We start from the raw sequence: 222,992 nt of genomic DNA on the forward strand, positions 1-222,992 counted from the left end.
CCAGATCGACGATCTCCTGCCCTGGGCTTACATCCCCGCCTCTGAACTCAGGGCCGTGGCCTGAGAACATCGCTTACCACCAAAACAGGCCGAAATTGTATTGGGGCCTGAAATTACTGTTAATTTTGGGGCAAAAATCGGTGGGAAGATCACCGAAGGCGTACCCCTGTACGATTAGTTGTTATATTAAGGCTGCTGGGGGGCAGCCATGCACATTGAGTTCGTTGAAATTTCCAACTTTCGCAAGTTGATATCGACCCGCGTCGGTCTGTCGAAAAAAACTACAGTGTTTGTCGGTGCCAACAACAGCGGAAAAACGTCCGCAATAACGGCCCTTCGGTACTTCCTGGTCCAGCGGGAAAAAAACAACTTCGCGTTCAACGACTTCACCCTAAGCCATTGGCCCACCATCAATACCATGGGCTTGGCGTGGGAGCAGGCATTGGTGGCAGAGGAACCCTTGCCCGATCCGAATTGGGATGCGGTATTGCCATCAGTCGATGTCTGGCTTGAAGTCCCCGAAACCGAACTGCACTATGTCCAGCCCTTGCTGCCAAATCTCGAATGGGTAGCCGGCCGTTTAGGGGTTCGCGTGCGGTATGAGCCGATCGACGCCCAGCAACTCCAAATGGATTACCTCGCAGCCCGTCGCGACGTGCTCGCCTTGCAAAAGGAAGCAGCAGCCCTCGCCGGTGGAGCAGGGGCAGCGGCCCCTCCGTTTGTAGTCAAACTATGGCCCGAAAACCTGGTCGATTATCTCCAGCGGCGGCTCACGAGCTACTTCACCCACAGGTATTACGTATTGGACCCGGAGGCCATCGCCGAACCAGTCCACGGGGTAGCTCAACCCCAGCAACTTAACGCCTATGAGCCAATTGATGGAGACCCGTTCAAGGGCCTCGTTCGGATCGATGAGATTAGCGCTCAACGGGGCTTCGGGTCCGGTGAGGACGGGTTTGAGGACGACAAGGCAGCCACGGCTTCCGGTTCCCGGAAGCTCTCCACCCAATTGCGCCGGTATTACGCCCTTCATCTTGACCCGTATGAGAAGCCAGACGCCAAAGATCTCCATGCGCTAAGGGCGATCGAGCAAGCCCAGAAAGCTTTTGACGGTCGTCTGACAGATGGTTTTGAAAGCCCGCTCAAGGAAATGCATAAGTTAGGTTATCCGGGGGTCACCGATCCAAGGTTGAACATCTCGACGCGATTGCGACCTGTTGAGGGTCTTAACCACGAGGCCGCAGTGAGATTCGAAATCCCGGTCCATGACGGTGAGAAGCAGGTCAAGCTTCATCTGCCGGAAGACTCCAACGGTCTCGGGTACCAAAATCTCATATCGATGGTCTTTCGCCTGATGGCGTTTCGCGACAGCTGGATGAAAGTCGGCAAAGCGAAAGCAAAAGCAGGGGATGAAACGGTGATCGCGCCACTGCATCTGGTGCTTATCGAAGAACCTGAAGTCCACCTTCACACCCAGGTACAGCAGGTCTTCATCCGCCAAGCTTATAAGATTCTCCGCAATCACGACGAGCTTGGAGCAAAAGAGCCTTTTCGAACCCAGATGGTGGTGAGTACGCATTCAAGCCACATCGCGCACGAATGCGAATTTGACTCGCTAAGGTATTTCAGACGCCTGCCGGGAGACGCGACGAGTATTCCGACCTCCTGTGTTATGAACCTGAATGACGCGTTTGGGGGTGACCCTGAGACGAAGCGGTTCGTGACCCGCTACCTGAAGGTGACGCACTGCGATTTGCTTTTTGCCGATGCTGCCATTTTCATAGAAGGGCCTGCCGAACGCATTCTTGTTCCCCATTTTGTGAACGAGCATCCTGAGTTTTCCAAACTTTCGGAGAGTTACATCACCTGGCTCGAAATTGGGGGAAGTCATGCCCACCGCATGAAATCGCTTGTCGAGCGCATTGGTCTGACAACGCTTATCATCACCGATCTCGACTCTTGTGATGCCGAAGGGAAGGTGGCAGTTCCGGTGAGAGGGCAGAACTATACCTCCCGCAATCAAACCCTCCGAACTTGGTGTCCGGCTGCCACTCAGCTCGATGAGCTTCTGGACAAGCCTGACGCAGATAAGATTATGACTTATGCTGATGAGCGCTTCGCAATTTGCGTGGCTTATCAGTCTCCGGTGCAAATCACCTTCAAAGGCGTCGAGACGGAAGCTCTGGCCTACACGCTTGAAGATTCGATTGTGTATGCGAACCTAGCCTTATTCGCTGGCCTGGGCGGCACAGGGCTCATTGCCAAGTTCCGCCAAGCCATCAACGACAGCGCTGACAGTGCTGCCTTGGCAGCCGCCCTCAAAGAGAACTTGAAGGGCGGGAACAAGGCCGAGTTTGCGTTGGACCTGCTTGAGATTGAGAACCCTGTCGTACTCGCCCCGCCAGCCTACATCCGTGTCGGACTCCTCTGGCTAGCCGAACAACTGCAACGCAAGCAACTCGAACTCGGTATTGTCAAGGTTGTCGAAAATCCTGTACCCGATGTGGCGGACCAGCCTGCCGGAGTGGCAGCATGACAGCACCGTTCCAATCCAACTCCAACATGAACATGGACGACCATGTGGACGGTACGATTGCCGATGCGCTCCGGATGGACAACCCTAAAAGTTTTTTCCTGTTTGCGGGCGCGGGTTCGGGCAAGACCCGCACTTTGGTCAATGCGCTTGAACATATTCAACGTAGGTTCCGCGACATCCTTCGCCTGCGCGGGCGCCAGGTCGCGGTTATCACGTACACTAACGCTGCATGCGAGGAGATCATCCGGAGAACGAAGTACGATCCGCTTCTGGTGGTCAGGACGATTCACAGTTTTGCCTGGCAACAGATCCAGGGTCTAAACAACGACATTCGGGAATGGCTTCGCGAGACGCTTCGACGCCAGATCGATGAGCTCGAGGATGAGGAGGCCAAAGGTCGGCCGGGGACCAAGGCCTCGATCGGGCGACTCGCGCGGATCGAGTCCAAGAGGCATCGCCTCGATCGCTTGGACCAAATCAAGACCTTCACTTACAACCCGAATGGAGACAACCGAGAACGAAACGCCCTGAACCACAGTGAAGTCATTTCGATTTTTTCTTCGTTCTTGCAGTCGAAGCCCCTGATGCAACGGCTCCTGGTCGAAAAGTTTCCTTTCCTTTTCATCGATGAAAGCCAGGATACCCACGGCGCCCTCGTGGACGCTTTGCTGACCGTTCAAAAGGCGCACGCCGAGCGTTTCAGCCTCGGGTTGATCGGCGACACCATGCAGCGCATCTACTCCGACGGCAAAGAGCGCATTGAGGATGAGATCCCCGAGGGCTGGGAAGTCCCTGAAAAGAAACTCAATCACCGGAGTCCGAAGCGTGTGGTGCGGTTGATCAACAAGATCAGGTCATCAGCAGACGTTCATACGCAGGAGCCCCGCGACGATGCGATTGAGGGTTGGGCCCGCCTGTTCGTGTTTCCAACGGCTACGCCGGACAAGCCCGGACTGGAACAGAGAATCCGGGAATATATGGCAGGGGTCACCGAGGATCAGCTTTGGAATACGATTGACGACTGCAAAATCCTTACCCTGGAACATCACATGGCTGCGCGTCGGATGGGGTTTGAGCAGATGTTCGAGGCCCTGGCTTCTGTCGAAGAGTTTCGTACCAGCTTTCTTGATGGCACGTTCGGACCCACCCGGCTCTTCACACACTGTGTGTTGCCTTTGGTCACCGCGCAACAAAAGGGCGACAAATTCACTGCGACTAGGGTCCTACGGGAACTATCGCCTCTGCTGAGCAAGGACAGTCTGAAGGCGTCGCAAAAACCGGCCGACCAGCTCGCTGCAGCTCAGTCTGCAATCAGCAAACTAATGCATCTCTGGGACATGGGCACTCCCTCCTGCGGTCAGGTGTTGATAAGCATTGCTGAGACGAAACTCTTCGAAATCCCGGACCGGCTTAAAGCGGTCGTGGCGGTGCTGACATCGTCGTCAGAGAACGTGAAGCCGGAAGACGAGCGAGCCGATCCGCAGAGCGAGGATATGGCGGCGCTCGTGCGCTTCCTTGAATGCCCGTTTTCCATGATCGAGCCTTACGCGACCTATGTTGCCCATCAGGCGCCCTACGACACCCACCAGGGCGTCAAAGGGCTCGAATTCGATCGCGTGATGGTCCTCATGGATGACAGTGAGGCACGCGGCTTCATGTTTGGCTATGACAAGCTGCTCGGTGGAAAAGAGCCGACCGCGAGCGACCTAAAGAGCCAGCAAGAAGGACGGGACAGTACTATCGAACGGACACGACGCCTATTTTACGTAACCTGCAGTCGCGCCAAAATGAGCCTTGCGTTGGTGGCTTATACCGACAACCCGGGCGCCGTGCGGAAGCATGTGCTGAATAGCGGGTTGTTCGACGATGCCGAGGTCTTCCTCGCTCTCCCAAACTAAAGCCCCGACGATCGCCGCCAGTCGACAAAGCCAAGCATTGCTCGCGCGCGAAGTCTACAGATTTCTGCCAAAAACGAACGTCCTGAATTACACAAAGCCTTGCACATCAAATCCAAGATCGGCTATAAGCGCTGAATTATCAACGGGATGTACAAACGCTATTCGGTCTCCAAAACCGCAGGTCGTAGGTTCGAGCCCTGCTGCCCGTGCCATTTTCGAAATGGCTATCAGAACGACATTTTTACCGGTGGCCTTTGAAATTCGGCGACCCGCTTGCCATATTGATACAATTGGGGCATAAGGCTCGTATAGCCGGGACGGAACGACTGGATGGTTCCGAGGCGGCGTTTGGGCATAAAGCGGACACTTGCCACTTGCGTGGAACAAGAATCGGTTTTATGTAGACAGGACAGACACGCGGCGCGTGGAGCTGGGAAGCCGGCTTTACGCGTCTGATTTGCATGGGCGAAATGATTGCGCTGATTCGGCGCAAAAATGGACCCAGGCGGCACGTCCCGGCCAGCGGGATCATCCAGGGGGCCCGGCCAACGGGTCTTGAAGACAGGCGGCATATGGCTTCGAAAACCACAAATCCTTTCGTCTTTCTCCAGCAGGTGCGCGCGGAGACAGCCAAGGTGACTTGGCCGTCGCGGCGCGAGACGATGATCTCGACGGTGATGGTTCTGGCCTTCGCTGTGATCGCGATGCTCTTTTTCTTCACCGCCGATCAGCTCATGGGCCTCGCGGTCGAGCAGATTCTGGGAATTGGACGCTAAGTCCGGCGATTACGGAGAAGTCGTAAAATGGCTACGCGCTGGTACATCGTCCACGCTTATTCGAACTTTGAGAAGAAAGTCGCCGAGGACATCGAGAACAAGGCCAAGCAGAAGGGCCTGTCCGCCGATATCGAGCAGATCGTGGTGCCGACCGAGAAGGTCGTCGAGGTCCGTCGCGGCCGCAAGGTCGATGCCGAGCGCAAGTTCTTCCCGGGCTATGTGCTCTTGAAGGCCAATCTGACCGATGCGGTGTTCTCGCTGGTGAAGAACACGCCGAAGGTCACCGGTTTTCTCGGCGATTCCAAGCCGGTGCCGATTACCGAGGCGGAAGCGCAGCGCATCCTGAATCAGGTGCAGGAAGGCGTCGAGCGGCCGAAGCCCTCGGTCACCTTCGAGATCGGCGAGGCGATCCGCGTCTCTGACGGTCCCTTCGCGTCGTTCAACGGCTTCGTCCAGGAAGTGGACGAGGAGCGGGCGCGGCTCAAGGTGGAAGTTTCGATCTTCGGGCGCGCCGTGCCCGTCGATCTGGAATTCGGACAGGTCGAAAAGGGCTGATCCGAAATCCCCGATGTTGGACCGGCTCGCCGGTCCGGCGATCAGGGGAGGCGGCGCGGAAACGCGCGGCTTTAACGACGGTGGGAGGCGAATGCGGCGTTAGCCTGTCGCAGAAACCGCACCACCAGACTGCAACCGCCGGTGTTTCCCAGGTCGTGGAGCCGGCATAGACAAAGGCAGGAATAGAGATGGCTAAGAAAATTGCAGGCCAGCTCAAGCTCCAGGTCTCCGCGGGTTCGGCTACGCCGTCGCCCCCGATCGGCCCGGCGCTTGGTCAGCGCGGCATAAACATCATGGAATTCTGCAAGGCGTTCAACGCGCAGACCCAGGAAATGGAAAAGGGATCGCCGGTTCCGGTGGTCATCACCTACTACCAGGACAAGTCGTTCACCTTCGTCATGAAGACGCCGCCGGTGAGCTACTTCCTGAAGAAGGCTGCGAACCTGAAGTCCGGTTCGAAGGAACCCGGCAAGGTCAAGGCCGGTACTGTTTCGCGCGACAAGGTTCGCGAGATCGCTACCGCCAAGATGAAGGATCTGAACGCAAACGACGTCGAAGCGGCCATGCGTATGGTCGAGGGCTCCGCCCGCTCGATGGGTCTGGAAGTGGTGGGCTAAGATCATGGCAAAAATTGCAAAGCGTGTATCCAAGTCCCGCGAAGGCATCGATCCCAACAAGGCCTATGCCCTGGGTGAAGCGCTGAAGCTGCTCAAGGACCGTTCGTCGGTCAAGTTCGACGAGACCGTCGAAGTCGCCATGAACCTGGGTGTCGACCCGCGCCATGCCGACCAGATGGTCCGCGGCGTGGTCAACCTGCCGAACGGCACCGGCCGCTCGGTTCGCGTCGCCGTGTTCGCCCGTGGCGACAAGGCGGAGGAAGCCAAGGCCGCTGGCGCCGACATCGTCGGTGCGGAAGATTTGGTCGACATCGTCCAGAAGGGCACGATCGATTTCGATCGCTGCATCGCTACGCCGGACATGATGCCGCTGGTCGGCCGTCTCGGTAAGGTGCTCGGCCCGCGCGGCATGATGCCGAACCCGAAGGTCGGCACCGTCACCACCGACGTCGCCGCCGCCGTCAAGGCATCGAAGGGCGGCGCGGTCGAGTTCCGCGTCGAGAAGGCGGGCATCGTGCATGCCGGCGTTGGCAAGGTCTCGTTCGATGTCAAGGCATTGGAAGAGAACGTCCGCGCTTTCGCCGACGCGGTGACCAAGGCAAAGCCGGCTGGCGCCAAGGGCAATTACGTCAAGAAGGTGTCGGTCACCTCGACGATGGGGCCGGGCCTCAAGCTGGACGTCTCGACGCTCGCCGCGTCCTGATCGAATTTTTGGGCCGGCCGCAAGCGGCTGACCTTTGAAGTGAATTCCGGGCCTTGGATTTATCCTGGGCCCGGTACCGGAAGCCGGAAGGTTTCCGGACATCCTGTCCGAGATTGCAGGCGGCCCAAAAGCCTTAATTCATGTTGGCCTGCATGAGACGGGTGAAGACCCGACAACGGAGCGACAAGCTCCAATGAAAGGTTCGAACCGTGTTTGCCTTTTGTCTGCGCATCGCCGGCTTGGCCGTCGATGTGGCGAAAGGGGGCAGGATCCTCGAGCGTCGTTCGGGAGATCCGTTACTGGATGGCCCGGCCGGCAAAAAGGCAACCCGACGCCTGTCTTTGTGAATGGGATGTTCCCATTAACAGGATGGGGGTCAACTGGAGATAGGCAGTGGACAGAGCGGAAAAACGCGAACTCGTCACGGGCCTGAACGATGCGTTCTCGGGCGCAGGTTCAGTGGTCGTGGCCCACTATGCCGGTATCACCGTCGCGCAAATGAACGACCTTCGGTCGAAAATGCGCGCCGCCGGTGGCACCGTTAAAGTCGCGAAGAACCGTCTCGCCAAAATCGCTCTTCAGGGCACGGACTCCGCATCGATCATCGACCTGTTCAAGGGACAGACGCTGGTCGCTTATTCGGAGGATCCGATTGCGGCGCCGAAGGTCGCGTCCGATTTCGCCAAGGGAAATGACAAGCTCGTCATTCTCGGCGGCGCAATGGGCACGACCTCGCTTGACGCCGACGGTGTGAAGGCACTCGCCACACTTCCGTCGCTCGACGAGCTGCGCGCCAGGCTGGTTGGCATGATCGCCACGCCAGCAACCCGGATCGCCCAGATCGTCAATGCACCCGCGGCTTCGGTCGCGCGCGTCATCGGCGCTTACGCCCGGAAGGACGAGGCGGCATGAGGCCGTTCCTCGCTATCACAAACACACGTTCGAACCTAACGAAGGAATACAACAATGGCTGATCTCGCAAAGATCGTAGACGACCTTTCGAAGCTGACCGTCCTCGAGGCGGCTGAGCTGTCGAAGCTTCTGGAAGAAAAGTGGGGCGTTTCGGCTGCTGCTCCGGTGGCGGTTGCCGCTGCTGGCGGCGCTGCCGCTGCTGCTGCTCCGGTCGAAGAGAAGACCGAATTCGACGTCGTCCTCACCGAGGCCGGCGCTCAGAAGATCAACGTCATCAAGGAAGTCCGCGCCATCACCGGCCTTGGCCTCAAGGAAGCCAAGGATCTGGTCGAAGCGGCTCCGAAGCCGGTCAAGGAAGGCGTTTCCAAGGCCGACGCCGACAAGTTCAAGGCCCAGCTGGAAGCAGCCGGCGCCAAGGTCGACCTGAAGTAAGCGTATAAAGCGGCGGGCGGCCTCGCGCCGTCCGCCACTCCCTTCGCCTGGAAGGGAGGGCGCGTAACGCGAGATGTACGAGAACCTCTTTCCTGAGGGCCTGGAAGCGGCCTTCAGGAAACGGGTTTTCTCCCGTTTTAGCCGGCCGCCGACGGGAGGCTGGAGAACAGACAGAGAGCCGCCGCCCAGGTGGCTCGGAATGCAAGGCGAACCGCGGCGAGGTTCGCCCCGAGTTTAGAGCTAAGGAGCGACGATGGCCCATACCCAGACTTTCAATGGCCGCAGACGCGTACGCAAGTTCTTCGGAAAGATCCCGGAAGTTGCGGAGATGCCGAACCTCATCGAGGTTCAGAAGGCGTCCTATGACCAGTTCCTGATGGTGGACGAGCCCAAGGGCGGCCGTCCGGACGAGGGACTGCAGGCTGTTTTCAAGTCGGTCTTCCCGATCTCCGACTTTTCCGGCTCCTCGATGCTGGAGTTTGTGAAGTACGAGTTCGAAGGACCGAAATTCGACGTTGACGAATGCCGTCAGCGCGACCTGACCTATGCCGCGCCGCTGAAGGTGACGCTACGCCTCATCGTGTTCGATATCGACGAGGATACCGGCGCCAAGTCGATCAAGGACATCAAGGAGCAGGACGTCTACATGGGCGACATGCCGCTCATGACCTTGAACGGCACCTTCATCGTCAACGGCACCGAGCGCGTCATCGTCTCGCAAATGCACCGTTCGCCGGGCGTCTTCTTCGACCATGACAAGGGCAAGTCGCACTCGTCGGGCAAGCTTCTGTTTGCCGCGCGCGTCATTCCCTATCGCGGCTCGTGGCTCGACATCGAGTTCGATTCCAAGGATGTCGTGCACGCCCGTATCGACCGTCGCCGCAAGATCCCGGTGACGTCGCTTTTGATGGCGCTCGGCATGGATGGCGAAGAGATCCTGTCGATCTTCTACAACAAGATCACTTACAAGCGCGCCGGCGACCACTGGCGCATTCCGTTCAACGTCGAACGTTTCCGCGGCCTCAAGGCTGTCGGCGACCTGGTCGATGCCGATACGGGCGAGATCGTTGTCGAAGCCGGCAAGAAGATCACCGCCCGTCAGGCGCGTCAGCTCGGCGAAAAGGGCCTGAAGGCGATCAAGGCGACCGACGAGGACCTGCTCGGCAACTATCTCGCCGAGGACATCGTCAACTACGCCACCGGCGAGATCTTCCTCGAAGCCGGCGACGAGATCGACGAGAAGACGCTCAAGGTGCTGCTTGGCACCGGCGAGCAGGAGATCAAGATCCTCGACATCGACCATGTCAATGTCGGCGCCTACATCCGCAACACGCTCGCCGTCGACAAGAACGAGAGCCGCCAGGACGCGCTGTTCGACATTTACCGCGTCATGCGCCCCGGCGAGCCGCCGACGCTTGAGACCGCCGAAGCCATGTTCAACTCGCTGTTCTTCGACAGCGAGCGCTATGACCTGTCGGCTGTCGGCCGTGTCAAGATGAACATGCGCCTCGAACTCAAGGCCGAGGACACCGTTCGCGTGCTGCGCAAGGAGGACATCCTGGCCGTGGTCAAGACGCTGGTCGAACTGCGCGACGGCAAGGGCGAGATCGACGACATCGACAATCTCGGCAATCGCCGCGTGCGTTCGGTCGGCGAGCTGATGGAGAACCAGTACCGCGTCGGCCTGCTGCGCATGGAGCGCGCGATCAAGGAGCGTATGTCCTCGATCGAGATCGACACGGTGATGCCGCAGGACCTGATCAACGCCAAGCCGGCGGCCGCCGCCGTGCGCGAGTTCTTCGGTTCCTCGCAGCTGTCGCAGTTCATGGACCAGACCAACCCGCTGTCGGAGATCACCCACAAGCGCCGTCTCTCGGCGCTTGGACCGGGCGGTCTGACCCGCGAACGCGCCGGCTTCGAAGTGCGCGACGTGCACCCGACGCATTACGGCCGTATCTGCCCGATCGAGACGCCGGAAGGCCCGAATATCGGTCTGATCAACTCGCTGGCCACCTTCGCGCGCGTCAACAAGTACGGCTTCATCGAAAGCCCGTACCGCAAGATCGTCGACGGCAAGCTGACCAATGACGTCGTCTATCTCTCGGCGATGGAAGAAGCCAAGCACCATGTCGCGCAGGCCAACGCCGAGCTCGACAAGAATGGCGGCTTCGTCGACGAATTCGTCATTTGCCGCAGTGCCGGCGAAGTGATGATGGCGCCGCGCGAAAACGTCGACCTGATGGACGTGTCGCCCAAGCAGATGGTGTCGGTGGCCGCGGCCCTGATCCCGTTCTTGGAAAACGACGACGCCAACCGCGCTCTGATGGGCTCGAACATGCAGCGTCAGGCCGTGCCGCTGGTGCGCGCCGAGGCGCCGTTCGTCGGCACCGGCATGGAGCCGGTCGTCGCCCGTGACTCGGGTGCCGCCATCGGTGCTCGCCGCGGCGGCATCGTCGACCAGGTGGACGCTACCCGTATCGTTATCCGCGCGACGGAAGATCTCGATCCGGGCAAGTCCGGCGTCGATATCTACCGGTTGATGAAGTTCCAGCGTTCGAACCAGAACACCTGCATCAACCAGCGTCCGCTGGTGCGCATGGGCGACCGGGTCAACAAGGGCGACATCATCGCCGACGGTCCGTCGACGGAGCTCGGCGATCTGGCGCTCGGCCGCAACGTGCTGGTCGCGTTCATGCCGTGGAACGGCTACAACTACGAGGACTCCATCCTCTTGTCCGAGCGCATCGTCGCCGACGACGTCTTCACCTCGATCCATATCGAGGAGTTCGAGGTCATGGCACGCGATACCAAGCTTGGTCCGGAGGAAATCACGCGCGACATTCCGAACGTCTCGGAAGAAGCGCTGAAGAACCTCGACGAAGCCGGCATCGTCTATATCGGTGCGGAAGTTCAGCCGGGCGACATCCTGGTCGGCAAGATCACGCCGAAGGGCGAAAGCCCGATGACGCCGGAAGAGAAGCTTCTGCGCGCCATCTTCGGCGAAAAGGCTTCGGATGTGCGCGACACCTCAATGCGCATGCCTCCGGGCACCTTCGGCACCGTCGTCGAGGTGCGCGTGTTCAACCGCCACGGTGTGGAGAAGGACGAGCGCGCCATGGCGATCGAGCGCGAGGAGATCGAACGCCTCGCCAAGGACCGTGACGACGAACAGGCGATCCTGGACCGCAACGTCTACGCCCGCCTCTCCGACGTGCTCGTCGGCAAGGAAGCGATCGCCGGACCGAAGGGCTTCAAGAAGGGCTCGACGCTGTCCAAGGATACGCTCGACGAGTATCCGCGTTCGCAGTGGTGGCAGTTTGCCGTGGAGAACGAAAAGCTCCAGAGCGAACTTGAAGCCCTGCGTGGCCAATATGACGACTCCAAGAAGGCGCTCGAACAGCGCTTCATGGACAAGGTCGAGAAGGTCCAGCGCGGCGACGAAATGCCTCCGGGCGTCATGAAGATGGTCAAGGTCTTCGTGGCGGTGAAGCGCAAGATGCAGCCGGGCGACAAGATGGCCGGCCGTCACGGCAACAAGGGTGTCGTGTCGCGCATCGTCCCGGTCGAGGATATGCCTTTCCTCGAGGACGGCACGCATGCCGATATCGTGCTCAACCCGCTGGGTGTGCCGAGCCGCATGAATGTCGGCCAGATCCTGGAAACGCATCTGGGCTGGGCCTGCGCGGGAATGGGCCGGAAGATCGGCGAACTGATCGATGCCTACAAGGCGGGCGGCGACATCAAGCCGCTGCGCAAGACGTTGGAAAGCTTCATGCCGTCCAACGACCGCAACGAGCCGATCCGCGAGTATGACGACGAGAGCATTGTTCGCCTCAGCGAGCAGATGCGCCGCGGCGTCTCGATCGCGACCCCGGTGTTCGACGGCGCGCACGAGGCCGACATCAACACCATGCTGGAGCAGGCTGGCCTGCACACCAGCGGTCAGTCGCAGCTCTATGACGGACGCACCGGCGAGCCGTTCGATCGCAAGGTGACGATGGGCTATATCTACATGCTCAAGCTTCACCACCTCGTGGACGACAAGATCCACGCGCGTTCGATCGGTCCGTACTCGCTCGTCACCCAGCAGCCGCTGGGCGGCAAGGCGCAGTTCGGCGGCCAGCGCTTCGGCGAAATGGAGGTCTGGGCGCTGGAAGCCTACGGCGCCGCCTACACGCTGCAGGAAATGCTGACGGTGAAGTCGGACGACGTCGCCGGCCGTACCAAGGTCTACGAGGCGATCGTCAGAGGCGACGACACCTTCGAGGCAGGCATCCCGGAGAGCTTCAACGTGCTCGTCAAGGAAATGCGGTCTCTCGGCCTCAATGTCGAGCTGGAGAACACCAAGCTCGACGAAGCACCGGTTCGGCTGCCCGATGCTGCCGAATAGGAAGTAAACAAGACATCCGGTCGCGGGAGAGGGCTCCCGCGACCGGATGCATCAATTCTTCGGCCGGTGGGCCGACCACTCAGCGGGCATTCGGCCCGCGTTAGATGCAAGGGGTTTTCGAGGACCCCGAAAAGGAGAACGGCATGAACCAAGAGGTCATGAATCTCTTCAATCCCCAGGCGCCTGCGCAGGTGTTCGATTCCATCCGGATCTCGCTTGCCAGCCCTGAGAAGATTCTGTCCTGGTCGTTCGGCGAGATCAAGAAGCCGGAGACCATCAACTACCGCACCTTCAAGCCGGAGCGTGACGGTCTGTTCTGCGCGCGCATTTTTGGCCCGATCAAGGACTATGAGTGCCTGTGCGGCAAGTACAAGCGCATGAAGTACAAGGGCGTCATCTGCGAAAAGTGCGGCGTCGAAGTCACGCTGTCGCGCGTGCGCCGCGAGCGCATGGGCCATATCGAGCTCGCCGCTCCGGTCGCCCACATCTGGTTCCTGAAGTCGCTGCCCTCGCGCATCGGCACGCTGCTCGACATGACGCTGAAGGACATCGAGCGCGTCCTCTACTTCGAGAACTATATCGTCACCGAGCCTGGCCTCACCGCGCTGAAGGAGCACCAGCTGCTCAGCGAGGAAGAGTACATGATCGCCGTCGACGAGTATGGCGAGGATAGTTTCACCGCCATGATCGGCGCCGAGGCCATTCATGACCTTCTGGCCGGCATGGACCTGGAGAAGATCGCCGGCGACCTGCGTTCGGAGCTGGCTTCGACCACGTCCGAGCTGAAGCAGAAGAAGTATCTGAAGCGGCTCAAGGTCGTCGAGAACTTCATGGAATCCGGCAACCGTCCGGAATGGATGATCATGAAGGTGGTTCCGGTGATCCCGCCGGACCTGCGCCCGCTCGTCCCGCTGGACGGCGGCCGTTTCGCGACGTCCGATCTCAACGACCTCTATCGCCGCGTCATCAACCGCAACAACCGTCTGAAGCGGCTGATCGAGCTGCGTGCCCCCGGCATCATCGTGCGCAATGAAAAGCGCATGCTGCAGGAAGCCGTCGATGCGCTGTTCGACAACGGCCGCCGCGGCCGCGTCATCACCGGCGCCAACAAGCGCCCGCTGAAGTCGCTGTCCGACATGTTGAAGGGCAAGCAGGGCCGGTTCCGTCAGAACCTGCTTGGCAAGCGCGTCGATTATTCCGGCCGTTCGGTCATCGTGACCGGTCCGGAGCTCAAGCTGCACCAGTGCGGCCTGCCGAAGAAGATGGCGCTCGAACTGTTCAAGCCCTTCATCTATGCCCGCCTCGACGCCAAGGGTTACTCCTCGACCGTCAAGCAGGCGAAGAAGCTGGTCGAGAAGGAGCGTCCGGAAGTCTGGGATATCCTCGACGAGGTCATCCGCGAGCATCCGGTGCTGCTGAACCGCGCGCCGACGCTGCACCGCCTCGGCATCCAGGCGTTCGAGCCGATCCTGATCGAAGGCAAGGCAATCCAGCTGCATCCGCTGGTCTGCACGGCCTTCAACGCCGACTTCGACGGCGACCAGATGGCCGTTCACGTGCCGCTGTCCTTGGAAGCGCAGCTCGAAGCCCGCGTGCTGATGATGTCGACCAACAACATCCTGCATCCGGCTTCCGGCGCGCCGATCATCGTGCCGTCGCAGGACATGGTTCTGGGTCTCTACTATCTCTCGATCGTCAACCAGAACGAGCCGGGCGAGGGCATGGTGTTTGCCGATATGGGCGAACTCCAGCACGCGCTCGAGACCAAGGCGGTGACGCTGCACGCCAAGATCAAGGGCCGCTTCCGCACGGTCGACGCCGAAGGCAAGGTCGTGTCGAAGATCTACGACACCACGCCTGGCCGCATGATCATCGGCGAGCTTCTGCCGAAGAACGTCAACGTGCCTTACGAAACCGCCAACCAGGAGATGACCAAGAAAAACATCTCCAAGATGATCGACACCGTCTACCGCCACTGCGGTCAGAAGGAGACGGTCATTTTCTGCGACCGCATCATGGCGCTCGGTTTCGCCCATGCCTGCCGTGCCGGCATTTCGTTCGGCAAGGACGACATGCTGATCCCGGATACCAAGGTCAAGCTGGTGTCGGATACCGAGGCTTTGGCCAAGGAATACGAGCAGCAGTACAATGACGGTCTGATCACGCAGGGTGAGAAGTACAACAAGGTCGTCGACGCCTGGGCCAAGTGCTCGGAAAAGGTCGCCGACGAGATGATGGCCCGCATCAAGGCGGTCGAGTTCGAGGACAATGGCCGTCAGAAGCCGATGAACTCGATCTACATGATGTCGCACTCCGGTGCGCGTGGCTCGCCCACCCAGATGCGTCAGCTCGCTGGCATGCGCGGCCTGATGGCCAAGCCGTCGGGTGAAATCATCGAGACGCCGATCATCTCGAACTTCAAGGAAGGCCTGACCGTGCTCGAGTACTTCAACTCGACCCACGGCGCCCGCAAGGGTCTGGCCGACACCGCCTTGAAGACGGCGAACTCGGGCTACCTCACCCGCCGTCTGGTCGACGTGGCGCAGGACTGCATCGTCAACTCCGTGGATTGCGGCACCGACAAGGGCCTCACCATGCAGCCGATCGTCGATGCCGGCCAGGTTGTCGCTTCGGTTGGCCAGCGCGTGCTGGGCCGCACCGCGCTCGACGACATCAACCATCCGGTGACCGGCGATCTGCTGGTCAAGGCCGGCAAGCTGATGGACGAGCGCGATGTGGAGCAGATCGAAAAGGCCGGCGTCCAGTCGGTCCGCATCCGTTCGGCGCTGACCTGTGAGGTCAGGGTCGGCGTCTGCGCGGTCTGCTACGGACGCGATCTGGCCCGCGGCACCCCGGTCAACCAGGGTGAAGCCGTCGGCGTCATCGCGGCGCAGTCGATTGGCGAGCCGGGCACCCAGCTCACCATGCGTACCTTCCACATGGGCGGTACCGCGCAGGTGGTGGACTCTTCGTTCCTTGAAGCCTCCTATGAGGGCAAGGTCGAGATCCGCAACCGCAACGTGGTGCGCAACTCCGACGGCCAGCAGATGGTCATGGGCCGCAACATGGCGGTGCTGATCCTCGACGAAGCCGGCAAGGAGCGCGCCACGCACCGCGTCACCTATGGTTCGCGCATCTTCGTGGACGATGGCGACAAGGTGAAGCGCGGCCAGCGTATCGCCGAATGGGATCCCTATACCCGCCCGATCCTCACCGAAATCGAGGGCAAGGTGGCGTTCGAGGATCTGGTCGACGGCATTTCCGTGCAGGAAACGGCCGACGAGTCGACCGGCATCACCAAGCGTGAGGTCATCGACTGGCGTTCGACGCCGCGCGGCAACGACCTGAAGCCGGCGATCGTCGTCCAGGACACCAAGGGCAAGGTCGGCAAGCTGTCGAAGGGTGGCGATGCCCGCTTCCTGCTCTCGGTCGAGGCCATTCTCTCGGTCGAGCCGGGTGCGCAGGTTCGTCCCGGCGACGTGCTGGCGCGTATCCCGATGGAAAGCGCCAAGACCAAGGACATCACCGGTGGTCTGCCGCGTGTTGCCGAACTGTTCGAGGCCCGTCGTCCGAAGGATCACGCCATCATCGCCGAGATCGACGGCACGATCCGCTTCGGCCGCGACTACAAGAACAAGCGTCGCATCATCATCGAGCCGCATGACTCGACGCTTGAGCCGGTCGAATACCTGATCCCGAAGGGCAAGCCGTTCCATCTCCAGGACGGCGACGTCATCGAGAAGGGCGACTACATCCTCGACGGCAATCCCGCGCCGCACGACATCCTGGCGATCAAGGGCGTGGAAGCGCTTGCTTCCTACCTCGTCAACGAGATCCAGGAAGTCTACCGTCTGCAGGGCGTGTCGATCAACGACAAGCACATTGAGGTGATCGTTCGCCAGATGCTGCAGAAGGTCGAGATCACCACGCAGGGCGACTCGACCTATATCCCGGGCGACCATGTCGACGTGATCGAACTGGAAGAGGTCAACGAGCGGCTGATCGAGGACGGCAAGAAGCCGGCCGAAGGCCAGCCGGTGCTGCTCGGCATCACCAAGGCCTCGCTGCAGACGCCGTCCTTCATCTCGGCCGCCTCCTTCCAGGAGACGACCAGGGTGCTGACGGAAGCAGCCGTCGCCGGCAAGACCGACATGCTGCAGGGCTTGAAGGAAAACGTCATCGTCGGCCGGCTGATCCCGGCCGGTACCGGCGGCACGATGAGCCAGATCCGGCGCATCGCCACCTCGCGTGACGAACTCATCATCGACGAGCGCCGCAAGGCCTCCGGTGTGGAAGTGGCCGAGCCGATGCTGGCCGACATGACAACCGCCGCGCAGTAAGCGCGGCGGCAAAGATCTCAGGCAACAGGGCCGTCGGGGCAACCCGGCGGCCTTTTCGCTTCGACAATCGATCGAGGAAGAGAGATGAGCACGAAGACCTGGACAGCTGTCGACAATTATATTGTTTCCTCGCTCTTCGAGGCGGATGCGGTTCTCGACGCGGTTCTTGCCGCCAACCGCGATCACAGCTTGCCGGCGATCGACGTGTCGGCGGCGCAGGGAAAGCTGCTCTCGCTGCTGGTGCGCATCGGCAGTGCGAAGAAGGTACTCGAGATCGGCACGCTGGGCGGCTATTCGACCATCTGGATGGCGCGGGGATTGCCGGCCGGCGGCAAGATCGTGACGCTCGAACTCGATCCGCACCATGCCAAGGTCGCGCGTTCGAATTTTGAGCAGGCTGATGTCTCGGACAAGGTGGACTTGCGCGTCGGCCCCGCATTGCAATCGCTCGCCGAGCTGAGTGACGAGAATGCCGGCCCGTTCGACCTCATCTTCATCGACGCCGACAAGCCGAACAATCCGAATTATCTGGAGTGGGCCATGCGGCTGTCGCGCACCGGAACGGTCATCATCTGCGACAACGTCATCCGCGACGGCGCCGTCGTGAACGAAGATGGCCGCGACGCCAACGTCGAAGGCGCACGCGCGGCCTTTTCATTCATCGGCGGTGACAAACGGCTGGACGGCACCGCCATCCAGACCGTTGGAGCCAAGGGCTACGACGGCTTTGCCATCGCGATTGTCGATTGAAGGCAACCACCGGAGTTGGATGTACGAGCGCCTTTAGTCCTGTTCTCAGCCATCTGAGATTGCAGACGTCGACCCTGGCAGGAGTTGAGCAGCAATCAGTCGAAAAACGCCTCGACCACATTCCGCTTGCCGAGCATGAAGGCGTCGGCGACATGCTGCAGTGGGGCGAGATCGACGTCGGAGACACCCGCGCGCACGATTTCGGCGAACCGCCTGTAGAGCATCGGGTACTCCGTTTCCGGCTCCTCATGGACCACTCGCCCATCAATGGCTAGTTTCGAGCCGCCGCCGGAAAGCACCATCTTGCCGGCATCCGTGTCAGCGAGAATGTCCCAGCTTTGCGGGCCGGTCTGCAGCCAGTCGAGGTCCATCGTAACCTGCGATCCGTTGGCCGCGCGGAAGGCGACCTGGGCCGCGATCGGCGCGTGACGATTCTCTGGAAAGTCGAGTGCCGCCGAGGTGATGTGCATCGCCGGCAGGATGTAGGTCGCGATCGACAGCGCGTTTATGCCGGGATCGAAGACACCGAAACCGCCGGGTTGCCAGATCCAGTCCTGGTTCGGGTGCCAGCGACGGACATCTTCCTTCCAGACGATCGCTGCCGAGCGGATTCGAGTTGATGCGAGAAAGCCGCGTGCCGCTTCAACCGCCGGTGCATAGCGCGAATGCCAGCTGGCAAAGAGGGACACGCCCTGCTTTGCAGCCAGCACCCTCAGATCCTCGACTTCGCTGACCGTGGCGCCCGGCGGCTTTTCCAGGAAGACATGCTTCTTTGCTTCGAGCGCGGTGCGCGCTGCGTCGTAACGGAATTGCGGCGGCATGCAGAGTGATACGGCGTCAAGCTCCGGCACAGCGTCGAGCATCGCCTCGATGGAGGGAAAATTCGGGATGCCGTCGACCTTGCCATGCCGGCTTGCTGCGGCGGCGAGGCGGTAGGCCTGGTCCTTCGCCAGGGCCGGCAGGTGCTGGTCGCGCACGATCTTGCCGACGCCGATGATGCCGAGCTTGATGGGATTATTGGTCGAGGACATGTGTGCTCCGGAATGGGAATGGCAGATTTTTCTATGCGCGAAAAGACGGCCGGGCAACTTGCGGAAGGTAGAGCGTCTGTCCAGCCGACGTCAGCCGCGTCCGGACTTGATTCTCATATTGGCTCGTCGAAAGTAACGATCGACACTTCGCCTTCGAGCGCGCCCTGGTAGGCCGAAAGGTGCGGCTCGTCGTCGGGTACGCCGTCCATGTCGCCGATCTGGTCGAGCTCGGCTTCGGCATAGCCTTCCGCAGCAAGCGATTCGAGAGCGCGGCGCACCGCCGAATCGTCATCGGGAGCGACCAGCATGACGTGCACGCCCTCCGCCTTGCCGCCTTTGCGCTTCCACACCCGGCCGGTGATGATGGTGACCGGGCGTTCTTCATTGTCGTTCACGGGCTGATTCCTCCTGGCAAGGGCGGTGTGAGGGGACTTTGAGTGCTCAGGCGGCCTTTTCGCATGAAGCAGGGCCGCGCGACAGCCGGAAGCCGGTCACTTTCTTCCTCACCCTTGCAAATTGGCGAAAGAAAATTACATGCGGTTTTCGCATGGCTGCCAAGCTCCGGCTTCAATGCAATATTTGCCGTTGCGGGGTTGACGCTTCGCGGGCTTGCGAGTAGAAGCCGGCCAGTCAGAACCGATGTGAGGCTCTCCCTTCCGAAGCGACACGCTTTGGAGTTTGCCTCAAACAGGGTTCATCTTACGAGCGAAAAGACATTTCCGGCGTGCATGAAGCGGCTTCCGCTTCCTCTGCGATTTGTTCGGGCAGGACCGCGAGGCGCGGTTTGTGGCCCGAATTTGCGTATGGAAATCACGCTTTGAGCGAGCCTTGACCGGCACGAGACACGGAATTGAGAGACAAGAGGGTTTAATGCCTACCGTCAACCAGCTGATCCGCAAGCCGCGCATTGCGCCGGTGAAGCGCAACAAGGTCCCGGCCATGCAGCAGAACCCGCAGAAGCGGGGCGTCTGCACGCGCGTCTACACGACGACGCCGAAGAAGCCGAACTCGGCGCTGCGCAAGGTAGCCAAGATCCGCCTGACCAATGGTTTCGAGGTGATCGGTTACATTCCCGGCGAAGGTCACAACCTTCAGGAACACTCCGTGGTCATGATCCGCGGCGGCCGCGTCAAGGACCTTCCGGGCGTCCGTTACCACATCATCCGCGGCGTGCTCGACACGCAGGGTGTGAAGAACCGCAAGCAGCGCCGTTCGAAGTACGGTGCGAAGCGTCCGAAGTAAGGTTTTCCGGCTTCGGCGCTGTTTTGACCGCGCCAGGCTATGAGAGATTGAGAGACAAAAGCCATGTCCCGTCGTCACAGTGCAGAAAAGCGTGAGATCAATCCGGACCCGAAGTTCGGCGATCTGATCGTTACCAAGTTCATGAACGCCGTTATGTATGACGGCAAGAAGTCGGTCGCCGAGACCATCGTCTATGGCGCGCTCGACCAGGTCCAGTCGAAGACCAAGCAGGAGCCGGTCACCGTCTTCCATCAGGCGCTCGACAATGTCGCGCCGCATGTGGAAGTGCGTTCGCGTCGCGTCGGCGGCGCCACCTACCAGGTTCCGGTCGACGTGCGTCCAGAGCGCCGCCAGGCATTGGCCATCCGTTGGCTGATCGCGGCTGCTCGCAACCGCAACGAGACCACCATGATCGACCGCCTCTCCGGCGAGCTGATGGACGCGGCCAACAACCGCGGCACGGCCGTCAAGAAGCGTGAAGACACCCACAAGATGGCTGAAGCCAACCGCGCTTTCGCACACTACCGCTGGTAAAGCGCGAACAGGACTGAGAGGCAGCTACGATGGCCCGCGAATACAAAATCGAAGACTACCGCAATTTCGGTATCATGGCGCATATTGACGCCGGCAAGACGACGACCACCGAGCGCGTCCTCTATTATACGGGCAAGTCGCACAAGATCGGCGAAGTGCACGACGGCGCTGCGACCATGGACTGGATGGAGCAGGAGCAGGAACGCGGCATCACCATCACATCCGCCGCGACCACGACCTTCTGGAAGGGCCGTGACGGCAAGATGCGCCGCTTCAACATCATCGACACTCCCGGACACGTCGACTTCACCATCGAGGTCGAGCGTTCGCTTCGCGTGCTCGACGGCGCCATCGCGCTGCTCGACGCTAACGCCGGTGTCGAGCCGCAGACGGAAACCGTCTGGCGCCAGGCCGACAAGTACCGCGTGCCGCGCATGATCTTCTGCAACAAGATGGACAAGATCGGCGCTGACTTCTACCGCTCGGTCGAAATGATCGGCTCGCGCCTCGGTGCGCAGGCTGTCGTCATGCAGCTGCCGATCGGCGCCGAGACCGAGTTCAAGGGCGTGGTCGACCTCGTCGAGATGAACGCGCTTGTCTGGCGCGACGAGACCCTGGGCGCTGCCTGGGACGTCGTCGAGATCCCGGCCGACCTCAAGGATCGTGCCGAGGAATATCGCGAGAAGATGATCGAAGCCGCCGTCGAAATGGACGAGACGGCACTCGAAAACTACCTCGAAGGCAAGATGCCGTCGAATGACGAGATCCGCTCGCTAATCCGCAAGGGCACGATCGCGGTCAAGTTCTTCCCGATGTTCTGCGGTTCGGCCTTCAAGAACAAGGGCGTGCAGCCGTTGCTCGACGCCGTTGTCGAATACCTGCCTTCGCCGGCCGACGTGCCTGCCATCAAGGGCGTCGACGCCAAGACCGATGCCGAGATCGAGCGTCATGCGGTCGACGACGAGCCGCTGTCGATGCTCGCCTTCAAGATCATGAACGACCCGTTCGTCGGTTCGCTGACCTTTGCCCGCATCTATTCGGGCAAGCTCTCGAAGGGCATCTCGGTCGACAACACCGTCAAAGGCAAGAAGGAGCGCATCGGCCGCATGCTGCAGATGCATGCGAATTCGCGCGCCGACGTCGAAGAAGCTTTCGCAGGCGACATCGTCGCCCTGGCGGGCCTCAAGGACACGACCACCGGCGATACGCTGTGCGATCCGCTGCATCCGGTCATCCTCGAACGCATGGAATTCCCGGATCCGGTCATCCAGATCGCGATCGAGCCGAAGACCAAGAACGACCAGGAAAAGATGGGCCTCGCGCTGCATCGCCTGGCTGCCGAGGATCCGTCCTTCCGCGTCAAGACCGACGAGGAAAGCGGCCAGACGATCATCTCCGGCATGGGCGAACTGCACCTCGACATCATCGTCGACCGCATGCGCCGTGAGTTCAAGGTCGAGGCCAATGTCGGTGCGCCGCAGGTGGCGTATCGCGAGACGATCACCCGCAAGCACGAGCAGGACTACACCCACAAGAAGCAGACCGGCGGTACCGGCCAGTTCGCCCGCGTCAAGGTTGTGTTCGAGCCGAATTCGGAGAGCGAGGACTTCGTGTTCGAGTCCAAGATCGTCGGCGGCGCGGTGCCGAAGGAATACATTCCGGGCGTCGAAAAGGGCATCCAGAGCGTCATGGGCGCGGGTCCGTTCGCGGGCTTCCCGATGATCGGCGTCAGGGCGACGCTGATCGACGGCGCCTACCACGACGTCGACTCCTCGGTCCTGGCCTTCGAAATCGCTTCCCGTGCCTGCTTCCGTGAAGCCGCACCCAAGCTTGGCGTGCAGCTGCTCGAGCCGATCATGAAGGTCGAGGTCGTGACGCCGGAAGATTACGTCGGCAGCGTCATCGGCGACCTGAACGGCCGCCGTGGCCAGATCCAGGGTCAGGAAGCACGTGGCGTGGCTGTGGTCATCAATTCGATGGTGCCGCTCGCCAACATGTTCAAGTACGTCGACAACCTGCGCTCGATGAGCCAGGGCCGCGCGGCCTACACTATGCAGTTCGACCACTACGAGCCGGTCCCGACCGCGGTCGCCCAGGAAGTTCAGAAGAAATACGCGTAACTCGAAAGAGCTGCCGCGATAACGCAATTCAAAGCCCGCATGGGCGAGCAGGAAATGGAGACATCACATGGCAAAAGGTAAATTCGAGCGCACTAAGCCTCATGTGAACATCGGCACGATTGGTCACGTTGACCATGGCAAGACGTCGCTGACGGCGGCGATCACGAAGTATTTTGGCGAGTACAAGCGCTACGACCAGATCGATGCGGCGCCCGAAGAGAAGGCGCGCGGCATCACCATCTCGACGGCTCACGTCGAATACGAGACGGCCAACCGCCACTACGCGCATGTCGACTGCCCCGGCCACGCCGACTATGTGAAGAACATGATCACCGGTGCCGCGCAGATGGACGGCGCGATCCTGGTGGTGTCGGCCGCCGACGGCCCGATGCCGCAGACCCGCGAGCACATCCTGCTCGCCCGTCAGGTCGGCGTGCCGTCGATCGTGGTGTTCCTGAACAAGGTCGACCAGGTCGACGACGCAGAGTTGCTGGAACTGGTCGAGCTCGAGGTGCGCGAGCTTCTGTCGAAGAACGAATTCCCCGGCGACGACATTCCGATCGTCAAGGGCTCGGCTTTGGCCGCGCTCGAGGATTCGAACAAGACGATCGGCGAGGACGCGATCCGCGAGCTGATGGCTCAGGTCGACGCCTACATCCCGACGCCGGTCCGTCCGCTCGACAAGCCGTTCCTGATGCCGATCGAAGACGTGTTCTCGATCTCGGGCCGCGGCACGGTCGTCACCGGCCGCGTCGAGCGCGGCGTGGTCAAGGTCGGCGAGGAACTGGAGATCATCGGCATCCGTCCGACGACCAAGACGACCTGCACGGGCGTCGAGATGTTCCGCAAGCTGCTCGATCAGGGCCAGGCCGGCGACAACATCGGCGCGCTGCTGCGCGGCGTTGATCGTGAAGGCGTCGAGCGCGGCCAGGTTCTGGCCAAGCCCGGCACGGTGAAGCCGCACAAGAAGTTCGTGGCCGAAGCCTACATCCTGACCAAGGACGAGGGTGGCCGTCACACGCCGTTCTTCACCAACTACCGTCCGCAGTTCTACTTCCGCACGACCGACGTGACCGGCATCGTGTCGCTGCCGGCCGGCACCGAGATGGTGATGCCTGGCGACAACATCACCGTTGATGTCGAGCTGATCGTGCCGATCGCCATGGAAGAGAAGCTGCGCTTCGCCATCCGTGAAGGCGGCCGCACCGTCGGTGCCGGCATCGTCGTCACCATCAAAGAGTAATTTGGACTTAAACCGATCTGTCGCGGGCGCGGTAGTTGCCCGCGCCGCGCCAGAACAAGGAAGTGACGCATGAACGGACAGAATATCCGCATCCGCCTGAAGGCGTTTGACCACCGGGTGCTCGACGCCTCGACGCGCGAAATCGTGTCGACGGCCAAGCGCACCGGCGCCAACGTCCGCGGCCCCATTCCGCTGCCGACGCGGATCGAAAAGTTCACGGTGAACCGGTCGCCCCACGTCGACAAGAAGAGCCGCGAGCAGTTCGAGATGCGCACGCACAAGCGTCTGCTCGACATCGTCGATCCGACCCCGCAGACCGTCGATGCTTTGATGAAGCTCGATCTGGCTGCCGGCGTCGACGTCGAGATCAAGCTCTAAGGGAACGAGAGCGCGGTAAGGGGCGGTGCCCCTGGCCCGGAACTCTAAAGGAATTGAACCGATGCGTTCAGGTGTGATTGCAAAGAAGGTGGGAATGACCCGCATCTATAACGATGCCGGGGAACATGTTCCCGTCACCGTTCTCCAGATGGAGAACTGCCAGGTCGTGGCGCAGCGCACGCAGGAGAAGAATGGCTACACCGCCGTTCAGCTCGGCGTTGGCCTCGCCAAGGTGAAGAACACGTCGAAGGCGATGCGCGGCCATTTCGCGACCGCTTCCGTCGAGCCGAAGGCGAAGCTCGCCGAGTTCCGCGTCTCCGCCGACAACATGATCGATGTCGGCGCCGAGATCACGGTCGAGCACTTTGTCGCCGGCCAGAAGGTCGATGTCACCGGTACGACGATCGGCAAGGGTTTCCAGGGCGTCATCAAGCGCCACCACATGGGTGGTGGCCGCGCGACCCACGGTAACTCGGTTTCGCACCGTACGCACGGCTCGACCGGCCAGCGCCAGGACCCCGGCAAGGTGTTCAAGGGCAAGAGCATGGCCGGCCACATGGGCGATACCCGCGTCACCACGCAGAACGTCGAGATCGTCTCGACCGATGCCGATCGCGGCCTGATCCTGATCCGCGGAGCGGTTCCCGGGTCGAAGGGCGCCTGGATCCTGGTTCGCGATGCCGCCAAGGTCGCGCTTCCGGCCAATGCGCCGAAGCCCGCCGCGGTCCGCGTCGCCACGAAGAATGAGGCTCCGGCCACAGAGGGAGCGGAATAATGGATCTCAAGATCACAACGCTTGGCGGCAAGGACGCCGGCAAGGTGGAACTCTCCGAGGAGATTTTCGGCCTTGATCCGCGCGAGGACATCCTCCAGCGCGTCGTGCGCTGGCAGCTTGCCAAGAAGCAGCAGGGTACACACAAGGCCAAGGGCCGCGCCGAAATCGCGCGCACCGGCGCCAAGATGTACAAGCAGAAGGGTACGGGCCGCGCTCGTCACCATTCGGCACGCGCTCCGCAGTTCCGCGGCGGCGGCAAGGCCCACGGCCCGGTCGTCCGTAGCCACGAGCACGATCTGCCGAAGAAGGTTCGCGCGCTTGGCCTCAAGCACGCCCTCTCGGCCAAGGCCAAGAGCGCTTCGATCATCGTTATCGACGAGCTGAAGCTGACCGAGGCCAAGACCAAGGCACTGGTCGCGAATTTCGCGACGCTGGGCCTGACCAACGCCCTGGTGATTGGTGGCGCCGAGCTTGATCAGAACTTCAAGCTGGCCGCGACCAACATCCCCAACATCGACGTGCTGCCCATCCAGGGCATCAACGTCTACGACATTCTGCGCCGCGGCACGCTGGTCCTTTCCAAGGCCGCCGTCGAGGCTCTCGAGGAGCGCTTTAAATGACCGACCTTCGTCACTACGACGTGATCGTCAGCCCGGCGATCACCGAAAAGTCGACCATGGCTTCCGAGCAGAACCAGGTCGTCTTCAACGTCGCCAAGAAGGCGTCGAAGCCGGAAATCAAGGCCGCCGTCGAAGCGCTGTTCGGCGTCAAGGTGATGGCCGTGAACACGCTTGTCCGCAAGGGCAAGATCAAGCGCTTCCGCGGCACGATCGGCCGCCAGAGCGACGTCAAGAAGGCGGTTGTGACGCTGGCCGACGGCCAGTCGATCGACGTCGCGACGGGTCTCTGAGCAAGGCCGCGAGGACAAGAACATGGCACTGAAAAAATTCAACCCGGTAACGCCGAGCACCCGCCAGCTGGTCATCGTCGACCGCTCGGGCCTCTACAAGGGCAAGCCCGTCAAGGGTCTGACCGAAGGCCTGACCAAGTCGGGCGGCCGCAACAACTACGGCCGCATCACCGCCCGTTTTATTGGCGGTGGTCACAAGCGTTCGTACCGCATCATCGACTTCAAGCGCCGCAAGTTCGACGTCGTCGGCACGGTCGAACGCATTGAATACGATCCGAACCGCACCGCCTTCATCGCGCTGATCAAGTATGACGATGGTGAGCTGTCCTACATCATCGCTCCGCAGCGCCTTGCCGCCGGCGACAAGATCGTGGCCGGCGAAGCGGTCGACGTGAAGCCGGGCAATGCGATGCCTCTGGCCTCGATGCCGGTCGGCACGATCGTCCACAATATCGAGCTGAAGCCGGGCAAGGGCGGCCAGGTTGCCCGTTCGGCTGGCGGTTACGCCCAGCTCGTCGGCCGCGACCAGGGCATGGCGATCCTACGCCTCAACTCGGGCGAGCAGCGTGTCGTTCACGGCTCCTGCATGGCCACCGTCGGTGCCGTGTCGAACCCGGACCATGGCAATATCAACGACGGCAAGGCAGGCCGCACGGTTTGGCGCGGCAAGCGTCCGCACAATCGCGGCGTGACCATGAACCCGGTTGACCATCCGCACGGCGGCGGCGAAGGCCGCACCTCCGGTGGTCGCCATCCGGTTTCCCCGTGGGGCAAGCCGACCAAGGGCAAGAAGACGCGGTCCAACAAGGCGACCGACAAGTTCATCCTGCGCTCGCGCCATCAGCGCAAGAGCTAAGAAGAGGTAACGCCAAGTGACTCGTTCGATTTGGAAAGGCCCCTTCATCGACGGCTACCTTCTCAAGAAGGTGGACAAGGTTCGTGAAGGTGGTCGCAATGAGGTGATCAAGATGTGGAGCCGTCGCTCCACCATCCTGCCGCAGTTCGTCGGCTTCACCTTCGGTGTCTACAACGGCCAGAAGCATGTTCCCGTCTCCGTGAACGAGGACATGGTCGGTCACAAGTTCGGTGAATTCGCTCCGACGCGGACCTACTACGGTCACGGCGCGGATAAGAAGGCGAAGAGGAAATAATCATGGGCAAGGCCAAAGCTCCGCGCAGTCTTGCTGACAACGAAGCGCGCGCCGTTCTGCGCACGATCCGTATCAGCCCGCAGAAGCTGAACCTGGTTGCCGCGCTGATCCGCGGCAAGAAGGTCGCGACAGCGCTTTCCGACCTCGAATTCTCGGCCAAGCGGATTTCCGGCACGGTCAAGAAGACCTTGGAGTCGGCGATCGCCAACGCGGAAAACAACCACGACCTCGATGTCGATGCGCTGGTCGTGGCGGAAGCTTATGTCGGCAAGTCGATCGTCATGAAGCGGTTCCATGCTCGTGGCCGTGGTCGCGCCAGCCGTATCGAGAAGCCGTTCTCGCACCTCACGATCGTCGTTCGTGAAGTCGAAGAAAAAGGGGAGGCCGCATAATGGGCCAGAAAGTCAATCCGATCGGTCTTCGCCTCGGCATCAACCGCACCTGGGATTCGCGCTGGTTCGCGAACACCGGCGAGTACGGCAAGCTGCTGCATGAGGACATCAAGATCCGCAAGTATCTTGAGAAGGAACTCAAGCAGGCCGCGATCTCGAAGGTCGTGATCGAGCGTCCGCACAAGAAGTGCCGCGTCACCATCCATGCCGCGCGCCCGGGTCTGATCATCGGCAAGAAGGGCGCCGACATCGAAAAGCTTCGCAAGAAGCTGATGGAGATGACGAAGTCCGAAACGCACCTCAACATCGTCGAAGTGCGCAAGCCGGAAATCGACGCGACCCTGGTCGCCCAGTCGATCGCCCAGCAGCTCGAGCGCCGCATCGCGTTCCGCCGCGCCATGAAGCGCGCCGTGCAGTCGGCGATGCGCCTCGGTGCCGAAGGCATCCGCATCAACTGCTCGGGCCGTCTCGGCGGCGCCGAAATCGCGCGCATGGAATGGTACCGCGAAGGCCGCGTGCCGCTGCACACGCTGCGCGCCGATGTCGACTACGGCACGGCCGAGGCGAATACGGCTTACGGCATCTGCGGCGTCAAGGTCTGGGTGTTCAAGGGCGAGATCCTCGAGCACGACCCGATGGCTTCGGAGCGTCGCGCCACCGAGGGTGATCATTCGCATGGCGGCGGTGGTGGCGAGCGCGAACGCGGTCGTCGTCGCGAGAACGCCTGAGACATTTAGGAATTTGGAGTTAGAACGATGCTGCAGCCAAAGCGCACAAAGTTCCGCAAGCAGTTCAAGGGCCGCATCCATGGTACCGCAAAGGGCGGCACCAATCTGGATTTCGGTGGTTTCGGGCTGAAGGCGCTTGAGCCGAACCGCGTCACCGCGCGTGAGATCGAGGCGGCCCGCCGCGCGATCACTCGCGAAATGAAGCGCGCTGGCCGCGTCTGGATCCGTATTTTCCCGGATCTGCCGGTCACGTCGAAGCCGACCGAAGTCCGCATGGGCAAGGGTAAGGGCGCGGTCGACTATTGGGCGGCGCGCGTCAAGCCGGGCCGCATCATGTTCGAGATCGACGGCGTCAGTGAAGAAACCGCCCGTGAGGCGCTGCGTCTCGGCGCGGCCAAGCTCTCGGTCAGGACGCGCTTCGTACAGCGCATCGCAGAATAAGGACGGGCTGATCATGAAAGCCGAAGACATCCGGACCAAGACCCAGGACCAGCTGACCGACGACCTGGCCAGCCTGAAGAAGGAGCAGTTCAACCTGCGCTTCCAGAAGGCCACCGGCCAGCTCGAGAAGACCGCGCGCGTGAGGCAGGTCCGCAAGGACATTGCGCGTATCAAGACCATCGCTGCGGAAAAGTCCGCGGCCAAGAAGGCTTAAGGACGAAAACCATGCCAAAGCGCATTCTGCAGGGCACCGTCGTCAGCGACAAGAACGAGAAGACGGTTGTCGTCAAGGTCGAACGGCGCTTCACGCATCCCGTGATGAAGAAGACCGTGCGCATGACCAAGAAGTACAAGGCGCACGACGAGAACAACGCCCATAAGGTTGGCGATCAGGTGTTCATCCAGGAATCGAAGCCGATTTCCAAGGACAAGCGCTGGATCGTCGTGTCTTCGGACCAAGCCTGACCTCTGGGCGTAAACAACGAATTTTGGACAGACCGGGGAGGGGCTTCGAGCCCGTCCCGTTAGAAAAGAAGAAGGCGGCCAGTCATGATTCAGATGCAAACAAACCTCGACGTCGCGGATAACTCCGGCGCGCGTCGTGTCATGTGCATCAAGGTGCTGGGCGGCTCGAAGCGGAAATACGCTTCCGTGGGCGACATCATCGTGGTGTCGATCAAGGAAGCCATTCCGCGCGGCCGCGTTAAGAAGGGCGATGTGATGAAGGCGGTCGTGGTTCGCACGGCCAAGGACATCCGCCGCCCGGACGGCAGCGTGATCCGTTTCGACAAGAACGCGGCCGTTCTCGTCGACAACAAGAAAGAGCCGATCGGCACGCGTATCTTCGGACCGGTTCCGCGCGAACTCCGCGCCAAGAACCACATGAAGATCATCTCGCTCGCGCCTGAAGTGCTGTAAGGAGCCGGACCAATGCAAAAGATCAGAAAAGGCGACAAGGTCGTCGTGCTTGCCGGTAAGGACAAGGGCCGTTCGGGCGAAGTCCTCTCGGTTCAGCCGAAGGATGACACCGCGCTTGTGCGCGGCGTCAACATGATCCGTCGTCACCAGAAGCAGACCCAGTCCCAAGAGGGCGGGATCATCACCAAGGAAGCGCCGATCAACCTGTCGAATATCGCGCTGGCCGACCCCAAGGATGGCAAGCCGACCCGCGTCGGTTTCACCTTCCAGAAGGACGGCAAGAAAGTGCGCGTCGCCAAGCGCTCGGGAGAAGTCATCAATGGCTAAGGCTCAAACCAAGCAGGCGACTGCCGCCAACACGCCACGCCTGAAGCAGGTCTACAACGAGACCATCCGCAAGGCGCTGCAGGAGCAGTTCGGCTACGACAACGACATGCAGGTTCCGCGCCTCGACAAGATCGTGCTGAACATGGGCGTCGGCGAAGCGACCGCCGATTCCAAGAAGCCTTCGGTCGCGGCCGAGGACCTGGCGATGATCGCCGGCCAGAAGGCCGTCGTCACCCGCGCCCGCAATTCGATCGCTGGCTTCAAGGTCCGCGAGAACATGCCGATCGGCGCCAAGGTCACGCTGCGCAAGGAACGTATGTACGAGTTCCTCGACCGCCTCGTGAACATCGCGCTGCCGCGCGTCCGCGACTTCCGCGGACTGAACCCCAAGAGCTTCGATGGCCGTGGCAACTACGCCATGGGCATCAAGGAGCACATCGTGTTCCCGGAGATCAACTACGACAAGGTTGATCAGATCTGGGGCATGGACGTCATCGTTTGTACGACTGCGAAGACGGACGACGAAGCCAGGGCATTGCTCAAGGCCTTCAACTTCCCCTTCCGCCAGTAACGGCAGCGAGAAAAGGAAAAATCTGAAATGGCAAAGACCAGCTCAGTCGAGAAGAACAACAGGCGCCGCAAGCTTGCCGACCAGTACGGTCCCAAGCGCGCCGCGCTGAAGGCGATCATCATGGATCAGTCCAAGCCGATGGAGGAGCGTTTCCGCGCTCAGCTGAAGCTTGCTGCCCTGCCGCGCAACTCGGCCAAGATCCGCATCCGCAACCGCTGCGAAGTCACCGGCCGTCCGCGTGCCTACTATCGCAAGCTCAAAGTATCGCGCATCGCGCTTCGTGATCTCGGCAATAACGGCCAGATCCCGGGCCTGGTCAAGTCGAGCTGGTAAGGAGGACATAACATGTCATTGAGCGATCCTCTCGGCGATATGCTGACCCGCATCCGCAACGCCTACGGCCGCAAGAAGTCGAGTGTCTCGACGCCGGCCTCGCGTCTGCGTACCCGCGTCCTCGACGTGCTGAAGGCTGAAGGCTACATCCGCGACTACAGCCAGACCGACTTCGACAACGGCAAGTCCGAAATCGAAATCGAGCTGAAGTATTTCGACGGTGCGCCGGTCGTGCGCGAAATCGCCCGCGTTTCGAAGCCGGGCCGCCGCGTTTACGTCTCGGCCAAGTCGATCCCGCACGTCGCCAACGGCCTTGGCATCGCCATCCTTTCGACACCGAAGGGCGTGATGGCCGACCACGAAGCACGCGAACAGAACGTCGGCGGCGAGATCCTCTGCCAGATCTTCTGATCCGGCAGCTGACCGCAAAGTGGAATCCGGTCTTCGGATCGTTCCGAAGACAGAGACCTGAAACAAGAGAAGTGACGAGGACAACAAAATGTCTCGTATTGGAAAGAAACCCGTTTCGCTGCCGCAGGGCGTGACCGCGACCGTCAACGGCCAGACCGTGACGGCGAAGGGCCCGAAGGGCGAGCTGAAGTTCGTGGTGAACGACGAAGTCCTGGTCAAGATGGAAGGCAGCGAGATCGCTGTCCAGCCGCGCGACCAGACCAAGACGGCCCGCTCCAAGTGGGGCATGTCGCGCACGCAGATCGTCAACATCCTGCATGGCGTCAAGGACGGCTTCGAAAAGAAGCTCGAGATCACCGGCGTCGGCTATCGCGCCGCCATGCAGGGCAAGAACCTGCAGCTCGCCCTTGGCTTCAGCCACGACGTCGTCTATGAGACGCCGGCTGGTGTCACCATCGCTGTGCCGAAGCCGACGGAAATCACCGTGACCGGCATCGACAAGCAGCAGGTTGGCCAGGTCGCCGCGGAGATCCGCGAATACCGTGGTCCCGAGCCTTACAAGGGCAAGGGTGTCCGCTATGCTGGCGAGAAGATCGTCCGCAAGGAAGGCAAGAAGAAGTAGTGGGCTTGGCCCCGAAAAGTTGCAGACTTTTCGGAAAGGACCAAGCCAAAGAAATGTAACGCCGCGGGGAGCGGTCGCGGGAGGCGCTTTTGCCTACCGCACAGGGCGGCCCCCGTTTTTTGAAGGCAAGGAAGACCATCATGGGTACCAAGGAAGCCACACAGCGCCGCGCGCAGCGCGTGCGCCGTCAGATCAGGAAAGTCGCCGGCGAGCGTCCCCGTCTGTCGGTCCATCGCACCTCGAAGAACATCTATGTTCAGGTGATCGACGACGCCAAGGGCCACACCATCGCCGCCGCCTCGACGCTCGAGAAGGACCTCAAGGGTTCGCTCAAGACCGGGGCTGACACCGCCGCCGCCGCCGCGATTGGCAAGCTGATCGCCGAGCGCGCCACCAAGGCCGGCGTCAAGGAAGTCGTCTTCGACCGTGGCGCCTATATCTATCACGGCCGCGTCAAGGCGCTGGCGGAAGCTGCTCGCGAAGGCGGCCTGAGCTTCTGAGAATGACTTTCACCGTCGGCGACCCAAAGCGGCGCCGGCAATCAGCAACCCGTGCTTCCGGAAAAGAACAAGGAACAGGATATGGCACAGGAACGTAGGGAAGGCGGCCGCGGCCGCGAGCGTGAACGCGAAGAGCGTGACGACGGCATGGTGGACAAGCTGGTCCACATCAACCGCGTCGCCAAGGTCGTCAAGGGTGGCCGCCGCTTCGGCTTTGCCGCACTCGTCGTCGTCGGCGACCAGAAGGGCCGCGTCGGCTTCGGTCACGGCAAGGCGCGCGAAGTGCCGGAAGCGATCCGCAAGGCAACCGAGTCGGCAAAGCGCGACATGATCTTCGTGCCACTGCGCTCGGGCCGCACGCTGCACCACGACGTCGAGGGCCGTTGGGGCGCCGGACGCGTGCTGCTGCGCGCCGCCAAGCAGGGTACTGGCATCATCGCCGGCGGCCCGATGCGCGCCGTCTTCGAGACGCTCGGCATGCATGACGTGGTCGCCAAGTCGATGGGTTCGTCGAACCCGTACAACATGGTTCGCGCCACTTTCGACGCGCTGAAGAGCCAGATGCATCCCAAGGATGTGGCTGCCGCGCGCGGCATCAAGTATTCGACCCTTCAGGCCCGCCGCGGCACCGCCGTTGCGGCTGAAGAATAGTCGATCTGACCAGGGATTTTGACCATGGCCAAGAAAGCAACCAAGACCATCACCGTTGAGCAGATCGGTTCGCCGATCCGCCGCCCGAAAGAACAGCGCGCGACGCTGGTCGGCCTCGGCCTCAACAAGATGCACAAGCAGCGCACGCTGGAAGATACACCTTCCGTGCGCGGCATGATCGCCGCCGTTCAGCATCTCGTCCGCGTCGTGGACGAGGGCTGACCCAAAGCGCAGGAGAAGTAAGATGAAACTCAACGATCTGCGTGACAAGGACGGCGCGACGCATTCCAAGAAGCGTCTCGGCCGGGGCATCGGTTCCGGCTCGGGTAAGACCGCGGGTCGCGGCGTCAAGGGCCAGAAGGCGCGCTCCGGCGTCGCCGTCAACGGCTTCGAGGGTGGCCAGATGCCGCTCTATCGGCGCCTGCCGAAGCGTGGCTTCAACAACATCTTCGCCAAGAGCTTCGTTGTCGTCTCGCTGGCCCGCATCCAGGAAGCCGTCGATGCCAAGAAGCTTGATCCCAAGGCAACCGTGACGGCCGAGGCGCTTGTCGCCGCCGGTGTCATCCGCCGCGTCAAGGACGGCGTGCGCGTGCTGTCGGATGGCGAACTCAAGGCCAAGCTGGCCTTCGACGTCGCCGGTGCCTCCAAGGCCGCGATCGAGAAGATCGAGAAGGCCGGCGGTTCGGTCAAGTTGCCCGAAAAGGCAGCGGCCGAGTAACGGCAATTTGAAGCGCGATCGGCAAGAGTGGGATTTGTTTTTACTCACGATTGCGCTTTGATCTGCTCAATTAGGCGGCCGCGTCAACGCGGCCGCTTGCATGTTTACAGCCCGGAGCTTATCTCGTGAGCTTCGGTGAAACGCGCCGCCTGACCTCACGGGCCATCAAGCGTTACCAAGCGGAGAATCAGGTATGGCTTCGGCTGCTGAACAACTAGCCTCGAATCTGAATTTCTCGGCCTTCGCCAAGGCGGAGGATCTGAAGAAACGCATCTGGTTCACCATCGGCGCGTTGCTCGTCTATCGCCTCGGCACCTACATCCCGCTTCCCGGTATCAATCCAGACGCTTTCGCCCATGCCTTCTCCTCGCAGAGCAAGGGCGTGCTTGGCATGTTCAACATGTTCGCCGGCGGTGCCGTGCAGCGCATGGCAATCTTTGCGCTCGGCATCATGCCCTACATCTCCGCCTCCATCATCATGCAGCTGATGACGTCGGTCATCCCATCGCTGGAAGCGCTGAAAAAAGAAGGCGAACAGGGCCGCAAGGTCATCAACCAGTACACGCGCTACGGCACCGTGCTGCTCGCGCTGGTGCAGGCCTACGGCATTTCAGTGGGGCTGGAGAACGGCAACGGCATCGTCAGCGATCCCGGCATGTTCTTCCGCATCTCGACCGTCGTCACGCTGGTCGGCGGCACCATGTTCCTGATGTGGCTTGGCGAGCAGATCACCGCGCGCGGCATCGGCAACGGCATTTCGCTGATCATCTTCTCGGGCATCGTCGCCGGCCTGCCACATGCCATTTCCGGCACGCTGGAACTCGGCCGCACCGGCGCCCTGTCGACCGGCCTGATCCTGGCGATCATCGTTCTGGCCATCGTCGTCATCGCGCTCATCGTGTTCTTCGAGCGCGCCCAGCGCCGCCTGCTGATCCAGTACCCGAAGCGTCAGGTCGGCAACCGCATGTTCCAGGGCGACACCTCGCATTTGCCGCTCAAGCTCAACACGTCTGGCGTCATTCCGCCAATCTTCGCTTCGTCGCTGCTCTTGCTGCCGGCCACCATCGCCGGCTTCTCGCAGACGACCAACATGCCGGCCTGGGCGAGCACCATCCTGGCCTCGCTTGGCCACGGCCAGCCGCTCTACATGGCGTTCTATGCGGCGATGATCGTGTTCTTCGCCTTCTTCTACACTGCGATTGTCTTCAACCCGAAGGACACCGCCGACCAGCTCAAGAAGCATTCGGGCTTCATCCCGGGCTATCGTCCGGGCGAGCGCACCGCCGACTATATCGATTACGTTCTCACCCGCATCACCGTCGTCGGCGCCATCTATCTGGTGTTGGTGTGCCTGCTGCCGGAGTTCCTGATCTCGGCGACTGGCGTACCATTCTACCTTGGTGGCACATCGCTTCTGATCGTGGTCAGTGTCACGCTCGATACGGTTGCGCAGATTCAGGGTCACCTGATCGCGCACCAGTACGAAGGCCTGATCAAGAAGTCGAAGCTGCGCGGGGGGAAGAAAGCCAGATGAGGTTGATTTTGCTTGGGCCGCCAGGGGCGGGCAAGGGGACACAAGCACAAAGACTGGTAGAAAAACACGGCATACCCCAGCTTTCGACGGGAGACATGCTGCGTGCCGCCGTGCAGGCCGGTACCGAAGTCGGCAAGCGTGCCAAGGCGGTGATGGATGCCGGTGAACTGGTGTCTGACGCCATCGTCAACGCCATCGTTGCCGAGCGAATCGACCAGGCCGACTGCGCCAAGGGATTCATCCTCGACGGCTACCCACGTACGCTGGTGCAGGCCGATGCGGTTGAATCGATGCTTTCGGAGCGTGGCATCGGCCTGGACACGGTCATCGAGCTGGTTGTCGACGACAGGGCCCTGGTCGGCCGCATCGTCAAGCGCGCCGAAGATGCAAAGGCGGCCGGGCAGCCGGTGCGCAAGGATGACAACCCCGCGGTATTCGAAGAGCGTCTGCGGGAGTACTACAAGAAGACCGCTCCGCTGACGGGCTACTACTACGCCAAGGGCAGGCTCAAGACTGTCGATGGCATGGCCAGCATGGACGCGGTAACCGCCGAGATAGAAACCGTGCTCGCGGCCGCCGCGAAGGCGCGGTAAGGGAATTTAAAGATTAAGCTTGACGGGGACGGTCCGCTGCGGTATGGCGGCCCGTCTTCCTATCAGGCGTGAACTTTGCTTGTCCGCAAGGGCAAGGCGGTTGCTTTGAACTGGAAACACCCGCAAGGGCCGGCCTCCACCGGACGCGGGGCAATTTGGACAGCGCCGGACCTGCCTTGTTTTTGAAGGTTGGCCGGCCCATATGGAGAAGAGAAGAATATGGCTCGTATAGCCGGCGTCAACATTCCGACCAACAAGCGCGTCGTCATCGCGCTTCAGTACATTCACGGCATTGGCAAGAAGTTCGCCCAGGAGATCGTCGACAAGGTCGGCATCCCGGCCGAGCGCCGCGTCAATCAGCTGACCGACGCGGAAGTGCTGCAGATCCGCGAAACCATCGACCGCGACTATCAGGTCGAGGGCGACCTGCGCCGCGAAGTGTCGATGAACATCAAGCGGCTGATGGACCTCGGCTGCTACCGCGGCCTGCGTCACCGCCGCTCGCTGCCGGTTCGCGGCCAGCGCACGCACACCAATGCGCGTACCCGCAAGGGCCCGGCCAAGTCGATCGCCGGCAAGAAGAAGTAATCAGGGGAAGGGAATAGGGCAGTAGGCAGTAGGGAATGGTCCGCGGATCGGGCAATCAATTTCCCTACTGCCTTACTGCCCTATTCCCCTACTCCCTTACGAAGGTGGAGCCGCTGGCATTACGGCGGTGTAGAGATCAACTGAAAGGACTATCATGGCCAAGGAAGCCGCTCGTGTTCGCCGTCGCGAACGCAAGAATATCTCGTCGGGCGTTGCCCACGTCAATTCGACCTTCAACAACACGATGATCACCATCACCGACGCACAGGGCAATTCGATCGCCTGGTCGTCGGCCGGCGCCCAGGGCTTCAAGGGTTCGCGCAAGTCGACCCCGTTCGCCGCCCAGATGGCCGCCGAGGATGTTGCCAAGAAGGCCCAGGAGCACGGCATGCGCATGCTCGAAGTCGAGGTGTGCGGACCTGGCTCCGGTCGTGAATCGGCGCTGCGCGCCCTGCAGGCGGCCGGCTTCACCATCACGTCGATCCGTGATGTGACGCCAATCCCGCACAATGGCTGCCGCCCGCGCAAGAAGCGCCGCGTCTAACAGTTATGAACGCCGCGCGAACGCTCCAAAGCGTTCTTCCGCGGCATTCCAGGTCGCCCGCCACGATTGGATGGTGGCGGGTCAACGGAAGGAAAGCATCATGATCCAGAAAAATTGGCAGGAACTGATCAAGCCGAACAAGATCGAGTTCTCGTCGAAAAAGAAGACGCTGACCACGCTGGTCGCCGAGCCGCTCGAGCGGGGCTTTGGCCTCACCCTCGGCAACGCGCTGCGTCGCGTGCTTCTGTCCTCGCTGCGCGGCGCGGCTGTCACCGCCGTGCAGATCGACGGTGTTCTGCATGAATTCTCGTCCATCGCCGGCGTGCGCGAGGACGTGACCGACATCGTTCTCAACATCAAGGAAATCGCCATCCGCATGGAAGGTGATGGCCCCAAGCGCATGGTCGTTCGCAAGCAGGGACCGGGTGCGGTTCTCGCCGGCGACATCCAGACGGTTGGCGACGTCGAGATCCTCAATCCCGATCACGTCATCTGCACGCTGGACGAAGGCGCTGAGATCCGCATGGAATTCACCGTCGACACCGGCAAGGGTTACGTGCCGGCCGAGCGCAACCGCGCCGAGGACGCGCCGATCGGCCTGATCCCGGTCGACAGCCTCTATTCGCCGGTCAAGAAGGTCTCCTACAAGGTCGAGAACACCCGCGAGGGCCAGGTTCTCGATTACGACAAGCTGACCATGACCATTGAGACCGACGGTTCGATCTCGGGCGAGGACGCGGTGGCTTTCGCCGCCCGCATCCTGCAGGACCAGCTTGGCCTGTTCGTCAACTTCGACGAGCCGCAGAAGGAAGTCGCGGCGGAAGCCGTCACCGAGCTCGCCTTCAACCCGGCGCTGCTCAAGAAGGTCGACGAACTCGAGCTTTCGGTGCGTTCGGCCAACTGCCTGAAGAACGACAACATCGTCTACATCGGCGACCTCATCCAGAAGACCGAAGCCGAGATGCTGCGCACCCCGAACTTCGGCCGCAAGTCGCTGAACGAGATCAAGGAAGTCTTGGCGGCGATGGGCCTGCACCTCGGGATGGAAGTGCCGGACTGGCCGCCGGAAAACATCGAAGACCTCGCCAAGCGTTACGAAGATCAATATTGAGCATGAATTCCAAGGATCGGCGGCGTAAGCCGCTCGATCCGACGGTCATGCGGAAAACCATCAGAGGCCGTGGCCTCTTGAACAACTGAAGAAGGAAAAGAGCTATGCGCCACGGTTTCAAAGGCCGCCGCTTCGCCCGCAGCATCAGCCACCGCAAGTCGATGTTTGCCAATCTCGCCGTGTCGCTGCTCGAACACGAGCAGATCGTCACCACCCTGCCGAAGGCGAAGGACCTGCGTCCGATCGTCGAGAAGCTGGTGACGCTCGGCAAGCGCGGCGACTTGCACGCCCGCCGCCAGGTGATCGCCCAGATCGGCAACGAAGGCGTCGTCAAGCGCCTGTTCGACATCATCGCCCCGCGCTACGCCACCCGCAACGGCGGCTATCTGCGCATCATGAAGGCGGGCTTCCGTCACGGCGACAATGCCGCGATGGCCGTCATCGAGTTCGTCGATCGCGACATCTCGGCCAAGGGCGCCGGCGACCGCGCCCGCATCGAGGCCGAAGGCGCCAACGAGGAAGCCGCGGCCGCGTAAGGCTTCGTCTTTCCAGAGTGAATTGAAGGGGCCTGCGGGGCCCCTTTTTCATATCTGGAACTCGCCAAAGCGCGCGCACAATAGTCCGCTGGCGCGAAAATAATCGGATTTCAGCAGCTTAGCCTTTCATTTTGCACAATCGTCGGGACAATGCGCCCGAACTCGCTTGGAGGATTCGCGAATGCGCGCCAAAAGACTGCCCCTAGTTCTGCTCTGCGCCTTCATGGTGTTCGCAGCCGCACCGGCAGTCCGGCAGGCTCTGGCTGAAGACGCCGCGAAGCCCGCCGATCCGGGCCTGTCGGACGTGCTGACTGATCTGCTGCATGGCGTTGAAGGTGAAAACGCCACCTCGGGTCCGGACAAGCGCGTGCCTTTCGGCCGCGACGAGGTGCAACTTTCGTTCGCGCCGCTGGTCAAGCAGACGGCGCCGGCCGTAGTCAATGTCTATGCCTCGCAAACTGCCAAGGTGACATCGCCCTTCGAAGGTGATCCGTTCTTCGAGGAGTTTTTCGGCCGCGCGCAGCCGCGTGCGCAGTCCTCGCTGGGTTCGGGCGTGCTGGTGGATCCGAGCGGTGTCATCGTCACCAATTTTCATGTCATCAAGGATGCCGACGAGGTCAAGGTGGCGACCGCCGACGGGCGCGAATTCACCAGCAAGGTGATGCTGAAGGACGAGACGCTCGATCTCGCCGTGCTCAAGATCGAAGCCGACAAGCCGTTCCCGGTCATCGCCATCGGCGATTCCGACGCGCTCGAAGTCGGCGATCTGGTGCTGGCCATCGGCAATCCCTTCGGTGTCGGCCAGACCACCACCAGCGGCATCGTTTCCGCGCTTGCCCGCAGCCATATCGGCGTCTCGGATTCAGGCTATTTCATCCAGACCGACGCCGCGATCAATCCCGGCAATTCCGGTGGCGCGCTGATCAACATGGGCGGCCAGCTGGTCGGCATCAACACCGCCATTTACAGCCGCAGCGGCGGCTCGATCGGCATCGGCTTTGCCATCCCCGCCAATATGGTGCGGGCTTTCGCCGACGCCGCGAAGGCAGGGCTCGACTTCTTCGAACGTCCCTACATCGGCGCCGAGTTCGAAGCGGTGACGCCGCAGATCGCCGAATCGCTCGGCATGGAGAAGCCGACCGGGGCATTGGTGTCTTCGGTCGACGCCACCGGCCCGGCGGGCAAGGCGGGGCTGAAGCCGGGCGATGTCGTGCTGCAGGTCAACGGCAAGCCGGTCGAGAGCATCGAGGCGCTCGACTATCGCATGGCGACGCTGTCGATCGGCACCAAGGCGAATTTCGCGATCCTGAACAAGGGCAAGCAGGCGGCAATGGACATAGCCTTGGAGCGCGCGCCGGAGGGGGCGAAAGCCTCCGAGGTGGCGCTGCATGGCCGCAGCCCGTTCTCGGGCGCCAAGGTCGCGGAGCTGTCGCCGCGGCTGGCCCAGAAGCTTGGCCTGCGCACTGATCTCAAGGGCGTGACGGTGATCGACATCAACCGCGATTCGCCGGCTGCGGATTTCGGCTTCCAGCCGGGCGACATCGTGCGCGAGGTCAACGGCACCACAATCGACACCGCCGCAACTCTGGCGCAGGTAGCCCAGCAGGATACGCGCTGGTGGCGCTTTACCGTCGAGCGCGGCGGGCAGATACTGCGCCAGGTGTTGCGTTACTGAGTTCAGCCCGCGAGGGTCATGCTCCAACTTGAAGACAGGCCCCAACCTGAAGATGTAGATGGCCGATCTGTTCAGCGTTGACGAACCGGAAAAGGCGCCGCCCGGAAGGCCGCTGGCCGACAGGCTGCGGCCGAGAAACCTTGGCGAGGTCGTCGGCCAAGAGCATCTGACCGGCCCCGATGGCGCACTGACCAGGCTGATCGGCTCCGGTTCACTCGGCTCGATGATCTTCTGGGGGCCGCCTGGCACTGGCAAGACCACGGTGGCAAGGTTGCTCGCCGGTGAGACCAGCCTTGCCTTCGAGCAGATATCGGCGGTCTTCTCAGGCGTCGCCGACCTCAAGAAAGTGTTCGAGGCGGCCAAGCTGCGCCGCGCCAACGGCCGTCAGACCCTGCTCTTCGTCGACGAGATCCATCGTTTCAACCGCGCCCAGCAGGATTCCTTTCTCCCTGTCATGGAGGATGGAACAGTCGTCCTGGTGGGCGCTACGACCGAAAACCCCTCCTTTGAACTCAACGCGGCCCTCTTATCCCGCGCGCGGGTCATGGTCTTCCATTCGCTCGGCGAGGAGAGCATCGCCAAGCTGATGACGCGGGCGGAGGAAGCGGAGGGCAGGGCGCTTCCGCTCGATGACGATGCGCGGGCGATGCTGATCCGCATGAGTGATGGCGACGGACGCGCATCCCTGACCCTCGCCGAGGAAGTCTGGCGTGCCGCCAAGCCTGGCGAGGTATTCGATCCCGAAGGGTTGCAGCGCATCGTCCAGCGCCGCGCGCCGATCTACGACAAGGGTCAGGACGGCCATTACAATCTGATCTCGGCGCTGCACAAGTCGGTGCGCGGCTCGGATCCGGATGCCGCGCTCTACTATCTCGCCCGCATGTTCGATGCCGGCGAGGATCCGCTCTATCTCGGCCGCCGCCTGGTCCGCATGGCGATGGAGGACATCGGCCTTGCCGACCCGCAGGCGCTGGTGGTGGCCAATGCGGCCAAGGACGCGTACGACTATCTTGGCTCGCCGGAGGGCGAACTTGCCTTTGCCGAGGCCACCGTCTATCTCGCCACCGCACCGAAATCCAATGCCGTCTACACCGCCTTCAAGGCGGCCACGCAGGCAGCCAAGCAGCATGGCTCGCTGCTGCCGCCGAAGCACATCCTCAACGCGCCGACCAAGCTGATGAAAGAGGAAGATTACGGCGCGGGCTATCGCTACGACCATGACGAGCCGGACGCCTTTTCCGGGCAGGACTATTTTCCGGAGAAGATGGGCCGCCAGACCTTCTACGATCCACCCGAGCGTGGTTTCGAGCGCGATATCCGGAAGCGGCTCGACTACTGGGCGAAGCTGCGTAAGGAACGGGAATAGCTGTCTTGCGTGGCCCGGTGGTCGTCACGCTTCGGGCCGAGGCTTCGCCCTGGGGCATTTCACTATCGGTTGTTCTCCATGCGCCCTTCGCCCCCACGGGCCGTTGTGTGGTGACCCAAAAAACCTTATCAAGGCGCACGACCGGGCGGTGGTCGTTGCCGTGATTTTGGCATCACTCATTCGCAACAGGATCGCGCTTCGCGCGTGGAAAAATGACAAAAACCCTTCGCAAGTCCCTTCGCAAATTCGCCATCGCCATTCCGCTTCTCGCCCTTGGCTTCTACTTCATCCCGATCCTGACGACGATCTTCATCGTTTGTGGACTCATTGACGTCTTGCGCAACGACAGGAAGGATCTGTCGCTGTTCAGCGGTTACTTCCTTGGCAACGGCCTGTTCACCTGGCTGCTCTCGCCATTCAATCTGCTGGTGGACCTGCTCTGCTACAAAAATCCGGGCGTGTGGAAGCTGGAGCAGTTTCCAGAAGACTATCAGCGCGAGGTCAATGAGGTCCTTGATATCTTCAAGGCGCGCAAGGACGAGATCATCGCCGACATCGATGCCAATTTCGGTGCCGGTCGGCGCGGCATGTATGTCTATCAGTGGTACGGCAAGCACAAGATAGACAACGTCGCCGAGTTCAACAAGGATTTCAAATACATCAAGACCATCGCCGTTTCCGTCTTCAGCAAGCGCGAATCGACTTCCTGGCATTTCGGTCCGTTGCGGCTCAGCTTGCGCATCCTCTACAATTTGATCCCGGTAAAGTCGGAGATCTTCGTCGAATGCGGCAACGTCAAGAATTACTGGTACGACAATCCGCTGTTCATTTTCGACGACACGCTGCTGCATCGTTCGGTCAACGAGTATGACGGCCGCCGCTACTGCGTGTTCATGGACATCATCAGGCCGTCCCCGGTTCCGCGCCTCATAGCAGGCATGCTTGCCGTCGTGTCGGTCAGCGTCGAACGCATCAATTCGATGTTCTACAAGAACTGGAAGATGATTGGCTCGACCAAGCCCAAGAAGGTCGGAACCACCTGAACCGAAGCCCACTGGCGTAGCCGCTCTCCTGGCCATGCCTTGATGCCTGCAAGCGCAATTCGGTCGTCCGCTGGCGCCCGACCGTTACACTCATGCTTCGCCCAGAGATACGCTGCCAGAGGTGATGTTGGACAGGTTTGGCGCCCATGGTCGCGGCAAACAAAGAGAGGGCTGCTGGCCCTGCTCATGAGGCGCGAACCTCCAGTCGGCGTGATGCAAAGTGTACATCCCATTTTGGCGCTCAATAATTCATCATAAGCCCAAATGAATTGTCTCGGGCGATTCACGTTCGCCGGATCATCTTCTATTCGTTGGACAATGCGCTAAGAATGATTCCGGCGCACAGTCTCTTACATGATCGGCGGCTAAAATGTCACTGAGAAGAATATTAGAACATTATGCGGGAACGTACGTATGCATGGTGCTGCTAAGCATTGCTCTCAGCTCGGCGTACATAGCTCTTGAGGAATACGTTTACTATTGGGATTTCGTTGCCTATTTCAATAGGTTCAAACAGCAGGGTTCGCTCTTGGTCGAGAGCCCTTTCAACTGGCTTGGCCAGTTGGGAAATTCTATTGCCACGGAAGATTATGGTGTTGCGATCCTGGCACCGTTGATGCCTTTCCACATCATTCTTGGCGATTCGAGGTTTGTCTTTATCGCCGGAATAGTTGCGGTTTACCTAGTCCCGACGGCTCTTTGCATGGGCAGGTTAAGCTATCTGGAGGCGGTATCCGAGAAACCTTCCCGAGCTTGGCCGGCGGTCTGGATCGCAGCATTTCTCTACACGCCCATCTGGGCGCCGACGCTTCGTGGGCTGCCAGACGTTGCCGGTTGTCTCGCTCTTATCGCAGCGACTTACTTACTTTGGAAGTCGAAGTTCCTGACCCGTGAACCGGTAGCGAGTGGAATTTCCGTCGGCGCATGCCTGTGGCTGGCGTTCATGCTGCGTCGCTGGTACGCCTATGCTGCAATCGGGATTGCTGTTTCCGCGGCGCTTTTCTGTCTGCTGCAGATTTGCAAAGACCGAGACTTGGCTGCGTTTCGCAAGGCCGCGTTAGGCGGAGGGTGTGCGGTTTTCGTCATTTCCGCAACCGCTTTGAACTACCAATTGCCGCTGATCGGCAAGATATTGGGAACCAGCTACGGTGACCTTTACAGCGGATACCGGACGATCTTCATCAACCAGCTTGGCGAAATCGCGTCCCGGCTAAGCTTAGTCAACTGGCTGCTGATCCTGGTGGGCCTTCTGATCTCCGTTTCGCGCCGCAACGGTTTCTCCTTGTTCTCTGCCTCCGCCGCGGTACTCACTTTCTTATTTTTCACCCGGACGCAAGATCCGGAACGTCATCACTCGATGCCGATCTTTCTTTGGCTTTTTCCCGCCTACGCCCAGACAATCGTTGCGATCGTTTCGGGGTCAGCGCTGAGAGCACGATGGGCGACCCTCGCCATAGCCTTCGTCGCCGGGCTCGCTTTTATGGGCACCTTTTTTCCGATAGGCCGTCAGCTGCTGTCGCCAATCAGCTTCGTTTTTGCCAAGGAAGATACGCTCCCACTTCGCCTCGACAATCTTTCTGAATACAGGCGCTTGATTGCTGACCTATTTGGCAAAATGAAGCCAGAAGATCGCTTTTCCGTATTCGCCTCAGGACCGATATTGAGCGACTCGTTGTTATTCAGTTTGGATGCGAACCTCCTTCCGCACGTTGGATGGATCTGCCAGGTCGATAGTCGTGATCAATTTCGGCCGGATGCCTTGAAATCCAGGTACGTTGTCGTGACTGACAGGCTTGTTACGCATCTGCAGGCGGGCGCGCAGATTTGCATAACGATTCCGAACCAGTATATTCTTGAGGGGAAAGGCATCGGCGCCGCATACAAGCGCATTGCGGAGTATCGACTGTCCGGCGGCGTTACCGCGTATCTCTATGAGCAGGTGCGCCCGGTCAGCAAGTCCGAAGTCGACGCTCTCTATGGCGAGTTCAGGAAAAAGTATCCGGACTGGACAATTCCTGACTGGTGACGATCACCTGCCCAGGCGGCGCGTGATTGCCGGCTTGGGAGCACTGAGGCGTGGCTTGAACCATCGTCCTATGGCGTCATCGGGCATCGGTCTTCTAGACTAAGACGTAGTGCGGCGGATATATCTGGCCAGATATAGCGTTGCTTGAGTTGCAAGCGACAATCGCCTTGGGAGGATGAGGTGAGCGGACGGCGGCCGGCTGGTCATGCGGATTTGATCCAGACCTCCATCGCCAACAGCGACGCTGCGCGTTCGGCGCTGGTTGCTTCCTGGCGACGTTCGCTGACATTGCACGGCCTTGATCCGGCCGAACGCAAGTCGCCTCGGCGCCTTACCGAAGGCGAGCTGCGCCAGGCCAGGCAACGTATGGAGCCGCTGCTGCGCGCCGCGGATGCGAGCCTCGATCGTCTTCACCTCGCCGTAGGCGGCGTCGGCTGCTGTGTGCTGCTTGCCGATCGTGACGGCATTCCCGTCGAACGTCGTGGTGCCGCCGCCGACGACGATACGTTCGACGAGTGGGGCTTGTGGACGGGCACCGTGTGGAGCGAGGACTCCGAGGGCACCAATGGCATCGGCACCTGTCTTGCCGATCAGCGCGCGCTCACCATCCATCGCGACCAGCATTTCTTTTCGCGCAACACTCTGCTCAGTTGCACCACGGCCCCGATCTACGATCACGAAGGCAATCTGGCGGCCGCGCTCGATGTCTCCTCTTGCCGGTCGGATCTGACTGAAGGATTCGTCAACCTGATCGCCATCGCGGTAGGCGATGCCGCGCGCCGCATCGAGGCCGAGAACTTCCGCTTGGCGTTTTCCGATGCCCGCATCCTGCTGGCGCCGGTGGCCGAGCGCAGTGCCAGCGCATTGATCGCCGTCAATGCCGACGATCTGGTGGTCGGGGCAACACGCTCCGCCCGGCTCGGCCTTGGCATCACCCGGCAACTCCTGATCAAAGGCCTTCCTGCCGCCGACATTCTCGGCGACTCGGCCAGGGCAAGCGAGCATCTCGACGAGGCGGAGCGCGGCGTGGTTCAGCGGGCCATGGCACGCGCCGAGGGCAATGTGTCGGCGGCTGCCAGCAATCTTGGGATTTCGCGGGCGACCCTGCATCGCAAGCTTGCGCGCTTCGGCATCCGCCGCCCACACTGAGCTTTGGGCCAGCGACTGTCGCAGATCTGCGACAGTCCGCGTTGGTGAACGCCCGCGACCGGGCTGACAAACCTCAGTCCATCCGCAACTCTTCCCAGCGACGCGCCACATGCCGTGGCGCTCATATTGGGAGGAAGACGATGAACAAGGTGGAATTTTCCCGCGCGGCCAAGGTTCCCTTCGCCAAGCGCTACGACAATTATATCGGCGGCAAATGGGTCGCCCCGCATTCAGGGAAGTATTTCGAGAACATATCGCCGGTGACCGGCCGGCCACTGGGTGAGGTCGCTCGCTCCGACGCCAGGGATATCGAGGCAGCACTCGATGCCGCGCACAGGGCCAGGGATGCCTGGGGGAAGACGAGCGCAGCCGCTCGCGCGCTGATCCTCAACCGCATCGCCGACCGCATGGAAGACAATCTCGATCTGCTGGCGCTCGCCGAAACCTGGGACAATGGCAAGCCGATCCGCGAGACGACCGCCGCCGACCTGCCGCTGGCCATCGATCATTTCCGTTACTTTGCTGGTGCCGTGCGTGCTCAGGAGGGCGGCCTTTCCGAGATCGATCACGACACTGTCGCCTATCATTTCCACGAGCCGCTCGGCGTCGTCGGCCAGATCATTCCCTGGAACTTCCCGCTGCTGATGGCGGTCTGGAAACTGGCTCCGGCGCTTGCCGCCGGCAATTGCGTGGTGCTGAAGCCCGCCGAACAGACACCCGCCACCATCATGCTGTGGGCCGACCTGATCGGCGATCTCCTACCGGAGGGCGTGCTCAACATCGTCAATGGCTTCGGCCTCGAGGCCGGCAAGCCGCTCGCTTCGTCGAACCGCATTGCCAAGATCGCCTTCACCGGCGAGACGACGACCGGGCGGCTGATCTCGCAATATGCCAGCCAGAACCTCATCCCGGTGACACTCGAACTCGGCGGCAAATCGCCCAATATTTTCTTCCAGGACGTGACGGCGGAAGATGACGATTTCTTCGACAAGGCGATCGAAGGCTTCGTCATGTTCGCGCTCAATCAGGGCGAGGTCTGCACCTGCCCCAGCCGCGCGCTGGTGCATGAGAAGATCTATGACAAGTTCATGGAAAAGGCGCTGAAGCGCGTCGAAGCGATCGTCCAGGGCGATCCCCTCGATCCGGCAACCATGATCGGTGCGCAGGCATCGAGCGAACAGCTGGAGAAGATCCTGAGCTACTTCGATATCGGCCGCAAGGAAGGCGCCGAGGTGCTGGCGGGCGGTGAGCAGAACCATCTGCCGGGGGATCTGGCGGGCGGCTATTACGTCAAGCCGACCGTGTTCAAGGGCAACAACAAGATGCGCATCTTCCAGGAGGAAATCTTCGGGCCGGTGGTGTCCGTGACGACCTTCAAGGACGACGACGAGGCGCTGTCGATTGCCAACGACACGCTCTATGGCCTCGGCGCCGGCATCTGGAGCCGCGACGCGAACCGCTGCTATCGTTTCGGCCGCGCCATCCAGGCCGGGCGCGTGTGGACCAACTGCTACCATGCCTATCCCGCGCACGCGGCATTCGGTGGTTACAAGCAGTCCGGCATCGGACGGGAAAATCACAAGATGATGCTCGATCACTATCAGCAGACCAAGAACATGCTGGTCAGCTACAGCCCGAAGAAGCTCGGTTTCTTCTGATTGCCTCCCGAAGCAACACATGATCTTCCCACAGGGATCATGAGTATCCGGGGCGCGGCTGCACATGCCGCGCCCCGGATGGTTTGGGAGATGAAGGAGGGCGGTATGTCCGACAGGATTTCACTCGGAAAAGTTTCGGCCACGCCGGGAGCCATCGCTTTCCTGGCTGAGATCGTTGCCGATCACGGGCCGGTGCTGTTTCACCAGTCCGGTGGCTGCTGCGACGGATCATCGCCGATGTGCTATCCCCGCGGTGAGTTCATTGTCGGCGACAACGACGTCATGCTGGGCGAGATCGGCGAAACGCCGGTCTATATCAGCGCCTCGCAATATGAGGTGTGGAAACATACCGACCTCATCATCGACGTCGTGCCGGGCAGGGGTGGCATGTTCTCCCTCGACAACGGGCGCGAAAAGCGGTTTCTGACGCGCTCAACCGTCTGTGCCATCCCCGAAACGCCCTTGCGGGCCTGAAGGGATTGACGCCGCCGCCCTCGCAGGGGCAGTAGACGGCCATGTTCAATCTGCTTCTCGTTGTCATCGGCGGCGGCATCGGCGCCGGCATCCGCCATCTGACCAGTATGGGCGCGCTGCGCTTTGCGGGCCCCAACTATCCATGGGGCACGATGGCCATCAACATCGTCGGCTCCTTCGCCATGGGCCTGTTCATCGCTATCCTGGCGCGCCGCGGCGGATCGAACGAAGTCAGGCTCTTTGTCGCCACCGGCATCTTCGGCGGCTTCACCACCTTTTCGGCTTTTTCGCTCGATTTCGCGACGCTTTGGGAGCGGGGCGCCACGCTGCCCGCGTTTGGATATGCGCTGGCCAGCGTCATTGGCGCCATCATCGCCTTGTTTTTGGGTCTTTGGCTCGCAAGAAGCCTGCCTTAATGCTATTGGCGCGCCGAGAGCCGGCCAAGCCCCGCTCGGAAAACAGGTAAGAAAATATGGCAGGCGTTGAACAGATCACGGTGGAAGCCGGCGAGGCGGGCATGCGGCTCGATCGCTGGTTCAAGACCCATTTCCCGGGCCTTGGCTTTGGCCATCTGCAGAAACTGCTGCGCTCCGGCCAGATCCGCGTCGACGGCGGCCGCGTCAAGGCCGACACCCGCGTCGAGCCGGGTCAGCTGGTGCGTATTCCGCCGCTCGAGGTGGACAAGAAGGGCGACAGCCCGCTCACTGGCCATTCGATCCGCAACCAGGGCGACGCCGACGTGCTCGCCAAGATGCTGCTGCATGAGGATCCGAAGGTCTTCGTCTTCAACAAGCCGGCGGGCCTGGCGGTGCAAGGCGGTTCGGGCGTCACCCGCAATGTCGACGACATGCTGGAAGCCTGGCGCAGCCAGAAGGGCGAGAAGCCAAGGCTGGTTCACCGGCTCGACCGCGACACGTCGGGTGTGCTGGTCGTTGCCCGCACGAGACTGGCCGCGATGAAGCTCTCCGAGGCATTTCGCGCCCGCGAAACCAAGAAAACCTATTGGGCGTTGGTCAAGGGTGTGCCGCCCAAGCGCGAGGACAAGATCTCGACCTGGCTGATCAAGGAGGCGACGCCAGACGGCGACCGCGTGCGCATCGCAGCACACGGCGAAAAGGGCGCCGACCACGCCGTCTCCTACTACCGCATCATCGAGCAGGCGGCGCAGACGATGACCTGGCTTGAGATGGAGCCCTATACTGGCCGCACGCATCAGCTGCGCGTCCACGCGGCCTATATCGGCTGTCCGATCATCGGCGATCCCAAATATTTCGAAGCCGACACCAATTGGGATTTTCCCGGCGGCATTCAGAACCGCTTGCATCTGCACGCGCGTCGCATCGTCATCCCGCATCCCGACAAAGGCTTCATTGACGTCACCGCCCCGATGCCACCACACATGCGCCAGAGCTGGAACCTGATCGGTTTCGACGAGCAGAGCGCGGAGGACTGATTGTGAGTGGCGCCACCGACGCGCTGGACCGCCGCGACGCGGTCGACATCGCCGCCGCTGCGATCATGGCCGGCCTGACCTTTTCCTGGGGCCTGAACTACGTCGCCGCCAAGATCTCCTATGCCGGCTACGATCCCGTCTTCCTGTCGATCGCGCGCTCGGTCATTGGCGGCTTCTTTGTCTTTCTCTGGTGCCGCTGGCGCGGCATCGCGCTTTTCACCCGGGATGGCACGTTGCTCGCCGGTATCGCTGTCGGCGTGCTTTTCGGCATCGAATTCCTCTGCCTCTATGTTGGGCTGGAGCACACGACCGTGGCCCGCAACACGCTGCTGGTCAATTCAATGCCGTTCTGGATGCTGGTGGGTGGGCATTTCCTGCTTGGCGAGCAGGTCACCTGGCGCAAATTCCTCGGCCTGTTATTGGCCTTCGCCGGCCTTGCCACGGTCTTTTCCGATAAGCTTGGCGGCGGCGACATGCTGTTCGGTGATCTCCTGAGCCTCGGCTCCGGGTTCTTCTGGGCCTTGACCAATATCCTCATCAAACGGTCGAAACTGGTTGAGGCGAGCGCCGAGAAGCTGTTGCTCTATCAACTCGCCGGCGCGGCGATCGTCGGCATTTTGGTGCTGCCTCTCGCCGGTCCGCCGGTCCGCGATCCCACTTTGTTGCCGACATTGGCGCTGCTTTTCCAAGCGATCTACATCGTCGCTTTCACTTATGTCCTATGGTTCTGGCTGCTGCGCCGCTATCCGGCCTCCGGCCTGTCCAGCTTCACTTTCCTGTCGCCGGTTTTCGGTGTCTTGTGCGGTGCCTTGATCTTGAACGAGCCGCTGACCATTCGCATTTTTCTGGCACTTGGCTTGATTGTAGCGGGCCTGATCATCGTCAACCGGCCAGCACGTAAGCTGACGCCGGTGTAAGAGAGAGATTTCATGCGTGATATCCTCAACGACCTCGAAGCGGGCAAATATCTTTCCGATCCGGATCCGGTGCGTCGCGCCCAGATTCAAATGAAGACGCCGCTGCCCAAGCGCTTCTACAAGACCGTTTCGGTTGCGCCGATGGAGGGAGGGTTTGCCGTCCATCTCGACGGCAAGCCGGTGCGTACGCCGGGCAAGGCGCTGTTGGCGCTGCCGACCCAGGCGGCGGCAGCGCTTGTGGCCGACGAGTTCGCCGCGCAGGACGAGACCATCAATCCGGTGACGATGCCGGTGATGCGCCTCGTCAACACCGCTTTGGACGGAGTCGCCAGCGATCCGCAGGCAGTGCTGGAAGACATACTGCGTTTTGCCTCGTCGGATCTGCTCTGCTACCGCGCCGACGCACCGCAAGGGCTGGTCGAGCGGCAGAACGAGCAGTGGGATCCGGTCATTGACTGGGCCCGTGCGGCGCTCGGCGCCCGCTTCAACCTTGCCGAAGGGATCATCCACGTCGAGCAGCCGCGCGAGACGATCGCCGTTGTCGGCAGTCATCTTGCCCAGCGCGCGCAGCCGCTGCGGCTGGCCGCCATCCACGTCATGACCTCGCTGACCGGTTCGGCGCTGCTGGCGCTCGCCGTCGATTTCGGCGAGCTCGACGCCGAGGCGGCCTGGGCCGCCGGCCATGTCGATGAGGACTGGCAGATCGCGCATTGGGGGCAGGATGCCGAAGCGGTCGCGCGCCGCGCGGCCCGCAAACGGGACATGATGGCTGCCGTCAATCTTCTCGAAGCGATCAAGGTCTGACCGGCCGGTTTATTGCCGCACCGCACCTAATACCAAAGTCATAATCCCAAAGGCGCTCTGCCTTAGACCCCGTCTTTCTGTCATTTTTTGATGGCTGTCGTGAGTCCGCGTTCGCAGGAGAATCCGGACGCTGCCACGCGGCATCGAGGACAAGGGTCTCACGGGAGGATAACTCAATGGCAATGGCATCAACCGCCGGCGGAACGAGCCGCGGCATGACGCGGGAGGAGAAGAAGGTCATCTTCGCCTCTTCGCTCGGCACCGTTTTCGAATGGTATGATTTCTATCTCTACGGCTCGCTGGCGGCCTTCATCGGCTCGACCTTTTTCAGCCCGACCATTCCCGAGGCGACCCGCAACATCTTCGCGCTGCTGGCCTTTGCCGCCGGCTTCCTCGTGCGCCCGTTCGGCGCACTGCTGTTCGGCCGCATCGGCGACCTTGTCGGCCGCAAATACACCTTCCTCGTCACCATGACGATCATGGGTCTGTCGACCTTCCTGGTCGGTCTGCTGCCCGGTTATGCGACTTTGGGCATCGCGGCTCCGGTGATCCTGATCGTCCTGCGCATGCTGCAGGGCCTTGCGCTTGGCGGCGAATATGGCGGCGCCGCGACTTATGTCGCCGAGCACGCGCCCGACGATCGCCGCGGGTTCTACACATCGTGGATACAGACGACGGCGACACTCGGCCTGTTCCTGTCGCTGATCGTCATCCTGATCGTGCAGGGATCACTGAGCAAGGAAAGCTATGCCGCCTGGGGCTGGCGCATTCCGTTCATCGTCTCCTTCGTTCTGCTTGCCGTTTCGATCTGGATTCGGCTGTCTCTCTCCGAATCTCCAACCTTCCAGAAGATGAAGGACGAAGGGAAGGGCTCCAAGGCTCCGCTATCGGAAGCCTTCGGCCAGTGGAAGAACGCCAAGATCGCCCTGCTGGCGCTGCTCGGCCTTACCGCCGGCCAGGCCGTGGTCTGGTATAACGGGCAGTTCTACGCACTGTTCTTCCTGCAGAATGTGCTGAAGGTCGACGCGCAGTCGGTCAACATCATGATCGCCATTGCACTGGCGCTTGGCTCGATCTTCTTCGTCGTCTTCGGGTGGCTGTCCGACAAGATCGGCCGCAAGCCGATCATCATGGCCGGCCTTGCGCTTGCCATCGTCTGCACCTTCCCCCTGTTCAAGGCGCTGACCTGGGCCGCCAATCCGGCGCTCGCCAAGGCGCAGCAAAATACGCGGGCAACGGTGACGGCAGCACCCGGCGACTGCAAGTTCCAGTTCAATCCGGTCGGCACCGCGAAGTTCACGACGTCCTGCGACATCGCGACTTCATTCCTGACCAAGAACTCGGTTCCCTACGACGTGGTGTCGACGGCCGCGGCCGGAACGGCTGCATCGGTCAAGATCGGCAACGAGACGGTGGCGTCCTACGATGCGGTCGCCGCCGGCGATCAGGCCAAGGCCAAGGACGCTGCCTTCGTCAAGGCCGTCAATATGTCGTTGCAGGATAGCGGCTATCCGCTGAAGCGCGCGGCAATCAAGGTTGCGGACCAGAAACTCGACGCCTTCATCGCGGCCAATCCCGAGTTGAAGCTCGATGCCGCGACCATCCGAGGCGGTGAGAAGGCGACTGTTCCGACTGATAAGGCAGTCACCGACAAGCTGTTGACCAAGGACGAGGCGGCGGGCGCGCCAGAAGTCACCGTCTACAACATTCCGGGCGGCGGTGCCTTCGCCATGGTCGCTGATCCGGCGGCCGTGAACTGGCCAATGACGATCGGCATCCTGTTCATCCTGGTGGTATTCGTGACCATGGTGTACGGACCGATCGCCGCGATCCTGGTCGAGATGTTCCCGACCCGTATCCGCTACACCGGTATGTCGCTGCCCTATCATATCGGCAATGGCTGGTTCGGCGGCCTGCTGCCGGCGACCGTGTTCGCGCTCAGCGCCTACAAGGGCGACATCTACTATGGCCTCTGGTACCCCGTGGTGATCGCGGCGATGTCGCTGGTCATCGGCATGATCTTCGTCAGGGATACGCTCGGCACCGATTTGGACGCCAAGCAATAGCCGGCTGGTTGAGCTTAAACAAAGCCCGGCGCGAGCAATCGCGCCGGGCTTTTCATATCCGAGCCTGAAGAATGCGGATCAGCTCTTGCGCTGGTTTTCGTCTTCGATCGCAGCTTCGTGGTACCAGCCGTCAAAATCGATGTGCGTGCCGCGTAAGGATGCGAGCTCTGCCGCGAATTTGGCCTTCGCGCCTAAATTTGCAGCAGATTTGCGTGCTGCCAGAGGGAACATCAGAATTTGTGCCGACGGACGGGAGGTGGCGACTTCCACGGGCATTCTCCTTTCTTCTGCAGGAGCTTGTCGATTCAGCTTTTCCGCAAGATAGGTTCTGCGACTCCTTTAGGCAATATGCCTATGAAAAGATCAGTATTTGCCTATTATTCATGCATTTCTGGCCTGTGACCGATCTCGGTCCATTGCTGAGGCGGCTCAGCAAATTCAACGAGATATCGCGGCCATTTTGCCGCACCCGCCGACACCCGAGTGGCACACGAATTGCTTTTTAGTGATCCGGCAGGGCCGGCTGCTGAGGGCAAGCGCAAGTCGACGCCGTTCAGTGTTCGGTGATCAAGCAACGAGAGGCTAGAATGACGAAATACAAGCTCGAGTACATTTGGCTCGATGGTTATACCCCGGTCGCCAACCTTCGCGGCAAGACGCAGGTCAAGGAATTCGCCGAGTTCCCGACGCTCGAACAGTTGCCATTGTGGGGCTTCGATGGATCTTCGACCATGCAGGCCGAGGGCCGCAGCTCCGACTGCGTGCTGAAGCCGGTGGCGCTTTATCCGGATCCGGCCCGCACCAACGGTGTTCTCGTCATGTGCGAGGTCATGATGCCCGATGGCGTGACGCCACACGAGTCCAACAGCCGTGCGACCATTCTCGATGACGACGGTGCCTGGTTCGGTTTCGAGCAGGAATATTTCTTCTACAAGGACGGCCGTCCGCTCGGCTTCCCGGACAGCGGCTATCCCGCGCCGCAGGGCCCGTACTACACCGGCGTCGGCTACAAGAATGTTGGCGATGTCGCGCGCCAGATCGTCGAGGAGCATCTCGACCTTTGCCTCGCCGCCGGCATCAACCATGAAGGCATCAACGCCGAGGTGGCCAAGGGCCAGTGGGAATTCCAGATTTTCGGCAAGGGTTCCAAGAAGGCTGCCGACCAGATCTGGATGGCTCGCTACCTGCTGCTGCGGCTGACCGAAAAGTACGGCATCGACATCGAGTTCCATTGCAAGCCGCTCGGCGACACCGACTGGAACGGCTCGGGCATGCACTGCAACTTCTCGACCAAGTACATGCGTGAAGTCGGCGGCAAGGCCTATTTCGAGGCGCTGATGGCGCAGTTCGACAAGAACCTGATGGACCACATCGCCGTCTATGGTCCCGACAACGACAAGCGCCTGACCGGCAAGCACGAGACCGCGCCGTGGAACAAGTTCAGCTATGGCGTCGCCGACCGTGGTGCCTCGATCCGCGTGCCGCACTCCTTTATCAAGAATGACTACAAGGGCTATCTGGAAGACCGCCGTCCGAATTCGCAGGGCGACCCCTACCAGATCGCCTCCCAGGTCCTGAAGACGATTTCGCAGGTTTCGACCGACGCCTCGGTTTCGGCCGCGGCGTGATTCTTTTGGCGGCGCGGATCGCAGGATCTTCGCCGCCATCTAAAGAACGGTCACGAAAAAGCCCCAGCGGAGACGCTGGGGTTTTTTCGTGATGCTTGCGAGGTGCGGCCATGCCGATCGCGTTCAGCCAGCGATCATTCCGCGTGCCTTGAGCGCAGCCAACACCTTTGCATGGGGCAGGGCGGGAGTCCGGTTGCCGTCGCGGCCGATCATGTCCTGATTGGCGACCAATGCGTTGAGCACGGCTTCCTCGGCCGCCTGCACTACGGCCGTATAAAAATCGTCCATCCGGCCCCAGGGGATGAAATCCATATGCCCATAGCTCTGTTCGGTGGCCGGTCCCTGCGGGAAGCGACCGTTGAGCGCGTCGCGATTGGCGGTCGAGAAGGCTAGAAAAATGTCGCCGGAGAAATGCGAGCCGGCGGTGCCGGTCCGCGCCAGGCCGAGCGGCACGCGTCGGGCCAGCGCCTTGCATTGGCCGGGCAAAAGCGGCGCGTCGGTGGCGACGATGCCGATGCAGGAACCGGCGCCAGTCGGGCCGCCGCGAAAATAAGACTCCATCGGGTTGTCATCACTCAGCCGCTCGCCAAGCGGCACGCCGGCGATGGTGAGTTCATCGCGTGACCCGAAATTGGCCTGCAGGAAGACGCCGACCGTGTAGGAGCGATGGCCGTAGTCGACGATCCGCGAGGCTGTGCCGGAGCCGCCCTTGAAGGCGTAGCAGTTCATGCCGGTGCCTCCGCCGACCGAGCCTTCCTCGATGCGCCCGCTCGCCGCATTGTCGATCGCCGCGGTCGCGTGATCGACGGTGACATGCGAGCCGTTGATGTCGTTGAGATAGCCGTCCCAGGTTTCGGCCACCACGGGCAGCAGCCATTGGTTCGCGACATCGGGCTTGTGGCGCGCCACCCAGTCGATGACGCCGCGATGGCAAGGGCCGACCGCATGGGTGTTGGTGATCAGGATGGGCAGGCTGATGCTGCCGGCCTCCTCGATCCACGATGCGCCGGTCATCTCGCCATTGCCGTTGAAGGAATGATAACCGGCGGCGCAGGCGAGGCCGACGCCGTCATGGCCAAACGGCAGAATGGCTGTCACGCCGGTGCGTACGGGTCCCTGCCCAAGCTTGAGCTTGCCTTCGCCTTTGATGATCGTCGAGTAACCGACCAGGACGCCCTCGACGTCGGTGATGGCATTGGCCGGACCGGGCGTGCCTTGCAAGGGGATGGCGAGTGCGCGGGCTCGCGGTTTGCCGGCTGGTGTGGCGGTCTGGGTCGGCAGTTGGTCCATGCTTTGGTCTTGCTCCGTTGATTAGCCGGCCGAGCGGAGACTGCAGCCGGTTGCAAGCTCGGCATAGCTGGCCAGGATCGCCATCGCCGAGGGTTGATCGACCGCAGGCACGACGTTGACCAGGTGCAGCCCCAGGCCGTCCTCGAGCACCACCAGGCTGCGTGCAATGGTCTCGCTCGTCGCCTGCAGTTTGAAGATGCCGGTGGCGGCGCCCGCTTCGAGAATGCCGACATAGATCGACACTTGCCGCTCGAACAATGTGATGTGGCGGGCAGCATAGCTTGCATCCGAACGCGAATAGGCGCCGAGCTCGAGCAGCAGCCGGCAGAGCTGGTCATCCGCATCGGCCGGCAGTCCGCTCTCGATCATCGTTTTCAGCCGCAGCCGGGGGTCGGCGATCTCGGCCACGGATGCCGCGCGTATCGTGCAGAACCGCTCGACGGCCTTGCGCTGCACATCGTCCAGAAGGTCCTTCAGACCGGGATAATAATAGAGCAGGGCGCTCGAACTCATCCCTGCCTCATTGGCAACGTCGCGCAGCGTGACGCCGGCAAGGCCGCGCCTGGCGATCATCGATTCTGCTGCCGCGACCAAGGTCAGGCGGCGATCGGTCTGGGTTTTGGGTCGTCCCATTTCTCTCTGTTCCTGAATTTGATTCAGTTTAAGGCTGGCGGTTGAAATTAAGCAAGTATCAATTCGCCTAATTTGTTGACGGTAACCGACTCTGTCGATAGGTTCCGTTGCGGAGGATAATTTTTATCTTATTAAAAAAAGGGGAGGAGAATGTCTACAAACGAAGCAACCACAGGGGCAGCGCACAAGGCTGCGCCAACCGCCAAAGGGCTTGATCGGGCGCTCAACGCGCTCGGCACGCTGATGATCGTCTTGTCGGCCGTGACGCCCGCATCCTCGGTGTTCATCATCGTACCGGGTGTCATCGCGCTGGCCGGCACAGGCTCATTCCTGAGTTTCGTGCTCGCCGCCGTAATCGGCCTGTTCATGGCCTTCGTCTATGCGGAGCTGTCGTCGGCCTACCCGATGGCCGGCGGCGAATACACCATGATCGGCCGCACGCTTGGCCGCTTCTGGGGCTTTGTCACCCTGGTGCTGGTGTTCGTCTCGATCGTGCTGATCGTCGCCGTCATCGCGCTCGGTGTCGGCACCTATCTCGGCGTGCTGATACCCAACCTTAGTCCGCAATGGGTCGGCGTGGTGACGATCGCGCTGGCCGGCACGGTCGCGGCAATGCGCATCAAGCTCAATGCTTTCGTCACCGGCATCTTCCTCGGCATCGAAATGCTGGCGCTGCTGATCCTGACCGGTCTCGGCTTTGCCCATGTCGAGCGACCGCTGTCCAGCCTGTTCACGTCGCCGCAACTGCTTGACGCGACCAACACGCTTGTTCCTGCCTCGTCCGGCATCATCCTGGCGTCCACCGCCGTCTCGCTGTTCGCCTATAATGGCTACGGCGCGGCCGCCTATTTCGGCGAAGAGACGCATGACGCCAGGCGCAACATCGGCAAGGTGGTGCTCTGGGCATTGGTGATCACCGTCGCGGCCGAGCTCATTCCGTTGACGGCGGTGCTGCTGGGGTCTCCGGATATTCCGGGCCTGCTCGCCGCGCCACAGAAGATCGAGTACTTCCTCGAGGCGCGCGGCGGTCACGCGCTGACGGTCCTGATCAGCCTTGCCATTGCCGTTGCCATTTTCAACGCGGTCATCGCCATCATCCTGCAAGCGGCGCGACTGCTGTTCAGCTCCGGCCGTGACAAGACCTGGTTCGGCCCGATCAACGCCGCCATTGCCTCCGTCCATGGCAGCTATGCATCGCCCTGGATCGCCACCATCGTCGTGGCGGTTCTGGCAGCTGTCGCCTGCTTCATCGACTTCAACCTTTTGTTGGTGGTCAGCGGCACGTCGCTGGTGGTCATCTACGCGCTTTTGTGCGTGGCGGTGTTTGCAGGGCGCCGCAACGGCACAACGGCAGGCGGGCACTACCGCATGCCTTTGTTTCCGGTCCCGGCCATCCTTGCCTTCGTGGCGCTGGTCTATGTCGCCTACCAGAACCTGCTCGATGCCGCCTTCGGGCGCCCGAGCCTGATCGCGACGCTGCTGATCATGGTCGTCGCGGCAATCTACTACATCCTGGTCTTGGCCAGGCGATCGGACTGGAATCTGCACGGTCCCGACGAACTTGTCGGATAGGCACCCCCTCCGACGTTCAATCCCGTGCGAGAACCCCGGCCTTTACCGGGGTTCTTTTTTCTGCGCCGGCCTGACGGAGCGAATACACCCAAAAAAAGTCAGGTTGAAAAGGGCGGTTCAAAACCGTCATGCCGGCCCACCCCCGGCTAACATGCGGTTACCGTGGCTCCGATCGGCAAGCTTGTAAATCGCCCAAAAAGCCCGGAAAACCCCGGTTATGTCAGTCCTGCGCGCTAAGGGCTTGTATATAAGCTACTGTTCATGCACCGAAATCGGCGGTTTATGCCACCGGTTGGCGGCGTTGACAGATCGCGCCGCGGCATGCGTATTCGTGGTCTTGGGGTTACGCCAAAGCGATGCTGTTCGAGCGGGGCGGGGTTTCTTGAACGACGGCATTGGCGGGGGCGCTGGACGAGCGGGCATTGCAGCCTGAGGCAGTGCGCCGCTCGCTCCTGGCGTTATCTTTCCTTCTAAAGCCGTCCGCCAACGTGCCTTCAATGGCTTTGTGTCGCGACCTGAACTTCGTCTTCCGCCGGTGGCCACGGGCCGGCCAAGAGCGAATTATCCTTAAAACCAAAAGCAATGAGCCCCGTCGCGCGACTGGCCGCATGCATCAATTGGCGGGTATTGTGGGGGCAGCAAAAAGCCCTTGAATGAGGACGTCCTTCAAGGGCTTTGTGACGCTATCCCAGGGGATCTTAGACCGAGTAATACATATCATACTCGACCGGATGCGGGGTCATTTCGAAGCGCATCACTTCGGCCATCTTCAGCTCGATGTAGCTGTCGATCTGGTCGTCGTCGAAGACGCCGCCGGCCTTCAGGAAGCCGCGGTCCTTGTCGAGGCTCTGCAGGGCTTCACGCAGCGAACCGCAGACGGTCGGGATCTTCTTCAATTCCTTCGGCGGCAGGTCGTAGAGATCCTTGTCCATCGGCTGGCCGGGATGGATCTTGTTCTTGATGCCGTCGAGGCCAGCCATCAGCATGGCGGCGAAAGCGAGGTAGGGGTTCGCGCCCGGATCGGGGAAGCGGACCTCGACGCGCTTGGCCTTCGGCGACGAGCCGAACGGGATGCGGCAGGAGGCTGAGCGGTTGCGCGCCGAATAGGCGAGCAGGACGGGCGCTTCATAGCCCGGCACCAGGCGCTTGTAGGAGTTGGTCAGCGGGTTGGTGAAGGCGTTGATCGCCTTGGCGTGCTTGATGATACCGCCGATGTAGAACAGGCAGCTTTCCGACAGGCCGGCATATTCATTGCCGGCGAAGGTCGGCTTGCCGCCCTTCCAGATCGATTGGTGCACATGCATGCCCGAGCCGTTGTCGCCGAAGATCGGCTTCGGCATGAAGGTGGCCGTTTTGCCGTAGGCGTTGGCGACCTGGTGGACAACATACTTGTAGATCAGCATCTTGTCGGCGTTGCGGACAAGCGTGTCGAACTTGATGCCGAGTTCGTGCTGCGCGGCCGCGACCTCATGGTGATGCTTTTCGACGCGCACGCCCATCTCGGCGAGCACGGTCAGCATCTCGGAGCGCATGTCCTGAGCCGAATCGATCGGCGGCACCGGGAAATAGCCGCCCTTGATGCGCGGGCGGTGGCCGAGGTTTCCGGTTTCGTAGTCGGTGTCGTCGTTCGACGGCAGTTCGGTGGAATCGAGCCGGAAGCCGGTGTTGTAGGGATCGGCCTTGTACTTGACGTCATCGAACACGAAGAACTCGGCTTCCGGGCCGACATAGATGGTGTCGCCGATGCCTTCCGACTTCATATAGGCTTCGGCCTTCTTGGCCGTGCCGCGCGGATCGCGGTTGTAGGACTCGCCCGAAACCGGATCGAGAATGTCGCACAGGATGACCATGGTCGACTGCGCGAAGAACGGATCCATGTGGACCGTCTCCGGATCGGGCATCAGCACCATGTCGGACTCGTTGATGGCCTTCCAGCCGGCAATCGACGAGCCGTCGAACATGACGCCGTCGGCGAACATGTCTTCCTCGACCTCGATGACATCCATCGTCACGTGTTGCAGCTTGCCCTTCGGGTCTGTGAAGCGCAGGTCGACGAATTTCACGTCGTTATCCTTGATCTGCTTCATGATGTCTTTGGCTGTCGTCATGTAATGTATCCCTGTGTGATGACGTTTTTGATGTTTGGAGAATGGCCGTCTCAGACAGCATCCATGCCGGTTTCGCCGGTGCGGATGCGTACGACTTCCTCGATGTTGGAGACGAAAATCTTGCCGTCGCCGATGCGGCCGGTCTGGGCCGCCTTGCGGATGGCCTCGATGGCGCCTTCGACTGCATCGTCGCCGAGCACGACTTCGATCTTCACCTTGGGCAGGAAATCAACGACATATTCGGCGCCCCGATAGAGTTCGGTATGGCCCTTCTGCCGTCCGAAGCCCTTTGCCTCGGTGACCGTTATGCCCTGCAGCCCGGCCTCCTGAAGCGCTTCCTTCACTTCGTCCAGCTTGAATGGCTTGATGATCGCTTCGATCTTTTTCATGTAAAAAGTGGCCTCCACTGCCAAAAAACGGGTTGTGAGCCCCGCTTGCGCCTCCATCAAGCACGAACTGTGCCAGATAGATGGATTCGAAGCGGACTCAAACGATTTCGAAGCCACACCGCCCCGGAATGCGATTTCGCCTCGTTCGGTGCATCGGATGCGGCATAGCTGCTGAAGCCTACACAGTGCTCGAGCTTGCGTCCGCACAAAAATTAGGCAGATCGCCCATCCGCCGTGCAGCTTCGCCTTGATGCTCGTCCAGCGACTTAGCCGCAGCTGGTAAAAACTCCCTCTTCGTTTGCTTCGGCTCGAAAACTGGACAATGCTTGATCGAATGCGGATCGGCAATCCATGAGCGATGAACTTCTTACTTCCGCAGAGATGGGCGAGGCGGACCGGCTGACGACTGCCGCAGGTCCAGTCGACGGCATCGGCCTCATGCGCCGTGCCGGCGAAGCCGTCGCGGCCGAGGTCTTCATCCGCTATCCCCAGGCGGCGCACGTCCATGTGCTTTGCGGGCCTGGCAACAATGGCGGCGACGGCTACGTCGTCGCCCGCATCCTCGCTGGCAGCGGCGTCGCCACGACAATCTGGGCGTCCGGTGCGCCGAGGCCGCGAAGCGACGCGGCGCTGGCTGCGGCCGAGTGCCCGGTCGCACCCCGGCCGCTGTCCGGTTTTGAAGCCCAGCCCGGCTCGATCGTGGTCGATGCGCTTTACGGGGCAGGGCTGTCCAAGCCGCTGTCCGGCGATGCCGCCAGGGCGGTCGATATCGCCACTGACACGCATTTGCCGGTTGTCGCGGTCGATCTGCCTTCGGGCGTTTCGGGCGACAGCGGCAAAGTGCTGGGCGTGGCATTTACCGCCGCCGTGACCGTGACGTTCGCGCGCAAGAAGCCCGGGCATTTGTTGCTGCCGGGACGCGAACGTTGCGGCGAGATCGTGCTCGCCGATATCGGCATCGGCGACGATATCATTTCACGGCTACAACCCCGGACGTTCGAGAACACGCCAGCACATTGGTTGGACGATTTCCCGGTGCCGGCTGTCGACGCCCACAAATACAAGCGCGGCCATGCCGGCGTCTTTTCCGGCGGCCCCGGCGCCACCGGGGCGGCGCGGCTTTCGGCGCTGGCTGCGGCCAGAAGCGGGGCGGGGGCGGTGACCGTGCTGTCGCCGGGCAATGCCATGCAGGTCAATGCCGGACACCTGACTTCCATCATGCTGCGCAAGACCGATGACGTCGCCGACATCAAGGCGTTTGTCGCGGAACGTCGGCCGTCGGCCTTTGTCCTCGGGCCCGGCTTTGGCATTGGTGAAAAGACACTGACGTTCGGGCTCGCGCTCCTCGCATCCGGCGAGCCACAGGATGCCCCAATAGTGATCGATGGCCTCGTGTTCGATGCTGACGCGATCACCTCGTTTCGCAACGCGCCGGATGTCCTGTTCGACGCCGCTCGCCAGCCAAACGCGCCGCATCTTGTCATGACACCGCACGAAGGGGAGTTCGCAAGGCTGTTTCCGGACATCGCCGGCGACAATACCTCATCCAAATTGGACAAGGCGCGTGACGCGGCCGCGCGGGCCAATGCCGTTATTGTCTACAAGGGCGCCGACACGGTGATTGCCGCTCCCGATGGCCGAGCGGCGATCAATTACAACGGCGCGGCCTGGCTTGCGACCGCCGGATCGGGCGACGCGCTGTCGGGCATCATCGGCGGGTTGCTGGCGCAGGCCATGCCGGCGTTCGAAGCTGCCTGCGCGGCGGTGTGGATTCATGCCGAGGCCGGCAGCCGGTTCGGGCCGGGGCTGATCGCCGAGGATTTGCCACTGGCCCTGGTGCCGGTATTGCACGAACTGGTCGCCGCCCGAGGCGTGCTCTGATCAATGGCGCTTATGGGGCGCCGGCGACATTCAGCTCACAACGGAATGTTGTCGTGCTTCTTCCAGGGGTTCTGCATGTCCTTGTTGCGCAGCATCCGAAGCGCGCGCGCAACACGCCGGCGGGTCGAGTGCGGCATGATCACCTCGTCGACATAGCCGCGCTCGGCGGCGACGAAGGGCGACAGGAAACGATCCTCGTAAGTCTTTGTATGGGCCGCGATCTTTTCGGCGTCACCAATGTCCTTGCGGTAGATGATCTCGACCGCGCCCCTTGCGCCCATGACAGCAATCTGCGCCGTCGGCCAGGCATAGTTCATGTCGCCGCGCAGGTGTTTTGACGCCATCACGTCATAGGCGCCGCCATAGGCCTTTCTGGTGATGACGGTGATCTTCGGCACGGTCGCCTCCGCATAGGCGAACAGCAGCTTGGCGCCATGCTTGATCAGCCCGCCATATTCCTGCGCGGTGCCCGGCAGGAAACCCGGAACATCGACGAAGGTGACGATCGGAATGGAAAAACAATCGCAAAAACGCACGAAGCGCGCCGCCTTGCGGCTGGCATCGGAATCGAGCACACCGGCCAGAACCATCGGCTGGTTGGCGACGAAGCCGACAGTGCGGCCCTCGATCCGTCCGAATCCGGTGACGATGTTTTTGGCAAAATTCTGCTGGATCTCGAAGAAGTCGCCCTCGTCGGCCACCTTCAGGATCAGTTCCTTGATGTCGTAAGGCTTGTTGGCATTGTCGGGGATTAGCCGATCGAGCGACAGATCATGGTCGGTAACCGACTGATAGCATTCGATCTCGGGGAGTTCCGATGTGTTGGAAGCCGGCAGCAGGTCGACCAGCCGGCGCATCTGCAGCAGCGCTTCGACATCATTGTCATAGGCGCCGTCGGCGATCGAGGATTTCGTCGTGTGCACCGAGGCGCCACCGAGACTCTCGGCCGTCACCGTCTCGTTGGTCACGGTCTTCACCACATCCGGACCGGTGACGAACATGTAGGAGGTATCACGCACCATGAAGATGAAGTCGGTCATGGCGGGCGAATAGACGTCGCCGCCGGCGCAAGGCCCCATGATCACCGAAATCTGCGGAATGACGCCCGATGCGAGCACATTGCGCTGAAAGATCTCGGCATAGCCGCCAAGGGCCGCAACGCCTTCCTGGATGCGGGCGCCGCCTGCATCATAGAGGCCGATGATCGGCGCGCGGTTGCGCAGCGCCATCTCCTGCACCTTGATGACCTTCTCGGCATGCGCTTCCGACAGCGAGCCGCCGAACACGGTGAAATCCTTGGCGAAGAGGTAGATCGGGCGGCCGTTGACCGTGCCCCAGCCGGTAACGACGCCGTCGCCGGCGATCTTGGTCTTCTCCATGCCGAAATCGGTCGAGCGATGCTCGACATACATGTCGAACTCCTCGAAGGAGCCTTCGTCGAGAAACACCTCGATCCGTTCGCGCGCGGTGAGCTTGCCCTTCTTGTGCTGGGCATCGATGCGCGCCTGGCCGCCGCCCATGCGGGCAATGTCGCGGCGCCGCTCGAGTTCCTTCAGCACGTCCTTCATTGCGTAGTCCCCAAAATCGAAGCTGCGTTTGTGGTAATCATGCCCGCCGGGCAGCGCAAGCGCCCGTTTTCGGCTGTTTTTGCTGCGTTGCAACATGCTGCCCTTGCATTTCGAGGCGAACTCAGCCATATGCACCGCATAGGCGCTTGGGCCGGGAACGAATCCGGCCTTCTCGACGAATGAGACTGGTTGCGTCTGTTTTCCCTCTTTTCGGCTGATCGACCTGATTGGTTGGCAAGGTGGCGAAGAAGCCCCGTGGCATGATGCCTGCGGGCACGACAGCGCAGCCGCGCGGACGATCCCGTCCGCCGCCTTGTCGTTCCATGACAATGTTATCCGACGGCAGGTTGCGCCCTGCCGCCATTGATGTTTGCGGCCAAAGGCCGCCTGAAAGAAGATTATTTTGACCAACGAAAACACTTTGCCCGGCAATGACACCGCGGAACTCTCTGGTTTTGCGGCGCTGGGAATCACGGGTGCGCTGCTCAAGGCCACCCATGCCGCCGGCTTCGCCGATCCGAAGCCGATCCAGGTGCAGGCCATCCCGCCGCAACTGGAAGGCCGCGACATTTTCGGCATCGCCCAGACCGGCTCCGGCAAGACCGCGGCCTTCGCGCTTCCGATCCTGTCGAAGATCATAGGGCTCGGCACCAAGCGCCGCGCCAAGACCACGCGTGCGCTCATCCTGGCGCCGACCCGCGAACTCGCCGTGCAGATCGAGGAGACCATCAAGATCCTCGCCAAGGGCGCGCATGTCTCGACGGCACTCGTGCTGGGCGGCGTCTCGCGCTTCAGCCAAGTGAAAAAGGTTGCTCCCGGCGTCGACATCCTGATCGCCACGCCCGGCCGGCTGACCGATCTGGTGCGCGAAGGCGACCTCATCCTTTCCGACACCAAATGGCTGGTGCTGGACGAGGGCGACCGCATGCTCGACATGGGCTTCATCAACGACGTCAAGCGCATCGCCAAGGCGACCGCGCCTGATCGCCAGACGGCACTGTTTTCGGCCACCATGCCGGACGAGATCGCGGAACTGGCCAAGGGCCTTTTGAAGAACCCGGTCCGTATCGAGGTCTCGCCGCAAAGCACCGCGGCGGCCGAGATCGTGCAGGGCGTCGTCTTCGCCCGCACCAAGCAGAAGCGCCAGGTTCTGTCGACGATGCTCGCCGACGAAGCGATGAAGTCCGTCATCATCTTTTCGCGCACCAAGCATGGTGCCGACCGGGTGACCAAAGATCTCGAGCGCGACGGTTTCAAGGCCGCCGTCATTCACGGCAACAAGTCGCAGAATGCCCGTCAGAAGGCGCTCAACGATTTCCGTGATGGATCGGTGCGCATTCTGGTCGCGACCGACATCGCCGCGCGCGGCATCGACGTGCCCGGCATCAGTCATGTCGTGAATTTCGACTTGCCGGACGAGGCTGAAAGCTATGTCCACCGCATCGGCCGCACCGGCCGCAACGGCAAGGACGGCATCGCGATCACGCTTTGCGATCCTTCGGAAAACAGCAAGCTGCGCCAGGTCGAGCGCATCATCCGCACCAAGCTGCCTGTTGTTGCCGACCATCTGGGCAGCCCCGATCCGGTGCGCAATCCGGCGGAAAAGAACGAGCGCCGCGAGCCGGCCAATGACCGCGCCGATCACAATGGCCGTCGCGACGGCAGGCGGCCTGGCGGCGAGAAGAAGCAGAACAATGGCTTCGGCAAGAAGCGTTTCGGCGACAAGCCGGCCTTTGCCGGCGAACGCAAGCCGGAAGGTGCCAAGCCCTTCAAGGGCAACAACAAGCGCCGCTTCGGCGGCAGGCGGCCTGCCGCGCGGGCTGCTTGATTATTATCCGTATCGAGCCTGGCCAATTGGCTTGGCTCGACTGCTGACGATCAAGGCCGGCTGAGGCATTGCCTCGGTCGGCCTTTTCATATCCGAAGCCGCCCCCCATCGGCACGGCTATTTGGCGACAGCTTCGATCCAGACAGCGATCCGTTGCACGAGGAAAGCCGTGGTCGACGGCGACAGCGCGTCTCCGGCAAGGACATGGTTGTCGGGATCGCCCGTACTTTCCATGGGCACCAGTTCATGCGCGCCAGCCCAACGCGCCGCAATCTCGCGCGTGCGTTCCGGCCGCACCACTTTGTCCATATCCGAGAAAATGAACAGGGCAGGAATCGTCGCCTTTTCCACCGGCGCGCCATAGGCAAGTTCCGTCAGCGCTTGCATCGGCATCGTTGCTGCGATCGGGTAGCTGGTGGTCCAGAATTTTTCGTGGAGCGCGTTGTGCGGCACGAAGCTGCGTTCCTTGCCGGCAACGAGTTCGGCGATCTGTTTGCCCCAGGGCATGGTCAGCATCTCGGCGCCGGATGCCTTCACGCCGAAATTGGGCGAGATGAACGCTATGGCCGCCACCCCCTCCGATGCGCCGGGCTGCGTTGCCGCCCACGCGGCCAGCGAGCCGCCGGTCGAGGTTGAGATGACGATCACCTTGTCGCCGATCGCCCGGCCGACGGCGAGTGCCTCCTCATAGTCGTTGATCCAGGCATTGACGCTTCCCTGCGTCATGGCCGCGCCGTCCTCGCCGTGCCCGGTAAGGCGGGTGTAGAACAGATTGGCGTCGAGTTGCTCGGCGACCTCGTCCGGCAGGGGGCGGACCTCGCCCTTTGAAGCCGAGAAGCCGTGGATATAGACGATCGACAGCGGCGTCTTGGCATGCACCATCGGGTTGGCCCAGATGATCTCCTTCTCCAACCCCTCGCGGATACCGGGCACGCCGGCTTCCACCTTGGCCACATAGGCCTGCGGATCGTCACCGATCACGGAAGGATTGAAGTGGATCGTCGTGTCGACGGGGACGCGAGGACCAAATACCCAGACCAGTGCAAGGACGGCGATCAGGCCCAGCACAGCAAGCACGATCCGTCGCCCCATCCCAGACTCCACGCAACAACAACAAACCTATGGTGGTGGCCGTGAACAGGCAACGGCCGTTCAGGCCGCCAACCCACCAATCCTGTGGGCATTCTATTCGGCGGGCCGTTTGCGCTCGTAATGCAGCGGCCGGGCCTTCCAGCTGGTCGTGAGGCTGATCACCCATCGGCACCATGGCCTCGGCAGCAGGGCCAGAAATTTCAGCGGCCAGCTTGTGCGATACGGAAAGGTGACTTCAAAGCCGCCGGATTTGATGCCCCGCACCATGCGGCGCGTCGCACGGCTGACCGGCATCAAGCCCGGCATCGGTAGCATGTTCTTTTCGGTCAGCGGTGTGTCGACAAAACCGGGGTTTATCACCTGGACGCGGATGTTCATCTTGTCGAAATCATATTTCAGGGACTCGGCCAGGATGTTGATCGCCGCCTTGGTGCCACCATAGGCGGCCGTGGTCGGCCAGCCGAAATAGGCGGTGACCGAGCCGACCAGAACGACATGGCCGCGCGCCCGCACGCGCATATGTTCCACGACCGGCACCAACCCGTTGATGATGCCGAAATAGTTGACCTCGAAGGAACGACGAAAATCGCTGACGACGAGAGCCTCTCCAGGCGTGGAGATGTAGTTTCCCGCATTGAAGACGGCGAGCACAATGGGGCCGAGTTCTTTCTCGATCGCGGCGACCGTTCTTGCCATGCGCGGCTCGTCTGTGACATCGCAGGGAAAGGCCGTGACGCTGCCCGGCATCTGCGCCGTCTCGACGATGAGCGTGTCGATCGGATCGTCGTCGAGCGCTGTCACCGCCACCGCGTAGCCCTGGGAGGCCAGATCCCTGGCCAGCGAGCGCCCAATGCCGCTACTGCCCCCGGTGACCCAGGCGACGCCGTGTTTCGGATCGGCCCGATAGAGTGTCATGCTGCGCCCCGCCGAGTTGTTGGTGCTTTGCTCTAGCGGCGAAGAAATCGAATGAAAAGAGTGCTTTTCGACCATAAGTGCAAATGAACTGTGCGACATCAGCCCAGTCTCGAGAATGCCGATGCGTCGCAGCGCCGGAAATGCGACTGGACCAGACAAATTCTTGCCTTGAAACCGAAGCGTCGGGTTTCTAGGGTTTCGGCGTACGCACACAAGGAATCCTGAATGCCCCGTTCTGTGATCGACGCGATCGGCAACACGCCTCTGATCCGCCTCAACAAAGCTTCCGAAGAAACCGGCTGCGAGATCCTGGGCAAGGCCGAGTTCATGAATCCTGGACAGTCGGTCAAGGATCGCGCCGGCCTGTTCATTATCCGCGACGCTGAGCAGCGCGGCCTGCTGCAGCCGGGTGGCGTCATCGTCGAGGGGACGGCCGGCAATACGGGCATCGGCTTGACGCTGGTCGCCAAGGCGCTTGGTTACCGCACCGTCATAGTCATTCCGGACACGCAGAGCCAGGAAAAGAAGGACACGATCAGGTTGCTTGGCGCTGAGCTGATCGAAGTGCCGGCCGTGCCTTACAAGAACCCCAACAATTACGTGAAGCTGTCGGGACGGCTGGCCGAGCAGATGGCGAGAACCGAGCCGAACGGTGCCATCTGGGCCAACCAGTTCGACAATGTCGCCAACCGCGATGGTCATATCCGCACCACGGCACAGGAAATCTGGGCCCAGACCGGCGGCAAGGTTGACGGTTTCGTCTCCGCGGTGGGTTCCGGCGGAACGCTGGCCGGCGTCGCCATTGGGCTGAAGGCCAAGAACAAGGACGTGAAGGTCGCTCTGGCCGATCCGCTGGGTGCCGCGCTCTACAGCTTCTACACCAGCGGCGAGTTGAAGTCCGAGGGCAGTTCCATCACCGAAGGCATCGGGCAGGGACGCATCACCGCCAATCTCGAAGGGTTCACGCCGGACTTCTCTTTCCAGATCAAGGATGAGGATGCGTTGCCGATCGTCTTCGACCTGATCCAGGAAGAAGGCTTGTGCGTCGGTGGCTCGACCGGCATCAACATTGCCGGCGCGATCCAACTGGCCAAGGCATTAGGCCCCGGCCACACCATCGTGACCATTCTTTGCGACTATGGTACGCGCTACCAGTCGAAATTGTTCAACCCTGAGTTCCTGCGCGGGAAGAACCTTCCGGTGCCGGGCTGGATGGAGCTGCAGAGCAAGATTTCCGTGCCTTTCGAAAAGGTCGCGTGATGGCGCACAAGACACAAGCGCTGTTTCGAGACGACGCCTATCTCAGCACGGCGGACGCGACGGTTGTTGACCGCAATGACCGTGGCGGCATCATTCTCGACCGGACGATCTTCTATGCCACCTCGGGCGGCCAGCCGGGAGACACCGGCTATCTCGAACGCGCCGGTGGCAGCCGGATCGCCATCGCCGCCACCATCACGGGTGAAACCAAGGACGAGATCATTCATGTGCCGGCGCCGGAGCACGCGGCCTTGGCTGTCGGCGAGAAGGTGAAACTCGCCATCGACTGGGAACGCCGGCACCTGTTGATGCGCATGCACGCGGCTTGCCATCTGCTAACAGTTGTCTGCCCGTTCCCGATCACGGGTGCGGCGGTTTCCGAGGACGACAGCCGTGTCGATTTCGACATTCCGGACGCCAGCTTCACCAGGGAAGAGGTGACGGCGGACCTGATGGATCTGGTGCGGGCCGATCATCCGATTTTCACCAGGCTTATCAGCGACGAGGAACTTGCCGCGAACCCTGGCCTGGTGAAATCCAAGAACGTCCGGCCGCCGGCCGGTACCGGCAAGATTTGCCTGGTCTGCATCGGTGAGAACGCCTCGGTGGACAGCCAGCCCTGCGGTGGCACGCATGTGAAAAGCACTGGGGAAATCGGCGAAATCCACGTCGGCAAAATCGAAAAGAAGGGTCGTGAGAACAGGCGCTTCCGCATCCGCTTCGGCCCGATGCCGGCGGCTTGACACGCAACGCTTTGTTTTACCGTGGATAGAGAGAACGAGAATGGCCGAAGATAGTCCTTTCACCGTCGATGCGGACTGGTTACAGGGGCGCCTGGGCGAGCCTGGTGTGACCATTGTAGACGCGTCCTGGTACCTGCCGGCCCAAAAGCGTGACGCGCGCGCCGAATATGATGCGGCCCACATTCCCGGTGCCCGCTTCCTGGATCAGGATGCGGTTTCGGATCCTGACGCCGCTTTACCGCATACGCTGCCGTCGCCTCAGCATTTTGCGCAATATGTCGGTGCGATGGGCGTCTCGGCCGACGACACGATTGTCGTCTACGACGGTCCGGGGTTCTTCTCGGCACCTCGGGCATGGTGGATGTTCCGGGTCATGGGTGTATTCCAAACCTATATTCTGGACGGTGGCTTCGATGGCTGGAAGGCAGCCGGCAGGCCGGTAACGGCTGAACCGACGAAGATCGCGCCGAGCATCTTCCATGCCGATTTCGACGCCGGTCGCGTCGCCAGTCTGGCCGACATGCGCCGGATCGTCGAGACCGGAACAAGCCAGATCGCCGATGCGCGGGGACCGGGCCGCTTCACCGGCGCCGAGCCCGAGCCTCGCGCGGGCATCCGCTCCGGCCATATGCCGGGCGCCCGCAATGTGCCGTACTCCGCGCTGTCGGAGAATGGCTTGCTTTTGCCCAAGGATCGTTTGCGCAAGGTGATCGAGGACGCCGGCATTGACCTGACGAAGCCCGTGGTCACATCTTGTGGCTCCGGGGTCACCGCTGCCGTGGTCACTCTGGCACTGGAGACGCTTGGCCACACCGACAACAGGCTTTATGACGGCTCGTGGACCGAGTGGGGCGGGCTTTCGGACACGCCTGTCGTGACCGGCCCCGCGACGACCGGCAAGGAATGAACACGATGGAAAACGGCGCGCTGCAGGACATTGAAGTCACGGTGACTTTTCTCGAAATGCATGCGCCTCCTGCCGTCTCGCCACCGATGCCCTACAACCGCCAGGTCGCGTTGCTGAAGACGAGGGACATTCCCTTGCATTTTTACCGCTACCTGATGGACCGGGTGGGGCGCAAATGGCACTGGGTGAATGTTCTGCGGCTGGATGACGACGAGCTTTCGGCCGGCATCCACCGCGAGGATCGCGACATCAGGGTGCTCTACCTCGACGGTTCGCCGGCAGGCTTCTTCGATCTCAAGCCGCATTTGCCGGAGGAAGTGGAACTCGCCTATTTCGGCATGATGGAACATGCGACCGGGCAGGGCATCGGCCGCTGGTTCCTGGGCTCGGCGATCGCCGCGGCATGGTCGCATGGGCCGAAACGGGTGACGGTGCAGACCTGCACACTTGACCATCCGGCGGCTCTGCCACTCTACCAGAAGCTCGGTTTCACGCCGGTCGCGCAGAAGAAAGAGGTGGTGCATCCGCTGCCTTTCGCCGAGCGTTCGGCCAGCGTCATGCGGCCGTGACACCCGGAATCTGACCTTTTGTTCATCGGTGCTTCAGGCAGCCTTGGAATGTCGGCCGCATCAAGCGCCGGCCGGACCTGCGCCTAGTAGCGCGCTCGATCGATATCTAGTCGGTCCAATTTCGCCATTGCGGCGCTTTGACGATCTCATCCGCTGATTTCCGATTGAGTCAACGCAGTAATTAGCCGGCTTATCTGGCTCCGCGCCGCCAACCTATTCCAAGAGTGGCTGATCGCCGATATGAGATCAGCCCTCAATCGTTGGCATGAATCGGGTGGGAAGCTTCGGTCCAAGCCAATAATTTCCGGGTAACAGCACCGGAGATTTCATCATGACCATCCAGTTCAAAGCTCTACCGACCGAAGATGTCAGGGGTCTCCAGCGCGGCGGCCGCGACGCCTATGGCCGCACGCCTGAGCGGAAGATATCCGACGGCGATGGCATGCCTTGCCGGCACTGTCTCAAGAACATCGCAGCCGGCGATGCCTACCTTATCCTTGCCTATCGGCCATTCCCGGAACTGCAGCCCTACGCCGAAACCGGGCCGATCTTCTTGCATGCGCAAGAGTGCGAGCGGGCCGCCGAGACGGAGGCGCTCCCCGCGATTCTCGAAAGCCCGGATTACATCGTGCGCGGCTATGGCAGGGATGATCGTATCGTCTACGGCAGCGGCGGTGTCATCCCGACCGGGGCTATTGCTGCTCGAGCCGAGACGCTTTTCGAGCGTAACGACATTGCCTATGTGCATGTCCGCTCGGCGCGCAACAATTGCTACCAATGCCGGATTGAGCGGGCCTGAAGACGCATAATTGCGGCAGGAAACTCTGTCGTACTCCCGTCGCATAGATACTATAAAAAGTGATTGTCGATTGATTGGCCGACCGCGGATGAACCGGCGGCAATCTCGATATCGAGGAAGCGGGGCTTTGGCTCCGCTTTTTTGTTGTCCGCGCTTGTCCGCGCTTCGCGCGTCCTCTCACGCAACAAAAAAGCCCGCCGGCAAGGCCGACGGGCTTAGACTATTTGCCTGGAGGGCTTAGTTGAACTTGTACTTGGCGCCGATGCGCACGGTCTGGAACGAAGCCTTGTCGGTCAGCGTACCATCCGGCGCATCAAATTCAGACGAGAGATCCTTCTTGGCGAACTGTGAATAGCGATATTCAATGCCGACCGTTACGTTGCTGGAGACAGCCGTTTCGAGGCCGCCACCCACCGTGAAGCCACTTTTGTTCCAATCGATATCGCCGATCGGATCCGGAATGTTGAGATCGAAATGTTGATAGCTGTAGCCGCCGATCACATAGGCCAGGGTCGATTCGTTGACCTTGGCGCCGACACGGCCCAATGCGTCAAAGCCATAGTCGGAATCGAGTTTGACGGAAGCGCCCAAAAAGTCGAGTTTCGATCGAATTCCGGAATAGCGGCCGTCGATCTGTACACCGGCAACCCAAGTGCCGAAATCGTAATCGTAGCCGGCGTTCAACTCGCCAAACACGCCTTCGCTGCCAATGCCATTGGCATCGAGAGTGCCGCCACCAAAGTTGACGCCCAGCTCGTGAACTGCCGTGCCGGCGCCCAAAGCGCCGCCAACGTAGAAGCCGGTCCAGTTGTAGGCCGGAGCAGCGAATGACGTACCGCCGCCGTTCTGTGCGCCGAAGCGATAGTTAGCGGCGATATGGAAGGTGTGGGTGGACGGTTCCCCGTTCAATGAAGCGCCACCAAAATCGATCAGCGACTTGTCACCAAAGTTCGCGTAACGATATTCGGTCTTCAGGGTCCAGTTGCCGCGCAGCACGGTTTCCATGCCGACACCCAGCACATAGCCGCTGCGGTTTTCAGTGAAGTTCAACCCTTCAGCACCGCCCGATCCATCAAGCTTGAAATGCTGCCAGCTGTAACCGCCGAGCACGTAACCGAGCGTGCTGGGGTTGAGAACATAACCGGCTCGGAGACCGACATCGAAGCCGTAGGAATCGGTCAGGTCGATGTCGGCGCCTGGGACGCTGATCGACGGGCCGATATTCCCGAAATTGGCATCGATAAAGCCGCCCAGCAGGAAGCGCTCGGAAACCATGTAGTCGTAGCCGGCGGTCAGTTCGCCGAATACGCCATTGCCGCCGACGCCGTTCAAGTCGAAGCCCGGCACGCTGAACTTGTGCACGCTGGCGCCGAAGCCGCCACCGATGCCGACATAAGCTCCGCTCCAGTTAAAACCGCTCGCTTCCACCGGCTGCAGGACATCCGCCCCATGGGCCGCCGACATCAAAGCCACAGCAGAAACAGCACCGAGGAGAATAGATTTCGCAGAAACGCGAATAAACATAGCCCGTACCCCTAATAATAAACCCAGCACGTCTCTAGCAGGGAGTCGGCCAGCTTAGGTATGACAAAAATGCAACAATAGCGTGCAAAGCGCCTTACGGCATGCACGGATGCCGTCAGCCGGCAGACGCGGTTGATTGCCGCCTCCCAAAGAAAAACCCGCCGGCATGGGACCGGCGGGTGACACTGGAAGAATCTTGAGTGAAATCAGGCGGCCAGAACGGCTTTCGGCTCGACGAGCTCGTAGCCCAGCGCTTCGGCGACCGCACGGTTGGTGATCTTACCCTTGTGGACATTGAGGCCGTTGCGCAGGTGGTGGTCGTCAATCAGGGCCTTCAGGCCCTTGTCGGCGAGTTGCAGGCCATAATGCAGCGTTGCGTTGTTCAGCGCGTGAGCCGAGGTGACCGGCACCGCGCCAGGCATGTTGGCGACGCAATAGTGGATGACGCCGTCGACCTCGTAGGTGGGTTCTGCATGGGTGGTCGCGTGCGAGGTCTCGAAGCAGCCGCCCTGGTCGATGGCCACGTCGACCAGCACCGAGCCTTTTTTCATACCGGACAGCATTTCGCGGGTGACGAGCTTGGGTGCAGCGGCGCCCGGGATCAGTACGGCGCCGACGACGATGTCGGCCGAGAAGCATTCTTCCTCCAGCGCCTCGACCGTCGAGTAGCGTGTGTGGACACGGCCCGCGAAGAGGTCGTCGAGCTGGCGCAGCCGCGGGATCGAGCGGTCGATGATGGTGACATCGGCGCCAAGGCCGGCGGCCATGCGGGCCGCGTGCAGGCCAACGACGCCGCCGCCGAGCACAGTCACCTTACCGGGCAGCACGCCAGGCACGCCGCCGAGCAGCACGCCCCGGCCGCCATAGGCCTTCTGCAACGCCGTCGCTCCGGCCTGGATCGACAGGCGGCCGGCGACTTCCGACATCGGCGCGAGCAGCGGCAGGCCGCCACGGTCGTCGGTCACGGTTTCATAGGCGATCGCTGTGACACCCGAAGCGAGCAGACCCTTGGTCTGCTCCGGATCCGGAGCCAGATGAAGATAGGTGTACAGGATCTGGCCGTCGCGCAGTTGGACCCATTCATTGGGCTGCGGCTCCTTGACCTTGACGATCATGTCCGACTTGGCGAACACGTCGGCGGCTGTCTTGGCGATGGTGGCGCCGGCGGCGCGATAGGCGTTGTCATCGGCACCGATGCCGGCGCCGGCTCCGGCCTCGACCAGAACTTCGTGGCCATGGGCGACATATTCGCGGACCGAGCCAGGCGTGAGGCCGACACGGTATTCGTGGTTCTTGATTTCCTTTGGGCAACCGACACGCATTTTTCTTCTCCCTGATCCGGCCTTTCCAGGCTCACTCCCTGAATGAACGGAGTGAACCACGAATCGGCGTGCAAGTGTTTGCGAATGCGCTTGCGCGGACAGTCAGGTTTCGATAATCATTGCGCAAAATGGAATAATTTTCGCAGGAATCACGAAAAATGCCGCTCGACAGGATTGATATCGCCATTCTGGAGACATTGCAGAAGGATGGGCGGATGCCAAACGCGGCCCTTGCCGAAAAGGTGGGCCTGTCGCAGTCGGCCTGCTCGCGCCGGCTCGACAATCTGGAGAAGTCGGGAACCATCCGCGGTTATCACGCCCGGCTTTCCAACGCAGCCCTTGGCCATCAGATGACGGCGATCGTCCACATCTCCCTGTCCGGACAGTTCGAGAAGACGCTGTCGGATTTCGAGGCGGCGATCAAACGTTGCCCCAACGTGCTGTCGTGCCACTTGATGTCGGGCGAATACGACTACATCCTTCGCATCGCGGCAAAGGATCTGGTTGATTACGAGCGCATCCACAAGGAGTGGCTGTCGGCGATGCCGCATGTGACGAAGATCAATTCGTCCTTTGCCTTGCGCGAAATCGTCGACCGAACGGCGATGGGGCTGAAGCCCGAAATGGCTTGAATGTGTCGATATTCAGGTGATGCCGGCCTGACCTGAATCTCGACAAGTCTTAACCCTCCGTCACGATCCGATTCATCGGAATGTCGTGCGGCTGCGGATAGATGGTCGCGATGCGCTGCAGATTGTAGCCGACGCCAATGACCAATGGCTTGAACGGCATGGCGGCCAGCGTCCGGTCGAAGAAGCCGCCGCCATAACCCAGGCGATAATTGGTGGGATCGATACCGACAATCGGCGAGATGACGATGTCGGGCAGCACCGGATCACCCTCGGCAGGGATCGGGATGTTCCAGACCCCCTTTTCCAATCGGTCGCCCGGTTTGTAGGCGCGAAACATCAATGGCCGCCCCTTTTCGACGACGATAGGCAGTGCGGTACGGCCACCTCGTTCGTTTATGGCGGCCATCCAAGGCCGCAGATCCGGCTCGCCGCGAAACGGCCAGTAAAGGCTGACCATGCGGCCCGCTATGTCGCCAATGATCGCGTCAAGTCCATTCGCAATGCGTTGCGACATTGCTGTTCGCGCGTCGGCCGAAACCGCGAGCCGGGCGGCGATCAGCCGTTCGCGCTCAGCTTTGCGCCATCGCCTTACGTCGGTCCAGTCGCTCAGAGGCGTCCGGAACTCGGGATCGAGTTCGTGCATGAAGCAGGGCGGCGAGGAATACTGCGCCGGACCTTGGTCGTCATGATCGTTGGCCATGCCTCACCTCATCGCGTGTTCGACGACGCTATACCTCGCGACACGATACAACATGTGCATTCACGACATGGAACGGCGAGTCTCAGGCACTGTCCTTCTGTTGCTGCATTGCACAAAAACACCTACATCCAGGGCAGGCAATCCTGGCCCATCGGGGGTGAATCGAGATGAACGAAGCCAGACATCAAATTGTGGTCGTCGGCGCGGGTTTCGGCGGCCTCGAATTTACCCGCGCGCTTGCCGGCGCACCGGTTCACATCACCATGATCGACAAGCGCAACCATCATCTATTCCAGCCGCTGCTCTACCAGGTGGCGACGACGGCGCTGGCGACCTCCGAGGTTGCCTGGCCGATCCGCCACCTTCTGCGCAAACGCAAGGATGTCACCACGCTGCTCGCCAATGTCGTCGGCGTCGACCGGGCCGGCAAGCGCGTGCTGCTCGATGACGGCAGCGCCGTCGCCTACGACACGCTGGTGCTGGCCACCGGCGCGCGCCACGCCTATTTCGGCCATGACGAATGGGAGCCTTTCGCGCCCGGCCTGAAGACGCTGGAGGACGCCACCACCGTTCGGCGGCGCATCCTCTTGGCCTTCGAACAGGCGGAGCGGGAGACTGATCCCGCCAAACGCCAGGCGTTGCTGACCATTGCCATTGTCGGTGGCGGCCCGACCGGTGTGGAACTCGCCGGCACCATCGCCGAGCTGGCGCATGACACGTTGCGCGGTGAGTTCCGCAACATCGATACGCGCGAAACGCGCGTAGTGCTGATCGAAGCCGGCGACCGGATCCTGGCCAATTTCGCGCCAAAACTTTCCGAATACGCCAGGAAGGCGCTCGAGCGGCTCGGCGTCACTCTTGAACTCGGACACGCCGTTACGCGCTGTGACGCGGAAGGTGTCGTCTTCGGCGACACGCATCTGCCGGCCCGAACGATCCTTTGGGCAGCGGGCGTTGCCGCTTCGCCCGCCGCCGAATGGCTGGGAGCGAAGGCGGACCGAGCGGGCAGGGTGCTCGTCGAGCCCGACCTCAGCGTGCCCGGCAGCCCGGAGATTTTTGTTATCGGCGACGCTGCCCTTGTCTTGCGGCCCGATGGACGGCCAGTACCCGGTGTGGCACCTTCCGCCAAGCAGGAGGGCCGACATGTAGCGGCCACTATCAAGGCCAGGCTGGATGGCGACGCCACCACGCGACCCTTCCACTACAAGCATGCGGGCGACCTGGCGACGATCGGCAAGCGCGCCGCCGCAATCGATTTCGGCTGGATTAAGCTCACCGGCTGGCCGGCCTGGTGGCTGTGGGGCATCGCACACATCTATTTCCTGATCGGGTTCCGTAACCGGCTCGCGGTTTCGTTGAGCTGGCTGTGGATCTACGTCACAGGCCAGCGTAGCGCCCGGCTGATCACGCAGGGCGACGACGACAAGACCTGACTTTCATCACGGTCCCATTCATGCGCGCGTCATCTGTTGCTGATGGGATGATGTCCGGATGCACGCAGCTTCATGAGTGGACTTGAGCCGATTTCGGCGCGAAGTTCGCTTGGGGCAGGGCGTGTCACGTCGTCTTAAGAAGGAGAGAACATGTCACAGCTGCCCCATTCCGTTTCCCGCCGTGGTTTCCTTGCGGGGACCGCCGCCACAGGGGCGTTGATCGTGCTTCATCCCTTCTCCGCCCGGGCGCAAACCAATCAGGCGCACCTTCGGATCATGGAAACCACCGATATCCATGTGAACGTACTGCCCTATGATTACTACGCCGACAAAGCCAACGACACGATGGGCCTGTCACGCACGGCGTCGCTCATCGACGCGGTGCGCAAGGAGGCCGTGAATTCGATGCTGATCGACAATGGCGACCTTCTGCAGGGCAATCCGATGGGCGACTACATCGCCTATGAAAAGGGCCTCAAGGACGGCGATCTGCATCCGATCATGAAGGGCATGAACCTGCTGGGTTACGAGTGCTCGACACTCGGCAACCACGAATTCAACTACGGCCTGTCCTTTCTGGACAAGGTGCTGGCCGGCGCCAATTTCCCGTTCGTGTGCGCGAACCTGATCCGGGGCACCAAGCTTGCCGCCAACCCGCGCGACGACAAGCTCTACCTCAAGCCCTACATAATCCTCGACAAGAAAATCAAGGACGGGTCGGGCGCCGACCAGCCAATCAGGATCGGCATCATCGGCTTCGTGCCGCCGCAGATCATGGTCTGGGACCTCAAGAACCTCGAAGGCAACGTCAAGACGCGCGACATCGTCGAGGCGGCCAAGGCCTGGGTGCCGCAGATGAAGGAAGAGGGCGCCGACATCGTCATCGCGCTCTCGCATTCCGGCATCGATGTGAAGCAGGGCGACATGATGGAGAACGCTTCGTTCTTTGTTGCCGGCGTCGATGGCATCGATGCGGTGTTCACGGGCCACCAGCATCTGGTGTTTCCCGGCAAGAAGGATTTCCAGTCGCTCGAGGGCGTCGACACGAGAAGGGGCACGCTGCAAGGCAAGCCCGCCGTGATGGGCGGTTTCTGGGGCTCGCATATGGGGCTCATCGATCTGATGCTGGAGCGCGACGGTTCGAAATGGAAGGTTGTTTCCGCTACATCGGAGGCGCGGCCGATCTTCGAGCGCGTCGACAACAAGAACAAGCCGACCGTCGCCGACGACAGGCGTATCATCGCGGCACTCGAACAGGACCATCAGGCGACGCTCGCCTATGTGCGCCGCCCCGTCGGCAAGACCTCCGCGCCGCTCTATTCCTATTTCGCGCTGGTCGCCGACGATCCATCGGTGCAGGTCGTCAGCCAGGCGCAGACCTGGTACCTCAAGGATATTCTCAAGAGCACGCAATGGAAGGATGTGCCGCTGCTGTCGGCCGCCGCTCCCTTCAAGGCCGGCGGACGCAGCGGCGCCGACTACTATACCGACGTGCCGGCGGGCGACATCGCCATCAAGAACGTCGCCGACCTCTACCTCTATCCGAATACGGTACGGGCAGTCGAAATCACCGGGGCGCAAGTGAAGGAATGGCTGGAAATGTCGGCCGGCATCTTCAACAGGATAGAAGCTGGCAAGGCCGATCAGGCGCTGATCAACACTGAATTTCCGTCCTATAATTTTGATGTCATCGACGGCGTTTCATACAAGATCGATCTGTCCCAGCCGCCGAAATATGATGCCAAGGGTGGGGTGGCGAATGCCGGCTCCAATCGCATCGTCGAACTGAAATTCGATGGAAAACCGATTGATCCGGTGGCGAAATTCGTCGTCGCAACCAACAATTACCGGGCCGGTGGCGGCGGCAATTTCCCTGACATCAATGCCTCGAAGATCATCTACGAGGCGCCGGACACCAACCGCGACGTCATCGTTCGCTACATCGTAAGCCAAGGCACGATCAACCCGTCGGCGGACGGCAACTGGTCGTTCGCCCCGCTGCCGGGAACCAGCGTCATGTTCGAGACAGCCGTCAAGGCAAAGGATTTCATTGCCGATCTGAAGTCGCTGAAGATCGAACCGGCGGGCGAGGGGGACGCCGGTTTTGCTAGATATCGCATCCTGCTCTGATCCGGCGGCCGGATAGGGACCTGTCTTTGCCCGAGTCCGCCGCGCGGGAGATGACCTCGCCGCTTGCGCGATGGCACTCGGAGTGTTGTGAGTGCGTCCTGTGGGGTAGCTGCTGGTACGCTGACACGGACCCCATAAATAAGACCGCATCGCGGCAGGGATGCGGGCCCTGTTCCCCGGCAGCACGGTTGTCTGCAGCCATTGGCGACGAGCGCGGACCTACGCCTTGTAGACCACCTGGCGCACATCGATGTAGCTGGCGCGAAAACCGGCTTCGCAATAATGTAGGTAGAATTCCCAGAGCTTCTTGAAGCGATCGTCGAAGCCGAGCGGCACGATCTTTTCCCATGACGCCCGGAAGCGATGCCGCCATTCGGCGAGCGTGCGCGCATAGTCGTCGGGAAACACGCGTTCGCGCAGATGCGCAAGGCCATGATCCTTGCCGAGCGCCTTCAGGATCGACGGCGTCGGCAGCATGCCGCCTGGAAATACGTAGCGCTGGATGAAATCCGGCCTGGCACGGTAGGTGTCGTAGGCGGCTTCGTTGATGGTGATGATCTGCAGGCCCGCAGTGCCGCCTGGTTTCAGGCAGGCCTTCATCTTGGAGAAGAACACGGGCCAATATTTCTCACCGACCGCCTCGAACATTTCGATCGATGCGATGCGGTCGTAAGTGCCCGTTTCGTCGCGGTAATCCTGCAATTTGATGTCGACCCTGTCGGCAAGCCCGGCCTTGGCAATGCGCGCCTTGGCGAAGTCGTGCTGCTCATGGCTGATCGTCAGCCCGGTTACGCGGCAGCCGATCTCGCGTGCCGCGAATTCGGCAAAGCCGCCCCATCCGCAGCCGATCTCCAGCACATGATCTTTCCTGCCGATACCTGTATCCCTTGCCAGCTCCCGATATTTGGCTGCCTGGGCGCTTTCCAAATCGTTGGCGCCGTTCGCGTAAAGCGCCGAAGAATAGGTCATGCTCGGGTCGAGCCATTGCTTGTAGAAGGCGTTGCCGAGATCGTAGTGCGCCGAGATATTGCGCTTCGAGCCCGAACGTGTGTTGTCGTTGAACCAGTGGCGAATGCGATGAACCGTGTTGATCAGCCAGTTCGCCCCGCCGGCAACCTTCTCGCCGAGGGCGGAATTGACCACGAACAATTCCAGGAAACTGGTCACGTCAGGGCTTTCCCAGTCGCCGTCCATGTAGGATTCGGCAACGCCAATCGTGCCGCCGGAAAAGGCCCGGCCCGGCAGGCGCCAGTTCTTGAGCACCAGCTCGGCATCGGGGCCTGGCGCCTTGCCTTCGACAAGAACGGCACGGCCGTCCGGCATCCTGACCTTCAGCGAACCGCGCGGCAGATTCATCGCGGCAGACAGCACCATCCGTGCCTTGGCCGGCAGGCCCTTGACGATCTCGGCGAAATTAAACTCGTCGAGCTTGACCGCTTCGTCCGGCCCCGTGCCAGAATGTTTCTTGTGAGCCATGTCCCACCCCTTCGCGGCGCCTGTTGACGGTCGCCGGCTCCGTCTCTCGCAGTTCATTCGCCAGGTTCGAACGCTGTTGCCTGATCCCGGCAGCTCACCGGATCGGTCACCTGCGGGCCCAAACAAAAGCGCATGCCCTTTTAGACCAGAGCTTCAGCGCTTCCAGTGAATTCCCGCGATAATCTTCCACGTCAGGAAGGGGAACTTCAAGAGGCAGGCCGCGAGCTGGGCTGTGCCACGTGGCGGCGCCTGGCATCTGATCGCCTTGCATCGACTTGTTGCCGCCAGGCTGCAGACACCGTCAGGGCGTGCTGAACGGCTCCTGTCCGCAGCGTATTTGGAGTGCAGGATTCGTGCCGTCGGCGATTGGATAGATCAAAAAAGTCTATGTCTGCCGCGGTGCCTGTGCGATAGCTTTAGCCATGCGTTACGTAATCGTCATTGCGGCAATCGCGTTTTTCCTGATCTGGGACGGTCTCTACAATCAAGGCCGGTATCTCCACATCACGGTCAGGGAGATTTCCCATGTGGCGCGCTACGTCACCGGCAAGGCCTAGTATTCCCTCCAAGGATAGCAGCCAGGTGCTTCACCCGAGGTGTCCGTCGCCGTGAGATGATGTTCTCCGCCTGTCCGGGGCGCGTCGCAAGGACGCGTGGCGCCACGAACGGTTGACGCGGAGAGACCGCCGTCACAAAAGACCCCGGCATTCAGATCGAGGAGGCGGGGTTGATCCGGCATATCGTTTTCTTCAGCGCGAGGCGCAAGGAAGATGTGGAGACAGTGCGCACCGGGCTGTTGGCCCTCGGCAATATTCCGCATTCCAGTCTCTTCGAGGTCACTTTGAACACCAAGGTCGATCCGTTGTCGGATGAAGTTGACGTCGTCGTCTATGCCGAGTTCGCCGACGACGCAGCGCTCGCCGCCTACAAGGCGCACCCGCTCTATGCGCACACCACCAGCAAGGTGAAACCATTGCGCGAACTGCGCTATTCCGCTGATGTCGTGGCCGGCGGCTGATCGAGCGCGTGCCTCGACAGATGCCGTTTGCGGCGCTCATGGGGCATCCTGGAGGTCAATCCCCAGGGGCGGCAGAGGAGAGGCTATGTCTGGCGCCGCCACGGCGGGGACTGCAATCACGTCTTGAACCGTTTTGCGGAATGATGCACATCGCGCCTGCATGACCCCAACAACAGCAGCCGGCATTCATCCGCTCGATCATCTGGTGCTGCCGACGCAGAGCCTCGATGTGGCGCGAGCCCGGCTCGGTTCACTTGGCTTCGTCGTCGCTCCGAACGGTATCCATCCCTTTGGCACGGAAAACTGCTGCGTTTTCCTGGCCGACGGCACCTATCTGGAGCCGCTGGCGATTGGCAGTGAAATGGCAGCGATTGACGCGGTTGCCGCGGGCAATGTCTTCGTCGCGCGCGACCGCCTCTATCGCGACAGCCGCGGCGATGAGGGATTTTCCGCTGTGGTTCTGCGTACCGACAGTGCCGATGCCGATCATACGCGCTATGTCGAGGCCGGACTGTCAGCGGGGGACACGCTGAGCTTTTCGCGCGCTTTTATCGACACGGCGGGCCGAAGCGATACCGCATCGTTCAAGCTGGCCTTTACCGCGGCCCAAGGCCAAACGGACGCTTTTCTTTTCGCCTGCCAGCGGATCAATGCGCCTGATGTGGACCGCAGCGCTTTGCAGGCCCACGCCAATGGTGCCATTGGCATTGTGGAAGTGGTGGCGATCAGCGACCAACCCGCCGAACAGAATCGGCTGATTTCCGTGGCGGTGGGGAGTCCTGCCGCCAGTGGGCAGGGCAGCACGTATCACTTGCCTAATGCAACCCTGAGCGTACTCGATCCCGCGTCCTTCACCGCGCGCTTTGGTGTTTCGGCCGGTTCACCCACAAAGCTTCGCTTTGCCGCGGTCGTCTTTGCCGTCCGCAGCGCGGATGCCACGTCGAGGCTGCTTGCAGCCGGTGCCATCCAGCACGATATAGCGGACACTGACATTGTCGTGCAGCCGGCGTCCGGGCAGGGCGCCGCTTTCGTTTTCCGGGAGATCCAATGAGCAACCCCCTGGCGCCCAATTCGTCGGTAACCGTCGGCGATGTCGTGTTCGACAACAAGGCAGCCCTGGCGCTGATCGCCGGCCCCTGCCAGTTCGAATCGCGCCAGCATGCCTTCGACATGGCCGGCGCGCTGAAGGAACTGACCGGCAGGCTCGGCATCGGCCTCGTCTACAAGACCAGCTACGACAAGGCCAACCGCACGTCGCTTTCGGCGACGCGCGGCGCCGGCATCGATGCCGCACTTCCCGTCTTCGACGAGCTGCGCAAGGAATTTTCGCTTCCGGTGCTGACCGATGTCCACACCGAGGAGCAGTGCGCGATCGTCGCGCCGCATGTCGATGTGCTGCAGATACCGGCTTTCCTGTCGCGTCAGACCGACATGCTGGTCGCCGCCGCCAGGACGGGCAAGGTGATCAATGTGAAGAAGGGGCAGTTCCTTGCGCCCTGGGACATGAAGAACGTGGTCGGCAAGATCACCGGTTCCGGCAACCCCAATGTCTTGACCACTGAACGCGGCGCGTCCTTTGGCTATAACACGCTGGTGTCGGACATGCGCGCTTTGCCGATCATGGCCGAGATCGGCGCTCCGGTGATCTTCGACGCCACGCATTCGGTCCAGCAGCCGGGCGGGCAGGGCGGATCGTCTGGCGGAGAGCGCCGCTTCGTCGAGACGCTGGCCCGCGCGGCCGTCGCCGTCGGCGTTGCCGGTGTCTTCATCGAGACCCACCAGGATCCCGACAATTCGACCTCTTCCGATGGGCCGAACATGGTGCCGCTCAAGGACATGCCGGCGCTTCTGGAAAGACTGATCGCATTCGATCGGGTGGCGAAGGGCCGCTGAGCCGGCGCTTCCCGGCGGTGCTTGTGGTTGAGAGGGGCCGGTTGTACGCTTGGCCGGCAAATGAGCGTCCTGGCAGGAGGAAAGCCATGTCCGTCGCCCGTGTCACCGAAATCACCTCATCGTCGAAGAAGAGTTTTCAAGACGCCATCGAGAAGGGAATCGCCCGCGCCTCGAAAACCCTGAAGAACGTCGAAGGTGCCTGGATTCAGGATCAAAAGATCGTCGTCGCGGGCGGCAACATTTCAGCCTATCGCGTCAATATGAAGGTGACTTTCATCCTGGCGGAGTGACCGGGCCACAGCCGAAAAAAGTCGGGAACTTTCGCTCTCGCCCCTCATTGTCAAGCAGAAATCAACGACAACGAGGAGCATGATAATGACGACCCAGACAGGCCATACCGAAGCCATCGCGGCTTCACGAGTCATCGGCACATCGGTTTACAATACCGAGGGCAAGAGCATCGGCAGTATCGAGGACATCATGCTCGACAAGACGTCGAATGGCATCATGTTCGCGGTGATCGGGTTCGGCGGCTTTCTCGGCATTAGCGAGAAGTATCACGCGATCCCCTGGGCGAGTCTCGACTACGACGAGGACATGGGCGGCTATGTGGTGCCCTTCTCCAAGGAGCAGCTGAAGGCGGCGCCTGCCTATTCGATCAATGAGCTCGCCGGCGCTGATGGGGAACGTGCACGCGACGCATCCTATGAGTATTACAAGGTCGCGCCCTATTGGCATTGACCGCACATATAGAAAGGGCTCCGTTTCGACGGAGCCCTTTCTTGTTTCAACGCAACGCCTATTCGCTGATGTGCAAGGCCGGCAAAGCACCGGCCTTCGGCTGTGACTGCTGATTGTCGCACGACGTCAGGAATGCAGCCGCGATCAGAAACAGACTGACAATACCGCTCAACTCAGACATGGCGAAACTCCTCCTGTTTCGCCCCGCGCGACAACAGCCATAGCCCGGAATGCGCGTCTGATGGCATGACTTATGATGACAGAAATTTGCGCTTCGTGAATCCGACGGGCGGCACTATTTGGCCATGGCCCGATTGCCTTTTGCGTCGCTTTGGCTAAGACGGGCGCGACCTTTCGTCAGATCAATCGGGGACATCGCAATGACCGCCATCATCGATATTGTCGGGCGTGAAATCCTGGACAGCCGTGGAAACCCGACCGTCGAGGTCGATGTCGTGCTCGAAGACGGTTCGATGGGCCGCGCCGCGGTGCCGTCGGGCGCCTCGACCGGCGCTCACGAAGCCGTCGAGCTTCGCGATGGCGGCGCCCGTTATCTCGGCAGGGGCGTGCTCAAGGCCGTGGAGGCGGTCAATGGCGAGCTGTTCGAGGCGATCGGCGGCATGGAAGCCGAAAACCAGATCCATATCGACCAGACCATGATCGAACTCGACGGCACGCCCAACAAGAGCCGGCTCGGCGCCAACGCGATCCTCGGTGTTTCGCTGGCCGTTGCCAAGGCCGCGGCCGATGCGGCAGGGCTGCCGCTCTACCGCTATGTCGGCGGCACCAAGGCGCACATCCTGCCGGTGCCGATGATGAACATCATCAATGGCGGCGCGCATGCCGACAATCCGATCGACTTCCAGGAGTTCATGATCCTGCCGGTTGGCGCACCCACTTTGCGCGAAGGCGTGCGCTGGGGCTCGGAGGTCTTCCACACGCTGAGGAAGAAGCTGAAGGATGCCGGCCACAACACCAATGTCGGCGACGAGGGCGGCTTTGCCCCAAACCTGAAGAGTGCGCCGGTGGCGCTCGATTTCATCATGGAATCGATCGAGAAGGCCGGCTTCAAGCCGGGCGAGGAGATCGCGCTCGGCCTCGATTGCGCAGCGACCGAGTTCTTCAAGGACGGCAACTACGTCTATGAGGGTGAGAAGAAGACGCGTGATCCAAAGGCGCAAGCCAAGTACCTCGCCAAGCTCGCCGCTGACTATCCGATCATCTCGATCGAGGACGGCCTGGCCGAAGATGACTGGGAAGGCTGGAAATACCTGACCGACATGATCGGCAACAAGACACAACTGGTCGGCGACGACCTGTTCGTGACCAATACGGCGCGCTTGCGCGACGGCATCCGCATGGGCGTCGCCAATTCGATCCTGGTCAAGGTCAACCAGATCGGCTCGTTGACCGAAACGCTCGACGCCGTCGAAACCGCGCACAAGGCCGGCTACACCGCCGTCATGTCACACCGCTCCGGCGAGACCGAGGATTCGACGATCGCCGATCTCGCCGTCGCCACCAATTGCGGACAGATCAAGACGGGTTCGCTGTCGCGCTCCGACCGGATGGCCAAGTACAACCAGCTTATCCGAATCGAGGAAGAGCTCGGCAAGCAGGCGCGTTATGCCGGCAAGTCGGTCATTAAGGGCTGAGCCGCGGCAAGCGAGTTCGAACAGCGGATGTCAAGGGCGGGGTCATTCCCGCCCTTTTTCATTTCAGTGTCGCTGGCCGGGCATCCGTAACCGTCCGTTAAGCACAATCGGGCGAGAAAGATCGCGAGCCGCTTGAGTTCGCGGCCGCGAGGGAACGGGCGATGTGGACGCGTCAGCACAAGCAGAGAAATACCGGCCGGCTCATCATCCCCTCGCTTTGTGTGGTGTTCCTGGCCTATTTCGGCTTTCATGCCTATCACGGTGAATTCGGCATCAACTCGAAATATCAGCTGGAAGCGCAAACAGTTGCGCTGCAAGCCCAGCTCGACGCCATCAAGGCGCGCCGGATGGAACTCGAACGGCGCGTTCGGCTCATGCATGACGGCACCCTGGAGAAGGACATGCTTGACGAGCAGGCGCGCAAGGCGCTCAATCTGTCCCAGGCTGATGAAATCACCATCATGTTGCCGGTCTCGGCAAAGTAACTGAATTTCAGTTAATCCACAATATTTTCAATGATTTTAGTCGCTTAGCTGCATGCCAGCTATGCAATTTCGACATGGCGGAACGCCTTCTCACGTGTTAGCCTTGCATAAATCGGTGGGAAGAGCTGATCTTCCCGGGGGCGGATTTCATCCTGCCCTGATGTCCGCAAAGAGACGCCAACAGGGAGTGATGCATGGCCACCGCAGCCAAAAAAGCGCCTGCCAGATCGAAATCCGACGGCAAATCGGGGCTTTCAGCGCCCAAGCCGGTTGAATTCACCAAGGACGAAGAGCTTGCCGCTTACCGGCACATGCTGCTCATCCGCCGCTTTGAGGAAAAGGCCGGCCAGCTCTACGGCATGGGCTTCATCGGTGGCTTCTGTCATCTCTATATCGGCCAGGAAGCTGTCGTCACCGGGATGAAGATGGCGCTGATCGAGGGCGATCAGATGATCACCGCCTATCGCGATCACGGCCATATGCTGGCTATGGAGTTGTCGCCGCGTGGCGTCATGGCCGAGTTGACTGGACGCCGCGGCGGCTTGTCGAAAGGCAAGGGCGGCTCCATGCACATGTTCTCCAAGGACAAGCATTTCTATGGCGGCCACGGCATTGTCGGGGCGCAGGTCTCGCTCGGCACCGGTCTCGCCTTCGCCAATCGCTACCGCGACAACAAGAACGTGTCGTTGACCTATTTCGGCGACGGTGCCGCCAACCAGGGCCAGGTCTATGAGAGTTTCAACATGGCCTCGCTGTGGAAGCTGCCGGTGATCTACATCATCGAGAACAACCGCTACGCCATGGGTACCTCGGTCTCGCGCTCTTCAGCCGAGACGGATTTTTCGCATCGCGGCGCTTCCTTCAAGATTCCTGGCATCCAGGTCGACGGCATGGATGTGCGCGCCGTCAAGGCCGCCGGCGATCTCGCCGCCGAATGGTGCCGTGCCGGCAACGGCCCGCTGATCCTCGAAATGCAGACCTATCGCTATCGCGGCCACTCCATGTCCGACCCGGCGAAGTATCGCTCGAAGGAAGAAGTGCAGAAGATGCGCTCCGAGCATGACCCGATCGAGCAGGTCAAGGCGCGGCTGATCGAGAAGAAGTGGGCGACCGAGGACGAGTTGAAGACCATCGACAAGGAGGTTCGCGACATCGTCGCCGACGCCGCCGAATTTGCCCAGAACGATGCGGAGCCGGATCCGTCCGAGCTCTGGACCGATATCGTATTGTAAGGGGGCCAGGACATGCCGATCGAAATTCTCATGCCCGCTCTCTCGCCGACCATGGAAGAGGGCAATCTTTCCAAGTGGTTGAAGAACGAGGGCGACAAGGTCGTCGCCGGCGACGTCATCGCCGAGATCGAGACCGACAAGGCGACGATGGAAGTCGAAGCCGTCGACGAAGGCACGCTTGCCAAGATCGTGGTTCCTGCCGGCACCGAAGGCGTCAAGGTCAACGCCGTGATCGCCGTGCTTGCGGTTGATGGCGAAGACGTCGACAAGGCTGGCGAAGGCATCGGTGAAGAAGAAGAGCCAGCCAGGGCTGAAGCAGCCGCGCCCGCGCCGGTTGCCGCCAAGAGTGAGGCCGCGGCCCCTGTCGCTGCGGCGCCCAGGACTGAAGTCGCCGCCGATCCGGATATTCCAGCCGGCACCGAGATGGTCTCGACCACGGTGCGCGAAGCGCTGCGCGACGCCATGGCCGAGGAAATGCGCCGCGACGGCGACGTCTTCGTCATGGGCGAGGAGGTCGCCGAATACCAGGGCGCCTACAAGATCACACAAGGGTTGCTGCAGGAATTCGGACCCCGGCGCGTCGTCGACACGCCGATCACCGAGCACGGCTTTGCCGGTGTTGGCGTCGGAGCGGCGATGGCCGGGCTGAAGCCGATCGTCGAGTTCATGACGTTCAACTTCGCCATGCAGGCGATCGACCAGATCATCAACTCGGCCGCCAAGACGCTCTATATGTCGGGCGGCCAGATGGGGGCGCCGATCGTATTCCGCGGGCCGAACGGCGCGGCTGCCCGCGTCGCCGCCCAGCATTCGCAGTGCTACGCCGCCTGGTACAGCCACATACCGGGCCTGAAAGTGGTGATGCCTTACACCGCTGCCGACGCCAAGGGGTTGCTGAAGGCCGCGATCCGCGACCCGAACCCGGTCATTTTCCTCGAGAATGAAATCCTCTACGGCCACTCCTTCGACGTGCCGAAGCTGGATGACTTCGTCCTGCCGATCGGCAAGGCGCGCATCCACAAATCAGGCAAGGATGTCACCATCGTCTCGTTCGGCATCGGCATGACCTATGCGGTCAAGGCGGAAGCTGAACTGCGCGGCATGGGCATCGACGCCGAGATCATCGACTTGCGCACCATCCGTCCGCTCGATCTCGACACTGTCATCGCCTCGGTCAAGAAGACCAACCGGCTGGTCGTGGTGGAAGAAGGCTTCCCGCAGAACTCCGTCGGCGACCATATCGCCAACCAGGTGTCGCAGCGCGCCTTTGATTTCCTGGACGCGCCCGTGATCACAGTCGCCGGGAAGGATGTGCCGATGCCCTATGCGGCGAACCTTGAGAAGCTGGCGTTGCCGAATGTCGGCGAGGTCATCGAGGCCGTCAAAGCCGTCGCATATCGCTGAACCGGGCGGGAGGACAAAATGCCAATCAACATCACCATGCCGGCGCTCTCGCCCACGATGGAAGAGGGCAATCTTTCGAAATGGCTGGTCAAGGAGGGCGACAAGGTTTCGCCCGGCGATGTCATTGCGGAGATCGAGACCGACAAGGCAACGATGGAAGTCGAAGCCGTCGATGAGGGGACGGTTGCAAAGCTTGTCGTCCCCGCCGGCACCGAGGGCGTCAAGGTCAACGCGCTGATCGCGGTGCTCGCCGCCGAGGGCGAGGATGCAAGCGCTGCCGCCAAGAGCGGGGATGGTACCGCGCCAGTGAAAGCCGAAGCAGCGAAGGCGGATTCTCCCAAGGCAGACGCACCAAAGGCCGAGGCCCCGAAGTCTGAACCTGCCGTTACCCCACCAAAGGCGGCTCCGGCCGGCAATGGTCATGCGGCCGGCGAGCGCACCTTTGCATCGCCGCTTGCCCGCCGTATCGCCAAGGAGGCTGGCGTCGATGTCTCGGCCGTCACCGGCACCGGCCCGCATGGCCGTGTGGTGAAGGCTGACGTCGATGCCGCGATTGCCGGTGGTGCCAAGACGGCGCCCGCGGCCAAGGCTCCGGCTGGCGCGCCTGCCGCTTCAGCCGCTGCTCCGGCAGTGAAAGCGATGTCGGACGATCAGGTGCTGAAGCTGTTCGAGGAAGGCTCCTACGATCTCGTCCCGCACGACAATATGCGCAAGACCATCGCGCGGCGCTTGGTCGAGGCCAAGACCACCATTCCGCATTTCTACCTGACGCTCGATTGCGAGCTTGACGCGCTTCTGGCGCTGCGCTCGCAGCTCAATGCGGCAGCGCCGATGAAGAAGACCGACAAGGGTGAAGCCCCGGCTTACAAGCTCTCCGTCAACGACATGGTGATCAAGGCCATAGCCATGGCGCTGAAGGCGGTGCCGGATGCCAACGCCTCCTGGACCGAAAGCGCCATGGTCAAGCACAGGCATGCCGATGTCGGCGTCGCCGTCTCGATCCCCGGCGGCCTGATCACGCCGATCATCCGCAAGGCCGACGAAAAGACGCTGTCGACCATCTCCAACGAGATGAAGGATCTGGCCAGCCGGGCGCGCAGCCGCAAGCTGAAGCCGGAAGAGTATCAGGGCGGCACCACGGCGGTGTCCAACCTCGGCATGTTCGGCATCAAGGACTTCGCCGCCGTCATCAACCCGCCGCATGCGACGATCCTGGCGGTGGGTGCCGGCGAGGAGCGGGCGGTGGTCAGGAATGGCGAGATCAAAATCGCCACCGTGATGTCGGTGACGCTGTCGACCGACCATCGCGCCGTCGACGGAGCGCTCGGCGCGGAACTGCTCGTCGCCTTCAAGCGGCTGATCGAAAACCCGATGGGCATGCTGGTCTAGGTAAAGGAGAAGGCGGTGCGGAAATTCTTCACCAGCCTTTTCGCCTTCATCCTCTCCGGATTCGCCGGCGGCCTTCTCGCGCGGGAAGCTGGCCGCCAATCACCGACGCCAGTTTGTAAGCTGGCGTGTGAAGCGCGGCTTGACTGGTGGAAGGGTGGGTTGAACGGATGAAGACGGTGCTTTGCTACGGTGACTCGCTGACCTGGGGCTACAATGCCGAGGGCGGCCGTCACGCGTTTGAGGATCGCTGGCCAAGCGTGCTGCAGGCTGGCCTTGGCGGAGGCGTTCAGGTCATCGCCGACGGCCTCAATGGCCGCACCACGGCCTTTGATGATCATCTGGCTGGTGCCGATCGCAACGGCGCCAGGCTGCTGCCGACGGCTCTGACCACGCATGCGCCTATCGACCTGATCATCATCCTGCTCGGTGCCAACGACATGAAGCCGTGGATCCATGGCAATCCGGTCGCGGCCAAGCAAGGCATGCGGCGGCTGATCGACATCGTGCGCGGCCACGATTACCCGTTCGACTGGGAAGCGCCGCAGATACTGGTCGTCTCGCCTCCTGTTGTCTGTCGCACCGAAAATGCCGACTTCAAGCAAATGTATGCCGGCGGCGATGACGCTTCGAAGTATCTGGCATCGCAGTATGAGGCGCTGGCCGACGAGGTCGGTTGCGGCTTCTTCGATGCAGCCACCGTGGCGCAAACCACGCCGCTCGATGGCGTCCATCTCGACGCCGAAAACACACGGAACATCGGCAAGGCGCTGACGCCGGTCGTGCGCGTGATGCTGGAATTGTGATTGAAGGAGAAAAATCCGTGGCTGAGAACTACGACGTCATCATCATCGGCTCTGGTCCCGGCGGTTATGTCGCGGCGGTGCGTTCCGCCCAGCTTGGCTTCAAGACGGCGATCGTCGAGCGCGAGCATCTCGGCGGCATCTGTCTCAACTGGGGCTGCATTCCGACCAAGGCGCTGCTGCGCTCGGCCGAGATCATGCACTATTCGGATCACCTGAAGGATTATGGGTTGAAGCTCGACGGCAAGGTGAGCGCCGACACGGCGGCCGTGGTCGATCGGTCCCGCAAGGTGTCGCTGCGGCTCAATGGCGGCGTTGCCTTCCTGATGAAGAAGAACAAGGTCGACGTCATCTGGGGTGAGGCCAAACTTTCCAAGCCGGGCGAGATCGTCGTGTCCAAGACGGCCAAGAAGCCGATGGAACCGCAGCCGCCGGTGCCGAAGGGCGTCAAGGGTGAGGGCACCTACAGCGCCAAGCATATCATCCTGGCGACCGGCGCCAGGCCGCGCGCGCTGCCCGGCATCGAGCCGGACGGTAAGCTGATCTGGACCTACTTCGAGGCCATGGTGCCGAAGGAGATGCCGAAGTCGCTGCTGGTCATGGGTTCGGGCGCCATCGGCATCGAATTCGCCTCCTTCTATCGCACCATGGGCGCCGAGGTGACGGTGGTCGAATTGCTGCCAGCGGTAGTGCCGGTGGAGGACGCCGAAGTATCGAAATTCGCGCAAAAGCAGTTCGAGAAACAAGGCATGAAGATCATCCTCGAAGCCAAGGTAACCAAGGTCGAGAAGGGCGCGAATTCAGTCACCGCGCATGTCGAGATGAAGGATGGCAAGGTCGAGAAGATCACCGCCGACCGCATGATCTCGGCCGTCGGCGTGCAGGGCAACATCGAGAATCTCGGCCTTGAAGCGCTTGGCGTGAAGACGGATCGCGGCTGCGTCGTTGTCGACGGTTACGGCAAGACGAACGTACCCGGCATCTACGCCATCGGCGATGTCGCCGGCCCGCCGATGCTGGCCCACAAGGCCGAGCATGAAGGCGTGGTGTGCGTCGAGAAGATCGCCAACTTTCCCGGCGTGCATGCCATTGACAAGCTCAAGATTCCCGGCTGCACCTACTGCAATCCGCAGGTCGCCTCCGTTGGTCTCACGGAAGCCAGGGCCAAGGCCGAAGGCAAGGATATCCGCGTCGGCCGTTTCCAGTTCGCCGCCAACGGCAAGGCGATCGCGCTCGGCGAGGACCAGGGCTTCATCAAGACCATCTTCGACAAGAAGACGGGTCAGTTGCTCGGCGCGCATATGGTTGGCGCCGAAGTGACCGAACTGATCCAGGGTTTTGTCGTGGCGATGAACCTCGAAACGACCGAGGAAGAACTGATGCACACTATCTTCCCGCATCCGACGCTGTCGGAGATGATGAAGGAAAGCGTGCTCGATGCCTATGGCCGCGCGCTGAACGCATGATAAATTGCCTGCATGAGACTCAGATGCGCAGGCCGCAGGAGCTCGCTGGCAAAGTAGTTCGTTTCCGGATGCATTTTCACCCATCACACAAGGAGAGGGCATATGCACTTGAATGGCGTCGGCTGGATAGCAGCGATCATCATCGGAGGCTTGGCGGGGTGGCTCGCCGAAATGGTCATGAAGAGCAACACCGGCATCTTCATGAACATTGTTCTCGGCATCGTGGGCGCAATCGTGCTGAACGCGATCCTGCAGGCCCTGAACATCGGCGTCTTCGGGGTCGGCTGGACCGCCTATCTGATCACAGGCTTCATCGGCGCCTGCCTGCTGATCTGGGTAGGGCGCCTGGTGCGCCGCTAGTCGATACCATCTCCGCTATGCAAAAACGGTTGTGGCGGCATGTGCCGCCGCAGCCTTTTTCTTTGTGTTGAAAAGTCCTAGATGACGTGCAAGTGACGATCGCCGGCGGCGGTCGCGAAGAAAACCAGGGTTAAGATGGTCACCGTCCTCGATACGATCGCCAACGCGCCGCGGCTGCGGCATCCCGAGAAGGCGCACAAGCCCGACCAGGAGGTGTTGCGCAAGCCCGACTGGATCCGCGTCAAGGCGCCGGTCTCCAAGGGCTATGCCGAGACGCGGGAGATCGTGAAATCCCACAAGCTGGTGACCGTTTGCGAAGAGGCCGGTTGCCCGAATATTGGCGAGTGCTGGGAAAAGAAGCACGCCACCTTCATGATCATGGGCGAGATCTGCACGCGCGCCTGCGCCTTCTGCAACGTCGCCACCGGCATTCCGACCGCGCTCGACCCTGATGAGCCGGCCCGCGTCGCGCATGCCGTCAAGCAGATGGGTCTTAGCCACGTCGTCATCACCTCGGTCGACCGCGACGACCTCGCCGATGGCGGCGCGCAGCACTTCGCCGATGTTATTCGGGCCATCCGCGTCGCAACGCCATCGACCACGATTGAAATCCTGACGCCCGATTTCCTGCGCAAGGATGGCGCGCTGGAGATCGTCGTGGCGGCCAGGCCCGACGTTTTCAATCACAATCTGGAAACCGTGCCGTCGAACTATCTGAAGGTCAGGCCGGGCGCCCGCTATTTCCACTCGATCAGGCTGTTGCAGCGGGTCAAGGAACTCGATCCGTCGATCTTCACCAAGTCCGGCATCATGGTCGGCCTGGGCGAGGAGCGGAACGAAATCCTGCAGCTGATGGACGATCTGCGTTCGGCCAATGTCGACTTCATGACGATCGGTCAGTATCTGCAGCCGTCGAAGAAGCACCATCCGGTGATCCGCTTCGTCACGCCGGAGGAGTTCAAGTCCTTTGAGACGATCGGCCGGACCAAGGGTTTTCTGCTGATGGCATCGAGCCCGCTGACGCGTTCATCGCACCACGCTGGCGATGATTTCGCCAAGCTGCGCGCGGCGCGCGAAGCCCAGCTCGAGAAATCGCTCTAAATGCATGTCGCCCAAAAGTGACCCCGATTTTGGAAGAACGACATGCATGAAAACAACGAATCTAAAGCGCGTCGCATGAAGCCGTTTCGACGCGAAGTGCTCTAGAGCCGGTTTCATGCCGAAATTCGAAGCCACCCGCCGCGTCGCCCATACGCCGCAGCAGATGTTCGCGCTGGTCGCCGACATCGAGGCCTATCCACAATTCCTGCCGCTCTGCGAAGCGCTGACGGTGCGCTCTCGCAAGGAGCGTGACGGGCGCACCATCCTCGTCGCCGACATGAGCATCGGCTACAAGGCGATCCGTGAGACCTTCACCACGCAGGTGCTGCTGAAGCCCGACGAGAACGCCATCGACGTGAAGTACATTGACGGTCCGTTCAAATATCTGAGCAATGTCTGGCGTTTCGAGCCCGAGGGCGACGGGTGCGTCGTCCGTTTCTTCATCGATTATGAATTCAAGAGCCGCATTCTGGGCGCGCTAATGGGCACCATGTTCGACCGTGCCTTCCGCATGTTCGCCGAGGCGTTCGAAAAGCGCGCCGACGTCATCTATGGTGTCACGCCCTCAGCCTGATGCAGGTCGCCCAACATGCACAACACCAAGCGCGCCGTGGCGCTTTAATGCCGGCCAAGAGCTTTCAGCCCAAGTTCCAGTGCGTGCCTGACCGTTTCGCGGCGAATGAAATCGCGGCCCTTGTCGGCAAAAAGCATCCGTTCTGCAGTGACGATCTTGCCGTTCAGGCCGACGCCGAACCACACGAGGCCGACGGGCTTTTCTATTGAACCACCTCCAGGCCCGGCGATGCCGGTGACTGCCAGGGTTAGCCTGGCGCGCGATCGGGCAAGCGCGCCGGCTGCCATTTCGACCGCTGTCTCGCGCGATACCGCGCCATGCGCGTCGAGTGTGGCGGCGCCAACACCAAGCATGTCCATCTTGGCTTCATTGGAATAGGTGATGAAGCCCCGGTCGACCACCGCGGAGGAGCCGGCGATGTCGGTCAGCGCGGCGATGATCATGCCGCCGGTGCAGCTTTCCGCCGTCGCCACCATGATGCCGCGCTTCCGGCAGGCCTCGAACAAGGCGATTGCCAGCTCGCTATTGCTCATTCCGGCACCTCGCCGGGAAACACCACGCTGGCCGTGGCGATCGCCGCGATGCCCTCTTCGCGGCCGATGAAGCCGAGCTTCTCGTTGGTTGTCGCCTTGATCGAGATGCGGTCGGCGGAAATGCCCAACATCCGTGAAAGGGCTGATGTCATCGCCTGGCGGTGCGGGCCCACGCGCGGCGCCTCGCAGATCAGCGTGATATCGGCATTGGCGATGCGCCCGCCGCGCTCGCGCACCAGTCTCGCCGCGTGTTCGACGAATATCCGGGACGCGGCACCTTTCCATTGCGGGTCGGACGGCGGGAAATGCGTGCCGATGTCGCCGGCGCCGCATGTCGCCAGCAGCGCATCGGTCAGGGCGTGCAACCCGACATCGGCATCAGAATGGCCCGATAGCTTCTTCTCATGCGGAATGGCGACGCCGCACAGGGTGACGTGGTCGCCGGCTTCGAAGGCATGGACGTCGTAGCCGTTACCGGTGCGGATGTCGGGAAAGTGTATAGGCACGTTGGAAAGCCTCTGATGCGCCATGGCGATGTCCCGTGCCCATGTGAGTTTGACATTGTCCGGCGAGCCGGGAACGAGCTTGACTGGAATATGCGCCCATTCGGCGATGGCCGCGTCGTCGGTAAAATCCAGTCTGCCCAGCAGATGGGCCTTGTTGTGCGCGGCAAGGATTGGCCCGTAGGGGAAACCTTGCGGCGTTTGCGCAGCGTGCAGCCCGCTGCGGGAAACAGTCTCCGCGACCACGCCGGAGGTTGATTCTCGCTTGAGCGTCTCGGCGACGGGTAGGGCGGGCAACGCCCCTTCGTGTTCGGTGATGGCGGCGATGGTGCGGTCGATCAATTCCGCGTCGACGAACGGCCGGACGGCGTCGTGAATCAGAACCTGGCTTGGCGCGTGCTCCTTCAGCGCAAGCAACCCGAGCCGGACGGACTCCTGCCTTGTCGGGCCGCCCATGACGGCTGTGACCCGCCCGGCGGCGGCGCCGGCCGCTTGCCGGAACAGCTCATGATCGTCGGCATGGATGGCGACGACGATCCGGCCCGTTCGGGGGTGAGCCAGGAACATCTCCAGCGTGTGCGCAATGACGGCGCGCCCGCCGATGCTTTGGTATTGCTTGGGTCCATTGGTCTGCCCGGCACGCGCCCCGCGGCCGGCGGCGACGATCACCACCCCGACTTCGCCATCCGCCTCCGAAACGTGATTTTCACTTGCGTCCGTCATGCCGATTGGTCCTAGTCGTGGCCAAGGCCGAAGGCCAGCATTTTCCCAATTGCGCCTTAACGCGGAATCATTCCGCGTTGCATATCGTGGCGGTTCTGGCTAGTGAATGTGCAGCGAATGGACATGCTTGGTTTTTGTGCATGGTTAATATGACCAAACTGGCCGCACCTCTCGATATCGGCGGCGTGAGTATCCGCAATCGCGTTTTCCTCGCGCCGATGTCGGGAATTACGGATGAGCCCTTCAGGCGCCGTGCCCATGCGCATGGCGCGGGTCTTGTCGTGTCCGAAATGGTGGCCAGCGGCGAGCTCGCCAAGGGCCGGGCGGGTTTCGACCTGCGCATACGACATTCAGGCTTGCCGGTCCACATGGTGCAGCTTGCCGGCCGCGAGGCGATCCACATGGCCGAAGGCGCGCGTATAGCTGCCGGTGAGGGCGCCGACATCATCGATATCAACATGGGCTGCCCAGCCAAGAAGGTTACTGGCGGCTATGCCGGCTCGGCGCTGATGCTCGACCTCGACCATGCGCTGTCGCTGATCGAAGCCGTGGTCGGAGCGGTCAAGGCGGCGGTGACGGTCAAGATGCGGCTGGGCTGGGACGAAGATGCCCTCAACGCGCCCACGCTTGCGCGACGCGCCGAACAGGCTGGTGTCAAGATGGTAACGGTGCACGGCCGCACGCGCTGCCAGTTCTATCAGGGCAAGGCCGACTGGCGCGCGATCGCTCGCGTCAAAGAGGCCGTATCCATTCCGGTGGTCGCCAATGGCGATGTCTGCTCCCCGGCCGAGGCCGTCGCCATTCTAGAGCAATCCGGCGCCGATGCGGTGATGGTCGGCCGAGCGCATTATGGCGCGCCCTGGATTGCCGGTGGCATCGCAATCGCGGCCGCAGGCGAAAAGGCGACCAACCTGCCGCTGAATCCGGCGGCATTGGCGGACTATGTCGTCGCGCACTACGAGGACATGCTGGCGCTTTATGGTGTCGAAAGCGGCTTGCGCCAGGCGCGCAAGCATCTGGGCTGGTATCTCGATCGCCATGCTGGTGGCGTCGCCGACGACAGCCGCAAAGCGATCCTGACCGCGATCGAACCGGCCCGCGTCATCGCCCTGCTGCGCGATGTGTTTTCGCGCGATCCGCAACCCTTGAAGCTGCGGAGCGCCGCATGAACGCCACCGCTGCCCAGGGAGCTGATAGGACGAATGCCGCTCAGATCGTCCTCAACACCATCCGTCGCCCGGTGATCATGATCAGCGAGGAAGGATTCATCACCTTCGCCAACGCCGATGCCGAGGATTTCTTTCGCTCGAGCGCGACCATGCTGGCGCGCAATACCCTGTCCAAGCTCATTCCCTTCGGCAGCCCATTGCTGACGCTGGTCGACCAGGTGCGCGAGCGGCGGGCTCCAGTCAACGAGTACCGGGTCGACGTGTCGTCGCCGCGCCTCGGCATCGAGAAGGTGGTCGATCTCTACGCCGCGCCGGTGCCGGAATTCCCGGGCTCCGTCGTGGTGATGTTTCAGGAACGGTCGATGGCCGACAAAATCGACCGGCAGATGACGCATCGCGGTGCCGCGCGTTCGGTGACCGGCCTGGCGGCGATGCTGGCGCACGAAATCAAGAACCCGCTCTCCGGCATCCGAGGCGCCGCCCAGTTGCTGGAACTGTCCGCTTCCGACGAGGACCGCGCGCTGACCCGGCTGATCACCGACGAGACGGACCGCATCGTGTCGCTGGTCGATCGCATGGAGGTATTTTCCGACGAGCGGCCGATCGACCGCTACCCTGTCAACATCCATGTCGTGCTCGACCATGTGAAGGCGATCGCCAAGAATGGTTTTGCAAAGAAAATCAAGATTCTGGAGGACTATGATCCATCATTGCCTCCGGTATTCGCCAACCGTGACCAACTCATCCAGGTGTTCCTCAACCTGATCAAGAATGCCGCCGAGGCGATCGGCAGCGACCCACAGGGCGAGATCGTACTGTCGACCGCCTTCAGGCCAGGTATTCGCGTTTCCGTTCCAGGCACACAGGACCGCGTGTCGCTGCCGCTGGAGTTCTGCGTGCGCGACAACGGCTCCGGCGTCTCGGAGGATATCCTGCCGATCCTGTTCGATCCCTTCATCACCACCAAGCCGAACGGCTCGGGGCTGGGGCTGGCGCTCGTCGCCAAGATCGTCGGCGAGCATGGCGGCATCATCGAATGCGATTCGACCCCGCGCGCGACGACCTTCCGCGTCCTGATGCCGGCCTGGAAGGAAACGGCGCATGGCGTCGATCAAGACGCTGAAGGAGACCGCAAATGAGCGCACGCGGCAATATTCTCGTCGCCGACGACGACGCGGCGATCCGCACGGTGCTCAATCAGGCGCTCTCCCGCGTCGGCCACGAGGTGCGCGTCACCTCCAATGCCTCGACATTGTGGCGTTGGGTGGCGGCTGGCGAGGGCGACCTCGTCATCACCGACGTGGTGATGCCGGACGAGAACGCCTTCGACATGCTGCCGCGCATCAAGAAAGCGCGGCCGGAACTGCCCGTTATCATCATGAGTGCGCAAAACACCTTCATGACGGCGATCCGCGCCTCCGAAACCGGCGCCTACGAATATCTGCCAAAACCTTTCGATCTGACCGAGCTCCTCACCATCGTCAACCGGGCGCTGTCGGAGCCGCGGCGGCCGAAGATCGATGCGCGGCCGGAAGAGCAGCCCGAAACGATGCCGCTGGTCGGCCGCTCGGCGGCCATGCAGGATATCTACCGCATGCTGGCGCGCATGATGCAGACCGACCTGACGGTGATGATCTCGGGCGAATCCGGCACCGGCAAGGAACTGGTGGCGCGCGCGTTGCATGAATATGGCCGCCGTCGTGGCGGCCCGTTCGTTGCCATCAACATGGCGGCAATCCCGCGCGATCTCATCGAATCGGAGCTGTTTGGGCACGAGAAGGGCGCTTTCACCGGTGCTCAGAACCGCTCCACCGGCCGGTTCGAGCAGGCCGAGGGCGGCACGCTGTTCCTCGACGAGATCGGCGACATGCCGATGGAGGCGCAGACGCGCCTATTGCGCGTGCTGCAACAGGGCGAGTACACGACGGTTGGCGGCCGTACACCGATCAAGACCGATGTGCGTATCGTGGCGGCCACGAACAAGGATCTGCGCACGCTGATCAACCAAGGGCTGTTTCGCGAGGATCTGTTCTATCGCCTCAACGTCGTGCCACTCAGGTTGCCGGCGTTGCGCGAACGTTCCGAAGACGTGCCCGATCTCGTGCGCCATTTTTTCAAACTTGGCGAGACGGAAGGGCTGCAGACCAAGCGCATCTCGTCCGGCGGCATCGAGCTGATGAAGCGCTATCCATGGCCGGGCAATGTGCGCGAACTGGAAAATCTCGTTCGCCGGCTCGCCGCGCTCTATTCGCAGGATGAGATCTCCGCCGAAATCATCGAGGCGGAGCTGAAGACCGGCGAGCGCCCCGTGGTGCCCGGCGGCGGCAACCTCATTCCCGACGACCTGTCGATCGGCCAGGCGGTGGAGCACTTCCTGCAGCGCTATTTCGCCTCGTTCGCCAGCGAATTGCCACCCGCTGGCCTCTACCAGCGCATCCTGTCCGAGGTCGAATATCCGCTGGTGCTGGCCTCGATGACGGCAACCCGGGGCAACCAGATCAAGGCCGCGGAACTGCTGGGGCTGAACCGCAATACGCTGCGCAAGAAGATTCGCGAGCTGGGCGTCAACGTCTACAAATCATCGCGGCCCGGCTGAGCGCTGCGACATCGCCTCTTTTCGGGGGACTAAGCGGCGAAAGATTTCCGTCGCTGTCACACTTGTTGCATAATCGCCACAATGCATTGCATAGATCGGACGCAATCATTGGCTCTACACGGCGACATGGCCCCCCAGGCACCGACCCTTAACCAACAGCTTTTCAGTGAACCCGGCGCGCGCGACGGGCGCCGCTTGCTGGCGCTGCCCGGCGTGGTTGCGGTCGTCGGCGCGTTGGTCATGGCTGCCATTTCATTCGCCATCCTGGTCGGCGCAACGCCGATCGCGCCTGATGCCAAAACGACCTGGGCGCTGATCGGGCTTAATGCCGCTTTCGTCCTCGTTCTCATCGCGCTGGTCGGACGCGAGGTGCATCGCATCCTCATGGCGCGCCGTCATGGCAAGGCGGCCTCGCGACTGCATGTGCGCATCGTCGCCATGTTCGCGCTGGTTGCAGCCATTCCCGCCATCATGGTGGCGATCATCGCCTCGATCACGCTCGATATCGGCCTCGATCGCTGGTTCGAGATTCGCACCAAGACGATCGTCAATTCCTCGCTGTCGATCGCCGACGCCTATGTGCAGGAAAATGCCCGCAACCTGCAGGGCACGACATTATCGATGGCTTATGACCTCGATGCGTCCCGCACGCTGTATGGTCTTGATCGGACTGGTTTTCTCGATCTGATGAACAAGGAATCCGTGGGACGTGGATTGGCGCATGCCGCGCTGATCAAGCCAGACGGTTCTTTCGTCATGAGCGCCAAGACCGACGCCGATTTCGCCATGCCGGAACCGCCCGAAGGAGCGGTCAGCAGCGCCAGCGACGGCAAGCCGGTTTTGATCGAACCGCGCACCCGCAACATCATGGGCGCCATCGTCAAGTTGCGCGAGATCGAGGGGCTCTATCTCTACACCATCCGCCTTGTCGATCCCGAGGTGATCAAGGCGCGGCAGATCGTCAGGTCCAACACGGACGAGTATCGCAATCTTGAAGATAACAGGCGCACCTCGCAGGTGGCGTTCGCGCTGCCCTACCTGTCGCTGACGTTGATCATCATCCTGTCGGCGATCTGGACCGGCATTGCCGTCGCCGACCGTCTTGTGCGCCCCATCCGCCAGCTCATCGGTGCCGCCGACGAGGTCGCGACCGGCAATCTCGACGTCGCGGTACCCGTCAGGCCTTCGGACGGCGATGTCGCCTCGCTCGGCGACACGTTCAACAAGATGCTGCTGGAGCTGAAATCGCAGCGCAACGAAATCCTGTCGGCAAAGGATCTGATCGACGAGCGGCGGCGCTTTTCAGAGGCCGTGCTCGCGGGCGTCACTGCGGGCGTCATCGGCGTCGATCCCTACGGCATCATCACCATCGTCAACCGTTCGGCCGAATCGATGCTGGCCATCTCCGCCAGTGCCGCGCTCGGCCAGAACCTTTCCACTATTTTGCCTCATGTCGGCCGCGTCTTCGAGATCGGCCGCAAATCCGGCAAGCCGGTCTACCGCGAGCAGGTGACCTTCTATCGCGCCGGCGCCGAGCGGACCTTCAATGTCCAGATCACCATCGAGGCTGGCGACGACGGCTCCGAGGAAAAATCCTATGTCGTGACGGTCGACGACATTACCGACCTTGTCCAGGCCCAGCGCTCTTCCGCCTGGGCCGACGTGGCGCGCCGCATTGCCCACGAGATCAAGAATCCGCTGACGCCGATCCAGCTATCGGCCGAACGCATCAAGCGGCGCTACGGCAAGGTCATCACCGAGGATCGCGAGGTTTTCGACCAGTGTACAGACACGATCATCCGGCAGGTCGAGGACATCGGCCGCATGGTCGATGAATTCTCGGCTTTCGCACGCATGCCCAAACCCGAGATGAAGGCCATAGACCTGCGCGAAGCGCTGCGCGAGGCTTCGTTCCTGGTCGAAGTCAGCCGCGCGGACATCACCTTCGAACGGATATTCGGCAACGAACCGCTCAAGGGCACTTTCGACAGCCGGCTGATGGCGCAAGCCTTCGGCAATGTGATCAAGAACGCCGCCGAGGCAATCGACGGACTGGAACAAAAGGACGGTTCGCACGGCATAATCCGGATTCAAGCCGGCCGTCAGAATGGCGCAATTCGAATCGACGTCATCGACAATGGCAAGGGCCTGCCGCGCGAAAATCGCCAACGGCTGCTCGAGCCTTATATGACCACACGCGAGAAGGGGACCGGGCTTGGTCTCGCTATCGTCAAGAAGATCGTGGAAGACCATGGCGGCAGGCTGGAACTCCATGATGCGCCCGCGGATTTCCATGGCGGTCGCGGCGCTATGATCAGCATCATCCTGCCGCCTGCGGCCGGCGCGCCACCGCGCGGCGAAAGCAGGGCGGAACACGAAAGAGAAACTGAAAAGGTCGGTAATGGCGTCTGATATTCTCATCGTCGACGACGAGGAAGACATCCGCGAGCTCGTCGCAGGCATCCTGAGCGACGAAGGTCACGAAACCCGTACGGCATTCGACGCCGACAGCGCGCTGGCGGCGATCGCCGATCGGGCGCCGAGGCTGATTTTCCTCGACATCTGGCTGCAGGGCTCGCGTCTGGACGGACTGGCCTTGCTCGACGAGATCAAGACCATGCACCCGAACCTGCCGGTGGTGATGATCTCCGGCCACGGCAACATCGAAACAGCGGTCTCCGCCATCCGGCGCGGCGCCTATGACTTCATCGAGAAGCCGTTCAAGGCCGACAGGCTGATCCTGATCGCCGAGCGTGCGCTCGAGACCTCGAAGTTACGGCGCGAGGTCTCCGATCTCAAGCAGCGCAGCGGCGAGACCTTCGACCTGATCGGCATGTCATCGGCGATGAGCCAGCTGCGCCAGACCATCGAGCGCGTCGCGCCGACCAACAGCCGCGTGATGATCGTTGGCCCTTCCGGTTCGGGCAAGGAACTGGCGGCACGCGCCATCCATACGCTGTCGGCGCGCAAGGGCGCACCGTTCGTGACGCTGAGCGCCGCCAACATCACGCCCGAACGCATGGAGATCGAGCTGTTCGGTACTGAATCGAACGGCACCGAGCGCAAGGTCGGCGCGCTCGAGGAGGCCCACCGCGGCATTCTCTATATCGACGAAGTGGCCGACATGCCGCGCGAAACGCAGAACAAGATCCTGCGCGTCCTTGTCGAACAGCAGTTCGAGCGGGTAGGGGGCACTAAACGGGTAAAGGTCGACGTTCGCATCATTTCCTCAACCTCGCAGAACCTGGAAGCCATGATTGCCGATGGCCGTTTCCGGGAGGATCTTTACCACCGTCTGGCCGTGGTGCCGGTCATGGTGCCGGGACTGGCCGAGCGGCGCGAGGATATTCCCTATCTCGTCGACAATTTCATGAAGCAGATCGCCCGCCAGGCAGGCATAAAACCGCGCCGCATCGGCGATGATGCGCTCGCCGTGCTGCAGGCGCATAACTGGCCGGGCAACGTCCGCCAGTTGCGCAACAATGTCGAGCGCCTGATGATCCTGGCGCGTGGCGACGATGTCGATGCGCCGATCACCGCTGACCTTCTGCCTTCCGAGATCGGCGATGTCATGCCGCGCACGCCGAATCAGTCCGACCAGCACATCATGGCGCTGCCGCTGCGCGAGGCGCGTGAACAGTTCGAGAAGGACTATCTGATCGCCCAGATCAACCGGTTTGGCGGCAACATCTCCAAAACCGCCGAATTCATCGGCATGGAACGCTCAGCACTGCATCGCAAGCTGAAGTCGCTGGGCGTCTGACATCCAATCAGCCGCGCCTGGGCCAAGCATTTGCCAGTTACGGCAAAGGCGGAATCACATAAGAAAGCCCGAGAGTTTTCCAGGGGTCGCCGATGCCACGCATTGCCTATGTCAACGGGCGCTACGTCGCTCATGCGGACGCCGCCGTGCACATCGAGGACCGCGGCTACCAGTTCGCCGATGGCGTCTACGAGGTCTGCGAGGTGGCCCGCGGCTTCATCGTCGACATGCCGCGCCACCTTGCCCGGCTCAACCGCTCGCTGACCGAACTGTCGATCGCCTGGCCGGTCACACGCAACGTGCTGCCGCTCATCCTGCGTGAAGTGGTGAACCGCAACAATGTCGTGAATGGCTTGGTCTATGTCCAGGTGACGCGCGGCGTCGCCAGCCGCGACTTCGTCTTCCCTTCGGCGGACACCAAGCCGTCCCTGGTGGTGACCGCGAGGAAGGCCGATCCCGCCGCAGGCACCAAACGCGCCGAAACTGGCATTGCCGTTATCACCGTGCCCGAGAATCGCTGGGATCGCGTTGACATCAAGAGCGTCGGCCTGCTGCCCAACGTCCTGGCCAAGCAGAAGGCGAAGGAAGCCGGCGCGCAGGAAGCCTGGTTCGTCGACGCCGATGGCAACGTCAAGGAAGGTGGCTCGTCCAACGCCTGGATCATCACCAGGGATGGCGTCCTGGTCACGAGGCCGGCCGAGCACGGCATCCTGCGCGGCATCACCCGCACCACCATGTTCGAGGTGGCGGCCAAACTCGGCTTGAAGATCGAGGAGCGTGGCTTTTCCGTCGCCGAAGCCAAGGCGGCAAAGGAAGCCTTCATCAGTTCCGCGACGACAATCGCGATGCCTGTCGTGGCTATCGACGGCGATCCGGTCGCCAATGGGCACCCCGGATCAATAACACTTTCGTTGCGGCAGGCCTTTTTTGACATTGCGGAAAAAAGTCCAGCCTGATAACCGCACAGGTGGAATGAACATCAATATATCTCGTTCTGCTTGTCGTTACTGACGGCAAGACGGTGTTTGCGCGCTTGACATGTGCCCGACAATTTGGCGCATTGGCTTGCAAACCGAAGGGGATCGGCGAAAGACAAGAACAATGGCGGAACGATCGCAAAACCTTCAGGACCTGTTCCTGAATTCAGTTCGCAAGAGCAAGAACCCGCTCACCATCTTTCTCATCAACGGCGTGAAGCTGACCGGCGTGGTCACTTCGTTCGACAATTTCTGTGTCCTTTTGCGCCGCGACGGTCACTCTCAACTCGTCTACAAGCACGCCATTTCCACGATCATGCCGAGCCAGCCGGTTCAGATGTTCGATGGCGAGGAAAGCCAGGGCGCCTGATTGGCACGCGAGAAAGACGCGGACGGCACGATTCGCGGAAAACCAGCGCACCATCCCGGGACGGAAGCCGGGGGTCCAACCCGGGCCGTTGTCATCGTGCCGGTCCTTACCCGCCAGCCGCGCAGTGATGACGAAACCAATCGTCCGCGGCTGACGCGTTCGGCCGACGCGCGCCATGACGAGGCGGTCGGCCTCGCCAGCGCCATCAATCTCGATCCGGTCCATACGGCTGTGGTGACCGTCAACGACCCGCGTCCGGCGACCTTGCTCGGCAGCGGCAAGGTCGAAGAGTTCGCCGAAATCGTCAAGGAGAACCACGCGGAGCTGGTCATCGTCGACCATCCGCTGACCCCGGTGCAGCAGCGCAATCTGGAGAAGGAATTCAATGCCAAGGTGCTGGACCGCACCGGCTTGATCCTGGAAATTTTCGGCGAGCGCGCCCGCACCAAGGAAGGCACGCTGCAGGTCGAGTTGGCGCATCTGAATTACCAGAAGGGCCGGCTCGTGCGCAGCTGGACCCACCTTGAACGCCAGCGCGGCGGCGCCGGGTTTCTCGGCGGCCCCGGCGAAACGCAGATCGAGTCCGACCGGCGGCAGCTGCAGGAAAAGATCATCAAGCTGAAGCACGAGCTGGAAACAGTGCGGCGCACACGCGACCTGCACCGGGCCAAGCGCAAGAAGGTGCCGTTCCCGGTGGTGGCGATTGTCGGCTACACCAATGCGGGCAAGTCGACGCTGTTCAACAAGCTGACCGGGGCGGGGGTGTTGGCGCAGGACATGCTGTTCGCCACGCTCGATCCGACCCTTCGCCGCGTGCGCCTGCCGCATGGCACGCCGATCATCCTGTCGGATACTGTCGGCTTTATCTCGGACCTGCCGACGCATCTGATCGCCGCTTTTCGTGCCACTCTGGAAGAGGTGGTCGAGGCCGATCTCGTCATCCATCTGCGCGATATTTCCGATCCCGACACGGCAGCGCAAGCCGAGGACGTCGAGCGCATCCTGGCGGATCTTGGCGTCGATGCCAGTGACACGAAGCGTGTGATCGAAGTCTGGAACAAGATCGACCGGCTCGACGAAGGCAACAGGAGCCGGCTGCTTGCCGATGCGGCCGACGGCATCAAGGGTCCGCCGATCGCTGTATCGGCGGTGACCGGCGAAGGCATCGAAGCGCTGAAGGCGATCATCGAGACACGAATGGCGGGCGAGATCGAGGACCTGACGGTGACGATCGAGCCAGCCCAATTCGGCCTTGTCGATTGGCTTTATCGCAATGGGGATATCGTTTCGCGAACCGACAATGACGACGGCAGCGCCACCATCTCGCTCAAGGCCACGCGGAGCGCCCGCGAAGAGATAGAGAGCCGATTGCGCCGCAAAAACAACGGGTAACCCAGAGCAATTCCAGGAAAAGTGTAGCCTTTCCCGTCTGGAGTTGCTGGCCTATAGGCCTATTTTACACGCTTCGCTTCCTGCCAGAGTGCTTCCATCTCCGCCAGACCGGCGTTTTCCAGCGTGTTGCCGGACTTTTCCAGGGCCAGCTCGACATAGTGGAAGCGCGACCGGAATTTTTCGTTGGTGCCGCTCAACGCGGCTTCCGAATCGAGCTTGAGGTGCCGGCCGAGGTTGACGACGGCAAACAGCATGTCGCCGAACTCATCCTTGATCGACGCCGTATCGCCCTTGGCCAGCGCTTCGCGCAGTTCGCCGATCTCTTCCTCGATCTTGTCGAGGATGGGGGCCGCCTCGCTCCAGTCGAAGCCGACGCGGGCTGCCTTTTCCTGAAGTTTCAGCGCCCGCGTCAAGGCGGGCAGGGCAACTGGAACGCTGTCCAGAAACCCCTTGCCATTGTCTTCGGGGTCGAGGCCGCGGTCGAGGCGGGCCTGCCGCTTCTCAGCCTTCTCCTCGGCCTTGATCTTCTCCCACATGCCCTTCGCCATGCCGGCGCTGCGGGCCTTTTCGTCGCCGAAAACGTGCGGGTGGCGGCGGATCATCTTGGTGGTGATGGCCTGGACCACGTCGCCGAAGGTGAATTCGCCGGCTTCCTCGGCCATCCGCGCGTGGTAGACGACCTGCAGCAGGAGATCGCCGAGCTCGTCGCGCAGATCGTCGAGGTCGCCGCGCGCGATGGCATCCGCCACCTCGTAGGCTTCCTCGATCGTATAGGGGGCGATGGTCGAGAAATCCTGCTCGACATCCCACGGGCAGCCCGTCTTCGGCGCGCGCAACGCCGCCATGATCTCGATCAGGCGCGAAATATCTTTCGATGGCGTCATGGTACGGATGCTATCCTGCGGCCGCCGCGCGGCCAATGCTGTCAGCCGGCGAGGGCGCCTTGTCCACTGGTCAGCCGCTTCAGTCGAGCACGGAAACGATGGCCTTGGCGAGGTCATCCATTCCGTCTTCAGGCAGCCCGGCGACATTGATGCGGCTGTCGCCGACCATATAAACGCCGTGCTCCGTACGCAGCCGCTCGACCTGCGCTTCCGTGAGGCCAAGCCGCGAGAACATGCCGCGGTGGTTGGCGACGAAATCGAAGCGGTCGGAGTTGGACTGGCGGCGCAGCGCCTCCGCAAACTGGACACGAAGGCGGAGCATGCGCAGGCGCATCTCTTCCAGCTCTGCTTCCCAGTCGGCACGCAAGGCGGCGTCTTCCAGCACGATGCGCACCGTCGCCGCCCCATGGTCCGGCGGCATCGAATACATGGCACGTGCCGCCGACAGTATCTGGCTCATCGCCACATCGGCCTGCGCGCCGTCCTTGGCCAGGACCATTGCCGCACCGACACGATCGCGGTAGACGGCAAAATTCTTCGAGCAGCTCGACGCGACAACCATTTCGGGAACTTTCGCCGCCAGCAGCCGCAAGCCGAGGGCGTCGGCCTCGAGACCGTCACCGAAGCCCTGATAGGCGATGTCGACAAACGGCAGCAGGCCGTGCTCGACGACCAGTTCGGCAACGGCAGCCCACTGGACAGCATCAAGGTTGGCGCCGGTCGGGTTATGGCAGCAGCCATGAAGCAGCACCACGTCGCCGCTCGTGGCCGTCCGCAGCGCCGCCAGCATGCCGTCGAAACGAACCGCGCCCGAGGCCGCATCGAAATAGGGGTATTCGCGGATCTGCAGCCCGGCGGCGCGCATCACCGGCATATGGTTCGGCCAGGTCGGGTTCGACAGCCAGACGGTTGCGTCCGCGCGCGTCCGCTTGAGCAGTTCCGCCACCAGCCGCAGCGCACCGGAGCCGCCGGGCGCCTGTGCCGCACGAATGCGCGACATGTCCGCGCCCGGGCCGAAGGCGAGCTTGGCCATCACCGTGTTGAACCCGGTGTCGCCGGCTAGTCCAAGATAGGTCTTGGTATCCTGACCTTGCAGCAGCCGCTCTTCGGCTTCGCGCACGGCACGCATCACCGGCGTCTTGCCGTCGCGATCCTTGTAGACGCCGACGCCGAGGTCGACTTTGTTGGGACGCGGATCCGCGCGATAGAGGCCGATCAGGGCAAGAATCTTGTCGGCGGGAGCTGGCTGAAGATCTTCGAACATCGCTATGGTTCCGTTGGCGCGGCGGAGTGATACGCAAATCGAACGCGCTTCACCAGCGGTTTTGGTTACATCAAGGCAAAAACCGGCACCTGACCGTGCCGCTTTCAACGGCTCCAGGGAACGCTCTATGCTCGTGAGGCTGACGATGATCTGCAACGGTGCCACGGCCGCGACCCGGCAGGGTGCGTTCCCGGAGGATGAGCCGCTGGAGCCGCGATCGCTAACGCTGGCGAAGGCTATGCGCGGAATATTGCGCCGTGCCGACCGCGTGTGGACAGCCCCGGCGCTTCGTGCCCGGCAGACCGCCGAGGCGCTGGTGTTGGACGCATCGGTTGAACCGCTTCTGGCCGATCAGGACCACGGCCGCTGGGCCGGCCGGCGCTTCGCGCACGTGCGGGCCGAGCAGCCCGCGGACATCACCGCCTGGCTCACGGACCCCAATGCGGCGCCGCACGGTGGCGAGTCGCTTGCCGATGTCTCCGGCAGGGCCTCGGGCCTGATGGGCCGACTGATCGCCCAGCATGGGCACACAATCGCGGTGACGCACGCCAGCATCATCCGCGCCGCGATCCTGCATGTGCTTGGTGCGCCGCTTACCGCCGGCGGGAAGATCGACATCGAGCCGCTGAGCATCACCGAGTTTCGCAGCGACGGCCGCAGGTGGGTGTTGCGTGCCTGCGGGGTAACTGCCCCAAAACCGGCAAAGTCGCTCCAGACCTGATGTGGGTCGGAACCCCGGGGTGAGGCGAGGCGGTCGATCCACTTCGGCAATCCCAGCGAATAATAACAGCGCGGATGGGATCAAAATCCCCACACGCTCCGTAAACAGGGCATGAAACGGTCGATGCCACGCTTCGATATTGTTGGACAGCTCGGGCCGCTGCGGCGCTACGCGCAGTCGCTGACGCGCGACAGCGCGGATGCCGAGGATCTCGTGCATGATGCGCTGGTGCGCGCCTATGAGCGGCGCGGCACCTTCCGCTCCGGCGGAAATCTGCGGGCATGGCTGCTGTCGATCGTCCACAACGCGTTTGTCGACCGCATGCGCTCGCGCCGCTCGGAAGCGGTGCGCGTCGAACAGGCCGGATATCTTGCCGACGCCAGCACACCGGCGCCGCAGGAGCATTCGGTGCGCCTGGCGCAGGTGCGGGACGCCTTTTTCAACCTGCCGGAAGAACAGCGTTCGGCGTTGCATCTGGTCGCCATCGAAGGGCTTTCCTATCAGCAAGCTGCCAATGCCACCGGCGTGCCGCTGGGCACGCTGATGTCGCGCATCGGCAGGGCGCGCGCCGCCTTGCGCCAGATGGAAGACGCCGCCCCGGCGCGCGGCAAAAATCATCTCAGGATTGTGGGAGGCGACACATGACCGCTCTTGTCGACCCCGTGACCGACACCGATCTCGACGCCTATGTCGACGACCAGCTCGATGTCACCCGCCGCATAGAGGTGGAGGCTTTCCTGTCGACGCGACCGGAGGCGGCCGCGCGCGTGATGTCGGATCTCAGGACCCGCGATGAACTGCGTGTTGCGCTCGCCGGCTCCAAAGGCATGGCGCGGCCGGCGACCGCCGACGCGGCGCGGCGGCTGGAGAGAGGGCTCGCGCGCGGCCGCATCTTCGGCGTCTTGCAGCGCGCTGCTGCCGTTGCCGCCTTCGTTGCCGCCGGTTGGCTGGCGAACGGCATCATCGGTCCAATGTCTGTAACCAAGGTCATCGCTTCGCCGCAGCCGCCCGCCTATGTCGACGAGGCGGTGCGCGCGCACAGGACGACTTTGGTACGCGAAACCATGCCGTCGCAGCCGGAAGCGCCCGATTATAATGCGGGCGAGATTCGTGCGGCAACCGCGATCGTCATGCCGTCGCTACCCAAGGAGTGGAAGGTGCGCGACGTGCAGATCTATCCGTCGCGCTTCGGCCCGAGCGTCGAGATGGCGGTCGATACCACGGACATGGGCCTGGTGTCGCTGTTTGCGATCCGGCCGGGAACCTTCGATGTGGTCAAGCCGACCGTTGCACCCTCGGGCGATATTTCCGCGGCCTACTTCCAGATCGGCGAGGTCGCCTATGCGGTGGTCGCGCGCAGCGGGGTTCATGATCTCGACCGCGCCGCCGAGACGCTCGCCAGAACGCTTTACTGACCGGTCCACGCTTTACCGACTGATTCACAAAGGAGAACCCAATGAATACCCCCAATCTGGGATACCGCGTGGGCACCGGCGCCCAAACCGGTGCCATGTACGACGAGGGCCTGCGCCAGCACATGCTGCGCGTCTACAACTATATGGGTCTCGGCCTCGTGGTCACCGGCCTGGTCGCCTTCATGGTGTCGTCGACGCCGGCGCTCTATGTGCCGATCTTCTCCAGCCCGTTGAAGTGGGTGGTGATGCTGGCGCCGCTCGCCTTCGTCATGCTGCTTTCGTTCAAGATGCAGACCATGTCGGCGGCAAGCGCGCAGGCGATGTTCTGGGCGTTCTGCGCGGTGATGGGTCTGTCGCTCGCCTCCGTGTTCCTGGTCTTCACCGGAACCAGCATCGCGCGCACCTTCTTCATTGCCGCCACGATGTTCGGTGCCACCAGCCTCTATGGCTACACGACCAGGCGCGACCTGACGCAATTCTCGTCGTTCCTGATCATGGGCCTGATCGGCGTGGTGATCGCCAGCGTCGTCAACATCTTCCTCGGCTCGACCGCGCTGCAGTTCGCCATCTCGGTCATCGGCATCGCCGTCTTCATCGGCCTGACCGCCTGGGACACGCAGACGATCAAGGAACAATATGCCGAGAATTTCGATGCCGAATCTCGGCAGAAGCTAGCCGTCTTCGGCGCCTTCTCGCTCTATCTGAACTTCATCAACATCTTCCAGCTGCTGCTGAATTTCACCGGCGAGCGCGAATAACGACTGTCCGCTGTGGGCAAGGGCGAGGATTATCGTCCTTGATGCGGAGAGGTGGCCGGAGGATTTCTCCTCCGGCCACAATTCGTTCCGGCAAGACCCGGCTACATCTTGAGTCCCCGAGAGCTTTTGCTAGTCTGCGCCACACCAGCCTTCAACATCGCGCGAGGACATGTGGCAGACAGCCAAACGCTTCATGGCGACGGCATCTCGGTTGTTGTAGCCGGGCAAGGCGCCGAACTGGTTTCGCTACGGGATGCGCGGGGGTTTGAGTTCCTGTGGCAGGCCGGACCAGCCTGGCGCCGCCATTCTCCAGTGCTGTTTCCGATCGTCGGCCGCCTGAAGGGCGACCAGCTGCGCCATCGCGGCAGGACCTATCCGATGACGCAGCACGGCTTCGCGCGCGACAAGCTGTTCGAGTGGGCGGAAACGGGCCCCCGGTCCTGTACGTTGGTCCTCACCGACGACGCCGATACGCGCGCGCACTACCCCTTCGCCTTTCGGTTGGCTGTGACCTACACGCTGGAGCGCCAGCAGCTCGGCGTGGCCATCGGGATCACCAACACCGGCGACGAGCCGTTGCCGGCCTCAATCGGCGCGCACCCGGCATTCAACTGGCCGCTGTTGCCGGAACTGCCCAAGGATGCCTACCGGCTGACCTTTGCCGAGGCCGAACCGGCGCCGATCCGCCGGCTCAAGGATGGCCTACTGCTCCCGCAGTCGTGGCCAACACCGATCAGGGGCAAGACATTAACGCTCTCCGAACGGCTGTTCGACGACGACGCCGTCATCCTGGATCAGCCTGCCGGCACCAGCGTGCGCTATGCCGCCGAGCATGGTCCAGCGATCGAAGTGTCATGGCAGGGATTTGAGGAACTGGGCATCTGGTCAAAGCCAGGCGGTGCACCGTTCCTGTGCATCGAACCGTGGCATGGCATCGCAAGCCCGGTGGGGTTCGACGGCGAGTTCAGCGACAAGCCCGGCCTCATGCTGATCGAGCCGGGCGTGAAGCGTTCGCTGAGCTATCGGATCCGGCTGGAGCAGGGGGCTCGCTGATCGGCGGGCAACCATCCAGAACCAACGCCGCGGGGTACCCAATCAAACTTGGCTTTATCGGCACAGGCGCGCTCACTTCAGCCATTGTTACATGCCGAAAAAGCCCCGAGGCAGATGTGGAGGCTTAGAATTATTGCTGGCACCGTCAAAAACCGACCCGCGATGCAACGTCTGCTGCCACCAGGCGACACCGCCAATGTCGATTGATAACAGGTCCTGCGTTCTCGATGTCAGCCGTCAGGCCTCGGCGTTCGGCACTGCTCGGTTCGAAACCTTCCTGCGGGGCCGGAGCGGATAGCCGATCTGTCCGAAATAGCTGGCAGGGATCGGATCATCGACGCCATACTTTTCCGGCGCCTTGTTGCCGGTGGCATTATAGGTGCCGAACACCACGTCGAGGAGGGGCAGTTGCCCAGCGAAGTTCTTGTCATAGGCTTCGCGCTGGTTGGCATGGTGCCAGCGATGGAATTGCGGGCTGGCGATCAGCCACTTCAAGGGGCCGAACGGAACCCGCAGGTTCGAATGAACGAGCATCGTGTGCCCAAAGTAGATCATCGAAAAGACGGCGATCGAGGCTTCGGAGAACCCGAGGAGAAAGATCGGCGTCAGCGATATCGCCTTTGTGACAATCGCGTCGACCGGGTGGGAATGGAAAGCGCCGAGCCAGTCCAGTTCCTCAATGCCGTGGTGAACCGCATGGAATTTCCAAAGCGCGGGGATTTTGTGGAAGGCCCGATGTGCCCAATAGACGCCGATATCGGTGATCAGGATGATTTCAGCAACCTGCAGCCAGACGGGCTGACCACTGACGGCTCGCGTCACCGATTGTGGGACAAGGACTGCGGCGACGTGGAAGATGCCGGCCGCCATCAGGACCATGGCCATCTTTATGATGAAGGCGTTGAACATCAGATAGATCAGATCGACATCCAAGCCCTTGCGAAAGATCTTTTGCGGCCGCTCGGCGAACACATGCTCGAACGGAATGAAGATCAATGCGCAGATCAGCAGCGCCTTGATGCCAAAGATATCCATTCACCCGCCTCTATCGCCTTGTCTGTCGCCGACGCGGCCTGCGCCTGGGCTTCTGAACAGAACCACATCTCTCCTTTCCAAAGGCTTGATATTGGGGCTTCGGGACTATGTTTCTAACGGGGCAATGCGAGAGCGGCGGACGCCACTGTCACATAGGTGTCGCAACAGGGGGATATCTGGCGAGCGCGCGGTTGGCGAACGCAGCGCGACCCGCGTCCTCCCAGGACTAACCCCTCCGGTTCCCTGCCGGTGGGGTTTTCTATTTCAGGTACCATCTTGGCAGCCGCGAATGGTCCTTGCTATTGTAGTCTTACGGTCAGCACAGGACATCCCATCATGGACGCAAGTGAAATGAGTGCGATCGGCGACACCCTCATGAGGATCGTCACGCCCGACATGTCTCCCAAGCAGCTTGTCAAGGCAGCTCAGAAAGCGCATCCCAACGCCTCGAAGAAGGACATTGCGAGAGCGGCCTTCTTTTCGATCATCGCAAACGCGGATCAGGATATCGGCAAGGCCAAGAATCTGCAGGCATTCGCGATCGCCGAGCGCACCCAGCAATCCGACTGAGCAATCGCCTGGTGCGTCGCGCGGGCTTGCCATCGCCGCGCCCTTATCGCCGCGGATTGCTGCGGCTGTGCAGGATGGCGATGAGAACTCGTCTACGCCTTAACCCTCCAAGATGCTAACTGAAGATCAGCCGGAACTCATTGAAATCGCACCTGGTTTTCGGCTAGCTTGTCCTGCTCTGTCAGGCTCTTCTGACTGTTTCGGAGACGGTAGCTCACGACGCCGGGCCTGTTCTCACTGGTTAAGGAGCGTTCTGCCTCTTCTAAACAATAGCGGTAACCTTACATGAAATAGGGCTTCTCGCCGTCGGTCCCCGGCTTGTTGACGCCGACATTGCCGCGCACATGCAGGTCCGGCGCGCGGATGATCTTCACGATCAGATCGGCCACGCTCTTGCGACCGTGCCCTTGAACGGCTCATCGCGCCGTGTCAGCTCATAGTCCACTTCATTCTCATCCATCAGCCAGGCGGGGCGGATAACGGTGTATTCCAGCCCCGATGCCTCGATGGCATCGGCGGCGCGGCGGAAGGGTTTCAGGTCCTCGCCGATCATTGCGTTGTTCCATTCGCCGAACTTGCCGGGAACCTCATCGTAAATTCCCAGTGACAGGATGAAGATCAACCGATTGACTCCCGCCGCCTGCATCGTGGCGATGACGCTTTTTGCCTGTGCATCGAGGTCTTCGCCGGTCAGGTTGGCATAGACGATGTCTTGTCCTTTCACCGCCGCACCGAGTTGCGTGGCATCGAGGACGTCGCCCTGTATGACGGAAGCATTGGCGGGCACTTCCACCAGCTTGGCGGCGTTGCGGGCGAACAGCGTCAGCCGCACATCATCCTCGTCGGCCAACATCCCGATGGCATGGCGGGCGATTTGTCCGCTTGCGCCGAGAATAAGCACCTTCGTCATTTTTCTTCTCCTCATGAAACTGTCTTGAGCAGGCTCGAAGGCCGATCGCGCCTGTCCTATGCGACGTGCTCATTGGCACCAGAGCTCATCTCCGGCCCCATCCATTCGCCAGGCGGACGAGCAGGACCGGCTGATATCCTCGATCAAAGATGCTTATTCGGCTGCGTCGCGTCGGCGTGCGGCGACCGGCTCGTCCAGATGCTTCTTGAAGAACGGAATAAGCTTTTCGAGCGCCATGCCCACCGGCTCGGGCTTGTCGTAGAGGTCGTAATGCGACCAGTCTTCCAGCGAGACCAATTGGCGGTCCTTCGAGCCGGTCGCGCGGCCATATATCTCCATACCGTCGCGATAGGCTCCGAAGGCACCCACCTTCTGGCCGACCACCACCATGACGGGCTGCGTGAGGAGCGTCTCGGCAAAGGCGAACGCGTCCCAGGCGAGCGTCTTCTGCGCATGTGAGAATAGCATCTTGGTCGCACCACCCGGCTTTTGGCCGCGCGGCGTCTTGTAGTAGTCCGTCGCCTCGAAAACGTCCCGCTCGGTCAAGCCGTTCTCGGTGGCTTGCTCCGGGCTGGCGGGCAGCAACTCATTGACTTGAAGCTCGCCGCCTCGGACCTCCCTGGTTCGTTGCGCCGCCATCGCTTCGAGCGCGCCGAGCGGATCGTATTGGCTGAAGCCCTCACGGAACAGCCGGCCGATGTTCACGCCAGTGATGCTGACCACGGCCTTGATGCGCTTTTCGGTCAGGGTGGCATTCACCGCATAGCCCCCGCCGCCGCAGACGCCGAGCACGCCGATGCGGTTTTCATCGACATAGGGAAGCGTCACCGCATAGTCGATGACACGGCTGACATCCTCGACCCGCTGCGTCGGGTCCTCGATCCAACGCGGCGATCCGCCGGATTCGCCTTGGAAGCTAGCGTCATAAGCGATGACGACGAAGCCCTGCTCAGCGAGCGCCTTGCCGTAGACATTGCCCGAGGTCTGCTCCTTGCAGCTGCCGAATGGATGAACGCTGATCATTGTCGGGAATTTCTTCGACTCGTCGAAGCCCGGCGGAAACAAGATGTTCGCCGCGATGTGCCAGGCCATGTCGGGGTTTTGGACTTGGACGGATTTCATGGTGTGCTCTCCTGACTTAATACCGGCTGTCCGCTCACCCGCGGGGAGCCGCTTCGGCGCTGGCGCAGCCCGGCGATTGGGGTTCGGATTTGCGGTGTTACTCCGCTGCGGCCTTCGCGGCATCCGCGGTGGAAAGTTTCGTCTGGAAGAACGGCGCGAGCACCGAAACAGCCTCGTCGATGTATTTCTGGCCGTCATAGAGCTCCATATGATTGGCGCCCTCTACCACGTGGAAGGATTTGTCCGTGCTGGCGGCGCGGTCGAACAGGTCGTCGCTCATCCACTTCGAACCCGCCATGCTTCCAGCCACGATCTGTATGGGCTGGGTCAGGTAGACATCCGCCATATGGTAAGCATCGTAAGTGATGATCTGGTTCAGGCTGCGCAGCGTCGCGAAACCGGGTGCGGTTGCGCATTCGGCCCGCGGCGTGTGGTAGTACTCCCAGGCCTGGCGCAGTTCCTCGTTTGGCGCGTCCTTTTCCGTCAATGGCGCGAGCGGCATGGTCGCAACCGCAGCGCCACTGGCATCCGAGGTGCGGGCGTTCGAGCCGGCCTCGACCAGCGGCAAGGCGTCGATCGACCGGACGGTATTCTGCCAGCCATTCCGGAACATCGAGCCGATGTTGACGGCGCTGACGGTGCCGATGGCCTTGATGCGGCGATCCTGGATCGCGGCGTTCGCCGTGTAACCCGCACCAGCGCAGATGCCCATCGCACCGATGCGGTCCTTGTCGATGTAAGGCAGCGTGGTCAGGTGGTCGATGACGGCGCTGACGTCCTCGGTGCTGATGTAGGGATTTTCGAGCTGGCGCGGCTCGCCGCCGCTTTCGCCCTGGTAGGAGCGGTCGAAAGCAATGGTGACGAACCCTCGTTCCGCCAGCTTCTTGGCATAGGTGCCAGCCGTCTGCTCCTTTACGCCGCCGCCGGGATGCGAGACGACGATAGCGGGATAGCTGCGTTTCTCGTCGAAGCCTGCGGGGAAATTGATCACCGCCGACATGGTGATCGTCTTGTTGTTCGAATTGGCGAAGCTGATCTTGTCCATTTCCAGTCTCCTTCCGTTGAAGTGCGCGCGGCCCGCCGCGTTGAACGCGAACGGTACGTTTGCTTTGAACGCCCTTGTGAATGAACAGAATCTAGCGCAGAAAGATTGCATGAAATAGGCGGTTAATTCTTATTGGGTCTATCACTCAGGTGATGAATGCGGCGGGATGAGATTGCCGATCTGGCGGCCTTTGTAGTCGTTGCCGAGGAACGTAGTTTCACCAAGGCGGCTCAACGCCTCGGCATGGCGCAATCCGCGCTCAGCCAGATCGTGCGGCGGATCGAGGAACGGCTGGGAATGCGGCTACTGTCGCGTACGACGCGCAGCATGGCGCCCACAGAGGCGGGCGAGCGGCTGATCGCGACGCTTGGTCCCATGCTGCACGACCTGGATGCCGCCATCGCCTCGCTCGGCGAATTGCGCGACCGCCCGACCGGAACAATCCGTATCACCACCGTCGAGCACGCGGCGAAGACCATCATTGTCCCGGCCATGAAGCGGCTGCTGCCGGATAACCCGGACATCGCGGTGGATCTCACCGTCGACTACGGCCTCGCCGATGTCGTGGCTGATCGCTTCGACGCTGGTGTCCGGCTCGGCGGGGAGATGGCGAAAGACATGATAGCGGTGCGTATCGGGCCTGACATCCCGATGGCGATCGTCGGCTCGCCGGATTATTTCCGCACGCACGCCGTTCCGAGTTCGCCGGCGCAACTGACCGATCATCGTGCGATCAATTTGCGGCTGCCGACTTCCGGCACACTGAATAAATGGCGATTGATGCGCGGCGGCCGCGAAACGCGGGTGAAGGTCGACGGGCCGCTCGTCTTCAATACCATCGACCTGATCCTTGATGCCGCGCTCGACGGTCACGGCCTCGCCTATTTACCACTCGACCAGGTGCAGTATCATTTGGATGGAGGCCGGCTGGTACGTGTGCTGAGCCGGTTTACGCCCGATCTGCCGGGCTATCACCTCTATTATCCGCACCGACGGCACGCTTCGTCCGCCTTCACCCATTTTGTGGAGACACTGCGCTTCCGGGCATAAATGCTTTGAGCGGACACCCCTCCGAAACAAGACATCGTGCCGCAATCGGCGGTGATTGGCACGCCTGGAGGTGTACTGGAGTGGTGGCATAAATGGCGGAGGGAGTGGCTGCCTCTCCGCCGTTTCTGTTGATTTACTGGCCATAACCCATTGTAAACGCCGATAAAATCAATAATGTCACGTATGCGGTTATGGCAACGGGACACGAAAATAGCGCGGCATAAGTTCACCGACACCAGTTTGAAGCGGCTAGTTGACCCTGGCATCTACAGCGACGGTCTTTTCCTGCGCGTTCGCAAGGGCGGCAGCCGTCAATGGTTCTTCATCCATAAGCGCGGCGGCAAGCGGGCAGAGCTTGGCCTTGGAGGCTACGGACAAGGCACGGAGCAAGAGCGAAAATAGCTGCGGCTGTGCGAAGGGCGTCGCACAATTCAGAACTTGTAGGCGATCCCGATTCGGACCTCGTTGGTTTTGAGTTTTTCGTGCTCTACAAAGGACGAGTCAGTGTTGGTGGTGGCCGTCGTAACCTTGCCGAAATCGGTATAACGATATTCGACCTGACCGACCCAGTTTTTGTTAAAGGCATAGGCGACGCCAGCACCAACCGTCCAGCCAGCCTTAACTTTTGACTGGGAATCCGTTGCCGCCCCGTCTTCGAACTTAGTGTGAATATCCCCGAGGGCCAGACCGCCGGTCACGTAGGGTAGCCAATTGTCGAAGGCATAGCCCAAGCGGCCGCGCAATGAGCCTTGGGCGTCGATATGAGTATTGTCATCAGTGCCGAACGGCCAGTCGGGATTGTGGCCGACAATACCGGAGGCCTCGATATCGCCTTCGATGCCGCCGACGATGTTGCCCCACTGCACATTGTAGCCGGCAAAAACACCTCCGGTAACGCCACGGAGCCTAAAGCTATCCGAATAATCCGAAAGCCCGCCCCCGAGAATTTCGTCCTGAATATGATCACGGCCCCAAGCATAACCAATTTGGCCGCCGATATAGGCACCGGTCCAGTCATACGTGGAAGCGACTGGAAGCTCATTCACAATATCAGCCGCCATTGCCGACGTGAGAGTGGCACTGAGAAACGCCGCTGCCAGAATGTATTTCATTGCCCGTCCCCGCGTAGACGCTTCATTGAAGGCTGAATATATCAGACAAACGCCGCAACGGAATGTAAGCGAGCGGTGAAGTGCGCACTTTCCCCGACCAGGTTGTAATTTGGCAACATGGGCTGGTTTCGAATTGCTCTCCATCCACGGGGGCAAGCAAGCCGGCCCCCTTTCAGGAGCTTAACGCAACACGCCTGCTAGGGCTGCGTCCGGTCGACCCAGCACGCGACACTCGCAATCCTCACGGCTGAGGCGTCTGTATCTGCGTGCCCAAATGCCTTTTCGCCGGGACTGAGATTGGACACAAGGGCGCTACCCACTTGGACAGCCTTCCCTGCTGCGTCCATGAACGCGCAATCGACATAGACCGATCGGTAGACATTCGGTCCCGCATTCGTCAAACGCACGATAGCGCGGGCGATTTTGCGGTGTGTCATGGGTTATGGCAAGACCAAAAACAGGCTCAAGCCTTTGATTTTACTAGAGTTGTGGCGGAGGGAGTGGGATTCGAACCCACGGTGAACTTGCGCCCACGCCGGTTTTCAAGACCGGTGCCTTAAACCGCTCGGCCATCCCTCCAGTGACTGTGCATCACAGGCGACTGCTCTAGTGTGCCTGACAAAGACCTGTCAACCGGCTTCCATGACGCGCGCGCCGTGTGGCTGGCGAAGTGGCGGCAAGCAGCGTCACAATCTTGCCCGCTTCCGGCCACAATCGGTTAATATCGTGATAAACAATTCCTGCGCACAAAGGATCGGGGTTCTAGTCGCCTTTGGTATTGTCGAGTGAGTGCTTTGGCTCCTCTGATGTCAAACGACGACGTCTTTGATTGAGACTGTAGGGGATTTCAGGAAAATGCAGGCTGCGACGCGCCCGCGTCTTCGTCGCGCTTCCACGATTGCGCTGTTTGCCGTGTCGGCTGCCTTGCTGGCGGCCTGTGCGTCGCCGCAGCCGAAGGCGATGGTCAATCCCAAGCATCGATCCAAGGAATATTTCGCCGAAACCGAATATGGCGTGAAAGCCAGCCCGCGCGTTGCCTTCATGCGGCGTGGCGGCGGCCGCGACCAGCTCGGCAAGCCCTACCAGGTTCGCGGCAAGTGGTATTATCCGAAGGAAGAAAAGCGCTACGCCAAGGTTGGTCTGGCCTCCTGGTATGGCGATGCCTTCCACGGCCGGCTGACCGCCAACGGCGAAGTCTACGACATGGCGCACCTGACGGCGGCGCACCCGACCATGCCGCTGCCGAGCTATGCTCGAGTCACCAATCTCAAGACCGGCAGCTCGGTCATCGTGCGCGTCAATGATCGCGGACCTTACCACGAAGGCCGCATCATCGACGTGTCGCAGCGTGCCGCGGAGATGCTCGACTATGCCAATATCGGCACCGCCGAGGTGAAGGTGGAATATGTCGGGCGCGCGCCGCTCGACGGCAATGACGATCAGTACCTGATGGCCTCCTACCACCCCGGCAACAGGCGCCCGGACCCGTCGGACGGCCTGCCGAGTGGCGTCATGGTCGCCATGAACGGACCTTCGCCGAGTCTGCCGGTGGGTGCTGCCGCCGCGCCGTTCCCGGGCCAGATGACGGATTCCGGCCCGGCCTTCGCTCAGCCGGCTGCCCTGTCGGCGCAGGCGCAGGCGCAGGCGCCGGCTTTCGGCGACGTGGCACTGCCCGATTTCGGTCCGATCGTGCCAGAGCGCCCGGACATCCGCCTGCCGCCGCAATCGCCATTCGCCGTGGCCTCGCTGTCCTATGCGGATGAACGTGTGCGGCGTGCAGATGTTTTTGCCGCATTGGACGACAGCGGCATGTCACCGGCCGACATCTTGCGGTCGTGGAAGAAATCCAATCCGAAGGCGTCAGCGTCGACCTCCGACTATGTCGCCGCCGGCACCTTCGACAATGCCGCTGAAGCCAAGCGCGTGGCCGCCGCACTCGAGCCCTTTGGCAGAATAGAGATCCAGCGTTCCGATCTCGACGGCAATGACTGGTATGCGGTCAATCTCTATCCGGATGGCCATGGCGGGGTGGACGAATTGCTGCAGGCGGCGTGGACGCATGGCGCGCCCGATGCACTGGCTGTGCGCGACTGATAAGCGACACGGATTTCCGCTGAACAGTTGATCCCTCCTGGAAAAAGCCCGATAGTTTCGCTGGCTTGCCGGAGGGACCGGCCAACGGGTCGAATTTCATGCAGTTTCGCTTGCTTCAGCCTTTTGCCGGGGTTCTTCTTCTCGGTCTCCTGCTCTCTCTGACCCCAGCCCGCGCACAGCTTTTCGAGACCAAGGCCGCACAGGCCTTCATGATCGATGCCGATACCGGCACGGTGCTGTTCTCAAAAGATGCCGACAAGCCGATCCCGCCGGCCTCGATGGCCAAGCTGATGACCATGGAAGTGGTTTTCAACGCCCTCAAGTCCGGGCGCCTCAAGCTCGACGACACGTTCGTGGTAAGTGAAAACGCCTGGCGCAAGGGCGGCGCGCCGTCGGGAACGTCGACCATGTTTGCCAAGCTCAAATCGGCGATCCGCCTCGAGGACCTGATCCAGGGCGTGACCGTGCAGGCTGCCAATGACGGCTGCATCGTCATCGCCGAAGGCATGGCCGGATCCGAGGACAATTTTGCCGCGCAGATGACCGAACGCGCCCGCCAGATCGGCCTCAAGACATCGACTTTCGTCAATTCGACCGGTCTGCCGGCGGACGGCCAGCAGACGACCGTGCGCGAACTGGCGCAGCTTGCCCTGCATTTGTGGCGCGATTACCCGGATTATTATCGCTACTATGGGCTGAAGGATTTCACCTGGAACAAGATCACCCAGAAAAACCGTAACCCGCTGCTGGCCATGGACATCGGCGCCGATGGCCTGGTTGTCGGTGCCAGCGAGGCGGCCGGCTTCGGTATCGTCGCTTCGGCCAGCCACAACGGCAGCCGGGTGATCGCGGTGATGAGCGGGCTGGCCAGTGACAAGGAACGCGCCGAAGAGGCGCGCAAGCTGCTCGACTGGGGCGCGCGGTCCTTCGAGAAAACCGAGATTTTCGCCAAGGATGAGGTGATCGGCGAGGCCCAGGTTTTCGGCGGCGCGAAATCCGGCGTGACGCTGAAGGCAAAAGGGCCGATCGACATCTTCCTGCCGATCACCAACCGCGACAAGCTGACGGCCCGGATCGTCTACACCGGCCCGGTCGCTGCTCCCGTGGAGGCAGGGCAGCCGGTAGGCGCGCTGCGCGTCTGGATCGGTGATACGCTGAGCCAGGAGACGCCACTCTTCGCCGCCGAGTCGATCAGTGTCGGCACCTTGCCGCAACGCGCACTCGATGCCGTCAAGGAACTGGCGATCGGCTGGCTGCGATAGCACCGACGGCATGGACGTTTCCCCGAACGCGGACTATCTAGAGCGCAACAATCCACTCCAACATGGATAAGGCCTTTCGATTGGCGCGCGGATTTTTCATCACCTTCGAAGGCGGCGAGGGCGCAGGCAAGTCGACGCAGATCGAGCGGCTGGCGAGAAAGATGCGCGCCAAGAAGTATGATGTCCTGCTCACACGCGAACCGGGTGGCTCGCCAGGCGCCGAAGCGGTCAGGCATGTGCTGCTTTCAGGCGCCGCCGAGCCATTCGGGCCGAAGATGGAAGCGCTGCTCTTTGCCGCCGCGCGCTCCGACCATGTCGAGCAGGTCATCCGACCCGCGGTCGAGCGCGGCACCATCGTGTTGTGCGACCGCTTCCTGGATTCCTCGCGCGTCTACCAGGGCGTTACAGGTGGAATCGATCCGGCGTTCATGGAAGCGCTGGAGCAGGTCGCGATCAACGGCATGATGCCGGACATGACGCTGATCTTCGATATCGATCCGGCCGAGGGCCTCAGGCGCGCGACGCTGCGGCGCGGCAGTGACGCGGGCGCCGACCGCTTCGAAAAGGAGACGCTCGCCATCCATCAGGCCCGGCGTGATGCCTTCCTGGCCATCGCCGCGGCCGAGCCGGAACGCTGCATCGTCGTCGACGCGTCGGCCGATCCTAACACGGTGGAGGACGTCGTCACCGCGGCCGTGTTCGCGGCGCTGGAGGCAAGGGCACCCGCGCGCAACAGGCAGGCCGCACCGGTATGATCTTCGAACGCATCGCGCCGGAACAGCACGATACGCTGGACGGCGTGCCCGAGCCTGCCGAAACGCCCCGTCTCGTCGGACACGGGCAGGCGGCCGGCATGCTCGCCGCCGCGTATCGGTCGGGAAAGCTGCCGCATGCGCTGATCTTCGCCGGACCGGTCGGCATCGGCAAGGCGACGCTGGCCTTCCATCTTGCGCATCATCTGTTGAAATACCCGGCCTTCGATCAGGCTCCGGAAAGGCTTGCCGTGCCCGATCCGGCGTCGCCGCTGTTTCGCCAGATCGCAACCGGCGCACATCCCGGCGTGCTGCACCTGACCCGTCCGCTGAACGACAAGACCAAGAGCTTCAAGACCGTCGTCACCGTGGACGAGATACGCAAGGTCAGCCGCTTCCTGTCGCTGACCTCGCATGACGGCAGCTACAGGGTGGTGATCGTCGATCCCGCTGACGACATGAATGCCAATGCCGCCAACGCCTTGCTGAAAAACCTCGAGGAGCCGCCGGCAAGAACGCTGTTCATTCTCATCGTCCATGCGCCGGGCAGCCTGCTGCCGACGATCCGCTCGCGCTGCCAGGTGGTGCGCCTGACGCCGCTCGACGCCGACGACTTGCTGGCGGTGCTGAAGACCGCCGAACCGCCGCCTCCGGACGATCCGGCAGCACAGGCGGCACTGGTCGAACGGGCAGGGGGCAGCGCCCGCAACGCCATCCTGCTGACGCAGTATGGCGGGCTGGAGATCGCCCAGACGCTCGATGCGCTTGTGGCGACGAGAAAGAGCGACGTCGGTGCAAACTACCGCCTTGCCGAGGCCGTCGCCGGACGCGATCAGGCGATCCAGTTCGACATCTTCAATCGCCGGGCGCTCGATCTGCTGTCGGACGCCGCAAGCCGGGCTGCCCTGGACGGGGATCTTGCGCGTGCCAAAGCGCTGTCGGACACTTGGCACGAGGCGCTGGACGCTATGTCTGAAACCGACACCTACAATCTCGACAAGAAGCAGCACGCTCTTACCATGATCGACCGCCTGAATTCTGCGATGCGAATGTGACGGCCTTATTGATGCATGCCGTCGCCCCACAACCGGGGCCACTTTTGGCGGCATGCATTGGTCTCGGGATGGCAATCGCCATTCCGATGCGATATCCACGCCACGGCTTCCATTCAGACATTCATGACGGTTCATTCATGTCACGCGACACATTCTACATCACGACCGCGATCTCCTATCCGAACGGCAAGCCGCATATCGGCCATGCCTACGAGCTGATCGCCACCGACGCGCTCGCCCGTTTCCAGCGGCTCGACGGCAAGCAAGTCTTCTTCCTGACGGGCACCGACGAGCACGGCATCAAGATGCTGCAGACGGCGAAGCGCGAAGGCATTTCGGCACGCGAACTGGCCGATCGCAATTCAGCCGATTTCAAGCGCATGGCGGCCGCGCTCAACGCCTCCAACGACGACTTCATCCGCACCACGGAAGAACGGCATTACGCGTCTTCGCAGGCGATCTGGAAGGCGATGGACGCCAATGGCGATATCTACAAGGGCGGCTATGCCGGCTGGTACTCAGTGCGTGACGAAGCCTATTACGGCGAGGAGGAGACGGAGGTCCGTCCCGACGATGTCCGCTATGGACCACAGGGAACGCCTGTCGAATGGGTGGAGGAGGAGAGCTATTTCTTCCGCCTCTCGGCCTACCAGGACAAGCTCATTGCCCTCTATGAAAGCCAGCCCGACTTCATCGGCCCGGCCGAGCGTCGCAATGAGGTGATGAGCTTCGTCAAATCGGGGCTGAAGGACCTGTCGATCTCGCGCACGACCTTTGATTGGGGCGTGCCGGTGCCTGGTGACGACAAGCACGTGATGTATGTGTGGGTCGATGCGTTGACCAATTACATTACCGGTGTCGGCTATCCCGATGAAAAGGCTGAGAATTGGCGTTTCTGGCCGGCCGATGCACATATCATCGGCAAGGATATTGTGCGCTTTCATGCGGTCTATTGGCCAGCCTTCCTGATGTCGGCCGGCATCCCGCTGCCGAAGCGCGTTTTCGGCCACGGCTTCCTGTTCAACCGCGGCGAGAAGATGTCGAAATCGGTCGGCAACGTCATCGACCCGTTCACCATGATCGAGCATTACGGCCTCGACCAGGTACGCTATTTCTTCCTGCGCGAAGTGCCGTTCGGCCAGGACGGCAGCTACAGCCATGAAGCGATCGTCAACCGCACCAACGCCGATCTCGCCAACGGCCTCGGCAATCTGGCGCAGCGCTCGCTGTCGATGATCGCCAAGAATTGCGGCGGCGTCGTGCCGAAGCGCGGCGACCTGACGGATGCCGACAGCGCGATCCTGGATCAGGCGGTGGCCGCTCTCGCCGCCGCGCGCAAGGCGATGGCCGAACAGGGCATTCATCTGGCGCTGGCGGCGATCTTCGGCGTCGTGGCGGAAGCCGATCGGTACTTCGCCGGGCAGGAGCCATGGGCGCTGAGAAAGACCAGCCCGGAGCGCATGGAAACGGTGCTGTGGACGACAGCCGAAGTGGTCCGGCGCGTGGCGGTGCTTTGCCAGCCCTACATTCCGGGATCGGCCTCGAAGTTGCTCGACCTGCTGGCTGTGCCGGCGGACAGGCGCGACTTCGTGCACGTCCACGCCGACCATGCGCTTGTTCCGGGTTCCGCCTTGCCTGTGCCGGAAGGTGTGTTTCCGCGTTACGTCGACCAGCCGGACGCGAACGCCTGATGCTCGTCGACAGCCACTGCCATCTGGATTTTCCAGATTTCGCCGAGGAGCGGGCGGCCATTGTCGCCCGCGCCGTGGCGGCCGGCATCGGCCGCATGGTGACGATATCGACCCGTGTGAAGCGATTTCAGCAAATTCTTGAAATCGCGCAGACTTTCGACGAGGTGTATTGCTCGGTCGGCACCCATCCGCACAATGCCGCAGAAGAGCTCGACGTCACTGCCGCCGACCTTGTCCGTCTATCGGCTCACTCCAAGGTGGTGGCGATCGGCGAGGCCGGGCTTGATTATTTCTACGACAAGGCGCCGCGTGATGCGCAAGCGCGGGGCTTTCGCGCGCACATCGCCGCCGCTCGCGAAACCGGACTGCCTCTGGTCATCCATTCGCGCGACGCCGATGAGGATATGGCCGATATTCTCGAGGAGGAAACGGGGAAGGGTGCCTTTCCTTTCATCCTGCACTGTTTCTCTTCGGGTCGCCGGCTGGCCGAGGTGGGCGTTTCGCTTGGCGGCTATGTGTCGTTCTCAGGCATACTGACATTCAAGAATTCTGCCGAATTGCGCGCCATCGCCGCCGATGTGCCGCATGACCGGCTGCTCGTCGAGACCGACGCGCCATACCTGGCGCCAGTACCATTCCGCGGCAAGCGGAACGAGCCGGCCTATGTCGCGCAAACCGCCAAGGTGCTGGCCGAGACGATTGGCGTCAGTGAGGCTGAAATCGCTGCGTTGACGACGAACAACTTCTTTCGGCTGTTTGGAAAAATGCCGCGCCCGGATCAGCGGGCGTCCAACGCATGAGCGACAGCCTGCGCGTCACCATTCTCGGCTGCGGCTCGTCGCCAGGTACGCCACGCATCACCGGCGACTGGGGCAAATGCGACCCGGACAATCCAAGGAACCGGCGCATGCGCACGGCAGCGCTGGTCGAGCGGATCGCCGCGAACGGCAATCGCACGACCGTCGTCATCGACACCGGACCGGATTTCCGCCAGCAGATGTTGATGGCCTCTGTCAGGCGCATTGACGCGGCCGTCTACACCCATCCGCACGCGGACCACATCCACGGCATCGACGATCTACGCGGCTTCGTCCTCGATCAGCGCCAGCGGATCGATATCCACGCCGACCAGCCAACGATGCTGCGGCTGCGCCAGGCGTTCGGCTATTGCTTCGAGACGCCAGCAGGCAGTTCCTATCCGCCGATCGTCGAAGCCCATATCATCAACCACGCCAGGCCGGTGGTGATCGAGGGAGAGGGGGGTGCCCTCACCCTCGAGCCTTTGCCACAGGTTCACGGCGACATCATATCGCTCGGCTTTCGCGTCGGGACGCTGGCCTACTGCCCTGATGTCAGCGACTTTCCCGATGCCACCGTCGAAAGGTTGCGCGACCTTGAAGTTCTGATCATCGACGCATTGCAATACAGGACGCATCCGAGCCACCTGTCGCTTGGCCAGGCGCTTGAATGGATCGAAAAGCTGGCCCCGAAACACGCCGTGCTGACGCACATGCACGTGCCGCTCGACTATGCCACGGTCAAGGGCGAAGTGCCGGCCAATGTCACCCCGGCCCATGACGGCATGGTGATCGAAATTCCTTATGAAACAACGTGATACGAACGACGTCTTATGAGGATGTTCGGCTCCTTGGGCCAAATATCAGCAGCGTTCCAATCCGCTCATAGCCCATGCCGGGATAAAGCAGCGCTCCGGCGTGCGTCGCCATGAGCACCAAGCACCGCGACCCTGGTCGTCGTGCAGCATTTTAGCCATCAGCGCCTGGCCGATGCCGCGACGCCGTTGCGAAGGCTCGACATACATGTCCGCGCACCAGGTTGCGCCGACAGCGTCCACGCTGCGCACGCGTCCAAACCCATGAAAATCAGCGGCAATTCCCAACCGTAGGCTAATCTTTAAGTTCCATAATCTATCTTATGCGACTTTCGGACGTGGCTGTGGAGGAGCGGCAGCGGGTGATCTTGCGCCGGCCGGCGCCTTGCGCCCTGAACGGCTTGGCGTAGGATTTCGTCCGATCACAACCATCCTGTACACATGATGATGAAGACCGAACCCAATTGTTTATTCCGCCGCCGACTTGGCGCGGACGCGCGTGCCCGTGGCGATCGTTCAAAGTGAGCATGACGAATTCATCCGGGACGAGCACGCGAACGATCCGGCTCGCGGCATCCCGGAAGCAGCATTGATTGCCCTGCCCGGCGTCAGCCATTTCGCTCCGCTGCAACGACCCATACAGTTCAACGGAGTGCTGTTGGCCTTCCTCGAACGGGTTGTGATCCCGTTGGTAGCCGACAGGGGTTCGAATCCCCTGGGTCTCGCAATAGCAGGAGTAGCGCCCTGCCCGACAACGTCACTTCGACAGCTTCGGATGCGGGATAAAGCGGGCGAGCAAGCCGGTCCGTGATCGCGGAAGTTGCAGTTTCGGGTTTTCGGACTATTGTTCGCGCCGGGATGGGGCGATGAGTTACCAAGATCCGGCAATCCGCAGATATGGACAGGTCATCGGCCTGACGATTGCAGCCTTTGTTGCTGCGGACCTTCTATGGCTGCCGTTCAGCAACATCACGGTCGACAGTTCCAATGGCGTTGCAGTCATCATCGCCGGCCTGATTGCCGGGGGATATTGGCTTGCGGGCGCAGTCTGCTCCCGGATGGCTCGGCGCTCTCGGCTTTCCAAGGTGTGGGGCGCAATCGCGGCCGCCTTCGAAAACATCGCCATCTTCTTGCTGGCTTTCATCCCGATGTCGGTCGCAAGCTGCCTGTTCATGTACCTGGCGTCGTCGACGGCAAGGCCGCGTCTGGATGCCTATCTGGTCGACGCAGACAAGGCGCTCGGCTTCGACTGGCCCAGCGCGCTCGCCTATGCGAATTCGTTCCCGATGGCAGCCGCAGTCCTCGTGTTCTGCTATGCCGCCCTGACCTGGCAGATCCCAATCGTGGTGCTTTGGCACGCCTGCGTGAACGGAAGGCGCAGGCTGCTCGAATTCTGCGCCGTGCTGTTCGCCTCGTCGGTTCTCACCGCAATCACCATGGCAGCGGTGCCTGTGGATGGTCCCTATCTGTACTTCAAGCCGGCAGCGTCGCTTTACGACCACTTCACGAACGCCGGGCTCTCTCATGCCACGACGGTCGAGGCGCTGCGCTCCGGGCCGTTCATTTTCCTGATCTCCAAGACGGTCGGGATCACTTGTTTCCCGTCGTTCCACACCACACTCGGGATCGTCATCACATATGCGCTGCGTCGCACGCCGTTCTTTTTCCCGGTGGCCATCGTCAATGCACTGATGATCGTCTCGACCGTGCCCGAAGGCGGGCACTATCTGGTTGACGTTATCGCTGGCGGGCTCGTGGCAGTCGCCGCCATCGTCGGTGTCAGGAGGTTGGCCGACCACGGCAGACGGATTAGAACGGCGCTGCTGCCATCAGAGTAGCGTTGGGCGAGGCGCTGGAGAACGTCGAGGTCAGCGATTGACCGCCGGCAGATTCCTTGGAGCCGTGAATGCCCCGCTGGCCACCGGCCGAGACCGAGAAATTATAGTCTTCGGTCACGTTCGATATCGATCCGGCGGCATTCTGGATGTTGCAGCAGACAACGAGAGCCATGCCGGCAGCGCCGATCGTGACTGAGGCGCTGGTCGTTCCGGTCCCCGTTGTTCCGGCCGTGCTTGAATAGCCGTCGCCACGATAGACTGCCGTCGTCATTCTGACATCGCGAACGAGCGTCATGACGATGTTGGCGGTCGTATTCGCAGCGATGCCCGATCCGGTTCCTGCTGGGCATGACCAGATTTCAGCATTGTTGAAGTTGCTGCCGTTGAATGCTCGGACGGCACGTGTTGCGGTGTCACCGCCAACCGTCATTGCTGAGATGGATGAGCCGCTGAACGTGGGCTCGTACCATGACACAGTGATGTAGATGACGCGTGCGGCGGCGGCTGCTCCAATGATTGCCGCCGTGATGGTGTAGCTCGTGGTGGCGCTTAGTGTCTGGATATTGTCGGTCTTCGCCAACGGTAGCGATGGCGTGCCCGAGGATAGGACAAACGGGTTGATGAGCATCGAGGCAAGGGATGGATCCTTGCCGTAGCGGGCCATTTCGCCCGCCGTTGCCTTGACCAGCTCAGGCTTGCCGCCGACCACCTTGCGCATCTCGGCAAGCACCGAGCGGCGAACATCGCGCGACAGGCCGAGCCCCTGCATCTTGCGGTCGAGGTCGCCCAGAGACCGCCTTCGATTGGCCGAATGATCGCTGGCTAGCCCGGCAAGACCAGCGGCGGCGGCAGTTCGATCATGAGCGGGTGCCCCGGATGATGACCTTGAGGCCCTTGGCGCCAGTGCCGGCGGCGTCGATGTCGATGGTCATCTTGTCCGCCTTGGCCCACGTTGTGGTCCCAAGGATGCCGGCGGTGCCGCCGCCCGCCAGGTTGGTGTCGGTGTTCGCAGCCGCCGATGGATTGGTCGAAAACATGGTGGGCCGTTTTTGTTGAGGTCGATCGTCACCGCGCCAGAAGAGCTTTGGGCCGAAAGACCGAAGAACACTTCCGTGATGGTTGCGTCCATCGGCGCATACCATGTGATTTTCGCGGTGCCGGTCGCGATGGCGGTGCTTTCGTCGGAGACGGCCACCTTGATTTCGAAGGGCGTGGATTTTTGATGAACAGCGAATAGCCGCTGCCGCTCTCGTCCTTGACGATCTTCCAGAAGTGGGGCGAGGTTGCGAGGATCATCAATCCCGCCCGCAGCAGCGGCTTCCAGAATAGCCGCGTCATCGGCTTTCAACATGCCGCGATCGGCTGCTATGTTGTACCGCTTGTCGTATGTGCCGGGAGCAACCCCGAGCAACCGGGCCGCTGCGGCTTTATTCCCGGCTGCCTTGAAAGCATCGGCAGCCTGTTGCGCCAGTTCGTCCGAAAGGGGCGCTTGCGCCATGTGCCGTCACTCCTTGCGTTGGTTGCGTTGGGGTGGCGTTGGGTTTGAACCAAGACTGGAGGGCCTTGTCGACCTGTCTCTGCTTTTGGACTACCCGCCCCTATGGGATAGAGATTGCCGGCCGCTCTGCTGTCTTGGGAGGATCGCCGGCCACTGGCGGATCGGGAAAGATCGACGGCGGTCAAATGCCCTTGTCGGAGGGAGTTTGTTCCTGTTCCAATTTGTTGGACGCTTCGAGAAAGGCTACGATGAAAGCCACGTCCAACTTTGTCGCCCCGAGGAACTGACCGTCCGCGGTGAATGCCATCACGGTTTGCTGGTTGCCCTCGACGGCTTTGACGCGAAAAGATTCATTCTTGAGCATCCGATGGTGCGCTCCGGAAGGCTTTTGGCGTCGAATCGGCTAAGCCTTGAGACATGAACGAGACCTCACTCTACGCGCCGGTGAAGCGGTTCCTCGAAAGTCTCGACTTCGTCGTGAAGGGGGAAATTGGCGGCTGCGACATCGTCGCGCTGCGCGAGGGTGAGCCGGCGGTCGTCGTCATCTGCGAATTGAAGCTGCAATTCAATCTCGAACTGGTGCTGCAAGGCGTCGACCGCGCGACAGCTTGCGACGAAGTGTGGCTGGCGGCGCGCATGTCGGCGCGGGGCAAGGGCCGCGAAAGCGACGCCAGGTTTCGCAACCTCTGCCGCCGGCTCGGCTTAGGTTTGCTTGGTGTAACCGCGACTGACCGCATCGAGGTGCTTCTCAGTCCGGTCGCGCCTGCGCCGCGCAAGAACGCGCGACGCCGCTCCCGTCTTGTCGTCGAGCATCAGCGGCGCCGCGGCGATCCTGTCGCGGGCGGAGGGTCGCGCAATCCGATCATGACCGCCTACCGCCAAAGCGCCCTCGCCTGCGCGGCCGCAATGGCCGATGGTCCCAAACGGCCGCGCGATCTGAAGGTCCTGACGCCGATCGCGCCGAAAATCCTGCAGCACAATGTCTATGGCTGGTTCGCGCGCGTCGACCGGGGCCTCTACGATCTCACGGATGCCGGCCGCGCCTCGCTGGTCCGTTGGCCCCAGGTCTCGCATGACGAAGCCCGACACGAGATTTTGATTGCGACGACCCCCTGAATGCGGGGACTTGCCGGGCATGAAGTACCCCTCTTGGTTGATTTTTCAGACAAAATATGCTGCTTGTCCCGCCCATGAAGACACTCTGCATGATGGCCATGGCGTCCCTGATACTGGCCTTCCCGGCCAGCGCAATGGACAATGCTTTGCGTGCCGGGCTGATGAAACTTGATCCGCAAACACGCCTCGAGCAGCGGTGCGATGCCGAAGTTCTGGATCGGATCACCCACGATGATCGCAAGTTCAAAGCAGATCGCGTCGTCGCCTACGCCTTCTCGACGCCCGAGATGAGCGCCGATGCGATCAGGAGCTCGGGTGCGGCGTTCCGCAGCAAAGGACAGTGGTACCGGCTGAAATTCAAGTGCCAGACGGGACCGGACCACATGCAAGTTCTCCAGCTCCGCTACCGAATCGGCGATGAGATCCCGGAAGCCGACTGGGCAAAGTACAATCTCTACGATTAGTTTTCGCGAATTTGGGTTCGCTTTGGCTCGCGAGCCGGCGGCGGCTGAACATCCCCTGTAATGCCACGGCCATGAAAGTGGTTTTCCAGTGCTGTCCAGTGCTGTGTCTTGACGGCAGCGGACCATCCCTTTAGGCCCGTTTTGACGATCGACGACGAACACTCGGCGAAGGGCTTCCAGGTCGATGGAAATATTTACCGCCGCGGGCCTATCGGCCCTCCTTCAGGTCATTGCCATCGACCTTGCCCTTGCGGGCGATAACGCCATTGTCATCGGCCTCGCCGCGGCCGGCTTGCCGGTCAGCCAGCGCAAGCGGGCGATCCTCGTCGGCATTGCGGCCGCCACCATTCTTCGCATTTTCTTCGCTCTGATCACGCAATGGCTGCTCACCATTGGCCCCATGCTGCTGATCGGGGGCGGCCTGCTTTTGCTGTGGGTCTGCTGGAAGATGTGGCGCGAATTGCGTGTCAGTCACGAGCAGGAGCGTGACGCGACCGAAGCGCTGTCGAATGGCGACTTCGACAAGGATGGCGTCGTAGGCGGCAAGGGGCCAAGTAAAACCTTCTCGCAGGCCGCGTGGCAGATTGTCATTGCCGACGTTTCGATGTCTCTCGACAATGTTCTGGCCGTGGCTGGCGCAGCCATGAACCATCCGACGGTGCTGATTGTCGGGCTGGCCCTGTCGATCGCCTTGATGGGCTTTGCCGCATCCTTCGTCGCGCGCCTGCTGCACAAGTACCGCTGGATTGCCTATATCGGCCTGGCGATCATTCTCTACGTCGCGGTCAAGATGCTGCTTGACGGCGCGGTCCAGCAATTCCCCGAGCATTTCACCTTCCTGGCACCCTGGTTCGGATCAAGCGGACATTGAGCCGCAACCAGCGGCCGGCCGGCATGTTTGCCTGATCGCCGAACTCGTGTTATTGCGCCGCGCGAATTGAGCTCATGCCAGAGCCACGCAAACCGCTATATGTTGGAACTTCGGACCGGATCAGCGTTTCCGGCTCGCCTCCATTGGAAACCCGCCCATGTCCGCCCCGCGCGTCAGCTTTGTCAGTCTCGGATGTCCCAAAGCCCTTGTCGATTCCGAGCGCATCATCACGCGTCTTCGAGCCGAGGGCTACGAGATCGCCCGCAAGCATGATGGCGCCGATCTCGTTGTGGTCAACACTTGCGGTTTCCTCGATTCCGCCCGCGACGAGTCGCTGAATGCCATCGGTTCCGCGCTTTCGGAAAACGGCAGGGTCATCGTCACCGGTTGCCTGGGTGCGGAGCCGGAGGTGATCCGCGAGAGGCATCCCAACGTGCTGGCGATCACCGGGCCGCAGGCCTATGAGAGCGTGATGGCCGCCGTGCACGAGGCAGCCCCGCCTTCGCATGATCCCTATATCGACCTCCTGCCGCCGCAGGGCGTCAAGCTGACCCCGCGCCACTATGCCTATCTCAAGATTTCGGAAGGCTGCAACAATCGCTGCACCTTCTGCATCATCCCGGCGCTGCGCGGCGATCTCGTCTCCCGGCCGGCCGCCGACGTTCTGCGCGAAGCCGAGAAACTGGCCAAGGCCGGCGTCAAGGAACTCCTCGTCATCTCGCAGGACACCAGCGCCTACGGCATCGACATCAAGTACCAGACGTCCATGTTCGGCGACCGCGAGGTGCGGGCGAAATTCCTCGATCTGTCAGAGGAACTGGGCAAGCTCGGCATCTGGGTGCGCATGCACTATGTCTACCCCTATCCGCATGTCGCCGATGTCATCCCGCTGATGGCTGAAGGAAAAATCCTTCCCTATCTGGACATTCCGTTCCAGCACGCCTCGCCGCAGGTGCTGAAGAACATGCGCCGGCCCGCGCATGGCGAAAAGACGCTCGAGCGCATTCGCGGCTGGCGCGACATGTGCCCGGATCTCGCCATCCGCTCTACCTTCATCGTCGGATTCCCCGGCGAAACGGACGATGATTTCGAGATGCTGCTCGATTGGCTGGACGAAGCCAAGATCGATCGCGCCGGCTGCTTCAAATACGAGCCGGTCAAGGGCGCCCGCTCCAATGTCCTCGGCCTCGAGCAGGTTCCGCAGGAGATCAAGGAAGCGCGCTGGCACCGCTTCATGCAGCGCCAGCAGAAGATTTCGGCGGCGCAGCTGGCCAGGAAGGTCGGCAAGCGCCTGCCGGTGCTGATTGACGAGGCGCACGGCACCTCGGCCAAGGGCCGCACCAAATACGATGCGCCCGAGATCGACGGCTCCGTCCACATCCAGTCGCGCCGCCCGTTGCGCGCCGGTGATATCGTCACCGTCAAGGTCGAGCGTGCCGACGCCTATGATCTCTATGGTTCGGCTGTCTGATCAGTCGGCTCGCGCCATTCCGATGCTAAAACCGCGTAGATATATTCGTCGCCCCAGACGCCATCGAACTGATCATTCTGTCTGAGGTGGGCTTCCCTACGGAGCCGCAGCCGCTCGACAACGCCGATAGATCCCTTGTTTGCGGCATCGAGCCGAGCAAAAATCCTGTGAAATCGAAACGCAGAGAAGCCGACGTTAATTATCTTGGCAACGGCTTCTGTCGCATAGCCTTTTCCGGCAAAGGCCGGGTTAAAGATATATCCCACCTCTCCCTGTCTGGCCGCCTTGCTGGCGAGTTTTAGAGTGACCTGCCCGGCAAGCGTTTCATCTTCACGGGTAACGACAGCAAGACGAAAGACATCGCCATCATTCTTGAAGGGTGCTTCGAGCATACCTTTGAATTTTTCTTCAAGCGCTTTTCGCGTCGGCACAGCGGAATAAAGGTATCGGTACAACTCCGGAAGCGAATGATATGCGGCGTATGACTCAAAATCACCTTCGGCAAATGGACGAAGCAGGAGACGTTCGGTCGTAAGCGGGAGGCTGAGTTCTGGCATATCCATCGCATATTGCTCCATGAAGAAGGTCCGCAGGCGGCACGACGACGCTGGTTGGTTTCGACCAATCCAGGCTTGCACGCAACGTTACGCAGAAAGGCCACGCCCTCCATCGGGCATACCCACAAACAAGAAGGGCGCCGCGCGGCGCCCTTCCCTTTTGCTAATTCCGTGCGTCTTATTGCGGCAGCTTGTCGTCGACGCCCTTGACGTAGAAATTCATGCCGAGCAGCGTGCCGTCGTCGGCGACCTCGCCGTCCTTCAGCCAGGGCGTGCCGTCCTGCTTGGCGATCGGCCCGGTAAAGGGGTTCCAGCCGCCGGCAATCTTCTTCTCGGTCGCCTCGGCCATCGCCTTCACGTCGTCAGGCATGTTGGTGTAGGGCGCGAGCTTGACCGCGCCGTCCTTGATGCCGAGCCAGACATTGTCCGGCTTCCAGGTGCCGTCCATGGCCGCCTTCACCCGGCTGATGTAGTACGGACCCCATTCGTCGGTCAGCGAGGTCAGTTGAGCGTTCGGCGCGAACTTGATCATGTCGGATGACTGGCCAAAGCCGTGCAGCTTGCGCTCCTCGGCCACCTGCAGCGCCGCGGTCGAATCGGTGTGCTGGACGATGATATCGGCGCCCTGGTCGAACAACGCCTTGGCCGCGTCGGCTTCCTTGCCCGGATCGAACCAGGAATTGACCCAGACGATCTTGGCCTTGAAGTTCGGGTTGATCGACTGCGCGCCGAGCATGAAGGAGTTGATGCCCATGACCACTTCCGGGATCGGGAAGGAAACGATGTAGCCGGCCACGCCGGACTTCGATTCCTTGGCGGCGATCTGGCCGAGCACGTAGCGGCCTTCATAGAAACGCGCATTGTAGATGCCGAGGTTGTCACCGGTCTTGTAACCGGTGGCGTGCTCGAACATCACCTTCGGAAACTTCTTGGCGACCTTCACTTCGGCGTCCATGAAGCCGAACGACGTGCCGAAGATGATCTTGCAGCCTTCGCGCGCCAGGCGCTCGAAGGCACGGTCGGCATCGGGGCCCTCGGAGACGTTCTCCAGATAGGCGGTTTCGACCTTGTCGCCGAGCGCCTTCTCGACCTCGAGCCGGCCCTGGTCGTGCTGGTAGGAATAGCCGAAATCGCCGATCGGGCCAGTGTAGACCCAGCAGGCCTTGAACTTGTCGGCAGCCTCTGCGGACACAGCCAGCGAAAGTGCCGCTGTCGTGGTCATCAGGGCAATAAGCAGTTTTTTCATCGTGTTACCTCTCTGAGTTTAAGCCTTGGAGCTTCCCGTCTTTTTATTATTGTCAACGATCCGGAACGAATGGCTGCCCCAGGGATGCCGGCGTGTTCATCATCGTCAGACGCTTGTTGCGCGAGATTAGAACGAGAACCACGACGGTTGCCAGATAGGGCAGAGAAGAAAGCATCTGCGAGGGCACAGGAATGCCAAAAGCCTGTGCATGAAGCTGGCCGATCCACACCGCGCCGAAGATGTAGGCGCCGGCCAACACCCGCCATGGCCGCCATGACGCGAACACCACCAGCGCCAGCGCGATCCAGCCACGGCCCGCGGACATGTTCTCGACCCACTGCGGCGTATAGACCAGTGACAGATGGCCGCCGGCAAGGCCGGCGCAGGCGCCGCCAAAGATGACCGAGAGATAGCGGTAGCGGATGACCTTGATGCCGAGCGCGTGCGCCGAGGCATGACTGTCGCCGATCGAGCGCAGCGTGAGCCCGGTGCGCGTCTTGAACAGGAACCACATCACCGCCGCCGTCAGCGCGATCGAAATGTAGAACACCGGATCCTGGCCGAACAGCAGCTTGCCCACGACCGGGATCGAGCTCAGCCCGGGAATGTCGAGATTGGGCAGCCTGACCCCGGGCTGGCCCACGAAGCTCGTTCCGATCATGCCGGAGAGGCCGAGGCCGAGCAGGGTCAGCGACAGACCGGTCGCGACCTGATTGGTGGCGAGCGACAGCGTCATGACGGCGAACAGCAGCGAGAACACGGCTCCCATGGCGATGGCCGCCAGAAGGCCGATCCAGGGCGAGCCGGTCAGATAACCGGCTCCGAAGCCGGCCACCGCGCCCATGATCATCATGCCTTCGACGCCGAGATTGAGCACGCCGGAGCGTTCGACCACCAGTTCGCCGATCGCCGCGATGAGAAGCGGCGTCGCGGCGGTGGCGATGGTCAGCAGGATGTTGACGGTGATGTCCATCAGCGGGCTTCCTTCAGCTTCGGCGCGGCTTCCAGCTTCGCCGCACCATCCGGTTTCGTCAGCGCCAGGCCGATCAGCCGGATGCGATAGTGAATGAGCGTGTCGCAGCCGAGCACGAAGAACAAAAGCATGCCCTGGAACACTCTCGCCACCTTGTCGGAAATGCCAAGCGCGCTTTGCACCGCCTCGCCGCCGAGATAGGTTAGCGCGAGCACCAGGCCGGCTGCGATGATGCCGAGCGGATTGAGGCGGCCGAGGAACGCCACGATAATGGCGGTGAAGCCATAGCCGGGCGAGATCACCGGCTGCAATTGCCCGATGGCGCCGGAGACTTCCGAAATGCCGGCAAGACCGGCCAGCGCGCCTGACAACAGGAAGGCGAAGAACACCATACGGCTGAGGCCGAAGCCGGCGAAGCGCCCTGCTCTCGGGCTGGAGCCCAGCACGCGGACCTCGAAGCCCTTGAGCATGCGGCCCATCAGGATCCAGATCAGCACCGCGGCAAGGAGTGCGAAGACGAAGCCCCAATTGGCGCGCCCGGCATCCGGCATCAGCTGCGGCAAGGTGGCCGCATCGCCGAATTGGATCGTCTGCGGGAAGCCGTGGCCTTGCGGATCGCGCCATGGACCGCGCACCAGCCAGTCGAGGAAGAGCTGGGCGACGTAGACCAGCATCAGGCTGGTCAGGATCTCGTTGGTATTGAACCGGGTCTTCAGCAAGGCCGGGATCGCCGCATAGGCCGCGCCACCGACCATGCCGAGCAGAAGCATCAGCGGCAGCACCAGCGGGCCTTCGAATTGTGGAAACAGCACCGGAATGATGGAGCCGAATATAGCGCCGAAAATGAACTGGCCTTCGGCGCCGATGTTCCAGATGTTGGCCTTGTAGCAGACAGACAGGCCGACCGCGATCAGGATGAGTGGCGCCGCCTTGATCGCCAGTTCATGCAACTGCCAGACCTGGCTGACCGGTTCGATGAAGTATATCCGGAACGCGGTCAGCGGATTGACGCCGAGCAGCGCGAACATGATGGCGCCGGCGATGATCGTCAGCGCGAAGGCGATGAACGGTGACAGCATCGAGAACAGCGCCGAGCGCTGCGGGCGTTTGACGAGTTCGAGGCGCATCATGCCGTCTCCAGCGTATGTTCGGCGTGGCCGGGCTCGGCGCCACCCATCAGCAGACCGACCTTCTCGAAGGTTGCTTCGGCGATCGGCATCGGCTTGGAAAGCTCGCCATTGTGCATGACCGCGATCGCGTCGGATATTTCGAACAGTTCGTCGAGATCCTGGCTGATCACCAGCACCGCCGATCCGCTGCGCGACAGTTCGATCAATGCCTGCCGGATATGGGCGGCGGCACCGGCGTCGACGCCCCAAGTGGGCTGGTTCACCACCATGACGCTCGGCCGTCGGTCGAGTTCGCGGCCCACGATGAATTTCTGCAGATTGCCGCCCGAAAGCGCTGCAGCTTCGGGATCCGGCGCGCTCTTGCGCACATCCATTGCCTCGATGATGCGTTGGGAGGCGGCGTAGACGGCACCACTCTTCACCATCCCACCGGTGCCGACAAAGGCCTTGCCGTCGGTCGCATGCCGCGACAGCAACAGGTTTTCCGAAAGTTTCATGCGTGGTGCCGCACCATGGCCGAGGCGTTCCTCTGGCACGAAAGCGGCACCCAGCAGGCGCCGTCCGGTGATGGTGAGGCCACCGGCATCCTTGCCGCGGATGCGCACCGAGGCGGCATCCTGCTGCAAGACTTCGCCGGAGACGGATTCGAAGAATTCGCCCTGGCCATTGCCGGCGACACCGGCGATACCGATCACCTCGCCGGCACGGACATTGAGGCTGATGGTCTTGAGCGGAATGGAGAACGGCGTTGCCGGCTTGCGGCTGAGGCTGCGGATTTCGAGCAGCGGCTGCGCGGTTTCGATCCCCGCTACCGGCGCACGCACCACGGCCTGCACCTCGTTGCCGACCATCATGCGGGCGAGCGAAGCGGCAGTCTCTTCGCGCGGATTGCAGTGACCGACCACCTTGCCATGCCGCAACACGGTGGCGCGGTCGCAGATGCGTTTGACCTCCTCCAGCCGGTGCGAAATGTAGAGGATCGATTTGCCTTCCGCGCGCAGCCGCTCCAGCGTCTCGAACAGCTTGTCCGCTTCCTGCGGCGTCAGTACCGATGTCGGCTCGTCCAGGATGATGAGCTGAGGCGTCTGCAGCAGGCAGCGGATGATCTCGATGCGCTGGCGCTCGCCGACCGACAGGTCGCCGACCAGCGATTCCGGATCGAGCGGCAGGCCGTAGCTGTAGGAAAGCGCCCTTGCCTTCGCGGCGATGCTGCTGATCGGCGAGCCGTCATCCAGCGACAGTGCAATGTTTTCGGCCGCGGTCAGCGCCTCGAACAACGAAAAATGCTGGAACACCATGCCGATGCCGAGTTTTTTCGCGGCACCCGGGCTGGTGATCCGCACAGCCTGGCCATTCCAGAAAATCTCGCCGGAATTCGGCTCCAGCGAGCCGAACAGCATCTTGACCAGCGTCGATTTGCCGGCGCCGTTCTCGCCGAGCAGCGCGTGGATTTCACCTTTGGCGATGTTGAGGTCGATATGATCGCACGCGGTCAGCGTGCCGAATATCTTGGTCAGGCCACGAACCTCAAGCAGGTTCGCCCCATCATGATTTGCACTCACAGTGCCTCCCATCCGGATTGCCGGACATGTTCTGTGTTCCCGCAAGCATCGTATGCGTGGCCAGCGCTTGTGCGAAAGCAGCACTCGACTTGAAAGAGCTTCAAGAATTTCAGCGGAAACTCAAGGGTAAAGATCAGCCTTCCTTGCCTCAGCATGCAGCAGGCCGGGTTTTCGTGCAAACGGTGCCCGCGACCGCGGCAATACGGTGAAAACCAAGGCTGACTCCCCTCAGGGAACCAGGATGGTCGTGCCTGTCGTGCGGCGGCCTTCAAGATCCGAATGCGCCTTGCCCGCGTCTTTCAGCGCATAGCGCTGGTTGATCTTGATCTGGACAGCGCCGCTGAGCACCACCTCGAACAGCGCGGCCGCCGAGGCGTCGAGGTCCTCGCGTTTTGCGTTGTAGACGAAAAGCGTTGGCCTGGTGGCGAACAAGGAGCCTTTCTGCGCCAGCAACGACATCGAGAACGGCGGGATCGGCCCCGAGGACTGGCCGAAGCTGACGAACATGCCGAGCGGCTTCAGACAGTCGAGCGAGGCCGGAAATGTGTCGTTGCCCACCGAATCGTAGACGACATCGCATTTCCTGCCGCCGGTAATGGCCGCGACGCCGGCGACGAAATCCTGCTCCTTGTAGTTGATGACATGGTCGAAGCCGTGCGCCTTGGCGAGTTCAATCTTGTCGCTCGAGCTTGCCGTGCCGATGACGGTCGCGCCCAGATGTTTCGCCCATTGGCCGAGGATAAGCCCGACGCCGCCGGCAGCGGCATGAAACAGGATGGTGTCGCCGGCCTTGACCTTGAAGGTCCGCCGCAGGAGATACTCGGCGGTCATGCCTTTCAGCATCATCGCGGCCGCCTGTTCATCGCTGATGCCGTCCGGAACCTTGACGACCCGGCTGGCGTCGATGACGCGTTCTTGCGCGTAGGCGCCCGTCGTCACGGCGTAGGCGATCCGGTCCCCCGGCTTCAGCCAGTCGACGTCCTGCCCGACCTCCAGCACCACGCCGGCGGCCTCGCTGCCCGGAATGAGCGGAAACCCGCCGGGCGGCGGGTAAAGGCCCGAGCGATGATAGACGTCGATGAAGTTGAGGCCCATGGCCGTATGCCTGACCAGGATCTGCCCCGATCCCGGCCGGCCGGGATCGGCGTCCTCATAGGTCAGAACCTCCGGGCCGCCATTGGCGTGGATGCGGATCGCTTTGGACATGGATTGAGCTTCCTCTGGGAGCGGCGGATCAGGTCTTCTTGGCACCGAGATTTGGAAAGAACTGCATGATGCCACCGATGCAGGCCAGATAAAGCCCGGTAACGGTGATGCCGATCTTGGTGAAAGTGCTGACCTGTTCGCCGAGCACTCCGATCTGGTCGTAGAAGGCTGCGAGAGCCGCCTGTGCAAGGGCAAGCGCGCCGAAGGCGCACCACAAAAGGGTGATCGTGAGATTGATGCGGCGCAGCCGCACCACCCGCACCGGATGAATGAAATTGATCGGGATGAACGTCAGAATACCTGCCACCACCACCACAGCGAACGAAACCCATTGTCCCGGCTCGATGACGAAGAGAGTGAACACCACCATGTTCCAGACGACGGGGAATCCCTTGAAGAAATTCTCCTTCGTCTTCATGCCGGTGTCGGCATAGTAGATCGCACTGGAGACGACGATGATCGCAGCCGACAGGAACGACAGGCCCTCGCCCATGAAGCCGCGCTGGTAGAGCGCGAAGGCCGGGATCAGCACGTAGGTCACGTAGTCGATGATGTTGTCGAGGAGTTCGCCCGACCATGTCGGCAGGATTTCCTTGACCTCGAGCTTTCGGGCGATCGGCCCGTCGATACCGTCGACGAACAGAGCCAGACCAAGCCACCAGAACATTGCCGTCCAGCGCTCCTCGCTCGCCGCCACCAGCGACAGGAAGGCAAGGAACGAACCTGATGCCGTGAGCAGATGGACGGAGAACGCCCTTGCCTGGGGCCAAGTGACTTTCTTCTTAGGTCGCGGAATCCGGTCCGTGATCTTCTTGGCGGCTTTCCTGGCCGTTGTGTTCTTGCTCACGGGCCCCGCCAATCCAGCTTGCAGATTTCGGCCGAGCGGCCTGCAAAATTCCAATTGCGGCCAAAGGCCCGCATCTTGCTCTTGTCGGACCTGGCCACGATGATTTCCGGCGCAATCCAGTATTCCGAATTGCTGATCACTGTATCCTTCTCGCGGTCCTTGCCTGTGATTGGCGTGACCGCCCCGTCTATGATCTTCGGTATTTGGAAGATACGCGTCTTGTCCCGCGTCTCATAGGTGATCGGCACCTGTTCGACACCCAGGAATTTCCCGACGAGGATCGACAGCAGCGATGTGGTCCCGCCCGCCTTGCCGGTGAAGATCTTCGTCAATGCCTTGACCGCGTAGATCGAGGCGCGTTTGTCGATGAACAGGCCGGCGGTCCAGTTGCCGCGGCTCATGTAACCGGGAATTTCCATGATCAGTCCAAGATTAAGGCTGGAAAGATCGACCTCGCCGAAATGTCCGGAATCGATGCGGAAACCAGCCCAGGTCTGGCAATAGCCCTCGGTCGGAGGGTGACTCCCAAGCGACAGCACGCAAGGGCAGAAAACCGTGCAATTGCAGGAGAGTACGAGCTCTCCTTTCATCGCCCAGCCCTGATCTGTCATCGAATTTCCCCCAGTCACAGCGAGATTACTAGCAGCGCGGCTGCCCAGACAAGCAGTATCGCACCGGCCAGCCGGGTTGGAAGACTGCCCGTCGTCTGTTTTTCAATCAGGGTGAACAGGCCGATCAGCGCCATCCAGAAGACGTTCATGACGCCCACGGCGAACATCACCAGCATCAGCGCCCAGCAGCAGCCGAGGCACCAAGCCCCTTGGACGAGGCCGAGCCTGAAGACGCGGCCCGCTTTGGCACTCCAGTTCGAAAACAGGATCGAGAACGGGTTGCGGCATTGCTTCAGGCAGGCCTCCTTGAAGCCGCTGAACTGGTAGAGGCCAGCAATCATCAATGCGAGTGCACCGGCAACGCCAAGGAGCGGATCGAGCATGTCGCCGGATGCGGCGAATGTGTGCACAGCAAGCGTGAGCGCCGCGAACAGCATCGAGGCGGCGAACCAGACGCTGAGATAACCGGCAACCAGCGCCAGCGGATGAACAACTGGCTCGCCCTTGATCCGGGCTGTATCGGCAATCTCGCAATAGGTGCGGATCATCGGCGCCGCGGACGGCAGCATCGCGGCGATCGCCATCAGGAACCACATGAGAATGAGTGCCACGGCACGCGGACCGATGCTTCCATCCAGCGGCGCCGGCGACAGGCAGAGCGCGAAGAACCGTTCAAGAAAATCGGGCAATGGCAGTTGCGGCAGGCCGCGCAGGAGAGCGTCGCCGGGCGCGCCGCCCCGGGCATCGGCGCCGCGGATCGCCATCGCGGCCAGCGACAGCCAGGCGAGCAGAATGCTTGCGCCGACAACGACGTTGACCGTCGGGCGCGGGTTGCGCGCGACATTTGCCATGGCGCGGCCGGCGCGGTCGAGATGGCTGAAATCGTGCTGGTGGCCGGTCATGACAACCGAATGGGCCGAATCGCCGCGTTGATCAAGCCGCATGATCTGACCTATATGCTGCTCCACTGGCAGGTCTGGTTGGGCCGCCCTCGCACAGCAAGCCGGAAAGCCGATCGTGGAGCATCAGGAAACAGCGCGCATACTGATTGCCGGCACCGGGCCGGCAGGGCTGATCGCGGCGCTCGCTTTCGCCGATTCCGGTTTCCCGGTGACGCTTGTCGGGCCAGAGGCTTCAGCCCCCGATGGCCGCACCACGGCGCTGATGACCCCTGCCCTGAAGGTGCTGGAGCGGCTTGATGTCCTCGAAGCGATCAAGTCCAAAGCCGCACCCTTGAAAGTGATGCGCATCGTCGATGCGACCAGCCGGCTGATCCGCAGCCCCGTTGTCACCTTCCGCGCCAGCGAGATCGACGAAGAGCAGTTCGGCCTGAACCTGCCCAACAGCATCTTTGCTCCGGCGCTTGCCGGCAAGGTGGCCGGCCATTCCGGGATCGAATGGCTGAGGTCCGTGGTCAAGGCCTGGCATCTCGGTGCGGACAGGGCCGATGCTGAACTCGCCGATGGCAGCGCGGTTGGTGCATCGCTGGCGGTCGCGGCCGATGGACGCCTGTCGCCTGCTCGCGAGGCGGCGGGCATTTCGACCGCCGCGCGCTCCTATCCGCAGGCGGCGCTGGTGCTCAATTTCAGCCATGGCCGCGACCATGCCTTCACTTCGACGGAGTTCCATACCGAGACCGGTCCGTTCACGCAGGTTCCGTTGCCCGGCAATCGCTCAAGCCTCGTCTGGGTGGTGAAGCCCGAGACCGCCAAGGAACTTGCCGCATTGGATGATGCAGCGCTCTCCTTGCGGGTCGAGCAGCGGATGCAGTCGATGCTGGGTCGGGTCACGGTGGAGCCGGGCCGGCAGATTTATCCGCTTTCAACCGTGACCCCTCTGCGTTTCGCGCGACAGCGTGTGGCGCTTGTCGGCGAGGCCGCCCACGTATTCCCGCCGATCGGTGCGCAAGGTCTCAACCTTGGCATCAGGGATATCGACGATCTCGTTGGAATTGCGAACGAAAATCGCGGAGATCCCGGCGCGGCCCGGGCCCTTGCCGCCTACGATTTCAAACGCCGCCCCGATGTTCTGGCACGCAGCAGCGCTGTCAATCTGCTCAACATGTCACTGCTCTCCGACATGCTGCCGGCGCAGATGGCACGTGGCGCCGGCCTCGGCGTGCTTGGCGGGTTTGCGCCGCTCCGCGCGTTCTTCATGCGCGAAGGACTTCGTCCCGGCAGCGGCTTTGCGGCGCTTGCGGGCGGCCTGCGAAAGCCAATGCGGCAGCAGTAGCGATCTTGCGACATTCCTGCGATCCACGACGCCGGGCGTCGGATATTGATCACGTCGATCAAAACCTTTGCTCCGCGTTCTGCCTAACTTGAGCACGCTCAAGCGCTCCGGGATTGAATTGAGTCGGAGGCTGCGCCAAATAAAATCAAGGAATTCAGTGGTGAGTACGATGAAAACGGCCAAATTCGCGATCGGACAGGTGGTTCGCCACCGCCTGTTTCCGTTTCGAGGCATCATTTTCGACGTCGACCCGCAATTCGCCAACACCGACGAATGGTACGAGGCGATCCCCGCCGATGTGCGGCCGCGCAAGGACCAACCATTCTATCACCTGCTCGCCGAGAATTCGGAAACCGAATACATCGCCTATGTATCCGAGCAGAACCTGCTCGAGGATCAGTCCGGCGAGCCGGTCCGCCACCCGCAGATCAAGGAGATGTTCGACAAGAAGCCCGATGGGCGATACGAGCCGAAACGCCAGTCGCGGCACTGATCCGCCGGGAATCCAGGCAAGGCCGGGAACGAAAAAAGCGGGGCATGACCCCGCTTTTTTCTTTGACCCAGGAAATGACCCGATGCCGGTGATCAGTTGGCGGTCTTCGCCTTGTCCTGCTCGTCCTTGAGCTTCTTGGCGAAGTCCTGGTTGTTCTTGGCCACGAAGTCCTGCAGCTTCTTCTGCCGGTCCTCGATATCAGACTGCTGCAGCGGAGGGCCGTCATAGGCGCCGCTGAAGCCCTGCAGTGCGATCTTGATCGGGTTAGGCTGGTTCTGGAAATTGACGGAGGTGAGCGTAATCGCCTGGCCCTTCTTGAAGGCCCCGACCAGTTGGTCAGTCAGCGGCACTTCCGCCACGCAACGATCCGGGAAGCAGATGACATAGTCGAGCTTCTGCGCCTTGCCGGTGTCGATCTGCAGGCCGATGCCGGGAGGCACCAGACGGCCGGTCGGGACCGTCACCTGAAACACCTTACGGTTCACTTTGCCCTTCAGCTCGATCAAGCTCACACCAGTGACGAGCTGGCCATTGCCGGCGGTGACGATGTTCTGGACGTTGCAGATGTCGACGTCCTCCTGCTTGGTGCAGGCCTTGAACCAGCCCTGTGGGATTTGCGGCTGCTGCTGTGCGGAAGCAGAGGGAAGTCCTGCGCCCAGAAAGCCGGCCACGCCCGCGGCCATGACCGAAAGGCGGTACGCATTGCTGTTCAGGCTCGTCATGTCGTGCACTTCCTCTCAAATGATCCCGGGACCGGCTTCTTCGTGCCGCGTGGTCCAGCTACCTGTTGCCGAAATGAGGCAACAGAATGACTTCGGACGGCGTGTTACACTGCAAGCGGTGCTGAATCCAGCCCGCCCACTTGTAATTCTTGGTGACGCCATTGGCCGGCACACACTTGCCTCATGCTAGGGTGCGCACCGAATCATCGAGCCGACCTGTTAAGGAGACGGTCATGAGCCGCGTTCTCGTTTGGCTGATCACCGCGACATCATTTATCGCCCTGTCACTGGCGCCGGCGCAGTCGGAGCCGAAATATGCGATTGCGATGCAGGGCGAGCCGGCCCTGCCGCCGGACTACACGCATTTCAGCTACGTCAATCCTGACGCGCCGAAGGGCGGCAGCATCACCTATTGCGTCGTCGGCAGCTTCGACAATCTCAACCCTTTCATCCTGAAAAGCCTGCGCACGACGGCGCGGGGCATGATGGACACGATCTTCGGCAATCTGGTCTTCGAACCGTTGATGCAGCGCAACTATGACGAGCCTTTCAGCCTCTATGGCCTGCTCGCCGACAGTGCCGACATGGATTCCGAACGCAAGAGCATCGAGTTTCATCTCAACCCCAGTGCAAAATGGTCGGATGGCGAGCCGGTGACCCCGGAGGATGTGCTGTTCACCTACGACGTCTTAACCGCCAAGGGCCGTCCGCCCTACAGCGCCCGCATGAGCATGATTGCCAAGCTGGAGAAGACCGGCGATCACAGTGTGCGCTTCACCTTCAATGACAAAGCCAATCGCGAATTCCCGCTGATCATAGCGCTGACGCCGATCATCCCGAAACATGCCTTCGACAAGGAGACGTTCGACAAGACCACGCTGAAACCTTTGATCGGCAGCGGACCCTACACGGTCGACAAGGTACAGCCCGGCCAGCGCATCGTCTTCAAGCGCAACCCGGATTATTGGGGCAAGGACCTCCCCTCGAAGCGCGGCTTTGACAATTACGATCAGATCACGATCGAGTACTTCCTCAACGCCAATGCCAAGACGGAAGCTTTCAAGAAGGGCATCTGCGCCATTGACGATGAAACAGATCCGGTCAAGCGCGAGCGCGACATCGATTTTCCGGCCTTCCGCAAAGGCGATGTGAAGGCAGAGAATTTCGACACCGGCATTCCACCTGTCGTGACCGGTTTCCTGTTCAATACAAGACTGCCGAAGTTCTCCAACCCCGTCGTGCGGAGGGCGCTTGGCATGCTCTATGACTTCGAGTGGGCCAACAAGAACCTGTTTGACGGCAAATACACGCGCACGATGAGCTATTGGCAGAATTCCGAGCTTTCCGCGCTCGGTCATCCAGCCAGCGACCGGGAGAAGGCGCTTCTGGCCCCCTACCCCGGCCGCGTGCCCGCCGATGTGATGGACGGCACTTACCAGCCGCCGGTCACCGATGGATCAGGCAATGACCGCAAGGTGTTGAGAGCTGCCTTCGATCTGCTGAAGAGCATTGGATATCATGTGCAGGACGGGACAATGCTCGATCCTCAGGGAAAGCCTTTCGGTTTCGAGATAATTGCCGCGTCACAGGACGAAGAGCGCCTTGCCACGATCTATCAGCGCACGCTGCAGAAGATCGGCATCAACGTCACCATCCGCAGCCTCGATGGCGACCAAATCCAATCGCGAAAGCAGCGGTTGGATTTCGAAATGCTGTTCGGGTCGAGCGGCTTCAACAATTCGCTGTCGCCAGGCAGCGAGCAGGTCGGACGCTGGAGTTCTTCGGAGGCCATGAGAGAAGGGACTTTCAACCTCGCTGGAGTCGCCGACCCGGCGATTGATGCCGCGATCGATGCGATGCTGAACGCACGCACCAAGGAGGATTATGTGGCCGCTGTCCGGGTTCTCGATCGGCTGCTGATCTCCGGCAACTACATCGTGCCGATGCAGTACAACACACAGCAGTGGCTTGCTTACTGGAATTATCTGGAACATCCGCGGAAGACGCCCATATTCGGTTATCAACTGCCAAGCTGGTGGCGCAAACCGAACTGAAAACCCGGAGATCGAGATGAGCGAAGCGAACGCCATAACCATCGATGTGGTCTCCGACGTCGTCTGCCCCTGGTGCTTCATCGGCCAGAAGCGGTTGGACAGGGCGGTCGCCGCGGCTGGCGATGTGGACGTGACTATACGCTGGCGGCCATTCCAGCTCGATCCGACCATTCCGCCGCAAGGCAAGGACCGCCGGGAGTATATGCTGGCCAAGTTCGGCAGCGACGAGCGCATTCGCGAGGTTCATGGCCGCATCGAACCGCTCGGCGAAGCAGAAGGCATTTCCTTTGCTTTCGACGCCATCAAGGTGGCGCCAAACACACTGGATGCGCACCGCCTGATCCGCTGGGCTGGCGCTGCCGGCGCAGCGGTACAGAACAGGCTGGTGCGTCGCCTCTTCCAGTTGAATTTCGAGGAAGGCGTCAACATCGGCGACCCTGCCGTGTTGGTCGAAGCCGCCCGCGAGGCCGGCATGGACGCGTCCGTGGTGGCTACACTCTTGCCGACCGACGCCGATGTCGAAGCTGTGCGCGCCGAGATCGCCACAGCCTCGCGCATGGGCATAACGGGCGTGCCCTGTTTCCTGCTCGAAGGCAAATATGCCGTCATGGGCGCACAGGATGTCGACACCCTGGCTGATGCCATTCGCCAGGTCGCGGCCGCCAAGGCGCGCGGCGAGTTGGACGCGGTCGGCTGACGCCGTCCGGGCAGGCTTTCACTCTCAAACAGGGGACGTCCCTTAGGGATCGGACAGCAGGCAATGCCTCGCACGGCGGGTCGGCGACTTGTTGAGTTCTCGGCATCTACCCGTTCGGCGACGGATTTCCGGCCAATGGCGGTAACTTCAACATTCTCGATTCCGGCTCCATGGTCAGGCATGTGGTTCAAGGGGGGTGAGGTGATCCACAAGCGTGACGTCTCCGCCAAGACGCTCGCGGGCCATTTCTCGGCTGCCGGCAAGGATGATGACGGCAAGGAACCAGCCAGCAAGGTCGGCGTGCTTCGGGAATTCTGGTTGGCGCGCAATAGAAAATCAGCCAGCCGGGCAAACCAAATGCGTCACGAATTCGTGTGAATGCCTTCCCTAGGGGAAAGTAGGCGCGCCCTGCCCTGCAATTTCACAACTACCTGACATCCTTATATTATATAGCCTTTTTGTCAGCTTCGGAGCGACATTTGGAAGGGCAGTGCTGTTGCCTTGGCGACACGCCCGGAACTTCAATCCCGCTGTCCCTCTACAAAAATTAATAGAAAATGATCAATTGGTGTTACCATCCGTAACAAAACAAAAAAGGTTTGGGCGGGATCGTGATTCGGATCGGAAGACGATCGCAAGAGTCAGTACCGGATGGACTACGCAGCGACGCCGCGGGGCAGTCGCATTTGACGCCGGTATCCTCGATGCGCAGTTTCTGGGGGCTCATGCGAGCCTACTGGATTTCGGACCGGTGGAAGGAAGCCTGGACGCTGACGCTGGTGATAGCGCTGCTCACGGCTCTGTCCAGCAAGGCGGGGGTATGGTTCGCCGAAGCCTCCGGTGAACTGGTCAACTCGATCGCCTTCTTCCACGATGCCGCAAACACCACGCCGCTGCGGACGCTCTTGATCAACGCCGGCATTCTTGCCTTGCTGGTTGTGCTCAAGGATGCCGGCTTTACCGGGATCCGCAATCTTGTCTCGGTCACGCTGCACCGCAAATGGCGCGGTTGGCTCGACAGCCGCTTCAACGAGGCCCTGCTGGATGGCAACCACACCCATTTCCATGCCCAGCATGCTTCGCCAGGCGGCAGCACGCCCGCTCCCGACAACATCGACCAGCGCATCCAGGAATCGATCAAGGACATGACAGGCGGCGCCATCGGCCTCGCCATGGGCGTGCTCGGTGTCGCGACCTCACTCTATTTCGTCGGCCAGAAGCTGCTCGAAACCTCCGTCGAGGTGAAGGGGCTGGGGTTCCTAGGCAGTTATGGCAGCGCCGTCCTGGCCTTCCTGGCGGTCGCCACCTATGTGCCGCTGAACACATGGATCGCGGTCAAGCTCGGCGGCCTGCTCGAGCGCCTCAACGTCCGAATGCAGCAGGCCGAGGGCAGCTACCGCGGCGAACTGACCACCTTCCTGCGCCGCAGTTTCCACGTCGCGGCTTCCAATGGCGAAGGCGTGCAGAAGACCATGCATCGCCGGCTTTATGCCGATATCGACGGGACCTGGTCGCGGCTGAACGTCGTCAACACCGTCTATATGTCGTTCGAGCTGATCTACAATTTCATCGGCGCCCGCATTGTTGCCTACGGGCCTGGCCTCGTGCCGTTCATCCACAATGGTCTCGATCTCAAGGGCTACATAACCGGCTCCGAACTGGTCAATTCGCTGATCGGCCAATGTTCCTGGTTCATCCATGTCATGCCGGCCATCGCCACGCTGCGCGCCAACAGCCAACGTGTGACGGAACTCGCCAATGCGATCGAGAATGTTCAGTACCCGCAGGAGTTCTACAGCCAGACCGGCTGTTCCGACTTCCACTATGCCTCCCAGAATCCGGTCTTCGGTTTGACCATCCAGAAACTCGAACTGGCGCATCAGGGTGAGGACGCGACCCCGTTCCTCAGTGCTGCCAACCTGCGCTTCCGTCGCGGCGAGTGGACGTTCCTGAAAGGCGAATCCGGTTGCGGCAAGACCTCGCTGATCAAGGCGATCAATGGCCTGTGGCCCTATGGTCGCGGCACCATCGTTTTCCCCGAAGGGGTGAAGAGCTTCTATGCCGCCCAGGAGGTCAAGCTGCAGCAGGTCTCGCTGAAACAGCTCGTTTGCCTGCCTGGCTCCGAACACGATCATGGCGATGCGCAAGTGGCCGCGGCGCTGCACAAGGCTGGCCTTGGCGACTTCATCGAGCATATGGCCGATGAAAGCCGTGAGGGCAAAAACTGGGATCAGGTGCTGTCGGGCGGCCAGAAGCAGAAGCTGGTGGTGGCCCGCATCATACTGCAACAGCCCGGACTGCTGTTCCTCGATGAAGCGACCGGTGCGCTCGACCCGGATGGCAAGATTGCCTTCCACCAGGCTATCAAGGACAATTGTCCCGACGTGACTGTGATCAGCGTCATGCACGAAGCCGTGGCGCCGAGATCTGTCGCCGGCACCGAGTTCTACCACAGCATGGTGGTGATCGCCGACGGCGTCGCCAACAAGAAGCCCCTGGCTCCGACGCTGCCGGTCGAACTCACCACAATTCTGGTTCAGCCACAGCCGGTCGAGGACAAATGGCTGCGCTTCTCGCGTCGGCTCAAGCAGAAATAACGATGATTTCCCCACGACTTGCCGGGCAATACGGCAGGGGGCGATCACAGTCTCGCGATCGGGGCCGTCAGGCACCGTTTTCCTTCCTCAGTGTGATTGACTCGGCAAGGCGCGCTCCTATGTTGCGCCGGCTTGCTGATAGTCAAATCCGAACCCGCAAGCGGAAAGGTCACCACGCCATGCCTGGCGACAGTATTAGTCGAACGCAACCGCCGTCCGCCTAGACGTGACCTGAATGGTTCATGTCCTGCCGGACGGCAAGGAGTGAGCCATGAACGATTTTTCTCCCGTAGCGGACGACGAGGCCGTCGCCATCGCCCGCATCCTTGCAAACGACCACGTCGCCGACGTCGTCGAGGCGCTCAACCATGAACCGCGCGAAACGGCGACGGATCTGCTTTGCGCCGTGCCTTTCGAGCGGCTGGTCGAGATATTCGATCAGCCTGAGCTCGAAGGCGCGCCCGAACTCGTGGAGGCCCTGCCCCGCCCCAAGGCAAGCAAGCTGCTCACCGCCATGTCGGTCGACCGGGCAGCCGACATCCTGCGCGAGCTCGACGAACCGGCTCGCTCCGAGCTGCTCGGTGCGCTGGCGCCGCCACTGCGCGCGACCCTTCTTTCCATTCTGGGTTATCCCGAAGGCAGCGCCGCATCGATCATGACGACCGAATTCGTCAGCGTTCCGTCCGATTGGACCGTTGGGCGCACGCTCGATTACATCCGCAAGGTCGAGCGGACGCGCGAAACCGTCTACGCGATCTACATCGTCGATCCGGAAACGCATCTCCTGGTGCGGTCGACCGGTTTGCGCCGGCTTATCACCGGGGAGCCGGACGACTCCATCATGTCCGTGGCGCCGGACCGCGTACCGGTGACGGTCACCCCGCTGACCGATCGTGAAAATCTGGCGCAGACGATCTCGAAATACGATTTGCTCGCGGTCCCCGTCGTCGATCACGGCAAGATTCTCGGCATTGTCACGATCGACGACATCATCGACACGATGATCGAAGAGACGACGGAGGACGTGCATCGCTTCGGCGGCATGGAAGCGCTTGACGAGCCCTACATGAAGATGAGCTTCCTCGCGATGATCCAGAAGCGCGGCGGATGGCTCTGCGCCTTGTTCATCAGCGAGATGCTGACGGCCAACGCCATGCAAAGCTACGAGGGAGAGCTGGAAAAGGCGATCGTGCTGACGCTGTTCATTCCGCTGATCATGAGCTCCGGCGGCAATTCCGGCTCGCAGGCGACCTCGCTGGTCATCCGCGCGCTGGCGCTGCGTGAGATCGGGCTGCGCGACTGGTGGCGCGTCGCCTTGCGCGAACTGCCGACCGGATTGGTGCTCGGCTCGATGCTGGGTCTGGTCGGCATCTGCCGCATCGCACTCTGGCAATATATGGGTTTCTACGATTACGGCCCGCATTGGCCGCTGATTGCGGCGACGGTCGGGGCGGCACTGGTCGGTATCGTCACCTTTGGCTCCCTGTCCGGGTCGATGCTGCCGTTCGCTCTGAAGAGGATCGGCTTCGACCCCGCCAGCGCATCGGCCCCGTTCGTCGCCACGCTGGTCGATGTCACCGGGCTGGTGATCTATTTCTCGGTGGCGCTGGTCATCTTGCGCGGCACGCTGCTGTAGCACGACAACTGTCTCCGCCGCCGGCAAAGGCTGGCGGCGCGGCTGAAGAGAACTTCGCCCCGTCGAGCGAAAAGGAGGCGCGCCGACAATGCGCTCCTCCTCGACGGCCTGGTCGACGACCAGATCGATGCGTCCGCCAAAGTCACGAGCAAGCGGTGCTGAGCTGAGCGGGGGCGACGGACATTGATTGCTCCCCTTTGACGGCAAGCCGCTGGCAGCGGACGACAGATCAGACGCGCTGGCCGTCTTTCACCCGGTATGTCGGCTTGTACATGGTGACGAGTTCTTCCGCGGCGGTCGGGTGTACCGCCATGGTCCGGTCGAAATCATCCTTGGTCAGCCCTGCCTTCAGCGGAATGCCGAGCAGTTGCGCCATCTCTCCCGCATCCGGCCCCAATATGTGGGCGCCGAGCACTTTGCGCGAGGCGCCATCGACCACCAGCTTGATCAGCATCTTCTCGTCACGGCCCGACAGCGTATGGCGCATCGGCCGGAAACTGGCGCGATAGATCTCGATATCGGCGAAACGCTTGACGGCTTCGTCTTCCGACAGGCCCACGGTGCCAATCTCCGGCTGCGAGAAGACGGCGGTGGCAATCGTCTGGTGATCGGGCGCGGTCGGGTTGTCCTTGAATGCCGTCTCCACGAAGCACATCGCCTCATGGATCGCCACCGGGGTCAGCTGCACGCGGTTGGTGACATCGCCGATCGCCCAGATGTTGTCGATATTGGTGCGGGAATAGTCATCGACCTTGATCGCGCCGATCGCGGTCATCTCGAGGCCGATGCCTTCGAGGCCCATATTCTCGGTGTTGGGGACGCGCCCGATGGCAAGCATGACCTGATCGACCGTTAGCACCTTGCCGCTGGTGAGAAGGGCGTCGAGCCGGCCGTCCGGCCGCTTGCGCACCCACTCTGTCACCGAATGGCACAGTATCCTTATCCCCTTTTTTTCCATCGTCTCGTGCAGCATGCGCCGCAGGTCCATGTCGAAGCGGCTGAGAATCTCCTTGCCGCGATAGACCAGCGTGGTGTCGACGCCGAGGCCGTGGAAGATGTTGGCGAACTCGACCGCGATATAGCCGCCGCCTTCGATCATGATCGCCTTCGGCAGCGCCGTGAGGTCGAAAGCCTCGTTGGAGAAGATGCAGTGCTCGTGGCCGGGCAGCGCCGGATGCGCCGCCGGGCGGCCGCCGGTGGCGATCAGAATCTGGTCGGCGGTGACGGTGCGGTCCTCGCCCAGAAGATGCACCACGTGCGGATCGACGATCATGGCCCGTGAATGGAAGGGCTCGCCGCCGGCGCCTTGCACATTCTTCTTGTAGATCGCTTCCAGCCGGCTGATCTCGCGATCCTTCTTGGCGACCAGCGTCTGCCAGTCGAAACTAGCTTCCGGCACTGTCCAGCCATAGCCGGCTGCGTCGGCAAAATGCTCCGGGAATTGCGAAGCATAGACATAGAGTTTCTTCGGCACACAGCCGCGAATGACGCAGGTGCCGCCGAAACGGTATTCCTCGGCGATGCCGACGCGCTTGCCAAGTGCCGCGGCGATGCGCGCCGCACGCACCCCGCCCGAGCCGCCGCCGATAACGAAGAGATCGTAGTCATAACCGGCCATAAGCGGCTCCTTGGACGTCGGAAAACGTCAGTGACAGGTAGGCCGCAAACGGCCAAAAGAAAAGCCCGGACAAGCCGGGCTTCACAGACGGCGGCCAAGGCCGCATTTGAAGATGCAAGGTCAGTTCTGCGTGTCGTCGGCAGGAGCCGAACCGTCGGCGGGTGCCGCACCATCTGCCGGGGCTGCATTGTCGGCAGGTGCGGCTCCATTTGCAGGCGCGGGCGCGGCTGGTGCCGCGGCCTTGGCAGCCGCTGCCAGGGTCTCGCCGACCTGCTGGGCCAGATCGCGGGCGAGGCCGTTTTGCCAGATGTCGGCAGCCTTGACCAAATCACGCGTCACGGTCGGGCCGCTGTCGAGCAGCTTCTTGCCGGACTCGGAACTGTAGAAGGCCGCGATATCATTGAGTTCCTTTTCGGAAAACACCTTCGCATAGGCAAGAGCCGCTTCCTTCTCGAGATCGGCGCGGCGCGAGGCCAGTGCCATCGCCTTCTCGTTGACCGTCTTGCCGATCAGTTCCTGCATATCCGGATTCTTCTGGATGAGCTGCGATTCGAGGGCAGCGGCTGCCTGCGGCAGGATGTTGTCGAAGGAGTCGGTCGCATGGATCGCCGCGACTGCTGCCCGGGCCGCCTTCAGGTGCGATTCCGTGACATCCTGCGAAAACGCCGGCGAGGAGAAGGCCAAGACAGCCGAGGCCGCCAGAACGGCGCAAAGGCCGCGAACCCGGTTATACAACATCATGGTCGGTAGAACTCCCTGGTTTTCGGGCGGCATGGACGGTTTGGATGCCGTCGCCGCCGGCGATGATGGCCGCTGACGCCAGCCCGATGAAAAGACCATGCTCGACCACGCCCGGAATGGCGTGGAGAGCATTCGAAAGCGCTCTTGTATCCGGAATGCGGCCAAAAGATGCATCGAGGATAAAATGGCCGCCGTCTGTAACAAAAGGCTGGCCTCCCGTCATCCTCAATGTAACCGGACCGGAAAGGCCGAGATTTCCAGCCGCGGCGGCCACCGCGATCTCGGTGGCGCGCAGGCCGAACTGGTTGACTTCGATAGGCAAGGGAAACCGGCCGAGCGTCTCGACCATTTTCGATTGGTCGGCAATGACGATCATGCGCCGCGAGGCCGCGGCCACGATTTTCTCGCGCAACAGCGCGCCGCCACCGCCCTTGACCAGGGTCAGTTCCGGGTCGACCTCGTCGGCGCCGTCGACGGTCAGATCGAGCTCGGGCGTTTCCTCAAGCGTCGACAATGGCACGCCAAGCTCGCGGCACAGCAAAGCGGTGCGCTCCGAAGTCGGCACACCTGTTATCCTCATGCCGGTGGCGACCTTGTCGGCAAGCAGCCTTACGAACTCCTCGGCGGTGGTGCCGGTGCCTATGCCGAGCCGCATGCCGTCCGTGACATGGGCAAGGGCCGCCCGCGCGGCCTCGACCTTCAATTGCCTCGCATCCATGCCGCTTTGCTGCCCCGGAACCCTGACCCATGCCGCCCAAAAGTGATCTCGATCTTGGGAAAACGACATGCATAGAACAAAGAACCAAAGCCCGCCGTATGGTCCGTTTCGACGCGACGCGCTTTGGTGTTTCGGGCTCGTAGCATTTTTGCAGGCTCGGTCAAAGCCCTTGGCGGCTATCCACCGGTCTGCTTGCCTTGGCGCGTCGCAGCCGCTATCGCCTGCCGATGTACAACCCTGCGCAGGATGGATCATGAGTCGCCCGATCATCGTGTTCGATCTCGACGGAACGCTGATTGACACGGCGCCGGACCTGCTCGACAGCCTCAACCACAGCCTGGCCGCCAGCGAACTCGCGGCCGTCGATGAGGCCGGCTTCAGGCGCTTTGTCGGCCATGGCGGCCGCGTCATGATAGAGCGGGCGCACGCCGCGCAGCAGCGATCGCTTGATGTCGCGGAGCATGACCGGCTCCTGAAACTGTTCCTCGATCACTACACCGACAACATTCCCGGCAAATCCCGTCCCTACCCCGGTGTCATCGATGCGATCGCACGCTTCGAGAACGCAGGCTATCTGCTGGCCATCTGCACCAACAAATACGAGGCCAACTCGCGGGCATTGATCGAGGCGCTCGGCTTGACCAGACATTTCGCGGCAATCGCCGGACAGGATACGTTCGCGTTCCGCAAACCCGACCCGCGCCATCTGACCGAAACCATCCGACTGGCGGGCGGCGATCCACACCGCGCCCTGATGGTCGGCGATTCGCAAACCGATATCGACACCGCCAAGGCCGCCGGCATTCCCGTCGTCGCCGTCGATTTCGGCTATACCGACCGTCATGTGCGCGAATTCGAACCCTCGGCGGTCATCTCCCATTTCGACGCGCTGACGCTCGATCTGTCGCAAAGGCTGATCGCTGCCGCAGGGCACTGAGCGGATAGGTCTCGGCACTAACCAGGACTGACCCGAAAGAGCGAAAAAACCGATCCCTGTGAGAACACCAGACACCGCCTTGACTTAACCGGCTGCCCTCCCTTATATCGCGGCTCGCTTGGCCTTCGGGCAACGAGCGGGCGATTAGCTCAGCGGGAGAGCACACCCTTCACACGGGTGGGGTCGCAGGTTCAATCCCTGCATCGCCCACCATTTTTCCCAAATGGTTATCCGGCTCTATCTTCGCGCCGAAGCGGAAAAAATTGCAGCCTGCGCGGCCATAGCCAGGCGCGTACCGCATCCGTCTGGAACCAACCACAACCCCAGCGAGTTTCCTTCCGTCGAAACTTGAGGGAAAACCATGTCCAGACTTCTTCTGGCGACCAGCGTCGCCGTTCTTCTCGCTGCCGCTCCGGCTCTGGCCGCGGATGAAAAGCCGCTGCCGCCGGCCAATGCCAAGAAACTGTCGGAGATCATCGCCAAGGTCGAGCAGCGCGATGGGTTTCGCTACGTGAAGGAAGTCGACTGGGACAGTGGCGCCTACACCGTCACCTATTACACCTCGGACAAGGCCAAGGTCGAAATCACCTACGATCCGGTGACGGCCGAGCCCAAATAGGGGCGCCTGCAGATATCCTCGGATTGGATGGATATGCCCGGTCTCGGGGCGCCCGTGGAGGGTCCCCGGACGCGCCGCGAAATGCCCATCCTTGGAATATGATGCCGCCCTTTCCGCCGGCCGAGACGCCGGATTCCGGCGCCCCGCTGTCGGAGCGATAGCGCATGTCGCCCAAAAGTGCGCAACGGTTTTGGGACAACGACATGCACAAAAAAAAGAACTCAAAGCGCAATACGCTTTGATCAGCTCGAGGGCGAGCGCACCGCCTCGGTCGCGTCCAGCGCCTGCTTCAGCCGGGAATCGCGGTCGTAGACATCGTTGAAATACTCGACCTTGCCGGACATGTCGGGCCAGGCGGTGAAGTAGGCGACATAGACCGGAATCTTGCGCGTCACATCCTCGGTCGAGTGCCCATGCTTCAGCTTCTCGGCGACATAATCGACCGAGGTGCCGAGCACCGCCGCCGCCATGCCGCGCGGATCCTGCAGGCGCACGCAGCCATGGCTGAGCGCGCGCATATCCTGCTTGAAGAACGATTTCTGCGGCGTGTCGTGCATGTAGATCGCATGCTTGTTGGGGAACAGGATCTTCAGTTCACCCAGCGCATTGGCCTCGCTTGGCTGCTGGCGCACATTGTAGGGAATGTTCGCACCATAAGCGCCCCAGTCGACCGCCGAGGACGGAATGTGCTTGCCGCGCGCATCGGTCACCTCATACCCGGCGCGGTCGAGATAGCCGGGATCGCTGCGCAACCTGGGCAGCATTTCGTTGACGATGATCGACTGCGGCACACCCCAATAGGGATGGAAGTCGACCTGCTTGATCTGGTCGTAGAAGAATGCCGTCTGGTTGGTGACCCGGCCGACGACGGCACGTGTCTTCAGCTTCTCTTCGCCATTGTCGACGTAGCTGGCGGTGAACGCTGGCTGGTTGATGAAGACGCGCGGGCTGCCGAGATCGGACGGCAGCCAGCGCAGTTCTTCCAGCGCCACCTGCACCTTGAGCAATCTGTCGGCCTTCGACGTGCCAGCCAGCAGGGCGACCGTACGCGGACCGATGACGCCGTCGCCCTTCATGCCCTTCTTCTGCTGCACCGCCTTGATCAGCGGCACCAGTTCGGGAACGTAGATCTCGCTGGTCGCCAGTCGCGACAGCAGCTCTCCATAGGTGCCGCCCATCTCGTCATCGAGATTGCGCGCGATCAGCGACAGCAGCTTCGGCAGTTCGGGGCTGGTTTCGCCGGGCTTCAGCAGCAGCTTTGGATCCACGACGATCTCGTTTTCCTCGCTCGCCCGCAGGGACTCCAGTTCGACACGCAGCGCCTGATATTCGGCATTCTGCGGATGCCGCGATTCCAGATACGTGCGAACTTCCTGCGTATGCGCCAGCGTCTTCAGCACGCCGACCATGTCGAGCGGCTTGGCCGGGAAATCATAATAGCCGGTCATCCGGTTGGGTTCGACACGGCCGCTCTGGGCGTCATGCGCGTAGCGCAACACGCGCGCCGACAGCGCCATCTCGAAGCGGAGGAGTTCCTTCAACTTGGCCGCGTCATCCGCCGAGGACGAACTCGCGGCAGGCACGTCGACAGTGTAGTCGGCGGGCGTGAGGCCGTAGCTTGCAGCCTCGCCGAGCACCCGCACCGCATCCTGGGCGCGGTTGTTGGGGCCGGTTCCACTCACCCAGATGAAGTCCGGGTTGGCCGAATAGTACGCGATCAGCGCCTTGGCGACGTCGGGTTCGGCATAGAGTTCGTAGTCGCCGAGACCGGCAATGGCGTCGTGAAAAGCGGCCCCCGTGGTGGATGGAACGAACGCGGCGTCCTGGGGTGTCGCGGGCTGTGGCGCTGAGGACAGTTTCGAGAAGTCGACGCGCACCAGCTTGTCGGCCTTGTATGTGTAGTAGGACGGGCTGCTGATTTTTACCCCGCCATCGCCGCCCCCCGGCGCTTTCGGCTTGTGCTTCGGTGGCGGCGGAAACTCGCCCTGCGGCTGGTGTCTGACGCCGCCGCCGAACAACATCTCGAAGAGCCCTTGCGCCCCTGCCTGGGGCACGCCGAAAGCAAGCGTCGCCGTCATCGCCATCAGCGGCAGCACGGTTGCTTTGTTACCAACGAATTTCATGAATCACCCGCTCCGGTCGCAACCGGTTCCCGTTCCGCACGCTAGACCGTCTCGCTCACCGCATGGCGGATGTAAGGCGCGACTATACCGATTCATACCGATTTGGTTAAGCTTCCATAAATTTCGGCGGGGCTGTTGCAGAACGGTTTCACAACGTCGTGACGGCTGGAGCGGAGGTATTTCCGCCCCAGTCGCGGGGATCCAGGCGCCTTCAGGCGTTAGCGCCGCCATCGATGGTCGGTGCGGTGCCGGGGACGAAACGGCCTTCCGGACCGGCGAGCCACGCCACCATGCCAGCGATCTCCTCGGCCTTGCCGAATCGCGGCGTCGCCATCTCCTGGCGCTGGTGTTCGGCATGGGGCCGTCCGCCGGGTTCATGTCGGTATCGGTCGAGTCCGGATGGATGACATTGGCGGTGATGCCGCGCGCACCGAGGTCTCGCGCCAGAGCCTTGGTCAGGCCGACCAGCGCCGCCCTGCTCGCGAACCGTAGCCGGGGCGATGGCCGCGTGGAAGACGGTGGTTGGCACCAACGCCGCGTGACAAACGCAGGCTCTTGTGCTCGAAATTCGAACCAGCCAGCAAGTGAGGGACGACCGTGAAAAAAGGGTATCGCGAACTGCTCGACGAGGCGAACGCCGAGATCGAAGTGGTTTCCCCGGAGGAAGCGGCAGGATTGCTCGAGGACGAAGGCACCGTCTTCGTCGACCTGCGCGACCCTCGCGAGATCGAACGCGACGGCAGGATCCCCGGCGCCAAGCATGTCACCCGTGGCATGCTGGAATTCTGGATCGATCCGGAAAGTCCCTACCACAAGCCGTTCTTCGCTTCGGGGAAAAGCTTTGTCTTCTTCTGCGCCGGCGGCTGGCGCTCCGCACTGGCCACCAAGACCGCACAGGACATGGGGCTCACGCCGGTCAAGCATATTCTTGGCGGTTATACCGCCTGGAAGGCGGCTGGACTGCCTGTAGAGCCTGGCGAAAAGAAAAAATAATCCGAGGCTGCTCAGTGGAGCGGCGACGGCTCCCGGGCCACGAAGGCGACGGCGTGTTCAACCACGCCCCTGTCCGCAAGAATGCGGCGATGGCCGAGCCCTTCGGCCCACCGGAGCCGCACATGGCGGCCGGCACCGGCATAACGTCTTGCATGTTCGGCCGGCACCTCGCGGTCGTCAGGCGCGTGGATGACCAAGGTCGGCACGGGCGCCTGGGCGAGCTGGCGGTCACCGGTGAATTCATGCAGCGGCCGGCCGGAAAGGTGTTCGACGCGGTCCGCCATGGCAACCTGCGAGCGGGGGCCGACGTTGAGCATGCGGCTGAAGTCGGCGAAGATCGCCGGCAAGGAGCTTGGTGCCGCGATCAGCACAAGACGTCCGGCCGCCAGCGGCTGGATGTTCTTGATGGACCCGGCAATGGCATTGGCCGCGATGGCACCGCCGAAGGAATGACCGACCGCCGCGGCAAAGGGGCCAAACCACTCGCCGGCAACCCGCACCGCGTCCACCGCGTTGACCATGTTCAGTCTGCGGCCCTGCGACTGGCCGTGGCCGGGCAGGTCAAGCGAAACCACCCTGTAGCCGGCCGCGCGATAGCCCTCGATCAATGCGCGCATATATTCGGTGCGCGATCGCCAGCCGTGGACGACAAGCACCGTGCCTGCGGCAGCCCTGCCCGGCTGCGGCCGGAATTCATGCACCATCATGCAACCGGTCGCGGTCTTCAGCCGATGATGGCGCGCTTCGGCCATGAACCCGGCAGCCCGGTCGATGGCGCGGCGCTCGCCGTCGGTGAGCGCCCTGGTGCTTGGCGTACGGCAGAACAGTTCGAAAGCCGCGCGCCCGGTGATACGCGGCGCGATATGTTCGCCCGCACCAAACACACCTCGGATGACCTTCAGCCCGAATGATGCCATAGTGAGAATCCATCCATACGTTCAAGCATGAACATAATAGTTCAAAGATGAACAATAGACAAGAGCTACCCTGGGACAACCCGCGTTTTCGCAACTGGGTCGCGGTGGCGCGCGCCTGCCATGTGCTGGAGCGCACGCTGGCGGTGAAACTTGCGCCGCTCGACCTGAAGCCGGCGCAGCTCGACGTGCTGATGAACCTCTACCGCCATCCCGGCATGTCGCAGCACGACCTTGCCCGCAAGCTGCTCGTCGGCCGCTCCAACATCACCATGCTGTTGCCGCAGCTGGAAACGCGTGGCCTGCTGCGCCGCGAAGGCGACGAGAAGGACAAGCGCATCCTGCGCCTCGCCCTGACCGAAGCCGGCGAAACGCTGCTGATGCAGGCGCTGAAAGTGCATATGGCGCTGATCGAAAAGGCGATGAGCCAGTCGACGCCGGAACAATGCGACATGATCGGCGAGCAGATGCGCAAGATCACCGAAGTGCTGAAGGAAGCCTGACCGTCGCTTGGCCAGGCATCCACTTACCACATCGATTTTTTCGCCCGCTCCGGCCATTCCTTGTCATAGGTTTCGCCGTCGATGTTCCTGCGGCTGGTGATTTCCAGGATCTGTCCGGGCGTTGGCAGCGACTTCGGGTCGACATGCCTGGCCGGGTTCCACAATTGCGACCGCACGATGGCGCGGGCGCATTGGAAGTAGACCGTATCGACATCGATGACGGTCACCGAGCGCGCCGGCTTGCCGTCCACGGTGAACGACGCGCAAAGTGCTGTATCGGTGGTGATATGCGCCCGGCCGTTGATGCGCAGCGTCGTGCCGGAGCCCGGCACCAGGAACAGCAGGCCGACGCGCGGATCCCTGATGATGTTCCTCAGCGAATCCGCGCGGTTGTTGCCGCGCCGGTCCGGCATCATCAGCGTTTTCGTGTCAACGATACGCACGAAGCCGGCGAGATCGCCGCGTGGCGAGCAGTCCAGCCCCTCCGGCCCACTGGTTGAGAGGGCAACGAACGGCGAGGCGTTGATGAAGGCGGCATATTCCGGGATGACATGGTCGAGTTCCTTGACCAGCGAGGCTTCGCCGGGCAGTCCGTAGAGCGCCTCCAACTGCTCGACCGATGAGATGACCGACATCTTCTTCCCTCCCGCGAACCTTTTGCCGGCGCTACGCCACGTCCATGACGATTTGACGACAACCGGTCGCCGAAGTTGATTTCGGCGCTGAGGTCAGCGGTCACGGCTCAAGCCCTTTTCCGCAAGTTCCGCTAGGTAAGCACTCCAGCGCTCGTCTTTCTCGTGCCCGAGCGTGTGAAGGTAGTTCCAGGTGAAGATGCCTGTGTCATGGAAATCGTCGAAAGTGATGCGCACCGCATAGTTGCCGACCGGCTCGATCTTCAGGATGGCCACATTGCGCTTGCCGGGAACCGTCACCCGCTGATCCGGTGAATGGCCCTGCACCTCCGCCGACGGCGATACCACGCGCAAGAGTTCCGCCGACAGTTCGAACGGCTGATGGCCGGGAAACGTCACGGTGAGCAGCTTGCGGTCCTTGGAGACCCTCAATTCTTTTGGCGCCGTCATGATCGGTCCTGCTTGAAATCGCCCCTTTCCTACGCTGCTTCGTGCCGTGCGAAAAGGCTTGGAGGGTGCCGACGCGCGATGTCGGTCGGGGAATGTTACCAAAGATCAAGGCCGGCTATCTTGAATGGCGGGTTGGATCGTATCACATAGCCGTATATAACGACGCCGGTAATGGCCACGGAACGTTCGAACATGGACATGATCGACCCCTTCGGTCGCACGATCAGTTATCTCAGAGTGTCGGTCACCGACCGCTGCGATTTTCGTTGCACCTATTGCATGGCCGAGGACATGGCCTTCCTGCCGAAGAAGGACCTGCTGTCGCTGGAAGAGCTGGATCGGCTCTGCTCCGTCTTCATCGAAAAGGGTGTCAGAAAGCTGCGCCTCACTGGCGGTGAGCCGCTGGTGCGCAAGAACATCATGCACCTGGTACGCCAGCTGTCGCGCCATCTCGCCAGCGGGGCGCTGGAAGAACTGACGCTGACCACCAACGGCTCGCAACTGTCGCGCTTCGCCGCGGAACTTGCCGATTGTGGCGTCAGACGCATTAACGTCTCGCTCGACACGCTCGATGCCGACAAGTTCCACCAGATCACCCGCTGGGGTCATCTCGGCAAGGTCATGGAGGGGATCGACGCCGCTCAGGCGGCCGGACTGAAGGTCAAGCTCAACGCGGTTGCGCTGAAAGATTTCAACGACGCCGAATTGCCCGGGATGATGCGCTGGGCGCATGGCCGCGGCATGGACCTGACCGTCATCGAGACCATGCCGATGGGCGAGATCGACGCCGACCGGACCGACCAGTACCTGCCGCTCTCGCTGCTGCGCGCTTCTCTGGAGCGCGAGTTCACGCTTTCCGATATTCCCTTCAAGACCGGCGGCCCGGCCCGCTATGTCCATGTCGCCGAGACCGGCGGAAAACTCGGCTTCATCACGCCGATGACGCATAATTTCTGCGAGAGCTGCAACCGGGTCAGGCTGACCTGCACGGGCACGCTCTATATGTGCCTCGGCCAGGAGGATGCGGCCGACCTGCGCGCGCCGTTGCGCGCATCCGAGGGCAACGAACTTGTCGCCGACGCAATCGACGAAGCCATCGGCCGCAAGCCGAAAGGCCATGATTTCATCATCGATCGTCGCACCAGCCGCCCATCGGTGTCACGGCATATGAGCGTGACGGGCGGCTGACCCAGCCGCCGATTTGTGCAAGGTTCGCCTTTCGGTCATCGGCTTTGGGGCAATGCATGCGGCGGCTTTCCTCAATCATGGCGGCTTTCGCGGCAATTGCAGCAAGCAGCGCAACTGCCGCCCCCTTCACCTATGTGAACGAGCGCTTCGGCACGGTCTGCACCTTTCCCGACGAAATATTCACCGATCGTCAGCCCGAGCCGGAAAATGGCGACGGGCAGGTATGGCTGAGCGCTGACGGCGCCAGCCTAACCTGCTCCGGCATTCTCAACATCGACGAGGACACGCCGAAAGGGTTCGTTGCGGCCGAGAAAGCCAGCAAGGGGCAAGACTACAAGATAACCTACGGCAAGACCGGCAAGGACTGGGCTGTGCTGTCGGGCCGGAAGGATGGTAAGATCTTTTATGAGCGGCGGCTGTTCGGCCGCGATGGCGTCATCCGCACAGTCTGGATCGACTATCCGCCGGCCCTGAAGTCGAAATATGACCCGATGGCCGGTGCCATCGCCGGCAGTCTCAAGGGGCCATGATCGCTGCTGGGACCAAGAGCATTTTAGCCACACCGCAAACAAATCTCTGTTCGCGAATGTCCATCTGATTTACCGGCGGTGTTTTCCCGCCTAGCGTCGCTCTTGTAGCGGTTATCGCTCTTGGGGGATCACATTTATGCGCCAACTTCTTGTTTCGTTCGCAATACTCGGCCTCGCCGCCCTGCCCGCGACTGCCCAGTCGATCGGTGGAACCTACACCGTCGCCGGCACCAATTTCGACGGCTCGTCCTATGGCGGCGAAGCCACCATCACGCTCACCAGCGGGACCACCTGCACCATCCATTGGGAGACCGGCGGTTCTTCTTCCGACGGCATCTGCATGCGCAACGACAATGCATTCTCCGCCGGGTACGTCATGGACAAGGATATCGGCCTCGTCGTCTACAAGGTCGAGGAGGACGGCTCGCTGCATGGCCTGTGGACGATCGCCGGCAAGGAAGGCAATGGCACCGAGGTGCTGACGCCGAAGAAATAGCATCGTCATGGCCGGACAGGTTGCGGGAGGCGAAGCCGCCTCCCGACTACGGCCAATCCAGACATGCTTCCATGCCGGCGAGCGTGGGCGCCCCTGTCCTGGTACAGTCCTTTGCCGTTGCTCTTTCCTGGCGGGCTGTTACAGGCTTGGCGCCAAAGCAACCGGTAGATGTCTTGCCTCTTTCTCCCAATCTTCGCTGCGCGTTGTTCATGATGGTGGCGATGGTTGGCTTCACGCTCAACGACGCCATCACCAAATACTCTTCGCAATCGATGAACATGGCGCAAGTCATGCTCATCAGAGGGGCGTTTGCCTCGCTTTTCGTCGGTCTGTTGGCCTGGCGACGTGGCGCGCTCTTCCAGCCGCGCCTGATGCTGCAGCCGCTAGTGGCAATCCGCGTTCTCGGCGAAGCAGGTGGCACCGTGTCGTTTCTCGTTGCGCTTGCCCATTTGCCGATTGGCAGTGTCTCGGCCGTTCTGCAGGCGCTGCCGCTGGCGGTGACAATGGGCGCCGCGCTATTCTTCGGCGAAGCCGTCGGCTGGCGACGCTGGCTGGCGATCGCCATCGGTTTTGCCGGCGTGCTGGTCATCGTGCGGCCGGGCTTCGATGGCTTCAGCGTCTATTCCCTTGTGGCGCTGGCCAGTGTCGCATGCTGCACCGTGCGCGATCTCGCCACCAAGCGCATTCCTCAAGCCGTACCGACGATGCTGGTCTCGACCGCCACCGCACTCGCAATGACCGTCGTCGGCGCGGTGCTGCTATCGCCGATGGGCGGTTGGACGCCGATGACCGGCAAAAGCACGGCGCTGCTGGCGCTGGCAGCCGTTCTTGTGCTCATCGGCTATCAATTCATCATCATGGCGATGCGTTCGGGCGAAATCTCCTTCATCGCGCCATTCCGCTATACGGCGCTCCTCTGGTCCATCCTGCTGGGCCTGATCGTCTTCGGCGACATACCGGACATGCCGATGACCGTCGGCGCTACCATCGTCGTCGGATCGGGCCTCTATGCGCTTTATCGCGAGCGGGTGGTCGGCCGGCGAAGGATCGTCGCTGAAAGCACGGGACCGGCCATGGCGCCGGATGGAATCTAGCCCTCGAAGTTGCTTGCGATTTCCGGCGGCTGGCATACAGGCTGGGGGCATGAAGCGAGATGTCGCGGGGATCATTCTGGCCGGCGGCCAATCGAGGCGGATGGGAGGCGGCGACAAGAGCCTGTTGCCGCTTGGCAGCGGCTGCGTGCTTGATCAGGTCCTGTCGCGCTTTGGTCCGCAGATGGAAAGCCTGGCGCTGAGCGCCAATGGCGACCCGGCGCGCTTTGCCCGGTTCGGACTGCCGGTGCTTGCCGACACGGTCGAAGGCTTTGCCGGACCGCTTGCCGGAATCCTGGCTGGCCTTGAATGGGCCGTTGCCAGCACGTCTTGCAAGGCGATCGTCACCGCGGCCGGCGATACACCTTTCCTGCCGCTTGATCTCGTCGACCGCCTGGCGGCAGCAGCCGGTAAGTATCCCGGGAAGATCGCCGTCGCCTCTTCGGCCGGCCGGCGACACCCGACCTTCGCGCTGTGGCCGACCGGATGCCGCGACGCCTTGCGGCATTTCCTGGTCGATGAGGACAACAGGCGGGTTTCGGCTTTTATCGAGCGGCACGGCCACGTCGAGGTGGACTTTCCGGTCCTGCAATCCGCCGGCCAGCCGCTCGACCCCTTTTTCAACATCAATGTACCGGACGACCTTGCCCACGCCGTGCGTCTGTTGCAGAGCTTGACGTCATGAACATGCGCGTCTTCGGCATCACCGGCTGGAAAAACTCCGGCAAGACCACACTGACCGAAAAGCTGGTCGCCGAGCTTGTGCGGCGCGGCTGGAAGGTCTCGACGGTCAAGCATGCCCATCATGATTTCGACATCGACAAGCCCGGCGCGGACAGCTTCCGCCATCGGCAGGCCGGCGCCACCGAGGTGGCGATCGTATCCGGCAATCGCTGGGCGCTGATGCACGAATTGCGTAGCGAGAATGAACCTTCCTTGACCGATACTCTGGCACGGCTTGCCCCATGCGACATCGTGCTGGTCGAGGGCTACAAGCGCGAATCCCACCGCAAGATCGAAACGAGGCGTCTGGAAGCGAAGGACCGGACCCCGCTTTCGGTGGGTGATCCCAATATTATCGCGGTCGCCGCGGATTTCGCCGTTGCGGACAAGAGCCTGCCGGTATTCGGCCTCGATGACGTAAAATCGATAGTCGACTTCATCGAACGCACGACCGGTCTCGTTGCTTCAGATGTAACCTAACGGCAGAACCGCATTACCGATTTTGGTGGTTTTGCAGTTGCTTTTTTCTTGGAAAGAGTGGGAGTATCGCCTTAGCGGGCGGTCAAAAGCACCGCCCCACAGAGCCGTTTCGGAACGACGGCCGGGACCATAAAGAGAGGACTATCATGCGTATTGCACTGCGTATCGCGCTCGCCGCATCGGCTGCGCTGCTGACGCTCGGCGTAGCCCAGGCCCAGGAAAAGACCCTGAGGATCGGCACCGAAGGCGCCTACCCTCCATTCAACAACCTCACCGCTGATGGCCAACTCGTCGGCTTCGACATCGACATCGCCAAAGCGCTTTGCGATGAAATGAAGGTCAAGTGCACCTTCGTCGCCCAGGATTGGGACGGCATCATCCCGGCGCTTCAGGCCGGCAAGTTCGATGCCATCGTCGCCTCGATGTCGATCACGCCGGAGCGCCAGCAGAAGGTCGACTTCTCGCACAAATACTACAACACGCCATCGGCGCTCGCAGTGCCGAAGGACAGCACGTTGAAAGGCGTGACCAAGGAAGACCTCGCCGGCAAGACGATCGGTGTCGCCACCACGACCACGCATTTCAACTATGCCTCGAAGACCTACACCGACAGCACCGTCAAGGGTTATCCAAGCAGCCCCGAGGAGCAGGCCGATCTCGCCAATGGACGCCTTGACGCCATCGAGGACGATATCGTGGTTCTGCAGCAATGGCTGGATTCGCCTGATGGCGCCTGCTGCAAGATCCTCGGTCAACCGAAGCCGCAACCGGTCGAGATTTTTGGACCTGGCGCCGGCATTGCGGTACGCAAGGGCGAGACCGACCTGGTCAACAAGCTCAATGCCGCCATCGACGCCATACGCGCCAATGGAAAATACAAGGAAATCAACGACAAGTACTTCAAGTTCGACGTTTACGGCGCCGAGTCCTGATAATTGCGCTAAGGGCGGTAAGGAATTCCTCGCCGCCCTTCACTCATCCCGGGATCGCCACGGAGACAAGACCCGTAAATGCCGGCCCAAAGCATTTGGACACTTCTCAGTTGGGGCCCCGATGGCTGGAGTGACGATATCGCCTATGGCGCGATGGTCACCATCGCGCTTGCCCTTGCAACGCTGCCGATCGGCCTGACGATCGGCTTTTTCGTCGCCTGGGCCAAGCAGTCCGAAGAACCGTCGCTGCGGCTGGCGGCCAACATCTACACCACCATGTTTCGCGGCCTGCCGGAATTGGTGACGCTGTTCCTGTTCTTCTTCGGCATGCCGATCCTGCTGCAATACATCATCCGCTTCTTCAAGCCCGAGGCGACGATCGATGTGGACAGCTTCGTCGCCGGCATGATCGTGCTTTCGCTGATCTTTTCGTCCTATGCCAGCGAGGTATTCCTTTCGGCCTTTCGCGCCATTCCAAAGGGCCAGTATGAGGGTGGCTATGCGATCGGGCTGTCGAAGTGGCTGACCATGCGCAAGGTGATCTTGCCCCAGTTGCTGCGCATCGCCTTCCCCGGTCTCGAGAATTGCTGGCTGAGCCTGCTCAAGGACACCGCCCTGGTCTCGGTGGTCAACCTCGCCGAGACCTTGCGCAACGCCGGCGTGGCGGCGCGCGTCACCAAGCATTCGTTCCTCTTCTATAGCTTCGCCGCGCTGGTCTTCCTCGTCCTGGCGATCCTGTCGTCGATCGCCACCGGGTTCATCTTGCGCTCGCTGGGGCGGAGGGAGGCACGATGAGCATCACGGAAGCGATCGCGGTCGAACGGCCTCCACCACCGGTTCGCGGCTGGCCGCGCACCCGCATCGTGGGGTATGCGCTTGTCGGCCTGTGGATTCTCTTCGGCCTCGGTATCGTTGCGTATCTTTTCTATTCCTGGAACGGCGAATTCTTCGCCAGGTATGCGCCGGCCTATCTGCAAGGCCTGGGAACCACGCTGGCGCTCGTGTCGATTTCGATGGTGGTCGGCGCGATCCTTTCATTGGCCGTCACTTATGGCCGCATGTCGAAGAACCGGATCCTGTCCGGCATCGCCTACTGTTACGTCTATTTCTTCCGCGGCACACCGCTGCTCGTCCAGGTCTATCTGGTCTATTACGGCGTGGGCTCTTTCCGGGTGCAGCTCGAATCCGTCGGACTGTGGTGGTTCTTCCGTGACGCCTTCAACTGCGGTGTGTTTGCCTTCGCGCTCAACACCGCCGCCTACCAGGCCGAAATCCTGCGCGGTGCCATCGAAAGCGTGCCCAGGGGCCAGTGGGAGGGCGCCGCCTCGCTCGGCCTGCACAAGCTGCAGACATTGCGCAAGGTCATCCTGCCGCAAGCGTTCATCGTGGCGTTGCGACCCTACGGCAATGAACTGGTTCTGATGATCAAGGCCTCGGCCATCGTCGCCATCATCACAGTCTACGACCTGATGGGCAACGCGAAGCTCGCCTACGCCAAATCCTTCGATTTCCAGGCCTATGTCTGGGTCGCCATCGTCTACCTGGTGATGGTCGAGATCCTGCGCCATGGCGTCGAATGGATCGAGCGCCGGATCACGATTCACCTGCACCGCTGATACATTCGACGCTGCGCGTCAGGCGGCCTGCCCTTGGCCTGCACCAGTCGATGCGGTAGCGCGCGCCTTGACGAATTCGCCGCATGGCCTAGAGCTTCCGCAACTGAAATCTTCTATTCCGTCGGAAGGACAAAGCATGGCATCGGTGGCATTTCTCGGTCTTGGCGTGATGGGCTACCCCATGGCCGGACACCTGAAAAACAAGGGCGGCCACGACGTCACCGTCTACAACCGCACCCGCGCGAAAGCCGAACAATGGGTCGCTCAACATGGCGGCAGCTTTGCCGCGACACCGGCGCAGGCTGCCAAGGGCAAGGATTTCGTCTTCTCCTGTGTCGGCAATGATGACGATCTGCGCTCGGTGACGACTGGTCCCGAAGGCGCCTTCGAGGCGATGAAGAAAGGCTCCATCTTCATCGACAACACGACGGCTTCGGCAGAAGTCGCGCGCGAACTGGCACAAGCCGCGCAATCGAGCGGATTCTCATTTCTCGACGCGCCGGTCTCCGGTGGCCAGGCTGGTGCCGAGAACGGCGTGCTGACGGTCATGGTCGGTGGCGACCAGGCTGCCTTCGACAAGGCCAGGCCGGTCATCGACGCCTACGCCCGCATGGTCGGGCTGATGGGGTCGGCAGGCGCCGGCCAGCTCACCAAGATGATCAACCAGATCTGCATCGCCGGACTGGTGCAGGGACTGTCGGAAGGCGTCCATTTCGGCAAGAAGGCCGGTCTCGACATCGAGAAGGTGATCGAGGTGATCTCCAAGGGTGCGGCCGGTTCCTGGCAGATGGAGAACCGGCACAAGACCATGAATTCCGGCAAATATGATTTCGGTTTCGCCGTCGACTGGATGCGCAAGGACCTCGGCATCTGCCTGGCGGAAGCCGACCGCAACGGCGCCAAGCTGCCGGTGACCGCGCTTGTCGACCAGTTCTACAAGGATGTGCAGGCCATGGGCGGCAAGCGTTGGGACACGTCCTCGCTGCTGGCGCGGCTGGAGAAGTAGGCGCCCATGTCCCTGCCCGCTCCAGACTGGACCGCGCAGGAGATCGTCGCGCATCTGCGCTCGATCGGCACCGAGGAGAATCGCCGCGGCATGGCGCGGTTCGGCATCAACACCGCGACCGCGCTCGGCGTCGGCAATGTGGATTTGCGGCCCTTGGCGCGCAAGCTGAAGCGCAACCACGAACGGTCCCTGGCGCTGTGGGCTAGCGGCATTCGCGAAGCGCGGCTGATCGCGGCTTTCACTGGTGAGCCAAGGGAGATCACCATTGAGGAATGCCGCCGCTGGGCCGGCGATTTCGATTCCTGGGAAGTTGTCGACACTGTCTCGGACCTGTTCGTGGACACGCCGTTCTGGCGTGAACTGATCGAAGAGTTCGCGGCCGACGAGCGCGAATTCGTCCGCCGCACGGCCTTTGCGATGCTGGCATGGGCGGCTGTGCATCTGAAGAAGGAACCTGACGCGACGTTCCTCCCTTATCTGCGATTGATCGACGCCCATGCCGGCGATGAGCGCAATTTCGTCAGGAAAGCGGTCAATTGGGCGCTGCGGCAGATCGGTAAGCGATCGGTGACGTTGCATGCTCCTGCCCTTGCCCTGGCGCAGAAACTTGCGGTCTCCAGCGATAAGACTGCGCGTTGGATCGGCAGGGACGCCGCGAAGGAACTGTCGAATGGCAAGACGCTCGAACGACTCGCCGCCAGAAAAGTCTGACGGTGCCGATATCCGTTTCACCGAGGTGACGCGGGCAACACGCGTCAGCTTCGAGACCTTGTTCGGGCAGCCCGGCGCGCCGAAATATTGCTGGTGCATGGCCTGGCGGCACGCGGGTCGCGAGCGTATGCAGAACGACGAGAAGAAGCGTCGGATGATGGCGCTCATCGATGCCGGCACGCCGGTCGGCATCCTCGCCCATGTCGACGGAAAGGCCATCGCATGGTGCTCGGTCGCGCCGCGCGAGACCTATCGCAAGCTTTCAAGTCAGCAGGACGACAGCGAGACTGGCGTCTGGTCGATCGTCTGCTTCTACGTGCCAAGGGCGTTGCGCCGCGGCGGCCTTGCTTCGGCCCTGCTCGATGCGGCCATTGACCATGCCTTTGCCAATGGCGCGCGCATCGTTGAAGCCTATCCGGTGGACGAAGCGTCGCCGAGCTATCGGTTCATGGGTTTTCGCGACATGTTTGCTGTTCGCGGTTTCCGCGAGGCCGGCATGGCCGGATCTCGCCGATATGTGATGCGGCTCGAGCATTGACGCCGTTGGCCTCGGCGTCTTTACTCCCCGCAAGGGAAGCGGCCATGAACTGTTTCAAGTCGATCATAGCGCTCGCGGCGGCGTTGTCTCTCTCCATTGCTGGCGCCTCGGCCGCGACCATGCACATCTTCTGGAAGGATTTGCGCCCGGCCACCCAGGCGGTTGCCGGAGATGCCGGCCTGCCGATGATCGCGGCAAAATTGCCCGACCACGGCGAGACGCTGTCCGTTGGCCTGCAGGACAAGACCATACAATTAGCCGGCTATGCATTACCGGTCGATCGCGACGGCGACCTCGTTTATCAGTTCCTGTTGGTGCCGTGGACGGGCGCATGCAGCCACATGCCGACGCCGCCGCCCAACCAGATCGTACTGGTTACGCCCGCCCATCCCTACAAGATTTCGGAAGCTTACCAGCCGGTCGCCGTCACCGGTGCCCTTAAGCCGGACATGGAAAAAAGCCAGCTGTTCATCCTCGACGGCGTCAGCGTCATCCTGTCCGGTTACACCGTCCGCAAGGCGGAGGTGGTCGGTGTCGACACTGTGCCTGATACAATCACCCTGCCGGTGAACTCGCCCTGGACATTCCTCAACAAGAAGAAGAACTGATCGGATCGACGCTCAGGCAGCGTTGGCGCCTGATTCCTTATCCAACACCATGTAGTCGAGCGGGATTTCGGTGGTGTATTTGATCTGCTCCATGGCGAAGGACGACGACACGTCGCGGATTTCGATCTTGGCGATCAGCCGCTTGTAGAACGCGTCATAGGCAGCAATGTCGGGCACCACGACGCGCAGCAGATAGTCGACGTCGCCGCTCATGCGATAGAACTCGACCACCTCGGGAAATTCCTGGATGACCTCGGAAAACCGCCGCAGCCATTCGTGGCTGTGCGAATTGGTGCGGATCGACACGAAGACGGTGACGCGCACATTGACCTTCTCGTGATCGAGAATGGCGACGCGCCGCTTGATGACGCCCTCCTCCTCGAGTTTCTGGATGCGGCGCCAGCAGGGCGTGGTCGACAGGCCGACCTTCTTGGCAACATCGGCAACAGCGAGCGTCGCGTCCTCCTGCAAGAGGCGGAGAATTTTTCGGTCAAGGCGGTCCATCGGAGGCTCCTGGGGAATAGTTTCGCTATATTCCCTTTTATTCAGGCCGTTCACAAGAAAGAAATTCTGCTGATCGGCTTGAAAGCGAGTGATTTCTTGCGGATTGCCTAGGCGATGCGATATCGGATTTCCGACCGCAGGAAAGGCAGCAAATCCATTTCAAACCACGGATTCTGCTTCAGCCAGCCGGTGTTGCGCCAGGACGGATGTGGCAGCGGCAGCACTTTCGGGCCAACGGAATTGTCCCATATGGCCCGCCAGTCCATCACCGTTTCCGTCACCGAGGGACGGCGCGCGGCGCCCATATGCCAGGACTGCGCATAGATGCCGATCGTCAGCACTAGGTCGATCGCCGGCATTAGGGCCATCAATGGCGCGCGCCAGGCAGGAGCGCATTCGCGCCTGGGCGGCAGGTCACCGCCCTTGGCATCCTGGCCGGGAAAGCAGAAGCCCATCGGCACGATCGCGAATTTTTCGATGTCGTAGAATTCGTCGCTGGTCACGCCAAGCCAGTTACGCAGCCGGTCGCCGGAGGCATCGGTGAACGGCATGCCCGACAGGTGCACCTTGGTTCCCGGCGCCTGGCTGGCGATCAGAATGCGGGCGCTGGATGATGGCCGCAGCACCGGTCGCGGCTCATGCCGCAGTGGCTTGCCGATGGGATTTTCGACGCAGATGCGGCAGGCGCGGACCGTCGCGGCGAATCTGTCCAGTTCCACGCTCAAGCGGCGGCACTCGGCCGGCTGGAGATCGCCTGATGCCAACGCAGCACATTGCTGCATTCCTCCGGCACCTCGATCCGTGCCGGCTTCATGAAGTCGATCGCGATCAGGCCGGTGATGTCGGCAATCGAATAGCTGTCGCCGGCGGCGAACTCCCGATTGGCCAACTCTCCGTCGAGGAGTTTCAGGAACGCGACCGCCTTCGGCTTGTTGGCTTCGCCCCATTCGGGGATCTGTGGGATTTCCCATTCCTTCATCGCCGGATGAATATGGCGAAAGGCCTGGGCGACGCAACTGAGCAAATTGAACTCCATCCGTCTTTGCCACATCTCGACCAGTGCCTTGCCGAGCGCGCCACGTCCGAACAGGGCTGGCTCCGGGTGCAACTCCTCGAAATAGCGGCAGATGGCGACGGATTCGGTGATGACGGTGCCGTCGTCAAGCTCCAGCACCGGCAGGCGTTGCAAAGGGTTGCGCGAACTCACCGCTTCGTTCTTGTGCTCCAGCGCGCCCATGTCGATGGATACCAGCGGAACCGAGATCCCCTTCTCTGCGAGGAAAACGCGAAGCCGCCGCGGGTTGGGCGCCCGGCCGCCGTCGAAGAGTTTCATTCGATCCTCCTTCCCTTCCACCAGATACGCTTCACCAGAAGCGAAAGATCTCCCGCACGGCGTCACCGATGGACGCCAGCGTGCCGTGCTTGCGCTCGACAAGCTCGCCGCGATGGCTGGCGCGCCAGTCCTGTGGCCGGTCGAACGTGCCCGCCCAGATACCAACCTTTGTCGCGCGCGCAATCGCTTCCACGTTTTCGAAGTCGCCATAGGCGACGGCCCAGCCGGCCTCGACCTGAGCGCGGTTGAGATCGGTACCGCCGGCCATGCAATCGCCAAGCAACCGGCCATAGCGATCGCGTTGCCAGCCGCTGCAAGTGACCGGCCTGCCGGCGATCAGGCGCACCAGCGACTGGCGCGCAAGCGTACCACAGGGATAATCGGCGTCGTTCTTGTGGCAGGTCTGGGTGTATTCCGGAGCATCGATGCCGCGCATGCGGATGCGTTCGGTGCCAAGCGTGATCGAATCGCCATCATCGACGACGGCCGCACCTTGCGTCTTGCGCGTCTCCACACGATCGAGACGCGCCGCCAGCAGGATCAGCAGACCCAGAATGATCACGGTCAGCCCATAATCCAGCATTTTGCGCCACAGGGTTCCCGCGCGCGGCCTTGGCGACCAGGAATGGCTCATATGGCAAACGGTTGGTTAATCATTCGAACGTAGCTTAACGCCTTGAAATCGCTGCGCGCATAAATTGAAGTTTTTGATGCCCCTGCAACGCTCGAACACAGCGGACAAGTTCATTGTGGACCGCAGGAAGCCGCATCGCAACAGCGATGTCGCGCGTGCGGTGCGCAAGACGCGCGACCGTCTTTCGCAGCAGGCAGGCAATCTTGATTTCGACCGCGAACTCCTGAAGCTCCACGCCCGCGCCATGACAAGCGGCGCCGTGGTCATCCCGCTACTCGTGCTGGCGATCGCCGCGGCTGGCCGGTTCGCCGGCGTCGGCAACGAGATCGGGCTCTGGGCGCTATTCACGCTTACCTGCTACACGATCGTCGCCTTCATGGCGCGGCGTATCGAGCGGACGGAGGCTTCCGAGATCAACCCCTCGCAGGCACGAAGGGAGTTCCTGGCCGGCCATTTTCTTTGCGGTCTCGCCTGGGCCTGGTTCGTCTGGCTCGGCTGCGGCGCCTGCGCCCTCGACCAGTTCCAGGTGGTCAAGGCGGTGGTGCTGCTGCTTGCCATGGCCGGGACGGCGGTCATGGCCTCGTCCCTCAGCGGCGCACTGTTGGCGACCTTCGCCGTACCGGTGGCGCTCTATGCCTATACCGGGGCCAAGCTGTGGATGCCGGTCGAGGCGATCATGGCGGCGCTGCTTGCCCTGTCGTTGCCTTTCTTCGCCTATGTCGCCCGTCACATCAATCGCTCCTCCTTGATGTTGTTGTCGTTCCGCTCCGAAAAGGACGCGCTGATCGCTGAACTGGAAACGGCGAAATCGATGTCGGACGAAGCGCGGCGACGAGCCGAGGACGCCAACTTGGCAAAGTCGCGTTTCCTCGCTTCGATGAGCCACGAATTGCGCACGCCGCTCAATGCCATTCTCGGCTTTTCCGAAGTGATGGCGAACGAAGTGCTGGGGCCGATGAGCAATCCCACCTATCGCGACTATGCTCATGACGTCCATGATTCAGGCCAGCATCTGCTCGATCTGATCAACGAGATCCTTGACCTGTCGCGCATCGAGGCCGGCCGTTACCAGCTCAATGAAGAGCCGGTGATGTTGCTCAACATCGTCGAGGATTGCTGCCACATGATGGAGTTGAAGGCGCGCAACAAGGACATCCGCGTCGTCCAGGATTTCGAACCGACATTGCCGCGGCTGTTCGCCGACGAGCGCGCGGTGCGCCAGATCACGCTCAACCTTCTGTCCAACGCCATCAAGTTCACCGCCACCGGCGGCGAAATCCGCGTCCGTGTCGGCTGGACCGCGGGAGGCGGACAATACATTTCGATCAAGGACAATGGTCCCGGCATTCCCGAGGACGAGATCCCGATCGTGCTTTCAGCCTTCGGCCAGGGCTCGATCGCCATCAAGAGCGCCGAACAGGGCACCGGCCTTGGCCTGCCCATCGTGCAAGGCTTGCTCGCCATGCATGGCGGCGAGTTCGAGCTGCATTCCAAGCTGCGCGAAGGCACAGAGGCGATCGCCATCTTCCCGCTGAGCCGAGTGATGGAAGAGCTGCCGGCGCTGCCGACCGCGGCGGTGGCGGCACGACGGCGGTAGCAGATTTCAGTGCGCGGTCTGCCTAGCGCCGCACTGCTGCCGCCATTCCCGAACTGGTCAGCGCCGCCGCCTTGACCAGGCCCGCGGCAAGCGCTGCCCCTGTCCCTTCGCCATGGCTGATGCCCAGGTCGAGCAGCGGGCGCAAGCCAAGCAACTCGGCGGCCCTGGCATGCGCGGGCTCCGGCGACAGGCTGGCGAGAAGACAGTGGTCCAGCGCTGCGGCGTTCGCGGCGTGCAGCACCGCTGCGGCCGCGGTTGCCGCAAAGCCGTCGAGCAGCACCGGGACGTTCTGCATCCGCGCGGCGAGGATGGCGCCGGCTATCGCCGCGAACTCGCGGCCGCCGACCCTGCGCAGCACTTCGAACGGGTCTTCGAGGTGGCCGCCATGAAAGGCCAGCGCCGCATCGACCACCTCCGCCTTGCGGGCCCGCATCGCCGGATCGGCGCCGGATCCTGGACCAACCCAGTCGGCACCCCTGCCTCCGAACAGCGCGGCGAGCAGGGCGGCGGCGACAGTGGAATTGCCGACGCCGAGATCGCCGAGGCAAAGCAGGTCGGTGCCGCCGGCGATCGCTTCCATGCCAAAGGCCATCGTGGCGGCACAGCCACGCTCGTCGAGCGCGGCATCCTCGATGATGTCGCCGGTCGGGATGTGCAGGGCAAGATCGAACACCTTCAGCCCGAGATCGTTGGCAATACAGATCTGGTTGATCGCCGCACCCCCGGCCGCGCAAAGTTCGACCGCGTTGGCGGTAGCCGCCACCGGCCGTGGCGAAATACCGTGCCTGACAACGCCATGATTGCCGGCAAAGACAGCCATCAACGGCCTTGTCACGGCGGGCGGAGCCCGGCCGCTCCATGCGGCAAGCCACGCGGCGATGTCCTCGATGCGGCCGAGCGAATTGCGCGGCTTGTCGGCCTTGGCAAACAGCGCGCGCACCCGCGCTTCAGCTTTGAGGTCGGCAGCCGGCAGGTTGTCGAGCAGGTTGCGAAAATCGTCGAAAGGCAGTGCACTGGTCATGTCGTGAGCAATCATTCCTGGAGTTGGTAAGCGGCATAGCCGCGTTGCGCGATCGGCACAACCTTCCCTGATCATTGTCCCTGGTTGCCGCAAAGGTGGCCGCGGAAGGTGCGATAGCGAGGGCTTGCATTGGCTTTGCCGTTGCACCATGTGGGAGTGGAAGAGCGGATTGCGGACGGATCCCTCGAGAGAAAGTCATGACGGCCATCGAATCCCCCTGCATCCTGGTCTGTTCGATCGATATGAAAACCGGCTTCTGCTTCGGTTGCGGCCGCACGCGCGAGGAAATCGGCGCCTGGATGGGCATGACGCAGGAAGCACGCCGCAGTGTGATGGCTGAACTGCCGGCCCGGCTGGAAACGGTCGAGCGCCGGCCTCGCCGGGAAACGCGCCGCACCCGCATGGCGCGCGAACGCGACGCACTTTGATGAGGCGTTGATGGGCCGGTTATTCTGGATAGTGATGGCCGTGATCGGGATGGGAGTGGTCCTGCTCATGATCAACGATTCCGCCGGCAGCACGCTCGGCATCGAGAATTACGATTTCGGCCGGCTGATCTGGCTTGGTGCCTTCGGCGCCCTCATCGGCGCCGGCCTGCTTCGCTCCGGCCGCCCCTTGGGCGCCATGGCCCGCAACCTCGGCGCTTGGGTGGCCATCGTGCTCGCGCTGGTCGCAGGCTATCAGTATCGTTACGAACTGCAGGATATCGCCAGCCGGGTCACAGCCGGCCTCGTTCCCGGCAGTCCGCTGGCGCTCGGCGTCGAAGACGGTCACGCGACCGTGACCCTCGACAAGGCCGAAAACGGTCATTTCGAAGCGCGCATCCTGATCAATGGCAATCCGGTACGGGCCGTTGTCGACACAGGCGCGACCAGCACGGTGCTGACCTCGGAAGACGCGCAAGCCGCCGGCTTCAACCCGGCCGCGCTCAACTACACGATCCCTGTTTCGACAGCCAACGGCATGGCACGCGCCGCGGCTGTGAAGACCGACCAAGTGGCGATCGGCGGCATCGTGCGCAAGGACATGTCGGTGATGGTCGCGGCGCCCGGCATGCTGAGCCAAAGCCTGCTCGGCATGAACTTCATCGGCTCGCTGTCGGGCTTCGACGTGCGCGGCGATCGTATGATCCTCAGGGACTAATGTCAGGCCGCTTCGGCTGCGGCTCCCCCGAACTCGACAGCCTCGAAAGCCTTCTTCAGCACGGCAGGCCCGGCGCCGGGCCGCGTCGCGTCCGTCGACAGGATCTGGCGGTAGCGCCGCGCACCGGGCAGCCCATGGAACAGCCCGACCATATGGCGAGTGACATGGCCCAGCCGCCCGCCCTGCTCGATGTGGTATGCTGCATAATCCGCCATCGCATCGATCAGCGCGGCGAAATCGAACGCCTCGGGCTTCGCGCCGTAGAACGCGGCATCGACGCCGGCCAGAATGCCGGGCGTGTGGTAGGCGGCGCGGCCAAGCATGGCGCCGTCGACATGATCGAGATGCACGCGCGCTTCTTCAAGCGACTGAATGCCGCCATTGATGCCGATGAATTTGTTCGGTTTTCCAGCCTTCAGCCGATAGACCCTGTTATAGTCGAGCGGCGGGATGTCCCGGTTTTCCTTGGGACTCAGCCCTTCAAGCCACGCTTTGCGTGCATGCACCCACAAAGCGTCGGCGCCGGCATCGAAAACCCCGTCGGCCAGCGCATCGAGTGCTGGCTCAGGATCCTGTTCGTCGACGCCAATCCGGCACTTGACCGTGACGGGTATTGCCACCCCCGCTTTCATCGCCTTGACGCAGTCGGCGACGAGGTTGGGCACTTTCATCAGGCAAGCGCCGAACGTGCCCGACTGGACGCGGTCGGACGGGCAGCCGACGTTGAGATTGATCTCGTCATAACCGAACGCTTCGCCGATGCGCGCAGCCTCGGCAAGCTTCGCCGGGTCGGAGCCGCCGAGCTGCAGGGCAACGGGATGTTCCGCCGCATCAAAGCCGAGCAGCCTTTCGCGCGCGCCCTGGATGACCGCGTCGGCCACCACCATTTCTGTATAAAGCAGCGCACGGCTCGTCAGCTGGCGATGGAAGAACCGGCAATGGCGGTCCGTCCAGTCCATCATCGGCGCGATGGAAATTGGGCTGCCTAATCCATTCATATTCTTGTCATTTCAAGCTTCAGCCTGTCCAATGGCTCATTGGAGCGACCGCGAAATTCACCTGCGCCCCTATAGCCGAAAGCAGGCCGAATTGCCAGAAGGCGCCATGTCGGCCGCCCCTGTCGCCTGATCGATGTCCTCGGTGGAAACTCGACCTCCTCCCGCGGATGCCGCGCCTTCTCGATTTGAGGAGCGCGGGTCGCGTTGGTTTGCTGCGGGTACCTCTGCGATTTGTCTCCCGAGCAGCCTAGCTCCTGCAGCGGCGCGGCCGGCCGCGCAAAACCACTCGGCGGGGCACCAGACATGGTCAAAAGTGGAGGCGCGCTTTCACCGGAACGGCGGACCTCAGAGGCCCACGCAAGAGCTATCTGAATATGCGCGAAAAATGGCAAGGCCGTTCCTCGCGCCATCCCTACAGCGCCACGTCGACAGCCACAACGCCCTCTGCCAAGCGCGAGAGAGGCTCGCGGAACTGCTTTGGCGAATTGGTCCTCATGAACAAGGACGCATATCCCAGCCAGCCGACCTGCATGGCGCGATCGAAGAGGTATTCCCGACGCTCGTGCAGCCGAGATGCGCGAAGGGCGATCTCAGGTAGTCACCTTCATGGCAGCGCAAAAACCGCCGCGGCCATCGCGGACGTGGCGGTTAAGTTCGAGGCAATGCGGCTACCGCCGCAATGCGTGAACGCTCGCCATGGTGTCGCTGCCTATCGGCATCGCCATGTCATCATCGAGAAGCCGCGTGATCCGGGCAAAGCCGGTGAACGCTTTCCTTGCTTCCTCGGCCGACATCTGGCCCGACAGGGCAGCCGAGCAGCAGTTCAGCGCACACTGATACACAGGGCCACGCCTTCCCGTTGGCCATTTGCGCAGGAAAACCATCGCTTCGGCGACACTATCTACTTCTTCTACAGGGTGTCCCTGCCCGCGCGATATCCGCACGGGCGAAAAGAAATGCAGGCAGTCCATAATTTCCTCCCGGTCGATCGCGATGCGCTCGATCGAACCAAATGAAACGCGTCATCTGGCGGTTGGTTCCACGCAGAACGTAAAATCTTAAAAAAATCCGCCGGTCGAAAGCGGCCACCGAAGGAGCTGGCTACGCCGTCGGGAAAAAGGACAGGCCACTTTACGGTCGGGTGGTATTTCTTTACCTCCAACCGCCCGAACGGCAGTGGTCCCGCTGTGATCGGGCATCGCCTGGACAGCATCGCCGTTACCGAAATTCGAATCACCCGGCCGGTGGGATTCGGCAACGGCCCACCATTGCGGTCCCACGATAATCGCGGTTCGCATTGAATATCTTTAAGGTCAAAGCCGACAAATGGATTGCTTGCCGGTTCCCTAGCGTCAGGCTTAACCTCTGCGGTCAACGCGTGAGGGCGCGTTTTGGCAAAAGGGGACGTTGCAATGACAATACAAGGTGCATCGCCTGACTTATACAACGAGGATCTCGCTCCTGCGAAAATCCGCAATTGGGGACCGTTTTCGATCTTCAACGTCTGGACGTCGGACGTCCATAGCCTCTGGGGCTACTATCTCGCCGCCAGCCTGTTTCTGTTCTGCGGCGGCTTCGTCAATTTTATTATCGCAATCGGCATCGGCTCGCTGATCATCTATGCGCTGATGAACATGGTCGGCTATGCGGGCGTGAAGACGGGCGTGCCCTACCCTGTTCTTGCCCGCGCTTCCTTCGGTATCTGGGGCGCCAACATACCGGCGCTGGTACGCGCGATCGTCGCCTGCTTCTGGTACGGCGCGCAAACGGCGGCCGCCTCCGGCGCGATCGTCGCCCTGCTGATCCGCTCGCAATGGTTCGCCGATTTCAACGCCAGTACGCATTTCCTCGGCCATTCCGGCCTGGAGGTGATCTGCTTCGTGGTCATTTGGGCGCTGCAACTGCTGATCATCCAGAAAGGCATGGAAACGGTGCGCCGCTTCCAGGACTGGGCCGGGCCTGCCGTTTGGGTGATGATGCTGATCCTGGCGGTCTATCTCTGCGTCAAATCCGGTACCTTCGCTTTCACCAGCGACATCCCGATGGACGTGCTAAAGGAAAAGACCAAGGACGCGGGCGTGCCGGGCGAACCGGGTTCATGGACCTCGCTGTTCGCGGTGGCCGCCATCTGGGTGACCTATTTCTCGGCGCTCTATCTCAACTTCTGCGATTTCGCCCGCTACGCGCCGGACAAGGCCGCGTTGCGCAAGGGCAACATCTGGGGCCTGCCGGTCAACCTGATCCTGTTCTCGCTGGTCGCCGGCGTTACCACTATCGCCGCCTATGACGTCTATCACGAGGTGCTGCTGCACCCTGACCAGATCTCGGCCAAGTTCGACAGTTGGTTCCTGGCCGCGCTCGCCGCCTTGACCTTCGCCGTCGCGACGCTCGGCATCAACGTCGTGGCGAACTTCGTCTCGCCGGCATTCGACTTCTCCAACGTCTTCCCACGTCAGATCGATTTCAAGAAGGGCGGCTACATCGCGGCTATCATCGCGCTTGTGCTCTATCCCTTCGCCCCGTGGGAGGGCAGCGCCGCGTCCTTCGTCAACATCATCGGCGCGACGATGGGGCCGATCTTCGGCGTCATGATGGTCGACTACTACCTCATCCGGAAGGGCGAGGTCGATGTCGAGGCGCTCTACCGCGAGGACGGCGAATTCCGCTTCCAGGGTGGATGGCATGTCAATGCCTTCATCGCCGCCGGCATCGGCGCGGTCTTCTCGTCGATCCTGCCGAACTTCACCAATTGGCTCCCGTCCTGGTGGGGCGTCTATGGCTGGTTCTTCGGCGTCGCCATCGCCGGCATCATCTATTATGTGCTGCGCACCGCCGCCGTGGGTGCGGGCGCCAGGATGGCGAAGGCTTGATAGGGAATAGGGCAGTAGGGCAGTAGGGCAGTAGGGCAGTAGGGCAGTAGGGCAGTACCGTTCCCTGCTCCTTATTGCTCTACTCCCTTATCTGCGACCATCTCGGCCAGCCTGCGTACCGTGTTCCAGTTGCGCGACGTGCCTATGCCGAGACGCTTGTGATTGGTCGCGGCAAGCAACCGCGAGCTTGGTCGCTCGCGCGAAAAGACCACCCAGATGTCGCCATCGACATAGACCACCTTCTCATCTGCGGCGGCATAGGCCTGGAGCGTCGCGGCAGTGTCCGGCGGCACCGGCTCCCGCATCACCCGCACAGCTACCTGGTCGCCAGCATCTATAGATTGATCGGCGAATGGATTGCCGGCAGCAAGCTTTAGCCAGTCCTTCGCGCCGCGCACGATGATATCGACATGGCGGCCAAAGGTCTTTTCGAAAGCTGTTTCCAGCCGCTGCTCTAAACTGGAAATCTTGTATGCCCGCGCTTCGAAGACCAGATTGCCGGTCGCAATCAGCGTGCGGGCATTCTTGAGGCCCAAGTCCTCCGCCATTGCCCTCAGGTCGGACATGACCAGGCGCCGCCCTTCGCCGAGGCCAATGCTGTAGAGCAGCGCGACATAAGTTTGCATGGCCAGATCCTCCGGCCTATCGCTCAAACTAGGCGCGACTGTTCCACCGCCGCCTCGATGAAGCTGGCGAAAAGCGGGTGCGGATCGAGCGGCCGGCTCTTCAGTTCGGGATGATACTGCACGCCGATGAACCAGGGATGGTCAGGGTATTCGACCGTTTCCGGCAACACGCCATCGGGCGACATGCCGGCAAACACCAGGCCGCAATCCTCGAGCCGCTGCTTATAGTCGATGTTGACCTCGTAGCGGTGACGATGGCGCTCGGAAATCTGCGTGTCGCCATAGATATCGGCAATCTTGGATCCCTTGGCGAGATCGGCCTGATAGGCGCCGAGCCGCATCGTGCCACCGAGATCGCCGGTTTCCCGCCGCTTCTCCAGCATGTTGCCCTTCAGCCATTCGGTCATCAGCCCGACGACCGGCTCCTTGGTCGGGCCGAATTCGGTCGAGGACGCATCTTCGACGCCGGCCAGCGAACGCGCCGCCTCGATGCAGGCCATCTGCATGCCGAAACAGATGCCGAAATACGGCACCTTGCGCTCGCGCGCGAACTTCGCCGCCAGAATCTTGCCCTCGGAGCCGCGTTCGCCAAAGCCGCCGGGAACCAGGATGCCGTGCACCTTTTCCAGCCACGGCGTCGGATCCTCCTTCTCGAAGATCTCCGATTCGATCCAGTCGAGCTTGACCTTGACGTGGTTGGCCAACCCGCCATGCGAAAGCGCCTCGATCAGCGATTTGTAGGCATCCTTGAGGCCAGTGTATTTGCCGACGATGGCGATCGTCACCTCGCCTTCGGGATTGTGGATCCGGTCCGACACTTTCTGCCAGGGCTCCATGCGCGGCTTCGGCGCCGGATCGATGCCGAAGGCCGCCAGCACTTCCGAATCAAGCCCTTCCTTGTGGTAGGCCATCGGCACGTCGTAGATGTGCGGCACGTCGAGCGCCTGGATGACCGCGCTTTCCCGGACGTTACAGAACAGCGAGAGCTTTCTGCGCTCTTCCTTGGGAATGGCACGGTCTGCGCGCACCAGAAGAATATCGGGCGCGATGCCGATACCGCGCAATTCCTTGACCGAATGCTGGGTCGGTTTGGTCTTCAGCTCTCCGGCCGTCGGGATGTAGGGCATCAATGTCAGATGCACATAGACGGCGTTGTTGCGCGGCAGATCGTTGCCGAGCTGGCGGATGGCCTCGATGAACGGCATCGCCTCGATGTCGCCGACCGTGCCGCCGATCTCGCACAGCACGAAATCATAGTCGTCATTGCCGTTGAGGACGAAATTCTTGATCTCGTCGGTAACGTGCGGAATGACCTGCACCGTGGCGCCGAGATAGTCGCCGCGCCTCTCGCGCTCGATGATGTTCTTGTAGATGCGGCCGGTGGTGATGTTGTCCTGCTGATTGGCCGAGCGGCCGGTGAAGCGTTCGTAGTGGCCAAGATCGAGATCGGTCTCGGCGCCGTCATCGGTGACGAACACCTCGCCATGCTGATACGGCGACATCGTGCCGGGGTCGACATTGAGGTAAGGGTCGAGTTTTTTGATGCGTGCGCGATAGCCTCGCGCCTGCAGGAGAGCCCCAAGGGCCGCCGCAGCTATGCCTTTTCCAAGTGAGGAAACCACGCCGCCTGTGATGAATACATATCGCGCCATGGGATTCATCGCTTAACGCGGCCTGATTGATTCCGCCAGAGAAAAAACCGCCGCGAAGGATTTTTCTCGAGAAGGCGCCGGAGACGAGGCAAAACAAAAGGGCCGGCTGAGCCGGCCCTTTCGGCATGTTGGTGGAAGCGTCAGATGATGACGACTTTGGTGCCGATCCTGACGCGGCTGTAGAGGTCCATGACGTGCTCGTTCATCATCCGGAAGCAGCCATTGGAGGCGCTGGTTCCGATCGACTGCGGCGCGATCGTGCCATGGATGCGCAGATGCGTGTCCTTCTTGCCGTCATAGAGGTAGATGGCGCGCGCGCCGAGCGGGTTCTGGCCGCCTCCAGGCATGCCGTCCTTGTACTGGCCGTAATGCTTGGGCTCGCGCTTCTGCATGTCGAGCGTCGGAATCCAGCGCGGCCATTCCTGCTTGTCGCCGACAGCAACGGTGCCCTTGAACTGCAGGCCTTCACGGCCGACCGCGATCGCATAGCGACGGGCGGTGGACGATGATTCGACGAGATAGAGACGGCGGGCGCTGGTGTCGATGACGATGGTGCCTGCTTCGTAGCCGGTGAACTCCACGTCCTGCGGCACGAATTCCGGTTTCACCTTGAACGGCTTCTTGGCGTCTCGCTTGGCAAGGGCCGAGTCAAGGGCGCGCGTCTCGGGCAGATAGCTTATCGACGATCCGGAAGAGGTGCCGCCGAACAGGCCTGCGAACAGGCCGCCACCGCCAGTGTTCTGCTTCTGGCCTAGCGCCTCGCTGCGCAACTCGCCATTGTTACCGGTCAATGCGACGTTCATCGCCTCGGCTGGGATTGGTTCGGCGGACTGGATCGGCTGAATCGGCGCCAATGGTTCGATGATCCTGATGGTCTTCTTGGAAGGCTTCGCCTCGGCCACTTCGGTCGCCGGGGCACTCTTGCCCTTGTTGGCCAGGAAGGCCTGCCGTTCCGCCTCGGCCTTGGCTTTTGCCGCCTCGCGCATCGCCAGCTTCCTGGCTTCCAGCGCCTTGGTCTTGGCATCTTCCTTGTCGGCGGCGACCTTGGCCTCGATCTTCTCGATCTGGGCGAGATCGGCCGGCGTCGGGTTTTTCTTCTTCTTGAGAAGCCTCAACTGCGCCGCATCGCTCTTGACTGCGACGTTGATGGCGTCGGTTTTCTCGACCGACTGATTGGCGGCCAGATTGGCCGGTACGCCGGCGAAGGCCGGGGAACCGAGGCCAAGTACGGCGCAAAGTCCCAGGAGAATGAAGCTGCGAAGCTGCATGGCGAGATCCGATCGTTCAATGCTTGTTGCCCACGGCGTCGCCCGGCGTCCCCCAAGGACACCGAAAATGCCGCGTGCAATCTATAGTCGAATAAGCTCGGCGGTCTCAAGCGCGAGACCTCGCTGCTACGCGTCGAATCTTCGTGATCGCGCAGCATTTGCCGCGACTGTGTTCAAACGACAACAGGTCGCGGTTTGGGAGAAGTGGAGGCTACTGGTTCGGGACCTGCGGTGCCGCCGGCGCGGTGTTGGTGGCGCCGTTCGTCGCCGGCGACGTCGAGCCGGCGGCGGGCGCGGTAGCCGGTGCCGGAGGCTTCGTGGCGGCGTCATTGCCGGATGGCGGCGTCGGCGTGGCAGTGCCGGCTGGCGCCGGGGCCGTCGTGCCGGGCAATTGGTTGAGCACGCCCTTGCCGGCGCCGTCCGAGGTCGCGGGAGCCCGATCGAGAATGTCGATCGGCTTCTCGCCGTAGCGGGCAATGATCGACAATGTCAGCGACGTCACAAAGAAAGCAGCCGCCAGGATCGCCGTCGCACGCGTCAACGCATTGGCGGCGCCGCGCGCCGTCATGAAGCCCGATCCGCCACCAATACCAAGGCCGCCGCCTTCAGAGCGTTGCAGCAGCACCACGCCGACAAGGGCGAGCACGACCATGAGATGGATGACGATGAGTACGGTTTGCATAGTTTATCCTGGCAAGGCCCTGCCCGGCCGCGGACACGACCGGTGAATTGGAGGCGGCTCAATACAATGCTTTCACGGCATTTCCAAGCCCGTGGCCGGAATATGGGAAGCAACGCGTCCTTTGCAACGAATTTGGACGCGCCGCGACCCGTCCATTGTCGTGGATTCATCCTGAAATGCTGCGATACGCTTCCGCGATACCGAGGAAATCGGCGGCTTTCAGACTGGCGCCGCCAACCAGCGCGCCATCGACATTCCGGACGCCAAGCAACTCCACGGCATTCGACGGCTTGACCGAGCCGCCATAAAGAATGCGTATCCTGGCAGCGGCGGCGCCGAGTTTTTCCGACAGCCTTTCGCGGATATGCGCATGCGCTTCGGCAACGTCGGCCGCCGTTGGCGTCAGGCCGGTGCCGATCGCCCATACCGGCTCATAAGCAATGACGGTGTTGGATGGCGTGGCGCTTGGCGGCACCGAGCCGGCGACCTGGCGCGACAGCACCTCCAGCGCGGCTCCGGCCTCGCGCTCCTGCCGCGTCTCGCCGATGCAAACGATCGCCACGAGCCCGGCACGCCATGCCGCGGCGGCCTTGGCCTGGACAGTCGCATCGTCTTCGCCGCATTGCTCGCGGCGTTCGGAATGGCCGACGATGACATGGCTCGCGCCCGCGTCCTTCAGCATCTCCGCCGAGATGCAGCCGGTGTAGGCGCCGCTTTCCTTGGGGTGGCAATCCTCACCACCGGCATGGACCGGCGTGCGCGACAGAATCTCCGCGGCATGGGAAAGCAGCGTCGCGGGAACGCAGACCAGTGCCTCGGTTTCCGCGTCGAGCCCGCTCATGAACCCATTGCCGATCATCCTGAGTTCGTTCAGCGAGGCGCTGGTGCCGTTCATTTTCCAGTTGCCGGCGACGAGCGGGCGAATTCCTGGTGTCATGGTCTGCTTCTCCGGGGCGATATCGGGCTCTGGCCCTCACTACCAAAATCAAGCCACAAAGCAATCGACAGTGGGCCGGAAGGGCGCTATTGCGCTTGTTTCAGACTCGGCGCATCCGAAAATGCGCATAAATCGGAAGTAACCATGCTTGGTACATTGAGAAGCGCGGCGGGTACCTGGGTCGCGAAGTCACTGCTTTCGCTGCTGGTGGTGAGTTTCGCCGCCTGGGGCATCTCCGGGCGGCTGATGGGCGGCTTTGCGGGCCACGATTCGGTGATAACGGCGGGTGGCACCAAGGTGTCGATCAACGAATATCGCCTTGCCTATGATCGCCAGCTTGCCGTCATGTCGCAGCAGTTCGGTCAGCGCCTCACCCATGAACAGGCAAAGGCGCTTGGCATCGACAACACGGTGCTGTCGCAGCTCGTTTCCGGTGCCGTTCTCGACGAACAGGCGCGCAAGCTGGGTCTGGGCCTGTCCAAGGACAGGCTGGCCGAGCTGACGCGCGAAGACCCTGCGTTCAAGGGCCCGAGCGGCCAGTTCGACAGGAGGACGTTCGAGTACCTGCTGCGCGAGGTCGGGATGCGGCCCGAGGACTATCTGAAGAACCGCGCCCAGGTCGCGGTGCGTCAGCAGATCGTCGAAGCGGTCTCGGACGGCCTCAAGGCGCCGGACACTTTCCTCAAGGCGGTGGCACTCTACCGCGGCGAGGATCGCACCGTCGACTATCTGACATTGCCGAAGACGCTCGTCCAACCGATCGAGACGCCGAGCGATAGCGTGCTTCAGGCCTATTTCGAGGCCAACAAGAAAACCTACGCCGCACCTGAGTATCGCAAGTTCTCCTATGTCCGCCTCGAGCCTGTGGACATCATGGATACGACCGCCGTCACCGACCAGCAGGTCAACGACGACTACAACAAGAACAAGGCGCGCTACACCACGCCCGAGATGCGCACCATCGAGCAGCTTGTGTTCAAGACGCCGGACGCTGCCAAGGCGGCGCTCGATTCGCTCAAGTCAGGCGCCACTTTTGAAAAACTGGTGACCGCCGAAGGCAAGACTCCCGCCGACACGCTGCTTGGCACACTCGCCAAGGACAAGATCGCCGACAAGGCGGTTGCCGATGCCGCCTTCGCGCTCAACGCCAACGAAGTCAGCCAGGTCGTCCAGGGTGCCTTCGGTCCAGTGCTGTTGCGCGTCACCGAGATCAAGCCCGAGGTGGTCAAGCCACTGGCCGAAGTGTCGGACCAGATTCGCAAGGACCTGGCGCTGGGTGAGGCAAGCCGCATCCTTTTGGATGTGCACGACAACTATGAAGACACCCGCGCGTCCGGCACTTCGCTGGCGGCTGCGGCCGCAAAGCTGAAACTGAAGGATGTCACCATCGACGCCATCGATCGCAATGGCCTCAGGCCGGATGGCTCCATCGTCAAGGACTTGCCGGAATCGCCGGCATTGATCAAGGCGGTCTTTGACGCGGAACCCAACACCGAAAACGAAGCGCTGACCACGGCGGATAACGGCTTCGTCTTCTATGAGGTTGGTTCGATCACGCCGGCTCGCGACCGCACATTGGATGAGGTCCGCCAGAAGGTCGTCGCCGACTGGACGGCGGCGGAGACGACCAAGCGGCTCGCCGCCAAGGCGGATGAACTCGAAAAGCGGCTCAAGGCCGGCGCGACGCTCGACGTGATCGCCGGTGACCTCAAGCTGGAAAAGCAGACCAAGCGCGGCCTGAAGCGCGAAGCCGACGATGCCGATTTCGGCAAGGAGGGCGCTGCCGTCATGTTCGGCGTCGGCGAAGGCGGCACCGGATTGATCCCCTCGCCCACCGGCGATGGACAGATCCTGTTCAAGGTCGCCGAAGTATTCGAACCCGCCGGGGCCGATGCCAGTTCGGTGCCGGAGGATGCGCAAAAATCTTTCACCTCCGGCATGTCGGACGATCTGCTCGACCAGTTGGTGGCGCAGCTGCAGACGCAGTACGGCGTCCGCGTCGACCAGGCCGCCGTTGCCCAAGCCTCGACAAGATGAGCGCGCTGAAAACCCATATCGCCAAGGTCGCAGCCGGCACCGCGCTTTCCTTCGAGGAAGCGCGTGAGGCCTTCGACATCATCATGTCGGGCGACGCGACCCCCGGGCAGATCGGCGGCTTCCTGATGGCGCTGCGCGTGCGCGGTGAAACGGTGAGCGAAATCTCGGGCGCTGTCGCCACGATGCGCGCCAAGATGCTCCGCGTCGAGGCCCCCGCCGGCGCGATCGATATCGTCGGCACCGGCGGCGACAATTCCCACAGCGTCAACATTTCAACGGGCTCGGCGTTCGTCATCGCCGCCAGCGGCGTTCCCGTCGCCAAGCACGGCAATCGCGGCCTGTCGTCGCTGACCGGCGCGGCCGATGTCCTGATCGCGCTCGGGGTCAAGATCGATCTCTCGCCCGAGTTCATCGGCCGCTGCATCCATGAAGCGGGCGTCGGCTTCATGTTCGCGCCCGCGCACCATCCGGCGATGAAGCATGTCGGCCCGACCCGCGTCGAGCTTGGCACCCGCACCATTTTCAACCTGCTCGGCCCGCTTTCCAATCCGGCTGGCGTCAAGCGCCAGATGGTCGGCGTATTCCTGCCGGAATGGATCATGCCGGTGGCCGAGACGCTGAAGGCGCTGGGCACCGAGCATGCCTGGGTGGCGCATGGCGATGGCTATGACGAGATCACCACAACCGGCGAGACCCAGGTCGCCGAACTGGTTGGCGGCGAGATCCGCAGCTTCACGCTGACCCCGGAAGAGGTTGGGCTGAAGCGCCATACCAAGGACGAGCTGCGCGGCGGTGATGCCGCCTACAATGCCAAGGCTTTGCGCGATATGCTGGGCGGCGCTGCCGGTGCCTACCGTGACACCGTGTTGATGAATGCCGGCGCCGGACTGGTGATCGCCGGCAAGGCGACGACGCTTGGCGACGGCATCGCGATGGCCGCGCAGGCCATCGACAGCGGCCGGGCGCTGCAGGTACTCGACCATCTGGTTGAAATTTCGAACGGGTGAACCGTGTCTGACATTTTGCGCAAGATCGAGGCCTACAAGCGCGAGGAGATCGCCGCCGCCAAGGCGCGTGTGCCGCTGGCCGAGATCAAGGCGCGGGCGAAGGATACGGATGCGCCACGCGGCTTCCTTGCGGCTGTCGAGGCGAAGCGCGGATCGGGCGGCTTCGCGCTGATCGCCGAAATCAAGAAAGCGAGCCCCTCCAAAGGGCTGATCCGTGCCGATTTCGATCCACCGGCGTTGGCAAAGGCTTATGAGAGGGGTGGTGCCGCCTGTCTTTCGGTGTTGACCGATGCGCCATCCTTCCAGGGTGCGCCGGAATTCCTCACCAAGGCAAGGGCAGCCGTCGCCCTGCCCGTGCTGCGCAAGGATTTCCTGTTCGATCCCTATCAGGTCTTTGAGGCTCGCGCCTGGGGCGCTGATGCCATCTTGATCATCATGGCCAGCGTCGACGATGTCCTGGCGAGCGAGCTTGAGACGACGGCGTTCGGACTCGGCATGGATGCGCTGATCGAGGTGCATGACGAGGCCGAGACGGAGCGCGCGGTAAAGCTGTCTTCGCGGCTGATCGGTATCAACAACCGCAATCTGAGAACATTCGAAACCAGCCTAGAAACCTCGGAGCGGCTGGCCGGGATGGTGCCCGCCGATCGCCTGCTGGTCAGCGAGAGCGGGATCTTCACCCATGACGATTGCCTCAGGATGCAGAAGACCGGCATCGGCACCTTCCTCGTCGGTGAGAGCCTGATGCGCCAACAGGACGTCACCGCGGCGACGCGCCTGCTGCTGACGGGCAAGGCGCCGGCCGAGGCCATCTGACGATGACATCGGCCCTCACCCATCTCGGCGCGCAGGGCGAGGCCAACATGGTCGATGTCGGCGGCAAGGACGAGACGACGCGCACGGCGATCGCCGAGGGTTTCGTCTCGATGCAGCCCGAAACGCTGAAGACCATCCTCGCTGGCAACGCCAAGAAAGGCGATGTGCTCGGCACCGCGCGCATCGCCGGCATCATGGCGGCGAAAAAGACACATGAGCTGATCCCGCTCTGCCATCCGCTGCTGTTGACCAAGGTTTCCGTGGACATCGAGCCGGACCACGCGCTGCCAGGCCTGAAAGTCACCGCATTGGCGCGCGTCACCGGCAAGACCGGCGTCGAGATGGAAGCATTGACCGCCGCGTCGGTTGCCTGCCTGACCATCTACGACATGGCCAAGGCGGTGGATCGCGCGATGGTCATCTCCGGCATCCGGCTCGTCGAAAAGACCGGCGGCAAGTCCGGCGACTACAAGGCAGGTGCCTGATGGCGCTGGTTCCGGTGGTGGAGGCGCTCGAACGCCTGCTGGACGGCGCGGTGCCGCTGGCCGGCGAAAGCGTTCCTCTTATCGAGGCGGTCGATCGTGTGCTGGCGGAACCGGTCGTGGCACTTCGCACCCAGCCGCCCTTCAACGCTTCGGCAATGGATGGCTATGCCGTCCATGCCGCGGATGTAGCCTCGGTGCCATCGAAACTCTCGGTGATCGGCATGGCGCCGGCCGGACGTGGCTTTGACGGCACGGTCGGCCATGCGCAGGCCGTGCGCATCTTCACCGGGGCGCCGCTGCCTGACGGCGCTGACACCATCGTCATCCAGGAGAATGTCCGGGCTATTGGCGGCGGCAATATCGAAGTGATCGAGCCTACCGCCGAGTGGCGTAACATCCGCCGCATCGGCCTCGACTTTTCCAAGGGCGACGTCCTGCTGGAAAAGGGACGGGTATTGGATCCGGCGGCCCTTTCCCTGGCAGCATCGGCCAATCATCCCCGGGTGAGCGTGGTGAAACGGCCGCTGGTCGCCATCATCGCCACCGGAGACGAGTTGTTGGCGCCCGGCAGCGAGCTGGGGCCGGACCAGATCATCTCGTCCAACGCTTATGGCGTCGCCGCCACCGCTCAGTCTGTCGGCGCCCGCGCACTTGATCTCGGCATTGCCGCCGACCGCCACGACGCGATCGCCGCGCTTGTCAGGAAGGCGGTCGCGGCCGGCGCGGATGTCATCGTCACCCTTGGTGGCGCGTCGGTTGGCGACCACGACCTTATCCACGACGTGTTGACGGGCGAAGGCATGACGCTCGGCTTCTGGAAGATCGCCATGCGTCCCGGCAAGCCGCTGATGTTCGGGCGCCTCGGCGATATCAGGTGCATTGGCCTGCCCGGCAACCCGGTGGCAAGCCTGGTCTGCTCGCAATTGTTCCTGAAGCCGCTTCTGGCAAGGCTCGGCGGCCGCGATCATCGTCAGGACATCCGCCCTGCGCGGCTGGGCGCCGCAATGACGGCCAATGATCTGCGCCAGGACTATGTGCGGGCGGTGGTTAAAGAGGACGATGGCGGACTGGTGGCGACGCCGTTCGGCATCCAGGATTCCTCGATGCTGAGGATGCTTGCTGACGCCAACGGGCTGATCGTGCGCGCCCCGTTTGCCCCGGCATCGGCTGTGGGAGATTTGTGCAGCGTGCTGATGCTGCGCTGAAGAGCCGCCACATAAGCCGCTGATAAGCGGATAAAAAATGATCTCGGCTATTGCGAGATCAAGGCCCGCGTCAGCGGATGCGCCGGATCGGCGAGGCCATCGACAATATCGTAATGATGCCGGTCGGGTTCGACCACGGCGCTTGTGGTGGCGCCAAGCCCGGTCCAGATGTTGGCCAGTAGCGCGTTCTGGCGCAGGAACTCGGAACGCTCGCCGCCGCCGGCCCAGCAGGTGATGCGGGCGCCGTCCATGGGACGCAGCAGTGCCGGGCTCTCGGCCAAGGCTTCGGCCTCGTCGATTGCCAAAGCCGCGTTCATGCCGGTGCGCATCAGCGGCCGCAAATCATGGAGGCCCGAAATCGAAACGACATGACGTACGCGCCTTGCCACGTCACCAGCCAGAGGCGTGGTTGTGGTCACCATGCGGCTGGCGAGATGCCCGCCGGCCGAATGTCCGGACAGCATCAGGGGCCCCTCGACCATCGCCGCCGCCTTGCCGATCGCCGCACCGATTTCGCCGACGATGCCGGCGATGCGCATGTCGGGGCACAACGTATAGGACGGCATCGCCACGGCGAAGCCGCTGCCGACCGCGCCCTTGGCGAGGTGCGACCAGGTGCTCTTGTCGGACTCCAGCCAGTAACCTCCATGGATGAACACGACGAGCCCCTTGGGAACGGCTTCGGGAAGGAAAAGATCGAACCGATTGCGCGGTCGGTCGCCATAGGCGATGTCGAACCTTGCGCGGCCTTGCGCCGACATCGCGTCACGAAACGCTCGCGCAGGTTCCGCCCAGGCGGCCGGCCAGCGATCGCTGCCGGCAATGTTCGCGCCATTGGCGTAGGCATTGTCCCAATCGGCAATACGATGGTCGAGCATCGGAACCCTCCCCTGAAGCGGCATCATTTCAGTGCTAGCAATGGCCGCCACCATGCCATGCGTCAATGCTCCAGGGCAAAAACATTTTAGGCTTGAAACAAATTTCGACTGGTGCGATCCTGTCTGTAGGAACAGCGACAATGGGAGGTCCGCTGTGCCGTTCAAACCTGTGGATGTCGACCGTTCCGGTGGCTTCGACGACCAGGTGTAGCCGGCTGCACGAAGCCTCCACCGAAAGACGGGAACTTGAGATCCACCACCTCGGTCGGATGCCTCGCGCACCGGCCAGGCAGCAAACAGGATAGCGGCGAGATGCTTGGGCCTTCAGCGCATATCGATACGTTCACGCGCGATCATCTGCCGCCGCCGGATCAATGGCCGGACTTCCTGCTCGATGGCTTCGACTATCCCGAATACCTCAACGCCGGCGTCGAATTGACCGACAGGCTGGTCGAAAGAGGTCTCGGCGACCACACCGCGCTGATTGGCAATGGCCGCCGCCGCACCTACAAGGAATTGTCCGACTGGACGAACAGGCTCGCCCATGCGCTGGTCGAGAATTACGGCGTCAAGCCGGGCAACCGGGTGCTGATCCGCTCCGCCAACAACCCCGCAATGGTCGCCTGCTGGCTGGCGGCCACCAAGGTCGGCGCCGTGGTCGTCAACACCATGCCGATGCTGCGCGCCGGCGAACTCTCCAAGATCGTTGACAAGGCGGAGATCACCATCGCGCTTTGCGACACCAGGCTGATGGACGAGATGACCGCCTCCGCCAAGGACAGCACGTTCCTGAAACAGGTCATCGGCTTCGACGGCACCGCCAACCATGATGCCGAACTCGATCGCGCCGCCCTCGACAAGCCTGTCACCTTCACCGCTATCAACACCGGCCGCGACGACGTCGCGCTGCTTGGTTTCACCTCGGGCACGACAGGCGTGCCCAAGGCAACGATGCATTTCCACCGCGACCTCCTGATCATCGCCGACGCCTATGCCCGCGAGATTCTTCAGGTGACGCCGGACGATATCTTCGTCGGCTCGCCGCCGCTCGCCTTCACCTTCGGCCTTGGCGGGCTCGCCATCTTTCCCCTGCGCTTCGGTGCCGCGGCGACGCTGCTGGAACAGGCGACGCCGCCCAACATGATCCACATCATCGAGACCTACAAAGCGACCATTTCCTTCACCGCGCCGACCGCCTATCGCGCAATGCTGAAGGCCATGGATGAAGGCGCCGACCTGTCATCGCTGCGCGTCGCCGTTTCGGCCGGCGAGACATTGCCGGCTCCGGTCTTCGAAGAGTGGACGAAAAAAACCGGCAAGCCGATCCTCGATGGCATCGGTGCCACCGAAATGCTGCACATCTTCATCTCCAACCGCTTTGACGACATGAAGCCTGCCTCGACCGGCAAGCCGGTGGGCGGCTACGAAGCGCGCATCGTCGACAACGAGATGCGCGACGTGCCGCGTGGCGAACCCGGACGGCTGGCGGTGCGCGGACCGACCGGCTGCCGCTACATGGCCGATGACAGGCAGAAGGACTATGTTCGCGACGGCTGGAACCTGACCGGCGACACCTTCACCCAGGATGAGGACGGCTTTTTCCACTTCGCCGCGCGCTCCGACGACATGATCGTCAGCGCCGGCTACAACATCGCCGGGCCCGAGGTCGAGGCGGCGCTGCTGGCGCATCCCGATGTCGCCGAATGCGCGGTCATCGGCGCCGAGGATCCAGAACGCGGCCAGATCGTCGAGGCGCATGTCGTGCTGGTGCAAGGCGTGGCGTCCGATGCATTGACCGTCAAGCGCCTGCAGGACCACGTCAAGGCCACCATCGCCCCCTACAAATATCCGCGCTCGGTGAAATTCATCGCCGCCCTGCCCAAGACCCAGACCGGCAAGATCCAACGCTTCCGGTTGCGCATGGAGAAAATCAATTGAGCGAGCCCTACGATCCGGCGTCCGAAGGCGCACAGATGTCGTTCAAGGAGCGCATGTCCTACAGCGACTATCTGCATCTGGAAAAAGTGCTCGACGCGCAGGCGCCGCTGTCGTCGGCGCATGACGAGATGCTGTTCATCATCCAGCACCAGACCTCGGAACTCTGGATGAAGCTCGCGCTGCACGAGATCGGTGCCGCGATCCGCTCCATCCGCGCCGACCGGCTTGAGCCGAGCTTCAAGATGCTGTCGCGCGTCGCGCGCATTTTCGAGCAGTTGAACAATGCCTGGGACGTGCTGCGCACGATGACGCCCAGCGAATACACCGAGTTCCGCGACGCGCTCGGCCAATCCTCGGGCTTCCAGTCCTGGCAATACCGCGCCATCGAGTTCATGGCCGGCAACCGCAACCTCGCAATGCTCGGCCCGCACAAACACCGGCCGGACCTCAGCCAAAAGCTGGAGGCGATCCTGGCCGAGCCATCACTCTACGACGAAGCGCTGCTGCTTCTGGCGCGCAACGGGTTCGACATCGGTGCCGATGCCAGACGTACGAATTGGCGCGAAACCCGCACAGCGAACGAAGAAGTCCTGGTCGCCTGGCAGACCGTCTACCGTGATCCGCAGCGCTACTGGATGTTCTATGAGCTGGCCGAGAAACTGGTGGATTTCGAGGACTACTTCCGCCGCTGGCGCTTCAACCACGTCACCACGGTCGAACGTATCATCGGCATGAAACGCGGCACCGGCGGCACGTCAGGCGCCTCCTATCTCAAGAAGATGCTCGAGGTCGTCCTGTTTCCGGAACTCTGGACGGTTCGCACCCGGCTCTGACGAGCGCCTTTGCTTCGTAAATGTCGTCGCCCGCCGAACGCTTTCGGGCAACAGCCACTCAAGTCACGGCTGTCTTGACCGCGAAGCGCGCTTCTTGCCAGGCGCCGGTGCGCAGGATGTCTTCCAGCACCTCGACCGCCTGCCAGACGTCCATGTAGCCGACATAGAGCGGCGTGAAGCCGAAGCGGATCGTCGACGGTGCGCGGAAATCGCCGATCACGCCGCGCTCGATCAAGGCTCGCATCACCTGATAGCCATGCGGATGGATGAACGATACCTGGCTGCCGCGCGCATTGCCGTCTCGCGGGCTTTCGAGCTCAAGGCCGTAGGCGCCGCATCTGGTCTCGACGAGCTGGATGAACAGGTCGGTCAGCGCAATGCTCTTTTTGCGCACCACCGCCATGTCGACGTCGTCCCAAAGATCCAGTGCCCCCTTCAGCGCCCGCATCGAAAGCACAGGCTGCGTGCCGCACAGGAACCGGCGGATGCCGCTGCCTGCCGCATAGCCCTGTTCGAAGGCGAAGGGCCTCGCATGCCCCCACCAGCCGCTCAGCGGCTGATGGACGTCACTGTGATGACGTTTTGCGGCGTAGATGAAGGCCGGCGCGCCCGGACCGCCATTGAGATATTTGTAGGTACAGCCGATGGCGAAATCAGCATTGGTGGCATCGAGTTCGACCGGCAAGGCCCCGGCTGTATGGCAGAGATCCCAGACGATCAGCGCGCCGGCCTGATGGGCCTTGCGCGTCAGCACGGCCATGTCACGCAACTGCCCGGATTTGTAATTGACGTGGTTGACCAGGATGACGGCGACGCGTTCGTCGATCAGGTCCTCGATATCAGGCGCGTCGACCCCTTCGAGCCGCAGCACCGTACCCGGCCGTGTCGATGCGACACCTTCGGCCATATAGAGGTCGGTTGGGAAACTGTCGCCTTCGGCGACGATGACCGACCGGTCCGGCCGCATGCCAAGCGCGGCATGCAGCACCTTGTAGATGTTGATCGAGGTCGTATCGCAGACCACAGTCTGGCCGGCCGCGGCGCCGATCAGGCGTCCGAGCTGGTCGCCAAGGGCGACCGGCATTTCGAACCAGCCGGCGGTGTTCCAGGCACGGATCAGATCCTGCGCCCATTCCTGGGTTGCGGCCTTCTGCAGCTCGTTGAAGACGGCGGGGGCCGCCGCGCCGAGTGAATTGCCGTCGAGATAGATAACCCCGTGCGGCAAAATGAACCGGTCGCGCATGGCACGCAGCGGATCCGCCGCATCCATGGCTTCGACTGCTGCGAGATCGAGCGTTGCACGCATGATTTCAGACATTCCCTTGTTTGTTCACGCTCTAATTTATTCACGAATGGCTTCGCGAGCCGGCGCGGGTCCCCGGCTGCGCTTGAGGCTGGGCAAGGCCAGCATGGCGAGCACGAATAGGCCGGTGGCAAGCTTCAGGTCAGGTGGCGGCATGCCGGCGGCGAGGCAGAACGACACCAGCTGGTAGTAGATGATCGCGCCGGCGAAAGGCGCCAGCAGCTGACGCCAGACCGTCTGCTTGCCGACAACCGCCTCGCCGATCATCAGCGCGGCAAGCCCGTTGATGAGAATCCCCAGTCCCATATTGACGTCGGCAAATCCCTGCGACTGCACCATCAGCGCGCCGCTTGACGCCGAAAACGCGCTCGCCAGCCCGACACCGCCTATGGTCGCCGCCCAGACATTGATGCCTTGAGCTTCGGCCATGTCGGGATTGGCGCCGACGGCGCGCACCGCGGTCCCCTTCTCGGTCCTGAAGAACATGTAGAGCACCGTAGAGACGAGGAGCGCGAGCAGGCCGGCGACAACGATCTTGCTGGCCGGAAAACCCGGCCGGGCGAACGGCACCCAGTCGAACACAGTGGGCGAGCCGAAAACGGAGAGATTGGACTTGCCCATGATGCGCAGGTTGATGCTGTAGAGCATCGTCATCATCAGGATACCCGCAAGAAGCGTGTGGATGCGGAAGCGCAGATGGATGAAGGCGGTACAGCAACCCGCCACAAAGCCCGCTGCGACGGCGACCACGATGGCTGTCAGCGGTGATGCACCGGCTGCCAGAAGCACGCCACAGACGCAGCCGCCCAGCGGAAAGGCGCCCTCGCTGGTGAGATCGGGAAAATTCAGCATGCGAAACGGGATCATGATCCCGAGCACGACAAAGGCCAGGATCAGGCTCTGCGCCAGTGTAACCGGGATGATCGCGACGAAGCTCGTCAGAACTTCCTGGATAAAGCTCATGGTGATCAGCTCGCCAGCAACATGCGATCGGTCTTGACGGAAAAATGGCCGATCAGATCTGCAACCGTGACCGCCGATTTCTCCTCGCCGGTGACTTCCAGCCGGACCCGGCCCGCGTCGAGCATGATCACCCGGCTGCCATAGTCCACGGCGTGTTGCATATTGTGGGTCACCATCAGGGTGGTCAGCTTCAGCGCATTGACGGCGCGCACCGTCGCCTTCATGACAATGTCAGCCGTGCGCGGGTCGAGCGCTGCCGTGTGCTCGTCGAGCAGCAGCAAGTCCGGCGATCCGCCAACCGCCATGATCAGCGACAGAGACTGCCGCTGCCCGCCCGAAAGCAGGTCGACGCGGGTGTCGAGGCGATTTTCAAGACCAAGGCCCAGTATGGACAGGCGCTCCTTGTAGGACGCGCACCGCGCGGCGTTCAGCCCTTGCCGCAAGGTGCGTTTGTGGCTGCGCAGATCGGCCAGCAGCATATTCTCCGCTACGGTCATGCTGGCGGCGGTGCCACGCATCGGATCCTGGAAGACGCGCGCCAATTTGGTGGCGCGCTTGTACACCGGCATGTCAGTCACATCGGTGCCATTGATCAGGATCCTGCCGGAATCGAGGATGAGAGATCCGGAAATGGCATTGAGCATGCTGCTCTTGCCGGCCCCATTGGAGCCGATGACGATACCGAACTCGCCCGTGGCCAGCGACAGGTTGAGACCGTCCAGCGCGACCTTCTCGTCGGCCTGGCCCTTGTAGAACACTTTGCGCGCGGATCGGATCTCGAGCATCGTTCCTCCCACAACTGAAGGGTGACGGCGCCGACGCCGTCACCGCTGCAGCCCAACGTCAGTCGACGATGCAGCCGCAATCGGCCATCGAAGCGGGTATCTCGATGCCGAACGCGGCCATCGCCTTGCGGGAGATCGTTGCCATGTGGTCCTTGTAAGCCGGGCGGGACGGCGCGATCGTCTTCGGATCCTTGCCCTTAAGGATTTCGGCGGCGATGTTGCCGGCATTGACGCCAACCTGCGTGTAGTTGACCGCGAAGCTTGCCGGTACGGTGCCGTTGCGGACCGCGCTGTCATCGGAGTTGACGACCGGGATACCGGCCTGGCGGGCGGCTGCGGAGACAGCGGCGATCGCCGGCTGGATCAGGTTCGAAGCCGGGCCGTAGATCACGTCGGCCTTGCCGGCGAGCGAAGCGATGCGTTGCTGGATGTCATTGACGTTGTCGATGCCGACCTCCACGACCTCGAAGCCGGCCGCGGGTGCCGCCGCCTTGATCTTTTCGATCAGGGCAACGTCATTGGCCTCGCCTGGATTGTAGGGCACGCCAAAGCGCTTGGCGTTCGGCAGCAGCTTCTTGGTGAAGGCCATCACCGCGGCGACATCCTGCAGATCGCTGGCGCCGGTCATGCCTTCGTCTCCGGAGTCCCATGACGGCACCAGCTTGGCCGCGACCGGATCGGTGACCGCGGCAAAGACGATCGGAATGCCGGACCCTGCGAGCGCCTTCTTGGCGATCTGCGAGACCGGCGTGGTGATGGTGTAGATCAGCTTGGGCTGCTCCGCCTGCAGCTTGGCGATCATCTGCGGCACCAGCGATGCATCGAAATTGGTGTGGCTCTCGGTGTAGACGACGTCCTTGCCCTCGACGAAGCCATTGTCCGCCAGCGCTTTCTTGAAGCCGGCTATGGCCGCATTCAACTGCGGATGCTCTCCGAAATTGGCTATGCCGATACGAATCTGATCTGCCGCGGCGCTGCCGGCGCTGACCATCAAGGCGCCAGCCAGGGCCAATCCTGACAGCCATTTCGACTTCAACATCATTTCCTCCCAGATTTGATTAGCGCCGCTTATGGACGGCGCGTCAGGCGATCATGGTCAGTCCGCCGGTCCATGTCAAACATTATATATAATTCTTGCCATGCATCGCCATGATATATAATTTTCCAAGCCCGACGATGGACGGACTGCGATGCAGGATCAGAATAACTCCACAAAGACGGAGGCGGCCTATCAGCTGCTGCGGCGCGATATCCTGACGACGCGCCTCATGCCCGGTGCGCCGCTCAAGCTGAGTGCGCTGCGCGGCACATATGGCGTCGGCTGGACGCCGCTGCGTGAAGCATTGTCTCGGCTTGAAGCCGAGCGCCTTGTCACCGCCATCAGCAATCGCGGCTTTGCCGTCGCCCCCGTGTCGCGCGCCGAACTCGAGGATCTGGCGCGGGCAAGAATGGTCGTCGAAATACCCCTGTTCGTGGAATCGATGGAGAAAGGCGACCGGCAATGGGAAGATGCCGTTGTCACCGCGCATTACCGGCTCTCGCGCTGCAAGACCGCGGTTGACGACCCCTCGGACGCGGCCGTCGACCAGTGGGACGAGAGCCACGAGGCGTTTCACGCGGCGCTGCTGAGTGCTGCGACGTCCAACTGGCTGTCGCGATTCCGTTCGACGATCGCGGATCAGCTGCGGCGGCATCATCGTTTTCTCGGCCTGGCGCCGACATTGCGGGCGGCGGCCGGCCTCAAGCATGGCTATGGAGAGGCCATGGACGCCCTGCGCGAGGCGATCGCGATCGAGCATCACACCGCGATCATGGAGGCGGCGCTCGATCGCGATGTCGAGCGGGCAAAGGCATTGATGACGGCGCATATCGGCTACACGCTGCACGTCTATGTTCACAGCGAAGATAGCGGCGCCAACAACTACACCGCACGCGCCGGCAGCCTGAAAGCGGTTTCCGGATGATTTCGGCGCTTCCGCGCCGCCCGACGCTTACGCATGGATCTATCCGCCAAGCGAGCTGGCGAACGTTGGCGTTTTGGTTTCGTTTCGTTCCGCTGGAATGACACTGGGCGACTCCATAAATCCGCCCCGTGCGCCTTTCAGACGACTGAAGCCAAACCTCAACAAGGGATGGGCCACAGGCCATTAACCAAAACGATTTCAATGCGTGTGTCGGCGGCGGAAATCGTCGGTTGCCGTTTGTTGCCGGCGGCAAAAATTTCGAACCCCTTAACAAATTCACTAAACTTTAAACGGTTGCGGAACACAACTGGAACAGATAGGGTTTGTTCTGGGTTTGTTTTTCGATTCCGATTCAGACCCTTCGTTCAATGCCTTGGGGGCCGCCATGCTGACGCGCAAGCAACATGAACTGCTGATGTTCATTCATGAACGGCTCAAGGAAAGCGGCATCCCGCCCTCCTTCGACGAGATGAAAGAGGCTCTTGATCTTGCCTCCAAGTCGGGGATCCACCGCCTGATCACGGCGCTGGAGGAACGTGGCTTTATTCGCCGACTGCCCAACAGGGCGCGCGCACTGGAAGTGCTCAGGCTGCCGGATTCGATCGCGCCGGGCCTCAATGCCGCAAAGAAATTTTCGCCAAGTGTCATCCAGGGCAGCCTCGGTCAGGGCAACCTTGGTCGTCAGATCAAGCCGGCATCGTCGCGCTTGCCCGCGGCCGGCAATGACGACGATGCGATTCCCGCGGTCTCGATCCCGGTGATGGGCCGTATCGCCGCCGGTGTGCCGATCGATGCCATCCAGCACCAGACGCATTCGATCTCGGTGCCGCCTGACATGATCATGGGCGGCGAGCACTATGCGCTGGAGGTCAAGGGGGACTCGATGATCGAGGCCGGTATCTTCGATGGCGACACGGTCATCATCCGCAACGCCGATACAGCGAGCCCGGGCGAGATCGTCGTGGCGCTGGTCGACGAAGAGGAAGCGACCCTGAAACGGTTCCGCCGCAAGGGAGCTTCGATTGCCCTTGAAGCCGCCAACCCGGCCTACGAGACCCGCATTTTCGGACCGGACAGGGTCAAGGTGCAAGGCAAGCTCGTCGGGCTGATCAGGCGCTACTGAGCAGGGATTGGTGCGCTTGCATTGTCAGGCTTTTTATAGGGCGGCAGCCCCCTCGCCTCGCGCGAGAATTTGCGCTGTTCATGCCAGGGCCGGTATGGCCTGTCGACGGCGAAGTTGACGGTTGGCGGGCCGATCGCCGATTGGCGGTCGAAGAAGACCGCGGCACTTCCGTTGCGAGCGAGTTGCCGTTTGGTGACGACGAGAACCAGCGGGTTATGGCAGGCGTCATAGCCAGTCGCGTCGTTGACGACGATCACGTCGGCGAAACCGCAGGCCTTCCAGGTGTTTTTGCGGTCTTCGACATGCGCGACGATCGCTCCGGACGGGTGCCTGGCGAGACAGACGCCGTCGGTGCAGTAGAACGGTGCTCCCGGCGGCAGATTTACGGCATCGGCAATGGTGAACTGCCCATCAGTCTTGTTGAACACCTCCGGCACGACGATGCTTTCGGATACCAATGCGCGTTTCCAGTTGTCGACGGTGAATTCGTTCGGGCGTGCCCGACTGACGGCGAGTTCGCCACCGCCGATCGGCACCGCGACCAGCCGCGCGTCTTCCGAGATCAGCACATCCGGTGTGCGCGTATGCGACACCGTCAACAGGCCGGCAAGCGCGAACGGGAGTGCGGCGAGCCGCAGCCATGTCGTCGCCATCGTCGCGATAACCAGGGCGACCGTCACCAGCAGCACGGACTGCTGCGAAATCAGTCCGACCGCATCTACCGGAGAGCGTTCCGATATCCACGCAGATATTGCGATCATTGCCGTCAGGGCCTTGCCCATCAGGTAAAGGGACGGCGCATCCAAGCCGAACGGCATCAGCAACGCGCTGGCGACGGCCAGGAACATCACGACCGATACGATCGGCATGACGGCCAGATTGACGAACAGGCTGAGCGGCGATACACGCTGGAAATGCCAAATGGCAAACAGCGTCGTAGCGCTGCCGGCGATGATGGAGGTCATAGCCAATCCACCCGTCGTCAGCAGGAATTTTTGTGTCAGAAGCCCTGGCAGGGATAGCTTCGGCGACGGCGGCCTCGTTTTTCGCGCACGATAATCCGCCCAACCGGCATAGGCGCCAACCAGGGCGGCGGTCGCGGCGAACGACATCTGGAAGCTCGGTCCGACCACTTCATGCGGCGAGACCAGGATGACAGCGATCGCCGAGATCGCCAGGTTGCGCATGGTCAGGGCCGCGCGATCGAACAGAACCGCGATCAGCATCACCGCCAGCATGATGAAGCTGCGTTCGGCGGCAACGACGACGCCCGAAATGACAAGATAGGCAGCGATCGAGAAGAGCGCTGCGGCGGCAGCGTATTTCTTGACCGGCCTTCGTGCGGAAAAATCTGGAAACAGCGCGAAGGCGCCGCGCAGCAGACCCATGACGGTGCCGGCGACCAGCGCCATATGCAATCCGGAAATGGATATGATGTGATAGATGCCGGTGCGCCGCATCGCCTCGTTGATTTCGTCGGGAATGCCGGCGCGCACGCCGACGATCAGTGCCGCCGCGATCTCGCCCTCGGCGCCGCCGATGATACCTGTGATGCGGCCGGCGATGGATTGGCGGGCATTTTCCACCGCCGACGACAGGCGAGCCGAAAGCGGCATGCCGTCGTCGGCACTGACAATCCTGGGATTGCCCAGAAAAAACCCGCTGCCGCCGATGCCGGCGAAATAGCTGTCGAAGGAGAAATCATAGCTGTCCGGCCGCACCGGACCGGTCGGCGGCAAGAGTTTGGCATAGCCTGATATCAACGAGCCGGCGGTCAATTCCGGCGGTATCTTGCGTGCCGAAAGCCGGACCCTTTCCGGCATATAGCGCAGTTTCGGCCGGGCGGTGGACGTCACGTCAATGGTCAGCCGGATGCGGCCGGTCTCCATCCGATCGAGCGAGACGACGCGCCCCGTCACTTCAGTCGAAATCTCCGAGCCCAGCATTCGTGTTCCGGCCCGCCATGTTTCGACCTTCGCCGCGAGCAGGCCCAGCGCGCACAGCAGCATTGCCGTGAAACACAGGTGGGTTTTTGGCCGGGAACGCGAGGCAAGCGCACAGAGCGCCGTCAGTACGACGACTGCTACAGGCTTGGCAAAATCAGGCTCCGCCGCCAGCGAATAGTAGCCGATCGCTCCGGTGGCCAGACAGACCGGCACCAGCAGGAAGGCGATGCCCCGGTCAAGTTCCAGTTCCGCCGCCTTGGCCACGCCATGGCGCAGGCGAGGCAATGATGTCAGGCCGAATTGCCGGCGCACGCGCGCAATCCTGCCCGCGGCAAGCGGTGGACTTGGTGCAGGAATGTCCGTCTGCAGCGGCCGGGTAGCGGGCGCGGGCACGAGGGATGTCGGCGATGGCAACGGAATAGCCGGAGGCGTTGCAAACAAGGACCGTTCGCTGACGCCAGCAACAGCGTCCTCGCCCCGATCCGAGCCCCGGCCTCGTCCAGCCATCGGGTCTGCCCCTTGCACCCCTGACGCCCTATGGTACATGAACCCGCGACGCGCGAAAGTCCGCGCAACCGAACCCCGCCTCAGATGGTTTCCGAGAGTTTCATGTCCGACAAGGTCGTCACCCGTTTTGCCCCTTCGCCCACCGGCTATCTGCACATCGGCGGCGCCCGCACGGCGTTGTTCAACTGGCTTTATGCCAAGCACACCGGCGGCACGATGCTGCTGCGCATCGAGGACACCGATCGCGAGCGTTCGACCGATGCTGCGACGGCCGCCATCCTGGACGGACTCTCCTGGCTCGGTCTTGGCTGGGACGGCGACGCTGTCTCCCAATTCGAGCGCGCGCCGCGGCATCGCGAGGTGGCCGAGGAACTCGTGCGCCTAGGCAAGGCCTACCACAGCTACGAGACGCCTGCCGAGCTGGAGGCGATGCGCGAGGCAGCGCGTGCCAAGGGCCTGCCGCCGCGCTACAACGGCCAGTGGCGCGATCGTGATCCGTCCGAGGCGCCTCCGGGGGTCAAGGGCGCCATCCGCATCAAGGCGCCAACCGAGGGCGAGACGGTAGTTGACGACCGTGTCCAGGGCGAGGTGCGATTCCCCAACAAGGATCTCGACGATTTCATCATTCTGCGTTCGGACGGCAACCCGACCTACATGCACGCCGTCGTCGTCGACGACCACGACATGGGCGTTACGCATATCATTCGGGGCGACGACCACCTGACCAATGCGGCCCGCCAGACGGTGATCTACAACGCCATGGGCTGGGAGGTGCCATCGATGTCGCACATCCCGCTGATCCACGGCGCCGACGGTGCCAAGCTGTCGAAGCGCCATGGCGCGCTCGGCGTCGAAGCCTATCGCGCCATGGGCTACCTGCCGGAGGCACTGCTCAACTACCTGGCGCGCCTCGGCTGGAGCCATGGCGACGACGAGATCATGTCGATCAAGGATATGATCTCCTGGTTCGACATCGGCGACGTCAACAAGGGCGCCGCCCGTTTCGATTTCGCCAAGCTGGAGGCGCTGAACGGCGTCCATATGCGCCGCATGAGCGACGCGGAACTGTTCGACATCTTCATCGCCACCCTGCCCTATCTCCAGGGCGGCCCGGCGATGGCCGCGCGCCTCAACGAGCATAACAAGGCGCAATTGCTGGCAGCCCTTCCGGGCCTGAAGGAGCGCGCCAAGACACTGGTAGAACTCGTCGATGGCGCCGCTTACCTGTTTGCGGAGCGGCCGCTGCCGGTCGACGAGAAGGCGGCGCTGCTGCTCAATGGCGATTCCCGCAAGATCCTGCGCGGCGCTCACGAAGCCTTGAATGCGCTTTCGGGCGACTGGACGGCCGCCGCCGCGGAGGCCGCGATCCGCGACTATGCGCTGGCCGGAGGCCACAAGCTGGGCGCCGTGGCACAGCCCTTGCGCGCCGCCCTGACCGGCAAAAGCACCTCGCCTGGCGTGTTCGACGTGCTTGCCGTGCTGGGGCGTGAGGAAAGCCTGGGTCGCATATCGGATCAAATCGATTAGGAGCAAACTGGCCCAAAAAGATTGGCATTGAAAGGCGGGTTTCGCAGTGCAACATTAGGCCTTGGCCCAATCTGGCACGCACCTCCTAAAATGCGGTGGCGAATACGCGCATTGCAGTGATTTCGACGTGTCGCTTCGCAGAAATTTGCCTTTGCCGGCATGAGGAAACAAGAAGGAGTTTGCAATGACCGAAGCTGCGACAAAACTGGAATTTGGCGGCAAGACCCAGGAGGCCACGGCCAAGCTGGAGCTCGGCGGCAAGACTCATGAGTTCAAAGTGCGAAGTGGCTCCGTCGGGCCAGATGTCATCGACATTGCCACACTTTACAGCACCACCGGCGCCTTCACCTACGATCCCGGCTTCACCTCGACCGCGAGCTGCGAATCGGAGATCACCTTCATCGACGGCGATGCGGGCATTCTCCTGCATCGCGGCTACCCGATCGACCAGTTGGCGGAACACGGCGACTTCCTCGAGGTCTGCTACCTCCTGCTCTACGGCGAACTCCCCACCAAGGCGCAGAAGGACGATTTCGATTACCGCGTGACGCGCCACACAATGGTGCACGAGCAGATGTCGCGCTTCTTCACCGGCTTCCGCCGCGACGCGCACCCGATGGCGGTGATGTGCGGCGTGGTCGGTGCGCTGTCGGCTTTCTATCACGACTCCACCGACATCTCCGACCCGTACCAGCGCATGGTCGCTTCCATGCGGCTGATCGCCAAGATGCCGACGATCGCGGCCATGGCCTACAAGTATCACATCGGCCAGCCCTTCATTTACCCGAAAAATGATCTCGGTTTCGCGGCAAACTTCCTGCATATGTGCTTCGCAGTGCCTTGCGAGGAGTACAAGATCAACCCGGTGCTGGCCCGCGCCATGGAGCGCATCTTCATCCTGCATGCCGATCACGAGCAGAACGCCTCGACCTCCACGGTTCGCCTCGCCGGCTCTTCGGGTGCCAACCCGTTTGCGTGCATCGCCGCCGGCATTGCCTGCCTGTGGGGCCCGGCGCATGGCGGCGCCAATGAAGCGGCGCTCAACATGCTGGGCGAGATCGGCCATGTCGATCACATCCCGGAGTTCATCGCCCGCGCCAAGGACAAGAACGACCCGTTCCGGCTGATGGGCTTCGGCCACCGCGTCTACAAGAACTACGATCCGCGCGCCAAGATCATGCAGAAAACGGCGCACGAGGTTCTGGGCGAGCTCGGCATCAAGGACGATCCGCTGCTCGACATCGCCATGGAACTGGAAAAGATCGCGCTGACCGATCCTTATTTCATCGAGAAGAAGCTCTACCCGAATGTCGACTTCTATTCCGGCATCACGCTAAAGGCGCTGGGCTTCCCCACCACCATGTTCACGGTGCTGTTCGCCGTCGCCCGCACTGTCGGCTGGATCGCGCAGTGGAAAGAGATGATCGAGGATCCGCGCCAGAAGATCGGCCGCCCGCGCCAGCTCTATACTGGCGCGCCGGAGCGCGATTACGTGCCGATCGCCAAGCGGTGAATTCGGGCAGTTGGTAGTCAGTAGTCGGTAGTGAAGAATCGTCATTCCTTTCACTACTCACTACTCACTACTCACTACTCACTACTCACTCACTTGACATACCGCATCACGACAGCCGCCGCGATTTCGCCGGACGGCCTGTCCGTCGCCATGCGCCGTGCGATCTCGGCAAACCCGTCTTTCTGCCAGGCGCGGATGCCGGTGTCGGTCAACAACCCTTCCAACTGGCGCGCCAGATTGTTCGGTTTGACGTACTCGTTGTAGAACTCCGGGATCAGCGCGCGATCCGAGATCAGGTTGGGCAGCAGCGCCGACCAGACGGTAACGAGATACGGCGCGACGACGCGCGCGACAGGGTCGAGGCGGTAGCAGGAGACCATCGGCACACCGGACAATGCCAGTTCCAGGGAGACCGTGCCGGACGCGATCAACGCCGCGTCGGCTTTGCCGAAGGCCTGCCATTTACGCTCGGGCTCCAGGATGATCTCGGGTTTCTCATCCCAGCGCGTGACAGCGGACCGGACGGTGTCCGCGACATGAGGCACCGTCGGCAACATCAGCCGAAGGCGGTGTCCGCGCGCCCGCAGCATCGACACGGTCTCGCCAAACGGCTCCAGCAGTCGCCGCACCTCGCCGCGCCGCGAGCCGGGCAGGACAAGCAGCGTCTTCACGCGGTCCGGTGAAAGGTCGCGCGGCTGCCCCTGAGCCTTTGCCGCCGAGAGCACACCCGCATCATGGGTCAGACGGTGCCCGACATAGGTGCCGGGCGGGCCGTCAAGTCTCGCGAGCTCCTTCACTTCGAACGGCAGGATGCACAGGATATGATCGACATAGGGCTTCATCGCCACCGCCCTGCCCGGCCGCCATGCCCAGACGCTCGGGCAGACATAGTGGACGATCGGGATCGACGGGTTGGCCGCACGCACCTTCCTGGCGACGCGCAACGAAAAGTCCGGGCTGTCGATGGTGATCAGGCAGTCGGGCTTGGCGTCGGCGATCATCCCGGCCATCTGGCCGATCCGCCGCATCAGGCGCGGCAGATCGCGCAGGACGGCACTGAAACCCATCAGCGCGACCTCGCCGGCATCGAAGGGCGAAACCAGCCCTAGCCCCTGCAGATGGCGGCCGCCGAGGCCGACGAGTTGCACCTCGCGGCCTGTCGATGCCTTCAGCGAACGAACGATGTCGGCGCCCAGCAGATCGCCGGATTCTTCGCCGGCCACGATTGCGATCTTCAGCGCCTTGTCAGCCATGTGGCGGCTCCGTTGCTGGCAGGCCGACGATGAACAGGCCGAGCGCGTTCGCGCGCGCAAGCGTCACCGGTCCTTCGAGGATCAGCGAACGTCCGGCCTCGACCGCAATGCCGGCAAGTCCCGCCGCATGCGCCGCCTCGACCGTCCGTGGTCCGATCGACGGCAGGTCGGCGCGAAGTTCCTGGCCAGGTTTGGCACACTTGACCAGAACCCCACGGGTCTTGCCGGCAAGCCGGCCGTGGCGGCGCAGCTCTCGTGTTCTTTCGAGCAGGCCGTGCGTACCTTCGATGCCTTCGAGCGCAATCGCCCGGCCACCGATGGCAATCGCCGCCTGGCCGATATCGAGCGCCCCGATGGCCTTGGCTGCCTGCCTCGCCGCCTCGATGTCGCGCCAGTCCGATTGCTTCGGTGCCGTCGCGGTCAGCGTGCCTTCGCCGGCGGCGAGCTCGGGAACGACCTGATGCGCGCCGATCACCTTGATGCCCCGCTTTTCCAGACCGCGTGTCACCACCTTCAGCAGGCCGTCATCGCCACGCGCCAGCGCCATGATCACCGACGGCACAATCGCCAGCAAGCCAAGGCTCAGGCGAATCTTGGCCAATTGCGGCCTGCGTTTGATCTCGCCGGCCAGCACCAGATGCGTGATTCCATATCGCTTCAGCGTCGGCACCAACGAACCGATCTGCTCCAGGGCCAGACTGTCATGCTCGTAACGGCGCAGGTCCTGCTGGCGATCGGCTTCGCCCTCCATCAACAGGACGAAAGGCGGATAACCGTGTGTGGCCAAGCCTCGTGCGACTTCGACCGGAAGACTGCCGCCGCCGGCGATGATGCCAACCCTGGCATCAGGCGGGAGATCAAGACCGCTTGCCGCTGTCTTAGTCTTCATCATCGGCATCGTCGCCATCGCCACCCTTGAGCGACGGCACCGCATAATGCCGCTTGCCGCGACTGGTGATGAAATCGATGATCTTCATCGCGGTTGGGGACGAAGCGAACTCCGCTTTGGCGAACTCGATGTTTTCGCCAACGGTGCGGGAACGGTCGAAGATCGTCTTGTAAGCTTTCCGCAGCAAATGGATTTCGGACCTTGGCAGGCCGGAACGCCTCAGGCCGATAATGTTGAGGCCGCGCAGGCTGGCGCGGTTACCAACGGCGATGGCGTAAGGAATGATATCGCCCACGATCGCGGAGCAACCGCCCAGAAACGCGTTGTCGCCAACGCGCACGAACTGATGAACGGCAGTCAGGCCGCCAATGTAGACATTGTTGCCGATTTCGCAGTGGCCGCCCAGCGTCGCCCCATTGGCGAAGGTGGCGTTGTTGCCGACCACGCAATCATGGGCGATATGGGCATAGGCGAGGAAATTGCCGTTGTCGCCCACCGTCGTTTCGCCCCGGCTGGTGTCGGTGCCGACATGCATGGTGACGCCTTCGCGGATGGTGCAGTTCGCGCCGATGACCAGTGTGGTGCGTCCGCCCTTGTGCTTGGTATTCTGCGGCGGCCCACCCAGTATCGCCATCGGGTAGACCTTGGTCGAGGCACCGATGGTGGTCGCGCCCATCACCGAGACATGACCGGCCAGTTCGACACCGTCGCCGATCACGGCATCGGCGCTGATATGGCAAAACGGCCCTATACGAACATCCTGGCCAATCTGGGCGCCTTCTTCCACGACGGAGGAAGGATGGATTGAAGTCTTGATTTTCATAAGCACTCGATCGTCAGTCGCCGGTGACCATCATGGCTGAAATCTCGGCCTCGGCCGCCTTGGTGCCCTCGACCATGGCTTCGCAGGCGAATTTGAGCAGGTTGCCGCGCTTTTTGATTTTCTTGACGTGGATCTTCAACTGGTCGCCGGGAACGACCGGTTTGCGGAATTTGGCGTTGTCGATGGTCAGGAAATAGACCAGCGATGGCTTCGATGCCCCAAGGCTGCGGATGCAGATGGCGCCGGCCGTCTGCGCCATTGCTTCGACGATCAGCACGCCCGGCATCACCGGCTGCTCGGGGAAATGGCCTTGAAAATGCGGCTCGTTGATGGTGACGTTCTTGATGCCGATGGCGGATTCATCGCCATCGATATCGACAATGCGGTCGATCATCAGGAATGGATAACGATGCGGCAGAAGCTTCATCAGCCCCATTATGTCGACCGCTTCCAGCGTCGTCGCCGCCACCATGTCAGCCATTGTCCTTGCCCTGCTTGCGTGCCCTGGCCATCGTGCGCAACATGGCTATCTCTCGCATCGCTTCCGCCATCGGCTGCGCCGGATAGCCGCCCCAGATCTCGCCGGCAGGAACATTGCTCATAAATCCACTTCTGGCGGCAAGCTTGGCTCCCGTGCCGATGGTCAGATGATCCGCAAGTCCGACGCCGCCGCCCATGGTGACATTGTCACCCACGACCACGGAACCCGAAATACCTGAAAGGCCGGCTACTATGCAATTGCGACCGATGCGGACGTTATGGGCGATCTGCACGAGATTGTCGATCTTGGTGCCCTGACCGATAATCGTATCGGACATGGCGCCGCGATCGACAGTGGAATTGGAGCCGATCTCGACATCGTCCTGGATGACCACCCGACCGATCTGGGGAACACGTTCCGGCCCCTTGGCGCCGCCGACGAAGCCAAAGCCATCCTGGCCGATCCTGGCCCCGCCATGGATGATGACCCGGTTGCCGATCAGCGCATATTGGATACTCGCGCCTGGGCCAACATAGCCGTTACGGCCGATCTGGCAGGACTGCCCGATGACGGCGTTGGGCGCGATCACGGTGCCGCTGCCGATCGAGACGCCCGGCCCAACAACCGCGCCGGCCTCGATGATCACGCCGGCTTCGACATGGGCGGTTGGATCGACATGGGCATGCGGCGAAACGCCGGTTTCGCCGGTCATTGGCCCTGGCGTGGCGGCCGTGGGGAACAGCAGTCGCCCGACCAGCGCGAATGCCTGCTGCGGTCGCGGGTGGATCAGCACAGCGATGCCGACCGGCGCCTTGTTGGCGAATTCCGCTGGGCACAGCACGGCCGCGGCCCGTAGCGATGGCATCAGCGCGGAATTACGCCTGCCGTCCACGAAGACGAGCGCATTCGCTCCGCCTTCGCTGGCTGGTGCCAGTGCTTCGATCGAAACGTCGGATTGGCCGGAATCGACAAGCACCGAGCCGGTCAGATTCGCGACTTCGGCCGCCGTATACCGGCGTGATGGCGCGAAGAACACCGGATCGGTCATTCCAGAAGCTATATCCAGCTAGGTCGGAACATTTCTCCCGGATCCAAAAAAATCCGGGAGCATCGTTGGCCGCCGATCAGAAGCGGGTCGATATGCCGAAGTTGAATTCTTGCACCTCGTCACGCGCTTCCTTCTTGACCGGGATCGCATAGTCGATACGGATCGGGCCGAACGGTGAAGCCCACATCAGGCCGACACCGACCGAGGCGCGCAATTTCATACCAGTGCCCGCAATTGTTATGTCTGGGGCGGGATCAGCGCCAAGATGTCGGTCGATCTTGCTGCCGTAGAGCGTTGCGGCGTCCGCAAACACCGCTCCGCGCAGACCGAAGCTCTCGGGAATGACCGGCAATGGGAACTGCGCTTCGGCCGAGGCGTTGAAATAAGTCACACCCCCCAGATGGTCACCCGTGGTCGGGTCCACCGGACCGATGCCATTATACGCAAAGCCACGGATCATGCGGTCGGTGCTCTGGAATTGATCGAAGATACGCAGATTACCGTCGCCGCCATAGGCCTCCACGTGTCCTGCACCGCCTGAAATCAGCCCGACCAGATCAAGCTGCTCGGACAGCGTCTGGTAGATACTGCCGCGCCCGGTGATCTTTACGAACTTCGCGTCACCACCGAGACCGGCCAGCTCGACCGTCGTGTTGGCATAGATGCCTTCATGCGGGTTCTTCATGTCGTCGATCGTGTTGTAGACCAGACCGAGGCTGATCGACGACTTGATCCAAGGACTTTGAGCGATGCCATCCAAAATGGCAGGCGAAATCGTGCAGTTGGGACCATCAGGATCCGCAGTGGTGGTGGGACCGCAACCGTCGTCCACTGAATATTTCTCTTGCGAGATGTTGTATGCCAGCTGGGTCGTGATGCTGTTCGTGATCGGCAGGCCGAAGCGCACCGTCGCACCCGTGGTATCGCTGTCGTAATTGTTGTTGTATTGCCGCGTCGATTTGTAGACGTCGAAGCCGGCTGCGATGCGCCGCCCGAGGAAATACGGTTCGGTGAATGAGATGCTGTAGTCGCGCGAATGCCTGCCGCCACCCGCCGACAGCTTGATGTACTGGCCGCGGCCGAGGAAGTTGCGCTCGGTGACCGATCCTTCGACCGACGGGCCGGCCGTGTCACCGCCAGTCGAATAGCCGGCGCCAACCGAGAATTCGCCGGTCGATTTCTCGACTACGTCGACCACCAGCACGACCTGGTCGGGCTGCGAACCGGGCACCGTCGAGATTTCGACTTTGTCAAAATAATTCAGGTCTTCAAGGCGCTTCTTCGCGCGCTGGACGAGCACCTGGTTGAACGCATCGCCTTCACTGACGTCAAACTCGCGGCGAATGACGTAGTCGCGCGTGCGGTCGTTGCCGCGGATTTCGATGCGCTCGATATAGGCCTTGGTCCCTTGGTCGATCGTATAAACGACCGAAATCGTATGGTTCTCGAAGTTGCGGTCGCCGCGTGGCGTCACCTGCGCGAAGGCATAGCCCGAACCGGCCACCTTCTCGGTGAGCGCTACGATGGTATCTTCGACGTTCTTGGCGTTGTAGACATCGCCCTTGCGGGTCTCGACCACCGACTCAAGCGCCTTCGAATCCACTTCCGGGATGGTGCTTTCGACGCTGATATCGCCGAAATTGTAACGCTCGCCTTCCTGGACGGTGATAGTAACCGTGTACTTGTTCGTCGCGCTGTCGAGTTCGCCGACGGCGGACACCACCTGGAAATCGGCATAGCCGTGATTGTAGTAGAAGCGGCGCAGCAGTTCCTGGTCGGCGCGCAGCTTGTCCTCGTCATAGACGTCGTCACGCAGGACGAACGAGACCCAGGACGAGCGCTTGGTGTTGATCACGTCCGACAGGCGGCGGCTCGAATAAGCGCTGTTGCCGACAAAATTGATCGCCGCGATCTGCGTTCGGTCGCCTTCGGTGATGTGGAACACCACGTTCACGCGGTTGTCACCGAGCTCCATGACCTGCGTGGTCACGCCGGCATCGTCACGGCCAATGCGCCTATATGCGGCCTTGACCGCCTCGACGTCCGAATCCAGCGTCGCCTGCGAGAAGGTGCCGCGCGGCTTCAGCTGGACCGCGGCCTGGAGTGCATTGTCCTTGAGCTTCTTGTTGCCCTGGAACAGCACCTGGTTGACGACCTTGTATTCGGAAACCTTGACCACCAGCGTCGAGCCGACTTGGTTGATCTGCACGTCCGAGAACAGCCCGGTGCCGAACAGCGCCTTGACCGCGGCGTCGATGTCGGAACTCGAGAAGGCCTTGCCCGGCTTGATGGTGATGTAATTGCGGACCGTATCGGCGTCGACACGCTGGTTGCCGCTGACCTCCACCCTGCTGACGACAGCGGCTTCAGCCGCCGATGTGGCAACGAATTGCACTGCGAGCGCACCTGGCACAACCAGAGCGGCGGACAGTGCCGCCGCTGACGCGGCGTTCAGAAACTTGGATGCTGCCTTCATCGGGCTTAATAACCTTTTCTCGTAGTCCCCACGGCGAGAAAACCGGACGTGCGGTAATTTCCCCTACCGTATTAACCGGATTTTCCCTACACGCAAGGCTTCTGGTTAATTTGTATTTACTTAACCCTGCTGCGTGGCTTTCGCGTCACTCATATCCCCGTGCATGGTAAACGGCGTCTCAACATCGACCATGCCAAAGCCAAATTTCTTCATGATTTCAGCACCCAAACAGATCGTTCCAGAATACGAAACCCATGAAGCACAAGACCAGAAGCAGACCGGCCCGATAGGCCATTTCCATCATCCGTTCCGACACCGGCCGGCGGATGACGGCCTCCACCCCGTAGAACAAGAGATGGCCGCCGTCGAGGGGGGGAATCGGCAAAAGGTTTAGAATGCCTATCCCGACGGACAGCAGCGCGACAAGCTGCACCAGCCACTCGAAACCCAGCTTGGCCGCCCTGCCGGCCATGTCGGCGATCTTGACGGGACCACCCAACTGACACTTGTCCTCGCGTCCGACGGCGAAGCGCTGCAAAAATTGGCCCGTGCGCTCGATGACATGGCCTGTTTCCTCGACTGCCGCCGCAACCGCCCCCACCGGGGTGTAGGTGATGAGACGGGGCTGGCCGAGTTCCTTGTTGTTGACGACGCCGATCACCGCAACCTTGACCTTGTTGCCGAGCGCGTCTTCCTGCTCCATCAACTGCGGGGTCGCGGTCACCGTGACTTCCTTGCCGTCGCGCAGCATGACGAAGGTGATGGTGTCGCCGGCACGGCCCGAGACCAGCCGCTGCACGTCGCCGAAGGTCTCGACCTTGCTGCCATCGACGCTGACGAATCGGTCGCCGGGCATGATGCCGGCCTTCGCCGCCGGACTGTCGGCGGTAACTTCGGCCACCATGGGCTCCGCGACATAACGCCCATAGGCGCCGAACAGCACGGCAAAGACGACGATCGTCAGCAGGAAATTGAACAGAGGCCCGGCCGCCACCGTCGCCGCGCGCTTCCAGATCGCCTGGGTGTGGAAGGCAACCTTGCGTTCCTCGTCGGTCAGTGTTTCGAGCTCTTCCGATGTCGGCTGGCTGGAGGTGGCGTTCATGTCGCCGATAAATTTGACATAGCCGCCAAGCGGTATGGCGCAAAGCTTCCAGCGCGTGCCATGCCTGTCGTTGAAGCCGATGAGTTCGGGACCGAAGCCGATCGAAAAGGCCCTGACGCCAATGCCGCACCAGCGGCCGACGAGGTAGTGCCCCATTTCGTGGACGAACACCACCACGGTCAGCACGAAGAGAAACGGCACGAGCGTGCCGAGAAAGAAACCTTCCGTACTGAAAATCGCGTGAAGAATCCCGTTCAAGTCATGCCCTCAAAATTCTTCCGCCGTTGAGGCGTGACTGTGACATCAATCCAGGCGAATCCAAGGCGTATCCGCACCAGATCGTGAAACGACAAGGTCAAATGGGAAACAGCCCCTGCGCCGGATGTTCGGCGCCCGCCGCCATCCAGCCGATGACGTATAGGGCGAAAGCCGCCGCGACAAGCCCGTCGACGCGGTCCATGACGCCGCCATGGCCCGGAATGAGCACGCCCGAATCCTTGCGGCCGTGACGCCGTTTGACCCAGGATTCGAATAGGTCGCCGGCCTGGGCGACAATCGAAAGCACGAGCGCCACCAAGCCGAGCAAGGCCAGATTGCCGGCACCGGCCATGGCGGCCAGAATGAGCCCAGCGACAACACCGCCAACCGCGCCGCCAAGCGCGCCGCTGCGCGTCTTGCCGGGTGATATCGACGGGGCCAATTTCGGACCGCCGACGGCGCGCCCAACGAAATAGGCAAAAATGTCGGTCGCCCAGACGACCGCGAAGAGGAACAGGATGGCGACAAGACCCGAATGATCGCCATCGCGCAGCAAGGCAAGCGACAGGCCGGACACGCTGGCATAGGCAAGGCCGCTCGCCTCCCACTGCCCGGTCTCGCGCACCAGGGCGGCAATCGCTGTCACCGCAATCAGAAACACGACGAGGGGCAGCAGCCAGAATGCGGGAAGGCCGGCAATCAAGGCGCCGATGAACACGACGGCCAGCGTCTCGGGCAGGAAACCGAGCCGCTTGGCCGCGGCAGGCCGCGACATGCGCGTCCACTCGTAAAAGATCATTGCCGACATGACGGCGCACAGCAGCCGGAAAGGCAGGCCACCCAGCCAGGTCAGGCCAAGGGCAACGATGGCAAGCACGACCGCTGAAATGACGCGGAGCTGAAGATTGCTCATCCCGCGGCCGGTCGCGAAGCGACGTCTTGCGGGTCCAGTCCGCCGAAACGGCGCTCGCGGCCGGCAAATTCGCGCAGGGCTTCCGCCAGATGCTCGCGGCTGAAGTCCGGCCAGTAGCACGGCAGGAAGACGAGCTCGCTGTAAGCGGCCTGCCATAGGAGGAAGTTGGACAGGCGAAGCTCGCCGCTGGTGCGGATGACCAGTTCGGGATCGGGGATGCCCTGCGTGTCGAGAGAGGCGGCAAAGCTTTCGGCGGTGATCGCCTCGCTGTCCAACTCACCCCGCCCGACGGCTTCGGCGAGCTTGCGCGCCGTGCGCACGATCTCATCGCGACCGCCATAGTTGAAGGCGATGACCAGCGTCAGCGACGTGTTCCGGATTGTCAGCGATTCGGCCTCTTCGAGCAGGCCTCTGATGTCCGGCTGCAGCCCTGCCCTGTCGCCGATGATCCTGACCCGCACCCCGCTCTGGTGCAGTTCGGCCAGATCCCGGCGGATGAACAGCTTCAACAACCCCATCAGGTCACTGACTTCGGACTTGGGCCGCGACCAGTTTTCCGACGAGAAGGCATAGACGGTCAGGAATGAGATGCCGAGAGCCGGTGCCGCGCGCACCGTCTTGCGCAGCGCCTCGACACCAGCGCGATGACCCGCGAGCCTCGGCATGCCGCGCGCCTTGGCCCAGCGTCCATTTCCATCCATGATGATCGCGACATGCGCGGGCGTTGTCATGATCTCGCTTTCGGGTCAGCCGAAGCCCAACCCTAAACCTGCATGATTTCAGCTTCCTTGTCGGAAAGCAGATGATCGATGGTGCTGATCGTTTCGTCGGTAAGCTTCTGGACCTGATCCGAACGCTTGCGATGATCGTCCTCGCTGATCGCGCCGTCCTTCTCGGCCTTCTTCAGGAAGTCCATGCCGTCACGGCGCACATGGCGCGCAGCGACGCGGGCGTTCTCGGCATAGCCATGCGAGATCTTGACCAGCTCCTTGCGGCGCTGTTCGTTGAGCTCCGGCAGCGGAATCCTGAGATTGGTGCCATCGACGATCGGGTTGAAGCCCAGATTGGATTCACGGATGGCGCGGTCGACCGCGCCGACCATCGATTTGTCCCAGATGGACACCGAGATCATACGTGGTTCCGGCACGGTGACGTTGGCCACCTGATTGATCGGCATGGTGGTGCCGTAGGCCTGTACCTGGATGGCATCGAGCAGATTGCTGGAGGCGCGACCGGTCCGCAGCGAAGCCAGATCATGTTTGAACGCGGCGATCGCCCCATCCATGCGCCTCTTGAGGTCGTCGTACTCACCACTCATCTTAGTCTCCTTGACCCGTCTGCCGCGGGTTCACTGCTTCGGGGCAATGCCCCCGTGTGCGGCCTGATTCTCGAAAAGCCGGTTTCCCTTTTTAGGGATCAGGCCCGGATCAATCATCCGCGACGACCGTGCAGCGGCCGCCGCCCCTCAGAATATCGCCGAAACCACCTTTTTCGTGGATCGAATAGACGATTATCGGAATGTTGTTTTCGCGCGCAAGTGCAATCGCAGCCGTATCCATGATGGAAAGGCCGCGCTTTATGACTTCGGCGTGACTGATGCGCTCGAAACGCGTCGCATTCGGGTCCTTTTTCGGGTCAGCCGAATAGACACCATCGACCTGCGTGCCCTTGAACAGTGCATCGGCACCGATTTCGGCGGCGCGAAGTGCCGCGGCCGAATCAGTGGTGAAGAACGGATTGCCGGTGCCACCGGCGAAGATCACCACCTTGCCCTGATTCATGTAGGCGGTCGCCTGGCGCTGCGAAAAGCTCTCGCACAGCTCGGGCATGGCGATCGCGGACAGCACGACGGCGTCGACACCGATCTTGTTCAGCGACGTGCGCAGCGCCAGCGAGTTGATGACCGTGGCGAGCATGCCCATGTGATCGCCGGTGACGCGGTCTCCGCCCTTGGAGGCGACGGCCACACCGCGAAAGATATTGCCGCCGCCGATGACGACACCGACCTCGATGCCCAGCGCGCGGGCCTCCGCGATGTCGGCGGCGATGCGATCCACGACCGAAACGTCGATGCCGAAATGCTGCTCGCCCATCAACGCTTCACCCGAGGCTTTCAGCAAGACACGTCGGTAGAGGGGCTTCACCGTCATCTGGTTCCTCGAAAATCTCGGCGCGGCAGGTTCTGGAGGCGAAAGGCCCCTGCTTCACCCGGCGGTTCTGTCATGGCGGGTTGACCGGATACACGAAGGGCGCAGCGATGTCACGCCGCGCCCCTG

General features: G+C 61.9%; 223 protein-coding genes, 2 tRNA genes and 2 pseudogenes. 151 read left to right on the forward strand and 76 right to left on the reverse strand.

All coding sequences use genetic code 11. The features are described from left to right. The first annotated feature begins 208 nt into the window (after positions 1-208). The 11 genes from FJ958_RS02770 (at position 209) to FJ958_RS02820 (ending at position 17,909) form a co-directional block, all read left to right on the forward strand. Positions 209-2,536, forward strand: coding sequence for an AAA family ATPase (locus FJ958_RS02770; RefSeq protein WP_140739180.1), 2,328 nt, complete (start codon positions 209-211; stop codon positions 2,534-2,536). Continuing rightward, positions 2,533-4,434 (forward strand): UvrD-helicase domain-containing protein, encoded by a 1,902-nt coding sequence (locus FJ958_RS02775; protein ID WP_140739183.1) that lies wholly within the window; start codon positions 2,533-2,535, stop codon positions 4,432-4,434. The genes FJ958_RS02770 and FJ958_RS02775 overlap by 4 nt, the downstream gene beginning before the upstream one ends. Before the next feature lie 572 nt (positions 4,435-5,006). Next, on the forward strand, positions 5,007-5,210 hold the full coding sequence (gene secE / locus FJ958_RS02780) for a preprotein translocase subunit SecE (protein ID WP_140609826.1): 204 nt from the start codon (positions 5,007-5,009) through the stop codon (positions 5,208-5,210). 27 nt (positions 5,211-5,237) lie between these two features. Continuing rightward, positions 5,238-5,765, forward strand: coding sequence for a transcription termination/antitermination protein NusG (nusG, locus tag FJ958_RS02785; protein WP_015317996.1), 528 nt, complete (start codon positions 5,238-5,240; stop codon positions 5,763-5,765). A 188-nt stretch (positions 5,766-5,953) separates the two neighbouring features. After that, positions 5,954-6,382 carry a 50S ribosomal protein L11 gene (gene rplK, locus FJ958_RS02790; protein WP_010909262.1) on the forward strand — a complete coding sequence of 143 codons (429 nt, stop codon included), beginning with the start codon at positions 5,954-5,956 and terminating at the stop codon, positions 6,380-6,382. Positions 6,383-6,386: 4 nt separating this feature from the next. Then, positions 6,387-7,085 (forward strand): 50S ribosomal protein L1, encoded by a 699-nt coding sequence (rplA, locus tag FJ958_RS02795; RefSeq protein ID WP_140609809.1) that lies wholly within the window; start codon positions 6,387-6,389, stop codon positions 7,083-7,085. A 393-nt stretch (positions 7,086-7,478) separates the two neighbouring features. Continuing rightward, positions 7,479-7,997: a 50S ribosomal protein L10 gene (rplJ, locus tag FJ958_RS02800; protein ID WP_140609810.1), complete on the forward strand. Its 519-nt coding sequence runs from the start codon at positions 7,479-7,481 to the stop codon at positions 7,995-7,997. 54 nt (positions 7,998-8,051) lie between these two features. After that, positions 8,052-8,429 carry a 50S ribosomal protein L7/L12 gene (gene rplL / locus FJ958_RS02805; RefSeq protein ID WP_015317993.1) on the forward strand — a complete coding sequence of 126 codons (378 nt, stop codon included), beginning with the start codon at positions 8,052-8,054 and terminating at the stop codon, positions 8,427-8,429. A 253-nt stretch (positions 8,430-8,682) separates the two neighbouring features. Then, the gene (gene rpoB, locus FJ958_RS02810; RefSeq protein WP_140739186.1) at positions 8,683-12,819 is read left to right on the forward strand and encodes a DNA-directed RNA polymerase subunit beta; all 4,137 of its coding nucleotides are present in this window, start codon (positions 8,683-8,685) and stop codon (positions 12,817-12,819) included. Positions 12,820-12,962: 143 nt separating this feature from the next. After that, a complete protein-coding gene (gene rpoC / locus FJ958_RS02815) occupies positions 12,963-17,159 on the forward strand; it encodes a DNA-directed RNA polymerase subunit beta' (RefSeq protein WP_140739189.1) in 4,197 nt (1,398 codons plus the stop codon). 84 nt (positions 17,160-17,243) lie between these two features. Continuing rightward, positions 17,244-17,909 (forward strand): O-methyltransferase, encoded by a 666-nt coding sequence (locus FJ958_RS02820; RefSeq protein ID WP_140739192.1) that lies wholly within the window; start codon positions 17,244-17,246, stop codon positions 17,907-17,909. Between the two features lie 95 nt (positions 17,910-18,004). On the opposite strand, the gene FJ958_RS02825 is transcribed toward FJ958_RS02820, so the two are convergent. Together FJ958_RS02825 and FJ958_RS02830 are read right to left on the reverse strand one after the other, a co-directional pair. Beyond that, a complete protein-coding gene (locus FJ958_RS02825; protein ID WP_140739194.1) occupies positions 18,005-18,940 on the reverse strand; it encodes a Gfo/Idh/MocA family oxidoreductase in 936 nt (311 codons plus the stop codon). A gap of 113 nt (positions 18,941-19,053) precedes the next feature. After that, on the reverse strand, positions 19,054-19,335 hold the full coding sequence (locus FJ958_RS02830; protein ID WP_140739197.1) for a transcriptional regulator: 282 nt from the start codon (positions 19,333-19,335) through the stop codon (positions 19,054-19,056). 475 nt (positions 19,336-19,810) lie between these two features. Here FJ958_RS02830 and rpsL point away from each other — a divergent pair, with 475 nt between their 5' ends. The 43 genes from rpsL to FJ958_RS03045 all read left to right on the forward strand — a co-directional run bounded on the left by rpsL (position 19,811) and on the right by FJ958_RS03045 (position 53,442). Beyond that, positions 19,811-20,182, forward strand: a complete 372-nt coding sequence (gene rpsL / locus FJ958_RS02835) for a 30S ribosomal protein S12 (RefSeq protein ID WP_006333356.1) — start codon at positions 19,811-19,813, stop codon at positions 20,180-20,182. Between the two features lie 63 nt (positions 20,183-20,245). Continuing rightward, positions 20,246-20,716: a 30S ribosomal protein S7 gene (gene rpsG, locus FJ958_RS02840; protein WP_006202127.1), complete on the forward strand. Its 471-nt coding sequence runs from the start codon at positions 20,246-20,248 to the stop codon at positions 20,714-20,716. 29 nt (positions 20,717-20,745) lie between these two features. Further along, the gene (gene fusA / locus FJ958_RS02845) at positions 20,746-22,836 is read left to right on the forward strand and encodes an elongation factor G (protein WP_140739200.1); all 2,091 of its coding nucleotides are present in this window, start codon (positions 20,746-20,748) and stop codon (positions 22,834-22,836) included. A gap of 67 nt (positions 22,837-22,903) precedes the next feature. Continuing rightward, positions 22,904-24,079, forward strand: a complete 1,176-nt coding sequence (gene tuf, locus FJ958_RS02850) for an elongation factor Tu (protein WP_010909256.1) — start codon at positions 22,904-22,906, stop codon at positions 24,077-24,079. Between the two features lie 69 nt (positions 24,080-24,148). Further along, the gene (gene rpsJ / locus FJ958_RS02855) at positions 24,149-24,457 is read left to right on the forward strand and encodes a 30S ribosomal protein S10 (RefSeq protein ID WP_006205468.1); all 309 of its coding nucleotides are present in this window, start codon (positions 24,149-24,151) and stop codon (positions 24,455-24,457) included. 61 nt (positions 24,458-24,518) lie between these two features. Next, a complete protein-coding gene (gene rplC, locus FJ958_RS02860; RefSeq protein WP_140739203.1) occupies positions 24,519-25,232 on the forward strand; it encodes a 50S ribosomal protein L3 in 714 nt (237 codons plus the stop codon). Beyond that, positions 25,232-25,852, forward strand: a complete 621-nt coding sequence (gene rplD / locus FJ958_RS02865) for a 50S ribosomal protein L4 (protein ID WP_140697830.1) — start codon at positions 25,232-25,234, stop codon at positions 25,850-25,852. Before rplC ends, rplD begins: the two co-directional genes overlap by 1 nt. After that, complete coding sequence (locus tag FJ958_RS02870; RefSeq protein WP_006205465.1) at positions 25,849-26,142, forward strand: 50S ribosomal protein L23; 294 nt, start codon at positions 25,849-25,851, stop codon at positions 26,140-26,142. The genes rplD and FJ958_RS02870 overlap by 4 nt, the downstream gene beginning before the upstream one ends. Positions 26,143-26,164: 22 nt before the next feature. Next, positions 26,165-26,998, forward strand: a complete 834-nt coding sequence (rplB, locus tag FJ958_RS02875; protein WP_010909276.1) for a 50S ribosomal protein L2 — start codon at positions 26,165-26,167, stop codon at positions 26,996-26,998. Between the two features lie 16 nt (positions 26,999-27,014). Then, the gene (gene rpsS / locus FJ958_RS02880) at positions 27,015-27,293 is read left to right on the forward strand and encodes a 30S ribosomal protein S19 (RefSeq protein ID WP_006205463.1); all 279 of its coding nucleotides are present in this window, start codon (positions 27,015-27,017) and stop codon (positions 27,291-27,293) included. A 2-nt stretch (positions 27,294-27,295) separates the two neighbouring features. After that, the gene (rplV, locus tag FJ958_RS02885) at positions 27,296-27,685 is read left to right on the forward strand and encodes a 50S ribosomal protein L22 (protein WP_140739206.1); all 390 of its coding nucleotides are present in this window, start codon (positions 27,296-27,298) and stop codon (positions 27,683-27,685) included. Beyond that, entirely contained in the window at positions 27,685-28,413 is a 729-nt protein-coding gene (rpsC, locus tag FJ958_RS02890) for a 30S ribosomal protein S3 (protein ID WP_140611528.1), read from the forward strand. The genes rplV and rpsC overlap by 1 nt, the downstream gene beginning before the upstream one ends. Positions 28,414-28,440: 27 nt before the next feature. After that, positions 28,441-28,854: a 50S ribosomal protein L16 gene (gene rplP, locus FJ958_RS02895; RefSeq protein ID WP_010909279.1), complete on the forward strand. Its 414-nt coding sequence runs from the start codon at positions 28,441-28,443 to the stop codon at positions 28,852-28,854. A 13-nt stretch (positions 28,855-28,867) separates the two neighbouring features. Continuing rightward, entirely contained in the window at positions 28,868-29,068 is a 201-nt protein-coding gene (gene rpmC, locus FJ958_RS02900; RefSeq protein ID WP_006205459.1) for a 50S ribosomal protein L29, read from the forward strand. 11 nt (positions 29,069-29,079) lie between these two features. Further along, entirely contained in the window at positions 29,080-29,319 is a 240-nt protein-coding gene (gene rpsQ / locus FJ958_RS02905; RefSeq protein WP_010909280.1) for a 30S ribosomal protein S17, read from the forward strand. A gap of 84 nt (positions 29,320-29,403) precedes the next feature. Further along, complete coding sequence (rplN, locus tag FJ958_RS02910) at positions 29,404-29,772, forward strand: 50S ribosomal protein L14 (protein ID WP_006205457.1); 369 nt, start codon at positions 29,404-29,406, stop codon at positions 29,770-29,772. Between the two features lie 12 nt (positions 29,773-29,784). Further along, positions 29,785-30,099, forward strand: coding sequence for a 50S ribosomal protein L24 (gene rplX, locus FJ958_RS02915; RefSeq protein WP_140611529.1), 315 nt, complete (start codon positions 29,785-29,787; stop codon positions 30,097-30,099). Next, positions 30,092-30,670: a 50S ribosomal protein L5 gene (gene rplE / locus FJ958_RS02920; protein WP_051355275.1), complete on the forward strand. Its 579-nt coding sequence runs from the start codon at positions 30,092-30,094 to the stop codon at positions 30,668-30,670. Before rplX ends, rplE begins: the two co-directional genes overlap by 8 nt. 27 nt (positions 30,671-30,697) lie before the next feature. Further along, positions 30,698-31,003: a 30S ribosomal protein S14 gene (rpsN, locus tag FJ958_RS02925; RefSeq protein WP_010909282.1), complete on the forward strand. Its 306-nt coding sequence runs from the start codon at positions 30,698-30,700 to the stop codon at positions 31,001-31,003. Between the two features lie 12 nt (positions 31,004-31,015). Further along, complete coding sequence (rpsH, locus tag FJ958_RS02930; RefSeq protein WP_006205453.1) at positions 31,016-31,414, forward strand: 30S ribosomal protein S8; 399 nt, start codon at positions 31,016-31,018, stop codon at positions 31,412-31,414. Positions 31,415-31,502: 88 nt separating this feature from the next. After that, a complete protein-coding gene (rplF, locus tag FJ958_RS02935; RefSeq protein ID WP_010909283.1) occupies positions 31,503-32,036 on the forward strand; it encodes a 50S ribosomal protein L6 in 534 nt (177 codons plus the stop codon). A 140-nt stretch (positions 32,037-32,176) separates the two neighbouring features. Continuing rightward, positions 32,177-32,536 (forward strand): 50S ribosomal protein L18, encoded by a 360-nt coding sequence (gene rplR, locus FJ958_RS02940; RefSeq protein ID WP_140739209.1) that lies wholly within the window; start codon positions 32,177-32,179, stop codon positions 32,534-32,536. Between the two features lie 81 nt (positions 32,537-32,617). Continuing rightward, positions 32,618-33,187 carry a 30S ribosomal protein S5 gene (gene rpsE / locus FJ958_RS02945; RefSeq protein ID WP_027046810.1) on the forward strand — a complete coding sequence of 190 codons (570 nt, stop codon included), beginning with the start codon at positions 32,618-32,620 and terminating at the stop codon, positions 33,185-33,187. A 24-nt stretch (positions 33,188-33,211) separates the two neighbouring features. Then, entirely contained in the window at positions 33,212-33,409 is a 198-nt protein-coding gene (gene rpmD, locus FJ958_RS02950; protein ID WP_006205449.1) for a 50S ribosomal protein L30, read from the forward strand. Positions 33,410-33,431: 22 nt separating this feature from the next. Further along, positions 33,432-33,905: a 50S ribosomal protein L15 gene (gene rplO, locus FJ958_RS02955; RefSeq protein ID WP_140739212.1), complete on the forward strand. Its 474-nt coding sequence runs from the start codon at positions 33,432-33,434 to the stop codon at positions 33,903-33,905. 193 nt (positions 33,906-34,098) lie between these two features. Beyond that, positions 34,099-35,439 carry a preprotein translocase subunit SecY gene (secY, locus tag FJ958_RS02960; RefSeq protein WP_140611537.1) on the forward strand — a complete coding sequence of 447 codons (1,341 nt, stop codon included), beginning with the start codon at positions 34,099-34,101 and terminating at the stop codon, positions 35,437-35,439. Next, positions 35,436-36,032, forward strand: coding sequence for an adenylate kinase (locus FJ958_RS02965; protein ID WP_140739215.1), 597 nt, complete (start codon positions 35,436-35,438; stop codon positions 36,030-36,032). Before secY ends, FJ958_RS02965 begins: the two co-directional genes overlap by 4 nt. A 219-nt stretch (positions 36,033-36,251) precedes the next feature. Further along, positions 36,252-36,620 (forward strand): 30S ribosomal protein S13, encoded by a 369-nt coding sequence (gene rpsM / locus FJ958_RS02970; protein WP_006205445.1) that lies wholly within the window; start codon positions 36,252-36,254, stop codon positions 36,618-36,620. 154 nt (positions 36,621-36,774) lie between these two features. After that, positions 36,775-37,164, forward strand: coding sequence for a 30S ribosomal protein S11 (gene rpsK / locus FJ958_RS02975; protein ID WP_006205444.1), 390 nt, complete (start codon positions 36,775-36,777; stop codon positions 37,162-37,164). 100 nt (positions 37,165-37,264) lie between these two features. Next, complete coding sequence (locus FJ958_RS02980; protein WP_006205443.1) at positions 37,265-38,275, forward strand: DNA-directed RNA polymerase subunit alpha; 1,011 nt, start codon at positions 37,265-37,267, stop codon at positions 38,273-38,275. Positions 38,276-38,379: 104 nt separating this feature from the next. Next, positions 38,380-38,811 carry a 50S ribosomal protein L17 gene (gene rplQ / locus FJ958_RS02985; RefSeq protein ID WP_140739218.1) on the forward strand — a complete coding sequence of 144 codons (432 nt, stop codon included), beginning with the start codon at positions 38,380-38,382 and terminating at the stop codon, positions 38,809-38,811. 181 nt (positions 38,812-38,992) lie between these two features. Further along, positions 38,993-40,486, forward strand: coding sequence for a DegQ family serine endoprotease (locus FJ958_RS02990; RefSeq protein ID WP_140739221.1), 1,494 nt, complete (start codon positions 38,993-38,995; stop codon positions 40,484-40,486). 58 nt (positions 40,487-40,544) lie between these two features. Beyond that, complete coding sequence (locus tag FJ958_RS02995) at positions 40,545-41,852, forward strand: replication-associated recombination protein A (RefSeq protein WP_140739224.1); 1,308 nt, start codon at positions 40,545-40,547, stop codon at positions 41,850-41,852. A 212-nt stretch (positions 41,853-42,064) separates the two neighbouring features. Beyond that, positions 42,065-42,895: an aspartyl/asparaginyl beta-hydroxylase domain-containing protein gene (locus tag FJ958_RS03000; RefSeq protein ID WP_140739226.1), complete on the forward strand. Its 831-nt coding sequence runs from the start codon at positions 42,065-42,067 to the stop codon at positions 42,893-42,895. 418 nt (positions 42,896-43,313) lie between these two features. Further along, positions 43,314-44,921: a hypothetical protein gene (locus FJ958_RS03005; RefSeq protein ID WP_246679472.1), complete on the forward strand. Its 1,608-nt coding sequence runs from the start codon at positions 43,314-43,316 to the stop codon at positions 44,919-44,921. 180 nt (positions 44,922-45,101) lie between these two features. After that, the gene (locus tag FJ958_RS03010) at positions 45,102-46,070 is read left to right on the forward strand and encodes a helix-turn-helix domain-containing protein (RefSeq protein WP_140739232.1); all 969 of its coding nucleotides are present in this window, start codon (positions 45,102-45,104) and stop codon (positions 46,068-46,070) included. Positions 46,071-46,210: 140 nt separating this feature from the next. Continuing rightward, entirely contained in the window at positions 46,211-47,728 is a 1,518-nt protein-coding gene (gene adh / locus FJ958_RS03015) for an aldehyde dehydrogenase (RefSeq protein ID WP_140739235.1), read from the forward strand. Positions 47,729-47,833: 105 nt separating this feature from the next. Continuing rightward, entirely contained in the window at positions 47,834-48,202 is a 369-nt protein-coding gene (locus FJ958_RS03020; protein WP_140739238.1) for a DUF779 domain-containing protein, read from the forward strand. A 41-nt stretch (positions 48,203-48,243) separates the two neighbouring features. Further along, entirely contained in the window at positions 48,244-48,618 is a 375-nt protein-coding gene (gene crcB / locus FJ958_RS03025) for a fluoride efflux transporter CrcB (RefSeq protein WP_140739241.1), read from the forward strand. 56 nt (positions 48,619-48,674) lie between these two features. Next, a complete protein-coding gene (locus FJ958_RS03030; protein ID WP_140739244.1) occupies positions 48,675-49,655 on the forward strand; it encodes an RluA family pseudouridine synthase in 981 nt (326 codons plus the stop codon). Between the two features lie 2 nt (positions 49,656-49,657). Then, entirely contained in the window at positions 49,658-50,572 is a 915-nt protein-coding gene (locus tag FJ958_RS03035) for a DMT family transporter (RefSeq protein ID WP_140739247.1), read from the forward strand. A 12-nt stretch (positions 50,573-50,584) separates the two neighbouring features. After that, positions 50,585-51,376: an ATP12 family chaperone protein gene (locus FJ958_RS03040; RefSeq protein WP_140739250.1), complete on the forward strand. Its 792-nt coding sequence runs from the start codon at positions 50,585-50,587 to the stop codon at positions 51,374-51,376. Between the two features lie 176 nt (positions 51,377-51,552). Continuing rightward, positions 51,553-53,442, forward strand: coding sequence for an MFS transporter (locus FJ958_RS03045; protein ID WP_140739253.1), 1,890 nt, complete (start codon positions 51,553-51,555; stop codon positions 53,440-53,442). A 78-nt stretch (positions 53,443-53,520) separates the two neighbouring features. Here FJ958_RS03045 and FJ958_RS03050 read toward each other — a convergent pair whose 3' ends face one another. Beyond that, complete coding sequence (locus FJ958_RS03050; RefSeq protein WP_140739255.1) at positions 53,521-53,712, reverse strand: DUF2735 domain-containing protein; 192 nt, start codon at positions 53,710-53,712, stop codon at positions 53,521-53,523. 317 nt (positions 53,713-54,029) lie between these two features. On the opposite strand from FJ958_RS03050, the gene FJ958_RS03055 reads away from it, so the two are divergent. Beyond that, entirely contained in the window at positions 54,030-55,070 is a 1,041-nt protein-coding gene (locus FJ958_RS03055; protein ID WP_140739258.1) for a glutamine synthetase beta-grasp domain-containing protein, read from the forward strand. 123 nt (positions 55,071-55,193) lie between these two features. Here FJ958_RS03055 and FJ958_RS03060 read toward each other — a convergent pair whose 3' ends face one another. After that, entirely contained in the window at positions 55,194-56,360 is a 1,167-nt protein-coding gene (locus FJ958_RS03060) for a P1 family peptidase (RefSeq protein WP_140739260.1), read from the reverse strand. A gap of 21 nt (positions 56,361-56,381) precedes the next feature. Next, positions 56,382-56,993: a TetR/AcrR family transcriptional regulator gene (locus tag FJ958_RS03065; RefSeq protein ID WP_140739263.1), complete on the reverse strand. Its 612-nt coding sequence runs from the start codon at positions 56,991-56,993 to the stop codon at positions 56,382-56,384. Between the two features lie 150 nt (positions 56,994-57,143). On the opposite strand from FJ958_RS03065, the gene FJ958_RS03070 reads away from it, so the two are divergent. Next, complete coding sequence (locus FJ958_RS03070) at positions 57,144-58,565, forward strand: APC family permease (RefSeq protein WP_140739266.1); 1,422 nt, start codon at positions 57,144-57,146, stop codon at positions 58,563-58,565. 698 nt (positions 58,566-59,263) lie between these two features. On the opposite strand, the gene glnA is transcribed toward FJ958_RS03070, so the two are convergent. Next, positions 59,264-60,673, reverse strand: a complete 1,410-nt coding sequence (gene glnA / locus FJ958_RS03075) for a type I glutamate--ammonia ligase (protein WP_140739269.1) — start codon at positions 60,671-60,673, stop codon at positions 59,264-59,266. A gap of 50 nt (positions 60,674-60,723) precedes the next feature. Beyond that, positions 60,724-61,062 carry a P-II family nitrogen regulator gene (locus FJ958_RS03080; RefSeq protein ID WP_006205430.1) on the reverse strand — a complete coding sequence of 113 codons (339 nt, stop codon included), beginning with the start codon at positions 61,060-61,062 and terminating at the stop codon, positions 60,724-60,726. Between the two features lie 351 nt (positions 61,063-61,413). Here FJ958_RS03080 and FJ958_RS03085 point away from each other — a divergent pair, with 351 nt between their 5' ends. Further along, complete coding sequence (locus FJ958_RS03085; RefSeq protein ID WP_140739272.1) at positions 61,414-62,943, forward strand: NAD(P)H-hydrate dehydratase; 1,530 nt, start codon at positions 61,414-61,416, stop codon at positions 62,941-62,943. 35 nt (positions 62,944-62,978) lie between these two features. Here FJ958_RS03085 and FJ958_RS03090 read toward each other — a convergent pair whose 3' ends face one another. Then, positions 62,979-64,511: an acyl-CoA carboxylase subunit beta gene (locus tag FJ958_RS03090; RefSeq protein ID WP_140739275.1), complete on the reverse strand. Its 1,533-nt coding sequence runs from the start codon at positions 64,509-64,511 to the stop codon at positions 62,979-62,981. 403 nt (positions 64,512-64,914) lie between these two features. On the opposite strand from FJ958_RS03090, the gene FJ958_RS03095 reads away from it, so the two are divergent. After that, a complete protein-coding gene (locus tag FJ958_RS03095; RefSeq protein ID WP_140739278.1) occupies positions 64,915-66,339 on the forward strand; it encodes a DEAD/DEAH box helicase in 1,425 nt (474 codons plus the stop codon). 117 nt (positions 66,340-66,456) lie between these two features. Here the strand turns inward: FJ958_RS03095 and FJ958_RS03100 are convergent, their stop codons facing one another. Continuing rightward, the gene (locus tag FJ958_RS03100; protein ID WP_140739281.1) at positions 66,457-67,431 is read right to left on the reverse strand and encodes an alpha/beta fold hydrolase; all 975 of its coding nucleotides are present in this window, start codon (positions 67,429-67,431) and stop codon (positions 66,457-66,459) included. Between the two features lie 93 nt (positions 67,432-67,524). After that, entirely contained in the window at positions 67,525-68,346 is an 822-nt protein-coding gene (locus tag FJ958_RS03105) for an SDR family oxidoreductase (protein WP_140739284.1), read from the reverse strand. A 225-nt stretch (positions 68,347-68,571) separates the two neighbouring features. Here FJ958_RS03105 and FJ958_RS03110 point away from each other — a divergent pair, with 225 nt between their 5' ends. The 5 genes from FJ958_RS03110 (at position 68,572) to FJ958_RS03130 (ending at position 72,624) form a co-directional block, all read left to right on the forward strand. Further along, on the forward strand, positions 68,572-69,606 hold the full coding sequence (locus FJ958_RS03110) for a cysteine synthase A (RefSeq protein WP_140739287.1): 1,035 nt from the start codon (positions 68,572-68,574) through the stop codon (positions 69,604-69,606). Next, entirely contained in the window at positions 69,606-70,349 is a 744-nt protein-coding gene (locus FJ958_RS03115; RefSeq protein ID WP_140739290.1) for an alanyl-tRNA editing protein, read from the forward strand. Before FJ958_RS03110 ends, FJ958_RS03115 begins: the two co-directional genes overlap by 1 nt. A gap of 40 nt (positions 70,350-70,389) precedes the next feature. After that, complete coding sequence (gene sseA / locus FJ958_RS03120; RefSeq protein ID WP_140739293.1) at positions 70,390-71,256, forward strand: 3-mercaptopyruvate sulfurtransferase; 867 nt, start codon at positions 70,390-70,392, stop codon at positions 71,254-71,256. Positions 71,257-71,261: 5 nt separating this feature from the next. Continuing rightward, on the forward strand, positions 71,262-71,825 hold the full coding sequence (locus tag FJ958_RS03125) for a GNAT family N-acetyltransferase (protein ID WP_140739954.1): 564 nt from the start codon (positions 71,262-71,264) through the stop codon (positions 71,823-71,825). Positions 71,826-72,156: 331 nt separating this feature from the next. Next, the gene (locus FJ958_RS03130; RefSeq protein ID WP_140739296.1) at positions 72,157-72,624 is read left to right on the forward strand and encodes a DUF1203 domain-containing protein; all 468 of its coding nucleotides are present in this window, start codon (positions 72,157-72,159) and stop codon (positions 72,622-72,624) included. Between the two features lie 237 nt (positions 72,625-72,861). On the opposite strand, the gene FJ958_RS03135 is transcribed toward FJ958_RS03130, so the two are convergent. Together FJ958_RS03135 and ald are read right to left on the reverse strand one after the other, a co-directional pair. Further along, positions 72,862-74,148 (reverse strand): outer membrane beta-barrel protein, encoded by a 1,287-nt coding sequence (locus FJ958_RS03135; RefSeq protein WP_140739299.1) that lies wholly within the window; start codon positions 74,146-74,148, stop codon positions 72,862-72,864. A 206-nt stretch (positions 74,149-74,354) separates the two neighbouring features. Then, positions 74,355-75,470: an alanine dehydrogenase gene (gene ald, locus FJ958_RS03140; protein WP_140739302.1), complete on the reverse strand. Its 1,116-nt coding sequence runs from the start codon at positions 75,468-75,470 to the stop codon at positions 74,355-74,357. Positions 75,471-75,628: 158 nt separating this feature from the next. Between ald and FJ958_RS03145 the strand changes: the two genes are divergently transcribed. Then, the gene (locus FJ958_RS03145) at positions 75,629-76,102 is read left to right on the forward strand and encodes an Lrp/AsnC family transcriptional regulator (RefSeq protein WP_015317948.1); all 474 of its coding nucleotides are present in this window, start codon (positions 75,629-75,631) and stop codon (positions 76,100-76,102) included. A 49-nt stretch (positions 76,103-76,151) separates the two neighbouring features. On the opposite strand, the gene FJ958_RS03150 is transcribed toward FJ958_RS03145, so the two are convergent. Then, positions 76,152-76,802 carry a 5-formyltetrahydrofolate cyclo-ligase gene (locus FJ958_RS03150; protein WP_140739305.1) on the reverse strand — a complete coding sequence of 217 codons (651 nt, stop codon included), beginning with the start codon at positions 76,800-76,802 and terminating at the stop codon, positions 76,152-76,154. Between the two features lie 167 nt (positions 76,803-76,969). Between FJ958_RS03150 and FJ958_RS03155 the strand changes: the two genes are divergently transcribed. Continuing rightward, positions 76,970-78,235 carry an NAD(P)/FAD-dependent oxidoreductase gene (locus tag FJ958_RS03155; protein WP_140739308.1) on the forward strand — a complete coding sequence of 422 codons (1,266 nt, stop codon included), beginning with the start codon at positions 76,970-76,972 and terminating at the stop codon, positions 78,233-78,235. Positions 78,236-78,385: 150 nt separating this feature from the next. Further along, positions 78,386-80,365 (forward strand): bifunctional 2',3'-cyclic-nucleotide 2'-phosphodiesterase/3'-nucleotidase, encoded by a 1,980-nt coding sequence (locus tag FJ958_RS03160; protein ID WP_140739311.1) that lies wholly within the window; start codon positions 78,386-78,388, stop codon positions 80,363-80,365. Between the two features lie 219 nt (positions 80,366-80,584). Here the strand turns inward: FJ958_RS03160 and FJ958_RS03165 are convergent, their stop codons facing one another. After that, positions 80,585-81,841: a cyclopropane-fatty-acyl-phospholipid synthase family protein gene (locus tag FJ958_RS03165; protein ID WP_140739314.1), complete on the reverse strand. Its 1,257-nt coding sequence runs from the start codon at positions 81,839-81,841 to the stop codon at positions 80,585-80,587. Between the two features lie 422 nt (positions 81,842-82,263). Here FJ958_RS03165 and FJ958_RS32395 point away from each other — a divergent pair, with 422 nt between their 5' ends. The 6 genes from FJ958_RS32395 to FJ958_RS03190 all read left to right on the forward strand — a co-directional run bounded on the left by FJ958_RS32395 (position 82,264) and on the right by FJ958_RS03190 (position 85,493). Beyond that, the gene (locus FJ958_RS32395; RefSeq protein WP_281406641.1) at positions 82,264-82,398 is read left to right on the forward strand and encodes a hypothetical protein; all 135 of its coding nucleotides are present in this window, start codon (positions 82,264-82,266) and stop codon (positions 82,396-82,398) included. 170 nt (positions 82,399-82,568) lie between these two features. Next, positions 82,569-82,859 (forward strand): Dabb family protein, encoded by a 291-nt coding sequence (locus FJ958_RS03170; RefSeq protein ID WP_140739317.1) that lies wholly within the window; start codon positions 82,569-82,571, stop codon positions 82,857-82,859. Between the two features lie 160 nt (positions 82,860-83,019). Next, complete coding sequence (locus FJ958_RS03175) at positions 83,020-83,910, forward strand: VOC family protein (RefSeq protein ID WP_140739320.1); 891 nt, start codon at positions 83,020-83,022, stop codon at positions 83,908-83,910. Then, positions 83,907-84,752 carry a 3-deoxy-8-phosphooctulonate synthase gene (gene kdsA / locus FJ958_RS03180; protein WP_140739322.1) on the forward strand — a complete coding sequence of 282 codons (846 nt, stop codon included), beginning with the start codon at positions 83,907-83,909 and terminating at the stop codon, positions 84,750-84,752. Before FJ958_RS03175 ends, kdsA begins: the two co-directional genes overlap by 4 nt. Before the next feature lie 86 nt (positions 84,753-84,838). Further along, positions 84,839-85,042 carry a dodecin family protein gene (locus FJ958_RS03185; protein ID WP_140611609.1) on the forward strand — a complete coding sequence of 68 codons (204 nt, stop codon included), beginning with the start codon at positions 84,839-84,841 and terminating at the stop codon, positions 85,040-85,042. A gap of 85 nt (positions 85,043-85,127) precedes the next feature. Next, a complete protein-coding gene (locus FJ958_RS03190) occupies positions 85,128-85,493 on the forward strand; it encodes a PRC-barrel domain-containing protein (RefSeq protein WP_140697745.1) in 366 nt (121 codons plus the stop codon). 58 nt (positions 85,494-85,551) lie between these two features. Here FJ958_RS03190 and FJ958_RS32400 read toward each other — a convergent pair whose 3' ends face one another. Beyond that, positions 85,552-85,674 (reverse strand): hypothetical protein, encoded by a 123-nt coding sequence (locus tag FJ958_RS32400; protein WP_140739325.1) that lies wholly within the window; start codon positions 85,672-85,674, stop codon positions 85,552-85,554. 199 nt (positions 85,675-85,873) lie between these two features. Here FJ958_RS32400 and eno point away from each other — a divergent pair, with 199 nt between their 5' ends. The 10 genes from eno to FJ958_RS03245 all read left to right on the forward strand — a co-directional run bounded on the left by eno (position 85,874) and on the right by FJ958_RS03245 (position 95,959). Continuing rightward, entirely contained in the window at positions 85,874-87,148 is a 1,275-nt protein-coding gene (gene eno, locus FJ958_RS03200; RefSeq protein ID WP_140739327.1) for a phosphopyruvate hydratase, read from the forward strand. A 161-nt stretch (positions 87,149-87,309) separates the two neighbouring features. Beyond that, the gene (locus FJ958_RS03205; RefSeq protein WP_140739330.1) at positions 87,310-87,633 is read left to right on the forward strand and encodes a septum formation initiator family protein; all 324 of its coding nucleotides are present in this window, start codon (positions 87,310-87,312) and stop codon (positions 87,631-87,633) included. Between the two features lie 194 nt (positions 87,634-87,827). Further along, positions 87,828-88,865, forward strand: coding sequence for a pyruvate dehydrogenase (acetyl-transferring) E1 component subunit alpha (gene pdhA / locus FJ958_RS03210; protein ID WP_140739333.1), 1,038 nt, complete (start codon positions 87,828-87,830; stop codon positions 88,863-88,865). A 12-nt stretch (positions 88,866-88,877) separates the two neighbouring features. Continuing rightward, on the forward strand, positions 88,878-90,269 hold the full coding sequence (locus FJ958_RS03215) for a pyruvate dehydrogenase complex E1 component subunit beta (RefSeq protein ID WP_140739335.1): 1,392 nt from the start codon (positions 88,878-88,880) through the stop codon (positions 90,267-90,269). A gap of 18 nt (positions 90,270-90,287) precedes the next feature. Beyond that, a complete protein-coding gene (locus FJ958_RS03220; protein WP_140739338.1) occupies positions 90,288-91,658 on the forward strand; it encodes a pyruvate dehydrogenase complex dihydrolipoamide acetyltransferase in 1,371 nt (456 codons plus the stop codon). 167 nt (positions 91,659-91,825) lie between these two features. Next, a complete protein-coding gene (locus FJ958_RS03225) occupies positions 91,826-92,461 on the forward strand; it encodes an SGNH/GDSL hydrolase family protein (protein ID WP_140739341.1) in 636 nt (211 codons plus the stop codon). Positions 92,462-92,478: 17 nt separating this feature from the next. Further along, positions 92,479-93,924: a dihydrolipoyl dehydrogenase gene (gene lpdA / locus FJ958_RS03230; protein WP_140606857.1), complete on the forward strand. Its 1,446-nt coding sequence runs from the start codon at positions 92,479-92,481 to the stop codon at positions 93,922-93,924. 102 nt (positions 93,925-94,026) lie between these two features. Further along, entirely contained in the window at positions 94,027-94,284 is a 258-nt protein-coding gene (locus tag FJ958_RS03235; RefSeq protein ID WP_140698868.1) for a GlsB/YeaQ/YmgE family stress response membrane protein, read from the forward strand. A 135-nt stretch (positions 94,285-94,419) separates the two neighbouring features. Next, a complete protein-coding gene (gene lipA / locus FJ958_RS03240; RefSeq protein WP_140739343.1) occupies positions 94,420-95,385 on the forward strand; it encodes a lipoyl synthase in 966 nt (321 codons plus the stop codon). Positions 95,386-95,500: 115 nt separating this feature from the next. Further along, complete coding sequence (locus FJ958_RS03245) at positions 95,501-95,959, forward strand: type II toxin-antitoxin system RatA family toxin (RefSeq protein ID WP_140739346.1); 459 nt, start codon at positions 95,501-95,503, stop codon at positions 95,957-95,959. Positions 95,960-96,003: 44 nt separating this feature from the next. On the opposite strand, the gene FJ958_RS03250 is transcribed toward FJ958_RS03245, so the two are convergent. Next, positions 96,004-96,492: a CinA family protein gene (locus FJ958_RS03250; protein ID WP_140739349.1), complete on the reverse strand. Its 489-nt coding sequence runs from the start codon at positions 96,490-96,492 to the stop codon at positions 96,004-96,006. Next, positions 96,489-97,718, reverse strand: coding sequence for a bifunctional 2-C-methyl-D-erythritol 4-phosphate cytidylyltransferase/2-C-methyl-D-erythritol 2,4-cyclodiphosphate synthase (locus tag FJ958_RS03255; RefSeq protein WP_140739352.1), 1,230 nt, complete (start codon positions 97,716-97,718; stop codon positions 96,489-96,491). Before FJ958_RS03255 ends, FJ958_RS03250 begins: the two co-directional genes overlap by 4 nt. Positions 97,719-97,858: 140 nt before the next feature. Between FJ958_RS03255 and dusB the strand changes: the two genes are divergently transcribed. From dusB to hflX, 8 genes are all read left to right on the forward strand, one after another. After that, positions 97,859-98,887 (forward strand): tRNA dihydrouridine synthase DusB, encoded by a 1,029-nt coding sequence (gene dusB / locus FJ958_RS03260; RefSeq protein WP_140739355.1) that lies wholly within the window; start codon positions 97,859-97,861, stop codon positions 98,885-98,887. Beyond that, the gene (locus FJ958_RS03265; RefSeq protein WP_140739358.1) at positions 98,884-100,026 is read left to right on the forward strand and encodes a nitrogen regulation protein NR(II); all 1,143 of its coding nucleotides are present in this window, start codon (positions 98,884-98,886) and stop codon (positions 100,024-100,026) included. The genes dusB and FJ958_RS03265 overlap by 4 nt, the downstream gene beginning before the upstream one ends. Then, positions 100,023-101,483: a nitrogen regulation protein NR(I) gene (gene ntrC / locus FJ958_RS03270; protein ID WP_140739361.1), complete on the forward strand. Its 1,461-nt coding sequence runs from the start codon at positions 100,023-100,025 to the stop codon at positions 101,481-101,483. Before FJ958_RS03265 ends, ntrC begins: the two co-directional genes overlap by 4 nt. Before the next feature lie 126 nt (positions 101,484-101,609). Next, positions 101,610-103,895 (forward strand): PAS domain-containing sensor histidine kinase, encoded by a 2,286-nt coding sequence (locus FJ958_RS03275; RefSeq protein WP_181176265.1) that lies wholly within the window; start codon positions 101,610-101,612, stop codon positions 103,893-103,895. Next, a complete protein-coding gene (locus FJ958_RS03280; RefSeq protein WP_140606866.1) occupies positions 103,885-105,246 on the forward strand; it encodes a sigma-54 dependent transcriptional regulator in 1,362 nt (453 codons plus the stop codon). The genes FJ958_RS03275 and FJ958_RS03280 overlap by 11 nt, the downstream gene beginning before the upstream one ends. Positions 105,247-105,338: 92 nt before the next feature. Then, positions 105,339-106,202, forward strand: coding sequence for a D-amino-acid transaminase (locus tag FJ958_RS03285; RefSeq protein ID WP_140739365.1), 864 nt, complete (start codon positions 105,339-105,341; stop codon positions 106,200-106,202). 145 nt (positions 106,203-106,347) lie between these two features. Next, complete coding sequence (hfq, locus tag FJ958_RS03290; RefSeq protein ID WP_006202172.1) at positions 106,348-106,593, forward strand: RNA chaperone Hfq; 246 nt, start codon at positions 106,348-106,350, stop codon at positions 106,591-106,593. After that, a complete protein-coding gene (gene hflX / locus FJ958_RS03295) occupies positions 106,594-107,985 on the forward strand; it encodes a GTPase HflX (RefSeq protein ID WP_140739368.1) in 1,392 nt (463 codons plus the stop codon). Between the two features lie 59 nt (positions 107,986-108,044). On the opposite strand, the gene mazG is transcribed toward hflX, so the two are convergent. Further along, positions 108,045-108,869 (reverse strand): nucleoside triphosphate pyrophosphohydrolase, encoded by an 825-nt coding sequence (mazG, locus tag FJ958_RS03300; RefSeq protein WP_140739371.1) that lies wholly within the window; start codon positions 108,867-108,869, stop codon positions 108,045-108,047. A 79-nt stretch (positions 108,870-108,948) separates the two neighbouring features. Continuing rightward, a complete protein-coding gene (locus FJ958_RS03305) occupies positions 108,949-110,133 on the reverse strand; it encodes an amino acid aminotransferase (protein ID WP_140739374.1) in 1,185 nt (394 codons plus the stop codon). A 127-nt stretch (positions 110,134-110,260) separates the two neighbouring features. Here FJ958_RS03305 and FJ958_RS03310 point away from each other — a divergent pair, with 127 nt between their 5' ends. The 5 genes from FJ958_RS03310 (at position 110,261) to FJ958_RS03330 (ending at position 114,080) form a co-directional block, all read left to right on the forward strand. After that, positions 110,261-110,854 (forward strand): histidine phosphatase family protein, encoded by a 594-nt coding sequence (locus tag FJ958_RS03310; RefSeq protein WP_140739377.1) that lies wholly within the window; start codon positions 110,261-110,263, stop codon positions 110,852-110,854. 123 nt (positions 110,855-110,977) lie between these two features. Further along, positions 110,978-111,499, forward strand: coding sequence for a sigma-70 family RNA polymerase sigma factor (locus FJ958_RS03315; RefSeq protein WP_181176266.1), 522 nt, complete (start codon positions 110,978-110,980; stop codon positions 111,497-111,499). Continuing rightward, a complete protein-coding gene (locus tag FJ958_RS03320) occupies positions 111,496-112,269 on the forward strand; it encodes an anti-sigma factor (RefSeq protein ID WP_140739382.1) in 774 nt (257 codons plus the stop codon). Before FJ958_RS03315 ends, FJ958_RS03320 begins: the two co-directional genes overlap by 4 nt. Before the next feature lie 41 nt (positions 112,270-112,310). Further along, positions 112,311-113,027, forward strand: a complete 717-nt coding sequence (locus FJ958_RS03325) for a Bax inhibitor-1/YccA family protein (RefSeq protein WP_140739385.1) — start codon at positions 112,311-112,313, stop codon at positions 113,025-113,027. Between the two features lie 171 nt (positions 113,028-113,198). Beyond that, positions 113,199-114,080 (forward strand): aldose 1-epimerase family protein, encoded by an 882-nt coding sequence (locus tag FJ958_RS03330; protein WP_140739388.1) that lies wholly within the window; start codon positions 113,199-113,201, stop codon positions 114,078-114,080. A 237-nt stretch (positions 114,081-114,317) separates the two neighbouring features. Here the strand turns inward: FJ958_RS03330 and FJ958_RS03335 are convergent, their stop codons facing one another. Continuing rightward, a complete protein-coding gene (locus FJ958_RS03335; RefSeq protein ID WP_140739391.1) occupies positions 114,318-115,115 on the reverse strand; it encodes a sterol desaturase family protein in 798 nt (265 codons plus the stop codon). A gap of 336 nt (positions 115,116-115,451) precedes the next feature. Here FJ958_RS03335 and FJ958_RS03340 point away from each other — a divergent pair, with 336 nt between their 5' ends. After that, a complete protein-coding gene (locus FJ958_RS03340; RefSeq protein ID WP_140606901.1) occupies positions 115,452-115,685 on the forward strand; it encodes a hypothetical protein in 234 nt (77 codons plus the stop codon). A 376-nt stretch (positions 115,686-116,061) separates the two neighbouring features. Here the strand turns inward: FJ958_RS03340 and FJ958_RS03345 are convergent, their stop codons facing one another. The 3 genes from FJ958_RS03345 to FJ958_RS03355 all read right to left on the reverse strand — a co-directional run bounded on the left by FJ958_RS03345 (position 116,062) and on the right by FJ958_RS03355 (position 118,762). Further along, positions 116,062-116,595 (reverse strand): NAD(P)H-binding protein, encoded by a 534-nt coding sequence (locus FJ958_RS03345; protein ID WP_246679473.1) that lies wholly within the window; start codon positions 116,593-116,595, stop codon positions 116,062-116,064. Between the two features lie 153 nt (positions 116,596-116,748). Beyond that, positions 116,749-117,717: an alpha/beta hydrolase gene (locus FJ958_RS03350; protein ID WP_140739394.1), complete on the reverse strand. Its 969-nt coding sequence runs from the start codon at positions 117,715-117,717 to the stop codon at positions 116,749-116,751. Between the two features lie 97 nt (positions 117,718-117,814). Then, positions 117,815-118,762 carry an alpha/beta hydrolase gene (locus FJ958_RS03355; RefSeq protein ID WP_210243439.1) on the reverse strand — a complete coding sequence of 316 codons (948 nt, stop codon included), beginning with the start codon at positions 118,760-118,762 and terminating at the stop codon, positions 117,815-117,817. A gap of 156 nt (positions 118,763-118,918) precedes the next feature. Here FJ958_RS03355 and FJ958_RS03360 point away from each other — a divergent pair, with 156 nt between their 5' ends. Continuing rightward, positions 118,919-119,812, forward strand: coding sequence for a LysR family transcriptional regulator (locus FJ958_RS03360; protein WP_140739397.1), 894 nt, complete (start codon positions 118,919-118,921; stop codon positions 119,810-119,812). A 183-nt stretch (positions 119,813-119,995) separates the two neighbouring features. Continuing rightward, positions 119,996-120,214 (forward strand): Arm DNA-binding domain-containing protein, encoded by a 219-nt coding sequence (locus tag FJ958_RS32515; RefSeq protein WP_348642191.1) that lies wholly within the window; start codon positions 119,996-119,998, stop codon positions 120,212-120,214. Between the two features lie 29 nt (positions 120,215-120,243). On the opposite strand, the gene FJ958_RS03365 is transcribed toward FJ958_RS32515, so the two are convergent. Together FJ958_RS03365 and FJ958_RS03370 are read right to left on the reverse strand one after the other, a co-directional pair. Beyond that, the gene (locus FJ958_RS03365) at positions 120,244-120,924 is read right to left on the reverse strand and encodes an outer membrane protein (protein ID WP_181176267.1); all 681 of its coding nucleotides are present in this window, start codon (positions 120,922-120,924) and stop codon (positions 120,244-120,246) included. Between the two features lie 489 nt (positions 120,925-121,413). After that, positions 121,414-121,503, reverse strand: a tRNA-Ser gene (locus tag FJ958_RS03370). 276 nt (positions 121,504-121,779) lie between these two features. On the opposite strand from FJ958_RS03370, the gene FJ958_RS03375 reads away from it, so the two are divergent. The 7 genes from FJ958_RS03375 (at position 121,780) to FJ958_RS03405 (ending at position 129,393) form a co-directional block, all read left to right on the forward strand. After that, on the forward strand, positions 121,780-123,018 hold the full coding sequence (locus FJ958_RS03375) for a septal ring lytic transglycosylase RlpA family protein (protein WP_140739403.1): 1,239 nt from the start codon (positions 121,780-121,782) through the stop codon (positions 123,016-123,018). 98 nt (positions 123,019-123,116) lie between these two features. Next, positions 123,117-124,280, forward strand: coding sequence for a D-alanyl-D-alanine carboxypeptidase family protein (locus FJ958_RS03380; protein ID WP_140739406.1), 1,164 nt, complete (start codon positions 123,117-123,119; stop codon positions 124,278-124,280). An 80-nt stretch (positions 124,281-124,360) separates the two neighbouring features. Beyond that, positions 124,361-125,035 (forward strand): dTMP kinase, encoded by a 675-nt coding sequence (gene tmk / locus FJ958_RS03385; protein WP_181176268.1) that lies wholly within the window; start codon positions 124,361-124,363, stop codon positions 125,033-125,035. Then, positions 125,032-126,087, forward strand: coding sequence for a DNA polymerase III subunit delta' (locus FJ958_RS03390; RefSeq protein WP_140739412.1), 1,056 nt, complete (start codon positions 125,032-125,034; stop codon positions 126,085-126,087). Before tmk ends, FJ958_RS03390 begins: the two co-directional genes overlap by 4 nt. A 137-nt stretch (positions 126,088-126,224) precedes the next feature. Further along, positions 126,225-127,778, forward strand: a complete 1,554-nt coding sequence (gene metG, locus FJ958_RS03395; protein ID WP_140739415.1) for a methionine--tRNA ligase — start codon at positions 126,225-126,227, stop codon at positions 127,776-127,778. Then, positions 127,778-128,578 carry a TatD family hydrolase gene (locus tag FJ958_RS03400; protein ID WP_140739418.1) on the forward strand — a complete coding sequence of 267 codons (801 nt, stop codon included), beginning with the start codon at positions 127,778-127,780 and terminating at the stop codon, positions 128,576-128,578. The genes metG and FJ958_RS03400 overlap by 1 nt, the downstream gene beginning before the upstream one ends. Continuing rightward, a complete protein-coding gene (locus FJ958_RS03405; protein WP_140739421.1) occupies positions 128,575-129,393 on the forward strand; it encodes an MBL fold metallo-hydrolase in 819 nt (272 codons plus the stop codon). The genes FJ958_RS03400 and FJ958_RS03405 overlap by 4 nt, the downstream gene beginning before the upstream one ends. A 45-nt stretch (positions 129,394-129,438) precedes the next feature. On the opposite strand, the gene FJ958_RS03410 is transcribed toward FJ958_RS03405, so the two are convergent. Further along, positions 129,439-129,600, reverse strand: coding sequence for a GNAT family N-acetyltransferase (locus FJ958_RS03410; protein ID WP_246679474.1), 162 nt, complete (start codon positions 129,598-129,600; stop codon positions 129,439-129,441). Between the two features lie 225 nt (positions 129,601-129,825). Here FJ958_RS03410 and FJ958_RS31885 point away from each other — a divergent pair. Both FJ958_RS31885 and FJ958_RS03420 read left to right on the forward strand, forming a co-directional pair. Beyond that, positions 129,826-130,201, forward strand: a pseudogene (locus tag FJ958_RS31885) (alpha/beta hydrolase); the annotation flags it as partial. Positions 130,202-130,256: 55 nt separating this feature from the next. Further along, positions 130,257-131,228: a phosphatase PAP2 family protein gene (locus tag FJ958_RS03420; RefSeq protein ID WP_140739424.1), complete on the forward strand. Its 972-nt coding sequence runs from the start codon at positions 130,257-130,259 to the stop codon at positions 131,226-131,228. Here FJ958_RS03420 and FJ958_RS03425 read toward each other — a convergent pair. The 3 genes from FJ958_RS03425 to FJ958_RS03435 all read right to left on the reverse strand — a co-directional run bounded on the left by FJ958_RS03425 (position 131,200) and on the right by FJ958_RS03435 (position 133,090). Next, entirely contained in the window at positions 131,200-131,997 is a 798-nt protein-coding gene (locus FJ958_RS03425; protein WP_140739427.1) for a hypothetical protein, read from the reverse strand. The genes FJ958_RS03420 and FJ958_RS03425 overlap by 29 nt on opposite strands. A 159-nt stretch (positions 131,998-132,156) precedes the next feature. Further along, positions 132,157-132,726, reverse strand: coding sequence for a hypothetical protein (locus FJ958_RS03430; RefSeq protein WP_140739430.1), 570 nt, complete (start codon positions 132,724-132,726; stop codon positions 132,157-132,159). Positions 132,727-132,907: 181 nt separating this feature from the next. After that, entirely contained in the window at positions 132,908-133,090 is a 183-nt protein-coding gene (locus tag FJ958_RS03435) for a hypothetical protein (protein ID WP_140739432.1), read from the reverse strand. Between the two features lie 53 nt (positions 133,091-133,143). Here FJ958_RS03435 and FJ958_RS03440 point away from each other — a divergent pair, with 53 nt between their 5' ends. The 4 genes from FJ958_RS03440 to rimO all read left to right on the forward strand — a co-directional run bounded on the left by FJ958_RS03440 (position 133,144) and on the right by rimO (position 136,648). Continuing rightward, positions 133,144-133,842 carry a DUF2161 family putative PD-(D/E)XK-type phosphodiesterase gene (locus FJ958_RS03440; protein WP_140739435.1) on the forward strand — a complete coding sequence of 233 codons (699 nt, stop codon included), beginning with the start codon at positions 133,144-133,146 and terminating at the stop codon, positions 133,840-133,842. A gap of 56 nt (positions 133,843-133,898) precedes the next feature. Further along, positions 133,899-134,306: a DUF930 domain-containing protein gene (locus FJ958_RS03445; protein WP_181176269.1), complete on the forward strand. Its 408-nt coding sequence runs from the start codon at positions 133,899-133,901 to the stop codon at positions 134,304-134,306. Positions 134,307-134,490: 184 nt separating this feature from the next. Next, positions 134,491-135,177 (forward strand): TerC family protein, encoded by a 687-nt coding sequence (locus tag FJ958_RS03450; RefSeq protein WP_140739441.1) that lies wholly within the window; start codon positions 134,491-134,493, stop codon positions 135,175-135,177. Positions 135,178-135,334: 157 nt separating this feature from the next. Then, positions 135,335-136,648: a 30S ribosomal protein S12 methylthiotransferase RimO gene (gene rimO / locus FJ958_RS03455; protein ID WP_140739444.1), complete on the forward strand. Its 1,314-nt coding sequence runs from the start codon at positions 135,335-135,337 to the stop codon at positions 136,646-136,648. Here the strand turns inward: rimO and FJ958_RS03460 are convergent. The 9 genes from FJ958_RS03460 to FJ958_RS03500 all read right to left on the reverse strand — a co-directional run bounded on the left by FJ958_RS03460 (position 136,630) and on the right by FJ958_RS03500 (position 145,724). Beyond that, a complete protein-coding gene (locus tag FJ958_RS03460; protein ID WP_246679475.1) occupies positions 136,630-137,226 on the reverse strand; it encodes a GNAT family N-acetyltransferase in 597 nt (198 codons plus the stop codon). The two genes, rimO and FJ958_RS03460, sit on opposite strands and share 19 nt — an antisense overlap. Positions 137,227-137,383: 157 nt before the next feature. Next, positions 137,384-138,451 (reverse strand): BMP family ABC transporter substrate-binding protein, encoded by a 1,068-nt coding sequence (locus tag FJ958_RS03465; protein WP_140739447.1) that lies wholly within the window; start codon positions 138,449-138,451, stop codon positions 137,384-137,386. 52 nt (positions 138,452-138,503) lie between these two features. After that, positions 138,504-139,424, reverse strand: a complete 921-nt coding sequence (locus FJ958_RS03470) for an ABC transporter permease (RefSeq protein ID WP_140739450.1) — start codon at positions 139,422-139,424, stop codon at positions 138,504-138,506. After that, the gene (locus tag FJ958_RS03475) at positions 139,424-140,554 is read right to left on the reverse strand and encodes an ABC transporter permease (RefSeq protein WP_140739452.1); all 1,131 of its coding nucleotides are present in this window, start codon (positions 140,552-140,554) and stop codon (positions 139,424-139,426) included. The genes FJ958_RS03470 and FJ958_RS03475 overlap by 1 nt, the downstream gene beginning before the upstream one ends. Beyond that, a complete protein-coding gene (locus FJ958_RS03480) occupies positions 140,551-142,128 on the reverse strand; it encodes an ABC transporter ATP-binding protein (RefSeq protein WP_181176270.1) in 1,578 nt (525 codons plus the stop codon). Before FJ958_RS03480 ends, FJ958_RS03475 begins: the two co-directional genes overlap by 4 nt. A 216-nt stretch (positions 142,129-142,344) precedes the next feature. Continuing rightward, positions 142,345-143,322 (reverse strand): quinone oxidoreductase, encoded by a 978-nt coding sequence (locus FJ958_RS03485; RefSeq protein ID WP_140739458.1) that lies wholly within the window; start codon positions 143,320-143,322, stop codon positions 142,345-142,347. 28 nt (positions 143,323-143,350) lie between these two features. Beyond that, positions 143,351-144,169 carry a phosphatidylcholine synthase gene (pcsA, locus tag FJ958_RS03490; RefSeq protein ID WP_140739461.1) on the reverse strand — a complete coding sequence of 273 codons (819 nt, stop codon included), beginning with the start codon at positions 144,167-144,169 and terminating at the stop codon, positions 143,351-143,353. Then, on the reverse strand, positions 144,166-144,780 hold the full coding sequence (locus FJ958_RS03495) for a DUF1326 domain-containing protein (protein WP_140739464.1): 615 nt from the start codon (positions 144,778-144,780) through the stop codon (positions 144,166-144,168). The genes pcsA and FJ958_RS03495 overlap by 4 nt, the downstream gene beginning before the upstream one ends. Before the next feature lie 14 nt (positions 144,781-144,794). Continuing rightward, the gene (locus FJ958_RS03500; RefSeq protein WP_140739467.1) at positions 144,795-145,724 is read right to left on the reverse strand and encodes a DUF2182 domain-containing protein; all 930 of its coding nucleotides are present in this window, start codon (positions 145,722-145,724) and stop codon (positions 144,795-144,797) included. Positions 145,725-145,797: 73 nt separating this feature from the next. Between FJ958_RS03500 and FJ958_RS03505 the strand changes: the two genes are divergently transcribed. Then, positions 145,798-147,012, forward strand: a complete 1,215-nt coding sequence (locus FJ958_RS03505; RefSeq protein WP_140739470.1) for a UbiH/UbiF family hydroxylase — start codon at positions 145,798-145,800, stop codon at positions 147,010-147,012. 169 nt (positions 147,013-147,181) lie between these two features. Beyond that, the gene (gene hspQ, locus FJ958_RS03510; protein ID WP_027027770.1) at positions 147,182-147,505 is read left to right on the forward strand and encodes a heat shock protein HspQ; all 324 of its coding nucleotides are present in this window, start codon (positions 147,182-147,184) and stop codon (positions 147,503-147,505) included. A 92-nt stretch (positions 147,506-147,597) separates the two neighbouring features. Here the strand turns inward: hspQ and FJ958_RS03515 are convergent, their stop codons facing one another. After that, a complete protein-coding gene (locus FJ958_RS03515) occupies positions 147,598-148,227 on the reverse strand; it encodes an invasion associated locus B family protein (protein ID WP_140606916.1) in 630 nt (209 codons plus the stop codon). A gap of 233 nt (positions 148,228-148,460) precedes the next feature. On the opposite strand from FJ958_RS03515, the gene FJ958_RS03520 reads away from it, so the two are divergent. From FJ958_RS03520 to mgtE, 5 genes are all read left to right on the forward strand, one after another. Then, positions 148,461-150,281 carry an extracellular solute-binding protein gene (locus tag FJ958_RS03520; protein WP_140739473.1) on the forward strand — a complete coding sequence of 607 codons (1,821 nt, stop codon included), beginning with the start codon at positions 148,461-148,463 and terminating at the stop codon, positions 150,279-150,281. 16 nt (positions 150,282-150,297) lie between these two features. Further along, positions 150,298-150,978 (forward strand): DsbA family protein, encoded by a 681-nt coding sequence (locus FJ958_RS03525; protein ID WP_140739476.1) that lies wholly within the window; start codon positions 150,298-150,300, stop codon positions 150,976-150,978. Between the two features lie 63 nt (positions 150,979-151,041). After that, on the forward strand, positions 151,042-151,356 hold the full coding sequence (locus tag FJ958_RS03530) for a hypothetical protein (RefSeq protein WP_140739479.1): 315 nt from the start codon (positions 151,042-151,044) through the stop codon (positions 151,354-151,356). 326 nt (positions 151,357-151,682) lie between these two features. Continuing rightward, the gene (locus FJ958_RS03535; RefSeq protein WP_181176271.1) at positions 151,683-153,575 is read left to right on the forward strand and encodes an ABC transporter ATP-binding protein/permease; all 1,893 of its coding nucleotides are present in this window, start codon (positions 151,683-151,685) and stop codon (positions 153,573-153,575) included. A 271-nt stretch (positions 153,576-153,846) separates the two neighbouring features. After that, entirely contained in the window at positions 153,847-155,211 is a 1,365-nt protein-coding gene (gene mgtE / locus FJ958_RS03540) for a magnesium transporter (RefSeq protein ID WP_140739484.1), read from the forward strand. Positions 155,212-155,440: 229 nt separating this feature from the next. Here the strand turns inward: mgtE and gor are convergent, their stop codons facing one another. The 3 genes from gor to rpiA form a co-directional block, all read right to left on the reverse strand. After that, entirely contained in the window at positions 155,441-156,829 is a 1,389-nt protein-coding gene (gene gor, locus FJ958_RS03545; RefSeq protein WP_140739486.1) for a glutathione-disulfide reductase, read from the reverse strand. A gap of 120 nt (positions 156,830-156,949) precedes the next feature. Next, the gene (locus FJ958_RS03550) at positions 156,950-157,570 is read right to left on the reverse strand and encodes a DUF2059 domain-containing protein (protein WP_140739489.1); all 621 of its coding nucleotides are present in this window, start codon (positions 157,568-157,570) and stop codon (positions 156,950-156,952) included. After that, a complete protein-coding gene (rpiA, locus tag FJ958_RS03555) occupies positions 157,557-158,288 on the reverse strand; it encodes a ribose-5-phosphate isomerase RpiA (RefSeq protein ID WP_140739492.1) in 732 nt (243 codons plus the stop codon). The genes FJ958_RS03550 and rpiA overlap by 14 nt, the downstream gene beginning before the upstream one ends. 253 nt (positions 158,289-158,541) lie before the next feature. Here rpiA and FJ958_RS03560 point away from each other — a divergent pair, with 253 nt between their 5' ends. The 3 genes from FJ958_RS03560 to FJ958_RS03570 all read left to right on the forward strand — a co-directional run bounded on the left by FJ958_RS03560 (position 158,542) and on the right by FJ958_RS03570 (position 159,844). Further along, positions 158,542-159,225: a phosphoglycolate phosphatase gene (locus FJ958_RS03560; RefSeq protein WP_140739495.1), complete on the forward strand. Its 684-nt coding sequence runs from the start codon at positions 158,542-158,544 to the stop codon at positions 159,223-159,225. Positions 159,226-159,363: 138 nt separating this feature from the next. Continuing rightward, positions 159,364-159,438 (forward strand) — tRNA-Val (locus tag FJ958_RS03565). A gap of 148 nt (positions 159,439-159,586) precedes the next feature. Continuing rightward, a complete protein-coding gene (locus FJ958_RS03570) occupies positions 159,587-159,844 on the forward strand; it encodes a PepSY domain-containing protein (protein WP_140739498.1) in 258 nt (85 codons plus the stop codon). Positions 159,845-160,086: 242 nt separating this feature from the next. Here the strand turns inward: FJ958_RS03570 and FJ958_RS03575 are convergent, their stop codons facing one another. Together FJ958_RS03575 and FJ958_RS03580 are read right to left on the reverse strand one after the other, a co-directional pair. Further along, a complete protein-coding gene (locus FJ958_RS03575; protein WP_140739501.1) occupies positions 160,087-161,967 on the reverse strand; it encodes a murein L,D-transpeptidase in 1,881 nt (626 codons plus the stop codon). A 211-nt stretch (positions 161,968-162,178) separates the two neighbouring features. Further along, positions 162,179-162,450 (reverse strand): annotated as a pseudogene (locus tag FJ958_RS03580) (SDR family oxidoreductase); the annotation flags it as partial. 114 nt (positions 162,451-162,564) lie between these two features. Between FJ958_RS03580 and FJ958_RS03585 the strand changes: the two are divergent. After that, positions 162,565-162,960, forward strand: coding sequence for a rhodanese-like domain-containing protein (locus FJ958_RS03585; protein ID WP_140739503.1), 396 nt, complete (start codon positions 162,565-162,567; stop codon positions 162,958-162,960). A gap of 11 nt (positions 162,961-162,971) precedes the next feature. Here the strand turns inward: FJ958_RS03585 and FJ958_RS03590 are convergent, their stop codons facing one another. Then, positions 162,972-163,877, reverse strand: a complete 906-nt coding sequence (locus FJ958_RS03590; protein ID WP_140739506.1) for an alpha/beta hydrolase — start codon at positions 163,875-163,877, stop codon at positions 162,972-162,974. A gap of 47 nt (positions 163,878-163,924) precedes the next feature. Between FJ958_RS03590 and FJ958_RS03595 the strand changes: the two genes are divergently transcribed. Next, positions 163,925-164,377 carry a MarR family transcriptional regulator gene (locus tag FJ958_RS03595; protein WP_140739509.1) on the forward strand — a complete coding sequence of 151 codons (453 nt, stop codon included), beginning with the start codon at positions 163,925-163,927 and terminating at the stop codon, positions 164,375-164,377. A gap of 23 nt (positions 164,378-164,400) precedes the next feature. Here the strand turns inward: FJ958_RS03595 and FJ958_RS03600 are convergent, their stop codons facing one another. Next, a complete protein-coding gene (locus FJ958_RS03600; RefSeq protein WP_140739512.1) occupies positions 164,401-165,012 on the reverse strand; it encodes a pyridoxamine 5'-phosphate oxidase family protein in 612 nt (203 codons plus the stop codon). A gap of 93 nt (positions 165,013-165,105) precedes the next feature. Further along, a complete protein-coding gene (locus FJ958_RS03605; protein WP_140739515.1) occupies positions 165,106-165,459 on the reverse strand; it encodes a DUF971 domain-containing protein in 354 nt (117 codons plus the stop codon). Positions 165,460-165,651: 192 nt separating this feature from the next. On the opposite strand from FJ958_RS03605, the gene moaA reads away from it, so the two are divergent. The 13 genes from moaA (at position 165,652) to FJ958_RS03670 (ending at position 175,378) form a co-directional block, all read left to right on the forward strand. Then, positions 165,652-166,647: a GTP 3',8-cyclase MoaA gene (moaA, locus tag FJ958_RS03610; protein WP_140739963.1), complete on the forward strand. Its 996-nt coding sequence runs from the start codon at positions 165,652-165,654 to the stop codon at positions 166,645-166,647. Between the two features lie 56 nt (positions 166,648-166,703). Then, positions 166,704-167,177 carry a hypothetical protein gene (locus FJ958_RS03615; protein ID WP_140739518.1) on the forward strand — a complete coding sequence of 158 codons (474 nt, stop codon included), beginning with the start codon at positions 166,704-166,706 and terminating at the stop codon, positions 167,175-167,177. A 136-nt stretch (positions 167,178-167,313) separates the two neighbouring features. Then, on the forward strand, positions 167,314-167,673 hold the full coding sequence (locus tag FJ958_RS03620; protein ID WP_140739521.1) for a hypothetical protein: 360 nt from the start codon (positions 167,314-167,316) through the stop codon (positions 167,671-167,673). Between the two features lie 173 nt (positions 167,674-167,846). Beyond that, a complete protein-coding gene (locus tag FJ958_RS03625) occupies positions 167,847-168,767 on the forward strand; it encodes a DMT family transporter (protein WP_140739524.1) in 921 nt (306 codons plus the stop codon). A gap of 49 nt (positions 168,768-168,816) precedes the next feature. Continuing rightward, positions 168,817-169,449 (forward strand): molybdenum cofactor guanylyltransferase MobA, encoded by a 633-nt coding sequence (gene mobA / locus FJ958_RS03630; protein ID WP_140739527.1) that lies wholly within the window; start codon positions 168,817-168,819, stop codon positions 169,447-169,449. Beyond that, positions 169,446-169,967: a molybdopterin-guanine dinucleotide biosynthesis protein B gene (mobB, locus tag FJ958_RS03635; protein ID WP_140739530.1), complete on the forward strand. Its 522-nt coding sequence runs from the start codon at positions 169,446-169,448 to the stop codon at positions 169,965-169,967. Before mobA ends, mobB begins: the two co-directional genes overlap by 4 nt. Before the next feature lie 146 nt (positions 169,968-170,113). After that, positions 170,114-170,899 carry an ABC transporter substrate-binding protein gene (locus FJ958_RS03640; RefSeq protein ID WP_140606937.1) on the forward strand — a complete coding sequence of 262 codons (786 nt, stop codon included), beginning with the start codon at positions 170,114-170,116 and terminating at the stop codon, positions 170,897-170,899. Between the two features lie 78 nt (positions 170,900-170,977). Then, a complete protein-coding gene (locus FJ958_RS03645) occupies positions 170,978-171,694 on the forward strand; it encodes an ABC transporter permease (RefSeq protein ID WP_140739533.1) in 717 nt (238 codons plus the stop codon). Next, positions 171,691-172,515: an ABC transporter permease gene (locus FJ958_RS03650; protein WP_140739536.1), complete on the forward strand. Its 825-nt coding sequence runs from the start codon at positions 171,691-171,693 to the stop codon at positions 172,513-172,515. The genes FJ958_RS03645 and FJ958_RS03650 overlap by 4 nt, the downstream gene beginning before the upstream one ends. Before the next feature lie 136 nt (positions 172,516-172,651). Further along, complete coding sequence (locus FJ958_RS03655; protein WP_140739539.1) at positions 172,652-173,521, forward strand: NAD(P)-dependent oxidoreductase; 870 nt, start codon at positions 172,652-172,654, stop codon at positions 173,519-173,521. A 6-nt stretch (positions 173,522-173,527) separates the two neighbouring features. Continuing rightward, on the forward strand, positions 173,528-174,232 hold the full coding sequence (locus tag FJ958_RS03660) for a DNA alkylation repair protein (RefSeq protein WP_140739542.1): 705 nt from the start codon (positions 173,528-173,530) through the stop codon (positions 174,230-174,232). Beyond that, positions 174,192-174,770, forward strand: a complete 579-nt coding sequence (locus FJ958_RS03665; protein WP_140739545.1) for a GNAT family N-acetyltransferase — start codon at positions 174,192-174,194, stop codon at positions 174,768-174,770. Before FJ958_RS03660 ends, FJ958_RS03665 begins: the two co-directional genes overlap by 41 nt. A 44-nt stretch (positions 174,771-174,814) precedes the next feature. Further along, positions 174,815-175,378, forward strand: coding sequence for a DUF3299 domain-containing protein (locus FJ958_RS03670; RefSeq protein WP_140739548.1), 564 nt, complete (start codon positions 174,815-174,817; stop codon positions 175,376-175,378). Between the two features lie 12 nt (positions 175,379-175,390). Here the strand turns inward: FJ958_RS03670 and FJ958_RS03675 are convergent, their stop codons facing one another. The 4 genes from FJ958_RS03675 to FJ958_RS03690 all read right to left on the reverse strand — a co-directional run bounded on the left by FJ958_RS03675 (position 175,391) and on the right by FJ958_RS03690 (position 177,849). Next, positions 175,391-175,882 carry an Lrp/AsnC family transcriptional regulator gene (locus FJ958_RS03675; RefSeq protein ID WP_006205209.1) on the reverse strand — a complete coding sequence of 164 codons (492 nt, stop codon included), beginning with the start codon at positions 175,880-175,882 and terminating at the stop codon, positions 175,391-175,393. 107 nt (positions 175,883-175,989) lie between these two features. Next, entirely contained in the window at positions 175,990-176,664 is a 675-nt protein-coding gene (locus tag FJ958_RS03680) for a uracil-DNA glycosylase family protein (protein ID WP_140739551.1), read from the reverse strand. After that, complete coding sequence (locus tag FJ958_RS03685) at positions 176,604-177,215, reverse strand: glutathione S-transferase (RefSeq protein ID WP_140739554.1); 612 nt, start codon at positions 177,213-177,215, stop codon at positions 176,604-176,606. The genes FJ958_RS03680 and FJ958_RS03685 overlap by 61 nt, the downstream gene beginning before the upstream one ends. A 31-nt stretch (positions 177,216-177,246) precedes the next feature. Beyond that, positions 177,247-177,849 carry a thermonuclease family protein gene (locus FJ958_RS03690; RefSeq protein ID WP_140739557.1) on the reverse strand — a complete coding sequence of 201 codons (603 nt, stop codon included), beginning with the start codon at positions 177,847-177,849 and terminating at the stop codon, positions 177,247-177,249. A 76-nt stretch (positions 177,850-177,925) separates the two neighbouring features. On the opposite strand from FJ958_RS03690, the gene FJ958_RS03695 reads away from it, so the two are divergent. Continuing rightward, positions 177,926-179,446, forward strand: a complete 1,521-nt coding sequence (locus FJ958_RS03695) for a HAMP domain-containing sensor histidine kinase (RefSeq protein ID WP_140739560.1) — start codon at positions 177,926-177,928, stop codon at positions 179,444-179,446. A 22-nt stretch (positions 179,447-179,468) separates the two neighbouring features. Here FJ958_RS03695 and FJ958_RS03700 read toward each other — a convergent pair whose 3' ends face one another. After that, the gene (locus FJ958_RS03700) at positions 179,469-180,467 is read right to left on the reverse strand and encodes a nicotinate-nucleotide--dimethylbenzimidazole phosphoribosyltransferase (protein WP_140739563.1); all 999 of its coding nucleotides are present in this window, start codon (positions 180,465-180,467) and stop codon (positions 179,469-179,471) included. 197 nt (positions 180,468-180,664) lie between these two features. Between FJ958_RS03700 and FJ958_RS03705 the strand changes: the two genes are divergently transcribed. Both FJ958_RS03705 and FJ958_RS03710 read left to right on the forward strand, forming a co-directional pair. Further along, complete coding sequence (locus FJ958_RS03705; RefSeq protein ID WP_140739565.1) at positions 180,665-180,895, forward strand: DUF1289 domain-containing protein; 231 nt, start codon at positions 180,665-180,667, stop codon at positions 180,893-180,895. 10 nt (positions 180,896-180,905) lie between these two features. Then, the gene (locus tag FJ958_RS03710) at positions 180,906-181,610 is read left to right on the forward strand and encodes a TIGR02281 family clan AA aspartic protease (RefSeq protein WP_140739568.1); all 705 of its coding nucleotides are present in this window, start codon (positions 180,906-180,908) and stop codon (positions 181,608-181,610) included. A 2-nt stretch (positions 181,611-181,612) separates the two neighbouring features. On the opposite strand, the gene dusA is transcribed toward FJ958_RS03710, so the two are convergent. Further along, positions 181,613-182,608 (reverse strand): tRNA dihydrouridine(20/20a) synthase DusA, encoded by a 996-nt coding sequence (gene dusA, locus FJ958_RS03715; protein ID WP_140739571.1) that lies wholly within the window; start codon positions 182,606-182,608, stop codon positions 181,613-181,615. Between the two features lie 668 nt (positions 182,609-183,276). Then, positions 183,277-183,579 (reverse strand): DUF982 domain-containing protein, encoded by a 303-nt coding sequence (locus FJ958_RS03720; protein ID WP_140739574.1) that lies wholly within the window; start codon positions 183,577-183,579, stop codon positions 183,277-183,279. A gap of 441 nt (positions 183,580-184,020) precedes the next feature. Between FJ958_RS03720 and FJ958_RS03725 the strand changes: the two genes are divergently transcribed. After that, complete coding sequence (locus tag FJ958_RS03725; RefSeq protein ID WP_140739577.1) at positions 184,021-185,478, forward strand: NCS1 family nucleobase:cation symporter-1; 1,458 nt, start codon at positions 184,021-184,023, stop codon at positions 185,476-185,478. A gap of 71 nt (positions 185,479-185,549) precedes the next feature. Here FJ958_RS03725 and FJ958_RS03730 read toward each other — a convergent pair whose 3' ends face one another. The 5 genes from FJ958_RS03730 to tpiA all read right to left on the reverse strand — a co-directional run bounded on the left by FJ958_RS03730 (position 185,550) and on the right by tpiA (position 190,643). Then, positions 185,550-186,104 carry a DUF1697 domain-containing protein gene (locus tag FJ958_RS03730; protein ID WP_140739580.1) on the reverse strand — a complete coding sequence of 185 codons (555 nt, stop codon included), beginning with the start codon at positions 186,102-186,104 and terminating at the stop codon, positions 185,550-185,552. Positions 186,105-186,127: 23 nt separating this feature from the next. Continuing rightward, positions 186,128-187,765 (reverse strand): CTP synthase, encoded by a 1,638-nt coding sequence (locus FJ958_RS03735; protein ID WP_140739583.1) that lies wholly within the window; start codon positions 187,763-187,765, stop codon positions 186,128-186,130. Between the two features lie 131 nt (positions 187,766-187,896). Further along, positions 187,897-189,024 carry a L,D-transpeptidase gene (locus FJ958_RS03740; protein WP_140739586.1) on the reverse strand — a complete coding sequence of 376 codons (1,128 nt, stop codon included), beginning with the start codon at positions 189,022-189,024 and terminating at the stop codon, positions 187,897-187,899. Positions 189,025-189,235: 211 nt separating this feature from the next. Beyond that, positions 189,236-189,706, reverse strand: coding sequence for a preprotein translocase subunit SecG (gene secG, locus FJ958_RS03745; protein WP_140739589.1), 471 nt, complete (start codon positions 189,704-189,706; stop codon positions 189,236-189,238). A 166-nt stretch (positions 189,707-189,872) separates the two neighbouring features. Then, on the reverse strand, positions 189,873-190,643 hold the full coding sequence (gene tpiA, locus FJ958_RS03750) for a triose-phosphate isomerase (RefSeq protein WP_140739592.1): 771 nt from the start codon (positions 190,641-190,643) through the stop codon (positions 189,873-189,875). Between the two features lie 144 nt (positions 190,644-190,787). Between tpiA and FJ958_RS03755 the strand changes: the two genes are divergently transcribed. From FJ958_RS03755 to glp, 5 genes are read left to right on the forward strand one after another with little or no spacing between them, the layout of a single operon-like run. Further along, positions 190,788-192,680 (forward strand): SurA N-terminal domain-containing protein, encoded by a 1,893-nt coding sequence (locus FJ958_RS03755; protein WP_140739595.1) that lies wholly within the window; start codon positions 190,788-190,790, stop codon positions 192,678-192,680. After that, positions 192,677-193,687, forward strand: a complete 1,011-nt coding sequence (gene trpD, locus FJ958_RS03760; RefSeq protein ID WP_140739598.1) for an anthranilate phosphoribosyltransferase — start codon at positions 192,677-192,679, stop codon at positions 193,685-193,687. Before FJ958_RS03755 ends, trpD begins: the two co-directional genes overlap by 4 nt. 3 nt (positions 193,688-193,690) lie before the next feature. Beyond that, positions 193,691-194,503, forward strand: coding sequence for an indole-3-glycerol phosphate synthase TrpC (trpC, locus tag FJ958_RS03765; protein ID WP_140739601.1), 813 nt, complete (start codon positions 193,691-193,693; stop codon positions 194,501-194,503). Positions 194,504-194,505: 2 nt separating this feature from the next. Then, positions 194,506-194,988 carry a cyclic pyranopterin monophosphate synthase MoaC gene (gene moaC / locus FJ958_RS03770; RefSeq protein ID WP_140739604.1) on the forward strand — a complete coding sequence of 161 codons (483 nt, stop codon included), beginning with the start codon at positions 194,506-194,508 and terminating at the stop codon, positions 194,986-194,988. Continuing rightward, complete coding sequence (gene glp / locus FJ958_RS03775; protein WP_140739607.1) at positions 194,988-196,193, forward strand: gephyrin-like molybdotransferase Glp; 1,206 nt, start codon at positions 194,988-194,990, stop codon at positions 196,191-196,193. Before moaC ends, glp begins: the two co-directional genes overlap by 1 nt. A gap of 47 nt (positions 196,194-196,240) precedes the next feature. Here glp and FJ958_RS03780 read toward each other — a convergent pair whose 3' ends face one another. Continuing rightward, a complete protein-coding gene (locus FJ958_RS03780; protein ID WP_140739610.1) occupies positions 196,241-197,071 on the reverse strand; it encodes an alpha/beta hydrolase in 831 nt (276 codons plus the stop codon). 312 nt (positions 197,072-197,383) lie between these two features. Between FJ958_RS03780 and FJ958_RS03785 the strand changes: the two genes are divergently transcribed. Together FJ958_RS03785 and kynA are read left to right on the forward strand one after the other, a co-directional pair. Further along, positions 197,384-199,009: an AMP-binding protein gene (locus FJ958_RS03785; RefSeq protein ID WP_140739613.1), complete on the forward strand. Its 1,626-nt coding sequence runs from the start codon at positions 197,384-197,386 to the stop codon at positions 199,007-199,009. Continuing rightward, positions 199,006-199,842 carry a tryptophan 2,3-dioxygenase gene (kynA, locus tag FJ958_RS03790; protein WP_140739616.1) on the forward strand — a complete coding sequence of 279 codons (837 nt, stop codon included), beginning with the start codon at positions 199,006-199,008 and terminating at the stop codon, positions 199,840-199,842. Before FJ958_RS03785 ends, kynA begins: the two co-directional genes overlap by 4 nt. A gap of 58 nt (positions 199,843-199,900) precedes the next feature. Here the strand turns inward: kynA and kynU are convergent, their stop codons facing one another. From kynU to FJ958_RS03810, 4 genes are read right to left on the reverse strand one after another with little or no spacing between them, the layout of a single operon-like run. Next, positions 199,901-201,148, reverse strand: a complete 1,248-nt coding sequence (gene kynU / locus FJ958_RS03795; protein WP_140739619.1) for a kynureninase — start codon at positions 201,146-201,148, stop codon at positions 199,901-199,903. A gap of 36 nt (positions 201,149-201,184) precedes the next feature. After that, a complete protein-coding gene (locus FJ958_RS03800; protein WP_140739622.1) occupies positions 201,185-202,108 on the reverse strand; it encodes an ABC transporter permease in 924 nt (307 codons plus the stop codon). A 5-nt stretch (positions 202,109-202,113) separates the two neighbouring features. Beyond that, a complete protein-coding gene (locus tag FJ958_RS03805) occupies positions 202,114-202,893 on the reverse strand; it encodes an ABC transporter ATP-binding protein (protein WP_140739625.1) in 780 nt (259 codons plus the stop codon). A gap of 58 nt (positions 202,894-202,951) precedes the next feature. Continuing rightward, positions 202,952-203,932, reverse strand: coding sequence for an ABC transporter substrate-binding protein (locus FJ958_RS03810; protein ID WP_140739628.1), 981 nt, complete (start codon positions 203,930-203,932; stop codon positions 202,952-202,954). A 151-nt stretch (positions 203,933-204,083) separates the two neighbouring features. Here FJ958_RS03810 and FJ958_RS03815 point away from each other — a divergent pair, with 151 nt between their 5' ends. Together FJ958_RS03815 and lexA are read left to right on the forward strand one after the other, a co-directional pair. Beyond that, a complete protein-coding gene (locus FJ958_RS03815; RefSeq protein ID WP_140739631.1) occupies positions 204,084-204,857 on the forward strand; it encodes a GntR family transcriptional regulator in 774 nt (257 codons plus the stop codon). A 385-nt stretch (positions 204,858-205,242) separates the two neighbouring features. Next, positions 205,243-205,980: a transcriptional repressor LexA gene (lexA, locus tag FJ958_RS03820; RefSeq protein ID WP_140739634.1), complete on the forward strand. Its 738-nt coding sequence runs from the start codon at positions 205,243-205,245 to the stop codon at positions 205,978-205,980. On the opposite strand, the gene FJ958_RS03825 is transcribed toward lexA, so the two are convergent. Next, a complete protein-coding gene (locus FJ958_RS03825) occupies positions 205,974-208,433 on the reverse strand; it encodes a ComEC/Rec2 family competence protein (RefSeq protein WP_140739638.1) in 2,460 nt (819 codons plus the stop codon). The genes lexA and FJ958_RS03825 overlap by 7 nt on opposite strands. A gap of 102 nt (positions 208,434-208,535) precedes the next feature. Between FJ958_RS03825 and gltX the strand changes: the two genes are divergently transcribed. Together gltX and gltA are read left to right on the forward strand one after the other, a co-directional pair. Beyond that, positions 208,536-209,960, forward strand: a complete 1,425-nt coding sequence (gltX, locus tag FJ958_RS03830) for a glutamate--tRNA ligase (protein ID WP_140739641.1) — start codon at positions 208,536-208,538, stop codon at positions 209,958-209,960. 184 nt (positions 209,961-210,144) lie between these two features. After that, positions 210,145-211,473 carry a citrate synthase gene (gene gltA / locus FJ958_RS03835; RefSeq protein ID WP_140606978.1) on the forward strand — a complete coding sequence of 443 codons (1,329 nt, stop codon included), beginning with the start codon at positions 210,145-210,147 and terminating at the stop codon, positions 211,471-211,473. Positions 211,474-211,562: 89 nt separating this feature from the next. Here the strand turns inward: gltA and lpxB are convergent, their stop codons facing one another. The 11 genes from lpxB to pyrH form a co-directional block, all read right to left on the reverse strand. Next, positions 211,563-212,726, reverse strand: a complete 1,164-nt coding sequence (gene lpxB, locus FJ958_RS03840) for a lipid-A-disaccharide synthase (RefSeq protein ID WP_140739644.1) — start codon at positions 212,724-212,726, stop codon at positions 211,563-211,565. Then, positions 212,719-213,618, reverse strand: coding sequence for an LpxI family protein (locus FJ958_RS03845; RefSeq protein ID WP_246679476.1), 900 nt, complete (start codon positions 213,616-213,618; stop codon positions 212,719-212,721). The genes lpxB and FJ958_RS03845 overlap by 8 nt, the downstream gene beginning before the upstream one ends. Further along, positions 213,605-214,438 carry an acyl-ACP--UDP-N-acetylglucosamine O-acyltransferase gene (gene lpxA, locus FJ958_RS03850; RefSeq protein WP_140739650.1) on the reverse strand — a complete coding sequence of 278 codons (834 nt, stop codon included), beginning with the start codon at positions 214,436-214,438 and terminating at the stop codon, positions 213,605-213,607. The genes FJ958_RS03845 and lpxA overlap by 14 nt, the downstream gene beginning before the upstream one ends. Positions 214,439-214,451: 13 nt before the next feature. Next, a complete protein-coding gene (gene fabZ / locus FJ958_RS03855; RefSeq protein WP_140606981.1) occupies positions 214,452-214,919 on the reverse strand; it encodes a 3-hydroxyacyl-ACP dehydratase FabZ in 468 nt (155 codons plus the stop codon). Next, positions 214,912-215,967, reverse strand: a complete 1,056-nt coding sequence (lpxD, locus tag FJ958_RS03860; protein WP_140606982.1) for a UDP-3-O-(3-hydroxymyristoyl)glucosamine N-acyltransferase — start codon at positions 215,965-215,967, stop codon at positions 214,912-214,914. The genes fabZ and lpxD overlap by 8 nt, the downstream gene beginning before the upstream one ends. A gap of 76 nt (positions 215,968-216,043) precedes the next feature. Continuing rightward, positions 216,044-218,443 carry an outer membrane protein assembly factor BamA gene (gene bamA, locus FJ958_RS03865; protein ID WP_140739653.1) on the reverse strand — a complete coding sequence of 800 codons (2,400 nt, stop codon included), beginning with the start codon at positions 218,441-218,443 and terminating at the stop codon, positions 216,044-216,046. A 217-nt stretch (positions 218,444-218,660) separates the two neighbouring features. After that, positions 218,661-219,803, reverse strand: a complete 1,143-nt coding sequence (gene rseP, locus FJ958_RS03870; RefSeq protein WP_140739656.1) for an RIP metalloprotease RseP — start codon at positions 219,801-219,803, stop codon at positions 218,661-218,663. A gap of 97 nt (positions 219,804-219,900) precedes the next feature. Continuing rightward, positions 219,901-220,716, reverse strand: coding sequence for a phosphatidate cytidylyltransferase (locus FJ958_RS03875; protein ID WP_140739659.1), 816 nt, complete (start codon positions 220,714-220,716; stop codon positions 219,901-219,903). Further along, a complete protein-coding gene (locus FJ958_RS03880; RefSeq protein WP_140739662.1) occupies positions 220,713-221,447 on the reverse strand; it encodes an isoprenyl transferase in 735 nt (244 codons plus the stop codon). The genes FJ958_RS03875 and FJ958_RS03880 overlap by 4 nt, the downstream gene beginning before the upstream one ends. 32 nt (positions 221,448-221,479) lie before the next feature. After that, complete coding sequence (frr, locus tag FJ958_RS03885) at positions 221,480-222,034, reverse strand: ribosome recycling factor (protein WP_140606987.1); 555 nt, start codon at positions 222,032-222,034, stop codon at positions 221,480-221,482. 109 nt (positions 222,035-222,143) lie between these two features. Next, entirely contained in the window at positions 222,144-222,866 is a 723-nt protein-coding gene (pyrH, locus tag FJ958_RS03890; protein ID WP_140606988.1) for a UMP kinase, read from the reverse strand. Positions 222,867-222,992: the final 126 nt, after the last annotated feature.

Source organism: Mesorhizobium sp. B2-3-5, assembly GCF_006442395.1.
In the GTDB taxonomy this organism is placed as follows: Bacteria; Pseudomonadota; Alphaproteobacteria; order Rhizobiales; family Rhizobiaceae; genus Mesorhizobium.

What these genes read in the sequence shown, in the direction of transcription:
- FJ958_RS02770 (WP_140739180.1), top strand. Translation starts at nt 209, where the DNA reads ATGCACATTGAGTTCGTTGAAATTTCCAACTTTCGCAAGTTGATATCG.
- FJ958_RS02775 (WP_140739183.1), top strand. Translation starts at nt 2,533, where the DNA reads ATGACAGCACCGTTCCAATCCAACTCCAACATGAACATGGACGACCAT.
- secE (WP_140609826.1), top strand. Translation starts at nt 5,007, where the DNA reads ATGGCTTCGAAAACCACAAATCCTTTCGTCTTTCTCCAGCAGGTGCGC.
- nusG (WP_015317996.1), top strand. Translation starts at nt 5,238, where the DNA reads ATGGCTACGCGCTGGTACATCGTCCACGCTTATTCGAACTTTGAGAAG.
- rplK (WP_010909262.1), top strand. Translation starts at nt 5,954, where the DNA reads ATGGCTAAGAAAATTGCAGGCCAGCTCAAGCTCCAGGTCTCCGCGGGT.
- rplA (WP_140609809.1), top strand. Translation starts at nt 6,387, where the DNA reads ATGGCAAAAATTGCAAAGCGTGTATCCAAGTCCCGCGAAGGCATCGAT.
- rplL (WP_015317993.1), top strand. Translation starts at nt 8,052, where the DNA reads ATGGCTGATCTCGCAAAGATCGTAGACGACCTTTCGAAGCTGACCGTC.
- rpoB (WP_140739186.1), top strand. Translation starts at nt 8,683, where the DNA reads ATGGCCCATACCCAGACTTTCAATGGCCGCAGACGCGTACGCAAGTTC.
- rpoC (WP_140739189.1), top strand. Translation starts at nt 12,963, where the DNA reads ATGAACCAAGAGGTCATGAATCTCTTCAATCCCCAGGCGCCTGCGCAG.
- FJ958_RS02820 (WP_140739192.1), top strand. Translation starts at nt 17,244, where the DNA reads ATGAGCACGAAGACCTGGACAGCTGTCGACAATTATATTGTTTCCTCG.
- FJ958_RS02825 (WP_140739194.1), bottom strand. Translation starts at nt 18,940, where the DNA reads ATGTCCTCGACCAATAATCCCATCAAGCTCGGCATCATCGGCGTCGGC.
- rpsL (WP_006333356.1), top strand. Translation starts at nt 19,811, where the DNA reads ATGCCTACCGTCAACCAGCTGATCCGCAAGCCGCGCATTGCGCCGGTG.
- rpsG (WP_006202127.1), top strand. Translation starts at nt 20,246, where the DNA reads ATGTCCCGTCGTCACAGTGCAGAAAAGCGTGAGATCAATCCGGACCCG.
- fusA (WP_140739200.1), top strand. Translation starts at nt 20,746, where the DNA reads ATGGCCCGCGAATACAAAATCGAAGACTACCGCAATTTCGGTATCATG.
- tuf (WP_010909256.1), top strand. Translation starts at nt 22,904, where the DNA reads ATGGCAAAAGGTAAATTCGAGCGCACTAAGCCTCATGTGAACATCGGC.
- rpsJ (WP_006205468.1), top strand. Translation starts at nt 24,149, where the DNA reads ATGAACGGACAGAATATCCGCATCCGCCTGAAGGCGTTTGACCACCGG.
- rplC (WP_140739203.1), top strand. Translation starts at nt 24,519, where the DNA reads ATGCGTTCAGGTGTGATTGCAAAGAAGGTGGGAATGACCCGCATCTAT.
- rplD (WP_140697830.1), top strand. Translation starts at nt 25,232, where the DNA reads ATGGATCTCAAGATCACAACGCTTGGCGGCAAGGACGCCGGCAAGGTG.
- FJ958_RS02870 (WP_006205465.1), top strand. Translation starts at nt 25,849, where the DNA reads ATGACCGACCTTCGTCACTACGACGTGATCGTCAGCCCGGCGATCACC.
- rplB (WP_010909276.1), top strand. Translation starts at nt 26,165, where the DNA reads ATGGCACTGAAAAAATTCAACCCGGTAACGCCGAGCACCCGCCAGCTG.
- rplV (WP_140739206.1), top strand. Translation starts at nt 27,296, where the DNA reads ATGGGCAAGGCCAAAGCTCCGCGCAGTCTTGCTGACAACGAAGCGCGC.
- rpsC (WP_140611528.1), top strand. Translation starts at nt 27,685, where the DNA reads ATGGGCCAGAAAGTCAATCCGATCGGTCTTCGCCTCGGCATCAACCGC.
- rplP (WP_010909279.1), top strand. Translation starts at nt 28,441, where the DNA reads ATGCTGCAGCCAAAGCGCACAAAGTTCCGCAAGCAGTTCAAGGGCCGC.
- rpmC (WP_006205459.1), top strand. Translation starts at nt 28,868, where the DNA reads ATGAAAGCCGAAGACATCCGGACCAAGACCCAGGACCAGCTGACCGAC.
- rpsQ (WP_010909280.1), top strand. Translation starts at nt 29,080, where the DNA reads ATGCCAAAGCGCATTCTGCAGGGCACCGTCGTCAGCGACAAGAACGAG.
- rplN (WP_006205457.1), top strand. Translation starts at nt 29,404, where the DNA reads ATGATTCAGATGCAAACAAACCTCGACGTCGCGGATAACTCCGGCGCG.
- rplX (WP_140611529.1), top strand. Translation starts at nt 29,785, where the DNA reads ATGCAAAAGATCAGAAAAGGCGACAAGGTCGTCGTGCTTGCCGGTAAG.
- rplE (WP_051355275.1), top strand. Translation starts at nt 30,092, where the DNA reads ATGGCTAAGGCTCAAACCAAGCAGGCGACTGCCGCCAACACGCCACGC.
- rpsN (WP_010909282.1), top strand. Translation starts at nt 30,698, where the DNA reads ATGGCAAAGACCAGCTCAGTCGAGAAGAACAACAGGCGCCGCAAGCTT.
- rpsH (WP_006205453.1), top strand. Translation starts at nt 31,016, where the DNA reads ATGTCATTGAGCGATCCTCTCGGCGATATGCTGACCCGCATCCGCAAC.
- rplF (WP_010909283.1), top strand. Translation starts at nt 31,503, where the DNA reads ATGTCTCGTATTGGAAAGAAACCCGTTTCGCTGCCGCAGGGCGTGACC.
- rplR (WP_140739209.1), top strand. Translation starts at nt 32,177, where the DNA reads ATGGGTACCAAGGAAGCCACACAGCGCCGCGCGCAGCGCGTGCGCCGT.
- rpsE (WP_027046810.1), top strand. Translation starts at nt 32,618, where the DNA reads ATGGCACAGGAACGTAGGGAAGGCGGCCGCGGCCGCGAGCGTGAACGC.
- rpmD (WP_006205449.1), top strand. Translation starts at nt 33,212, where the DNA reads ATGGCCAAGAAAGCAACCAAGACCATCACCGTTGAGCAGATCGGTTCG.
- rplO (WP_140739212.1), top strand. Translation starts at nt 33,432, where the DNA reads ATGAAACTCAACGATCTGCGTGACAAGGACGGCGCGACGCATTCCAAG.
- secY (WP_140611537.1), top strand. Translation starts at nt 34,099, where the DNA reads ATGGCTTCGGCTGCTGAACAACTAGCCTCGAATCTGAATTTCTCGGCC.
- FJ958_RS02965 (WP_140739215.1), top strand. Translation starts at nt 35,436, where the DNA reads ATGAGGTTGATTTTGCTTGGGCCGCCAGGGGCGGGCAAGGGGACACAA.
- rpsM (WP_006205445.1), top strand. Translation starts at nt 36,252, where the DNA reads ATGGCTCGTATAGCCGGCGTCAACATTCCGACCAACAAGCGCGTCGTC.
- rpsK (WP_006205444.1), top strand. Translation starts at nt 36,775, where the DNA reads ATGGCCAAGGAAGCCGCTCGTGTTCGCCGTCGCGAACGCAAGAATATC.
- FJ958_RS02980 (WP_006205443.1), top strand. Translation starts at nt 37,265, where the DNA reads ATGATCCAGAAAAATTGGCAGGAACTGATCAAGCCGAACAAGATCGAG.
- rplQ (WP_140739218.1), top strand. Translation starts at nt 38,380, where the DNA reads ATGCGCCACGGTTTCAAAGGCCGCCGCTTCGCCCGCAGCATCAGCCAC.
- FJ958_RS02990 (WP_140739221.1), top strand. Translation starts at nt 38,993, where the DNA reads ATGCGCGCCAAAAGACTGCCCCTAGTTCTGCTCTGCGCCTTCATGGTG.
- FJ958_RS02995 (WP_140739224.1), top strand. Translation starts at nt 40,545, where the DNA reads ATGGCCGATCTGTTCAGCGTTGACGAACCGGAAAAGGCGCCGCCCGGA.
- FJ958_RS03000 (WP_140739226.1), top strand. Translation starts at nt 42,065, where the DNA reads ATGACAAAAACCCTTCGCAAGTCCCTTCGCAAATTCGCCATCGCCATT.
- FJ958_RS03005 (WP_246679472.1), top strand. Translation starts at nt 43,314, where the DNA reads ATGGTGCTGCTAAGCATTGCTCTCAGCTCGGCGTACATAGCTCTTGAG.
- adh (WP_140739235.1), top strand. Translation starts at nt 46,211, where the DNA reads ATGAACAAGGTGGAATTTTCCCGCGCGGCCAAGGTTCCCTTCGCCAAG.
- FJ958_RS03020 (WP_140739238.1), top strand. Translation starts at nt 47,834, where the DNA reads ATGTCCGACAGGATTTCACTCGGAAAAGTTTCGGCCACGCCGGGAGCC.
- crcB (WP_140739241.1), top strand. Translation starts at nt 48,244, where the DNA reads ATGTTCAATCTGCTTCTCGTTGTCATCGGCGGCGGCATCGGCGCCGGC.
- FJ958_RS03030 (WP_140739244.1), top strand. Translation starts at nt 48,675, where the DNA reads ATGGCAGGCGTTGAACAGATCACGGTGGAAGCCGGCGAGGCGGGCATG.
- FJ958_RS03040 (WP_140739250.1), top strand. Translation starts at nt 50,585, where the DNA reads ATGCGTGATATCCTCAACGACCTCGAAGCGGGCAAATATCTTTCCGAT.
- FJ958_RS03045 (WP_140739253.1), top strand. Translation starts at nt 51,553, where the DNA reads ATGGCAATGGCATCAACCGCCGGCGGAACGAGCCGCGGCATGACGCGG.
- FJ958_RS03055 (WP_140739258.1), top strand. Translation starts at nt 54,030, where the DNA reads ATGACGAAATACAAGCTCGAGTACATTTGGCTCGATGGTTATACCCCG.
- FJ958_RS03060 (WP_140739260.1), bottom strand. Translation starts at nt 56,360, where the DNA reads ATGGACCAACTGCCGACCCAGACCGCCACACCAGCCGGCAAACCGCGA.
- FJ958_RS03065 (WP_140739263.1), bottom strand. Translation starts at nt 56,993, where the DNA reads ATGGGACGACCCAAAACCCAGACCGATCGCCGCCTGACCTTGGTCGCG.
- FJ958_RS03070 (WP_140739266.1), top strand. Translation starts at nt 57,144, where the DNA reads ATGTCTACAAACGAAGCAACCACAGGGGCAGCGCACAAGGCTGCGCCA.
- glnA (WP_140739269.1), bottom strand. Translation starts at nt 60,673, where the DNA reads ATGACGACAGCCAAAGACATCATGAAGCAGATCAAGGATAACGACGTG.
- FJ958_RS03080 (WP_006205430.1), bottom strand. Translation starts at nt 61,062, where the DNA reads ATGAAAAAGATCGAAGCGATCATCAAGCCATTCAAGCTGGACGAAGTG.
- FJ958_RS03085 (WP_140739272.1), top strand. Translation starts at nt 61,414, where the DNA reads ATGAGCGATGAACTTCTTACTTCCGCAGAGATGGGCGAGGCGGACCGG.
- FJ958_RS03090 (WP_140739275.1), bottom strand. Translation starts at nt 64,511, where the DNA reads ATGAAGGACGTGCTGAAGGAACTCGAGCGGCGCCGCGACATTGCCCGC.
- FJ958_RS03100 (WP_140739281.1), bottom strand. Translation starts at nt 67,431, where the DNA reads ATGGGGCGACGGATCGTGCTTGCTGTGCTGGGCCTGATCGCCGTCCTT.
- FJ958_RS03105 (WP_140739284.1), bottom strand. Translation starts at nt 68,346, where the DNA reads ATGACACTCTATCGGGCCGATCCGAAACACGGCGTCGCCTGGGTCACC.
- FJ958_RS03110 (WP_140739287.1), top strand. Translation starts at nt 68,572, where the DNA reads ATGCCCCGTTCTGTGATCGACGCGATCGGCAACACGCCTCTGATCCGC.
- FJ958_RS03115 (WP_140739290.1), top strand. Translation starts at nt 69,606, where the DNA reads ATGGCGCACAAGACACAAGCGCTGTTTCGAGACGACGCCTATCTCAGC.
- sseA (WP_140739293.1), top strand. Translation starts at nt 70,390, where the DNA reads ATGGCCGAAGATAGTCCTTTCACCGTCGATGCGGACTGGTTACAGGGG.
- FJ958_RS03125 (WP_140739954.1), top strand. Translation starts at nt 71,262, where the DNA reads ATGGAAAACGGCGCGCTGCAGGACATTGAAGTCACGGTGACTTTTCTC.
- FJ958_RS03130 (WP_140739296.1), top strand. Translation starts at nt 72,157, where the DNA reads ATGACCATCCAGTTCAAAGCTCTACCGACCGAAGATGTCAGGGGTCTC.
- FJ958_RS03135 (WP_140739299.1), bottom strand. Translation starts at nt 74,148, where the DNA reads ATGTTTATTCGCGTTTCTGCGAAATCTATTCTCCTCGGTGCTGTTTCT.
- ald (WP_140739302.1), bottom strand. Translation starts at nt 75,470, where the DNA reads ATGCGTGTCGGTTGCCCAAAGGAAATCAAGAACCACGAATACCGTGTC.
- FJ958_RS03145 (WP_015317948.1), top strand. Translation starts at nt 75,629, where the DNA reads ATGCCGCTCGACAGGATTGATATCGCCATTCTGGAGACATTGCAGAAG.
- FJ958_RS03150 (WP_140739305.1), bottom strand. Translation starts at nt 76,802, where the DNA reads ATGGCCAACGATCATGACGACCAAGGTCCGGCGCAGTATTCCTCGCCG.
- FJ958_RS03155 (WP_140739308.1), top strand. Translation starts at nt 76,970, where the DNA reads ATGAACGAAGCCAGACATCAAATTGTGGTCGTCGGCGCGGGTTTCGGC.
- FJ958_RS03160 (WP_140739311.1), top strand. Translation starts at nt 78,386, where the DNA reads ATGTCACAGCTGCCCCATTCCGTTTCCCGCCGTGGTTTCCTTGCGGGG.
- FJ958_RS03165 (WP_140739314.1), bottom strand. Translation starts at nt 81,841, where the DNA reads ATGGCTCACAAGAAACATTCTGGCACGGGGCCGGACGAAGCGGTCAAG.
- FJ958_RS32395 (WP_281406641.1), top strand. Translation starts at nt 82,264, where the DNA reads ATGCGTTACGTAATCGTCATTGCGGCAATCGCGTTTTTCCTGATCTGG.
- FJ958_RS03175 (WP_140739320.1), top strand. Translation starts at nt 83,020, where the DNA reads ATGACCCCAACAACAGCAGCCGGCATTCATCCGCTCGATCATCTGGTG.
- kdsA (WP_140739322.1), top strand. Translation starts at nt 83,907, where the DNA reads ATGAGCAACCCCCTGGCGCCCAATTCGTCGGTAACCGTCGGCGATGTC.
- FJ958_RS03185 (WP_140611609.1), top strand. Translation starts at nt 84,839, where the DNA reads ATGTCCGTCGCCCGTGTCACCGAAATCACCTCATCGTCGAAGAAGAGT.
- FJ958_RS03190 (WP_140697745.1), top strand. Translation starts at nt 85,128, where the DNA reads ATGACGACCCAGACAGGCCATACCGAAGCCATCGCGGCTTCACGAGTC.
- FJ958_RS32400 (WP_140739325.1), bottom strand. Translation starts at nt 85,674, where the DNA reads ATGTCTGAGTTGAGCGGTATTGTCAGTCTGTTTCTGATCGCGGCTGCA.
- eno (WP_140739327.1), top strand. Translation starts at nt 85,874, where the DNA reads ATGACCGCCATCATCGATATTGTCGGGCGTGAAATCCTGGACAGCCGT.
- FJ958_RS03205 (WP_140739330.1), top strand. Translation starts at nt 87,310, where the DNA reads ATGTGGACGCGTCAGCACAAGCAGAGAAATACCGGCCGGCTCATCATC.
- pdhA (WP_140739333.1), top strand. Translation starts at nt 87,828, where the DNA reads ATGGCCACCGCAGCCAAAAAAGCGCCTGCCAGATCGAAATCCGACGGC.
- FJ958_RS03215 (WP_140739335.1), top strand. Translation starts at nt 88,878, where the DNA reads ATGCCGATCGAAATTCTCATGCCCGCTCTCTCGCCGACCATGGAAGAG.
- FJ958_RS03220 (WP_140739338.1), top strand. Translation starts at nt 90,288, where the DNA reads ATGCCAATCAACATCACCATGCCGGCGCTCTCGCCCACGATGGAAGAG.
- FJ958_RS03225 (WP_140739341.1), top strand. Translation starts at nt 91,826, where the DNA reads ATGAAGACGGTGCTTTGCTACGGTGACTCGCTGACCTGGGGCTACAAT.
- FJ958_RS03235 (WP_140698868.1), top strand. Translation starts at nt 94,027, where the DNA reads ATGCACTTGAATGGCGTCGGCTGGATAGCAGCGATCATCATCGGAGGC.
- lipA (WP_140739343.1), top strand. Translation starts at nt 94,420, where the DNA reads ATGGTCACCGTCCTCGATACGATCGCCAACGCGCCGCGGCTGCGGCAT.
- FJ958_RS03245 (WP_140739346.1), top strand. Translation starts at nt 95,501, where the DNA reads ATGCCGAAATTCGAAGCCACCCGCCGCGTCGCCCATACGCCGCAGCAG.
- FJ958_RS03250 (WP_140739349.1), bottom strand. Translation starts at nt 96,492, where the DNA reads ATGAGCAATAGCGAGCTGGCAATCGCCTTGTTCGAGGCCTGCCGGAAG.
- FJ958_RS03255 (WP_140739352.1), bottom strand. Translation starts at nt 97,718, where the DNA reads ATGACGGACGCAAGTGAAAATCACGTTTCGGAGGCGGATGGCGAAGTC.
- dusB (WP_140739355.1), top strand. Translation starts at nt 97,859, where the DNA reads ATGGTTAATATGACCAAACTGGCCGCACCTCTCGATATCGGCGGCGTG.
- FJ958_RS03265 (WP_140739358.1), top strand. Translation starts at nt 98,884, where the DNA reads ATGAACGCCACCGCTGCCCAGGGAGCTGATAGGACGAATGCCGCTCAG.
- ntrC (WP_140739361.1), top strand. Translation starts at nt 100,023, where the DNA reads ATGAGCGCACGCGGCAATATTCTCGTCGCCGACGACGACGCGGCGATC.
- FJ958_RS03275 (WP_181176265.1), top strand. Translation starts at nt 101,610, where the DNA reads ATGGCCCCCCAGGCACCGACCCTTAACCAACAGCTTTTCAGTGAACCC.
- FJ958_RS03280 (WP_140606866.1), top strand. Translation starts at nt 103,885, where the DNA reads ATGGCGTCTGATATTCTCATCGTCGACGACGAGGAAGACATCCGCGAG.
- FJ958_RS03285 (WP_140739365.1), top strand. Translation starts at nt 105,339, where the DNA reads ATGCCACGCATTGCCTATGTCAACGGGCGCTACGTCGCTCATGCGGAC.
- hfq (WP_006202172.1), top strand. Translation starts at nt 106,348, where the DNA reads ATGGCGGAACGATCGCAAAACCTTCAGGACCTGTTCCTGAATTCAGTT.
- mazG (WP_140739371.1), bottom strand. Translation starts at nt 108,869, where the DNA reads ATGACGCCATCGAAAGATATTTCGCGCCTGATCGAGATCATGGCGGCG.
- FJ958_RS03305 (WP_140739374.1), bottom strand. Translation starts at nt 110,133, where the DNA reads ATGTTCGAAGATCTTCAGCCAGCTCCCGCCGACAAGATTCTTGCCCTG.
- FJ958_RS03310 (WP_140739377.1), top strand. Translation starts at nt 110,261, where the DNA reads ATGCTCGTGAGGCTGACGATGATCTGCAACGGTGCCACGGCCGCGACC.
- FJ958_RS03315 (WP_181176266.1), top strand. Translation starts at nt 110,978, where the DNA reads ATGCCACGCTTCGATATTGTTGGACAGCTCGGGCCGCTGCGGCGCTAC.
- FJ958_RS03320 (WP_140739382.1), top strand. Translation starts at nt 111,496, where the DNA reads ATGACCGCTCTTGTCGACCCCGTGACCGACACCGATCTCGACGCCTAT.
- FJ958_RS03325 (WP_140739385.1), top strand. Translation starts at nt 112,311, where the DNA reads ATGAATACCCCCAATCTGGGATACCGCGTGGGCACCGGCGCCCAAACC.
- FJ958_RS03335 (WP_140739391.1), bottom strand. Translation starts at nt 115,115, where the DNA reads ATGGATATCTTTGGCATCAAGGCGCTGCTGATCTGCGCATTGATCTTC.
- FJ958_RS03340 (WP_140606901.1), top strand. Translation starts at nt 115,452, where the DNA reads ATGGACGCAAGTGAAATGAGTGCGATCGGCGACACCCTCATGAGGATC.
- FJ958_RS03345 (WP_246679473.1), bottom strand. Translation starts at nt 116,595, where the DNA reads ATGACGAAGGTGCTTATTCTCGGCGCAAGCGGACAAATCGCCCGCCAT.
- FJ958_RS03350 (WP_140739394.1), bottom strand. Translation starts at nt 117,717, where the DNA reads ATGAAATCCGTCCAAGTCCAAAACCCCGACATGGCCTGGCACATCGCG.
- FJ958_RS03355 (WP_210243439.1), bottom strand. Translation starts at nt 118,762, where the DNA reads ATGGACAAGATCAGCTTCGCCAATTCGAACAACAAGACGATCACCATG.
- FJ958_RS03360 (WP_140739397.1), top strand. Translation starts at nt 118,919, where the DNA reads ATGCGGCGGGATGAGATTGCCGATCTGGCGGCCTTTGTAGTCGTTGCC.
- FJ958_RS32515 (WP_348642191.1), top strand. Translation starts at nt 119,996, where the DNA reads ATGCGGTTATGGCAACGGGACACGAAAATAGCGCGGCATAAGTTCACC.
- FJ958_RS03365 (WP_181176267.1), bottom strand. Translation starts at nt 120,924, where the DNA reads ATGAAATACATTCTGGCAGCGGCGTTTCTCAGTGCCACTCTCACGTCG.
- FJ958_RS03375 (WP_140739403.1), top strand. Translation starts at nt 121,780, where the DNA reads ATGCAGGCTGCGACGCGCCCGCGTCTTCGTCGCGCTTCCACGATTGCG.
- FJ958_RS03380 (WP_140739406.1), top strand. Translation starts at nt 123,117, where the DNA reads ATGCAGTTTCGCTTGCTTCAGCCTTTTGCCGGGGTTCTTCTTCTCGGT.
- FJ958_RS03390 (WP_140739412.1), top strand. Translation starts at nt 125,032, where the DNA reads ATGATCTTCGAACGCATCGCGCCGGAACAGCACGATACGCTGGACGGC.
- metG (WP_140739415.1), top strand. Translation starts at nt 126,225, where the DNA reads ATGTCACGCGACACATTCTACATCACGACCGCGATCTCCTATCCGAAC.
- FJ958_RS03400 (WP_140739418.1), top strand. Translation starts at nt 127,778, where the DNA reads ATGCTCGTCGACAGCCACTGCCATCTGGATTTTCCAGATTTCGCCGAG.
- FJ958_RS03405 (WP_140739421.1), top strand. Translation starts at nt 128,575, where the DNA reads ATGAGCGACAGCCTGCGCGTCACCATTCTCGGCTGCGGCTCGTCGCCA.
- FJ958_RS03410 (WP_246679474.1), bottom strand. Translation starts at nt 129,600, where the DNA reads ATGTATGTCGAGCCTTCGCAACGGCGTCGCGGCATCGGCCAGGCGCTG.
- FJ958_RS03420 (WP_140739424.1), top strand. Translation starts at nt 130,257, where the DNA reads ATGAGTTACCAAGATCCGGCAATCCGCAGATATGGACAGGTCATCGGC.
- FJ958_RS03425 (WP_140739427.1), bottom strand. Translation starts at nt 131,997, where the DNA reads ATGCAGGGGCTCGGCCTGTCGCGCGATGTTCGCCGCTCGGTGCTTGCC.
- FJ958_RS03430 (WP_140739430.1), bottom strand. Translation starts at nt 132,726, where the DNA reads ATGGCGCAAGCGCCCCTTTCGGACGAACTGGCGCAACAGGCTGCCGAT.
- FJ958_RS03435 (WP_140739432.1), bottom strand. Translation starts at nt 133,090, where the DNA reads ATGCTCAAGAATGAATCTTTTCGCGTCAAAGCCGTCGAGGGCAACCAG.
- FJ958_RS03440 (WP_140739435.1), top strand. Translation starts at nt 133,144, where the DNA reads ATGAACGAGACCTCACTCTACGCGCCGGTGAAGCGGTTCCTCGAAAGT.
- FJ958_RS03445 (WP_181176269.1), top strand. Translation starts at nt 133,899, where the DNA reads ATGCTGCTTGTCCCGCCCATGAAGACACTCTGCATGATGGCCATGGCG.
- FJ958_RS03450 (WP_140739441.1), top strand. Translation starts at nt 134,491, where the DNA reads ATGGAAATATTTACCGCCGCGGGCCTATCGGCCCTCCTTCAGGTCATT.
- rimO (WP_140739444.1), top strand. Translation starts at nt 135,335, where the DNA reads ATGTCCGCCCCGCGCGTCAGCTTTGTCAGTCTCGGATGTCCCAAAGCC.
- FJ958_RS03460 (WP_246679475.1), bottom strand. Translation starts at nt 137,226, where the DNA reads ATGGAGCAATATGCGATGGATATGCCAGAACTCAGCCTCCCGCTTACG.
- FJ958_RS03465 (WP_140739447.1), bottom strand. Translation starts at nt 138,451, where the DNA reads ATGAAAAAACTGCTTATTGCCCTGATGACCACGACAGCGGCACTTTCG.
- FJ958_RS03470 (WP_140739450.1), bottom strand. Translation starts at nt 139,424, where the DNA reads ATGGACATCACCGTCAACATCCTGCTGACCATCGCCACCGCCGCGACG.
- FJ958_RS03475 (WP_140739452.1), bottom strand. Translation starts at nt 140,554, where the DNA reads ATGATGCGCCTCGAACTCGTCAAACGCCCGCAGCGCTCGGCGCTGTTC.
- FJ958_RS03480 (WP_181176270.1), bottom strand. Translation starts at nt 142,128, where the DNA reads ATGGGAGGCACTGTGAGTGCAAATCATGATGGGGCGAACCTGCTTGAG.
- FJ958_RS03485 (WP_140739458.1), bottom strand. Translation starts at nt 143,322, where the DNA reads ATGTCCAAAGCGATCCGCATCCACGCCAATGGCGGCCCGGAGGTTCTG.
- FJ958_RS03495 (WP_140739464.1), bottom strand. Translation starts at nt 144,780, where the DNA reads ATGACAGATCAGGGCTGGGCGATGAAAGGAGAGCTCGTACTCTCCTGC.
- FJ958_RS03500 (WP_140739467.1), bottom strand. Translation starts at nt 145,724, where the DNA reads ATGCGGCTTGATCAACGCGGCGATTCGGCCCATTCGGTTGTCATGACC.
- hspQ (WP_027027770.1), top strand. Translation starts at nt 147,182, where the DNA reads ATGAAAACGGCCAAATTCGCGATCGGACAGGTGGTTCGCCACCGCCTG.
- FJ958_RS03515 (WP_140606916.1), bottom strand. Translation starts at nt 148,227, where the DNA reads ATGACGAGCCTGAACAGCAATGCGTACCGCCTTTCGGTCATGGCCGCG.
- FJ958_RS03520 (WP_140739473.1), top strand. Translation starts at nt 148,461, where the DNA reads ATGAGCCGCGTTCTCGTTTGGCTGATCACCGCGACATCATTTATCGCC.
- FJ958_RS03525 (WP_140739476.1), top strand. Translation starts at nt 150,298, where the DNA reads ATGAGCGAAGCGAACGCCATAACCATCGATGTGGTCTCCGACGTCGTC.
- FJ958_RS03530 (WP_140739479.1), top strand. Translation starts at nt 151,042, where the DNA reads ATGCCTCGCACGGCGGGTCGGCGACTTGTTGAGTTCTCGGCATCTACC.
- FJ958_RS03535 (WP_181176271.1), top strand. Translation starts at nt 151,683, where the DNA reads ATGCGCAGTTTCTGGGGGCTCATGCGAGCCTACTGGATTTCGGACCGG.
- mgtE (WP_140739484.1), top strand. Translation starts at nt 153,847, where the DNA reads ATGAACGATTTTTCTCCCGTAGCGGACGACGAGGCCGTCGCCATCGCC.
- gor (WP_140739486.1), bottom strand. Translation starts at nt 156,829, where the DNA reads ATGGCCGGTTATGACTACGATCTCTTCGTTATCGGCGGCGGCTCGGGC.
- FJ958_RS03550 (WP_140739489.1), bottom strand. Translation starts at nt 157,570, where the DNA reads ATGATGTTGTATAACCGGGTTCGCGGCCTTTGCGCCGTTCTGGCGGCC.
- rpiA (WP_140739492.1), bottom strand. Translation starts at nt 158,288, where the DNA reads ATGGATGCGAGGCAATTGAAGGTCGAGGCCGCGCGGGCGGCCCTTGCC.
- FJ958_RS03560 (WP_140739495.1), top strand. Translation starts at nt 158,542, where the DNA reads ATGAGTCGCCCGATCATCGTGTTCGATCTCGACGGAACGCTGATTGAC.
- FJ958_RS03570 (WP_140739498.1), top strand. Translation starts at nt 159,587, where the DNA reads ATGTCCAGACTTCTTCTGGCGACCAGCGTCGCCGTTCTTCTCGCTGCC.
- FJ958_RS03575 (WP_140739501.1), bottom strand. Translation starts at nt 161,967, where the DNA reads ATGAAATTCGTTGGTAACAAAGCAACCGTGCTGCCGCTGATGGCGATG.
- FJ958_RS03590 (WP_140739506.1), bottom strand. Translation starts at nt 163,877, where the DNA reads ATGGCATCATTCGGGCTGAAGGTCATCCGAGGTGTGTTTGGTGCGGGC.
- FJ958_RS03595 (WP_140739509.1), top strand. Translation starts at nt 163,925, where the DNA reads ATGAACAATAGACAAGAGCTACCCTGGGACAACCCGCGTTTTCGCAAC.
- FJ958_RS03600 (WP_140739512.1), bottom strand. Translation starts at nt 165,012, where the DNA reads ATGTCGGTCATCTCATCGGTCGAGCAGTTGGAGGCGCTCTACGGACTG.
- FJ958_RS03605 (WP_140739515.1), bottom strand. Translation starts at nt 165,459, where the DNA reads ATGACGGCGCCAAAAGAATTGAGGGTCTCCAAGGACCGCAAGCTGCTC.
- moaA (WP_140739963.1), top strand. Translation starts at nt 165,652, where the DNA reads ATGGACATGATCGACCCCTTCGGTCGCACGATCAGTTATCTCAGAGTG.
- FJ958_RS03615 (WP_140739518.1), top strand. Translation starts at nt 166,704, where the DNA reads ATGCGGCGGCTTTCCTCAATCATGGCGGCTTTCGCGGCAATTGCAGCA.
- FJ958_RS03620 (WP_140739521.1), top strand. Translation starts at nt 167,314, where the DNA reads ATGCGCCAACTTCTTGTTTCGTTCGCAATACTCGGCCTCGCCGCCCTG.
- mobA (WP_140739527.1), top strand. Translation starts at nt 168,817, where the DNA reads ATGAAGCGAGATGTCGCGGGGATCATTCTGGCCGGCGGCCAATCGAGG.
- mobB (WP_140739530.1), top strand. Translation starts at nt 169,446, where the DNA reads ATGAACATGCGCGTCTTCGGCATCACCGGCTGGAAAAACTCCGGCAAG.
- FJ958_RS03640 (WP_140606937.1), top strand. Translation starts at nt 170,114, where the DNA reads ATGCGTATTGCACTGCGTATCGCGCTCGCCGCATCGGCTGCGCTGCTG.
- FJ958_RS03645 (WP_140739533.1), top strand. Translation starts at nt 170,978, where the DNA reads ATGCCGGCCCAAAGCATTTGGACACTTCTCAGTTGGGGCCCCGATGGC.
- FJ958_RS03650 (WP_140739536.1), top strand. Translation starts at nt 171,691, where the DNA reads ATGAGCATCACGGAAGCGATCGCGGTCGAACGGCCTCCACCACCGGTT.
- FJ958_RS03655 (WP_140739539.1), top strand. Translation starts at nt 172,652, where the DNA reads ATGGCATCGGTGGCATTTCTCGGTCTTGGCGTGATGGGCTACCCCATG.
- FJ958_RS03660 (WP_140739542.1), top strand. Translation starts at nt 173,528, where the DNA reads ATGTCCCTGCCCGCTCCAGACTGGACCGCGCAGGAGATCGTCGCGCAT.
- FJ958_RS03665 (WP_140739545.1), top strand. Translation starts at nt 174,192, where the DNA reads ATGGCAAGACGCTCGAACGACTCGCCGCCAGAAAAGTCTGACGGTGCC.
- FJ958_RS03670 (WP_140739548.1), top strand. Translation starts at nt 174,815, where the DNA reads ATGAACTGTTTCAAGTCGATCATAGCGCTCGCGGCGGCGTTGTCTCTC.
- FJ958_RS03675 (WP_006205209.1), bottom strand. Translation starts at nt 175,882, where the DNA reads ATGGACCGCCTTGACCGAAAAATTCTCCGCCTCTTGCAGGAGGACGCG.
- FJ958_RS03680 (WP_140739551.1), bottom strand. Translation starts at nt 176,664, where the DNA reads ATGCAGCAATGTGCTGCGTTGGCATCAGGCGATCTCCAGCCGGCCGAG.
- FJ958_RS03685 (WP_140739554.1), bottom strand. Translation starts at nt 177,215, where the DNA reads ATGAAACTCTTCGACGGCGGCCGGGCGCCCAACCCGCGGCGGCTTCGC.
- FJ958_RS03690 (WP_140739557.1), bottom strand. Translation starts at nt 177,849, where the DNA reads ATGAGCCATTCCTGGTCGCCAAGGCCGCGCGCGGGAACCCTGTGGCGC.
- FJ958_RS03695 (WP_140739560.1), top strand. Translation starts at nt 177,926, where the DNA reads ATGCCCCTGCAACGCTCGAACACAGCGGACAAGTTCATTGTGGACCGC.
- FJ958_RS03700 (WP_140739563.1), bottom strand. Translation starts at nt 180,467, where the DNA reads ATGACCAGTGCACTGCCTTTCGACGATTTTCGCAACCTGCTCGACAAC.
- FJ958_RS03705 (WP_140739565.1), top strand. Translation starts at nt 180,665, where the DNA reads ATGACGGCCATCGAATCCCCCTGCATCCTGGTCTGTTCGATCGATATG.
- FJ958_RS03710 (WP_140739568.1), top strand. Translation starts at nt 180,906, where the DNA reads ATGGGCCGGTTATTCTGGATAGTGATGGCCGTGATCGGGATGGGAGTG.
- dusA (WP_140739571.1), bottom strand. Translation starts at nt 182,608, where the DNA reads ATGAATGGATTAGGCAGCCCAATTTCCATCGCGCCGATGATGGACTGG.
- FJ958_RS03720 (WP_140739574.1), bottom strand. Translation starts at nt 183,579, where the DNA reads ATGGACTGCCTGCATTTCTTTTCGCCCGTGCGGATATCGCGCGGGCAG.
- FJ958_RS03725 (WP_140739577.1), top strand. Translation starts at nt 184,021, where the DNA reads ATGACAATACAAGGTGCATCGCCTGACTTATACAACGAGGATCTCGCT.
- FJ958_RS03730 (WP_140739580.1), bottom strand. Translation starts at nt 186,104, where the DNA reads ATGCAAACTTATGTCGCGCTGCTCTACAGCATTGGCCTCGGCGAAGGG.
- FJ958_RS03735 (WP_140739583.1), bottom strand. Translation starts at nt 187,765, where the DNA reads ATGAATCCCATGGCGCGATATGTATTCATCACAGGCGGCGTGGTTTCC.
- FJ958_RS03740 (WP_140739586.1), bottom strand. Translation starts at nt 189,024, where the DNA reads ATGCAGCTTCGCAGCTTCATTCTCCTGGGACTTTGCGCCGTACTTGGC.
- secG (WP_140739589.1), bottom strand. Translation starts at nt 189,706, where the DNA reads ATGCAAACCGTACTCATCGTCATCCATCTCATGGTCGTGCTCGCCCTT.
- tpiA (WP_140739592.1), bottom strand. Translation starts at nt 190,643, where the DNA reads ATGACACCAGGAATTCGCCCGCTCGTCGCCGGCAACTGGAAAATGAAC.
- FJ958_RS03755 (WP_140739595.1), top strand. Translation starts at nt 190,788, where the DNA reads ATGCTTGGTACATTGAGAAGCGCGGCGGGTACCTGGGTCGCGAAGTCA.
- trpD (WP_140739598.1), top strand. Translation starts at nt 192,677, where the DNA reads ATGAGCGCGCTGAAAACCCATATCGCCAAGGTCGCAGCCGGCACCGCG.
- moaC (WP_140739604.1), top strand. Translation starts at nt 194,506, where the DNA reads ATGACATCGGCCCTCACCCATCTCGGCGCGCAGGGCGAGGCCAACATG.
- glp (WP_140739607.1), top strand. Translation starts at nt 194,988, where the DNA reads ATGGCGCTGGTTCCGGTGGTGGAGGCGCTCGAACGCCTGCTGGACGGC.
- FJ958_RS03780 (WP_140739610.1), bottom strand. Translation starts at nt 197,071, where the DNA reads ATGCTCGACCATCGTATTGCCGATTGGGACAATGCCTACGCCAATGGC.
- FJ958_RS03785 (WP_140739613.1), top strand. Translation starts at nt 197,384, where the DNA reads ATGCTTGGGCCTTCAGCGCATATCGATACGTTCACGCGCGATCATCTG.
- kynU (WP_140739619.1), bottom strand. Translation starts at nt 201,148, where the DNA reads ATGCGTGCAACGCTCGATCTCGCAGCAGTCGAAGCCATGGATGCGGCG.
- FJ958_RS03800 (WP_140739622.1), bottom strand. Translation starts at nt 202,108, where the DNA reads ATGAGCTTTATCCAGGAAGTTCTGACGAGCTTCGTCGCGATCATCCCG.
- FJ958_RS03805 (WP_140739625.1), bottom strand. Translation starts at nt 202,893, where the DNA reads ATGCTCGAGATCCGATCCGCGCGCAAAGTGTTCTACAAGGGCCAGGCC.
- FJ958_RS03810 (WP_140739628.1), bottom strand. Translation starts at nt 203,932, where the DNA reads ATGTTGAAGTCGAAATGGCTGTCAGGATTGGCCCTGGCTGGCGCCTTG.
- FJ958_RS03815 (WP_140739631.1), top strand. Translation starts at nt 204,084, where the DNA reads ATGCAGGATCAGAATAACTCCACAAAGACGGAGGCGGCCTATCAGCTG.
- lexA (WP_140739634.1), top strand. Translation starts at nt 205,243, where the DNA reads ATGCTGACGCGCAAGCAACATGAACTGCTGATGTTCATTCATGAACGG.
- FJ958_RS03825 (WP_140739638.1), bottom strand. Translation starts at nt 208,433, where the DNA reads ATGGCTGGACGAGGCCGGGGCTCGGATCGGGGCGAGGACGCTGTTGCT.
- gltX (WP_140739641.1), top strand. Translation starts at nt 208,536, where the DNA reads ATGTCCGACAAGGTCGTCACCCGTTTTGCCCCTTCGCCCACCGGCTAT.
- gltA (WP_140606978.1), top strand. Translation starts at nt 210,145, where the DNA reads ATGACCGAAGCTGCGACAAAACTGGAATTTGGCGGCAAGACCCAGGAG.
- lpxB (WP_140739644.1), bottom strand. Translation starts at nt 212,726, where the DNA reads ATGGCTGACAAGGCGCTGAAGATCGCAATCGTGGCCGGCGAAGAATCC.
- FJ958_RS03845 (WP_246679476.1), bottom strand. Translation starts at nt 213,618, where the DNA reads ATGATGAAGACTAAGACAGCGGCAAGCGGTCTTGATCTCCCGCCTGAT.
- lpxA (WP_140739650.1), bottom strand. Translation starts at nt 214,438, where the DNA reads ATGAAAATCAAGACTTCAATCCATCCTTCCTCCGTCGTGGAAGAAGGC.
- fabZ (WP_140606981.1), bottom strand. Translation starts at nt 214,919, where the DNA reads ATGGCTGACATGGTGGCGGCGACGACGCTGGAAGCGGTCGACATAATG.
- lpxD (WP_140606982.1), bottom strand. Translation starts at nt 215,967, where the DNA reads ATGACCGATCCGGTGTTCTTCGCGCCATCACGCCGGTATACGGCGGCC.
- bamA (WP_140739653.1), bottom strand. Translation starts at nt 218,443, where the DNA reads ATGAAGGCAGCATCCAAGTTTCTGAACGCCGCGTCAGCGGCGGCACTG.
- FJ958_RS03875 (WP_140739659.1), bottom strand. Translation starts at nt 220,716, where the DNA reads ATGAGCAATCTTCAGCTCCGCGTCATTTCAGCGGTCGTGCTTGCCATC.
- FJ958_RS03880 (WP_140739662.1), bottom strand. Translation starts at nt 221,447, where the DNA reads ATGACAACGCCCGCGCATGTCGCGATCATCATGGATGGAAATGGACGC.
- frr (WP_140606987.1), bottom strand. Translation starts at nt 222,034, where the DNA reads ATGAGTGGTGAGTACGACGACCTCAAGAGGCGCATGGATGGGGCGATC.
- pyrH (WP_140606988.1), bottom strand. Translation starts at nt 222,866, where the DNA reads ATGACGGTGAAGCCCCTCTACCGACGTGTCTTGCTGAAAGCCTCGGGT.